A 228,517-nucleotide genomic window follows, 5' to 3' on the forward strand; every position below is an offset into this window, starting at 1 on the left:
CGGCCGAGTACTTCCACCCGGTTGCCGTACTTGCAGCCGTTGGTGACCAGGTTGGAGAGGCAGCGCTTCATCGACAGGCGCCGGATCTCGACTTCCGGGTCGCCTTCGAACCGGGTCCTTACATCGTGGCCCGAGATCTCCGCTTCTTCTTCCAGTTCCTCCAGAAGCAGCGACAGGTCGGTCTTCTGGATGTCCTCGTCGCCATCGCCGCTGGCAAAGGCCAGATAATCCTCGAGCATGTGGCTCATCTCGTCGACATCCTTGCGCATCGCCTCGCTTTCCGGCGAGCCACCGAGGAACGCGAGCTGCAATCTGAGACGCGTCAGAATGGTCCTGAGATCGTGGCTGACACCTGCAAGCATGGTGGTGCGCTGCTCGATCTGCCGTTCGATGCGCCGTCGCATGTCGATGAAGGCAAGGCTTGCCTGGCGAACTTCGCGTGCGCCGCTGGCCCGAAAGTTTTCCACCGGACGCCCTCTGCCGAAGGCCTCCGCCGCATTGGCAAGGCGCACGATCGGGCGGATCTGATTGCGCAGGAACAACAGGGCGATGATCACCAGAACCAGCGATGTGGAGAACATCCAGACCAGGAAGATGTGCGAGTTGGAGGCGTAGGTCTGGCTGCGCCTTGTGAAGACGCGCAGGATGGAATCCTTCAACTGGATGCGAATTTCGACGAAGCGGGACCGGCCGACCGTATCGATCCAGAACGGCTTGCCAATGCGCTGCCCGATCGCCTGGCTCAGTTCCTGGTCGATGACGTCGAAGAAAGGTTTGGGCGTGGGAGGGGGCAAGGGCTCAAGCGGTGTCACCGTCATGGACATGCCGAGCGCCCGCGAGGCGAGTTCCTCGATGTTGGCGTAGTCCGGATCCTGCGGATAGTTCTCCAGAACATAGACCACGGCCGCAATTTCGCGCACCACGGCTTCCGACATTCTGCGCGAAACCAACTGGTAGTGCCGCTCCATGAACACGAAGACGAGCACCGACTGCAGGATCACGATGGGGGCGACAATAATCAGGAAGGTCCGGGTGAACAGGCCCTTCGGCATGACCCGGTACATGAGCCTGGCGACCTGACGATAGACCGCCATCAGCGGTTTCAGGGGAACCGTCAGGGGAACGCGCCGGAAGAAGCTGTCGAGTCTCGCCATTTGTTTCCGGCTCAGTCGCACGCGAGCCTGTATCCGATGCCGCGCACCGTCTGCAGGTAGATCGGGTTCCCCGGATCCGTTTCGATCTTGCGGCGCAGCCGGTTGATCTGGACGTCGACCGTCCGTTCGCCCAGGCCGCTGTCATCACCGACGATCTTGTGGCGAGGAACAGTCGCGCCCGGTTGCTCGGCGAAAATTGACAGGATCTGCTTTTCCCTGTCGGTCAGGCGCACCATGGCCTCGCCATTCTTGAGTTCACCCCGGGAAGAATTGAACGAAAACGGGCCGAAGCGGATCTCTTCGCTGACAATGACCGGCTGCTGGTTGCCTCGGCGCAGGATCGCGGCAATGCGCAGCATCAGTTCCCGCGGTTCGAACGGCTTGGAAAGGTAATCATCGACACCGGCTTCCAGTCCGGCGATCCGGTCCGGGGCCTCGGAGCGCGCGGTGAGCATCAGGATCGGGACGGAAGAGTCCTGGCGCAGGGAAACGGCAAGTTCCAGACCGGTCTCACCCGGCATCATGACATCGAGGATGATCAGGTCGAACTCCAGCCCGGACAGGCACGTGCGGGCTTCGGCCGCATGGGCGGCCGCGGTCACACGATAGCCGTACTCCTTGAGCAACCTGGACAGAAGGTCCCTGATGCGCTTGTCGTCGTCGACCAGGAGAATGTGGTTGGCGTTGTCGTCAGGCACCTGGGCATTCATGTCGGCTTTGTCGTCCTTTTGTGACCTTTGCCAGTCAATCCTTCAGATCGTAGAGACTGCGTATCAGCTGCAGGATCTGAGGCCGCGCTTCGGGATCGATCATTCGGAGCAGAAACCTGCGGATAATTTCGTCGCTGCCATCTGGCAATCCAATTAGGGCGCGTTCAAGGCGCTTTTGCTGCAGGCTGGTAAGGTCCACAGCAAGGGCGTGCCCGCGTTCGGTGGTATAGAGCAGTCTCTGCCGCCTGTCGTGATGGCCTTCGCGCTGCTCGATGATGCCGGCGTCCACCAGTTGCTTGAGCACCCGGCCAAGGCTCTGCTTCGTGATCCGGAGAATGCCGAGCAGGTCAGTGACCATGATCCCCGGATTGCGATCCACAAAATGCAGAACACGGTGGTGTGCGCGGCCGAACTCGTACTTGGCCAGTACGTCATCCGGGTCACCGGTGAAGTCGCGATATGCGAAAAAAAGAAGCTCGATAAGGTCGTAGGACAGCGCGTTGGCGCCATCCGTATCGTCCCCTTCGGGCTGCCTGGGCCGAACCTCGTCCGTTTCCCGTCTGAGGGGCGGTTGGTCCGGTTTGAAATTTACGTCAGTCATATTGACTTAATTCTGGTCGATTGTTACTTCTATCCGGTCGCGAACGAAATGATCGGTCTTTTTGATGCATTTTCACGCATCAGATGATAAACGAATCCTATCATCGTCGCCGCGGCCATCAGGATACCGATAGTTGGCGTGCTGTGCAAAAAATACAGCGGTAAAAAAGGCGCAAGTCTTTGGCGTCATTTGCCTCTGTTAAAGAGAAAACAAAACAACGCTCATAGAGCGAGCGGGAGATGAAAAATGGCTGGAACGCCTTTTGATCAGCTCAGTGGTGATATCTGGTACGACGGCACTTTCGTGCCTTGGTCGGAAGCCAAACTGCATGTTCTCAGCCACGGACTGCACTACGGCAGCAGCGTGTTCGAAGGTGAGCGTGCTTATGGTGGCCGGATCTTCAAGTCCGAAGAGCATACGGAGCGCCTGCTTGCATCGGCGCGCATGCTCGGTTTCGAGATCCCGTACACTGCTGAACAGATCAACGCTGCCAAGGAAGAAACCCTGGCGCGCATGAACCTGACCGATGCCTATATCCGCCCCGTCGCCTGGCGCGGCAGCGAGATGATGGGTATTTCGGCTCAGCACAACACCATTCACCTGGCGATCGCCACCTGGGAATGGCCGAGCTACTTCAAGCCGGAGGAGCGCCTGAAGGGCATTCGCCTGGATATGGCCGAATATCGCCGTCCGGCGCCTGCAACGGCACCGTTCAAGGCGAAGGCTGCCGGTCTCTACATGATCTGCACCATCTCCAAGCATGCCGCGGAAGCCAAGGGCTACACCGATGCGCTGATGCTGGACTGGCGCGGCCAGGTGGCCGAGGCGACCGGCGCCAACGTGTTCTTCGTCAAGGACGGCAAGATCCATACGCCGACGCCCGACTGCTTCCTGAACGGCATTACCCGCCAGACGGTGATCGGTCTGGCACGCGACCGCGGTATCGAGGTTGTCGAGCGCGTGATCATGCCGGAAGAGCTGCCGGAATTCGAACAGTGCTTCGTTACCGGAACGGCCGCTGAAGTGACGCCGGTTTCCGAGATTGCCGGAAATACCTATCAGGTCGGCGATATCATCAAGACCCTGATGCAGGACTATGATGCTGCTGTGCGTCCGCAAACTCCGGCCCTGCAGGCCGCAGCAGGCTGATAGAACTGCCGCACGGCAAGGACCAGAAAGGCGGGCATTGGCCCGCCTTTTATTTTGCGGTTATGTCGGAATGCGCCGTCAAAAGGAGCTTGCCGAGTAACTTGGCGCGTTCCACCGACCGGTCGCCATGAAGCGGCCAGGTCTGCGTCAGACCTTCCAGAAGAAGCGAGAGTTCGATTTCACAGCCCGCAAGTCCTGTTGCGCTGGCGGCGCGGTCGGCCACCTGTGTCTTGTGTTCCTTCAGGAGGTCAAACAGCTTCTCGTCATGGGGAGCAGATGCCACAGCGGCATGGAACAGGCAGCCCCTCGTGGTTTCGGTTTCCATCCAGCTGGCGACCCGGTCGAGGATTTCCCCAAGAGCTTGTTCCGGGTTGGCCGGCAAGTCGCCAAACACCAGTTTCAGGTAGCGCCGGTGCCGATGCTCCAGGGCCGCGTAGACCATGTCTTCCCGCGACGGCACGTATTTGTACAGGGTGCGAAGGCTTACGCCCGCCGCATCTCTCAAATCTCCCACGCTTGGTGAGGCAAAGCCGTTTTCGGCAAATGCCCGCTCAAGTCCCGAAGCAATCCTGGTCATGGTGTCGGTCATGCTTGACTATGTAGAATGATCGTTCTACACGTGGCAAGTAGAACGATCATTCTACCAAAGGAAAGCGTATGGCGATCCCCGAAAAGATGAGCGGTGTCGTGCTGACGGGGCACGGCGGACTTGAGAAGCTGGTCTGGCGGACAGACCTGCCGGTTCCCGTGCCCGGAAAGAACGAGGCTCTGATCCGTGTCGGTGCGTCGTCGGTCAACAATACCGATGTGAACACCCGAACGGGGTGGTACTCCAAGACCGTGCGTGGCGACACCGCCTCCGGCGCGGCTGACGGATATTTGGCCGACACCGGAGCGGATGGCAGTTGGTCCGGCAAGCCTTTGACCTTCCCGCATATTCAGGGCGCTGATTGTTGTGGTGAAATCGTTGCGGTTGGCGACGGCGTCCCGGCGAGCCGGATTGGCGAACGAGTTCTGGTGCGGGCGCTTCAATCCGTCGAAGCAGATGGTCCGGAACCTGCAATCTGGACCTTCGGGTCAGAGAGCAACGGTGGATTTGCACAATACGCGACGGCAAGATCTCACGATGCGCTTGCGATAAACTCCCGACTGAGCGACATCGAACTGGCTTCGTTTCCCTGCGCCTTTTCCACGGCTGAAGGAATGATGCAGCGCGCTGGTGTCAAGGCTGAGCGTGTGCTGATCACAGGGGCGTCCGGCGGGGTCGGCTCTGCGGCGATTCAGCTTGCCAAGCGCCGGGGGGCGCATGTCACGGCGGTTACCAGCCGGGAAAAAGCAGCCGACTTGCGGCTTCTTGGAGCCGACGAAACACTGGATCGGGACGCGGTTCCGCCCCAACAGTCCTTTGACGTTGTGCTGGATCTCGTTGGCGGCCCTTCCTGGGGCAAGCTGATCGATGCGCTTTGCAACAGAGGGCGCTACGTCACATCGGGTGCGATAGCCGGGCCGATTGTCGAACTGGATCTTCGGACGCTCTACCTGCGTGATCTGATGCTTCTTGGAAGCACCTATCAGCCGGACAACGTCTTTCAGGACCTGGTGAGCTACATCGAAGCGGGCGAGATCCGGCCGGTGGTTGCTGAAACCTATCCCTTGCGCGAGCTGCGTGTCGCGCAGGAAAAGTTCCTGGAAAAAGCCTTCATCGGAAAAATCGCGATTGATGTCGGCGCGTGAGGCGCCGACATCAACAACTCATTCTCAGTCCTGGGACTGCTTGTCGTGCATGGCGTGGAACATGCGGCCACGCTCGGCGTAGAGAATGCAGCCGATGGCACAAAGTCCATAGACTGTGTAGGCGAGGCCAAGGGGCTGGGTCGTGCCATCAAAAAGCTGCCCCATGATGTACCCCAGGATCGCGCCGCCAAGCGTCGAAATGGTGCCGATGACGGAGGAAGCGGTTCCGGCGATGGCGCCGAGCGGTTTCATGGCCATGGCATTGAAATTCGCGCCCAGGAAGCCGAAGCTGGTCATGATCAGCGTTGCCAGTATCATGAACGCCCAGAAGTTCTCCAAACCTAGAAACGCCAGAAGCCACACGATAAATCCGAGCGCGGTGTAGACGACCGCAGCCCCATGGGAAAGCCGCCGCATGCCGATGGCTTCCACCAGCTGCGCGTTGGTGAAGGACGCACCGGCCATGGTGATGGCAATGGCAGCGAAGACGATCGGGAACAGCGTCCCAAGGCCGAAAATGTCGACAAAGATCTGCTGCGACATGGCCAGGAACGAGAACAGGCCGCCAAAAATGAATGCGGTGCCGACGGTGTATCCAAGGCTCACGCGGGTGGTCAGAGCCGTCATATAGGCACTGACGATGGTGGAGACTTCCATCGGGCGGCGGTTTTCGACCGCCAGGGTTTCCGGCATCCTGAGGGCGGACCAGATCATCATCGCGACGCCGTAAATGAGCAGAAGCGCGAAGATCCAGTGCCAGCCGGCAATCAGGAGAACTGCCTGGCCGATGGACGGCGCGACCACGGGAACGGCCATGAAGACCATCATCACCAGTGACATGACCTTGCCCATGCGCCTGCCGGTGTAGCAATCGCGCACGACGGAAAGCGCCGTGACACGGGCTGCCGCACAGCCGATGCCCTGAAGGACGCGCGCGAGCAAAAGCGTGTCGAGATCCATCGCGAAGATGGCACCGATACTGGCAAGGCTGTAAAGCGCAAGGCCGCCGACCAGGATGCCGCGCCGCCCCAGTGCGTCTGTTACCGGGCCGAAGAAGAGCTGCGCGCCGCCAAAACCCACCAGATAGGACAGGAGCACAAGCTGGCGGTTGTTCTCCTCAACGATGTTGAGTGCATCGCCAATCGCGGGCAGGGCCGGCAGCATGACGTCGATGGCCATGGCATTCAGCGCCATGATCATGGCGATGATGGCGACAAACTCGGCAAAGGGAATGCCTGGCTCGCGCAGAACTTCTGAAGAAGAGCCTGAAGCACCCTTTTCTGCCGCCGGCGTTGCGGCGGCTGTGCCGGAGGGTTCACTGTCGTGTTTCACGGGGTCGGACCAATTCAAATGGGTGGGCTGCCGGGGCAGCCGCAAAGCTTGAGAATGGGAAAGAAGCGGCAGAGCGGCCTTGAATCAATAGCAGACTATTCGCTTGTGCAGCTCAGGTCCAGCGTGCGGCGTCCGTGTCGTCTTCGGTTTTCGCTTCCACCCAGGCTCCGGTGCCGCCTTCCGCAGGGTGTTCCTTCTTCCAGAAGGGGGCGCGGGTCTTCAGGTAGTCCATCAGGAAGTCGGCAGCCTCGAATGCGGCCCGGCGGTGGGAAGAGGCTGCGATCACCAGAACGATGTTATGCCCTGGTGCGATCTTGCCGAAGCGGTGGATCACGGTGAGGCCCGTCAGCGGCCAGCGCTCTGCCGCTTCTCCCGCAATCCGGGTCAATTCGGCTTCGGCCATGCCGGGATAGTGTTCCAGTTCCAGTGCCGCCAGGGTTCCGGCTTCATCCCGGCACAGACCTGTGAAGGTCACCAGCGCACCGACGTCCTTGCGTCCTTCTGTAAGACGACGGCTTTCGGCCTGCAGGTCGAAGTCTTCTGCCTGGACGCGGACAAGCGGGGTTGTGGCCATCGTTCAGCCGCCTGTCATGGGCGGAAAGAAAGCAACTTCCCGGGCATCGCCAAGCGTAGCGTCGGTTTCCACATGCATCTGGTCAAGTGCGACGCGAATGGCGTCTTCTTCCTCGAACGCGGCGGCGTGATTGTCGTCGAGTGTCTTCAGATGCGAGATCAGATCAGCAACTGTCGCAACCGATGCCGGAACCTCGATGGTTTCCTCTTCGACGCCGACCCGTTCACGGACCCAGGCGAAATAGCGGATGTTCATGAAACCTCCAGGTGGTGTGCGGTCAGGGCCGGAATGAAGGCGCCTATTCCGTTATCAGATGGCCGATGCCGGCCCGGAAATAATCGTAACCCGTATATAGGGTAAGCAGGGCGGCGAGCCAAAGTGCCACGAGGCCTGTTTGCGTCGTATAGGCGAACACGGTGTCGCCAGCCGGGCCAGCAAGCAAAAAGGCGACAGCGATCAACTGGACGGTGGTCTTCCACTTGGCAAGCTTGGTAACGGGAACGCTGACCTGCAGTTCGGCCAGAAATTCGCGCAGTCCCGAGACCAGGATTTCCCGGCACAGGATGATGATTGCCGCGATCATGGTCCAGCCGTAGATGGTTCCGTCACCGGCCAGCATCAGGAGGCTGACGGACACCAGCAGCTTGTCGGCAATCGGGTCGAGCATGCGCCCGAGCGCGGACTGCTGTTGCCAGGCACGCGCCAGGTAGCCATCGAAGAAATCGGTGATCGCTGCCAGAACGAACAGCGCAAGCGCAACCCAGCGGGCTGTGTTGCCTTCGAAATAAAAACAGACCGCAACCGCAGGAACCGCCAATATGCGCCCATAGGTGAGGAGATTGGGCAGGCTCAGGACAATATTTCGTTTCATGTCGGCTTTCGGATTTCGGGCTGAACCCGGCGCTTTCGGCCCGGGATACGGGTTCCCGGCAGCGCCATGACTATTCATTTCCGGTGAAGATCCGGTCCTTGCTCAATCGAATATGCTATCGCCGACCTGGTCAATCATCAATTTGGCCTTGCGGATCATCTCGTTGGCCGCAGCTTCCTCGTCCGGCAGCGTGTCTGCACGAATGAAGGTATGCACCTTGGTTGTCTCGCCAACCTGCTTTTCAATCCGACCGCTGACCTGCCATTGGCCGTTCGACAGCTGGGGCTGAGCGACGATCAGGTAACCGTCATAGTCCACCGTCGTTGCCTTCGAGGCGCCTTTGTTGCCGTCTCCGGAAGAGCCGAAAAGGGATTTGAACATCTTGCCGAGCATCTGAGGCCTCAATCCGTTTCATTTGCCCCCTTTTACGAGGGGCGGGGAAGGGCTTCAAGGGGAGAGGCCGGAGAAGCTTGCGGGAATTTGCATTCTTCAGCGCAAGGTGATGGCGCAGAGGCATCTCGTCCGGCCTGCTCACCTGTTCCGCGACTTGAGGTTCCTGCGTTGTCTGGCTTGAAGACCTAGCGATCGAGCACGACGAAACCCTGACGTTCGAAGGCTTCGCGCGCGTCGGGGGCCTGGAGATAGGCTAGAAACTCTTCTTCCGCAGGTGAGTCCCGATTGGCCAGATCCGCCACCGGATACACAATCGGCGGATGGCTTTCTGCCGGAAAGGTTCCAACGACAGTCACATTGTCCTCTGCCACGGCGTCCGTGGCATAGACAATGCCGTAGGGCGCTTCACCCGTTGCCACCAGCGCAAGCGCGGAACGGACATTGTCCGACTGCGCTACACGTGGTTCCGCCTCGTCCCACAGCCCGAGGCTTTGCAGGGCTGCCTTGCCGTAGATGCCTGCGGGCACGGCATCGACCAAAGCCATGGCAAGACGGTTGTCGCCCAGGATTTCGGGGAGGTTCAGATCGGCCGAAATATCGAGCGGCTTTGCTTCACGGCCATGTGCAATCAGGACGAGGGAATTGTTCAACAGGTCGAACCGGGTGCCGACCTCCAGCAGCCCGTCCTTTTCCAGAACATCCATCCAGTCCGGATTCGCCGAGATGAAGATGTCCGCCGGTGCTCCCTGCTGGATCTGCCGCGCCAGCGCCGAAGAGCCCGCAAGTGATATCACCAGATCGTGTCCGGTGGCTGCTTCGAAACGCTGTTCGATCTCTTCCAGGGCGTCCGCCAGGCTTGCTGCGGCAAAAACGGTGACTTCCCCCGCTGCCGCAGTGGTTGGCTGAGCCGCAAGGCCTGCAAGAAAGGCCGCACCAGCCAGAGAGCGCAAGCAGGCGAAGAGACTGGAATTGGACATGCAGCTGGTTCCTCAAAATTGCGATATGTTTCTTCGGGAATATCGCAGGCGAAGCTGTCAAAAGGCAAGCGTTATATTCCGTCGGGAATATCGCTCAGCAGGGTTTTCAGCTTTTCAATGTGCGGGTCTCCGGCGGCACGCGCCTTCAGTTCAATCGCGCGATACTCCTCGAGAACGGCGAGGCCGGTCTCGGTAATCTGCGCCCCACCGCCTTTTGCACCGCCGCGGCTGCGTTCCACGAGGGGGGAGCGGAACATGGCATTGAGGGTTTCCACTAGTTGCCAGGCCCGCTTGTAGCTCATGCCCATCTCACGGCCCGCGGCCGCTATCGATCCGGTGCGCTGAATGCGTTCCAGCAACTCGGCCTTGCCGGGGCCCATCATTTCGTCCGGGCCGAACACGAGGCGGATGCGGAACCGGGGACTGCTGTCTTCGTCTCTCATGCGCCGATATTGACCTTGCCGGCCACGCCTGGACAAGGCGCAAATTTCGGTTCCGCGGGTTTGTCCAAGTGTGCCGGCGAGGTCGTCGCCGACGGATTGGCTCAGCGTACGGTAGACCCGGGCAATCCCGGACCGGTGCGCAGGTACCGCGCACCGGCTCGTTTGGTCTATTCGGCAGCCTCTTCCATTGGGCTCTGCCGCACTGTGGCAAGCTCGTTTTCATCTTCCCAGCCGGGAGCATCGTCGAAGGCGACAACGGGGCGCTGTTTCTTCCGGTTGAGCAACAGTCTGGTGGCGTCCCGCTTGGCATAATGACCCGCCGGATCGGCAGCTGCCTTGGCGAAGGCGATCATGCCGAGGTCGATGTCCGCAAAGACGAGGCCTTCTTCGTCCTGAGCGATCTGAGTGCCGATTTCCTGTCCGTCCGGGGCGTAAATGCGGGTATAGCCGCCGCCGAGCGGGCATAGTGCTTCCTTTTCCGGATCGCCCTGGCAGAGCTCGTCCTGGATGTCCCTGGTGACCAGCGAGCAGGGTGCAAGCACGAAACAACCGCCTTCAACCGCGTAGATCATCGACGCCGCGTTGTTGACTTCGTGGCCAAGGGCGTAGGCCGTGCCCTTGTAGAGGTGGAGATTGGGCCAGGCGGCACAATGGATCTGCTCGTTCTGGGCATACATGGCGTATTTCGACAGCGGTTGCAGGTGTTCCCAGCAGGCCAACTGGCCAATGCGGCCGAGGGAGGTTTCGACCACCGCAAGATCAGAGCCGTCGCCTTCGCCATAGACCGTGCGTTCCACGTGGGTGGGTTTCAGCTTGCGCCGGCGGTTCACGACCGTGCCGGTCTCGTCGAAATGCCATTGGGCTATATAAAGCGAGCCGCCGTCACGTTCCGAGCAGCCCATGGAAAGCTGGATGTTGTTTTTCAGGCAGGCGTCGGCCAGGCGCTTTTCATGGTCCGAACCGGCTACGATGGAATTTTCGAAATAGCGTCCGGCAAACTGCATCTGCCAGGCGACGGGGCCGAGCCAGATGTAGTTTGGATAACCGGGCAGCCAGGTTTCGCTGAAGGCGACCAGTCTGGCTCCGGCTGATGCAGCTTCCTCGATCAGGCGCACGGCCTTGTCGATGCCGGCATCAAGATCGAGAAAACAGGGGGCAGCCTGGACGGCTGCGACTTTGAATTGCTTGGTCATGTGATGTCCTCCTAGGCCTCCCAGCCTGCCGGAGTGAAGAAGAGATTACTTTTGTCCCTGAGCCAAAAAACTTGCGTTTTTGGGCAGACTGCCGAAAATCGATCAGTCGAACACGGAAACGGATATGAGCGGTCAGGCCTCATACAGCACAGTGGACATCGCCCCGCGCGATCGCTTCGCCTATTGGCGGGAAGCAGTCTGTGACTCTTATGTCCAGCTGGGCTGTGAAGCGGGCGAGGGCCCCGGTTTCGTCGGCAGTCTGGATATCGAGCGCCATTCGGCCCTGTCCGTTTCCAGAGTGTCCGGGACAGCCCACAGGGTGGTGCGGCGTCCCAGCGACATCCGGTCGGCGTCGGAAGCCGATTTCCTCGTCAGCCTGCAGACCGCAAACTACTCGCGTCTGACCCAATTCGGAAAAACATCGGTGCTGCGTCCCGGCGACATGGTGGTCTATGACAGCACCCAGCCCTATTGTCTGGATCTGACGGAACCCTTCTCGCAAACGGTCCTGCAGTTTTCGAAGGCAAGTCTGCTCTCCCGATTGCCATTTGCCGAGACGCTCGGCGGAACCTGGATCGACGGGCAAAGCGACATCGGCCGTCTTGTGCGGGAGAGTATCCTGGCGTTTTCAGCTCACCTGAACAGCGGTTCTCCGGTGTTTGCCTCAACACTTCAGGAAACGCTTCTGGACCTTGTGGCGACCGGGCTGGCGGGCAGCCGCAAGAGCGAGCTGGCGCTTTCGTCGTTCGATCGTCAGATCCTGCTCAGGGCACGCAGCTGCATTGCGCGCCGCATTCACGATCCGGAGTTGGACCGGAACCAGGTGGCGTCGGCCACCGGACTGTCGGTACGGCGTCTCAACGCGATCTTCCAGTGCGAAGGGTCTTCGATTGCAGGCGAAATCCGGCAGAAACGACTGGAGGTCGTTGCAGCGGCACTGCATGACCCGAGATTTGCAGCGATGTCGATCAGTGAAATCGCGATGCGCTGCGGGTACAACAATCTGCAGCATTTCTCGACACTGTTTCGCAAGGCTTTTGGCCGTTCGCCCCGGCAGTACCGGGGCGAGGAAGAGTAATCGCGGTAAAGTGTCCCGCGAAGGTGAAATCAGGAAGAGGCCTTGGCTGACTTAAGCTCGTCGCGGATTTCGATCAGGACGTCGATTTCCGACGGGCCGGTCTTGACCTCAGGCTCGACGTTGTCCGGCTTTTCAGCCATGGACTTGATCCGGTTGACCGACTTCACAAGCATGAAGACGACAAACGCGATGATCATGAAGTTGATGCAGGACGTCAGAAAGGCTCCATAGGCGAAAACGGCGGCCCCGCTCTCACGAGCGGCGGCAAGACCGGTGCCGGCAGGAACCTCCCCGGACAGAACGACATACATCGAGGTGAAGTCGATGCCGCCGATGATGAGCCCGATAATCGGGTTGATCAGGTCATTGACCAGGCTGGTGACGATGGCGGTGAAAGCTGCGCCGATGATGATGCCGACGGCAAGGTCCATGACGTTGCCCTTGGCGATAAAGTCGCGAAATTCCTTGATCATATGCATACCCCAAAAGTCTTCGGATCGCTGACCAGAGTGCGCGCGGTAGCACCTTCAACGAATTGGGCTGCGGCGGGGCTTCTTGTCAGAAAAACCGATAATCCTGCTCTGGGGGGCTTTGTCCATCACAAAGTGAGGGCACTGCGACCGGTCCGAGGTGCGGTTCTGAAAGGTTCCGAACGGAAAGTGGCGATCAGCCCAGCTTCCGCTCGCTCCAGTGACGGCGGCAGAGGGAGACATACTTGTCATTGCCACCAATAACGACCTGGTCGCCTTCCTCGACGATCTTGCCGTCCGCATCCAAGCGGGCAACCATGGTCGCCTTGCGTCCGCACCAGCAGATGGTCTTGATTTCCTTCAGATTATCCGCAAGCGCCAGCAAGGCGGCGCTGCCGGGGAAGAGCTTTCCCTGGAAATCCGTTCTGAGTCCGAAGCACATCACCGGAATGCGCAGCGTGTCGGCCACCCGGGCGAGCTGCCAGACCTGGTCTTCCGTCAGAAACTGGGCTTCATCGACGAAGACCGCGTCGACCTTCTTCGCTTCGTCGGCGCGCAGTATGTGATCAAAGACGTTGTCAGCCGAGTTGAAGACATCGGCATCCGCTCCCAACCCGATACGCGATGCGATCCGGCCCTTGCCGCCCCGGTCGTCGAACGCGGCGATCAGGAGCAGCGTGTTCATTCCGCGCTCCTCGTAGTTATAGGCGGCCTGCAACAGGACGGTCGACTTGCCGGCGTTCATCGAGGAGTAGTTGAAATAGAGTTTGGCCATGCGGAACTTTGGGAATCGGTCTTGAAGTTGCGGGCAGTTTTCAGGAAACCACCCGGAGCCTCAAACACTTTCCGGTTGAAGTCACAGGCAATGTCGCAATTTTCAGGTGCCGGGCGCAGGTCGCCGAAGTCAGTTGGTCGGCGTCTGGGCGATCTCCACGATCAGCGGCAAATGATCGGAACCGATATCGGGGCCAAGGGAAACGTTGACGATCTGGATGTCCCTGGAAACGGCGAACTGGTCGACAGGCGCACCGAGGATCCAGTGCAGGCTGTAGTCGAAGAAGAAGCGCGTCGTCTGCGGCCATCCGTCCGGATAGGCCGTCTTCAGCCCGTTTCGTGTCAGTGTCTGCTGGAACCGGGCAGACCAGGGTGAACTGTTCCAGTCGCCGATCGCCAGAATGTTGCTGCCGTTGTCGGCCTTCAAGGTATCGATGACGTTATCGGCCTCGTCGAAATAGCGGCGCTTGTTCTCCCAGCGGATCTTCGAACGCGGGCTGTCCGGATGAATGACCAGGAGATGCAGCGGCGCCGAGCCGGTGTCGACGGAGAGCGACAGCAGTTCCCTGTCGCCATCGTAATAGACATTGGCTCCGGGAGGGACATCGCCAGAGATGACACGGGTTTCTTCCGACGTCAGCGGAAAGCGGGAATAGACCGCCAGGCCCCCCAGGTCTCCGACCTTCAGGTATTCGGGAAATCCGTTCTCGCCGGCACCGCCGGTCGGCAACCCCAAGCGTTGCCAGCGGCGTTCCTGAAGCCACCACAGCACTTCCTGAAACACCACGACATCAGGCTGCTCCTTTTCCAGAAAGGCTTGCAACACCTTGTCCCCCAGAAACAGGTGTTCAAGATTGATGGAGACGATCTTGAGCGGACGGTCTCCCGGCGCCGCGGGACCAAGGGGCTTGGTGTTGGCAAGCGTGCGAGCTCCGGTGAACCCGGCCAGGCTGAGAAAGGCGATCACGGCCACGAACCAGGTCAACCGGTACAGCAGACGAAGGCTGTGGCGAACGAGGAAACCGGCCGCGCCGCCAAGACACCCTGCCAGGCCTGCGGCCAGAAACTGTCTCAGGAAGAAGCTCATGTTGTCCGCAAGCCAGACGTCCGGCGCCAGAAAGGCAAGCAGGCCGAGCACACTGACTGCAATGGCACCAAGGCTGCCGCACCAGCCGATCAGGGATAATACGCTATGGATCAGGGAACGCGGTTTAGCCTGGGGCTTTCGAAACATGGCAGCCTGGGTCCGATTTCATGAGAAGGCGGCTGTGCTTAGCACGGACTGCGCGGAAGGTGCGACCTGTTTTGCCGCAAAGTCAGTTCGCCTTTGCTTCGAGCGCTGCCAGCAGCGGCTGAATATGCGCTTGATAAGCCTTCCAGCGCCCGACGGACGAGCCATAGACAGGTCGGCGTGCCTGCTCGCGGCTAAAGGTGAAGATCTGGGTGGTCTCATCAGGGGGCTTCAGGCAATCGTCGTCCCAGTCCAGGCCGGTATGGGCGAGCAGGGCCCGACTTTCCGTCTCATTGTCGCTGACAAGGCTTTCATAGGACTGATGCCTCAAGGCAACCGGCAGAACCTCTGACCAGTGGGCCATCAGATCACGGTAGAGATTGAAATAGCGGCCGAGTGAAGCCTGGCTCTCATTGTAGGAATGATGCGGCGGTAGCGGCGTCATGTAGATCGAAAGACAGGTGTCTTCCGCGCTCCGCGTCACATGCACGAAACTGGCGTTGGGAAAAAGAAGGGCGAGAAGCCAGAGGTTTTCGTAATTGTGAGGCATCTTGTCGATTACACGGTGCGCTCTCTTGTCGATATCCTCCAGATGGGAGAGATAGCGGCGGCCGATGCGCTGAGCGTCCTGCCGTGTCATCTGACGGGCAGTCTCAAAGAGTTGCGGGCCGTGTGTCTGGCCGGACGCCAGACCATGAATCCGATCGGGGATGAACTGAAGCTCCCCCGCGGCCCGTGCGACGGGGTGCCGGCCGATGATCCGCTCGACGAGGGTCGTGCCGGAGCGAGGCATGCCGAAAACGAAAACCGGCCTGTCACTTGAAAGCGCCCAGTCCTTCCGCTGTTCGAAAAACTCCCGGTCAAAGATGGCCTTGCAGCTTTCCACGAAGGCTTTCTGGATGTCCGGGTCGTGGGCGGGGTAAAGGCCCGTCCGGTATCCGTCGAAAAAGGAAAATGCCTTGCCGGTGTCGCCTGCGGCGTCGCAAATCTTGCCTGCGGCAAACGCAAGACGGGTGACTTCGGCGGTCGCGGCACCTTGAGGCAGGTTCGAAAGATGCCGTTCAATCCCCTCAAGGACACTCGCCTTGAGAGTTTCGTCCTGAGCTTCGGCAGCCGCGGTCAGGATTGCGGGATCGGAAGGCGCCTCGGTGAAGGCGGTGCGAATATGATTTTCAGCAAGCTCCCGATTGCCGAGCGTCATTTCCAGTTCGAAGAGGCCGAGATGAGCACGTGGCGACTGCGGATCAGCCTTCAGAGCCTGCTCGAAGGCCTGCCGGGCAAGTCCGGAGCGCCGGAGATCGGCGTAGACTTCACCGAGGACGCGTTGCGCGTATTCAGACCCCGGGGCGAGCGACGCTCCCTTGCGCGCATGAGGCAGTGCGTCTTCGCTGCGCCTCTCGATGTTGAGCGCACTTGCGAGTGTGGTGTGAACCACTGCTTCCTTTTTCGCGCCTTTTGCGGCCTCTTCCAGATGCGGGATCGCCTGCGCGGTCCGGCCGAAGGAAAGGCAGGCGATGCCCAGGCCATACCTTGCCCGGGCATTGCGCGGATCATTCTGGAGCACTGCCTCCAGAAGCGCCTGAGCGCGGTCGAATTGTCCTGCTTGAAGAAGAGCGAAAGCTTGTTCGGTCGGATCTGGGTGCATCTTTGTCCGGTGGTCTGCACCGCACAAGCGGCTGGTCTCGCGAACACACCCGTTTCCAAAAAAGGCGCGAAAGACGCGCCGGGTGCCGGTTTGTCGCTACAGCTTGTGATAAACCGGCCTGAAGATGCAACCCTCCGGTGTCAGGTTTCGATCCCTGCAAGTCCTTCGAGTAGCGGGCCAATGTGATCCCGGTACTTTTCGAAACGGTTCACGGCCCCAGTATGAATGGGTTGCCTGACCTGGGCCATGGAGAAGGTGAAGACCTGCGCCTCATTGCTTTCGTGATGGCGGCAGGCATCGTCCCATGCCAACCCGGCGTGACTAATCAGTGCGGGGCGCTCCGTATCCGGATCGCTGACAAGGGTCTCGTAGGACTGATTGCGAATCTCAACCGGCAACACCGTGCTCCAGTGCGCCATCAGGTTTCTGTAATGGCCATAATAATGGGCGAGCGATTGCTGGCTTTCACAGTAACCGTGCTTGCCGGGCAGGGGCGTCATGTAGATGGAGACGCAGGTGTCGGCCGGGTTGCGGCTGACATGGCAGAAATGTGCATTTGGGAACAGGAGGGCGATCAGCCAGAGGTGCTCGAAATTCTGCGGCATCTTGTCGATCACGCGGGCACTTTTCTTGCTGAAACCGTCGAGCAGGGTCAGGTACTTGCGGCCGATGCGCTGGGCGCTCTTGCGGTCGAGGGCCAGGGCGGCGTCGAAGAAGGCGTTGTCACCGGTGTGGCCTTCCGTCAGGCCATCAATCTGTTCGTCAAAGAAACTCAATTCACCTGCGGCAGTCGCCTTGGGATGAGCGGACAGGATGGCCTCGACCAGCGAGGTGCCTGATCGCGGCATGCCGAAGACAAAGACGGGCCTGTCGCTGGTGAGGGCATAATCCTTGCGATCTTCGAAAAACTGTTTCGAGAAGACTTCCCGGCAGGTTTCGACATGGCGTTCCTGCCGGTCGGCATCATAGTGGCCGTAAAGGTCGTTTCGATGCTGCCCGAGATAGTGAAAGGCCTTGGGTGTGTCGCCGGTGTCGTCGCAGATCTTGCCGGCTGTGAAGGCAAGCCTTGCCCGCTCGACCTTTGCCATCGGCCGGTCCACATCGTTCAGCAGGGTCTCGATCTTTTCCAGCGCCTCTTTCTTCAGCGAAAGGTCGGAGAGGTCCCTTGCACTGATGAGAACCGAGGGTTCCTCGGGAGCCAGTTCCAGTGCACGCCGGAAATGGGTTTCGGCCTCGTCCATCTTGCCGAGCGAGACTTTCAGCCGTGAGAGCGCCAGATGTGCGATCGCCGAAGCCTCGTTGATAGCAAGCGCGTTTTGAAAGGCATGTTCGGCCATGACGGGCCGCCGCAGCCTTGCGTAGATCTCGCCCAGGGTGCGGTGGGCGAATTCGGACTTGGCGTCGAGGGCGACTGCCTTGCGCGCATATGGCAGGGCCTCCTCGAAACGGTTGTCGAGGGTGAGGGCATCTGCAAGTGTAGCGAAGATGACGGCTTCCTTCTTCGCGACCTTCGCGGCAGCTTGTAGATGTTCGATTGCCCGGGATGCGTGACCATGGGTCAGATAGATGACACCAAGCCAGTGATTGACCTGCGGATCGCGCGGATTGGCAGCATTGAGATCGGTCAGGATCTCCAGCGCCATGCCGTAATCCTTTGCGTCGATGCACCGAAGCGCGGCTTCCAACGGGTTTGACACTCTCAGAATTCCTTGGCTTTGGCAAAATCATTGGCCGGGAGGAGCCGCCGGCCGGACGTCCTATTCATGAAAATGGTCATAGACCAGTTTGGCAATCGCCTCGGAAATGCCGGGCACGGCGGCCAGGTCGTCGACCCCTGCCTTGGAGACGGCCTTGGCCGTGCCGAAGTGGCGCAACAGGGCCTTCTTCCGCGTCGGACCAACACCCGCGATCTCATCCAGCGGGTTCCTGGTGATGTCCTTCTTGCGGCGGGCCCGGTGGCTACCGATGGCAAAGCGGTGCGCTTCGTCGCGCAGGCGCTGGACGAAATAGAGGACGGGGTCGCGCTCGGGCAGCATGAAGGACTGCCGGCCGGGGATGAAGAATTTCTCCCGTCCGGCATCCCGGTCCGGACCCTTGGCGATGCCGACGAGCGGGACATCGGTGATGCCGAGGCTTTCCAGCGTCTCGCGGGCCGCTGTCAGCTGGCCCTGGCCACCGTCGATGAGCACCAGTTCCGGCCAGGCCGGTACGCCGGTATCGGCAGGCGCCGTTTCCAGTTCGCCCTCATCGGTATCCTGGAGGGCTGGGTCGACCGCTTCCGGTTTGCTGTCTTCGCGGGCGTGTTCCTTCAACAAACGGGAGAAGCGCCGCGTCAGCACTTCGCGCATCATGCCGTAGTCGTCGCCCGGGACGAGATCTTCCGACTTGATGTTGAACTTGCGGTACTGACCCTTGGCGAAGCCTTCCAGGCCGGCAACAATCATGCCGCCCACCGCATTGGTGCCCATGATGTGGGAGTTGTCGTAGACCTCGATCCGGCGCGGCGGTTGGGGCAGGTCGAAAGCTTCCGCAACGCCTTTCAGCAAACGGGCCTGGCTGGAGGTTTCCGCAAGTCTGCGGCCGAGCGCCTCGCGTGCATTGGTCAGTGCGTGGTCGACCAGTTCCTTCTTTTCCCCGCGTTTGGGGCAGGCGACGTCGACCTTTCGGCCTGTGCGTTCGGAGAGCGCCTGCGCGAGAAGGTCCTGTTCGCTCAATTCGTGGGAGAGCAGGATCTGACGTGGAGCGGGTTTATCGTCATAGAACTGCGCCAGGAAGCTTTCCAGAATATCGGCTTCCTCGAAGGACTTGTCGGCCTTGGGGAAGTAGGCCCGGTTGCCCCAGTTCTGTCCGGTGCGGAAAAAGAACACCTGCACGCAGGTCTGGCCGCCTTCCTGGTGGATGGCAAAAACGTCGGCTTCCTCGACCGACTGCGGATTGATGCCCTGATGCGCCTGAATGTGCGACAATGCCGACAGGCGGTCGCGGTAGATGGCGGCGCGCTCGAACTCCAGATCGGCGGACGCGGCTTCCATCTGCTTTGCAAGCTGAGTCTTGATCAACTGGCTGCGGCCGGAAAGGAAGGCCTTGGCCTCCGACACCAGACCGGCATAATCCGCCGGATCGATTTCCCGGGTGCAGGGGCCTGCACAGCGCTTGATCTGATACTGCAGGCAGGGCCGGGAGCGGTTTTCGTAATAGCTGTCCGAACAAGTCCGGATCAGAAAGGCTTTCTGGAGCGCATTGATGGTGCGGTCGACCGCGCCTGCCGAGGCAAAGGGGCCGAAGTACTCACCCTTGCGCTTGCGGGCACCGCGATGCTTGACGATCGCGGGGGATTCATGATCGCCGGTCACCAGGATATAGGGAAAGGACTTGTCGTCGCGCAGCAGCACGTTGAACCGTGGCCGCAGGCGCTTGATCAGGTTGGCTTCCAGAAGCAGGGCTTCCGGCTCTGTCTGGGTGACGACGAATTCCATCGACGCCGTCGCCAGGATCATGCGCATGATCCGGTTGGACTGGCCCTGCAGGCGCGTGTAGCTGGTGACCCGTTTCTTGAGGCTGCGGGCCTTGCCGACGTAGAGAACCTCGCCGTTTTCGTCCAGCATCCGGTAGACGCCCGGCCCGTTGGGCAGGCGCTTGACCTCGTCGGCAATGACCTCGACGCCCTTGCGTGCGGGGGCATTGCCGGTCTCCGGCGCGGATTCGGCGCTTTTTTCAGAATCAGTATCGTCCTGCATGCCAGACATTTAAGCCGCACAAGGCAATAGGGAAAGAGGCGGGTGCGGCCAAGCGGTGCTCTGCTGCCAACTGGCGGCAAAAAAGAGCCTTCAGGAGGTGTGACCCAGCACATAGACGGTGGCGATATAGGCGCAATAGGCCGCCGTCATGACAGCGCCGGATATACGGCCGAGACAGATGCGCATTCCAGCCAGGATTGTCAGCAGGATCGCACAGGCCAGCATCACCCAGATATCCAGCTTGAGGACTTCCTGCGGCACGTCGATCGGCACGATGACGGCGGTGATGCCGATGATGGCGAGCAGATTGAAGACGTTGGAGCCGATGACGTTGCCAATGGCGACGGCACCATGCTGGCGAATGGCGGCCATGACCGTTGTGGCAAGTTCCGGCAAGGAGGTGCCGAGGGCGATGACGGTCAGGCCGATGACGGCTTCGCTGACGCCCCAGGAGGTTGCGATCGACGTTGCTCCGCTGATGGTGAAATGCGCACCGAGCGGCAGGCCGACCAGGCCGAGAAGAATATAGGCAAGCGCGATCCAGACGGAATCGGGAACATCCTCAACCTCGTCCAGGCCATCATCGTCTTCCATCGGGATATCTGCAGCGGCGGCGCCCGCGGATGCCGCGGCGATGGCTTTCTGCTCTTTCCTGTGCTTCTGCGCCATCATGGTGGAGGCTGCAAGGAAGACACCGAGCAGTGCCAGAAGAATGAGGCCGGCGGTCAGGCCGATGGGCGTGAAGAAACAGAGCGCCATGAAAACAATGGTGACTGCGACCATGAACAGCGCGTTGCGCGTTGCGCCGGTTTCACCACACGGGGTTGCCGCAATCAGCGCGGGCATGCCCAGAACCAGAAGCACGTTGGCGATGTTGGAACCGACCACATTGCCGATGGCGATGCCGCCGGCGCCTTCCAGCGCGGCTTTCAGGGAAATGACCAGTTCGGGAGCAGAGGTGCCGAAGGCGACGATGGTCAGACCGATGACCAGATTGGGAATGCCCAGACGCTGCGCAATACCGACCGAACCCCTGACCAAGACATCGCCTGCGATAATCAGAACAACAAGTCCGCCTGCGAGGCTGATGTAGTCAAAGAGCATTTACGAATTTCCGGTTCGGGTCAGTTTCAATCTTCGAAGGCGGCTTCAATGTGGCAGCGCCAAAGTTCAACTTGGCGCCTTATACGCAATAGATCGGTGAGGGGAAAGCCGCGGACAAGGATCTTTCTACCGGCCAAATGGGGTTCCTGAATGCAAATTGCAATTGTCTTTACGGGTCTTTCATCCTGTCAGAATGTTGCCTCCATTTGTCATCAAAACTCCCCATTCTCAATCCTGATCCGCCACAAACGATCTCCATATCTTGTCATTGGGGGAGAGTGAGGACGCGGCTTTATACCCGTCCAACTCGCAACTGGCCGGCAATTTCCGGCCAACGCACTAATGGATAAAGTGGATCTGGAGTACTCAAATGAAACGTCTTGCACTTGCTGGCATGGCCCTGACAGCCGCGACGGTCGCATCGGCGCCTGTCCTGGCTGCGGATTTGCCGCAGTCGCCGGCACCGGCCTATGAGGCGGTTCCGGCTCCGCAACAGAGCATCGATTGGACCGGCCTTTATGTCGGTGGCAATCTCGGATGGGCTTTCGGCCAGTTCGACAACAAGGCCGGCAACAACACCGGGCTTGGAGTGGATGCGAACGGCATCGCCGGCGGTCTTTACACCGGTTACAATTTCCAGGTGACGCCGAACATCGTGGTCGGCGCGGAAGCGGACTTCAGCCTGACCGACCTGGAAAAGTCCAAGTCCAACGGTGGCCTGACCCTCCGGTCCAAGTCTGACTGGAACTCCAACTTCCGTGGCCGTGTCGGTTACGCCTTCGACCGTTACATGGTCTATGGTGCCGGCGGTCTGGCGATTGCCGACCTGGAAGTTTCCGGCAATGGCGACACGGACAGCAAGACCGCCCTGGGCTGGACCCTTGGCGCAGGTGGCGAAGCAGCCATCACCAACAACATCAGCGCCAAGCTGGAATACGTCTACCAGGATTTTGGCGAACAGGATTTCAACCTGAACGGAACCGGCGTGAGCTCGGATTTCAACAATTCGCAGGTTCGCATGGGTATTGGCTACAAGTTCTAAGCCAGCCTCCCGGCCGATACGGAAAACCCGGTGCCGCAAGGTGCCGGGTTTTTTCTTGTCTGCTTTCCGGGTGTCTTCGGCCGGCTGCGGCAAAGAGAAGCGGCTGACGGGCGAACAGGCGGCCGGCGTATACAAGACGATACAAGTCGTTACAAGCTTTTCAGAATTTCGCCCCAGTACCGTGTTACTTAAGGGACCTGACGTTAAGTGCCGGTGCCCGGGTGACTTCCTTACACCCCGCTAGTCCGGCCCTTCAGGTGGAGAGGCGAATGCGGTTTCTGATGCGCGGACTTGTCGGTCTGGCATTGATGGCGATCATGATCGGGTTTGCCGGTTTTGGCGGCTACCGTCTGTATACTGCCATGACGGCAGAAGAGACCGCGCAGCGACGTCCTGCCCGCGAACGCAGCTATTCGGTCAATGTCGCGGAGCTGACATCGCAAACGGTCGCGCCTGTCACGACAGCCTACGGTCAGGTGGAAAGCTGGCGGACGCTGGAGCTCAGGGCCAGCTCGGAAGGCAGGCTCGTCGAGGTTGCCTCCAAGTTTCGCGACGGTGCCGCCGTCGCGAAAGGCGAACTCCTGCTGAGGATCGATCCGGCCAATGCGGAATTCCAGGCGCTGGACGCGGAAGCGGCCCTTGCCGATGCCGAGGCCCAGAAGGCGGAAGCCGCGGAAGCCATTGTCGGTGCCGAGCAGGAACTGGAAGCAGCCCGGCGCCAGCTGGACTTGCGCAAGCAGGCGCTGGAGCGTCAGCAGCAGCTGAGGGACAAGGGTTATTCCACGGCCGTACAGGTCGAGACCGAAGAACTGGCCGTCGCCTCCCTCGAACAATCGCTCAGCAATCGCCTGCAATCGGTCATCACTGCACGCAAGCGCATCGAGCGGATGGATCTGACGGTCAAGCGAGCCCGGCTCGCTCTGGACGATGCCAGGCGTACCCTGGAGGAAGTCACGCTGACGGCCCCCTTCACCGGCTACCTGTCTGAGGTCAACGCCACGCTGGGCCGCCGCGTCAGCTCTTCGGAGACGCTGGCCCTGTTGATCGATCCGGCGGCGCTGGAAGTCCGTTTCTCACTGTCGACCGACGAATTTTCCCGGCTGCTGGATACCAGCGGAAGTCTGGTCAAGGCACCCGTCACTGCAGTCCTGCAGCTGGGAGGCCGGTCCATCGAGGTTCCTGGTACCATCGACAGGGCCGCGGCCGTGGTCTCTGAAGGCGAAGCGGGGCGGACACTGTTTGCGACGCTGGATCTGGAGCCGGGTACGGTGCTGCGGCCGGGCGACTTCGTGAAGGTGAATGTGCTTGAACCGGAGCTGACCCGTGTCGCGAAGGTGCCTTCGGCGGCGCTCACGGAAGACGGCCGCATGCTGATCGTTGGCGAAGGGGATCGGATCGAGGAAATCAAGGCGACGATCCTGCGCCGTATGGGCAATGAAGTCATCGTGGCCAATGTCCCCTTTGGCGCTGATTACGTGCGTGAGCGCTTGCCGCAGCTTGGTACCGGTTTGAAGGTTACTCCCCGGCGCAACACCGGTGGGCAGGATGACCCGCAACCTGACGAGCCAGCGACGGCGCAGGCGCTGGAGGCGGGCGAAGCGCGTCTCTCCGGCGACCTGGTGGCGCTGGAACCTGAACGACGCGCGGCGCTGATCGATCAGTTGAACAGGTCCGACATGCCGGAAAACCGCAAGGCCAGGCTGCTTGCCCTTCTGAACAAGCCGATGGTGCCGAAAGAGCTGATCGAACGGCTGGAGCATGGCGGCGGCAACAGCGGCTGAACACCGCTGTAAACCCTGTCACATCCGACCTGATATTCTGATTGGAGTGTCCCCACATGCGTTCTCCTGGCGGATCGCAATTTGCCTCGCTGCTGGACTACATGGTCCGGCACCGCACAGCGGCGAACCTGCTACTGGCCATGATGCTGATCAGCGGGTTCGCGGCCTCGACGCAGATCCGGACGCAGTTCTTTCCCGATTTTGTCCGCGAGGAAGTGGACGTCGTCGTCAACTGGTCAGGCGCCGGGCCTGAGGATCTCGACCGGGCCGTTGTCGAAATCCTGGGACCGCAACTGCTTGCCATCAACGGTGTCGACGAAGCCACATCCGTTGCGCGCGAGGGCCGGGCCAGCATCGAACTGGAGTTCGAGGACGGCTGGGACATGGGCCAGGCAACCGACGAGGTGAAGGCCGCCGTCGATCAGGCCCGCTCCAGTCTTCCCGAAGGCATCGACGAACCGGTGGTCACCCGCAGCGTCTATTCCGACCGGGTGACAGATGTCGTCATGTATGGGCCGGTCGATATCGACCAGCTTGCCCGCTTTGCCGAAGATCTCCAGACCGTCTTTTTCCGCCAGGGCGTCACGCGGGTCACCATTCGAGGACTGGAAGACCCGATCATCCGGGTGAATGTCGGCGAGAACATGCTGGTGCGGCATGGTCTGACGCTTGCCGAAATCGCTGACGTTGTTTCGGCGGAGATGGAAACGACGCCTGCGGGCGATGTCGCCGGCAGTTCCGCCCGGCTGCGTACCGGCCAGACGCGGCGCAGCGAGCAGGAGCTGGGAGAGATCGTTCTGAAAGCGCCCTCCCAAGGGGAAAAGCTTGAGCTGCGGTCCGTTGCCGACATTGTCACCGAAGGGGTGGAAAGCGGCCGGGCCTATTATCACAAGGGCATGCCGGCGGTGGTTCTGAGGGTCAGCCGCAGTGCCCAGGGAGACACCATCGAGATCCAGCGGGCAGTGGAGCGGATCACGGCGGACTTCCAGCACACACTTCCAGAGGGTGTTGTCGTTCAACTGACCAACACCCGCTCGCAGGCGATCATCGACCGGCTGGATATCCTGGTTGAAAACGGCATTTTCGGGCTGGCCCTGGTGCTGTTGTTCCTGTTCCTGTTTCTTTCAGCCAGAACAGCCTTCTGGGTGGCGGCCGGAATTCCGGTGGCGATGGCCGCCACGATCGGCCTGATGTATGTCTTCGGGATCACGCTGAACATGATCTCCGTGTTCGCGCTGATCATCTGTCTCGGCATCGTCGTGGATGACGCCATCGTGGTCGGCGAGCATGCCGACTTCCTGCACAGGCGCGGCTATTCGCCAGCGGAAGCCGCCAGCCTTGCCGCAAGGCGCATGACGGCACCGGTCTTCTGCGCCTCCATAACCACGTTGATTGCCTTTGTCGGGCTGGTTGCCATCGGTGGGCGTTTCGGCAGTCTTGTCGCCGATATTCCCTTTACGGTGTCGGTGGTGCTGATTGCCAGCCTGGTGGAATCCTTTCTCATCCTGCCGGCCCACATGAACCACGCGCTGAAGGCCAGCAAGAAGAAACACTGGTTCGACCTGCCCAACCGCCTGTTCAACCGGGGCTTCGTCTGGTTCCGGGAAAAGCTGTTTCGCCGGTTCGTCGGCTGGGTTCTCGCCGTGCGGTATCCGGCTATCGGCTTTGCGCTGATGGTGCTGGCGCTGTCGCTCACCTTGGTTTTCGACAAGTCGGTTCGCTGGCGGTTCTTCAACGCACCTGAACAGGCGGTGGTTTCCGCGAGCATTGCCATGATGCCCGGGGCAAAACGCGAAGACACCAAGGCGATGATTGCGGAGATGGAACGCGCGCTTGACGTGGTCAACCGGCGATACAGCGAGCAATATGGCGCCGAACCGGTGGTCTTCGCGCTCTCCACCGTCGGTGCGACGGCAGGACGCGGCCTCATGGGGGCAGATACCAAGGACGCCGACCAGCTTGGCGGGATTTCCATAGAACTGCTCGACCCCGACCTTCGGCCCTATTCGGCCTTTCAGTTCATCGGCGACTGGCGCGAGGAGATCATAAATCCGCCACTTCTGGAAACGATGGCCCTGCGCGGCGAGCGCTCAGGTCCGGGGGGCGATGCGATCGACATCAAGCTCTACGGCAACTCCACGGAAAACCTGAAGGCCGCTGCCGAAAGCCTGAAGCAGTCTCTGGCGCCTATGGAAGGCGTCAGCGCGCTGGAAGATACGCTGGCCTACGACAAGCCGGAGCTGAACCTGACGCTGACACCGCGCGGCGAAGCCCTTGGCTTCACCACGGAGGAAATCGCCCGCATTCTGCGCAACCGGCTGGAGGGCATCGAGGTTGCCGAGTTTCCGATCGGCAGGCGAACGGCGACAGTGAAAGTGCTGTTGCCGGATGACGAAACGGATGCCGCGTTTCTCTATTCAACGCGGGTGCGCACCGAAGCGGGCACCTATGTTTCCCTGAGCGAGATTGTCAGCATCGACAGCACCTATGGCTTTGCCTCGGTCCGCCGCAGCGACGGGCTGCGCACGCTGCGGGTCTTCGGCGATGTATCGGAGGACAATCCGGCAGCCGCTGCCCGAGTGACCGACACGCTGCAGAACGAGCTTCTGCCACAGCTTGCCGCCGACTATGACGTCGAAAGCGAGATGAGCGGGCTGGCGGAGCAGGAACGCTCGTTCCTCTCCGATGCACTGATCGGCTTTGCCATGTGTCTGGCCGGCATCTACCTGGTGCTGTGCTGGATCTTCGAATCCTGGACCCGGCCGCTGATGATCATGATCATCATTCCCTTCGGCTGTGTCGGCATGATCTGGGGCCACTATCTGCACGGCATTCCGCTGTCGATGTTCTCCGTGGTCGGTTTCATCGGCATGGCGGGCATTATCATCAACGACAGCATCGTGCTGGTGACCACTATCGACGAATACGCCAAGGACCACCCCTTCCGGCAGGCGGTGGTCAACGGTGTTTGCGACCGGTTGCGGGCGGTCGTGCTGACGACTGCAACGACGGTGTTCGGCCTGGCGCCGCTGCTGTTCGAGACCAGTCGCCAGGCCCAGTTCCTGCTGCCGACAGTCATCACGCTGGCCTACGGGCTGGGCGTCGGGCTGTTCCTTGTCATCCTTCTGGTGCCGGCTCTGCTGGCGGTGCAGAAGGATTTCGGTCAGGCGATCACCAGTGGCAGGCGCCTGCTCAAGCTTCGGGGCAGGGCACCGCTTTCCGGTGGACAGGCGTGACGGCAGGGGGAGGGTGCAGTGATGGACTGGAGCAAAGCCTGAAACCGGATCGGAATACCTGATCCAATCCCGACGTCTTACCAGAAAAGTATCTGATCAAGGTCAGTTCAATCAATCGTGGAAGGAGACACGCATTGGACCGTCGTTGGCTGGGCGATCGTGCCCTGTCTGTGCCCGTTCTCAGCTTGGGGACGGCGAGTTTCACGTCCGGGCCATGGTCCGGCAATGATGCGGGTGCAGCCCGGCGTCTGGTCGACATCTGTCTCGACGAGGGGCTGAACATGTTCGACACCGCGGACGTCTATGCCGGCGGAAATGCCGAAATGGTGCTCGGGCAGGCAATCAACGGGCGCCGGGACAAGGTGATCATCTCCACGAAGGCGGGTCTGCGGACCGGGGCGGGCGAACATGACGTGGGCAGTTCACGCGGCCACCTGCTGACTGCTGTCGAGGGAATGCTGAGCCGTCTGCGCACCGACTATATTGACCTGTTCCAGCTCCATGCGTTTGACGCAATGACACCGGTCGAAGAGACCATGGAGGTGCTGGATGACCTGGTGAAAGCGGGGAAGGTTCGGCACCTGGGTGTCTCGAACTATGCCGGCTGGCAGTTGATGAAGTCTCAGGCTGCGGCACGATACAACGGTTGGCAGTCGCTGGTGGCGCACCAGGTGTATTATTCGCTCATCGGCCGCGATTACGAATTCGAATTGATGCCACTGGGCTTGGACCAGGGCGTTTCAGCCCTGGTGTGGAGCCCGCTTGGGTGGGGGCGCCTGAAGGGGGGCGGGAAGCACGCTTCAGCAGGCCGGCACAAGGACGCAACCCCGGACTATGCACCGCCTCTTTACGACGAAACCCTTCTTGAGCGCGTACTTGCAGCGTTGGGGGAGGTGGCTCGTGACACGGGCAAAAGCGAAGCCCAGGTCGCACTGAACTGGCTTCTGCAGCGGCCGACCGTGGCAAGCCTCATCATCGGCGTTAGCAGCGAAGCTCAGTTGCGCAACAACATGGAGGCCACCGGCTGGGAGCTGGCTGCCGAACATATGCGTCTGCTTGACGAAGCCAGCACCACTCCCGTTCCCTATCCGTATTGGCACCAACGCGCATTCCCGGAACGCAATCCGCAACCGGTCTGATCATCGTTCGATCCCATGCCCAAACGGCGGGGGAGGGAACGTCCTAACTGGATCAGAAGGGTCAGAGTGCGGCCAATGTCACATGCCGGTTTGCGGGAGCATGCCGAGGCCATGCCATACGGCCTGATCCCGCTGCCAAGGGCATGAAACCTGCCGAAGTGCTCGATGAGCTGGATCGGTCTATACACCCTGCAATCAAGGGGTATCTGATGCCCGACACTCAGAACAGGAAACTGGTCGGCGGCAACATCCACAGCGTCTCGGGAATGACCCGCACAGTCCCCAACCTACGTTGCTTCAACGCCTCCTTGCAAGCAGCTCGGTTCGCGGCTTTGTACTTCGCTTGAGCCCTATGGCTCATGCCTCCCAGGTTATCAATCCGGGTTTACGCAGTGGATCCCTCTTTCGATTTGTGCAAAACCGCATCATGTGCTTAATTTTTACGCGAATATTAACTGGGGACTAACCCCGTCGATTTTGATATATATAGTACAGGTTGTTTACCTGTGTGGTTCCAAATGAGTGATCATCAGTTCAATACCTCGGTCAGGATGGGCTCCGAACGGAATTTCGGGCTGGTTTTCGCCGTGGTCTTTTTGCTGATCGGGCTGTGGCCGGTCACTGGTGGCGCCGCGCCGCGATGGATTTTGCTATCCCTTGCGGTTGTTTTTATTGCCCTTGCCATGTTTGCGCCGCAGAGCCTGCGCCTACCCAACAGGTTGTGGTTCAAACTGGGTCTGCTGCTTGGTGCCGTGATGGCGCCGGTGGCGATGGCGGTTGTCTTTCTTTTAATCTTCATTCCCATCGGTCTTGCGATGCGAGCCAGCGGGAAGGATCCGCTTTCAAGGAAAGTGGATCCGAATGAAAAATCTTATTGGATTCCCAGAACCGACCAGCCGAAGTCCATGAAACTGCAATATTAGGACAAAAATACCGGCACGGTTCCCAGACAAAGCAAGGAATTGCCTCTATGTCGATGATCGCCGAATTGTGGGGTTTTCTGCGTGATAGGCGGAAATTCTGGCTTTTGCCAGTTTTCATTGTACTGGCGATTTTCGGAGCGCTGATCGTGCTCAGCCAGGGCTCGGCGGTCGCCCCCTTCATCTATGCGCTGTTCTAGACCAGTGACCGCGATCCTGGGGATCTCGGCGCTGTATCACGACAGCGCCGCTGCACTGCTGGTCGATGGCCGGATCGTGGCCGCCGCGCAGGAGGAGCGCTTTACCCGGCGCAAGCACGATGCGGGCTTTCCCGCCCATGCTATTGCCTATGTGCTGGATGAAGCTGGGCTGGACCTTGCCAGCGTTGATCACGTCGCCTTCTACGACAAGCCCTTCCTGAAGTTCGAGCGCTTGCTGGAGTCCTATCTGGCCTATGCCCCGCGCGGTTTCAATTCGTTTCGGATGGCGATGCCGGTCTGGCTGCGCGAGAAGCTGTTCCTGAAGGACCTGCTGAAGCGAGAACTGAGCCTTTTCGATCCGCGCTTCCCCGTGGACAAGCTGCTGTTCGCCGAACATCACATCAGCCATGCCGCCAGTGCCTTCTACTCGTCCCCCTTAGAAGAAGCGGTGGTGCTGACCATCGACGGTGTGGGGGAATGGGCAACGACCACGGTTGCGATCGGACGCGGCAAGGATCTGGAAATTCAGCGCGAGCTGCATTTCCCGCATTCGCTGGGCCTGCTCTATTCCGCCTTCACCTATTACACCGGCTTCAAGGTGAATTCCGGCGAATACAAGGTGATGGGGCTGGCCCCCTATGGGCAGCCGCGATTTCGCGACCTGATGCTGGATCGGATCGTCGACGTAAAGCCGGACGGCTCGTTCCGGCTGGATCAGCGTTATTTCAACTATGCGGCGGGTCTGACCATGACCAGCAAGGCCATGGAGGACCTGTTCGGCCACCCTGTGCGCCAGCCCGAGACGGAACCGCTGACACAGTTCCACATGGATATCGCCGCCTCGGTCCAGGCCGTGACCGAGGAGATCCTGCTGCGCATGACCCGCGCGCTGGCGCAGGAATACGGGATTCCCTCGCTGTGCCTTGCCGGCGGGGTGGCGCTGAACTGCGTGGCCAATGGCAAGATCTTGCGCGACGGCGCCTTTCGCGACATCTGGGTGCAGCCGGCGGCGGGCGATGCCGGGGGTGCGCTCGGGGCGGCGCAGGCCGCGTGGCATATGGAATTGGGCCAACCCCGACAGGCGCAGCCTGGCGATGCCATGCGGGGTGCCTATCTGGGCCCTGCCTTCGACGACGACCGGATCGCGGCGGATCTGACAGCGGCGGGGGCCAGCTTTACCCGGCTGGACGAGGGCGAGATCCTGGCCCGCAGCGCACAGGCGCTGGCGGATGGCAAGGCCGTGGGCTGGTTTCAGGGACGGATGGAATTCGGGCCGCGCGCCCTTGGTAACCGGTCTATCCTTGGTGACCCGCGCTCGGGTTCCATGCAGAAGTTGCTGAACCTCAAGGTGAAATACCGCGAGAGCTTCCGTCCCTTCGCGCCCTCTGTCCTGCGCGAGCATGTCAGCGAGTGGTTCGATCTGGACGGGGACAGCCCTTACATGCTGCTGGTCGCCGATGTTGCCAAACGTATCCGGCGCCAGATGACCTCCGAGGAGCAGGCTCTTTTCGGCATCGACAAGCTGAACATCCGCCGCTCTGACATTCCCGCCGTGACCCATGTCGATTATTCGGCCCGCGTGCAGACCGTGCATCGCGACACCAACCCGAAATATCACGCGCTGATCTCCGCCTTTCACGACCTGACCGGCTGCCCGCTGCTGGTCAATACCTCGTTCAACGTGCGCGGAGAGCCGATCGTCTGTGCTCCGACCGACGCTTTCCGCTGCTTCATGGGCACCGGGATCGAGATGCTGGTCGCCGGCAATTGCCTGCTGGAGAAGGAGGCGCAGGACGCCTCGCTGCACGAGAATTACGAAAACATGTACGAACTGGACTGACCGGAGGAGCCCTTGCACATCTTCGGCCGCCATCGCCGGATCGCTACCATCTTGTGCCTGATCCCGGCGGGTTACTTCCTGCTGACCGCGATCTTTGCGCTGGTGCATTTTGACGATTTCGCCTCAGACCTGCCCAGGCTGCTGCGTTATGTCCTGGGGCCGCTGGCGATTGCCGCGCTGCTGGTTGGCTGCGCCTGGCTGCTGTCGCCCGACAACGCGCTGACGATGGGGATTACAGCCTGCTCGATCCTGGCCGGGATGTTCATGTTCGAGGGGTACATGCGCTGGCATAACCTGCCGCAGCGGATGGGGCTGGCCGGGATCGTCGATGGCGGAACCGATCTGGAGCGCTATGGCGGCGCCATGCCTCCGGCCTATACGATCAAGGCCCTGAATGCCAAGTTGGGGACTGAAACTCTTGCCGATGCGGTGCTGGCCGGGACGCCTGGAGCCGAGATGCTGCTGTGCAGCCGTATGGGCGTGCCGGTTACGACACGGATCGACAGTTACGGTTTTCGCAATCCGCAGCCGGAAACCGACGCACCGGTCGATCTGATGATCCTCGGCGATTCCTTTGCCGAGGGGATTTGCCTCGACGATGGCCAGCATTTCGTCGACCAGATGCGTGCGGGCGGGGCTTCGATCCTGAACACTGCCAGCCGGGGTGCAGGCCCCTTGTATGAACTGGCGGTCCTTGGCCGCTATGGCCCGCATTTTCGCCCCCGCATCACCGTTCTGGCCTTTTTCGAGGGGAACGACTGGGAAAACCTGTCCGTTGAAACAGAACAGCCGTGGCTGCACGAGGCCCTGGCGCCGGAGGCTGATTTCGGCCCGATCGAGTTGGACGCGGCGCGGCGCGCGGACGCGGCCCGGATCATTGCCGGCTGGTGGCAGGGCACTGCTGCCACTCTGGAGGAATATCTGAGCCGCCGGGCCTATTTACGCAATTTCCTCGCCCTTCAGGAAACCGCCAGCATCCTGGGTCTGCACTACCCCAAGGCGGCCAGCGACAACCCGGTTTTCGAGCAGATCCTGCATCGCATGAAGCAGATCGCAGATGGCTGGCAGGGGCAGGTGGTGGTGGTCTATATCCCCGCTCTCGACCAGTTCGGTGGGGTGTTTCCGCATGGCTTTCTCAGCGCTCCGCTACGCGAGAACGTGGCGCGCGCAGCCGAGAGCGCAGGGCTGGGTCTGATCGACCTGACCCCGACCTTTCGCGACTATCCCTCGCCGCTGGGCCTTTATGCGCCGGATGCGCATCTGAATGCCGAAGGCGCGGCGCTTGCCGCCGGCACGATCATGGCCGATCCGCTGATGACCCTTCCCTGACCCCGCCTTGCCGAGTGGATGCTTGGTGCCGCAATGCCGTCGTTTTCCGCGTCCTGGTTGCCGAACTTTGCACATGGCCGTGCACGATCCCTCCAGCGTCTGATGCCCCGTTTCTGGCAACGGCGTTGACAGGCAGCCTCGTCCTGTCTCCCGGGCTGATGACGCCGGCACGGGCACAGGATCTGAATTGGGACGGCGCAGGAGCGACAGCCCAGGGCACTGTCGAAGGCGGGTCAGGACAAGGCGGCGAGGGCTTGTGCGTGCAGTGTGGCGTTGGCCGCGGCGAGAACCTGACCTTCGGAGTGCAGGCCCAGCCTTTCACCTTTCCAGTCGGTGATCACGCCTCCCGCACCCTCGATAACCGGAATGAGGGCCATGTAATCGTAGGGATGCAAATTCATTTCGAACACCAGATCAATGTGGCCTGAAGCCAGCAGTCCGTATCCGTAGCAGTCGCCCCCGAAGCGGCGCATGGCGACCTTGCTTGAGAGTGCCTCGAACTGCGCGCGTCCCTCGGTGTCGAACGTGTCGGGTGTGGTCGTGTAAAGGATCGCCTCGGCCAGTCGGTGCCTGCCACTGGTGCGGCAAGGTTCACCATTGAATGTTGACGGTTCACCACGCCGCCCCGTCCAGCGTTCGCCGGTCGGCGGTATCGAGATGATGCCGAGTTCAGGTGTCCCGTTGAAAAGGCAGGCAATGAGCGTGCCGAAGGTCGGCATCCCGGAAACAAAACTCTTCGTCCCGTCAATCGGGTCGAGCACCCAGAGGTATTGGGCATCCAGACGTGCGTCCTCGTGCTCTTCGCCAAGAATGCCATGGGCCGGGAACTCTTTGAGGATGCTTTCACGCATCGCGGCCTCGATGGCGCGGTCAGCCTGCGTGACCGGGGAAAGGTCGGCCTTTTGTTCCACGTCCAATGGCTTGCGGAAGTAGGTCATCGCCATGGCGTCAGCCACGTTGGCGAGCCCGTCGGCAAAACGCGCCAGCATCTCCGTTTCGGGCGGCGTCGTGGAGCTTTGCATGGGTTTTCCTTGTCTGCGGGGAAGCTGGCAACGATGGTCAGCCGGCAAATTAACTCTAGACAAAATCCACAAAAATGCAAGACTACACAAATATCCCCAGAACCGCGAACAGAGGACGCGGCAATAACAAAGGGTCTCGGGAGGATCCGATCCGGGGCAGGCACTGGCACACGAACACGTGGATCAACAAGGAGAGACGACAATGAAGACCTGGACGAAATTCACCTTGGCTTCGCTGTTTGCCGTCGGCATGACGGCAACAGCCTCTGCCGACGAAATCACCGTCTACACTGCGCTTGAGGAAGAAGAGATCGCGGCCTATATCGAGGCCGCCCAGAAGGCGATGCCCGATACCGAGATCAATGTGCTGCGCCTGTCCACGGGCAAGCTGGGCGCGCGTCTTCTGGCAGAAGCGGGCAACCCGCAGGCCGACGTGATCTGGGGCTGGGCCGTCAGCGCCATGATGGATCCCCAGATCCTGGAGATGCTGGAACCCTACGCAGCCAAGGGCGTCGATGTTCTGCCTGCCTCCTTCCGTGGTGAAGATGGCAAATGGTTTGCTCCGATCGGCTACATGGGCGCGTTTTGCGTGAACACGGCACGGCTAGAGGAGAAGGGCCTGCCAATGCCGAAGAGCTGGAAGGATCTCGAGAACCCGGACTTCAAGGGCGAGATCCTGATGCCGGACCCGAATTCTTCCGGGACCGGATACCTGCACGTCAATGCGGTTCTGCAAACCATGGGTGACGAGGCTGGCTGGGCACAGCTCGAAGCCGTCGATCCGAACATGGCACAATATACTTCATCCGGTTCCAAACCCTGCAAGTCCGCACGCGTCGGCGAATACACTGTCGGCATTTCACTGGCTTTCACCGCGATGCAGTCCATCGAGGAAGGTTATCCGCTGGCAATGGTCTTCCCCGAGGAAGGCGTTGGATATGAACTGGAAGCATCCGGCCTGATGGAAAGCTCCGACAACAAGGATGCGGCAAAGGCCTTCCTCGACTGGACGATGTCTGACGAGGCAATCGGTCTCTACCAGCAGTACAAGGCGCTGATCACGGTTCCGGGTGTCGATGCTTCGCAAGCAGCTGAAAAAGCGGGCCTGCCGGCTGATATTTCGACCGTCCTGGCGAAAATCGATTTCGTCACCGCGGCCAAGAACCAAACGGCCGTGAAGGAAACCTGGAAAGATAAGCTGGGCCGCTGATCGTGCCCGCGGCAGCTCCGGCTGCCGCCAGAAGCGCGCGGGGCTTCACTGGAGGCCCGTGCACCTTTGACAGGAGACCGATCCGCCGTGTACTTGACCGTCCGTAACGCCACCAAGACCTTCGGGGCCTTCAAAGCGCTCGACAATGTCTCGATCGAGATCGATCGACGGGAATTCGTTTGCCTGCTGGGTCCCTCCGGCTGTGGCAAGACGACACTCCTGCGGCTGATCGCCGGCCTGACGGAGCTGAACAGCGGCGAAATCCTTCTGGAGGGGACTGCGCTTTCGAACCTTCCCGCACGCAAGCGAGGCTTCGGGATCGTCTTCCAGTCCTACTCGCTCTTTCCCAACATGACCGTGGCCGAAAACATCGGTTACGGGCAGAAGATCCGTGGTACCCCGCGGTCTGAGATTTCACGGCGTGTGGCGGAACTTCTGGAGCTGGTGAAGTTGCCGCAGGTCGCCGGCAAGTTTCCCGGTCAGCTGTCCGGCGGGCAGCAGCAGAGGATCGCGTTGGCACGGGCAATCGCCGTCGACCCGCGTGTCTTGCTGCTGGACGAACCGCTTTCGGCGCTGGATGCGAAAGTCCGGGCCGAACTGCGAGACGAAATCCGCCATGTTCAGCGTTCGCTCGGCATTCCAACCTTGATGGTGACACATGACCAGGAAGAGGCACTGGCGCTGGCGGACAAGATCATCTGCATGAACCATGGTGTGGTGGTGCAGGCCGGCACGCCGGAAGACCTCTACCATCGACCGGCGACGCGCTTTGTGGCGGACTTCATGGGGATCAGCAATCTCGTTTCTGCCGCCCCGATCCGGCGTGAATACCCGGATCTGATGGCAAAGTGGCCGGGGGGATCGGGGACGGAGCATGTTGCCTGCATTCGCCCTGAACAGATCAGTCTGACCCCGGCGGCGAACGGCAACGCCACGGTGCGCAGCATCAGTTTCCTTGGCAATCTCAGACGGCTTGAGGTCGACAGCGCAATCGGCCCGCTGGTTGTCGAGACCCACGGGTATAACTCCTGTCACGAGGGCGAACGCGTGAACCTGAGCATTCCACCGGAAGCCTGCACCTGGGTTGCTGACGACATGGCCCACCAGCCTGCCGAGACCGCCGCATGAGCGGTGTGGAAACGATGACCACGCCAGCGCGCAAACAACTGGATGCGGACCGGCTGCTCACACTTGTTTGCGTTGGGCTGCCGCTGATTGGGCTCGTCCTCTTCTTTCTCTACCCGATGGTGATCGTGTTCCTGCGTTCCCTGACGGTTGACGATGGTTACGGGCTTGCCAACTACACGAGGGTTCTGGGGTCGACGGGGTTCTGGCGTGCGACCGAACATTCCCTGATCATGGGGGCTGCCACCACAGTTCTCAGCGTCTTCCTTGGTTTCATCATCGCGCATGGGCTCTATCGCTGCGCTTTCCGGGGCAAGTGGCTGATCCGCGGCGTGATCGTCCTGCCGCTGCTCGCCCCTTCTCTTGTGCAGGCGCTCGGGCTGATCTTCCTTCTGGGACGCAACGGCGTCATCAGCCGTGCCCTGGGTGTCGAGATCGAAATCTACGGCTTCTGGGGGCTGTTGATCGCCAACACTCTTTATGCCTTGCCGCAGGCGGTGATGATTATCGGCGCGGCGCTGGTCCTGCTGGACGCGCGTGTTTACGAAGCTGCGGAAGTCATGGGCGCTTCGCCGTCACGCCAGTTTCGCGACCTGACCTTGCCCGCGGCGCGCTTCGGGATCCTCAACGCGGCTTTCGTCTGCTTCACAATCACGATCACCGATTTCGGCAACGCGGCGGTGATCGGCGGGGACTACTCGGTTCTGGCGACCGAAATCTACTCTCAAGTGGTTGGCCAGCGGAATTTCAACATGGGAGCTGTCGTCGGCATCATGCTGTTGTTGCCGACGGTGGTTTCCTATGCCATCGAGCGTCAGGCAATGAAGCGGCAACAGGTCGGACAGATGGCTGGCCAGGTGCCGTATCGGCCCTCCTTCGCACCCGTGCGCGACCCGGTCATGGCGTTCCTGTCGCTTCTGGTCTGCACCGGCATCGTCGCGGTTATCGGCATTGTCGTCTACGCAAGCTTTGTCACCCTGTGGCCCTACAACATGGCGCTGTCGTTCAAGCACTACGACATCACATTGGCCGGGGGGTATTCCTCGCTCTGGATGACCATCGTGATATCGCTCATGGCGGCGTCGGGAGGCACGCTTGCGGTCTTCCTCCTGTGCCTTGGGCTGCGCCGCCTTCCGCGCAGCGTGGCCCAACCCATCCAGATGCTGGCCGCCATGCCGGCCGCAGTGCCCGGGATGGTGCTGGGGCTTGCCTATATCCTGACTTTCAATTCAACCGCGACGCCGCTCTACCTTCTCTATGGGACGGCGGCCCTCATCGCGGTCATCAACTTCTACCACTACCACACGCAGGGTTTTCTGACGGTGATGACCGGTTTTCGCCAGTTGCCCCGGGCGCTCGAGGAAGCTGCAGACAGTCTTGGAGCTGGAATGGCACGGACGGCCGTTGATATCGTCGCGCCGTTCATTGCCCCAATGCTCGTTTCAGTGTTCTTTTTCCTGTTCATGCGGTCCATGGTAACCCTGTCGGCAGTCGTCTTCCTCACCACGCCTGACCTGAGCGTGGCGGCTGTCACCATCATGCGGCTGGACGATGCCGGTCTGACTTCGCAGGCGGCAGCCTTTTCCACCTGCGTGATGGCAGTCGTGTGTATTGCGCTTTTGAGCATGAAGGGAACGCTTGTGCTGATGGGACGAGGCAACCGGAGCAAGGTGCGGACCTGATGTGGGCAAAGGAACGTCACCGGCTTATCCTGTCAATGCTGAGTGCGAGCCAGCAGGTGAGCGCCAACGATCTTGCGCAGATGCTGAACGTCTCTCGCGAGACGGTGCGACGCGATTTGCTGGACCTGGAAGAGTCTGGACAGGTCAGCCGCGTCCATGGCGGCGCGGTCTTGCCCGAGCCGCGTTCCGAGGAGCCCTTCCGCCAACGGATGACGACGCAGATCCGGGCAAAGTCGGAGATTGCCCGCAAGGCTGCCGGACTGATCCAGCCCGGACAGACGATCCTTGTGGACGCGGGCACCACTACAGCCCTGTTTGCCCGTGAACTGGCCAAGCTGTCGGATCTGTCGGTGATCACCAACTCGGTTGATATTGCCACCACGCTGCAAGGGGCTGGCAACGATGTGCTGCTGCTCGGTGGACGGATGGCGGCCGACGTCCCTTCGACGGTCGGCGAACTCACCCTGTCTGAAATCCGCCGTTTCCGTGTCGACCTGTGCTTTTCGGCTCCGGTTGGGGTGCATCCGACCAAGGGTGCGTTCTTCTACGACCTGCAGGAAGCCGAAATCTCCAAAGCCATGGCGGCACAGGCGCAGCAGACAGTTATTCTGGCCGACCAGAGCAAGCTTGGAAAAACCAGCAGGGTTCAGGCCTTGGAGGCCGGAGAGATCGGCAGGCTTGTGACAAACAGGGCAGCAACTGAAGAGCAGGTAGCGGCCTTCCGCCAAGCGGCCATAGACGTAATGGCTTGAGAAGCGAAAACCGCTCGATAGACAGGATCAGATTGCACAACGCGGTACAGATTTTCTGCACTCGCGCCTGGTTGGGCAAACTGAAGCGTCTATTCAATGTCGTCTTTGTTCAGCTCTGGTGGAGGGAACGGCCATGGCGACATGGGTAATCGGCACCCGCATCACGTTGCCGCTCCGCCCCATTCATCCCCAGCCTGCGTTACTCCCGACCAGATATCGGCAGCCTTGATATCGAAAGCCCATGGTTTCAGCTTCCCGGCTCCATCCATTTTCAGGCCCTCAAGGAAGGGGGGTGAAAGTTCCAAATGGGTCAGCCAGGCCGGACAACGGGCAATGTTCCATCCCGGTTTGCGGGCCCTCGGCGCTTGCGACATGATACAATTGATACAAACGGCAAGGCCAAACTGAAAAGAAGCTTACGTAGAAATGAGGTCCGGCCTGCCGCCCTTGCCGAGGCGTTGATACAAAGTGAGATCCAATGTTGCTTCAAGACGGAGCGAGTGCTTCTGAAAGTGAAGCCGATAGAAACCGGATCCAGCTGCTCATGGAAGAAGCTGTCGAGGCGCTGAGCGATGGCTTCGTGCTCTACGACAGTGACAGAAGGCTCGTTTTCGCAAACAAACGCTATGCGGAGATGCTGGGTCCGCACAAGGATCTGCTTGTTCCCGGCGCGCGGCTTAACGACATCGTCGGCAGTGCTGTCGGCAGTGGGCACATTTCCTTCGTTCGCAGCCCTGAAGGCGGTTTGCCTGGTGTCCTGGAAACCCTGGCAGCCAGGGGAAAACTGAAGATCGAGATCAAGGTTGCCGACGGCAGCCAGCACAAGATCTATCTCAAGCATCTGAAAGACGGCAGCATTGTCGTGAAGGTTCGCGACATCACGGAACAGCGGACCGCAGAGGCGCGTGCAAGAGAGATCCTTTACGGCGCGGTTGATGCCGTCGACGTTGGTATCGCGCTCGTCGATGATGATGACCGGCTGGTGTTTGCCAACAAGAAGTTTCGGGAGATTGGTGACCCGGACGGGAGGCTTTTCGTTCCTGGCCGTGCGATGCGCGACATCCACGCCGAGGCCATAGCATGCGGCCTGATCCCGCTCCCGGGGGGCATGAACCCCTCCGAAATGCTCGATGAGCTGGATCGGCTTATACGCCTTGCCATCAAGGGGTATCCGATACCCAACAATCAGAACAGGGAACTGGTTGGCAGCGCCTACGAGACAAATCTGAAAGGACGGCTGCTCACGATTGAAGACGTCACGGATCGCGTCAGGGCGGAGCGGCGCTTTACGACCGCGGTTGAACGGTTGCCGGTTGGCATCGCCTTTGAAGGGCCGGACGGGCAGTTCACGCATTGCAATGATGCGTTTGCAGCGCCCTTTCACCTGACCGCGGCCGAAATTCTAAAGCTGTCGGATATTGACCGGATCGACTTGCTGGCACCGCAGATATCGATGGTTGCCGGTCAGGAAGTAGGTGACCGCGCGGCTGAGCTATTCACCGCTGCGGTGAAGCAGCAGCGCGAGACGCTGGAACCCATGGAGGTTCGCTTCTGGGATGGCCGGCACTACCGTGTCGAGCGAGCCATCTCCGAACACAACAGCCGCGTTGTCGTGGTCACCGACATCACCGCCTTGAAAGAAACCGAGGCCAGAAGCCTGGCCACCCTGAATGATGCCATTCAATCTCTTGATGAGGGGTTGGTGCTCTTCGACAAGAGCCTCAATTTCGTGCTCGGAAACCGGCTCTGGTACGAAATGTACTTCAGTGAACTGGCGCCGCCCGTTGCCGGGGAGAACATTCTCACCATCCTGGCCCGGTTGATCGACAACGGCATCGTTCTTGTTCCCGAGGGCGAAGACAAGACGTCCTATATGTGCGAGCTGACGCTTCTGGTGAAATCCTACCAGAAGAAGCAGGCCATCCATCTTGCCGGTGGACGTATTCTGCTGGCGTCAGCCCACAGAACCGAACTGGACGGGTACCTCGTCTCCTTTATCGACGTGACCGAGCAGCGACGTGCCGAGGAAGAGCAGCGCGAGGCGGATCTGCTTCTGCACAAGATCGTCGAGGCCTGCCCGGCAAACTTTCTCGTCTCCCGCATCGAAGATGGAAAAATTATCTACTGCCCGCCCGCTTCACGAGAGCGGTTCGGCGATATCGACACGACCCTCAATTTCTTCTTGAAGCCGGAGGATCGGGAGCGGTATCTGGAAGCGCTCTTGCCGACGGGAACACTTGATGATTACCGGGTTCAGTTCCGCAGGGCCGATGGCTCAATCATGGAAGGCATCACCGCCGCCCGCGTGACCGACTACAAGGGCGAGAATGTCATCGTGTCCTCCACAAGGGACATTTCGGACCTTCTGGCCATGCAGGAGGAATTGCAGAAACAGCGTGACATTGCCCACCAGAACGAAAAACTGTCCGCTCTGGGTGAGCTGCTTGCCGGTGTCGCACACGAACTCAACAATCCCCTTTCCATCGTTACCGGTTACGCCCAGATGCTTCAGGGAAAGCTCAAGGACCCGGTGCTGGAAAAGCGCATCGACCGCATCGCGGAGGCTGCCGACAGAAGCGCGCGGATCGTCAGGGCTTTCCTGTCCATGGCGCGCCAGCGGCCGGCAAACCTGGAACCTTGTACGCTGAACGAAATCGCCTCGGTTGCCCTTGATCTTGCCGGCTATGGGCTGCGCTCCAACGGAGCCAGGATTGAGACGGAGTTTGATGAGGATCTTCCGTCAATCCTCGGCGATACGGACCAGCTGGTCCAGGTCGTTACGAACCTCATTATCAATGCGGAACATGCCCTTTCGCCGCTTGGCGAAGACGCGGTGCTTATATTGCGGACGTTCCACGACGGAAGAGGCGGCGAAGCAGTCCTAGAAGTCCGGGACAATGGTCCGGGGATGACGAAGGAAATCAGGGACCGCATCTTCGAGCCGTTTTTCACGACAAAAGACGTGGGTGAGGGGACAGGTGTCGGCCTGGCATTCTGTCACCGGGTTGTCGACACCCATGAAGGCACTCTCGAAGTCAGTTCATCCGTTGGCAAGGGGACGAGTTTCTTCGTGCGGCTGCCCGCAATGGAAACTGAGGCTTCAACTGACACCTCGCAGGACCAGCCAGGCGGAACGCATCACCGCAAACGGGTGTTGGTCGTTGATGACGATGTCGCCGTCAGCGAGCTCGTTTGTGACCTGCTGGCAGATCTCGGATGCCAGGCAATACAGGAAACCAGCGCACGCAAGGCTCTTGCGCGCCTGTCCCACACATCCGTCGATCTGATTATCAGCGATTACAAGATGCCGGGCATGGACGGTGCCGCATTTTACAACAGCCTGATCGGGTTATCGCCCGGTTACAAGGATCGTATCGCCTTCATGACGGGCGATGCCATGGGGAAGTCCGTTCAGACATTTCTGATGGAAAGCGAGCGCCCCTACATTGAAAAGCCCATTTCCAAGAAGGATCTGGCTTGTTTGTTAAATCAACTGGACAGCAGGAAAAACACATCATGAGCGGGGCTCCGGGTGCGAAGCAAATTTTGGTCTGTGACGACGAACCTCATCTTCGCGAAATGGTTGCCGAGTATCTCGCCGAGCGCGGCTATGACGTTGTTGAAGCGCCGAACGCCAACGACATGAAACGGCTTCTGGAGAGCCTGGAACCGGCGCTGATCATTCTGGACGTGAACATGCCTGGTACGGATGGTCTGACCGCGTTGCGTGACCTTCGAACCACCTCGACCGTGCCGGTGATCATGCTGACCGCAGCAAGTGACGTGATTGACCGCGTGGTGGGGCTGGAAATGGGAGCCGACGATTATGTCGGCAAACCTGTCGACCTGCGCGAACTGGAGGCCCGGATCAAAGCCGCACTGAGGCGCAGAAGTTTTGACGAGACAAGTGCGCAGCAGAAGGATCGGCAAGCAGGCACAGTTCCCTTTGGCACCTGCCGTCTGGATCTGGACGGGGCGAGGCTGATCGGTGGCGACGGTCAGGAAATTGCGATTACGTCCATGGAGTATCAGCTGCTCAGGGTGTTCGTCGAGAACCGTGGACGCGTGCTCAACCGCGACCAGTTGCTGGAACAGGCACACGACAAGGGCTGGGAACCTTTCGATCGTTCGATCGATCTGCGTATTTCAAGGCTGCGCCGCAAGATAGAACTCAATCCCACAAAACCCGAGACCATCAGAACGGTCCGAGGGTTGGGCTACGTCTTTGATTAAGTGCTCCTCCCGGCGACCCGGGAAACCCCTTAAGCTGTGATACATGCCGCAAATTCCAGTTCGTCGAAGCCGGAATTTGCGTCCTGTTGGTCAGCATCCAGGCTTTTTGGCGCATCAATCCAGCCCCAGATCCGCGCTGTCTCCTTGTGAACGGTAACAATTGTACCTTTGGTGTGTGCAGGGCGGGATTTTTGATACCGGGCGGACATGGGAAAACGCTTTCCCCGGCGCGTGATCCGGTTTTCCAAGTTTTTTCAAAAGATGTTTTTCTTCAGTCGTTTACACAGGTCTTGTCTGGGGGTTTGTCACCCAGTTCAATGCCCGTTCAGACCTCGCATTTGAAACAATGTGTCGGATATTTCAGTGGGGGGAACGCCCGGATACAATTGAAACACCCGGTGAAACGGGGCTGAAAAGAAAGGTTCCCATCTTTGGTGTGTCGGCAAGGTCGCCGACGCCAAAACCAAATGGAGAACTACTATGATGAAAACCACTTCTTTCGCACTGGCCGCTGTCATGTCCACGTTCCTGATCCAGGCAACACCTGCTTCCGCTGGCCAGAGCTGCTGGGGACTTGAAGGTCAGGCGCTTCAGGATTGCATCGACAATCTTGTCGACGAACTTGGCAAGATCGGTCACGAAAGCAATTCCGAAACGCAGACCGTGAAGATCAAGAAATCTTCCCGTCAGAAATCTCGTTGAGGCCTAACCTCGACCGGAACTGACAACCAGAAACCCTCGGCGTGAACAAGACGCCATAAGGGTCACCTCTCCTGCGGTGCAATTCGACTGGCATTGATGTGTTTTGGCTTGCTTGCCAGGGTATACCCATCAATCCGTTGAATTGCCCGCAGACAGGTTTTCAAGAAGACGGCATCTGAAACGGCCGGTTGGCCCCTTCAGGCAAGCTCTCTTCTCCAGGCGTTTTGAAATTTCTACGCCTTTTTTGAATGCCTGGTTTTACCACCTAGCCCAAACTGTTGAGCAACCGATTTCAAGGCATGCCGCTGGCTGACTTGTTCGGTTTTCGGTCCGGCGCTCTGCAACAGCCGGCAGTGATCATCAAACCAGGAAATGGCACCTCTTCCTGAGCATTGATGGGGTAAAAGCGCTTCGCGCAGCTTCACAGCAAAAGTCCATGGAAGGGGCCAAGACATGGCTTGGGCCCCTCCTGTTCGGTAACGGCAGGGTTATGCGGGGACAGACGGGTACTTCATGCCCGCAACTTCCTGCATCAGGCGGATCACCTGTGTGCTGTAGCCCGCCTCGTTGTCATACCAGACGTAAAGGACCAGCCGGTCGCCGTCGACGATGGTTGCCTGGCTGTCGACCACACCTGCATGGGTGGAGCCGACGAGGTCGGAGGAAACCAGTTCGGTCGAGGCTGTGTAGTCGATCTGGTCCTGCATCGGCGACTGCACCGATATCCCGCGCAGGTAATTGTTCATTTCCTCGGCCGTCGTCTCGCGCTTGAGGTTCAGGTTGAGAATGGCCATGGAGACGTTGGGGATCGGCACCCGCACCGCGTTGCCAGTCAGCTTGCCCTTCATTTCCGGCAGGCACTTTGCGACCGCGCTGGCCGCACCCGTGCTCGTCAACACCATGTTCAGGGGAGCGGACCGGCCGCGGCGATCCCCGCTGTGGTAGTTGTCGATAAGGTTCTGGTCGTTGGTGAAGGCGTGGATGGTTTCCACGTGGCCGTTCTCGATCCCGAACTCGTCGTTGATCACCTTCAGCACCGGCGTGATGGCGTTGGTGGTGCAGGAGGCGGCGCTCAGGATCCTGTCATCCGCGGAGATGTCGCCATGGTTCACGCCATAGACGATGTTCTTGATGCTGCCCTTGCCCGGCGCGGTCAGGATCACCTTCGCTGCGCCCGGGCACTTCAGGTGCTGGCCAAGACCATCCTCGTCGCGCCAGATGCCGGTGTTGTCGACCACCAGAGCATTGCGGATGCCGTATTTTGTGTAGTCGACCTCGGCAGGAGAGTTGGCGTAGATCACCTGGATGTAGTTGCCGTTGGCGATGATCGCATTCTGCTCTTCGTCAACGGTGATGGATCCGCTGAAAGCGCCGTGGACGGAGTCCCGTCGCAGCAGGCTGGAGCGTTTCTTCAGGTCGCCAGCCTTGCCGCCGCGCACGACAATCGCGCGCAGGCGCATCTTGTTGCCGGCACCGACGCGTTCGATCAGCATGCGGGCAAGAAGGCGTCCAATACGTCCGAAGCCATAGAGAACGACATCCTGGGGTTCCTGCAGGATGGATGTCTTGCCGGTGTTGATGCTGGCCAGCTGCTTCTCGAGGAAGCTCTTAACGTCACCGCCTTCTTCCATGTAGCCGTGGCACAGCTTGCCGAGGTCGACGCGCGAGGCGGCCAGGTCCATCTCCAGCATTGCCTTGACGATTTCGAGGCTCTTGGTGACGTCCAGTTCCTGTCCGGTGATCTGCAGGGCATATCGGTGTGCCTTGAGGATCTCGATGGCGGAGTTGTTCAGAAGACGCCGGCCGAAAATCCGGATGTTGATGCCGTAGTCACGGTAGAGATGCCCAACCAGCGGGATCATCTGCTCGGCAGCGGACTGTTGTTCCTTCCAGTTGTCGAAGTGGTTATCCATGGCCGCCATACACAAAACTCCCTTATGGTCTTTCCAGCGCGCTGAGTGGCAAGTCTTTGTCCTGCGCACGGTCTTTAGCTCTTGTGGAAACGTAATGTCCATAAGCAGTTTGAAGACTAATCGATTGAAATTTGGGGAGGGTGCTTTTGGTCGCATCCAGGCCGCTGGAAGCGTTACATCTGGAACCTTGCAAGTGCAGATAATCAACTCGCAGAGACTTGGTCTGAACGCAGAAGTGCAGAGCAAAATCTGGTAATTCACGCCCGTCGACGGCATTTGCTGTTGAATTCGGACTGCGGATTCAAGCAGACATCGGGCGTCAGGCAAGTCCTGTGTTGATGACGTATCGGCTTCCCGAAGTCATGGGGTCCCGAAGCCTTTTCACACCCCGAGTTCACGCAGGCCTTTCTCTATCGTTTCGCGAGCGCCGTTTTCGGCAAACGGGAAGGACGCGAAGAAGACTTCCGAACTGATTTCCGGATCTGCCTGTCTCGCCCGGGCCAGCCATTGCCGGGCTTCTGCATTCTTGCCGACCAGGTGTGATGTCAGGGCCGCGATCAGGGAGATATGCTTGTGCGCACCAGGCATCTGCGCTGCTTTCACGGCAAGCTCTGCCGCCCTGTGCCTGTCGCCCAGTTGCAATTGCACCAGCGCACGTGCCGACACCATGCCATAGGCAAGCGGGTCGAGCGGGCTGAGGTCCAGCGCCAGAGCAAGATCTGCATCGGCCTGCGCTGCCTGACCTGCCATCACGCTCACCAGCCCGCGTGTATAGACACCCTGGGCGAAACTGGGACTGAGGCTGGTTGCCCGGTCAAACCAGGCGATTGAATCTTCCAGCCGGCCATCGAGCCAGGAACACCGCCCGGCATTGAAGTGAGCAAAAGGATCGAGCCTGTCGGTTTCCACAGCCTGCTGCGCCAGCGCGCGAGCCTTTTCGACCTCGGCTTCGGGATCTTCCGCAAAGCGCATGAAGGCTGATTGAAAATGCGTGAAGGACAGCCCGCCCATGGCGCCGGAGAAATAGGGATCGCGTTCCAGGGATCGTGTGAACAGTTCTGACGCACGGGCGTTGTCCTGCCGGTTGAACCGGTACATGTGATCCAGCCCCAGGTGAAAACAGGCCCATGCATCCAGTTCTCCCGGAGCTCGTCTGCGTGCGATGCGCACTTCGTTCTGCGGGATCTGAACCGCCAGACTGGCAACCACATGGCTTTCGATTTCCGGTCTGAGCTGCTGCAATTCGGACAGGCTGCCACGATAGTGTTCCGCCCAGATCGTGCCGCTGCTGGTCATGTCGATCAGCGAAACGCCGATCGTGACGCTTTCACCCGCAAGTTCGACCGTGCCGGTGAGCCCATAGCGAACGCCGAGTTGGCGACCGGCGGACAACGGGTCCACATCGGGTCCGCGAAAGCGGAAGCTCGATCCACGTGCGATAACAAACAGCCAGTGCAGGCGCGACAGATCCGCAATGATGTCGGCAGGCAGCGCATCGGCCACGATTTTGTGCTGGCCCGGTTCGCCAAAATACTGGAATGGCAGGACGGCGATGGAGGGCCGCCCGTCGCGCGCGGTCTTCAGCGCTTCCTCAATTGCCGGGGCGGCCTGTTCCTCGGTGATCAGGCCCGAACGCGCCGGGGGTGCCTTTGCCTGGACACTGGAAACTTCGGTTTCCGCGACAAACCGGAACCCCTTGCCATGGATCGTCCGGATGACTTTCTGTGTGCTGCCCTTGTCCCCGACAGCCTTGCGCGCAGCCTTGATCCGCGCTGCCACTGCCGTTTCTGAGACAATCCGTCCGTCCCAGACATGCTCGATCAATTCGTCCTTGCTGACCATCCGGTCGCGGTTTTCGACCAGCAGCAAGAGAAGGGAGAGGACTTGCGGCTCGATCGCCACGCGTTCGCCATCACGGCGCAATTCGAAATGTGTACCGTCCAGTTCAAATCCGTCAAAGGTAAACACCAGGGCGTCGGCTTGCGGCACACGTTCCCCTTTCCCCGAAAGTCTTCATGAAAAGGTCAGTTATATTCATGTCCCCGTCAAGCATTGCTGCTGGGTAAGGCGTATCTCTTGTTCATCGGAAACGTCCGATGTTGCTTGGAAACACTGTTACTTGAACTAGGAGATATGAAATGCCGCTGGTTACGATCGATGTCATCAAGAACGTTTTCACCCCCGAACAGAAGCACCAGCTGATCGAAAAGGTGACCGAAGCCATGGTCGCCGTGGAAGGCGAAGCCATGCGCCCGGTCACCTGGGTCCGCATCATGGAAGTCGAGCAGGGTGATTGGGCCATTGGCGGTCAGCGCCTGGGCGCAGCGGACGTGCATGCCATGTCGGGCAAGAAAGTCGCCTGACGCTGCAAAAAAACTGTTGCAAGAAGGGCCGTGCCTTGTGGCGCGGCCTTTTGCGTTTGAGCGGAAGATGCCATCAGGTACTCATGCGCAATCGCGGGCTTGTTGAGACCCTTGCTTCCATGCTGAACGCATCACCTGCCGTCAAACCTCAAGCGAGGGAAAATCGTCCTGCAGCTTGTCGGAATACCTGCCGTCGAACGTATGAAGCCCCGCATGGCGGATTTCGGTCTGGTAGTCCAGCCAGATGGTGCCGCCGCAACCGCGTACCCAGCGCAGGCTGAAGCTCTGGTCCTCATGCAGGAACAACCGACCGCTTGGCGTCGGAAGGTGGCCGAAGAAGTCGTAATACTCCATGTCGGCATGGGCGGGGATCAGCGACATGTCGGGGTAGTTGGTGACGACACCGCGTTCCACCATCGTTTCCGGCACCTTCCGGCTCAAGAGCGTCAGGCCCTGGCCTCCGGCGGGAATGGAGATGAAACCATCCCGATGGTCGGGGTGCCAGTCGGTGTTGTCATAGTCGCGAAGCTGGTGATTGTAGGTCATGCTGCGGGAAACGAGCTGTTCCATCGGACTTCGCTCGGTTTCCGGCAGGGCGGTTTCCGCTTCAATCAGCTGCCGGAGCAGATCCCAGTTGTAATATTTCTGCGGGTAAGAGGCGCTGACGAAATCGCCGCCGAAGGCGACCAGACGCCACACGGCCTCAGGCGTGAACTCCATGTCGGAGTCGAGCATCAGCATGTGGCTGAACTGCTTATGGGCGAGGAATTTGCTCATAAGGTGGTTGCGGTTGATGACGAGGTTTGCAGCACCATAGGTTTCGAACGCAAACGGCAGTCCGTGGTGCTGAAACTCTTGCGTCAACGCGATGAGGGAGCGAACCGTCGGCAGTTCGACCTGGCCGCGGGTCGGCATCGCAATCATGATGATGAGCGGTGTTGCTCCGTCGGCCTCATTCGCCATTTCCTGTTACCTCTCTGAAGGTGATGCCGGGGCATGGATTCCGGGTGTCTCGGGTCAGGCGTCAGGACCTCGGCAGAGTTTCGCCGGTTTCCTATGGTGCTTTCTTTGGAGTTACGAGTTGCGCTGGTCGCAGCTCTTCTGCTTCCTTGAACAGTGAAAAGGTCTGGTTCACATAGCCGACGACGCCATTGATCTGCTGCAGATAGGCTTGCAGCTCCGGAGTGTGTTCCGCTTCCACCAGCTGGATGGCCCGGGACTGCGGATAGACTTCAAAAAGAACATAAAACAGAGGGTCTCCGCGGCGCAGAATGAGGGGAGCAGAGATATCGTGCCATTCGAACGCCCATGTCAGCGTTCTCGGCCAGACGTTGATCGGGAACCTTCCCGGTATCATCAGGCCGGGAAGCAACGATTTCCCGACATGCTGAAACGGTGGCAACTGCGACATGTAGGTGGGCTCGTCCGCAACAAAGATATACGGCAGGCGCATCTGCAGGATGGGGCGGTCGGGCGAGCGCCATTCTTCGCGCGGATGAAGAATGATCAGGTGAGCGAAGACATCGTCTCGAACCGAGGACATTGGCCCGTCGGCGTTCACGACCACGGGTTCACCGAAGTCGGTTTCGGCCATCTGAAGGGAGAGGTCGCAAGGGCATAGTACTTCGAAAAGCCTGCTTTCGAGCCCCAGGACCGCAGGGCAGGCTGTCACGGATTTGGCATGGGTTCGCCGGCACGGGGCTGAGGACTGTTTCAGCCTTTGCGGTGGCTTGTAGACCAGTTGGGATTCGTCGCCCGCCAGCAGCCAGCCGATCGTTGCCGGCCCGCTGCCTTCAGTGTTTCCGTCGCTTGCATCGACGGTAACGTTGAAACTCAGCACGGGAGCACCGCCCTTGTTATCGCCGGAATTGTGCACTGATCCAGGGCGGAGCTGGGAGCCAGCGATTGAGGCTCTTGTCGAGATAAAGGCCGGTGACGGTATTGTAGGAAACGGTCACGGGCTGGCGGGTAAAGGGATCCGTGACTTGCCGCGTCTGAATTTGAGACACGCCGTAGCCCGGTGAGAAGACGGTATTTGCGTTTGGAACCCGTGACCCCGCGCGGCCCCCGTAGACGGTGTTCATTACCGCGCGCCGTGAGCCGTGATGTCCCGGGTGGATGGTGTTCATTCCCGGTCGGCGGTAGCCTGCGCCACCAGCATAGACGGTCTCCATGGCTGCCCGCCGGAAACCGGGGTGGCCGGCATAGATGGTATCCATCGCAGGTCGGCGATGGCCGGGATGTCCAGCGTAGATGGTATCCATCACCGGTCGGCGATAGCCTGGATGACCTGCATAGATGGTGTCCATCACCGGTCGCCGCGCGCCCGGATGCCCTGCATAGATCGTGTTCATCGCCGGCCGTTTGGAGAAGGGAGCGTATCCAGCCGGACCGGCGGTGAGGGTATCGGAATGCATTTGTCCGGGCCGACTGCCCATGGAGCTGTCGGCTGACGGTCTTCTGCCTGCACCCAGTTTTACGAGATCTTGATCGATCCCCGGTTTCTTTCGGTCAACCAAAGCTTATCCCTCAAGAACCAAATACTATAAAAGATTTAAGTGCTAAACTGACATAAAGTTACAAAATGCCTCTGCTTTCCGCAACTCCTTTCAGAGCTTCGCCTGCGTTCCTGACGACATTGCTCCAATCACGCGGATGCTGTTGCCGGAAAAAACGCATGCCCGGATACCAGTCCGAACGGTCTCCCTCAAAGCAGTGATACCAGTGGGGAAAAGTGTCGAGCAGAAGCCAGACCGGTGTGCCGATCGCCCCGGCAATATGTCCCACAGCACTATCGGTCATCACGATGACGTCCAGCGACTGGATCATGGCGGCGGTTTCGGCAAAATCGAAATCGTCACAATCGATGACAAGATCACCCAACCCGCCTTCGATGAGTTGGCGATGGGGCGGCCCTTTCTGCAGGCTGTAGAGTTGAACGAAGGGCAGTTCGGCAAGCGGCAGAAAATCCGAGAGCTGCGCTGCCCGGTCCGCGTTGCCACCGTAGTCCACGTTTCCCGACCAGAGGATGCCGACACGAAGCGGTGCTCTCGCCCTTGCAAGCAAGGCGTCTCGCCTTCCTGCAAACGCCGGATCGCACTTCAGGCGCGGAGGTGGGTAACGGGACGGATCATCGACACCAAGCAGATAAGGCAGTGACAGAAGCGAGATCTGATACTCGCAGCCATACCCAGGGAGCTCTTCAGCATTCTCGACCCAGATGTCGACACCTTGAAGGTTCTGCAGGAGGTGCGACAGGGCCGGGGGACACAGGAAATGGACGCTTGCGCCGGCAGCCTTCAAGCCTGGCAGAAACCTCGCCGCCCAGATGATGTCGCCGTGCCCACCCTCGGGCAGAACCAGGATTTTCCTCTCCGCTGGCGGAGATCCGTCCAAGAAGGGCAGGTGGTGAACGGCGGCCGGAGTGATGCCGGCGCCGAAGCGATGCTCCCAAAGCGGCCAGCCACGCCGATAGTCCCTTTGCCCCAGAGCCAGCCAGGAGGCTTCGATAGCTGAACCGGCATCGTCCGGATCGTCGCGCAAGAGCCTCCGAAAGATGTTGAATGCCTCGCCGTGCTTGCCTGATCTGGAGCGGGCGACGGCCAGGACATAGTCTATCTCAGGATCGTCGGGCTGCAGGTTTTTCAGCTGTTCTGCCACGGCCAAGGCATTTTCCGGGCGTCCGAGGCGCAGATAGTGCGCAGCAAGGCGGTGCAGGGCGACGATGCTTGGCGGCGTGATGGCAGCAGCCCGGGTAAGACAGGCGAGTGCAGCCGTATCCCGCTCCTCCAGAAGATGAACCTCCGCCTGCAACAGCCAGGCGTCCAAATGATCCGGAGCGAGTTTCAGGCAGGCATCGGCATAGGCAATCGCCGTGGCACATTGCTCCCGGCCGAAGCTTCGCAGCGCCATTTCGTACAAGTCATCTGCCGTCAGTGGGCCGGGGTCTCTGGTCATTTGGCCTGCTGTGCTGTCCCGTTCACGTTGCTCTGTAGACTTCGTCTATGCCGATAAACTCGATCACCTCGTATCCCTTTCCGGCCATGAAGGAGGGGATCTCGGGACTGTCGGTAATGTTCTCGATGGTCCACACTTCGACCGGGATGGTCTCGAAGGGAAACTCTTCCAGGACAGCCATCTCGCCGCCTTCAACGTCGAGAGACACATAATCGATACGCTCAATTGCCGCGTCTGCCAGTATCTCCCTGATCGAGCGAACCGGTATCTTTGCAATGCGCTCGTCGTGCTCGGGGTGCTGCCGGATCCTTTCCAGAAGGTCCGGAGCGATGTTTGCGAGCAGACCGCCGCTTTGGGTGTAGCCGGCTCGGATTTCCAGGAATTCCGCGAAAGGTGTCGGCGAACCGACCGCAGCGTTAAGGCACGCGCAGCCGCGGACGGACGTCGCCTTTGCAAAGTTCGCCGGTGACGGCTCAATCAACAGTCCGGTCCAGCCAAGTTCCTTTTCGAAGAAAAGGCTGTTTGAACCAGTGAGCCCGTCATATCCGCCAAGTTCCAGGAAAACGCCGCCTGTACGGTGTTTCAGAACCTCGTCGTTCAGGAACTTGTCCTGGCCGGATTGGCTGAAATACTGCTGGTGCATGCCCAGGGCCTTTTCCACGGCCCAGATCTCGTGCCGCAAGCCGCCCCGGCTCGGCCCGAAAACATGTTTCAGCTGACCGACAAGCGTTTCCCGGAGGTCTCTCAGGGCTTGCGGGGAATACTCGCTGTAGAATTCCGGCATGGTCATGAGGCAGTGAGGTCCTGACTGATTTGAAATTGCTTTGAATTGAATGGTTCAAATCCATGCGAAAGTTACCTTAGGTTAGTTCAGGGTGCTGCCCAAATTCAAAGTCTTTGATGATCCCGCTGTAAGGGTTCGCAAGGAGCACGCACTGGAGATGGCGAAAGGTGACGGCGCGAATGAAAGACCAGACATCCGCATCCAGCCTGACCGAGGCATTCCTGGAGTGGTACATCGCGAACCGGCACAGTCCGGATCTGGCCGAGCTGAATGACTATCTGCTGAATGCCGCCTTGTCGGCGCGGGGCTACAACAATCTGGAGAGCGGCGAGACCTTCTTCGTGAAAGAGATCCTGGCCGCCACTGCACCGAGGCTCTGTTTCGACATCGGTGCGAATGTCGGCCGATACAGTCTTGATCTGTTGAACTACACGTCCGCCGACGTCATTGCCTTTGAGCCGCTGATCTCAACGCATGGAGAGCTGGTGCGAAACACGCAGGCCTATGGCGACAGGATCGTTTGCGAAAACGTCGGGGTTGGTAACTTCGACGGCGAGGGGCTACTGCATTTCGATGCAACCAACCCTGTTCTTGCCTCCTTCTCGCAGGAGGTGAAGAAGGTGAGTTATGTCACAAACGGGCAAACGGTGAAGGCGCGGGTGACGTCGCTCGATACCTATTGCCGGGTAGCCGGAATAACGGCGGTAGATCTTATCAAGATCGACACGGAAGGCTTTGAGACCGAAGTGTTCGAAGGGGCTGCCAGGGTGTTTTCCGAAATCAGGCCGCGGTTCATCCAGATGGAGTTCAACTGGCACCAGATGTTCCGCAGCAGGACGCTGAACGACTTCGCGGAAATGCTTCCAGAATACGACGTCTATCAGTTGCTGCCGAACGGTTGGACGCGGCGGGAGCCGAGAGATCCATTGACGAATTTCTACCAGTTTTCAAACTTCGTGTTCGTCTTGAACGGACAAGGGGAGTTTCTGCAGACTGCTGACAGCGGCGTATGATTTTATCTCGACAATACGAGACCCGAGTTCCGTATTGATCTCCTGCTTCAGTGCCGCGCGTTTGTCATTCGTCTGGTATATGCGTCGTGCCAGATCCACGAAGCGGTCCTTGCAATCCTGCGATCGGTCGTAGTTGCGGATGTCGTCTTCGAAACTCCACAGACTTTCATTGAGGCTTTTCAACCGGGCCTTCCAGGTGTGGACTTGGCCCGTATCAGGCATGTGCCGGTCGTAAATCTCGCTGAGCGAAGCCAATTCGAAGCGGACGTGTTCCAGTTTCTCCGGAGCGGATATGCGGTCGGCCTTGATTTCAAGGATGGTGATCTTGTCGAGGAGTTCAGCCGGTGAAATTGGTATGTAGATCATCTCGACCAAGACACATGCCTTTATGTTCTTCCCGCTGGTTTCAGAACTGTAGCATCAAGTCGCTGGTCCGTTAATTGGCGTGCTTGCAGAGCAGGGGCACAGAACCAGCCGTCGAACAAAAAAAGCCGGCCCTGCATCACCAGGGCCGGCTGATAGCATGTTGCTGCAGGCAGGCGATTACTGCAGCAGGGCCGGGGCGTTGTCCGGAACGGGGGCAGGCGGCACCTTGGTGTCGGTGAAGGCGGGAACGGCTGCTTCAAAGGCGTCCAGCCAGGCCACAAGTTTCGGATGGGTCTGCCGCCATTCGCCGGCAAAACGGATATCCAGGTAGCCGAGGGCGCAGGCGAGCGTCAGGGAGCCGGCATTGACGTCTGCAGCGGTTGCCGGAACAGGTGGCGTGTTGTCTTCAAAGTGCTTCAGGCCACGATCCATCTTGGCTGCCTGATAGGCGTCCCAGGCCGGGTCGCGGTACTTCGGTTCCTTGAAGCGCTTCTCGTAGACCCGAAGGATGGCCGCATCCATGATGCCGTCCGCCAGTGTCTGGTCGCGCAGGACCGGAAACCGGGCTTCGCCCTCCGGAAACAGCTTGCCGCCGCCCGCCAGGAAGTCGAGGTATTCCAGAATGACGGAGCTGTCGTAGAGAACGTCGCCGTTTTCCAGGACCAGCGCCGGGATCTTGCCGAGCGGGTTCTGGCTGCGCAGGCTGTCAGAGGGGTCGGCGGTATTGGCGTCTTCGATCTCGACCTTGCCCTTGAGGCCGAGAATGGACAGGGCGAGCTTCACCTTGCGGCCGAAAGGCGACGGGGGAGACGAGCGAAGTTTCATCATGGGTCCGAACTCCTGAAAGAAGAAGGCGGTTGGGGTGTATAAGACGGTTAGCGTGCGCCGGGGGGAGGCACGGACAGGCTGCCGGCGCGGCAGCCGGATCTGTCGACCTCGCGGCAGGCACGGAATTCCAGATCCCGCGTGAGGCAGATGCGGACTTCCTCAAGTTCGCCCCGGTCGCAGGTGACGGCAAGCCCGTCCTCCTTTAGGCCCGGATTGGCAAGCCGGAAGGCTTTCTCAACGGTATCGGGGGCGGCCTTGCCGCGCTTGTCGAGTGTGCGGAAGGCCCCGGGGATCGTGATCTTGTCGAAAGCCTCGCGGGTGAGATCGAAGTAGTCTTCCGGCGTCAGGCCGGAGCAGGTGCCGTGCTTGCGCCACTCGTGGAAGACGAGATTGTGGCTCGGCATGATGTCTTCCATCGAAACGGCGATTTGCCGGTCGATACGCTTGGGCGCGCCGGGGCAGCTTTCCGGGAAGCCCCGCTCGTATTGGGGCCACAGGCCATGCACGACGAAGCGAAAGGGCTTGGAGACTTCACATTGATGCGGATTGGCATCCGCGCCCTGTTGCTTGCAGTAGGTCGGCGACCAGGACAGGGCGAGAACATAGAAATCGAATTTTCCGGACTGATCAGCTGAGGCTGGCAGGCTCAGAAGTCCCGCCAGAAGGCAGGCGGACAGTCTTCCGATATGGCCGAGCAGCGCCATGGATCAACCTTCTTGGGGAAGCCGTGGCCTTAGTGCGGGCGCGCCGTGCTGCAATGGTCGCCGTAGACCCGCCACTTGTCCAGAGGAGCGAGGCAGGCCTCCACATTCCAGCTGAGCCCGACGAAACCGGCGTGCTCTTCCACCATGTAGTGGACGGACTGAATGGTGCCGTCCGACAGGCTGGCCGTGCCCTTGCAGTAGCGGCGCTCGATCGGGCTGACGTCATTGCCGCTGTTGTTGACTTCACTGATGCCGTCGATGCTCAAGATCGTGCGGCCGCCGTAATAGTCCTTGCGAGCCCGGGCGACGGTGCCTGCGACGGCACTTTGAACGGATGCGGCCGTGCAATCCGGCAAGCGCTTGTCACTGCCAAACGAGAAGTAGACACGGTCGTCATTCGCGGCAGCCGGTGCAGCCAAGCTTGCGCAAAAGGCCAAGGCTGACAGGGTCAAGCAGACGGATCGGGCAATACTCACGGCATAAACTCCGGAAATCAAACTGTGTAGGAGACGATGGGGGAGCCGGGTCGGAAGGTCAAGGTTCGATCCCGGTAAAAGTGTCACTGTAGGGGCTTTATTCGCCGATCAGCTGCGTTACGTTCCAGCTGGTGCCGGGTCCCTGGTGCAGGACGTCGCACAACCAGGGCAGAATCAGACGCATTTCCTCCGCAAGCGTGAAAGGGGCGTTGATCAGTGTCATGCCCGAACCGAGCATTCTGGTGTCCGGGCCGCTCTTGCCAACGTTGAGGTCGAGGCTCAGTACGTCGCGCAGGCCAGCTTCGTCGAAGTCGCCATGCATGCGCCGGATCGCTCTGACATCCTTCATCGGATACCAAAGTGCATAGGTGCCGCCTGGCCATTTTTTGTAGGCCTTCACCACGGCGTCGGTCATGCGGGAGAATTCGTCCGTCACTTCGAAGGCGGGGTCGATCAGCACAAGGCCGCGTTTTTCCTTGGGGGGCAGAAAGCTTCCCATGGCAAGCCAGCCGTCCAGGTGGATGGTCTTGACCTGATGGTCTCCCGCGAACCGCTCCGCGAGCGTCTTGAAATCCGCCGGGTGCAGTTCCGTCAGCGTCAGGCGGTCCTGCTTGCGCATCAACTGCCGTGCGACCATGGGCGAGCCCGGATAAACCTTCAGCGCGTCGCCGTCGTTGAGCGCGCGTACTGCCGTCAGCCAGGGAGCAAGCAATTCGGCTATCTGAGGCGGAATATCGGCCTCAAGCACCTTGCCGATGCCCAGTTGCCATTCACCTGTCTTCTGCATCTCCTGCGAATTGAGATCGTAAAGACCGATGCCCGCGTGGGTGTCGAGGATGCGGAAGGCCTTGTCCTTGCGCTGGAAATAGGCGATCAGGCGGGCCAGGACGACGTGCTTCAGGACGTCGCCGATGTTTCCCGCATGATAGGCATGGCGGTAGTTCATTCGGACTGGTACCCGGAGGCAGGTTCAGCATCGCGCTTGAAGAAGATAACTGCCTTGTCGCCATGGTCTGCCTTGCCGATTTCCGAGAAACCGAGACGGCTGTGGAACCGTATCGAGCCCGGGTTGGCGGGGCGTTCGTTGACTTCGCAGACGAAAACACGACCACTGCCGGCAAAACGTTCAAACAGGGCGCCGTAAAGGGCGTCGCCGATCTTCTTGCCCCGAAGGCTCTCGTCGACGCAAATCCGGTCGGTGTAGGCAAAATTTGAAACGCGTTCGCTCAGCCATTGATAATTGCGGCTGTCATAGCCGGCGCCGTCACCCAGGCACAGCAGGAAACCGGCAGGCGTGTCGTCCACGACTGCAACAAGACAGACAAGGGCGGAATTGACCAGATCAAGCAGTTCTTCGGCTGTCAGTTCGTTGACGGCCGGAACAGCAGCATTGTTCAGCGGCAGCAACGCGCCGAGGTCGCCCGGCAGGAACGGTCGGATGGTCAGGGTATCGGATGAAACGGCAAGCATGGGGCACCACGGTGGATTTCGGACCCGCCTTATAGGGGCTTCGGCAGGAAGTGGAAAGATGTCCGCTGGATCCGTTGATTGCAGTTACTGCTGAGGATCAAGGGAAACCGGCACGGCTCCAAGTCAGGTCGGGGGAGGCGGTGCCGGCATTGTCGGTAAAAAGAATGTGGGCGCAGCAAGGCTGCGCCCACTTGCTTCATGCTCTCAAGCCTCTGTGTGGCAGGGGCTAGGGGAGCTTATTCTTCGGCAGGTCCGCCGTCGTCTTCCTGCGGTGCGTCGCCTTCTTCAAGCGCCTGCAGGTTGACCGCTTTGGGGCCCTTGCCACGACGATCCGGTTCGGTCTCGAAGGACACCCGCTGTCCGCTGTCCAGGCCGGCAAAACCGGACCGCTCGACCGCGGAAATGTGCACGAACACATCCGCATCGCCTTCGTCCGGAGTGATGAAGCCAAAACCCTTGTCGTTCTTGAAGAACTTTACGGTGCCAGACTGACGCGGGCCACGCTCGACCGGGGGCATGTCGCGCCGCGGGCGCTGCTGACGGAAGCCGTCGCCTTCGCCGCCTTCGCGCGGGCCGCCGCCATATCCGCCGCGTCCGCCACCGCCGTAACCGCCTTCACGGCCACCGCCGCCACCGTATCCGCCACGGCCACCGCCGCCGCCGCCATAACCGCCGCCATCGCGACCACCGCCGCCATAACCGCCGCCTTCGCGTCCGCCGCCGCCATAGCCGCCGCCTTCACGTCCGCCGCCGCCGTAGCCACCACGGCCACCGCCGCCGCCGTAACCGCCACCGCCTTCGCGGTCGCCGCCACCGCCGTAGCCACCACGGCCACCACCGCCGCCGTAACCGCCCCGGCCGCCGCCATAGCCGCCTTCTTTATTGTCGTCGCGGCCGTAGCCGCCACCAAAATCATTGTCGCGTCCGCCGCGGTAGCCGCCATCCCGGCCGCCGCCATAGAAGTCTCCACCGAACTCGCTTCCGCCAAAATCACTGCCGAAGTCTTGCGGACCGCCAAACTCGCGCTTGCCGCCGCGCCGACCACGCGACCGCCGGTCCGAATCACCATCGTGCATTACCGAATCACCTTAATTGTTGCGCCCTTTCGGCACATAACGACCAACCTCACCCGCCTTCACAGTCGAGTCACCACACTCAGGCGCACTCCGTGCGTCTGATCAACATTCTGGGATCGGGTTGAAACAATCTTGCCACATCCCTCTCCAGCCGCTGCGTTATCATCATAAGGGCGGGACAGGGAAAATCGCAAGAAAATCCTTGGTGCAGGCGCTAATTGGAAGCGTTTTTCGGAGGCCAGGTACTTGACCAATTGGACAAGTCAGGTTCCGTACCGTCACATGTTTTCCTGGCCGCTTCTTCCAGCAGCACCAGGCCGGTGCCGTTCCACACCCATCGGTTCCACAGGCCGCATTCGCCAACTCCTGAACCCTTGAAGTAACTTACGAGCTGTTGATCGGCCGGAATCCATCTTGCGTTGTAGATGAGATCTGTTGCGACCGGACCCTTTTCCGACATGCGGGCGACATGCACCTGACGGGCTGCACCGTCCTTGCCGGAAAGGACAGCTACATAGGGGCTGTTGTAAGCGGTTGGAGCCCCGCAGGGGATGATGTAGAGCGCGGCGCTGTCGGCAAGCGGCACCCGAACGGCATTCAGGCTGGCGAAGATGGTCGGGTCGATTTCAGAGCACAGGCGGTTGGCAGACCAGACGGCAGCCACTTCCGGCGGGAGCTGGTCGGCGCTCATCAGCGGAATGGCGTGCGGGGCGTCCCTGGCAGGGTCGGTGCCGGGGGAGACGATGGCTGCAACGGTGCCGGTGCGGTCCTGGCGATTGTCGAGCCACAACAGACTGGATTTGAGGCCGAGGAGGGGGACGGGTACCGCGACCGGGTCGGTTCCGGTGGTCGCAGGTACGCTGATGGTGAGTTCCTTGCCCTTGCGCATGGCGTCAAGCAGCGTCGTTGTCGCCGGGCCTGTCGGATACCAGAAGCCTTCTCCACCGAGCGGACGGAAGCCGGCTGGCGGATTGACAGCCGGCTGCATCTCGCGCAGCTGTTCGATCGGCAGCGCCTCGATCGGAGCGCCGTCGACCTCGAACTTCAAGGTGCCGTCCTTGGGCAGCTCGGTGTTGGTGGTTACACGGACAAGAGGCTGGGCCTCCGCCTGCCAGTCGCGGACGATGCGCACATCGACCCAGACCGACTGGCTGCGGGTGAACGAGGAGGCAAAGCACACGCCGGTATTGCCGCAATCGACCGTCCAGCTTTCGAAGCTGGGCGTCGTCCGGCCAGGCTGCGCCATTGTGCTCGAAGCGCCCAAAAGCGCTGCGGCAACAGTCATCAGCAATGTCAACAGTCGTGGCGTCATCAGCTCCGGCTATCCGAATGTGCTTGGCGTCTTCCAACAGGTCCATACATCTTGTACGAAATGCACGCGGCCAGGTGAAGCCGCGATTGACCAGAAACACGACACCGGATGGTGTTGTCCCGTATTTGTTACAATGGGCCGTGCGAGGCCGCTGTTGAAGGAGGCTACCATGGCGCAGGACACGACGAACTCCGGTGGGGATGAAAATCCGGAAGACGGCATGCCGCCAATCCAGGTGATGGTGATTGCTGTTACGCCGTTTCAGCAGAACTGTTCGCTCATCTGGGACCCTTCATCCATGCGCGGAACGGTGGTTGATCCGGGCGGCGATGTCGACAAGATCCTGGCAGCGGTGAACAAGCAGGGCGTGAATGTCGAAAAGATCGTTCTCACGCACGGTCATATCGATCACGTAGGCGGTGCGGCCGACCTGGCCGAAGCGCTGAAGGTGCCGGTGGAGGGGCCACACGAAGCCGATCAGATGCTGATCGACAGGGTGGCCGACCAGGCGGTGCAATTCGGCGTGGAAGGCGTCAAACCCGTGATGCCGGATCGCTGGATGGTCGAAGGCGACCAGGTGGAAATCGCCGGGCGGATGTTCGATGTTCTGCATTGCCCGGGCCATTCACCCGGCCACCTGGTGTTCTTCGACAAGGAACTGCGTTTCGCGATTTCCGGCGATGTTCTGTTTGCCGGCTCCATCGGTCGCACGGATCTGCCGGGCGGCGATCATGCGACCCTGATCAAGTCGATCCGCGAAAAGCTGCTGCCGCTTGGTGACGATGTCGCCTTTCTTCCTGGTCACGGCCAGGCCTCGACGATTGGCCATGAGCGTGAGACCAATCCGTTCCTGACCTGAGGTGCGGTGATGCCTTGATCCGGCGAGGGATTGCCCGCTTCGGGCAGCCCTCGGCGGGTTGGAAGACTAGAAATCTGATGCTGCCTGAGGTCCTGCTGCGCCGGAAGGGCGAAGGCTGGCGACTTTACCTGTCAGAGCAGGGCTCTCAGATCGTCGATGCGATCATTGACCAGCCAGCCGTAGTAGTTTTCCTGCGGCCAGCTTTGGCCGCTGCGGCGGTATTTCGCGGCTCGGCCCCAGGGATCGCCGAGATTGTAGAGCGTCGCGGTCAGGCCAGGGTTTTTCGAAATATCCACCTTGCCAACGGATTTATAGGCGGCAATGGAGTCCTGGATGATCGCGGCCATGTAGTGCAGCGAGATGTTCGGGTCCATGGTGGCCTTGTAGACCGCCTCTGAATCGGCTGCCGTCAGCTTGCGGAAGTTGCTTTGCTTGGCAACCCGGTCGGTCATCTTGAGGACCGTGAGCGGGCTCAGCTGGCCAAGGCCGAAGCTCTGGCCGGAATAAAGCGGCTGGAAGAACGCTTCGTTGAAGTTCTTTTTTGGGTAACGGACGCCGTCAACCGAACGGCCGCGAAACTTGCCGTTCCAGACGTTCTCGTAACAGGACCAGCGGCGGTCCGAGCTTTTCTGAACATGGTCCTTGCGGCAGCGTTCGAACTCCGGGCGTTCGACGAACTTGTCGACGTGCACTCCGTTCAGCTCGAAGTCGAAGCGGATGCCGGCATAGGCGAGAGCCTTGACGTAGTAGGACTGGGCGCTGTCGAGCGTGTCGTAGTTGTAGGTGTGTTCGCCGACGATGGCGCCGATGATGTGGATCGGGTCGATGCCGTAGCGGGCGGCCACGCGCTTGATGGACCCCATCAGGCGGCGATCACGCTTCAATACGGCCAGAACCTTGTCGAACTTGGCATCGTAGGATGATTTGGAGGCGGCGGTACGGCGCGAAGAGGCGAAGGGGATCTTCGGCTGGCTCTTGAACCGGTTGCCTTCCGGCACCACCCGCACGGATTGGGCTTGCACGGTCGTACTTGTCGCGAGAGGCAGCGCCAAAGGAGCCAAGAGCAGGCCAAACACCAGACATCCAGTCACCAGTTTGGAAATTCGGCCGAGATGACGGGTCTTCCTGCACACCATAATTTTTCTGCGCCTGGCTTTATCTTGTGTTTCTCGCCGACCAAATGCGGTCGTGCCGGCGAGCTCCAGTTGGTTCACATAGCTCGCTGGATGCGACTGTAAATAACTCATCTTGCAAAAAGCCCCCAGAAAAAACCACCGCAGCCGCGAAGATGCAACCGGTTCCTGTCTCTAGGGCAGGGACATCAACAAAGAAGTGATACCGGTCACAGCCCGGTGGATTGTCAGGAGCCGGGTGCCGAACGAAAGGCCGCGGCAGGCCCCATGCGCAGGCGGACAGCCTTTGGAACGTCCAGGAAATCGTAGAAGGCCCGGTGCTGACGCAAGCCGCATAACTCGCGCTGGATGGTGACATGCCAGAGCGCTTCACCGGCATCGGCAAGCCGGTTTTGCAGGGTTTCGCTATCTGTTTCGGAACCGTCTTCCGCCGATTTCAGATCGGTGAGAGCCGTCTCCAGTTTTTTGGTAAGCCGCGAAAGCGTGGATGCCTTCTCGTTGAGAATCTCGTTCTCGAGCGCTGCCGAGAGCGGATCCTTGTCGGCAGGTCTGGTCAGTTGGGGTGGGCGTACGGTCATGACGTCGGAAGCTGTTGCGGCAATCTCACGCAGGGTCACACGACGGCTCCTTTCAAGGCAAGCCTTTTCCGCAACAGCCGACGTCGACTGAATCGCGGTGAGGCTGGGCCTCGGGAGGGGTCGGAAGGTCGATCTGTTTCTCGGGAATTAGTCAATTCAACCGTAACTTTTAGGTGCTACCTACCCGATTGTCTACGCATTTATACGGATCATTCCCGACCATGTTCAATGTGCTTGGCTGCATCTTCTATCAGCACAACATCGCGCTTGTGGGGCTCGCAGCTCTCGTTTGTCTGTTTGGATCGGCCGTTACCCTGCGGCTGTTGCGGCGTTGTGTGCGTGCGCAAGGCACACAGCGTCTCGGGTGGCAGTTTCTGGCGGCCGTTGCCGGTGGCGGCGGTGTCTGGACCACCCATTTCGTTGCAATGCTGGCCTACGAGCCGACCGCTCCGGTCTCGTTTGATCCGGCCCTGACACTCATTTCGCTTGTGATCGCGATTGTCGGGCTGTTTGTCAGTTTCGTGGTCAGCGGCCTCGGTAGCGGAAAGATCCTGACCGGCATGGGTGGGGCTCTCGTCGGAATTTCATTTGCGGCCATGCATTACACCGGGATGTTCGCCTACCGGATCACAGGGCTCGTCGAGTGGGACTTCGGCTACATCGTCGCGTCCGTCCTTTTGTCTGTTGCCCTGTCCGCTGCCGCGATCACCTTGATCTGGCGCACCTACCTGGGCTCTCGTCGGTATTGGGTTGCCGTTGCCCTGATGGTGACCGGGATCGTAAGCCTGCATTTCACCGGCATGACCGCGTTGCGGATCATCCCGATGTCGCAGAATTTCACGGAGGTCGATAACGGTGCTGCCCTTGCCCTTGCGTTGGCAATTGCCGTTGTTGCCCTGCTGGTTGTCGGCACCGGGCTGACGAGCTTCCTGATCGACAACAATGTGCGAGCGATATCCAGGCGGCAACTGCACCATGTTGCCGCTCATGACGCACTCACGGGCTTGCCGAACCGCACGAGCTTCCAGAGACAGCTTGCCGGACATCTCGATGGGTATTTGAACCCCGGCAAGAAGCTGGCGGTGATCGGGATCGATCTGAACCGCTTCAAGGAAATCAACGACACCTTTGGCCACGCTGCGGGTGACGAGGTTCTGCGCATCCTGGCCCGGCGCATGGAGCAGATCCTGCGCGACGATGAATTCATCGCCCGCCTCGGCGGCGACGAATTCGCAGCCATCAAGCCTTTCAGCGACAAGGATGAAATCCTGTCTTTTGCGAAACGGATAGAGAGCGTTTTCACCCGACCGATCGAAATAGGGGCAATGGACGGCATCGTTGGCGCGAGCCTCGGGGCGGCGATCTGGCCTGACGATGCCCAGACGCCGGACGAACTGGTCAACAATGCCGACCTTGCCATGTATCACGCCAAGCATGGGTTTCTCGAAACGATCTGTTTTTACGATGCCAACATCGGTGCGACGGTTCGAAACAGGCGGCAACTGGCAGAAGATTTGAGACGGGCGCTGGAGCGCGGCGAGCTCGAGATCCATTATCAGGTGCAGATGTCGCTGAATTCCAGCCAGGGCATCCGGGGATATGAGGCCCTGCTTCGCTGGACCCATCCCGTAATCGGCCCGATTTCACCGTCCGAGTTCATTCCCGTTGCCGAGGAAAACGGGTTGATCGCTTCCCTTGGAGCTTGGGTGCTCAACAAGGCCTGCGAGGACGCCTCGCGATGGGAACCGGCTTACCGGGTTGCCGTGAACGTTTCCGCCGTACAGTTCATGGACACCAACCTGCCACGGCTGGTGCATGAAGCCCTGGTGACGACCGGACTTTCACCACACCGCCTGGAACTGGAGCTGACGGAAACCGCCCTTGTGAAAGACAAGGCCCGTTCGCTGCACATCATGCGCCAGATCAAGGATCTGGGCGTCGGTCTAGCGCTGGATGACTTCGGTACGGGGTATTCTTCGCTTGAAACCTTGCGGACCTTTCCATTCGACAAGATCAAGCTCGACAGGGCGTTTGTTGGCGAAATGGAGCAGGACCGCCAGTCCAAGGCGATCGTGCGCGCCGTCCTGGCTCTCGGAAAGAGCCTGGACATTCCGGTGCTGGCTGAGGGCATTGAGACTGAAGAACAGATGGAGATCCTGCAACAGGAAGGCTGCGACGAAGGTCAGGGCTTTCTGCTGGGGCGTCCATCGCAGGTCGATCGCCTGATCCAGCACGGCGGCCCCGTGCAAAACGAGGTGCGCAAACAGTCTCAACCATCACGCAAGGCGGCAGCTTCGAAGGGTGAGCCTGTCGACGATAAAGACGATGGCTCGGCTTCCCTTCGTTCGCCTCTTGCCGCACGCAGTTGAGGCAGGGCTGCGGTCTTGTCGTCAGGGCTGCAAGCGGCGTGTCGAGATGCCGGGACGGGTTACCCGGCGGGTTTTTCCTGTGTCAGGTCCTTTTCAAACGCGATCAGGCACAAGAGCGCGCACAGTTTGACGAGGCAGGGCACGCCCGCATAAGTGAGGCTGAGCAAAAAGCCGAGTTGTGCGGTGAGGGCAGTTCCCGGCTGATACCCGAACAGGCCCAACAAAGGCAGCGTGAGGCCGGTGGCAAGGGCGAGACCGGACTTGGACAAGAATGCCATAATCGCAAAAAGGCGCGACGCCTCCCCCTGGCGCCGGTCCGTGTCGATATGGTCCGCCAATATGGCGGGTGGCAAGGCAAGGTCGGCGCCTAGCGCCAGGCCGGACAGGGCGCAGACAAACGCATAGGCTGTCAGATCTCCCTCTCCCAGAAGAGCGGCCCAGCAGAACGTGAAGATGGCGCCGGCCAGTGACATTTGCCACGCCCGCACCTTGCCGAAATGTCGGGCAAGCCGGGTCCAGAGCGGCATCGAGATGACGCCTGACAGGAAATAGACCAGCAGAAAAAGCCCTGTGTAGCTCTCGGCCCCCAGCCTGTCGCGGATGAAGAACAGCACCAGGACGGCGGGGATCGCGCTTGCGAAAATATTGAGAAACAGCAGCCCGAAAAACAGACGCCTCCAGCGGCTCCGCAACAGGGTCCACCAGCCCATTACCGGACCAGCTGTTTGCGGGTTTTCAAGGGGTGCCGACCGCATCCATCGTAACAGGAGCCACAAGGAGACCGCCAAAAGTGGCAGATAGCCAAGCGTCACATAGAGAAATGCCGTTTCGATGCCGGTCCGTGTTGCCAGTGCGGCGGGCAGGACCGACGCAATGAGGAGACCGGCAAGCCCGAACCCTTCCCGTGCCGCCGTTACCGGGGTCCTGTCGGAGGCACTGGTTTTCCAGAGACCGCCCAGTGTCTGGTAGTTGATGGTGACGACCGAATATCCCGTGGTGCAGATGAGCACGGAGGCAGTAAACCAGACAAGCGGTGCCTCCTTCCAGGGATGAAACAGCATCCAGAAGCCCACGCCAAGCAGGATTGCGCCAAGCGCCAGAACAGTCCCGCGCCACTGGTGAAACCGGTCGCTGAGGCTGCCAATGAAAGGATCCTGGATGGCGTCGAACAGGCGCAGGGCAAGAAGAATGGCGCCGAGCGTCGCCACGGGTTGCTGCAAGGTGACGGCATAAAAATCCGGGGCGTGCAGGTAGATCGGCAAACCGGCAAATGCCAGGGGAAACGCCATGACCCCATAGGTCGCAAGGCCGGAAAGCGTCACGCTTCCAGTATTACCGGACTTTTTTGGCAGAGCCGCAGCGTCGTCCGACAATCGTGTTGTCACGAACCGGACCCGACCAGTTGCGCACGCAACTGAGGATCACGCGTGTTGTTGCCCAGCCAGATAGCGAAGAATTTTTTCGTGAATGCCGGGTCGGAGATCGTGCCGAGCTTCTGGTTGCCGAGATAGAACTCGGCCTTGCCGCTGCTGGTGCGTACACCCGTAATCGATTGTCCGGGGGAGACATTTGGAAACAGGGCTTCCATCTGGGTTTGCCACTTGGCAAGCTGAGCATCCGAGACGCCGCCCTGCCGGCGGATTTCCTTGACCGAGCTTTCAGCGATCTGCTTGCCCTTGAAGGTGCGCAGATAGGTGAGCTTCAAGGCAAAAGGGGCGGACGGGCTATAAGTGCCTTGCGGGGCATAGAGTTCCGCGTCAAACACCTTGAAGCCGAGGAAGGTCATCCGGCCCTTGCCAACCAGCTCGGCAGACGGAAGCAGCCTGGCCGCTGAACCCAGGTCGGCGAAGGCCGCGCCGGCAGGTGCTGCAACAGCGAATGCCAGGGTGAGCGCGAAGGCGAACCTGCGCCAACGGAACCCTTGTGTCTTCAAATGAGGAAACATCGAACAACCCTCCGCAGATCCTGTCGTGTACCCAGCCTGAAAGGATCTACGGGGGAACCGCGTTGCCGGATTAGTGGAAGCAACCTTGTTTCGGAAAACCGCCACAAAGAAGACGGCCTGGTTTTCATCTCGCCGCTGTATGGGTCAAAACGACGGCTCTATGTGCGATACGGTCTGATCATGTCTCGCCTGCTGTTTTTTCTCGAAACGGTGGCAAGATTTCCAGCTGTCATGTTTTCTTCGATTTCGCGATGCAGTATAGTGATGGAAAGCATGGGCCTGCTGCGGACGCTGCGTCACTCAAGATGACGGCATCGGGAGCGGATCGGGTCTAGCAGCATGCAGCCGGCGAAATTCTCCGGCACAATTTCCATTTCTCAGGTGAGACCGCATCGTGCGGAACCTTAGGCGTCAGCTTGGACGATTGTCATGAGTGAGATCGATTTCAAACCGAAACTGAAGCAAAAGACGAAGGTGCAGCGGCCAAAACTCTACAAGGTGATGCTGCTGAACGACGACTATACGCCGCGGGAATTTGTCGTCCTGATCCTGAAGGCGGAGTTCCGCCTGGATGAGTCCCAGGCTGAGGTCGTGATGATGACAGCGCACCAGAAGGGGATCTGTGTCGTCTCCGTCTATCCGCGTGACGTCGCCGAAACCAAGGCTACGCGCGCTATCGATGCTGCGGTTCAGCTTGGCTATCCGCTGCAGTTCACCGTTGAACCTGAGTGAAGCTGCTGCCGGCTAAATTCCTTCGTCAATTGTCATCGTCCATGCAGGCTTAGCCGCGCGCGCTCGGCCGGCAGAGACGATGTTCTTGTGTCAGGTAACTGACAAAAAATAGCTATTTGTCTTGGGGAGACTGCCGGGGGCAACTTGTTCTCGCCAAATATCGGCCAGGGACGCTGTGCTGCTGAGACTGCGTTTCACCCTTGCACACCCTCATGCCGGAGGTGATTGGCACGAAATCTGCTGAATATGCAATCAAACGCTGCATATATCAGGATTTGTGCCAATATGGAACATTGTGCAAAGACAGTTGCTCCGAAACAGAACATTTCCTTTCGCAAGATCGTTGTAACCGGTGGCCTGGGTTTTATCGGGTCCAAGGTGTTCAGACGTGTTGCAAGGATGGCGAATGTCTCCGAGACGGTGATCCTGGACCGGGTCTCCTACGCGGCTGATTTTCGCCGCCTGGCACCCATCGGTGAAGCGGGAGATCTTCCCGTCATTCGCGGAGACATCCGCTCGCCGATCGATGTGGCGGCTGCGCTGTATGAATGCGACGCCGTGATCCATCTGGCGGCAGAAACCCATGTGCCGCGGTCGTTCGCCGACCCGGAACTCTTCTTTGACGTCAATGTGACCGGCACTGAAACCCTTCTGAAGGGGGCACAGGACGCCGGCGTGAAGCATTTCATTCATGTCAGCACGGACGAAGTCTACGGTCCTGCAATGGAGGAGGTTCGCGAAACCGCTCCGATGCGGCCGACGACACCCTATGCGACCTCCAAGGCCATGGCTGAGGAGGCTGTCATGATGGCTGCGCAAAATGGCCTCAGGTCAACGATCCTGCGACCGACCAATGCTGTTGGCACCGGACAGAACCCGGAAAAGCTGTTTCCGCGTTTCGTCATGCAGGCACTGAAGGGCCAGAAGCTGACGATTGAAGGCACGGGTGCCCAGGAACGCAGTTTTCTGCCCGTCAGCGATCTTGCCGCCGCCATCGGTCTGGTGCTCAACACACAGGACGAACAGGCGCTCGAGATCTTCAACGTTTCCGGGGAAGAGGACTTGTCTGTGCTTGAGGTGGCGCGGCGGGTTTGTGAAATAACCGGCGTCTCCACCGGTCTTCATTTCATTCGGGATCGTGTAACCAACGATGCGGCTTACCGGATCGACGACAGCCGCCTGCGGTCTCTCGGGTACCGACAGAAGAGCTCAGTCGATCAGGAGCTGCGCGCGATCTACCGCGAAATGCGGGCCCGTGTCCGTCGCTTTGCCGACGAAGAAAGGTTCTGATGCTGAGCCTGCCGACAGAAGCTGCGCTTCCGCCGATCCGCTTTCATGCGCCGCATATTCCACCCGCAACTTACGATGCGGTGGCATCGGCGCTCAGCAGCAAACATCTGCGCTCCGGCGGGAGTTATAGCCGGAAGGCGAAGGCGCTGGTGAGCCAGCATGTTGGCCATGACCGTGTGTTCCTGACCAATTCCTGCACGTCCGCACTTGAAATTTCGGCCCTTGCGCTGGATCTGGGGCCGGAAGACGAGGTCATCGTTCCTTCGTACACCTTCTGCGCAACAGCGACGGCCTTTGCCCGCAAGGGAGCGCGGATCGTGCTGGCCGACATTGATCCGGCAACGATGATGGTAACGCCGGAAACACTGGAGGCACGGCTGACAAGCCGGACCAGAGCTGTCGTCGTTGTGCATTATGGCGGCGCGGCAGCTCCAATGGCGGCAATCAAGGATCTGTGCGATCGGCACGGGGTCGTCATTCTGGAAGATGCGGCCCAGGCATTCGGCGCGAAGCAGGATGGCCGGGCTGTTGGGACGTGCGGTCTGTTTGCCGCCTATTCCTTCCATGAAACCAAGATCATCAGCGCCGGGCACGGCGGCGCGCTGGTGTTGAACAGCGACAATTCCCACCTGCGCGAGCGTGTTGAAGAGCTGTTGGCGCGAGGCACGAACTTTCCCGCCTTCGCAAGGGGCGAAGTCAACCACTATGAATGGACCTCGGTTTCTTCGAGCTTCGAAATGCCGGACCTGAATGCTGCCTTGCTTTACAGCCAGCTGGTGCATTCAAGAGAGATCCTCCTGAAAAGCCGCGCGATCTGGGCGTACTACGAAAAGTCTCTGCGGGATCTGCCGATCGAGATCCTGCGGCCAGGCAAGGGTACAAAGGCGAATGGCTATTCCTTCGCCTTCCTCGCAAGCGACCGGGAAACGACATACCGGATATTGCAGGGGGCTGCCCGAATGGGGCTTGGCCTGCAGTCACACTACAAGCCGCTGCATCTTTCCAGCTTTGCCGGGCGGATTCTGGCTGGCAGCTGCGTTGGTGCGGAAAACACGTGGGGCCGGCTGGTGCGTCTACCGGTGCACATGGACCTGAGCACGGGTGATGCAGCCCGGATCTGCGAGTTCCTGAAAGCTGAACTTGGCTGAAGCGATCAGTTACTCCCGATTTTCAGCCGAAACCGCCCGGTGCAGCAGAGTGGCCAGGGTCTTCATTGCAAGCTGCGTATGGGACATGAAACCGGCCCGTTCGAAATAGGCGGTATCGCGCGCGAGCCGTTCGGGCAGGATTTCGCGTGCATAGACATCTTCGGCGTCGTTCGCGCCTTCGATCCGGTTCAAATTGGTCAGGGCCCACAGGGTGCCTGGGCTGATCAGGCCAGGCAGGAACAACAGCGATCTTCGCATCTCATCGTCATAGTAACGGGCGACAATGCCAGGGTCTTCCGGCCTCGGCCCGAAGAACGCCATGTCACCCCGCAGGATGTTGAACAGCTGAGGCAGCTCGTCGAGCTTGGTGTTCCGCAGGAAGCTGCCGATGGGGGTGATACGGTTGTCCCGCACTTCGGTGATCGCGCTTGCGTCGCTCGTGCCGGGGCGCATGGTCCGGAATTTCACCATCGCAAAGGTACCACCGCCCAGGCCGGTTCGTCTGGCAATGAAAAACGGCGCCTTCCGGTCACCAAGCCAGACGAGAACGGCGATGCCGGCCAGAACCGGCGACAGCAGGATCAACAAAACGGCGGCGAATACCTTGCTCATCAAATCGTCATTGTACGGGAATGTCGCTGAAATACGCCCGGTGTGCCCGGACATTCTGCCGGAAACGCGGCAGGAAAACGGTCTTTGAAAAACGAGGCCCCGGACTTGGATAGCCGGGGCCTGATCTGCTCGTGTTATCTGTGGCCGGTTGACAAATGCCGGACAGAGGGCTGCGTCAGTCGCGCAGCTTGACGATCTTGTCGTCGCCGCCGGTCGGGGTGTTGTCGTCCGGACCGTCGTCGTCGGATCCGTCGCCGTCAATGTCGATCGGCTCGAATTCGTTCGAAAGCGGCTCGGTAATGCCAAGCTCGGCAGCCGGATCGTAGCCTTCGGTCAGTCCGAGTTCTTCGGCCGGACCGCGGCCTTCCATTGCCATCTGATAGTTCACGATGACCGACTTCAGCTGGACGATCTGCTCGTTGGCAGTGTCGACCTGGATCTTGTAACGCTGCAGACGCTTGTTCTCTTCGATCAGGTCTTCCAGATTGTCGGCGTATTTCTGGTTCTGGTTGCGCTGGTGGTTCAGGTCCGTCAGGGCCGAGTTGTAGCGCAGGTTCAGCTCACGCAGCTTGGCGGTGGTCGCCATCAGCTCGTTGCGGTCTTTTTCGTGGTTCTTCTGCGCACTGTCGAGCAGATGTTCGATTTCCTGCATGCGCTTGAGAAGATCGCGGCTGCGTTCCTTCAGCGTGGAGTTCTCGCGCGCCATCTCCTGCAGAGACTGGGCGCCGATGCGGCGCTGGGACGAGAGGTTTTCGATTTCCGCGTTCAGCGCATAGACCTCGTTGTCGTGCTTGCGCTGTTCTTCCTCAAGCCGGCTTTTCGCGTAGGCCAGTTCCTGATTGGCAACATCCAGGTGAGACTTGAGGTCGATGTTGTCGTTGCGGAATTCGCCGACTTCTCGCTTGACCGCTTCCAGCTCGCTGGTGACCTGGTTGTTCTTGCGGATTTCGTCTTCCAGCAGCTTGGCGCTTTCGGACAGGTTCTGCTGCAGTTCCTTTTCGCGGTGACGAACCGCTTCCAGATCCGAACCGAGGCTCTCGGCATGTTTTTCCAGCGTCTCGAACTTGGCCTTGAGGTCGTTGAGCTTGCCGGAGAGATCAGACACCTGGGAATTGGCTTCCACGAGCTTGGCGCTCTGCAGCCGGTATTCCTCGTTGACCTTCTTGTTGTTGTCGCGAATGGAGACGATGTCGTTACGGGCGGTTTCCAGCGCCGTGCGGGTCTCGGTTGCACGCTTGCGCAGGGAATGGACTTCGGCCTGGGCATCTTCCAGCTGGGTGGTGAGCGTCCGGACCTTGTGTTCGGCGTCAAGCAGGTCGGTGGAGATCTTGGCGTTTTCGGATTTCAGCCGGACCTCGGTTTCCACGGTCGTCCGGGAGCCTTCAAGGTATTCGGCCATCAAGCGGATCGACGTCTGGCTTTCCGCAGCAAACGCAGCCATCTGTTCGAAGGTCTGGTTCAGACCGCCGATGCGGGACTTGAGCCCGTCCAGATGGTTCATCTTTTCCTGCATTTTCAGGGCGAACGGGGAAAGATGCTCGATATTGCTCTTTTCAGGAGCCTGCGCGGTTTCCTGAATTTCGCTTGCCTCTTTCACGGTCTCGACCCGCTGCTCCTGGTCACCGCCGGGGCGCGAGGATTTCGAGAAAATGCCCATTCCTGTCTCCTGACTTTCCCGCCGGCGCCGCCCGGCGAAAGATACGCAAAACTTTAACTCTTTATTAACCCATAAGCGCTGGCGGTTTCAACGACTCAGGGCAAGCTGACCGCAGAATACAGTGTGAAGTGTTACCCTCAAAAGACAGATATCCCCGGCATTTTAACGGATTTGCACCTATGGTTAACAAGTGTGGCGGGTTGCAACGGGCCGCAGATGCCGCAAAGACTGTTTGCGGGCCGTTCCGAAGTGGGAAGGAGAGAGGGCATGACACCCGCTTATCTGATCTTCATGACCTTCATGACGCTGGCATTTCTCCTGATGATTGCCGGCTATGTGAGCGCTCTTCTGTTCATCAAGCGTCTCAACCTTCTGGAGGAGGCTGCGTTTTCGCCGCTGAAGGGCGTTGGCATGTGGAAACGGATGTTCACGCCTGGCGGGTTTGGTGACGAGGCTGAACCCGGACGCCGCCGCATCGCGCGGCTCTATTTTCTGGCGCTGGCGGCTTTCGCGATTGCCATCGTCCTGTTTTTCGTTCTGCCGGCGGTCCCCCGTTAAATCCGGGCCGGGTTGTCTCAATCTTCGCTGATTGCAGTTGACGTCACTTGCCGTATCCGCCGAAATGCCGGGGATTTCTAAAAGTTTCCGCGGAGACAGATATGCGTATTTTCCAAAAGACATTCCTGTTGGGCCTTGCTCTGCTTTCCCTTTCCTGCCTCGCTGCCAGTGCCTATCAGGTCTTTCACACCTACAGGATTGCAGGCAGCGATATTCTGGCCGTTGCTGAAGGAAACCATGTCGATGAAGACCCGCTTGTCCTGTCCCTGAAGCTCGACATCGGCAGTGGGGAAACAACCGATCTGGCGATCGAGACAGACGGCGACATTGAAGAATGCAAGCTCCAGCTTGAAACCATCATGGGATCGCACTCGGCCTATGCGGAAATCGTCGTCGACATGAATGCCCAGACCATGAACGGCGTCCTGATGGTCCAGTGCGCAGTCTTTCATGGGCTGTTTCCGGACAAGCAATAGGTCCGCCCAAAGCATCAATCAGATCGGCTCTCGGCTTGCGCTTCGCTTGTCCGGAATGATGGTCGTTTTCCGGGGCGAAGGCTCTAGTCCCCCATCTCGTCGATCGTCCAGCTCAGGGGCCAGCCCTCGGGCGGGCCGGTGATGCCGTCGCAGTCGGTCTTTTCGAGATATTCCATCAGGGTGTAGTTGCCGCTTTCAGCTTCTACCTCGTGGCGCTCGAAGGTGCCGCAGTCGTAGTTGGGCGAATGGTAGGTGGTGCCCGTCACCTGGCCGCTACCCGGGTCGTAGAACAGGTTGTTGACCAGGGCATGGTTGGGCTGGTTGAAGCCGGGGGGTGTCTCGAACTCCTTCCACTCGTCCAGCGACGGATCGAAGGGAACATGTATCGCCATGTAGTAAGGCACGTTGAGGTCGGCCATCTGACAGGGAACGACCCAGGTCTCCACGTCGCCTTCCGCGTAGTATTGCGCGCCGAAAGCGGGCACCGTTTCCGCAAGCTGACAACCCAGCGTGCGGTAACCCATCATCTGGATCTCGTCCGGAAGCTCGCTTACCGCATAGACCTGACCAATCCCGCCGCGGTTGACGCCGCTGTTGCTGGTCTCCTGAGACGGCATGATCGGTGGCGGCAGATCGTCGACGGGTGCCTCGGCAACCGTGTCGGCTGGTGCCGGAGACGGGGCGGGAGCAGGCTGTGCCGGTGACGGGGATGAAGCGGCGGCTGCGGCAATGCCGGTGGCTTTGGCAGAAGGCAAACCTCCCCAGGCCACGATGGCGTCCTGCCGGCCGATGCGACCCTGCACTTCATCCATTTTCAGGAGTGCATGGGTGATGCCGGAGAGGGAGACTTCGTAGGTGATAGTGCCCGCGCTACCGCCAAATTCGATCTGGATCGAAGCGTCCTGGCCGAGGCGCAGGTTTTCGATCAGGTCCCGGTCGGCGTCACCACCGAAGGTCATCTCATTGCCGGTGTAGACCTTTGCAGCCTTGCCGAAGAAACCGACATTGTCCTCGTCACCTTCGATTTCGATCCGGGCGCGCATGCCGGTTTCGAGTGGCGTTTTCGGCCTGAGGGTTACAAAAACCTGCGCGTCTGCCTTGGCGCTGCGTTCCACCTTAAGCCTGAACGCTTCGTCATTGGAACCGGTGCCTTCGGTTTCGGCAATGCAGTAGGTCTTCTCGTTGCAACGTAGCGACCAGTCGCCGAATTCGGTTTTCGCGAGTTCGGCTGCCGCCGGCCCGGCAAGGACCAGCGCGAGCGATGAAGATGCAAGTATTTGTTTTGTCATGTCAGTCCCCTCTGACAATGCCGGCTGGTCGCCGGACCCCACCCCACCATGACCCTGTGCGACCGCAAGTCAATCGGGCGAAAGACGGATGTACGGAAAGTCGAGGTGACGCTAGGGCACAACCGCATCCGCGAAAATGACGTTGGAACAAAAGCTCCGGTCACTTGTTTTCCTTCGAGTGTTCCAGGCCGTGATCGGTTCGGGAAAGTTCGTTGGGGGGCGAGAGGATGAAAAGAATGACGTCGAGATTGCTTCGAAATTCAACGGCCATGGCGCTTGTCCTGGCGATCGGCCTGCCGCTGCAGCCGGGTCTGCCACGTGCTCAGGAGACGACTGTCGATTGTGCGGCCAATCCGGATCAGGAAGCCTGCAAGAACCAGGAAGCCGCACCTGCGGAAGAAGCGCCAGCCACTGACGCGCCTGCCGAAGAAGCCCCCGCCGCAGAAACACCTGCTACGCAAGCACCTGCTACGGAAGCTCCTGCCGCGGAAGCTCCGGCTGAAGAAGCGCCTGCCGAGCCGGCACCTGAAGAAGGTGCAGTGGAAGATGTTGCCCCCGAAGCTGCTCAGGAAACCCAGGCGGAAGAGCCGGCGCCTGCCGCTACTGAGCCCGTCGCGACAGAAGATGCGCAGCCTGAGGCGAAACCGACAGCCCCCGTGGAAGAGGCAGCTCCCGCCGAAAAACCCGCCGCGCCGGTTGAAGAAACCGCGCCGGTGGAAAAACCCCTGACCGCGGAAGAAACGACCGCGCCGGAGGCAAAGCCGGAAGCTCCTGTCGAAGAAGCGGCGCCTGCGGAAGAGACCGCGGCCGAGCCGGCATCCGAACAGCCGGTGGAAGAGCAACCGGCTGATGCCGAACAGGCGGATGCCGCGGAGAGCACGGAACCGCAGGCGGAAGAACAGCCGGCGGATGCCGTTTCGACTGAAGCGCCTGCGGCCGAGGAACCCACTGCGCAGGAGAGCACCGAGAAGAGTGCCGAGGAAACCGCACCAGCAGAGCCGGCTGCGGAAGAAACCGCTACCGATGAAGCTGGTGCCGATCAGAAAACAGCGGAACAGCCGCAAACTGCCGAAGAGATCGCACCTGCTGTCGCCCCGGTCGAAGCCACCGCGGCAGATGAAACCGTGACCGAGGAGCCGGGTGAGCCGATCGCGGCCCAGGCGGCCGCACCGGCCGAAGAACCGGCGGCCGTCGTCTCGGACGACGCAACGGACGCGCAGCGGGCCGAAATCAAGGCGAAGGAAGAACGCCGCCGTGATGAAGCCCGCGACCGCAGGCTGGAACTGCTTGGTGCCGCGGCTGTTGGTGTCGGCGTCGGCATGCTGATCCCGGCCCTTGGCGGCAAGGTGGTCGAGGATCAGGGTGACCGGATCATCGTCGAGCGGGACGGCGAATATTTCGTGCGCAAGGACGAAAGCAGCCTGCTGCGCTATGGCGATGACGAGTTCCACGCCGAACGCCTGCGTGGCGGCCGCACGCGCGAAACCGTCACCCGCACCAACGGCGTGAAGATCATCACCATCCGTGACGAGGGCGGCTATGTGCTTTACCGCTCACGCCTTCTGCCGGATGGCCGCGAGTATGTGCTGATCGACAATCGCGAATACAATCACCGCCGCCGTAACTACGACCGCGAACTGCCGCCGCTGGAAGTCGGCATCCCGCGCGATCGTTACATCGTTCCGGCAGGCCGGGCGAACTATGACGAGATCTACCAGACCTTCACTGCGCCGCCGGTGGAACAGGTGGAACAGGCCTATTCCCTGCGCGACATTCGTGAAAACGAACGCCTGCGCGACAAGGTGCGCCGGGTGGATCTCGACACGATCACCTTCGACACCGGCAGTGCCGTGGTGCGCCAGAGCCAGGTTCCGCAACTTGAGGACATCGCCCGCGCATCCCAGGCCCTGATCGATCAGGACCCGACGACAGTGCTGTTGATCGAAGGTCACACGGATGCTGTCGGCTCGGATGTTTCCAACCTCGCGCTTTCCGACCGCCGTGCTGAAACCGTCGCCCGTATTCTGGCGGACATTTATGGCGTGTCGCCGGAGAACATGGTCGTTCAGGGTTATGGCGAGGACTATCTGAAGGTCGATACGCAAGGCGCTGAAGAGCGCAACCGCCGCGTGACGATCCGCAACATCACGCCGCTTTTGAGCGCGCGCAGGTAACAGGATAGCGGCGCGGCGCCAAGTTTATTGGCGCCGCGTTTCCTGCCACGAACCGGGCCCGGGACAGGAAGGTCTCGTCAGATGTGGGAAGGCACCATCCTTGCCATAACTGACATTGACAATTCCTGATGGCCCGGCTCATGTGGCCGCACAGATCGGTCCGCGCCGGAATTCTCCGGGTGGTCCGGGATTGATACGATTCGCCTGGCCGACCCTCCGTAGGCGAGCGGCACATACGACAGAACCATTTTCGAAGGTCTTCATGCGACTGACACCCCCTTCCATTATCGTTTTCCTGATTTCTCTGGCCCTTTTCGTTGTCGCGGTGCTCCCCATGCTGGGCGTCGCCGTCCCGAGCATCGGCGTTTCCACCGTCCATCTCCTGATCGGCTCCTGGGCCGTGCTTGCTGCCGGTGTGCTGTTCAAGGGCATCTGAGCGGCTCAGATCTCGTAAGAAGATGAGCGAGCTACGCTCGCGCTGACGCGCTGGATTCCGGATCAGCGTGCAGCCTTGCTGCACTTGTCCGGAATGACGGTGCGTGTGGCCTGACAATGGTAACTCTGACGATAGATCCGTTGGTAAAGCCAGCCCGCCGACCGCCTCAGCCTTAGGGCGCCAGAGGCCTGAGGTGGGACTGGCGTGCCTCTCATCCCCACCCGTTATTCCGGACAAGCGTAGCGCAGCTGCGCGCAGATCCGGAACCCAGACATATTTCATGCCAAAGGCATGACCTTGTTTCTTGCAAGGCTTGGGGATGCACGGAATAGTCGCACCATGCCCGCCGCCGTCTACATTCTCGCCTCGAACCGCAACGGCACGCTCTATATCGGCGTGACTTCCAACCTCCCGCGCCGCCTCTACGAGCACCAGAACGGCCTGATCGACGGCTTCTCCAAGACCTACGGGGTTACCAGGCTCGTTCATGCAGAACTGTATGAACGGATGGATGAGGCAATCCTTCGGGAAAAACAGCTGAAGAAATGGCGGCGCAGCTGGAAGATCGACCTCATTGAACGCAGCAATCCGGAATGGCTGGACCTATCGTCGTCGGCGCTTTTATAAAGCGCCACGCAGACCTCTCGGTTTTCCTGGATACCCCCAGCCTCAGCACCACCCACCGGTCATCCCGGACAAGTGCGGCAACGCCGAACGCAGATCCGGGATCCAGACATCGTCTGCGCCAGAGGCGCGCTCAATTTCTAGGGAGAGAGGACTAAGGAGCGAGCTCCGCTCGCGCTGATGCGCTGGGTTCCGGATCGTCGCGCAGCTTTGCTGCACTTGCCCGGAATTACAGTGGGGAGGAGAGGCTTGCCAGTTCGGCGAAGCCTCGCGAACAGGAGGCGTTAGCGTCGCAGGGCTGGTCTCGCCGCCGAGCTTATCGTCAAAGACACCTGTCCCTAGCTCCACCCACCCGTCCTCCCGGACAAGTGCGGCAACGCCGAACGCAGATCCGGGATCCAGACATAATCTGCGCCGCAGGCGCACTCATTTCCCATGGAGAAGATGACTAAGGAGCGAGCTACGCTCGCGCTGATGCGCTGGGTTCCGGATCGGCGCGCAGCTTCTCTGCGCTTGTCCGGAATGACTGTGAGGAGGAGAGGCTGCGGTCGCCTCGCAGCTTCAGGCTTCCACCGTCATTGCAGGGCTCGACCCTGCAATCCATGCCGTGTCTGTTCGACAATCGAAGCTTCTGTGTTGGGCTCCGTCAGGGAATGGATCCCATGGTCAAGCCATGGGATGACGACAAAGCAGGGCAATGCGATCAATCCAAGCCTCGTCATCCCGGTCCGTCGAGCCTTTGAATACCCTCCAGCGGGGGGATCTCTTTACCGCCCCGGCCGCCCACTCTTCTTCGGCCGCCCGCGATTACGTTTCTCTTCCGCCGGATCCTCGTAGGACCCTGCGCCGATCTTTGCCCGCACCAGCGGTTTGACCGGGTCTGACGAGCCGAGGGGGACTTCCGTGCGGCCGACGGTCATTTCGTCGAGGGTGTTCTTGCGCACCTTGGCGCTGGGGCCGGGCAAGGCGTTTCGGTCCTTGGCGGCCTGGGCCTTGTCGCGGGCGGTCTGTTTCTTTTTGCCGCTCGCGCCTTCCTTGGTGCCGCCGGCGCCGAACTTGCGGTCGCCCTTGTAGCCGCCGGTCTTGCCGTCGACGTCGGACTGGCGGGCCATGGCGTCGTCGGCGACGGCCAGCTCGGTTGCCTGCAGGCGCTTGATCTCGTCGCGCAGGCGGGCGGCCGTCTCGAAGTCGAGATCGGCTGCGGCATCGCGCATCTGCTTTTCCAGATCCTCGATATGGGCCTTGAGGTTGTGGCCGACGAGGTTGCCTTCCTCCGCGAAGCCGGCGTCGATGGTGACGTGGTCCTGCTCGTAGACGCTTTCCAGAATGTCGCCGATGGAGCGGCGGACGCTTTCCGGGGTGATGCCGTTTTCCTCGTTGTAGGCGAGCTGCTTTTCGCGGCGCCGGTTGGTTTCGGCGATCGCCCGTTCCATGGAACCGGTCATGTTGTCGGCGTAGAGGATCACCTTGCCGTCGACGTTACGTGCCGCGCGGCCGATGGTCTGGATCAGGGATGTTTCGGAACGCAGGAAGCCTTCCTTGTCCGCGTCCAGGATCGCGACCAGCGCGCACTCGGGAATGTCGAGGCCTTCGCGCAGCAGGTTGATGCCGACCAGCACATCGAAGGCGCCGAGGCGCAGGTCGCGCAGGATCTCGATGCGTTCCAGCGTGTCGATGTCGGAGTGCATGTAGCGCACGCGCACGCCGTTCTCGTGCAGATATTCCGTCAGATCCTCGGCCATGCGCTTGGTGAGCGTGGTCACCAGCGTGCGGTAGCCTTTCTGGGCCACTTCGCGCACTTCGCCCAGAAGGTCATCGACCTGGCTGGTCGCCGGGCGGATTTCCACTGGCGGATCGATTAGCCCGGTCGGGCGGATGACCTGCTCGGCAAAGACACCGCCGGACTGGTCCATCTCCCAGGAACCGGGAGTTGCCGACACCGCGATGGACTGCGGCCGCATGGCGTTCCATTCCTCGAAGCGCAGCGGACGGTTGTCCATGCACGACGGCAGGCGGAAGCCGTATTCGGCCAGCGTCGCCTTGCGGCGGAAGTCGCCCCGGTACATGGCACCGATCTGCGGAATGGTGACGTGGCTCTCGTCGGCGAAGACGATGGCGTTGTCCGGCAGATATTCGAACAGGGTGGGGGGCGGCTCGCCCGGCTTGCGGCCGGTGAGATAGCGGGAATAGTTCTCGATGCCGGCGCAGGAGCCGGTGGCTTCCAGCATCTCCAGATCGAACATGGTGCGCTGTTCCAGCCGCTGCGCCTCCAGCAGGCGGCCGTGCTGGTTCAGCTCCTCAAGCCGGTGCTTGAGTTCGTCCTTGATCGACTTGATTGCCTGGTTGAGCGTCGGCTTGGGCGTGACATAGTGCGAGTTGGCGTAGATCTTGACGCTTTTCAGCTCGCCCGACTTCTGTCCCGTGAGCGGATCGAACTCGGTGATCGACTCGATCTCGTCACCGAACATGGAAATGCGCCAGGCGGTGTCCTCGTAGTGGGCCGGGAACAGCTCGATGGTGTCGCCGCGCACCCGGAAGGTGCCGCGCTGGAAGGCGGCATCGTTGCGCTTGTATTGAAGGGCCACAAGATCGGCGATCAGCTGGCGCTGGTCCATGCGCTCGCCAACCTCGATGGCAAAGGTCATGGCGGTGTAGGTTTCGACCGAGCCGATACCGTAGATACAGGACACCGAGGCGACGATGATGACGTCGTCGCGCTCCAGCAGCGAGCGGGTGGCGGAGTGGCGCATCCGGTCGATCTGCTCGTTGATCGAGCTTTCCTTCTCGATATAGGTGTCCGTGCGCGGCACATAGGCTTCCGGCTGGTAATAGTCGTAGTAGGAAACGAAATACTCGACCGCGTTGTCCGGGAAGAACGACTTGAATTCGCCGTAGAGCTGGGCCGCCAGCGTCTTGTTGGGGGCCAGGATCAACGCCGGACGCTGGGTACGGGAAATCACCTGCGCCATGGTGTAGGTCTTGCCCGAGCCGGTGACACCGAGCAGAACCTGCGTCTGGTCGCCGTTTTCCATGCCTTCCACCAGGTCGGCAATGGCGGTCGGCTGGTCGCCCTTGGGCTCATAGGCGGATTTCAGAACGATCGGCACACCGCCTTCGGACTTCTCCGGGCGCTCCGGCCGATGCGGCACCCAGAGCTCGCCGTTCTTGTGCAGCGGGTTACCGCTTTCGATCAGCGCGGATAGCGCCTCGACGGTCGCGGTGGCACCCTGGTTGCCGGTCAGCTCGCCGTACTTGCTTTCCTTGTTCTTCTTCTTGTTGTCTTTCTGGTGCTGCTTGAGCTGCTTTTCGAGGTTTTCGGCCTCTTCCAGAGACATGTCGAGACCGGCCACCGGGTTGAGGCCGCCTGCCGCGCGTTCGCGGGCGCTGTCTGCCTTGCCGATGGAGGTGCCGCGCGACGACTTGGTCGGCTTTTCCTTTTTCGCACTCACGGTGGCACCGGCCTTGCGGCCGGACTTCCGTGACGGTGCACCGTCGTTCCGATCCTCTTTTCCCTCACCAGCGCTCCGGGGGGCTGCCTTCCTGGGCTCCGGCTTGTCTGCTTCCTGCGATATTTCCGCTGCCCAATCACTGATCGATCCGGACAGGGGCGTTCCGGAAAGTGACTTCTGGGGAGCTTCGCCGAAGCCGTCAGCAGAGGTCGTGTCGTCGGAGGAGGATTTGGTCGGGCGCTTGCTCATGGCCGCAATATGGTCCGGTTGCGCGCATGAGGAAAGGGGGTGGTTGCGGGTTTGTTCCGCTTTTTGCCACTTCCTGTCAGTCTCCTGACATAAGGCTGTCAGGAAGTCCGCCGACAGGCAGTGGTCGGTGGATGATGATCAGAAAAAAATCGGCCCGCGAAGGGCAGGTGGTGCGGGCCGATGGAAAAGTTGGACATTGGCCGTTTGATGGGGCCTTGGCCAGTATCGGGCTGGCGTTCGCCCTGTCCGGATAGTGAGAATGACAGGGCGAGATGCCGGGCAGTTCAGTTCACGACCTGGAGTGCGGTCACCAGGCGGTCGCCGGACACTGTTGTCGTGAAGGTGATCAGGACTTCCGATCCGATCATCAGATCTTGCGAACTGAGCGTATCGGTCAGAAGAAACCTGGACCCGTCTTCAAGGGAAAACAGGCCTTCGAAGGGATCGATGGACAGGATCGTACCTGCGATTTCATCTGCGAGCGCGGACCGAAGGCTGTGCGGGGGCAAAGTCAGCAACAACGGTGCCGTCGCAATCGCGATGAGCCATTTTGGCATTCACGTCTCCTTGAGCAAAAGGGGCGTCAGGATCCAGTCTCGGGGGCGTCGCGGATCCTGGAAAATGAAGGCGGCGCACCGCCAGGCGTCGTCAGGCCGAGGCAGTTTCGTGGCGCAGTGGCATGACGCTGGCTTAGGGCTGAACCTCTATGGAGAGGATCGAGTCGACGCCGTTTTCCGAGCCATTGTAGTGAATGGTGACGGTCTTTCCTGCAGCCAGGGTGTCCGGCACCGCGACGGAGCTGGAAATTGTCTGGAACTGTGTCTTGTCGCTCAGAACAAGCGTACGAGTTGCCGGGTTCCAGGTCTCTACGGAAGCGGTCACGCTGTCGGCACTTGCGGGCACCAGGCCGGCAGCAAGGAAGGCAGCACCAAGGACAAAGCCGCGAATGGCCATTGCAGATATCCTTTCAAGGACAGAGATGTTTGAAGGTGCAGTGGTTTCGCGGCCATGACGGCTTTTTTGCCAATGTCATGACGGCTTGGGTTCTCTATCCATCTCATGCCTTGGGAAGTCCAAAAGCACTGCCTGGTGAGTGGCTTACGCGGGACGCGCTTGACCCTGCTGACGTGGATTCAGCGCTTGGATTGCGGCGGAAATTTGTTCGAAATCAGGGGTGCAAAAAATATTGTCTGGCCAGGTTTCCGGCAGGGCTTTGAGCGCCTTTTCGGCAGGATTTTCGCCACGTTTGGGCGCGTTGGAAGCCCAGGCACACGCGCCGGAAAATACACCTTCAAAGGGTGATGTGCCCACGTGAGGCTGTTGTTTCTCTTTGTAAATCTTTTGCGTGCTGCGTAGTTTGCTGAATATTCGGGGTTTCAGTCTCGTGCTATAATCGGCTCCATCAGATCACAAGCAGACAAGCTGCATCTTGCGCGGAGGAGGCGAAAGATGAGACTGAGAACTATTGTTGAAATCACGCTGATGACCGGCATGTTTTACGCGGTTACCCCGGCAGGGGCCGATCCGCTGGACCTGACCCATCAGCCGGATCTGACAGCAGCGAAAGTTGTCCTTGCAAGCCTGGATGGCGGGCTTGAAGTGCCGCCGATGCCCAACATGTCGCCGCGCCTGTCCGGCGCCGTGGAACTGCCGGGATCATCGACGGACAAGGGTCCGTTGATGCAGGTTGCCGGCCGTTGCGGTTCATCGGAGTATTACTGCGACTCGCCCGGTTTCCTTTATTGCTGCGGCAATTCCTCGGATGGGTTCTACTGCGCAGCCGATGTCAACGGCTGCACGAAATAACACCCGGTCGCGTCCGCCCGCCCACGGGCGGGCTAGCGGCAGTCGCAAACGGACATGCGTCCCTGCACGGTGGTACGCCACTGGCCGCTCCAGCTGAGACCGTTGCCAAAGCAGATGCCGGGGCATTTGCCCTGCGCATCGGCGTCGTTCCAGATCGGCCCGGCCTGGATTTCACCTCCCGGGCTGGCCTTCTCACACGCACAGACCGACATCTGCCCCTGTACCGTCGTATGCCACTGCCCATTCCAGCGCGTTCCCAGCCCGCCGCAAACACGCGGACATTTCGCCTGCGCGTCACCATTGTTCCAGATCGGCCCGGCCTCGACGTTGTAGGTCTGTGCGCTGGCGGGAAGTGCAATGAGCAGGAAGAAGAGCGCTGTGAGCAGCTTCGGCAATCGCATCGGGACCTCCGTAGATAATCGATCCGCCAGAGCTTCCATTACCTCTCGCCGTGTGTCGACCGGGAAGTTCTGTGTGAACTGGTTTCTCGCATGGTGTGGCCCTGCTTCGGCAGGGCCAGGATCGGGGATCGCGGTGTCCGTGGGGCGGTATCTGGAAAATTTTGAGGTCAGAGGATTACTGGATCCCCGCCTGGGCGGGGATGACAAGGGTAAGCGAGCCGGTCCAGGAATAAAGCGGGTTCACTCTCCTCGCGGATACCTCTGGCTTTCTTCCACGATGTTCAGGTCCATGTGGTTGCGCATGTAGCGTTCGGAGGCTTTTTGCAGGGGCTGGTAGTCCCAGGGGAAATAGGCGCCGTTGCGCAGGGCTTCGTAGACGATCCAGCGGCGGGCCTGGGACTGGCGCACTTCGGCGTCGAAAGCGGCCATGTCCCATTGTTTCCCTGCGATTTCGGCAAAACGCACGGCGGTTGCGGCATGTGCCGGGTCGGCGGCTTGGTTGGTCAGTTCGTGCGGGTCGTCCGTTACGTTGAAGAGCAGCGGCGGGTCGAGTTCGCAATGGATGTATTTCCAGTCGCCCTCCCGGATGCCGACCAGCGGGGCGTAGGAGGCTTCGGCGGCATATTCCATCAGCACCGGTGCGGTGCGGGGCTCGCCTTTCGCCAGCGGAACCAGGCTGGTGCCGTCGGTCCAGGGCATGATCTCGCTCATGTCGATGCCGGCGAGGTCGCAGACGGTCGGCAGAACGTCGAGCGTGCTGACCGGATCGGAAATGTGCTTCGGCGCAAGATCCACGTCGGCAACCATCAGGGGCACGCGGGCCGAGCCTTCGAAGAAGTTCATCTTGAACCACAGGCCGCGCTCGCCCAGCATGTCGCCATGATCTGAAACGAACAGGACGGTGGTGTCCTCGGTCAGGTCCATCGCGTCGAGCGCATGCAGGATTTCGCCAATCTTGTCGTCCAGATAGGTGATGTTGGCGAAATAGGCCTGTCGCGAGCGGCGGATGTCTTCTTCGGTGATGTTGAAGTTGCGCCAGTCGTTGGCATCGAAGATGCGCTTTGCATGCGGGTCGTGGTCGTCGTAGTCCATCGCCGGAACCTGCGGCAGCAGGTGCTCGCAGTCCTCGTAGAGGTCCCAGTACTTCTGGCGGGCGACATACGGATCGTGCGGGTGGGTGAAGCTGACCGTCAGGCAGAACGGGCGGTCGTATTTGCCGCGGCCGTAGTCGTGGATCTTGCGCACGGCCTGGAAGGCGACATCGTCGTCATATTCCATCTGGTTGGAAATCTCGGCAATGCCAGCGCCCGTGACTGACCCCATGTTGTGGTACCACCAGTCGATACGCTCGCCCGGCTTGCGGTAGTCGGGCGTCCAGCCGAAATCGGCAGGGTAGATGTCGGTGGTCAGTCGTTCCTCAAAGCCGTGCATCTGATCCGGACCGACGAAATGCATCTTGCCGGACAGGCAGGTGGTGTAACCGGCGCGGCGCAGATGATGGGCATAGGTCGGGATGTCGGAGGCGAATTCTGCGGCATTGTCGTAGACGCCCGTACGGCGTGGCAGCTGGCCGGACATGAAGCTTGCGCGTGCCGGCGCACAGAGCGGCGAAGCAGTGTAGGTGTTCTCGTAGCGAATCGAACGGGCGGCAAGTTTCTTCAGGTTTGGTGCGTGCAGAAACTCCGCCGGGCCGTCCGGAAACAAGGTTCCGTTCAACTGGTCGACCATCAGGATCAGGATGTTCTTGCGCTTTCCCATGCTGCTTCTCCGCCGCGAGTGAGGACCTTGCCGCAAGTGTTAGCTTTTTTTTAATTGAGCGATCAATCAAAAACGGCATAGTATGAAAAACAGGCGTCTTGGTGGCTGGCAATTCTGTCCGGATCAAGGACGTTCAGGGCAGATTTCTTTCGCGCGGACACGTTCACGCGGCGTCATTTCCATAATGAGGACATCAAAAAGAGGGGACATGAAAATGGGAAATCTTAACAAGCACATCCTGCAGTCCGGGGTCTCCCGGCGCAGCATCCTGCAAGGTGCGGCAGCGATCGGCGGAGCGGCTGTTGCCGGTCAGTTCGCCATCGGTCCGGCAGCCGCGCAACCCAAGAAGGGCGGCACGTTCAGGGTTGGTATCGCCGCCGGTAACACCAGTGAAAACTATGACCCCGGCACCTGGGACAATGTCTTCGTACAGGTGTTCGCCACATCCCGTCATGGCTACCTCATCGAGATCACCGCAGATGGTACCCTGGTGGGCGAAGTGGCGGAAAGCTGGGAGCCGTCTCCCGATGCCACGGTCTGGACTTTCAAGATCCGCCCGGGGATCGAGTATCACAGCGGCGGCACGGTCAAGCCGGAAGACGTGGTGGCCTCGATCAACTATCACCGCGGCGAAAACAGCACCTCGGCGGCGAAGCCTTTCGTCGACCCCATCAAGGACATCAGCGTCGACGGCGACAGTGTCGTGTTCACGCTGGAAGCGGGCAATGCCGACTTCCCGTTCGTGGTCAGCGACTATCACTTGCCGATCATGAAATCCTCCGACGGCAAGATCGATCCGACCAGCAGCGACGGTTGCGGTCCCTACAAGGTCACCAACTACCAGCCGGGTGTCATTGCCGAGCTGACCAGAAACGAGAACTACTGGAAGACCGACCGGGCGCATTTCGACGATGTCAAGCTGCTGACCATCGTTGACCCGGCAGCGCGTCAGTCAGCACTCCTGACCGGCAATGTCGATGTCATCGATCAGGTGGACCTGAAGACCGTCGGCCTGTTCAAACGGTCGCCGAACGTCACGATCCTGTCGACCACGGGCACGCAGCACTACACGTTTGCGATGGATACGCGCACGGCGCCCTTTAGCGACAACAATGTACGTATGGCGCTGAAATATGCTGTCGATCGCCAGGAACTGGTCGACAAGATCCTGTTCGGTTACGGGGCGGTTGGGAACGATCATCCGATCAGCCCGTCAAACCGCTTCTTCGCGGACGACCTGGAGCAGACCACCTACGATCCCGACAAGTCGAAATACTACCTGAAGCAGGCCGGTCTCGATTCCCTCGACGTCAGCCTTTCAGCAGCTGATGCGGCCTTCGGCGGTGCTGTCGATGCGGCCGTGCTTTATTCAAACAGCGCGAGCAAGGCCGGCATCAACATCAAGCCGACGCGCGAGCCGAATGACGGTTACTGGTCCGATGTGTGGATGAAAAAGCCGTTCTGCGCGGTCTACTGGGGCGGGCGTCCGACGGAAGACTGGATGTTCTCCGTGGCCTATGCGTCAGGCGCTCCCTGGAACGATACCTACTGGGAGAACGAGCGTTTCAACCAGTTGCTGAAGACGGCACGTTCCGAGCTTGATGAAACCAAGCGTGCCGATATGTACCGCGAAATGCAGAACCTGGTGCGCACCGACGGTGGTGTGATTATTCCGATGTTCGCCAGCTATGTCATGGCGCACAACGAAAAGGTCCAGCATCCGGAAAAGGTTGCCGCCAACTGGACCCTGGACGGTTTCCGCGCCGTCGAACGCTGGTGGTTCGCTTAACAGAACCAAGACGGCACCTGCAGCCGTTAAGGCGAAGGCGGTGGAAACCGCCTCGCCGGATCGACCTTCAAAGCGCTCCTGTTTGGGGCCTTTCCAACGGCCGGCCGGGCAAGTCCCGCCGGCCGCTTTTTTTCAATTGGACTTTTCCGAAATCAATTGTTGGCGAAAGGCCTCGACGTTGACGATCAGGCCCGGCAGCAACCATTGAAACAGCCGCACCACATCGCCAACCGGCTGCGCGTTGGTGTCGCGGGCAATCGCCGCTTGCAGGATTTTCGGTGTCAGTCCGCCAGGGTTGGGCAGCGTCCGGGCAAGGTTGACCGCGCAGTCGTGAACGCGTTCGCAGGCCTTGTCATAGTCGGTGGTTTCGATCTGAGGACGCAGTGCATTCCAGGCGAGGCGAAAGTAGCTCGGCCAGCGGGCAAGGGCACGATAGTCGGTGTTCACGAACGGCAGGCCGAGCGTGCGCATGATGTCGTCGTAGACATCTCGCGTCTGGCTGTCGACGTGATGCATTTCCATGAGCACCGGTGCCCCCAGTCGCCGCGGCCCGTGTTCGCTGTCGTAGGGTGAAATGGTGCTGTTTTCACCAAGGTCATGGTTCTCGATCAGAAGCCGGGCAGCTGTCGCGATCAGGAGATAGGGCATGTTGCCGTGGGAGAAGACCTCGATCTCGTCTCTTATCCGCTCGAGTTCCTGATCCGCATACCCGCGTTTGCGCAAATCCCTTGTAATTTCCGGAACCGAAAAGGCGGCAACTTCCTGCTCTGCACATGATCTCAGATCCGCGCAGGCTGCAACGAATTCCCTGCTTCCGGCAAGGTCTCGCAGTCCACCCCACAAGGCGGCGTAGAAGTTCGGATATTGTGCAAACGCCATCGTCACCACGCCCATCCATGGCACTTGCAGCACGGCCTTGGTGTCTTCGTAGACAGTGCGCAGCGCTTCGTCGGCACGGATCTCCGGAACCGTGGTCACCTGTGGCAAGGGGGAGGGCTTGCGGCGTTGTAGGGTCTTGCTAGCCTGTTCGGCAACCATCGCCGCCAGTGCCTGAAGTCCCGTTTCATAAATGCCGGCAACCACGGAACGTGCCTCCTCTTCTGAAGCGCCTTCAGCATCGAACCTTCCCGACCATTCCACTTCGCAGCCGTTGCCGGTCGCAAGGACCCGGAAAGTCGAAGTGTAGTCGCGCACGGGAAGGGGGCCAGAGAGGATGCGGTAGCTGTAGGTTCCGGGAACCGTTCCGTCGTCGGTCCGAGCTTCCTGGAGTATCGCGCCGTCCGGCAGTGTCAGGTGGCGCACCGTTCCGGAAGGTGTTTCGCTCGTCTTGCAGTCCGCAACGGCCGGATGCCATGCACCGATCTGGTCAAAACCACCTGCAAGCTGTCGGACCAGGTCCGGATGGACCGGCAGGGCTTTTTTTCGGTGAACGTCGATCATCGTCTTCCTCCCGTTCAAGTTTGGGCAATCGTGAAGTGGCGGCTGTTCATTGGTCGGGTTTGGTCGCGTCATCGGGCTGACGCGACCGGGCCATTTGTTCAGGCGCCCATCTGCTGTGCGTCGTATTGGGTAACCTGCGGGAAATCATGCTCCGGATCCGCCACGTGCCGCACATACTGGATCAGGGTGTAGATCCCGATGATCCCGATGGTTTCCAGAAGGGCCTTGTCGGAAAAACCGGCCTGCCGGACAGCATGAAGCGTCGGGGCGGTCACCTGGCCGCGGTTGCGGACGACTTCATTTGCGTAGTCGAGCAGGGCCTGCGTCCGCGCATCCTCCGCGCGGCCTTCCATTGCGGCCAGCATCTCGGTTTCGCTGCCGCCCTGCATCTGGCCCACTTTCATGTGAACGTTGACACAATAATCGCAGCGATTGAGTGCGGAAACGAGCATGGCGACCTGTTCGATCTCCTTGCCCGTCAGTTCTATGCCGTCGTTGACGCCGGCATTGAGCGCAAGGAAGCCCTTCAGCACATTGGGGGCATTGCCCGTGACCTTGAAGAGGTTGATGACGCCGCCGAATTGCCGCTTGGCCTCATCAAACGCCTCCTTCGTGGCTCCTGTTGCCTGGTTGGGTTCGATTTGAAGCATGTTTGGCATTTGTCGTTTCCTTTCGTGTGTCAACTGACCGACCAGTCAAGTGATGTTTAAACGTGCTCGGACGTCCGGTGTTTGCCGCAACTGGCGGCGGTTAGGGTTTAAGGCTGTTCAGATGAGAGAGGGCGCCGGGGGCAAGAAGGGTGATGTGCGATGGGTCGTTCTGCGCCTTGGCCAGCAGAAGCCCACCCTGAATGAGGCCGATGACGACATCTGCTCCCTTGTCGCAATCGATCCTGGCGAGTGAACCGGTCTCTATGAGCTGGTGCAGGATATCGCGCACCGGGGCTTTCCACGTCGTCAGTGCGTGCTTGATGGCCTCGCGTACAGGGATATCCACGGCCCCGAGTTCCAGGCTCATGTTTCCGACAAGGCATCCCTGGGCAAAGCCGTGCCGGGTTTTCCAGTCCCGGTTTGCCCTAGCGGGAACGTCGAAGAGCTGGCGGAGCTTTTCTTCCGGTGCTGCGTCACTGTCGGCAATGTCGCGGAAAGCTTGTCCGAAAGACGTGGCATATCGCTCGATCGCTGCAGCCAGAAGATCCGACTTCGAAGGGAAGTAATGGTACAGCGTTCCCTTGTTCACCCCGGCGCTCTTGCAGAGTTCCGTGGTGCCGACGGCACCGAAGTTGCGTCCCAGAAAGAGCTCGGTGGCGGTGTCGATGAGAATGTCGCGTGTCGTGGTCATGCGGGATTGATATTTCCAACTGACCGATCAGTCAATTGATTGACGCTCACCCCAAGTTCACGACTTCGCGAGGTGGGTCTTGCCGTCTTCAGGTCTGGATGCCTCGAAAACGGCCGAACCGGAACGAGATTGACCCCTGTCAGCAATGCAGCTCCGTGTCGCCAGATTTGATTTAGTTGAAAAAGACGCTTGACCTGGAGTGCACTCCAACCGGTACCTGAGAGAAATCGTTCCGTTCGGAGACTGACATGCGGATTGGCGACCTAGCCGAAAAATCGGGACTTTCGACCGACACCCTGCGCTACTACGAAAAGATCGGCCTTCTGCCGCGTCCCCTGCGGGACGGTGGTGGGCGGCGGGTCTACGATGCAACGATCCTCAGGTGGATCGACTTCCTGGACCGGCTGAAATCGACCGGTATGGGCATCAAGGACCGGCTGCGTTATGCGGACCTGCGTACAAAGGGCGAAGCTTCGTTGACGGAGCGCCGGAAGCTGCTGGAAGCGCACAGGGGAAAGGTTGTCGGCGATATTGCCCGGCTCACCGAGATGCTGGACGTCCTGGACGATAAGATTGATCTCTACAGAAGGATGGAAGCAGGTGAGACCGTTGATCCGGCCTTCGAAAGCTGCGCCCGGACCGAACACGGCGCGCCGCCAAGCAAGGAAGCTCCGAAACATGAGCACCGCCCTGGAGCGCGGCCGCGCGCTGACGCAGAAACTTAACCCCGACCTGGAAGCCATTCTCAGCGATCGTTACGACGATCTTCTACCCGGATTTTCCGAGAGCCTGATCGAATGGGCTTACGGCCGGCACTATGCCCGGGAGGGCCTCGACCTGAAAACACGCCAGTTGTGCACCATCGCGGCCCTGACCGTGCTTGGTGGGCAGACGGCTCCGCAACTCAAGATCAACATTGAACACACGCTTGCCGCCGGTGCGGACCGGAAGGAAGTCGTCGAGGCGATCTGGCAGATGGCTGTCTACGGCGGCCTGCCGGCAGCGATCAACGGCCTCAACGCGGCCCGGGAGGTGTTTGAGGCGCAGGATGCAGCGTAAGGGGATGTAGGCACACAGCGTTGCCGCCAAGATAAAACCCGCCGTGGTCATCCCGGATCTTCGCTGCGCTGCGTCCGGGATGACTAAAGACAGTCAGGTGCAAGGCGATTGGATACCGGTGGCGCCGGTATCCAATTTCTGCAGAACCCCCAACTCAGGCTGCGGCGACATCCTGCAGGAACCGGTCGATCCGTGTGGTGACTTCGGCAAGTTGCCGGGTGGCTGCACCAGTGATTTCTTCCACTTCACGGGCCGACAAACTGGTTTCGCTGGAGCCTCGGGAGAGATCGCCGATATTTTCCGATACGCTTGCGGTCTGGCCTGCAGCCTGGGAGACGCCGGTGGAGATTTCCGCGGTGGCCCCGGCCTGCTGTTCGACGGAGCTTGCCATGGCGGCTGCGGTCTCGTTGACGGACTCCATCATTTCCATGATCGCGCTGATCGCGTCCACGGCGCCGTTGGTGGCCTGCTGGATTTCAGACACCTGGCTGGAAATTTCCTCTGTTGCCTTGGCCGTCTGACCGGCCAGTGACTTGACTTCCGAGGCAACCACGGCAAACCCCCGCCCGGCTTCGCCGGCGCGTGCGGCTTCGATGGTTGCATTGAGCGCGAGCAAGTTGGTCTGCTCGGCAATTTCCTGGATGAGCTGGACAACGGCACCAATGCGTTCGGCAGCCGCCGACAGGCCCTTGATCTGGTCGTTGGAAGTGCGGGTTGCCCCTGCAACTTCCTCAACGCGCACGAGGGTGTCGTTGACTTGCCGGCCGACCTCCTGAACGGAAGCGCTGAGTTCCTCTGTGGCGGCTGCGATGGTCTGGACGTTCTGGCTGGCCTGGCTGGAGGCGGTGCTGACGTCTTCGGACTTGCCCGTCGTCGTGCGGGCAATTTCGGAAAGCTGCTCGGCCGTGTTGTCGAGCTGATGCATGTTGCCGGTCACCGTGGCGAGTGCCTGCTCGATATCCTGACGGAACGAGGCCACAAGCGCATCGACGGTGGCCTGGCGCTGGCGGACACCTTCCTGGCTTGCAAGGGTTTCTTCTTCCAGCCGCATCCGTTCGATTTCCCGGTCACGGAAGGTTGCGACGGCCTGAGCCATGTGGCCGATTTCATCCTTGCGGTTTGCAGCCGGAAGATCGAGAGCCGTATCGCCGTCCCTCAGTTTGAGCATCGCACCGGTCAGGCCCCGGATCGGGCGGATGATGGCAGTGGAGAGCAATACGACGAAGGCGATGCCCAGAAGCAGTGCCAGGGCAAGCGTAATGGTGATCTGCGTTTGAGCGCCGACGGCGCTTGCCAGAGCGGTCGCACCGGAATTGGCGCTGATGATTTCTGCCTGTTCCGTCAGGGAGGAGGCGGCGGCAGCAAAGGATTGTTCGCTTGCGCGCAGTGCCGCTGTCGAAGTGACGACTTCGGCAAAGGTGGCTTCCAGTTTCGGCAAGGCATCGCCGCCGGCAGTAACAAGCGCCTTGAGTGGACCATTGAGAAGATCATTCAGAGCCTTGTCGGACGTGTTCTTGCCGGCTGAGGTTCGCACCGTGTCCAGATTGCCCAGTTCCGTGCGGGCATCGCCCAGATAGAGCTGGAATGTATCGGCGGCGTTTTGCGAGGATGTGTTCAGATAGTCTGAATAGGCGCTGCGGATGCCGAGCACGCTACGCGCCACACTCTGGGTGTAGTTCGACAGAAGCGCGATATCGGCGCTCGCCTTGTCGAAGTCCCGCAGTTCCTTCGTCAGGTCGTCAATCGGTGCTTCGGCGGCCTTGATGATCGTGTCGGCAAGGGTGATCAGTTCAAGGATGGCCGGTTCCAGTTTGTTTTTCCAGGCGTCCTCTTTCGGCGACTTCAGGTGCGCTTTCAGAAGCTTCTCAAAGGACTTGGAGCTTTTGGTAAGGTCCTTGACGCTGTCCTTGATCGTGTCTGTCTTCACCGTGCGGCGAACCGCCTTCGCGTCCTTGTCGAGGGCATCCACCCGGTCCGCCAGTTTCTTTGCCAGGGTCTTGTCTGGTGTTGCCGCAAAGGTTTCCGCTTCCTGCGCCAGCACCACTGTGGTGATGCGCATGTTGCTGAGCCTGGGGCTGACGTTGGACAGGTTGGTCATCTTGCCTTCGTTGGTGATGGCAAGGGCGGATCTGTAAGCGGCAAGGGCCTTGTATTCCTCGAAGGCCTTGTTGGTTGTTGCAACCAGTTCGGAGGTGAGGGTGTCAAGGTTCGCAGCCGCTGTGTCACGGCTTTGCCGTGTGTCGCGCAGCGTCGCAAAGCCGGTCTCCAGATCGCCGACGATGCTCGCGAACTGCGTTGCCGCCTGGGGTTGGCTTTCAGACAGGGCGAGACTTTCCTGAGAAATCAAGTCAATGTCAGCAGCAACCGCTTCCGCCGTCTGGCTGCTGCCATCGCGACTGAATGTCTGGGCGTGGGACAACAACCGGGGGACACTTCCCAGAAGTTCGTTGGCGGTCTTCGCCACCGTGACCGAGTTCTTGACCTCAGAGCTTGCGAACAAGCCCCCCGCACCGACCCCGATGGCGCACAACAGCATGGCGCCGAAGCCGATCTGCAGCTGGGTCTTGATCGGCCAGTCGAAAAAGGGGCGCTGCCGTGCCGGTTGTCCAGCCCGCTCATGCCTTGTTGCTGAGGGCTCGGTTGCAGTCTTCCTGAAAGGAAGGTTCACGAACTTCATTCTTGAGCTCCGGACGTTGTCTTGCCGAAAGCATTTTGAATTGAAAGTTTTAAGAAGACCCAAAAGAGACTTGCATTAATTATGGGCGGTCTTTTGTGTGCTTGTTATGCAGGTAAGACTTTGGAAAGTAGTTTTCTGAAGTTATGCAACTTTTCGAGGTGGTTGTTCTGCAGCAGAGATAAATTGTCTATTGCGTCAATCGCTTGGGGTTGTTTTGTGGCGTTTTCTGAAGACGTGCGTTCAAAGCTGACTGCAAGCGATCGGTAACGGACTGGTCGATATGTGAGTTGCAGGCCAAAGCAAGTTCGACGGTCTGCAGGGTCAGCAGTTTCTCGATCTCCACCCCTTCCTGTGCCGCGACATAGGGAGCCGAAATCAGGCCACCCAGCCAGAGCTTGGTGTGACCTGACCGCAGCATGTTCGCATTGAGCCCATCTTCGTCCACCAGCACAAGATGGGGATGGCCGGCGTCCTGAAGTTCATTGGTGCTGGTCCAGCCACCGACGGCTCCTGTCGAATAGCCGAAACTGTCTTCGACTGTCGAAAGTTCTATGGAACTGCCCTTCAAGGCAAAAAGGCCGTATCCGTCGATTTCCAAAGGTCCGACCCAGGTGAAATTCGGTTCGCGTTCGTGTGTGCGCCACAGGGCCATGAAACAATGGTTGGCGTTGCTCTCCACCGCATTCAGCCCGCGTTTGAACGGCCGCATGTGCATCTCGACCGTTATGCCGGCGTCATCGGCGAGATCTTGTACAAGTTGGGTGACAGTTCCCGAGATTTTCCCGTCTTCACCAGGGAAATAGAGCGGTTTGTAGTCCTCGGTATAGATGACGATTTCAGGTTCGCTGGTTTCCACTGCAGAACTGGTGCTTGCTCCGCCAAGCGATAGTAGTGCCAAAAATAACAGCGATAACCTTATGTGCATGAAGACTCCGGTTCATGCGTCCTGTCTCGAATTTGCTTGCCGAAAGCTGCGCTTCGGATGCCACAGTATACATATTCGCGACTTCAAGAAGTCAATTCGCTTGAGCGCGTCCGGCCTAGTCTTTCCTGTCCTGGCGGTCGCTGTGGCCGAGGTCCTTCTCCGGCCAAAGCAGGTCACGAAGCCGCTGTTTCAGCACCTTGGCCTCCGGAAAGCCTCCATCTGTCTTGCGGTCCCAGACAAGTTGACCGTCGCAGACGATTGTGAAAATGCCTCCGGTGCCCGGAACAAGGGTGACAGCGCCGGCTTCTTCCGAGAAGGTGGACAGGATTTCCTGCGCCATCCATGCGGAGCGCAACAGCCAATTGCATTGGCGGCAATAGGTGATGATGATATGGGGCGATGGGACGTTCGTCATGGCGTCCGGCCAGCTCCTCTGTTTCGCTCGATTGTTCCTGCTTGTGCCACAGCTTTCCTCTGACGCGCCAGACACCATTTTGCCGGACATCCTGGAGGCCTTTGAACGGCATCAGGCGCTGCATCGTGTTTGTGGCGCTCCCCTGGCAGCCCGGCCCCAGCCTGGGCTGACAAACCGTGTGTTCAGGCTGGAGGCTGAGAAGGGCACGTTCTTCCTGCGGCTTCCCCGTCTGGAAGCGGCGGGCAACATCGACAGGAAGGCAGAGGCAAGAAACCTGATGCTCGCCGCTGCGACTGGAATTGCCGTGCCACCGGTATTTTGTGATGCGGAGGCCGGCATTCTGGTGACCCGCGCCGTTAAGGTCAGCGGCAGCCCTGCCGATCTTTCGGAGCAGTCGTCGTACAGCCTGGCCCGTGCACTCGGCGAGGCATTGGGGCAACTGCACGGGTCCGGTGTGACCTTCGAAGGGCTGCTCGATCCGGACAGCGTGCTTCAGGCGCAATGGCAAGGTCTTCGGGACGCAGTTCGGTGCCGGGAGGAAATGACCGGGCTGGAAATAGTGTTGCAGCCGATCGGTGCCGGCACCGCTGGTGGTGCTGGCCGGATGCTTGTTCCGAGCCATGGCGATCCATCCCCCGGCAACTGCCTCATGTCATGCGACCAGCTCTGGCTGATTGACTGGGAATTCTCTGGCATGTCGGATCCCGCCTGGGATCTTGCCTACGCCGTTCTGGAGCACGAGATGAGTGCGGATGAGGAAAAGGTGTTCCTGCAAGCCTATGCAGCAACGGGCGCTGCGGTGCCCGAGGCCGATCGTCTCGGCGTTATGAAGGCCAAATGCGACGCCGTGTCGGCCCTCTGGGCGCTGGAGCAGGTGGCGGCGGGGCGAGACGAGGACGTGTTTCTTCCCTTTGCACGGCAGCGGCGGGGCCGGGCGCTCCGGCAACTGGCCCGTCTTTCCTGAGTGCCCGGAAACATCACCGAAGGCTTGAAAGCCGGGATCAGTTGAGCGGATCCGGCCACTTTGGATCAGCCAGGCACTGGCTGTATCTGTTCGACATCCGGTTGCGCAGAGACTGGTTTTCGGGCTCGGCCAGAAGCTGGTCCCAGATGCCATCCGATTTCAGATATTCAAGCGTACAGCCGCAAGCGGCTTCGCAGATTTCTGTCGTGGCGGTCGTACCCTGGCAGGAAACCGTGCAATTGCGCACGAAGGCATTGGCGGAGCGGTCCATCTCCGGGCCGATCTGCGTTGCCGTCCACACAAGGCCGAACAGCAAGGGCTGATGCAGCAGATAGACTGGCAGGGAATGGCGGCCCAGGAACCGCGTCAGCCGGCCGGGACGGTTGGCGAACGTCAATCTGGACAGCGTCTGCCACAGATTGATCTTTCGGAAAATCTTCGAGATGGCGACGCCCGCCAACGTCACTCCGGCCCAGGGCGCCAGTGGCACATAATCGACACTGGCAAAATCCGGTGTGCCGAGCCCTGTCCACAGCCAGTGCTGGCCGTCGAGGGCGGATGAAGCTGCCCAGAAGGGCAAAGAGAAAACGAACGCCGCAGCAAGCCCGGCAAAGACGAACGGAAGGCGCGTGAAGGGAAGGGCGATCACGCTGGACAAGGCAATGGAATGGAGAATGCCGAAACGGACAAAAGTATCGCCGAAAGTGAAATAGGTGACCAGCGACACGGCGGCTGCGGCTGCGACGATCACGGCAAGGCGCCGCCAGAAGGCATGCCAACGGATGCCCAGGTGGTGGGCGAAATCCAGGCTGACGCCGGCCAGAAGCAGGAAGCTGCCGGCGATCGAGGCGGCGAACATGCGCCAGCCTGTGCCCTGGGCAACAGGCCAGTCGACATAGGCAAACCAGGAAAGGTCCCAGGAGAAATGGTAGATCGCCATGGCGACAACAGCGAGGCCGCGGGCAAGATCAAGCACGGCCAGACGCGTTGAACGCATTAAGGAACTCTCTGAACGATGACCGGTACCGGTTTCGAGCGGTAGTGCCGGTATGGATTAGCTGCTGAACGCCACGACCAGTGTCGTGATCAGGGCCGACGCAGCGAGCATTGCGCCGACATATGGCCATGGAGACGGACGATGGACGGTAAACACGTCTTGGTTCGCCGGGTCTTGCAGCATGCCCTCAACTCCCTTGTCCCACCACGAAGTGGGGCAAGAGTGGGCCAAATGTCCGGCAGCGAAAAGATAGTAAATCAATTGCTAACCGGTTTTCCCAAGGAAAACGACCTGATGTGGAAGACCCGGCAAAAATGACCTAGTCGGCTTGACCCGCCGAACGTCTTGAAGCCCTGCCAAAAACAGCGCTGTGTCGGCTGTCAGAGGTCAAGCGCGTCGAGACCGGCTTCCAGGTGATCGGCCAGGAGCGGCATGCCGAGAAGATAGGTTGCTGTCGAACCGGCGGCGCGATCGCGTGCCTCGTCGACCGCTTGCTGGAAGTCCTCAGCCTCGAAGTCACCGCGGCCGATCCAGGAGATGGCCACCAGTTCGGCAGCTTCATCCACGTTGAGATCCTCGATCAGCTCCCGCAGTTCCTCGTCGGAGAGGTCGTCGTTTTCCTCCTCCGCAAGGCCATCGTGACCGTGACTTTGCTCCAGGGCATCGGCGTCGAATTCGACGTCGCCTTCATGGCCGTCCTCGAACGTATCCTGAAGAGACGATGCAACTGCCCGCGCCTTCTGGGCGAGCAGGCGGATCGTGTCTGCTGAAAGTGTGAGGTCGATGTCCATTGCTGCCTCCGACAAACCCTTCGTTTCTTTATCGATCCACTTTTCGCCGTTGGCAATGGTCATGATGTGAAATCCCTCACTGGCGCCGGTTGCATCGGCGTAATACTACCACTTGAGGGCAAATGCCCCGTAGCGGATTTTGTTCCACATGGCTTGCCGGAAGTTTCCGAACGCTCTCGCAAAGGCCTGGACTGCGGTTATCCCCGGTATTCAAGGTCGCGCCATGTGACACTGGTTAATTTCCGATCGATGCCAGCCTTGAACCGCGTGCGGTCTTGCAGATGACATGTGATCTTGCTTTACTTGGCGAACGAACAAATTCCTGTCCTTGACCGTGATCAACAGCGGACGCAACCGGCGGACCACCTGAGGGGCGGTGAGGCAGCGGGCGCGTGCACATATGCACTGCGGGGCTGTCTTGGATGAAGGTTCAAAGAGAACCATCGTTGGGCAGGAAACGTTATCCGGGGGCGGACCGGGCACTGAGGCCCGGCACTCATGTGCCAAGCATGAGGCCGGGTCTCGGCTTTTGAAAGGTCGGGCTCCAGGCGCTGATCTTGACTTCCTGAAACGGACGGAGCCGCCGCGGCGGCTCCTTGTATGTCAAGCTGTCAGAACATGGCGCTTGCCGGCCGACCGGCGTTTGCCGGTGCCTGGCCGGTTGCTGAGTGCGCGACGGGCTCGGTCTTCGGGACACCGTTCGTGTTGGCCGGGTTTGCCATCGCCGCTGCTGCGACCAAAGCGGTTGCCAGCAGCATGCCCAGAAAGATTGCCTGCAACAGCGGCCGGGCTTCATGCAGGTCGCTTTTGGAGGGGACGGACTTTCTGGTTTTCTGGTTATCTACGCGTGCCATGGTGAAGATCAGTCAGGTTCGAGCGGTTGTACTTCGGTTTCTGTCAGTCTGCCTGCGCTTGAACGCCGGTCAGGTCCTGAAACAGTCGGCGGGCCAGCAGACGGGTAACGGCAACCATGGTCAGGAACGCGACCATCGGCAGCACCAGTGACGGCTCCAGTGCGGACATCAACATCAACAGGCCTGCTGCCACTATGAACAGCAAAACCGGTGGGAAGCTTACGTTCTGCGACTTGATGGTCGCCTGTACGGTCGTTGCGTGGGCCATTGGCTCCTCCATCCGCTGGGATGAGTTCAATCTCGTTTGAAATTGCGCCGGCACGCGGACGCGATTTAGACATGCGCCGTGTGTTTTCGTGACTATTTTGCGGCAAATTCGATCTATTTGCTGCCGCCTTGGCGAGGCGGCACAATAGGTAGTGTCCGTGCTCCGAATGGCGCTGCATTCAGGGGGGCGACGGTACTGTTTTCCATTCCGGCAGTCTTGATGTGCGAAGGTGGAAGGCTGTGGTTCCGGGGTCTGGATCTGGCCAATTAAGCTTTCGTAAAATTGACAATAAAACTTCTCATAAAAACGTATTGCATTGTTTAATTACTGTAAAAACTGACATAACCCAGATATTTTACGATGCGATTTTAGTGTTTGTTTGCATTTCGGAAGCATGCTTGCTCGCCGGGACATCCGATACAAACAGACCAGGCATGGAATGACGATAAACGCTGCGCAGAGCGCCACGGTGGGCAAGCCGACAGACCCAGTAACGTCGACAGAACCATCGGTCCAGAAGGCCGGGGAGCCGCCGGCCTTGTCGCTGGCGGGTATCCAGTTTTTCATTGCCGATATCAGCAAGAAAACCATTCTCTGGCACGAGGTCGGTTCCCAGAGTTTCAATAGCGAAGTGCGGGATCTGCAGGAGGCGCCCTCCAACGAGGCGCTGCGCCACCTGTCGCCAGAGGATCGGAAGACCATTCTCCGGCTGGTCCAGGGTGCGATCCGGGAAGGCCAGGCCGGGCCGTTCGACGTCGGCGGCGGGCCGGACCACCGTATCCCGGGCATTCCGATCGTTGCCTATCGATACGAGTTGCCAGACGGCAAGATCCTTGCGATCTGCTTCCCCTCCATCGGTGAGAATGACAATAATCCGGGCCGGGTCGTACTGGGACTGGCACCGATCCTCCAGCATTTCGTCGCGTCCTCCACCCGTGTTGTGCTGCTGGTCGACAATTTCGGCTACGTGCGCTTTGCCAGCGACGGTTTCCTCAAGAGCTTCCAGATCGAGGATGCTCGCCTGATCCTGGGGCGCAACATTGCCCATATTCAGAACCGGGTCGGGCGAACGATCGTCTCCCTGACGCTTGCGGCATTGACGCGCCGGGCCAGTGCGACCGGGCGTGGCAAGTTCCTGCTGGCGTCCAACGACAGCGTCGAACTGAAATATGACGCCATGTATTTCCGTGTCGGCGGCACGGTGGGCGGGGTGCTGTTTTCGGCCGGCTATGCCGGCGGTGATGTCGACTTTGCCAGGGTCTTCGAAGCGTGCAGCGCGCCGATCCTGGTGGTCAACATCAAGTCAAAGATCATCATCGCGGCGAACAACGCAGCGATGAAGACCTACCATCTGACATCGGACGTCCTCGACAGCCGTCCGATCACCGAGATGCTGCTTCACCCGAGCAATTATGCGTCCCTGTTGACCTCTGCCAAAGACGCCTCGGAAGTTCCCCTGTCGGTGCCGGTGACGGTGCTCAATGGCCAGACCAAGAAAAAGCGCTTCAAGTGCACAATCATCGATGAGGACAAGGACGATCCGAAGCTGATCCTTGAAACGAGAAGCTGACCCTCGACAGGTACTGAGAGCGACTGAAACAGTACTTTACTTTTACGCCGCTGATGCCGCGTCACTGCCGTGGTGTTCCACGGCCCAAAGGTAGACCTGTCCAAGGATTTCGGTCAAGCTCCGGCCTTTCGGTGTGAGGGCATAGCGGACGCGGCGGTGGGCGTCGTCCAGTTCGGTACGAGCGACCAGTCCAATCTCTTCCAGATGGCGCAGTTCCTGGGTCAGCACCTTGCGGCTGATCGGTTTCAGTGTCCGCTGTAGTTCCAGAAAATGATGATCCTTAGCGGTCAGGCAATGCAGAACCCTTGGGGTGTGTTTGCCGCCAATGCTTTTCAGCGTGTCGGCAACAGGACAGTCCTGCGTGCCAGGCAGGCGCCAGAGGGATGCGATCGGTTCGCTCATGTCCGTCTCCACCGGTTCGCCGGGGCCAATGGCCCGTCCGGGTTACCAAAAGGTGCCTAATTGAACGTATTTCCGCGTCCGCCTAGGTGAAGAGCCAACCTATCACCAGGAAGATAACGGCGGCAAACATGTCCGAGATCCAGATCCACACTATCCCGATCCTGCCATTCGGCATGGTCAACGCGTTTCTGCTGACCTTTGCCGGTGGTGCCGTGCTTGTGGACACCGGGCTGCCGGGCAGCGAGACCAAGATCGAGAAGGGGCTGGCGAAGGTCGGGCTTTGCCTTGCCGATCTGAAGCTGATCGTGGTGACCCACGGCCATATCGACCATGCAGGCAGCGCCAAGCGTCTTCAGAAACTGTCGGGCGCGCCAATCGTGCTGCATGAAGGTGATTTACCCTATTGCCGGGGCCAGGCTCCCATCCTGAAGCCTTCGGGGTTCTTCGGTCGGCTGTTCAAGCTTTCAGGCGCGATCGAACGGCCGTTTGCGAAGGTGGAGCCGGACATTCTTCTGTCAGGGGACCAGACACTGGATCTGACAGCCTATGGCGTTCAAGGTGTCATCTTGCCGACGCCAGGCCACACGCCCGGATCGCTGTCGGTACTGCTTGACGATGGTGCCGTCCTCGCGGGGGATCTGGCGGCGTCCGGCATTCTTCTGGGGGGAATCGCGCTGAAGGGTCGGCCCAAGCCGCCCCCCTTCGAAGAAGACCCGCTTCAGGTCGCCCGTTCGTTGAAATTTCTGCTGTCCAAGGGGGCAAAACGCTTCTATCTCGGCCATGGCGGACCGCTCGATGCCGGGGTGATTGAAAGATACGCCGGCAAACTGGCGCAAGCGGCCTGAAAACTCCCGTTCTTCTCCGGATTTGGTCTTGTTTTCCGCAGCGCACGGATCTAGGGTCCGCGCGCTGTTAATCCCGTTTCCCCTGGAGGACATTATGGGCTTTCTTGCTGACGCATTGGCGCGTGTTAAACCTTCTGCGACCATCGCCGTCACCAACAAGGCACGCGAGCTTAAAGCCGCAGGCCGCGATGTAATCGGTCTCGGAGCTGGCGAGCCGGATTTCGATACCCCGGAAAACATCAAGACAGCCGCCATCAAGGCCATCACCGACGGCAAGACCAAGTACACCGCTGTCGATGGTATTCCGGAGCTGAAGGCGGCCATCGTCGAAAAGTTCAAGCGGGAAAACGGGCTTACTTACGAAACCAGCCAGATCACCGTGGGTACCGGCGGCAAGCAGGTGCTTTACAACGCGCTGATTGCAACGCTGAACCCGGGCGATGAAGTCATCATTCCGACCCCTTACTGGGTAAGCTATCCGGACATGGTGCTGCTCGCAGGCGGTGAACCGGTGATCGTGGAAGCGGACAAGTCGACCTTCAAGATTACCCCGGAAGCACTCGATGCGGCGATCACATCGCGCACCAAGTGGCTGATCTTCAACTCTCCGTCCAACCCGTCCGGTGCGGCCTACACCGAAGCTGAACTGAAGGCGCTCTGCGATGTGCTGATGAAGCACCCCCATGTCTGGGTCATGACCGACGACATGTATGAGCACCTCGTCTATGACGACTTCAAGTTCACCACGCCCGCTCAGGTGGAGCCTGCTCTTTACGAGCGCACGCTGACCGTCAACGGCGTGTCGAAGGCCTATGCAATGACCGGCTGGCGTATCGGTTATGCCGGCGGCCCGGCAGACCTGATCAAGGCCATGGCCAAGGTTCAGTCGCAGTCGACCTCCAACCCTTGCTCCATCGCCCAGTGGGCGGCGGTCGAGGCATTGAACGGCACCCAGGACTTCATCCCGAAGAACAACGAAGTCTTCAAGGGACGCCGGGACCTGGTTGTCTCCATGCTGAACCAGGCCAACGGCATTTCGTGCCCGGTGCCGGAAGGCGCGTTCTACGTGTTCCCGTCCTGCGCCGGTACGATCGGCAAGACGGCCCCTTCCGGCAAGGTGATCGAGAGCGACGAGGACTTCGTCTCCGAACTTCTGGAAGCTGAAGGTGTCGCGGTCGTTCACGGTTCGGCTTTCGGGCTTGGTCCGAACTTCCGCATTTCCTATGCGACCTCGACCGAAGCTCTGGAAGAAGCCTGCACGCGCATCCAGCGTTTCTGCGGGAACCTGAAATAAGCTTATCGGACATCGAAAGATTTGCGAAAGGGCGGCCGACGGCCGCCCTTTCCTGTTGTGGGCTGCATTTTCCGGTTGAGGAATGCGCGGTTTACAGCACAGTTCGAACGCTCTAGCCTTTCCCCGTCAGGTGGAGGTCGAGCGATGGCAAATTCACATCAAAAACAACTGCTTCTTGATCTGTTCGAAAGCCTGCCGTCGATTGTCTTCATTGTGCTTTGGCGACAGACGGGTGATCTGGAGCTTGCAGGCTGGAGTGGTTGCGGTCTTGCGGTTTTCGTTCTTGCCGGCTTTGTGCTGGTCAAGGTGCCCATGCACCCCGTATTGCTGGGTATCAATCTGCATATCCTGCTGGTGACACCGCTTCTGGTCGGCCTGTATCGGTTTGGCGACGGCACTCTGGCAGCATTCCTGACAGGCTATTCGTACAGTGCTGTTTTGTTGACCGTGACGCTTACCGGCGGGGTCTTGACCCTGTTCTCAAGCGGTGGATTTGCCGGTGTCCCCGACTTGCCCAGATCAACACAGTACCGACTATCGTTTCTGATGCTTGCCGTATCACTGGCTGGAACGGTCTGGGCGTTCCAGGCGCCGGAAAACAGCATTCTTCCGGTGATCGTCACCTTGACCCTTCTGATTGCCGGTCGCCGGTTTCTGCTTGCCCGTGTGTCGGACAGGTCGCCGAATGCTGGTGTGCTTGCCCCTGCTCTCGCGGGCAGTGCCGACACTACCGACGGTTACACCTGACCCTTTTGCCATTGCCGCGATTTTGACGTCTTGGCGCGTCATATCACTGGCGTGATCCGCGCCTTTGCTAAAAGCGGATATTCGCAGCCGAACGGGAGTTCTCTACATGCGTATTTTGAAACCGGTTCTTGCCGCCACGGCCATTGTGTTTGCCATGCCGGCCCTTGCCTCCGAAGACAGCCCAAAGGTTGAAATCGGCAAACTGAGCTGCCTGGTGGAAGGCGAGCACAGTTTCATTGTTGGCTCTTCAGCAACACTCGGATGCAGCTTTTCACCGGTCGACGGCGGAGCGGTGGAAAACTACAAGGGGACCGTCCGCGACTATGGGCTGGATATCGGTAAGACCAAACAGGCCACGCTGGTCTGGGGCGTTCTGGCACCTTCCGCAAACCGGAAGCCGGGCCTTTTGGCAGGCACCTACGGCGGGCTGACCGCCGGGGCAAGTGTTGGTGCGGGCATCAAGGCGAACGCGCTGTTGGGTGGTTTCGACCGATCCATCGCGCTCAACCCTTTCAGCCTGGAAAGCCAGACAGGCACGAACCTGACACTGGGTGTCAGCAAGATGACGCTGGAACTGATCAACTAAGCCTCAGCGGCTGTCACTGTCCTGTTTCTCCGCTTTAGTCGCGGCAGCTTTCGTTCGCGCCGGCACAAGGAGTTTCTTCCTTGTCCGGCCGGGTGTTCTGCCGGTTGATCTGCTCGGTGCGGTTCAAACGCTCCGCACCGTCAATCTGCTGCCGGGTGGAGAAACCGGACTGTTGGCGGTTGAGGTTCTGATTCAGCTGCTGACCGGCAGAAGGCAGCCGCGGCGAGGTCATCATGGGAGGACTGCGCAGCTGGGTCGATTGCGCATGCGCGGGTATTGCCGACGTGGCAGCAAACAGGGCTGAACAGAGTATCAGGGTTTTGGTCACGCGTGCTCCTTTTGCCCGAGGCCGGTTCAAGTTGGTTACATAGGCCTCCGCGCGTCAATTTCACTATCTGCCAATTCCGGCAGGGCAATGGCACATGGTTGGGAAGGTCTGAAGGCGGGACTTTTTTCAGTCTTCAGCTCAAATTTTCTCCACCGCTTGCCGGTCTGGAGATCTCAGTCGGGAGAGCCTTTATAAGCCTCTGGGATCGGCGGTGTTTTGGATTTTTGTGCACTTTTGGCGAGCTGTCATCGGCCTGGAGACTGAGCCGAGACAAGGGCAAATTGCTGCGCTGCCGCGTAAGATTCCCTTGCGTTGCCGCCGATATCGGCGCGACGATGGCTGACCGCCCCTGGTCGATCGGCCGCAGTTTGGGGCTTGGTGCTGTTGAGTACCGGGCAAAAGGCCTTCGATCCCATCCGGGCGAGACGCGGCAGGCCGCGTCCCCCAGCCGGCCCTGCCGCGTTGTTACGAGATATCCTCGAACTAACGGGAGGCTCAGCATGGCAATCACTTCAAACGGAAAAGGATCTGCTGCGGGCAGCGCTCCGCGCTGTATCGCCCTAGTGGGTCCGTTCGGCAGCGGCAAGACCAGTCTTCTGGAAGCCTTGCTGGCGCGAACGGACAAGGTGGCCCGGCAAGGATCCGTCGCAAACGGAAATACGGTGGGCGACGCTTCGCCGGAAGCGCGTGCCCACGGCATGAGTGTGGAACTGAACATTGCGGACGCGGAATTCCTGGGAGATCGCTTCGTGTTCGTCGACTGCCCTGGGTCGGTGGAGTTCCTGAGCGAAATGGACGGGGCGCTTTCCGGGGTGGATCTGGCCGTCGTGGTGGCGGAGGACGACGAGCGCAAGGTTCCAGCCCTGCAGCTGATCCTGAAAGCCCTTGAAGCCCGCGCCATTCCGCGGGTTTTGTTTTTAAACAAGATCGACAAGAGCACGCGGCGGGTGCGCGATGTCCTGAGCGTGCTGCAACCGGCATCTGCAGTGCCGCTGGTGCTGCGACAGATCCCGATCTGGGAAGACGGCCTGGCGACGGGGTTCATCGATCTCGCGCTGGAGCGGGCGCATGTCTATCACGAGAAGGAGGAAAGCACGCAGATCGACATGTCCGATGCGGACCTCGCACGTGAGCACGAAGCCCGTTTCACCATGCTGGAACACCTGGCCGATCACGATGACGACCTGATGGAGGCGTTGCTCGAGGATATCGCCCCCAATCGCGATCAGGTGTTCGCCGATCTGGTGAACGAAATGCAGGACGGTCTCATCTGTCCGGTTTTCTTCGGTTCCGCAGAACACGGCAACGGTGTCAGCCGGCTGCTGAAGGCCTTGCGCCACGAGGTTCCAGGTGTCGATTTGCTGTCGCGCCGGGTGCTTGGCACGACGTCGCGCGCGATGCTGCAGGTCGTCAAAACGCTGCACACCCAGCACGGCGGCAAGCAGTCGATTGCCCGCGTTCTGGAAGGCGTGGTCTCCGACGGCGATACCCTGTTCCTCAATGGCGACACCGAAATCAAGGTGTCCGGACTGTTTTCTGTCTTCGGCCAGCAGGCGAACAAGATCGCAACGGCCGGCAAGGGCGATCTGGTTGGGCTCGGGAGGCTCGATGATGTCCAGACGGGCGACCTCCTGAGTTTCGAAAACGGGAAGATCGAAAGCCTTCAGGTGCTTGAACGGCGCAATCCTGTTCTGGCGACGGCGATTTCCGCCAAACAGCGCAAGGACGAGGTCCGTCTTTCCGCGGCACTGGCGAAACTGGTTGAAGAGGACCGCTCGCTGATCGTCTCGCAAAACCAGACAACGGCCGAAACGTTGCTTGCAGGGCAGGGCGAAATGCATTTGCGTGTTGCCCAGGAACGGCTTGCCGGAAAATACGGTCTGGATATCGCCGCCAATACACCGCACGTGCCTTATGCCGAGACGATCCGGTCAGGCACCAAGGTTCGTGGCCGTCACAAGAAACAGTCTGGCGGGCATGGTCAGTTCGGTGATGTGGTGATCGAGATATCTCCGCTGCCGCGCGGCGAGGGCGTCCAGTTTTCAGACACGATTACCGGAGGAGTCGTGCCGAAACAATATATCCCGTCCGTGCGTGACGGCGTGTTGGATGCGCTGGGGCAAGGCCCGCTCGGTTTCCCGGTGGTGGATGTGTCCGTCTGTCTGACGGACGGCTCCTATCACTCTGTGGACAGTTCCGACCAGGCCTTCAAGATGGCCGGCATACTGGCAATCCGGGAAGGTCTGCCTGAGTGCAAGCCGGTGCTGCTGGAGCCGATCCACAAGGTGGTGATAGCCTGCCCGAGCGATGCGACCGCGCGGGTGAATGCGATCGTCTCGGCCCGACGCGGACAATTGCTTGGCTTCGATGCCCGTCCCGAGTGGAATGGCTGGGATGAGGTGCAGGCGTTGATGCCGGAGGCGGAAATCGGCGACCTGATCATCGAACTGCGTTCGGCGACCGCCGGGGTTGCAAGCTACACCGCCGAGTTCGACCATATGGCGGAACTTTCCGGCAAGGCGGCGGATATTGCCCTGCAGAGGTCCGGCAGACAGGCCGCGTGAACGGTAAAGCACTGAAAGCGATGACAGAGGGGCCGATTGGCCCCTCTGTTGTGTTCGCCCTACTAAAGCGCTGTACTGTTGATCACCTTGTTGTTGCGCTCAGTCACCAGGGCGTTATTTGCCATTGAAAGCCGATTCCGGTTTCCTTCGGAACAAACGGGAGACTGACAATGAATATACTGAAGAAACGCAGCTGGGAGCTTCCGGAACGGGAAGCAACACCGGAGGCCGTTTTCATGAACCGCCGGCAGATCCTTGCCAGCCTTGCCGGGGCTGGTGCGCTGTTGGGTACGGGCCTTGGAATTCGCCCGGCCTTTGCGGAAGAAGACCCGAGCGCGGGCCTTTATCCGGTCAAGCGCAATGAGACCTTTACGCTCGACAGGGACGTGACCCCGGAAGAGTTCACGGCGAAATACAACAATTTCTACGAGTTCGGCACGCACAAGCAGATCTGGCCGGCGGCACAGGAACTCAAGATCCGCCCCTGGACCGTCGTGCTGGATGGCATGATCGACAATCCGCAAGAGATCGGCATCGATGACCTTCTGGCCAAGATGCCTCTGGAAGAGCGGCTCTACCGGCATCGATGCGTCGAAGCGTGGTCCATGGCCGTGCCCTGGTCGGGATTCGCGCTTGCCGAGCTGGTGAAGCTGGCCGGGCCGCAGTCCGGCGCAAAATACCTGCGTTTTGAAACCTTCCTCGATCCGTCGGTTGCCAGCGGGCAGAAGCAGAGCTGGTATCCCTGGCCCTATGTCGAGGGCCTGACGCTGGAAGAAGCGACCAATGAACTCGCCTTCATCGCTACCGGCGTTTACGGCAAGCCGCTTGCCAAGCAATATGGTGCACCGATCCGGCTGGTTGTCCCGTGGAAGTACGGCTTCAAGTCGATCAAGTCGATCGTGAAGATCTCCTTCACCGACGAGCGTCCGGTCAGCTTCTGGGAGGAGATCCAGTCTTCTGAATACGGCTTCTGGGCGAACGTGAACCCGTCCGTGCCGCATCGCCGCTGGCCGCAGTCTTCCGAGCGGCTGCTTGGAACGGACGAGCGCCGCAACACGCTTCTCTACAACGGCTATGAGGAGCAGGTGGCCGGCCTCTACAAGGACCTGGGCAACGAACGCCTGTTCATGTGAGGTGAAGTGACATTACGTCATGCTGCATCGCGGCATGGTCTGGGCAAAAAAAGAGCCGGGTCTTAAAAGACCCGGCAGTTTATTTTGATTCACTGAAAACAGTGGAATCACCTTCCAGAGGGGAACAGCTGGTCGGAACATCACTGGGAGGAGGACGTGATGTCCGTGTGACCAACAGTGATGCTTATATGCAGTGCACAAGCTGCGTAAACAAGAGGCAGGGGCGCAGATCTGCTATGCATTTTACGCAGGGCTTGACTGAATGGTCAAAAATCAGACCAAAACCCCTTTAATTACAACAGATTGAATTAGTCGGTTTTTGCCGGCAGCTTCAAAAAAATTTTTAATTTCGAGTGAAAAAATCGATTGGTTCACCGAAATAAATGCAAATGCTCTCCCCGTGTGCAGTAATTTTGATGCCTAAATGTTGAGCTGATTTGGCGAATGAAACCTGAGTCTGTCCAGTCCTGTGCTTTCCCAGGGGAATGGAGACGATCGGGCCGCTCGGTTGCCGCGGCGCAGGCCGAGTTCCGAGACCTCTTTAGGGGGAGAGTATCTGCAAAAGCCTCTGTGCGGCCGCTCGTGCAGGCAAGCAGGGTTGCGTCCCGGTCAAGCCGGGGCTGGTTGAGCCAATCGCAATCGGGCAGATAGACGACAGGAGGGCAGGGTTAGAAAACCCAGCCTTCTGCATTTGCCAGCAGGAACTCGCGGAACGCGGTAACACGCGCGGTGTTCTTCAGTTCCGAAGGGTAGACAAAATAGGTGTCGAAGGAGGGCACCTTGTCGTCCTGGTCGGTCATGACAGGCGCCAGGTTCGACGACTTGTCGATGATGTAGTCCGGCAGAATAGCAATGCCCACGCCGGATTGAACAGCACGCTTGATGGCCACGATGTTGTTGGCCTTCAGGACGGACCTGCGCGGGCTTGTCGCGACGCGCCCGGCTGTTTCCAGCCAGTTCATCGAGCGGAGGTAGGCCGGAGCCTGTTCGCCAAAGGTGATCAGCCGGTGCTTGTCGAGGTCGTCGATCGACACAGGTGTTCCGAACCGTTGAAGGTATTCCGGTGCCGCATAGACATGGAAATGCACTGTAAACAGCTTGCGCTGGATCAGGTCCGGCTGGGTCGGCTGGCGCAAGCGGATAGCCACATCCGCTTCGCGCATGCCGAGGTCCAGTTCGTCGTCGTCGAAGATCAGGTGCAGGTCGACATCTGGATAGAGATCGATGAAGCTTCTGATCCGTGAGGTGAGCCAGGTGGAACCAAGGCCCACCGTGGTTGTCACGCGCAGGGCTCCGGATGGCTTTTCCTTGCTGTCCGTCAGGCTCGACTGAACCGCTTCCAGCTTCATCAGCACGTCGTTGGCAGTCCGGTAGAGCAGTTCGCCCTGTTCGGTCAGCAAGAGGCCGCGGGCGTGCCGGTGAAACAGCGGAACGCCCAGATCGTGCTCTAGCGCACTGACCTGCCGGCTGACAGCCGACTGGCTCATATGCAGGGTGTCACCTGCATGCGTGAAACTGCCAGCCTGTGCGGCCGCATGAAAAATGCGCAATTTGTCCCAATCCATGCGTGCCCCTCCGCAGGACAGTCAGGCAGCCTATTCGGCGGCCTGCTTTGTCGACGTCACTTCATGTTCGGCCAGAAACTTCTCGGCTTCAAGGGCTGCCATGCAGCCCATGCCGGCAGCGGTTACTGCCTGCCGATAAATGTCGTCGGTGACATCACCGGCCGCAAAGACGCCCGGGATGGATGTCCTGGTCGAATCCGGGGCAGTTTCCAGGTAGCCGTTGGACTTCAGCGTGAGCTGATCCTTGAAGAGTTCGACCGACGGTGCGTGGCCGATGGCGATGAAGACACCGTCCGTGGAAATTTCCTGGAATTCGCCGGTCGCGGTGTTTTTCAACCGTACGCCGGTAACTGCTTTCGGCATGCCGCCGCCGAGGATCTCATCGACCTGGTGGTCCCAGATGACGTCGATCTTCGGGTGCTGGAACAGGCGGTCCTGCAGGATCTTTTCCGCCCGCAGGCTGTCACGGCGATGAACCAGCGTCACCTTGGAGGCGAGATTGGCGAGATACAGCGCTTCTTCCACGGCGGTGTTGCCGCCGCCGACAACCACAACTTCCTTGTTGCGGTAGAAGAAGCCGTCACAGGTCGCACAGGCGGAAACGCCGGCGCCCATGTAATCCTGTTCCGAGGACAGGCCAAGCCAGCGTGCCTGCGCGCCGGTGGCGATCACCAGGGCGTCCGCCGTGAACACCGTGCCGCTGTCGGCTTCCAGGCGGAACGGGCGCTGGGACAGGTCAGCCTTCACGATGGTGTCGTAAAGGATCTTGGTGCCGACGTTTTCGGCCTGCTTCTGCATCTGTTCCATCAGCCACGGCCCCATGATGGGATCCGCGAAACCGGGGTAGTTCTCGACATCAGTGGTAATGGTCAGCTGGCCGCCCGGCTGAATACCGGCCACCAGCGTCGGCTCGATCATGGCGCGGGCAGCATATATGGCAGCCGTGTAGCCGGCCGGGCCGGAGCCGATGATCAGAAGTTTGCTGTGTTCCGTGCTCATGGGCGCACCTTTATCCTGTTTTCATGTCCCGGCGTTTGCGTTGCCAGGTTGGCCCATCGGGGCGTTGTTCCGGGTTTGCCGTGCGGCCGAAAAATCGCTCAAGATGCGTTGAGCGATCACCGGCGTGGCATCTATCGGCTCGTAGGTAGTGGTTTTCAGCGGACCTGGAAAGGGGTGAATGACACCCATGCGTCGCAAAGTCCCCAAAAACCGGGTGATCTTGTCGTGACCGCCGCTCGGCTCGAATACATGGACCGGCTTGCCGGTGGCTGTGGCCTCACCGATCATGTTCGTGGAATCGGCAGTGGCGATGATCGCATCTGCCTTGGCGAGATAGAGGCCGTAAGGGTTGGGTTCCTCGCCTGTCCAGTAGAGGTGATTTCCCGATTTGGCCAATCCTGCAAGACCATAGGCCAATCCGGCCGGCGTGCGGCGGGAGGCTGTGATCATGAAATGCACATGTGCCGCATGTGCAAGCTCTCGCAGGCCACTCAAAAGGCGGTTCTGGTCGTCTTCGGAAAACCTGTGGTGCCGGCTGTCACCGCCGACAAGAACCGCAACACGGGGCCGTGGAAGACCATCTATCTCGGCAACCTGCCGGCTGCGGAGTTCGGCCAGTGTTGCGGCGGAGAACTTGTGTGGGGACGTCGGTGTTACAAGGACGTTCCGTCCGCGCAGCTTGTCATGCTCGGGTACCCAGATGAGATCCGCTGCGTCTGATCCTATGCGCGGGTCTTTCAGGAACACGGTAAAGGTCTTGCCTCCCGAGAGGCGCTTGACCCGGCGCAGATACGGGACCGCCCGGCGGCCGGACGCGATGGCGATATCAGGGTAGGGCGGGGCAATCGGGCTGCCGGGGCGGGTCTCCCGCTCGCGCAGATCGATCGGACCGAAGGGCATCAACCAGGTAAAGGGTGCACGCGGCGCTATGTGGCGTTCTTCAACAGGTGCGCCGAGGGCTTCGGCAACACCGCGGCACTGGGCAAAGTCGCCCGCCTTTCCATCAGTGAGGATCCAGAGGGAAGAAGGGGCTTTCTCCGGCGAAAAAGGCATGTTTTGGAGAAGTTCCCCTATCGTAATCTTTCGAAATCGTGCGCAATTTTGTTATAGTCTTGCACAAACGCGCAAAAAATCATAACTCGGCACACAAATAGAGGTTAGCTTGGGATTCCGGTATCGGGCAAGGCGACAGTCTTGCGAAAGACCCGAATGCCCACAGCATGGCGCGTCATGCGAAGCGCGAAGGAGACAGGTTTGAAAGCGCGGCTCGATGCCATTGATTGGCAGATCCTGAAGGAATTGCAGGATGACGGACGGATGACCAATGTGGAATTGGCCCGTCGGGTCGGCATATCCGCTCCTCCCTGCCTGCGCCGGGTGCGCGCGCTGGAGGAAGCCGGGCTCATTCTGGGCTACCGGACCCTGCTTGATGAAAAGCAGCTCGGTTACGACGTGACAGCCTTTGCAATGGTTGGGCTGCACAGCCAGACCGAGGCGGATCTGATTGCCTTCGAACAGACGGTTCAGAACTGGCCGCTGGTGCGCGAAAGCTACATGCTTTCGGGTGAGGTCGACTTCCTACTGAAATGCGTTTCGCCGGATCTGCAGACCTTCCAGAATTTCATCATTCGCGAATTGACCGCGGCGCCCAACGTCGACAGCGTTCGTACGGCGTTGACAATCCGCCGCACAAAGGATGAGCCTGTCGTTCCAATCGATTGAAGTCCGAACCGGCTGCAAGAAGGAACAAGACGCCATGGCTGTGAAACGTGTCGTTGCCAACATCGCATCGCCGGATACCGGCAAGGCGCAAAGCTTCTACGGCGACGTGCTGGGCATGGACCTGGCGATGGATCACGGCTGGATCGTCACCTTTGCAGGCGAACGGGGGGCAATGGCCCAGGTCAGCATTGCAGCGGAAGGCGGCGCGGGAACCCCCGTGCCCGATTTTTCGGTCGAAGTCGATAACCTTGAAGAAGTGCTGGAAAAAGTGCAGGCAAAAGGCCTCGGCATCGAATACGGCCCGGCAGATGAGCCCTGGGGCGTCAGGCGCTTTTATGTGCGCGACCCTTTTGGCCGCCTGGTGAATATCTTGCAGCACGCGTGAGGCGCTGCCTGCCGATCCGGCAGGCAAGGGCGCCAACAAACTCACGAAGCCAGTTTTTTCACTTTTTTCTGGAGACGCCGGATCAGGGAGATGTCCCTGAGAGCGGCGGTGACCAGTGTAAAGGCGACGGTCACCAGCAGGATGGTCGTCAGTGCCGCAACGGGCAGCATCTGGTCATAGTGGTAGCTGTCGAGCGCCTGGTCGACAGGTTCAATGCCGGAATAGAACCTGCTGCGTATCGTGTCGCTGTAGGTCGTTATGCCAAAGTTGCCATACTTCAGATATTGCAGACCGAAGACGACGAAGAAGACGGCAACAGCCAGAGCGATCAGGTAGCCGGCCATCCGCACGGCGAACACGAAGGAGCTTTCGTGGCGTTGCGCGACGAGGCGCTTGAACATCAGGCGTTCGCGTGCCGTGAGCCTGGAAAACAGAAACCAGCGGTATATCCATAACGGCACCGACGCGATCAACAACCATACAGCAATCGCGTTAAAGACCATTGCAAATCCTCCGACACTTTCCGATTGTCAGCTTAACGGCTGTGTCGTGGACGTCAAAGGGAAAGCTCTGCTTTTGCTGCGACTTAAGGACAGTCGCAGAACGCGCGTACGTTGCCGGGGAGGTGTGCCAGGCAGGTCCGGGTTCAAAGGGAACCCGGACATTGAAACGGCCAGGGGCAGTTTTCAGGCCTGCTAAGACCGGGGACGGTCCCTGCAAAGAGAGGCCAGACCGGGAAGGCTCAACACTGAAAGGCTGGGGTCAGACGAAGCGTACGTCCACGATCTCGTAAGACCGGGCACCGCCAGGGGCAGCAACTTCGACGCTGTCGCCGATGGACTTGCCAATCAGGGCGCGGGCGATCGGAGAAGAAATAGAGACCTTGTTCTGCTTCACGTCGGATTCGACGTCGCCAACGATCATGTATTTCTTTTCTTCTTCGGTGTCCTCGTCAATGAGGGTGACGGTCGCGCCGAATTTGACGATGTCGCCGGACAGCTTGGTCACATCAATGATTTCAGCGCGGGACAGCTTGTCTTCCAGTTCCGAAATACGGCCTTCGTTCAGGCTCTGGGCTTCTTTAGCCGCATGGTATTCCGCATTTTCCGACAGGTCGCCATGCGCGCGGGCTTCAGCAATCGCCTCGACGATGCGCGGGCGCTCTACCGCGGTACGTTCCTTCAGCTCGTCCTGGAGCATCTTGTACCCGGCGGAGGTCATCGGAACTTTTTCCATTGGTCTCAGACCTTCAGCTTATTGGGTCCCCCTAATCTCGAGGACCGCGCTTTGACAAAAACAAACCAAGCCGGGAAAGGCGCGCTTTCCCGGCCGGTCACGAGTATAATAGCCTTAGCCGAAGTAGGATTGTAAAGGTCTTACTTCAAGGCTCCCAGCTTTATGGGCGGCAATGCCTTTCGCGGCAGCCACTGATCCTGCAAGGGTCGTGTAATACGGTACCTTGTTCAGAAGAGCCGCCCGGCGCATCGACCGGCTGTCGGAGATGGCCTGTGCGCCTTCGGTCGTATTGAAGACGAGCTGGACCTCACCGTTCTTGATAGCATCAACGATATGAGGGCGGCCTTCAAGAACCTTGTTGATCTTCTTCACCGCAATCCCCTTGTCCTCGAGGAACTTCTGGGTGCCGCCGGTGGCGATGATCGTGAAACCGCCGGCTTCCAGGCTGCGGACGGCGTCAAGCACGCCGGCCTTGTCTTCGTCGCGCATGGAAACGAACACGGTGCCCTTGTCCGGAACCCCTGTGCCGCAGCCGATCTGGGACTTGGCAAAGGCCTTGCCGAAGGCTGTGTCGAGGCCCATGACTTCGCCCGTCGAGCGCATTTCCGGTCCGAGGATCGTGTCGACGCCGGGGAAGCGGGCGAACGGGAAGACAGCTTCCTTGACCGCGATATGGTCGAGTTTCTTCTCGCTGAGACCGAAGGAAGCCAGGCTTTCTCCCGCCATGATGCGGCTGGCGATCTTGGCGACCGGCGCACCGATCGTCTTGGCGACGAAGGGCACGGTGCGCGATGCGCGCGGGTTGACTTCCAGAACGAAGATCTCGCCGTTCTTGATGGCGTATTGCACGTTCATCAGTCCGCCGACTTCCAGTGCCAGAGCCAATGCCGTGGTCTGGCGCTTGAGTTCTTCAAGCATCTCTTCGCCGAGCGAGAACGGCGGCAGGGAGCAGGCGCTGTCGCCGGAATGGATGCCGGCTTCCTCGATGTGCTCCATGATGCCGCAGACGAACACGTCCTTGCCGTCGCAAAGGGCATCGACATCCACCTCGATCGCGCCGTCGAGATAGCGGTCGAACAGCAGCGGGTTGGTGCCCAGCACGGTGTTGATCTGGCCGGTCTTGTCGTTCGGGTACTTTGCCCGCACTTCCGCAGGGACCAGCTCCGGCAGGGTGCCGAGCAGATAGGAGTTGAGGGCTTCCTCGTCGCGAATGATCTGCATGGCACGGCCACCCAGGACATAGGACGGGCGGACCACCAGAGGCAGGCCGAGCTGACCGGCGATGAGGCGACCCTGTTCGACGGAATAGGCGATGCCGTTTTCCGGCTGCTTCATGTCGAGCTTGATCAGAAGCTTCTGGAACCGGTCACGGTCTTCGGCAAGATCGATCATGTCCGGTGAAGTGCCGAGGATCGGCACGTCCGCCTTGACCAGGGCCTGCGCCAGCTTGAGTGGGGTCTGGCCGCCGAACTGGACGATGACGCCGTGCAGCGTGCCGTTCTCCTGCTCCTTGCGCATGATCTCCAGCACGTCTTCAGCGGTCAGCGGCTCGAAGTAGAGGCGGTCGGACGTGTCGTAATCGGTGGAGACGGTTTCCGGGTTGCAGTTGACCATGATGGTCTCGTAGCCCGCGTCTTCCAGCGCGAAGGCGGCATGACAGCAGCAATAGTCGAACTCGATACCCTGGCCGATCCGGTTCGGGCCGCCACCCAGAATGACCACCTTCTTCCGGTCGGACGGGCTCGCCTCGCACGCGGGCTGCCCCATGAAGGGAGCCTCGTAGGTGGAATACATATAGGCAGTCGGGGAGGCGAACTCGGCAGCGCAGGTGTCAATGCGCTTGTAGACCGGGTGCACGTCCAGCTGCTTGCGGAGCTTGGCAACGTCCGACGCATCGAGATCGGCAAGGCTTGCCAGGCGCGCGTCGGAAAAGCCCATGGCCTTCAGTTTGCGCAAGTTCGCGGCATCTTTCGGCAGGCCGAGCTTGCGGACCTTCGCTTCCATTTCCAGGATGGCTTCGATCTGTTCCAGGAACCAGGGATTGATGCCGCTGGCCTCGTAGATTTCCTCGACCGTCATGCCAAGGCGCATGGCCTGGGCGACGTTGAGAAGCCGGGTCGGTGTCGGTGTCGAGACGGCAGCGCGCAGGGCGTTGCGGTCGTCGCCCTGATCAAGGCCCGGGATTTCGGTTTCATCAAAGCCGTTCAGGCCCGTTTCCAGACCACGCAATGCCTTCTGCAGGCTTTCGTTGAAGGTCCGGCCAATTGCCATCACTTCGCCGACCGACTTCATGGCAGTGGTCAGGGTTGCTTCGGAGCCCGGAAATTTTTCGAAGGCGAAACGCGGGATCTTGGTGACCACGTAATCGATGGTCGGTTCGAACGATGCCGGGGTCGCGCCGCCGGTGATGTCGTTCTCCAGCTCGTCCAGCGTGTAGCCGACAGCAAGCTTGGCCGCGATCTTGGCGATCGGGAAGCCGGTTGCCTTGGAGGCCAGGGCGGAAGACCGCGACACGCGCGGGTTCATTTCGATGACGACCAGGCGGCCATTGTCCGGATTGACCGCGAACTGCACGTTCGATCCGCCGGTTTCCACGCCGATCTCGCGCAGCACCGCAATCGAGGCGTCGCGCATGATCTGGTATTCCTTGTCGGTCAGCGTCAGCGCCGGCGCGACAGTGATGGAATCACCGGTATGCACGCCCATCGGATCGACGTTCTCGATGGAGCAGATGATGATGCAGTTGTCCGCCGTGTCGCGGACCACTTCCATTTCATATTCCTTCCAGCCGAGCAGGCTCTCGTCGATCAGGACCTGACCGACCGGAGATGCGTCGATGCCGGAGCGGACGATGGTTTCGAATTCTTCCCGGTTATAGGCAACGCCGCCGCCGGTGCCACCCAGGGTGAAGGCGGGGCGGATGATCGCCGGCAGGCCGATCTCGTCGATGGCGCGCATGGCTTCAAGATAGCCGGCATTGCGGTCGTAACCGACGATCCGGCCGTTCTCGTCGTGAATTGCCGGGGAGGAGGCAATTGCCGCGCGCGGGTTTTCCAGGCCGATGACGTCCATCGCAGCCCGGAACTTTTCGCGGTCTTCAGCCTTTTCGATGACATCGGCGCGGGCGCCGATCATTTCCACGCCGTATTTTTCCAGAACACCCATCTGTTCCAGATCGAGTGCGCAGTTCAGCGCGGTCTGGCCCCCCATCGTCGGCAGAAGCGCATCCGGGCGTTCCTTCTCGATGATCTTGGCCACCAGCTCGGGAGTGATCGGCTCGATGTAGGTCGCGTCAGCCAGGTCCGGGTCGGTCATGATCGTCGCCGGGTTCGAGTTGACCAGGATGATGCGATACCCTTCCTCGCGCAGCGCCTTGCAGGCCTGGGTGCCCGAATAATCGAATTCACATGCCTGGCCGATGACAATCGGACCGGCACCAATAATCAGGATGGAAGAGATATCTGTGCGTTTTGGCATCTCGGCTCGCAGCTCGCAGCGGCCTTTCCGGACAGCGGGCTCGCTATTCGGTCTGGCTCGGACATGAGGGTATGACTATGTTGGCTGAGCGCGTCTTATAGGGAAAAGCTGCGCAGGAGGGAACCCCGCCAGGGCGTGAAAGTCGACCTTTTGCGAGCTAAAATCACGACTTTATTCCGGCTTGGCAATTTCGGCGGGTAACGGGATCGTTGTCTGGCCGTCAAAGTCGCCGATCCCTTCCGACAATGCATAGCAGGCAAGGCGGATGGATTTGGGAATTTCAACGGGTCGCCCGTCGCGATTTCCCTTTTCGTAATACTGGATCATGCGCTTCTTCAGGCCCAGACGGTCTGCCGCATCCTTCTGCTTGAGCCCGAGTGCTCGCCGCCAATGGCGGAACTGCTGCGGGGTCATGCCGGGCATGGTGTCTTTGGATTTTGAATCGGCCATTTCGTCTTATTCCAGAATACCTTGGTTGCGGGCATCCCCTTGCGGGTTCGCTCGTCCGGTACTTCTGACAAAAATAACCTTGCTCATCGCTTGTCAATCGAGAAGTGCACAATGTGCTCTTTTGCGTCGATGGAGGTGGTTGAATTTGATGGTAAAATTGACCGTGTGGACAAAAAATTGATATACTTGTTCGGTGCCGTAACGGCGTGTCAAATAAGTGATAAGCTTAGATTTTTCCTTATCTTTTCATGAGGAGTAAGGCTGAATTGATATTCGCGCATAGCGGGTATTGTTGTGTATGTAGCGTTCATTTTCGTCTCGCGGATCACGATTCGTGAACTTTTTTACCTACATAATATCTAAGGGAAATTCACTAATTGTAATAATCCTCAGGGTTAGGAGTAAGCGAACTAAGTAATTTTCCCTTGGTCGTTGCCGTGAGGTAAAGAAAATTTATTGTGGATTTATATATTCAAGAAAAGTCTAGTTCTTATATTCAGATTATCGATAATTAATATTTGTTCGTGTTTTGGCTAAAGTGCCCCTGAATAAACATTCGTAGTTGCGTGTCCTTTCTCGTAGGTTTTTAGTTTTAGTTTTCGCATAACTGAAACTTCCGTAAAAACTGGGCAATATTCCTAAATTTGGCGTAGATTTTAACTGTCGATCCGGTGTATTAGACTACTGCTTAGTCTCCTATGAGTTTGGCGTTGGGAGCTTCTGAAGCGAAGAGCATTGCGCTTCAAGCTGCGGGGGCTGTAATTGCGGTGCTAGTGGGACCTGATGAACCGGAGGTGGGACCGGCGAGTCGGGAGCGCAGCAAGACCCAGCCAGACTTGGAACAAAAAAGACAAGATCGGGCTTAAAAGTATGAACAATGTAGCAACCAAGATGGTCGTGGTGCCGGATATTGCCGGGCCAGGACAAGAAGTGATGCTTGACGATCGCGCTCTCGCGATCTCTGAAATGTCCGAGCGGTTCGACGTAACCCTCAGGACGCTTCGTTTCTACGAAGAAAAGGGTCTTCTCAATCCGGTTCGCAAGGGCGCACGCCGTTTCTACGGTCCACGTGACGTTTCGCGGATGCGGGTAATCCTGCAGGCCAAGAAGATCGGCCTCACGCTTGCCGAAATCCGCCGGGTGATCAAGCTGGTGGAAGGCAACGGCAAACGGGAAGACCAGTTCAAGGAACTTCAGGAAATCTGCCTTGCGCAACAGGAAATCCTGGTGGAGCAGAAGCAGATGCTTGACGAGCAGATCGCAGAAGTCGGTCAGATCCTGACGGCATTTGACGAACTGATCGGATAAAGCTTCCGGCATCAGTTATCAAAAAACCCCGGTGTGCACTGCACGCCGGGGTTTTTTATTTGAGACAATGCTGCATTCCGGTGGCGGAGTGGCGTTGGCCGGCTGGTTCGTCGGCCAAACGCTTGTCTGCATTTCCCGGGGCCCGAGTAGGTCAGGCTGCCGATTTCGCGCTTTCCATCAGGTCGGTAAACCGCTTGAACAGGTAGTGGCTGTCACGCGGGCCGGGGGATGCTTCCGGGTGATACTGGACGGAAAACACGGGTTTGTCCTTCATCGCCAAACCACAGTTGGATCCGTCGAACAGGGACACATGGGTCTGCTGAACGTTGTCCGGCAGACTGTCCGCATCCACCGCGAAACCATGGTTCATCGACGTGATTTCAACCTTGCCGGTGGTGTGGTCGAATACCGGATGATTGGCGCCATGGTGTCCCTGGTGCATCTTGAGGGTCTTGCCGCCAAGCGCCAGTGCGAGCATCTGGTGGCCAAGGCAGATCCCGAACGTGGGAACGCCAGCATCGACAATCTTCCTGATCATCGGCACTGCGTAGTCGCCCGTTGCGGCCGGATCACCGGGGCCGTTTGACAGGAACACGCCATCGGGCGCTTGCGCCAGAACGTCATCCGCCGTCGCGGTCGCGGGAAGAACCGTGACCTCGCAGCCGGCGTCAGCCAGAAGGCGCAGGATGTTGCGCTTGATGCCGTAGTCGATGGCAACGACCTTGAACTTGCCGGCCTTTGCCTCTCCGTAGCCCTCGTCCCATTTCCAGGTCGTCTGGTGCCACTGGTGTGACTGGGTGGTGGAAGCGTCCTTGGCAAGGTCCATACCCACCAGGCCGGGCCAGTTTCTGGCAGCCGTTTTCAGGGCATCGACATCGAATTTGCCGTCCGGCGAATGCGCGATCACGCCGTTGGGCACGCCTTTTTCACGGATCAGTGCGGTCAGCGCGCGGGTGTCGATGCCGCTGATGCCGATCAGGTTGCGGCTCTTCAGCCACGCATCGAGATGTTTTGCCGCCCGGTAGTTGGCCGGATCGGTGATGGCGGCTGCCAGCACAACGCCGCGGATGCCGCTGTCTGCGGCCATGTTGACCGTCTCGATGTCTTCATCGTTGGTGCCGACATTGCCAATATGCGGAAATGTGAAGGTGATGATCTGACCGGAATAGGATGGGTCGGTCAGGATCTCCTGGTAACCGGTCATTGCCGTATTAAAGCAAATCTCACCAACGGCTTGGCCGGTTGCGCCGAGGCCCTGTCCCTCGATTACACTGCCGTCGGAGAGCACAAGCAAGGCGGTCGCCGGGGTCTCGGACCATGCGTCTGCAGTCGTCATGTCTTGTTTCCAGATCTTGTTGGTGACATCATGCGCTGCAGGAAGGGCGTCTGCGGCGGGCTGGAAAGCCCGCAAAAGGCCGCCTGCATTAAGCGCGGGACTCTATGGGAAGCGGCTTGGATCGTCAATATTGATCCTATGAAAAAAGATCTTTAAAATTCAATGGCTTGGCTGAGAAAATGGAATGGCGCCCCTGAGCGCCGGGCCTCAGCGCGGCAGGGGTGGGGTGAACCATGCGCGATGTGATGCGCGAAAGAATCAACGCTGCCCTGAAAGCGGCACAGGACGAAGGCGACAAGCGCAGGTGCGCCACGTTGCGTCTGGTGCAGACCGCTGTGAAGGACCGTGAGGCTGCTGCCCGTGAAAACGGCAAGGACGGCGTCAACGAAACCGAAGTGATTGAGATCCTTCAAAAAATGATCCGTCAGCGGGAAACTTCCGCGGAAGAGTTCGAAAGCAGCGGACAGCTCGACCTGGCCGAGCAGGAGCGCGAAGAGCAGGAAATCATCCGTGAATTTCTGCCCGTTCAGCTCAGTGACGAGGAAATGCAGAAGATCTGCGAAGAGACGGTCAAGGATATCGACGCGCATGGTCTGCGTGACATCGGCCGCTGCATGAACGAACTGAAGAGCCGTTATCCCGGGAAAATGGACTTCGTGCAGGCGTCCTGCCTGGTGAAGGACATGTTGCGCGCTGACGGTGGTGAACAGGGCAGCACCGGGACTGGTAAACAGGACTGAGCCGCTGTTGCAGCCGGTGAGGCTGATGCAAAAATCTTCCAGAAGCCGGGCATGAGGCCCGGCACCACTGGAAACAACCTTCAAGACATTCTATTTTGGCGGACTGACCGGCGGCGCCCGAATGTGCCGATGGCAGGATGCCGTTTTCTGTAATCCGGACCCGTACACTGTTCCATGCGTTTCGAACCGCGCCTACTCGATGAAATTCGTGCCCGTCTGACCTTGTCGGATGTTGTCGGGCGGCGTGTGACCTGGGACAGGCGCAAGACGCAGCCGGGCAAGGGCGACTATTGGGCGTGCTGCCCGTTTCATCAGGAAAAGAGTCCAAGTTTTCACGTCGACGATCGCCGTAACCGCTACAAATGTTTTGGCTGCGGTGCGTCCGGTGATCATTTTACGTTCCTGTGTGAAACCGAAGGGCTGAGCTTTCCGGAGGCTGTCGAACGCCTTGCCGAACAGTCAGGCGTCGGTCTGCCTGCGCCCGATCCCCAGGCGGCGCGGCGCGAGAAGAAGCGGGCCGGGCTTGCCGATATCTGCGAAATGGCGGCGCAGTTCTTTCAGGCCGAGTTCGTGGGCCCTCGTGGCGACACCGCCCGCGCCTACACGCAAAAACGCGGCCTGACGCCCGACACCCTGCGCGAGTTCCGGTTCGGGTTTGCGCCTGAAAGCCGCGATGCGCTGAAGGGATATCTTGCAGCGCGAGAGATCCCGGAAGCTGCAATGATCGAGGCAGGGCTCATCATCAAGCCGGAAGACGGGCGCCCGTCCTACGACCGGTTCCGCGGACGTTTGATGATCCCGATCCAGGACGACCGTGGCCGGGTGGTCGCCTTTGGCGGGCGGACCCTGTCGCCGGACGGACAGCCGAAATATCTGAACTCGCCGGAAACACCCCTGTTTCACAAGGGTGTCATGCTGTTCAACGCCCATCGCGCACGCGAACCCGCCTTCAAAAGCGGCGAGGCAGTGGTGGTGGAAGGCTATCTTGATGCCATCGCCCTCTGGCAGGCGGGCATCCACCATGTGGTCGCGTCCTTGGGCACGGCCTTTACCGAAGACCAGGTGGTGCGGCTCTGGAAATTCGCCCCCGAACCGGTGATCTGCTTTGACGGCGATGCGGCAGGTGTTTCGGCGGCGCATCGCGCCATCGACCGGATCTTTCCGGTGCTCAAGAGCGGCTATTCGTTCCAGTTCTGCTTCCTGCCTGACGGCATGGACCCTGATGACCTCATCAAGCAGCGCGGGGTGGCAGGCTTTCATGACGAAGTCGAGCGGGCACAGTCCCTGTTCGATGTGGTCTGGGAGCGGGAGATTTCCGTTTCACGGCTCGATACGCCTGAACGCAAGGCGGCACTGGAAAAGCGGTTCGATGATCTGATTGCCACCATTCGCGACGAGCGGGTGCGTCGACGGTATCAGCTCGATCTCAAGTTCAAGCTGTCGAATCTGTTCTTCGAGCAGGCACGCCAGTCCCGGCAGGGGGGCAAGGGTGGCAAGGGCGGTGGTTCAGCCGATGCGGCGTCTCCGCTCGGCACAGCACGCGAACGGGTTGCTGCCAGCCACGATTTCGGCACCGAACGGCTGGTGCTCGGTTTGAGCATGCGCTTCCCGCATCTGCTCGACAGGAACTTCGAGCGGTTTTCCAGGTTGCCGTTTGCCAATGATCTCCACAGGCAATTGCGGGACATTTTGTGCCGGATCGTCGACGATCTGGAAGCGACGCCCATTTCCGACCTGACCAGCGCATTCGAGGAACCGCTTCGGAACATCATGGGCGAAATGATGCTCGAAACCATCGGCATGCAGCAGCAACGTGGTGCGGAGTTTTCCGCGCTGACACATCGCTTCCCGCTTCTGAAATCCAACCCGCCGGAGGATTTCATCGAAGCGGCCTATCTGCACTTTCTCGATGTCCTGGAACTCAATGCGCTGGAAGACGAGCTCTCCTCCGAGCTTGCTACCGCGGACGAGCAGCTCGATGAGCATTCCTGGATGCGCATCCAGGCCTTGACGCAGGACCTCAGCCGGAGGCGAGAGGAATGTGCGCGCGATGAAGCCGACCTTGCCGAGCGTGCCAAAAAGATCCGCACGGCACCTCCTGTGGTCGTGGCAGCTCATTGACGGAATGGCTTGCCGGTAGCTTAAACGAGGATGTGTGGACCTTCAGTTGCGGAAAAGGGAACTTTTGGAGCTGCGACCCGTTTTCTGGCGACGAACCGGCATTGGGCCTGAAAATGCCCTCTTTGGTGTGCGCAGGAGCACAAAAATGGCATTTTCCAATTGACCGGTGACGAATCACACTTGCGAATCGCGTGAGCCGAGCTAAATAGAACCTTTGCAGCCCTCAAGCGCCGGAGCTTTCAAGCCTGCTCGCGGCAAAAGTCTTAATATAGCTGCAACCCGAACGAACACCTTTTACGCATCCGTTTCCGGATGCCGACAGAAAAGGCCGTGTGCTGCGTCGATGCTGAAATATGCCAATGTCGAAAAGTGTACGGTTAATTGGGACTTAAGGGACACGGCTTACAAACCTAACCGCAGTGATTCTTTCAGACGCCGCCGCACCACATGCTGGCGCGCTGGGGGTGAATTGGGTTGAAGCCAAACAAAGGGCGCGGCGTGGCCGGACCGGCCGCGAACTGGAGCACGATATGGTAGCCAAAGCGACACAAGCAGACGACACACAGGAGCAGAGCACGGACGGCCCTGACGGCCCTCTGCTGGACCTGTCGGATGCCGCTGTCAAAAAGATGATCAAAGCCGCCAAGAAACGCGGCTATGTCACCTATGATGAACTGAACGAGGTTCTGCCCTCGGAGCAGGTGTCTTCGGAAAAGATCGAAGACACCATGTCCATGCTTTCCGATATGGGCATCAATGTGATCGATTCCGACGAAGCCGAAGAAGGCCCGGAAGAAGTCGATGGCGGCGATCTGGTCGCTGCAAGCACGACGGCGCTTGCCAAGAGCACCACGAAAGAGCCCGCCGACCGCACCGACGATCCCGTGCGCATGTATCTGCGCGAGATGGGGTCGGTCGAGCTGCTGTCGCGTGAAGGCGAAATCGCGATTGCCAAGCGCATCGAGGCTGGCCGCGAGGCGATGATTGCGGGTCTTTGCGAAAGCCCGCTGACGTTCCAGGCCATCATCATCTGGCGTGACGAGTTGAACGAAGCCCAGGTCCTTCTGCGCGACATTATCGATCTGGAAGCAACCTATGCCGGCCCTGATGCCAAGGCCGGCCCGGCCGTTGCCAATGACGATGTGGCGCCGGGCGAAGGCAATTCGGAAAACTCCGGCGGTGCGTCTGAAGACACCGAAAACGAAAGCGAAGACGGTGACGGCGAGGATGACGACGACGAGTTCGAATCCAACGTTTCCCTGTCCGCGATGGAAGCCGAGCTGAAGCCGGGCGTCCTGGAAACCTTCGACAACATCGCCGACAACTACAAGAAGCTTCGCCGCCTGCAGGATCAGCTGGTGGAAAACAAGCTGGCCAACAAGACCCTGTCGCCAAGCCAGGAGCGCCGCTACAAGAAGCTGAAAGAAGACATCATCGTTGATGTGAAGAGCCTGTCGCTCAACCAGAACCGTATCGACGCCCTGGTTGCCCAGCTCTATGACATCAACAAGCGCCTGATGGGCTATGAAGGCCGTCTGCTGCGTCTGGCCGACAGCTACAATGTCGACCGCACGGACTTCCTGAAGCAGTATCAGGGTGCCGAGCTCGACCCGAACTGGCTGCGCAAGGTTGCCAATCTTTCCACGCGCGGCTGGAAAAACTTCATTGCGAAGGAAAAGGAAACCGTTCGCGAGCTGCGTCAGGACATCCAGACACTGGCCACCGAAACCGGGCTCGAAATCACCGAATTCCGCCGCATCGTTGCAATGGTGCAGAAGGGCGAGCGCGAGGCACGTATCGCGAAGAAGGAAATGGTCGAGGCGAACCTGCGTCTCGTGATCTCCATCGCGAAGAAATACACCAACCGCGGCCTGCAGTTCCTGGATCTGATCCAGGAAGGCAACATCGGCCTGATGAAGGCGGTGGACAAGTTCGAATACCGGCGCGGCTACAAGTTCTCCACCTATGCGACATGGTGGATCCGGCAGGCGATCACCCGTTCGATCGCCGACCAGGCCCGTACCATCCGTATTCCGGTGCACATGATCGAAACGATCAACAAGATCGTACGTACGTCGCGCCAGATGCTGCATGAAATCGGACGCGAGCCGACCCCGGAAGAGCTGGCTGAAAAGCTGCAGATGCCGCTGGAGAAGGTTCGCAAGGTTCTGAAGATCGCCAAGGAACCGATTTCGCTCGAAACACCGATTGGTGACGAGGAAGATTCGCACCTGGGCGATTTCATCGAGGACAAGAACGCTGTTCTGCCCATTGATGCGGCCATCCAGTCGAACCTGCGCGAAACGACGACCCGCGTGCTCGCCTCGCTCACTCCGCGTGAGGAACGCGTGCTGCGCATGCGTTTCGGTATCGGCATGAACACCGACCACACTCTGGAAGAAGTCGGGCAGCAGTTCTCGGTTACCCGTGAACGTATCCGCCAGATCGAAGCGAAGGCGCTGCGCAAGCTGAAGCACCCGAGCCGGTCTCGCAAGCTGCGTTCGTTCCTGGACAGCTAAGCTGCCGGGAAGAGCTTGAAACATCAAAGAACCCGGCGGAGACGCCGGGTTTTTTTGAAACTTCGAACCTGAATTCAACCGGCAACTTTGCTTTAAGGGCGCTCTATTGGCCATCACCGCCGACATGGACCGGAACATGGTCGGGATCGAGCCTGCGGACCGGCGGCTTTTCCTGGGGGGGCTGGTGGTCTCCGCCGTGCTGCACGCGCTTGTAGCCTTGATGCTGCTGGAAGGCGTATCCGGCTATACGACGCAGCCCCTACAGGACGTGGTTGAAGTCGAGCTACTGCCCCCGCCGCCGCAGGAGGAAGAGACGCCACCTGTGGAACTTGAGCAACCTGAACCGGAGCAGCCGGAGCAGGAAGAGGTGGAAACACCCGAACAACCCGAGCCGCCGGAACAGGAGCAGGCCGAGGAAGCCCCGCCGCCACCTCCACCACCGCCAGCGTCCGCTCGCGAAGACCTTGCCGAGACGCCCGAACAACCGCCAGAGCCGTCCGTTCTGCAGGAAGTGACCGAGTTCGGCGAAGAAGACACGGGGCTGCAAGGGGAAGAGGAAACGCCGCCGGCATCCGCGGAAAGCGCGTCCTCGGAGAGTGAGCAGCAGGCGGAAACCGACGCGCAGACGGATGAGGCCCAGGCGGGCGAAACGGACGCCGGCGAAGGCGAAGGTGAGGGCGAAGGTCAGGAGACCGAGGCTGCCGAAACCGAAGCGCCGCAGGAGGATGCTTCGGAAGAAGCGCAGGATACCGCCGCTGAAGACGCTGCTGATGATAGCGAAGCTCCAGAGGAGGCCTCAGACGTCGCGGAAACACCCGAACAGCCGGAGGCCCTGCCAGAGGAGACCGTTGGAACCCGCGCGGAAACGGACACGGCTGAAACCGGAGAGCAGCCCGCCGAAGACTTCGGAATTGTCGGACCGATCGCAACGAACAAGACACCCGCTCCCAAACCACCGAAACCGGTGGCTTCGCCTCAACGCGACCAGGCAGGAGGAGGGCGGGCATCAGGCGGCTCGGAAGGACCTCCAGCCGGAATGATTGCGGCTCGGGAACTTTATTCCCGCGATATTCTGGATGATCCGCAGGCACGCACGGCCATGCGCGGCATGACCGAGGGCCAGCGGCTGAACCTCTTGTGCATGACCGAGTTGAGAGAGCAGATTGCTTCCGTCAGTTCCTTGCCGCCGGAACTGCTGCCGTCTTTCCGGCCTCGTGGCGGCAACGTTCTGCAGCCGCGTATTGCCGCTTTCCGCAGTCTTGGCCGCTGGTTCGACGTGGCTTTCCGCTGCGAGACGGACAGCGGCGTGACGCGTGTGGAGCGGTTCTCCTTCAAGATAGGCAAGGAGATCCCGCAAAGTCAGTGGCTGGAACGGGGACTGACGGGGTTCTGACCCCGCCAGTTTGACTGACCTCAGGACTGACTCTTGAATTGCAGCGACGCGTTGGCGATTTCGTGCGCACGCATGTTCACCGCCCAATTGTAGAACGACGTCTTGCGAGAGGGGCCGAGTATGGAGCTGATGATCACGTGCGACGGGGTCTTCATCGCCAGCGCGGTGAATTCCAGCGGATCATCGCTTTCACTCGTGCGGGCACCGACGGTCACTTCGGTGGCTTCGATAAACGGCGGGTCGAGCGCCACCGCTTTCGACGTCGCACCCGCGTCGAAAATGATGTCGGAACCTTCGAACTCCCGTCGGGTCTTGCCCAGTTCCTGAACAAGGTCTACCGGCTGCTGTGCGCTGATCGCCTTCAGTCTGGCGAACCCGAGGATCTCGCCGTTGGAGCCCGTGCGGGCAAAGTCGATGGCCATGCGATCGGCCAGACCGGATTGCGGCTGGTTGACATGCCAGGACGCCGGGAAGAAGAAGCCGATGTCCTGGAACAGGGAAAAGTTGCTCCAGTCCTCGATCACGTTCGGCTGCCTGACCTGTTCGGTGCGGAAGGACCTGACGGCCATGTTGACGATGTCCGAAAGGGCAGCAAACTCGCTGGAAGGAACAAAGGCCTGGATCAGGATCAGCGTATTGCCATTGACCGTGACGGTGACGAGGCCGCGCAGTTCGTGGCCTTCGGCCCTGACGAAGCAGCTTGCGCGTGCGCGGCGAGCATCGATCGGCTGCAGGGTGTCGACATGCCAGGACGACAGGGAGCAGTAGTATTCGAGCCAGTGTGCGGCCGAGATTTCGTTGTTGAGGAGAATGCCGATCACCTGAACGGAGATATTCGTCGCCTCGGGAGGTTCGAAAACCGCAATGATGGTGGGGCTGTCCACCGTGAGGGGCTGCTCGTTGACCTGCTTTACCTCCCAGCTTCCGGGAAGCAGAAGCTGGAACGCAAACGGGGCCGGGCTGATTGCGGTCAGTTCGGCGGCGACATAGTCCTCAGTGGTCATTCCGATTATCACCCTTGGGTGTTCTTGCAGGCGGTCTCGAGTGCAAAACCACCTGTCTAATAAACTCCGACAAAGACCTTGAAGCCCGCCATCGGACCGGCCCCTGCCTTGGCTTCCGCAGTCACGCCATAGGCGCCACCGATTTTTCCTGCCTGCGCGCTGGCCCCGGCTGCAGCCCCGACACCGGCTTCTCCGCGACCTCCGATTCGAAGGCCGTGGTCATAGGCACTGTCGAGCGTTCGTTTCGCCGGATCTCCGCTCACCCAGCTCAAAAACGGGCCAAGAGTGTTGTCGTACAGGGTTTTGGGACTGATGTTAATGGTGCCTTCGGCGCTGGCCTGTACCAGAACGAGTTCACCTCCGATTTTGCCTTCCACTCCCGCAAAATCTTCGGATTTTCTGAAGCCGACACCCCCTTCGGCTGAAGCGGACAAGGCTTCGCCTTCCACCTTGCCACCGACAAGCCCGTTAAGCGTCTTGCCTTCGGCCTTGCCGGTAATGGCGGCAACCTTTGCATTTGCATAAGCTCCAGCGGCAAAGTCCCCGTTTATATCGCCCGATATGCCGAGCTTTGCCTCCGCGCTCGCCTCGGTCTTGAAATGACCGCCTTCCGATTCCCAGAAGGTCTTTTCCTTGCTGAACAGCTCATACTCGTATTCGGCACTGATCTCGGCGTCGTCCTTAAGCTGATCCTTCAGCGAACGCTGTTCTTTGTCCGGATTCTCAACGCCTTTCGAGTTGTATTTTTTCTTGTATCTTTCCTTGTACGGCTTCTCGCCGCCTTTCTCCGCGCTGGCGGAGAACTTGTGCGGACTTTTTGCCGGAGGCGCTGCGCCGCCTGCTCCTCCGGCTCCACCACCACCGCCTTGCGTTCCGATCAGAACCGTTGGCAGGCCGGTTATGATTGTTCCGGCCTTTGCGGTCAGATCGGTCATTCGCGCAGCAGGGCTGCCTTCGACCAGAACCGTCCACGCACCCGTAATGATGGGGTCACCACCAGCTGGAGGCGGTGGGCCGACGCAAACGCACATGTCGCCAACACGTGCCTGCGGCAGCTTGCCGGTCAGCACGGTATAGGCGCCTTTCCATACGATTGGCGCGGGAACCCCCATGCACATGGGGCAGGTATGCAGGTCGGTGAGACGAGCGGCAGGAAAACCCATAAATGAACCGGTCTTAATAAAAACTGCCGGATCATCGGAAAGTTGTTTCACACTGTCAATACTGCTTATCGCGACCAGGAGACAGATCGGGCATGAAGAAGACCTAAGTTGCTGCAGAACAGGCAAAGGTCACCCGAGTTGAGGCGGCAGTTTTCTTCGAATGAAAGTTTACGTTACGACAATCACCAGAATTTCATAACCGTCAGTCTATCCTTCTCCTGCTTTCCCGATTGGCAAACGGAGGGATTATATGAGCGACGTCCGGCAGACCTTCTCCACCGCATCAGTTGCAAGCCTCGATAGTCCGCAGGCCTATATCGAGGAGACACCGATCTGGCGTGATGGTACGGATGTCGACAGTTCCATCCTGACCGGCATGCAGTGGCGAATCTGGTGGCTGGCCTGTGCCGGCAAGTTCTTTGAAGGCATGGTTGTCTTCATGACCGGCATCGCCCTGCCGCTGATCGGGCGGGAATTCAAATTGACTGCGGTGGAGCACGGGCTTGTCAGTTCGGCGATCCTGTTCGGCATCCTGATTGGGGCGACAGCACTGGGCGGGCTTGCGGACCGGTTTGGACGAAAGGCGATGTTCATCGTCGAGATGGCGCTCTTCATCGCCTTTCTGCTGGTGCTTTCGATAGCGCCGAACCTTTCGATTACCCTGATAGCGCTCTTCGGTGTCGGCCTGGCGCTCGGCTGTGACTATCCGACGGCGCATATGGTGATCTCGGAGAACATTCCGGCGCGGGCACGTGGACGGATGGTTCTGGGAGCCTTCAGTTTTCAAGCGGTCGGGGCATTGTCGGGTACAGGGCTTGCCTTTCTGACGCTCACCTGGTTTCCGGACCCCGAAGCCTGGCGCTGGATGTATCTGACGGCCGTTCCGCCTGCTCTTCTGATCCTGGCCGGCCGCTTCTTTGTTCCGGAAAGCTCCAACTGGTTGATCGTGAGGGGACGGGTGGCAGACGCGGAAACCGCACTGCTGAGATTGCTGAACCGGCGCCCAAGATATCCAAGCGAAATTTCGCTGAAGGCCGAAACAGCCGCTTCGCCGCATGCGCACAAGGTCAAGTGGAGCCGGTTCCTGACAGACCGGAAACTGCGCAAGGCGACGATCTTTGCGTCGGTTCCCTGGTTCCTGCAGGATCTCGGGACATATGGCATCGGTATTTTCACACCGGTCATCCTGGCCAGTTCAATTGGCAACAAGCGCGAGCACGCACAGTCGCTCTCTGATCTGGTCTACAATGATCTGCTTGCGGCGAAAGGCGCCGCCCTGATCGACGTCCTGCTGATTGTCGGCATTGTCTTTGCGGTGATGTTCACTGACCGGATTGGCCGTGTCCGCCTTCAGGTGATCGGTTTCATCGGCTGCGCCGTTGGTCTGGCGATTGCGGCTTCAGGCAACCATGCAGGGCCTGGATGGGACGTCCCCCTGATCTTTGCAGGCTTCATGCTGTTCAACTTCATGACCAACATGGGTCCGAATGCGCAGACCTACCTGATTGCCGGCGAGGTGTTTCCTGTCGCCTATCGCGGCACGGGTGCGGGCCTTGCGGCGTCCTTCGCCAAGATCGGTGCGGTTCTGACTGCCTTCCTGTTTCCGATTCTGCTCAAGGACCTGGGAACGGACGTGCTGCTGGCTGGCCTCGTGGTTACCTCGCTGCTGGGGGCGGTGGTGACGTGGGTCTACCGGATCGAGACGCGCGGTGCCGGCCTTGGGTGAGGGGGGCGGCTATTCGTTTGCGATGGCGTTTTCCCGCGCAGTCAATCTGTAACGTAGCACCAGCATCGCCAGGGCTGGAACCAGTGTCAGGCCCGCATTGATGTAGAAGACGGAGGCGCCGGACCGCGCGACGGCCTCCCGGGTGAGCAGTTCTTCCGATCCCGGTGCAACAAGACCGGTGACAATTGCGATCAGTCCGGTAAGGCCGCCGCCGATGGCAATACCGGCAGAGGAAATGGTCGGCAGGATGCTGGAGACCAGGTTCTGGTCTTCTCCCTCGGCGGTGTACATCAGCGAACGCATCAGGATCTGGTTGCACAGCCCGTGGCCGGCACCGGCAACCACGGCAGCGAGCGCAAACAAAGGCAGCGACGCGGTCGTGATGGCAAGAGCAGTGAGGGTCAAGCCGCCGGCGATCAGGAACGGACCGGTCGTCAGATAGGTCAGCTCGCGCTGCCGCGACGGTGCACGGGAAGAGATGACGGCGAAGATCGACCAGGAGAAGGCGAGCCCGGCGGCAACATAACTTGCCTGCGTCACGCTGAGGCCCCAGTAGATCTGACCCACCGTCGTCACGAAAACCGCCCGCACCGCAGCGGCAGCGGAAATGAGGAACACGATCCAGGTGCCGAGGCCGATCAGGGTCTGCGCCCGGAAGGCATCGCGCGGGAAAAGGCGATGCGGGCTTGCGGCGTCAAAGGCCAGCAGCAGCGCTGCGGTTGCCAGACCGGCTGCAATCGTCAGGGCAAGCGGCAGGGGCGCATGCAGCTCGCCTATCACGGTCAGGAGAAAGATGCTTGCTGCCAGCAGGGCAAGGCGAACCAGCAAACGGACCGGCAATCTTCTGGCCGTGGGGTCGCTTGCCGTGGCCGGACGGACTGCGCGCGCAGGCAAGGCCGTGTTCATCAGGACGAACAGCAGCAGCACGAAGGGTATGTTGATCAGGAAGGCGGCGCGCCACGACCAGAGTTCGGACAGCAAGCCGGCCGAAACCGGCCCGATACCCGCTGCAACGGCCCAGACCCCTGCCAGCAAGGCAAAGACACGCGGGGCGATGTTGCTGGGGAAGAGATCCGGGATCAGCGAATAACACAGCGCGATGATCATGCCTTCGCCGAAACCCTGCAGGGCGCGTCCGGCAATCAGCCCTTCCAGAGATGTCGAGAGACCCGCGAGCACCGATCCGCCCGCAAGCAGGAGCGACGCCAGCAGGAAGGGACTGCGGGCACCGAAACGGACCTTTGCTGCGCCAGTGAGGCAGCCCGCCAGGATTGCCATCATTTCAAAAGAGGAAAATACCCAGAATGCTCGGTCCTGCCCGCCAAGATCGCGGATGATGTCCGGCAGGACAGCGGTGGTAACAAAGCCGTTGATGGCGTGGGATCCGACTCCCAGCACCAGCGCCAGTGTGCCGGCCGCGCGTTCCGGTGAAAAGAGTGACGGGCTGACGGGCGGGAGCGCTGGCGAGCTGATGGACATGACAACCTCGATAAAGAAAGTATTTTCTTTATATATTGAGCTTCGGAAATAAAGAAAGAAATTATTTTTTTATTTTTGCGCCGGTATGGGTGAGGGTTTAGCCATCGAAGGCCCTTGGTTCATGCCGGCCCGGACGATGTAACCAGGGATGCCGAATTCGCGAAGAGACCTATTATGGATGGGTTTCTGTCAGTGCCAGGAAATGTGCGGGAACGGCATCCGTCAGCCAGACGCCGTTCTCCGTTCTGTAAAACGTGTGCCCCTCCGCCTGCATTGCGCTGGCCGCGACCTGAAGAATTGCAGGTTTGCCGTGACGGCTTCCGACCTTGTGCGCGGTGTCGCGATCCGGTGACAGATGCACATGGTGCCGCGCCATGGGTTTCAGGCCTTCGGCCAGAATGGGCGGCAGAAAGCGTGTTGCCGTTCCGTGGAACAGGAACTCCGGAGGCTGTAAAGCTGTGAGGCCCAGTTCAATGTCAATCGAATGACCCTGACGTGCGCGAACGTGTTTGCGGTCTTCGGAGAACTCGAAGCGTTTCTTGTCGTTGGTCGCGACTATTCTTTCCAGCTGATCCCTTTTGCAATCAAGGCCGAGGGCTCTTAAAGCAACAAGGACATCAGCTACGTCAGCCCAACCGCTGTCTGACAGCATCAAACCGGCGTCCTCCGGTTTGTGTCTTAGCCAGAAAGACAGGCGTTTCGAGATCTTTGTGTCTGTTTTCATTGTCTTTTTCTTTAAATGTATACTGTTTTCAAATTCTGCGACCCCTGCGAAAGCGGGCGAGCGCACCCTCAATCGAGGTGGCCAGGTGACAGGACCTGGACAGCCAGGGCCTGCAAGGGCCGTGCTGAAACAGAAACGGCGCAGGTTGCCCCGCGCCGTTCTGGCTCATGCCGCGTTGTCGTCCCGAAGCCGGACGAGGTCGTTCATGAGGCCTCCGGTTCCGTTGTGGACCGTGAGCCGGTCGACCTTGCCGGCAATGGCTTCGAGCGCTTCGAGCTCCTTGAGCCGAAGCATGACCGGGTTTTCAGCCATGACCTTGGCCGTGTTGAGAAGCGAACGGGTTGCGTTCGTTTCTTCACGGCGCCGGATCACGTTGGCTTCGGCTTCCTTTTCGGCTGCCACCACCTTGTTGAGGATCTCGCGCATTTCGCCCGGAAGGATCACGTCCTTGAGGACGATGTCGGAGACCTCGACACCGATTTCAGCCATGTCGGCCTTGATCTTGGCGGCTGCTTCCGCGTTGACCTCCCCCTTCTTTTCAAGGATCTGGTCGAGCTTGAGCGCGCCGAGCTGCTTGCGGAACACAAGCTGCAAAGCCCGGTAGAGCGTGTCGGTGAAGTCCTTCACCTCGGTTGCGGCCTTCACCGGGTCAACCACACGGTAATCCGCGGAGAGGTTGATCCGGATGGTAACGCGGTCGAGGGTCAAGACTTCCTGACCGGTGACGTCGAGAGCCTGACGCTTGAGGTCGATGACCTTCTGCGTCACGGTTCGGCCTGCCTTCCAGAAGGCATGCACCCCGGCTTCAAGCACCTTGGTGAGCACGCCATCCATGAAGAGGAGGGCGACGCTACCGTCGGTCACCGGCACGATCACGAACTGCTGCGTCTGACGGGCATCCCCGAGCCGGCGCATGAGCTTCTGCGTGAGGGCCGGGTCGGCAGCCGTGTCGATGACCTCGAAGGTCCACGGGCCGGCATCCGTCCACAGGACAAGCCGCTCGTCCGGGCCAAGCACGGTGTGGATACGGTTGTCCCGTTCCACAATCGCCACTTCACCCGGTCCGGTCCGGATAACGGTCAAGTGCTCTTCGGCAACTTGGGGAAGCTTATCGAAGAGCGCCTTCTCGTATGCCGACCGGAACTGGGGCATTGCCATCGACTGGCGCTCGATCACCAGGGTGCCACGGCCATTTTCGAGGCTGTGTTCACCGGGGCCGAGAATACCCTGGAGCTCTCCCTTGCAGATGTGGAGAGCCCGTTCCGTTTCAGAAATCACTACGCGGGTCCGCCCGCGGATCTTGTCGAGAAAAGTCGTCATTTCGATAATCCTTCCAATGCGCTAAGGCACGTGGTTGTCCTTTCCGGTGTTGAAGATGGTTGGAGGTTGAGGAAACCGGTCGCTCGTCATGAGGCGCCCGGGGTGAAACGATGAGACCCGAAGAGAGCACGAGGTCTCCCGGCGGGCCCTTGGCCAGAGGGCGTAGCAGCGGCAATGCGGGTTCCAACCCGTTCGAAAACAGGCGGTTCCGGCAAAGCGGCGGCAGAGCCTTTGCCAAAGGCCGGGCGAAGCGACCTGGCGTCGGCGGTCAGGGCACTTTCACCCGAAGGCAAAAGGGCCAGTCCGCGTTCGCAAGACCTCTCCGGGTCCCCAATGGAACAGCTTGCATAGCTGCTGGCGTGACAGGCCAGTTCGGCGTTGGAGGCCGTGTTTTTGGAGCGAGAGTTGAACTCGCGACAGTCGGATTAAAGGTCCGATGCTCTACCACTGAGCTATCCATGGAGCACATCACAGGAGTCGAGCCTGTTGCTTCCGGGGTACACTCCCGGCGTTCAACCGTTAAACTTCATGCGCGATTGTCCGATCCACCAGAACAGCATCCGTACATGAGTGGGCAGGGCCTGATCATGCGGGTGGCGAAAAATGGCCGAACCATTGATGTCTGTGCCAGTATGGTGACCGGTGACGAGTTGATACTTCGAGAACGGGTGCCAATGCAACCGGCAATTTCAAGAGAAGCGATGTTTGTTGCTAAAGTGATACAGTATGTTGTATTTTTGTCACTTTTGCCCAGAGTGTCGGCTGTCGCCCTGGGCGGGGACTTTGGTTGGTTTGAAGCGGTTTCGGTGAAGAACCGTAAACCGCAATCTTCTCGACCTCTTGCGCCGGGAAGGCGGCGAAGGCAAACTCCCGGCCAGATTGTGTTTCCGCCCCTGCGAGGACCTATGGCCAACAAACAGTCCCGGTTTCTGATCGACACCTATTTTGCCGCCTTCAATGCAGGCGATACCAAGAAAATGGAAAGCCTGGTTGCCGACGACCTGATCCATGACGTCAACCAGGGTGAGCGCCGTGTCGGCAAGGACAAGTTCTGGTCCTTCAACGTTCACATGACGCGCTGCTACAAGGAACGCCTCAGCGACATCGTGCTGTTCGTCAGTGAAGACGGGACACGGGCTGCTGCCGAGTTCATCGTCCATGGCAGCTATATCGGCACCGACAGCGGATTGCCGCCCGCGAACGGCCAGACCTACAAGCTGCCGGCGGGCAGCTTTTTCGAGATCCGCAATGGCCAAATCGCCCGCATCACCACCTATTACAACCTTCAGGACTGGATCGACCAGGTGACGGAAGGTGCGGGTGAGAAAGTGCCGGAAGAGGCCTGAGCCAAAACCCTGCTTCTGCGCGAGCAGAGCCGGACAGGCAAAATTCATTTGATCAATCAGCTCTCCGTGGTCATCCGCGGGGAGCTTTTTTGTTTCTGAGAAGGGCGATCCCCTCGTTGATTGTTGCGCACACGCAACCGTGAAGTTCGTTTTATTGACGATAATAATTAGACCGGTCTATTTCTAATTCAACGAACACCGCTGACAAGGCGCTGCGTCAGCCGGATTAGCGGTGTCAGAAGTCCCTGACGAAAGGAAACCCCTTGGCCAGAATACGCAACGAAGCTGCCTACGAGAGCGCGAAAACCCGTCTTCTGGATGTGGGTATGACGCTTATCCGGGAAAACAGCTTCGACGGGATCGGGATCAATGACGTGTTACGGGAAAGTGGTGTGCCGAAGGGGTCCTTCTACCACTACTTCGACACCAAGGAAGACTTCGGTCTCGAAGTGGCGCGTCACTACCACCGGGATCAGCTCGCTTTTGCAAAGGCCTGCCTTTCGGACCGCAAACGCTCGCCGGTGGAACGGCTGGAAGCATTTTTCTCCGGTGCCCGGGAAGGGATGAAGGACCGTGGCTACGCCCAGGGATGCCTGATGTGCAACCTGTCGACGGAGCTGGCCGACCAGAAACCGGTCTTTCAGGCGGAATTGGACCGTCATTGGCAGGCACTGACCGGTGAACTCGAGATCTGCCTGCGGGAGACGGATCTCTCCCGGATCGGACTGTCTCATCTCTCCCCGGCACAGGCTGCCGACTGGTTGATGAATTCGTGGAGCGGCGCGCTGACGAGAATGAAGGCAAGCCGCAGCGACGAACCCCTGGCGCTGTTCATGCGCACAATCTTCAAGAAAGAAGGGAAATGAAAATGACCACCCAAAAGACAATCCTGATTACCGGTGCAAGCCGGGGTATCGGGTTTCTGACCGCCCAGAAGCTCGTGCAGGAAGGCCATATCGTTTATGCGGGCATGCGGGACCTGGATGGCAGAAACGCGGAAGCGGCCAAGGCGCTCAAGCTTTTTGCCGAAGGTCTTCCGGGCAAGCTTGTTCCGGTCGACCTGGATGTTGCTGACGAGAAAGGTGTCGAACGGACCGTCGCGGCGATCGAGGCAGAGCAGCCGATCGACGTTCTGGTCAATAACGCAGGCGTCATGCCAGTTGGTCTGACGGAAGGCTTCACCATGGAGCAGGCAAAGGATCTGTTCGACGTCAATGTCTATGGAGTCATGCATCTGACGCGGGCGGTGCTTCCCGCGATGCGGGCGCGGAAGTCCGGTCTCGTGATCAGTCTCAGTTCGGTTGCAGGCCGGTTCGGTATGCCATTCTTCGGCCTTTACTGCGCCAGCAAGTGGGCGATGGAAGCTTACTGCGAGTCGCTGCATTACGAACTGGAGCCGTTCGGGGTCGAGTCCGTGCTGGTGGAGCCGAGTGGCCATGGCACTGATCTGGTGACCTCCGCCCCGGCTCCGGGGGATGCGGTGCGGGTTGGGCAATATGGCGATTATTCCAAGGGGCGCGACAGGTTGCTTGGCATGTTCCAGGGCATGTTCGATCAGGGTGAAGCCATCACCGATGCGGGCAACGTCGCAACCAAGATCCTTGAGCTGATCGCAATGGATGGATCGCGGCCGATCCGCACCCAGGTCGGGCAGGATATGGGTGTCACCGCCATCAACGAGGCAACCGCACCGATACAGGCGCAGCTGGTGAGCGGATTGAAGCCGGTCTATCTGGGAGCCGCATCGTGAGCGGCAATGCCCTGATCGTCGGTGCCGGGCCGGGCCTCAGCGCGTCTCTGGCTCGGACGTTCGCCAAGGAAGGCTACAGGGTGTCACTGGCTGCCAGATCTCCTGGAAAGCTGGAAGGGCTTTGCGCTGAAACCGGAGCAAAAGCCCATGCCTGCAATGCTGCCGACGCGGCCAGTGTGGCGCGCCTGTTCCAGGACCTGGACGAGGCGGGGGCAACGCCGGACCTTGTCGTCTACAACGCCAGTGGCCGCGTCCGCGGACCGGTTGCCGAACTCGATCTTGAGGATGTGCATGCCGCACTGGATGTGACCGCCTTCGGTGCGCTGGCCGTCGCACATGAAGCGGCAAAGCGGATGGTGCCAAAGGGGAAGGGCGTGATGCTGTTCACCGGTGCTTCCGCCGGCATCAAGGGCTTCCCGCAATCAGCGCCCTTTGCCATGGGCAAGTTCGCCTTGCGTGGCTTGTGCCAGTCACTTGCCCGGGAATTGTCGCCGCAAAACATCCACGTGGTTCATTTCGTCATCGACGGGGTGATCTACAATCCGGATCGTGGAGCGCCTTATGACGACCCGAACAAGACCCTTCATCCAGATGCAATCGCACGGACGTATCTGGAGATCTCGCGTCAGGACAAAAGCGCCTGGACATCCGAGTTGGAACTGCGGCCGAGTGTCGAGAAATTCTGATCCGGTAAACCGAAAGCCCCGGCGCGGCGGATGCCGTGCCGGGGCTTCGCTGTTTTCTTACTCTGCCGCATCCGCACGAGCGCCGAAGTGCCGTGCAAGTTCGTCGGCAAGATCGGTTCTCTCCCAGCCGAAACCGCCGTCTTCTTCCGGTGCGCGGCCGAAGTGGCCGTAAGCAGCAGTGCGCGCGTAGATCGGCTTCGAAAGTCCGAGACGCTCGCGAATTCCTCTCGGTGTCAGACGCACCATTTCGCGCAAGGTCTTGCCGAGAGCCACTTCATCCACCTTGCCGGTTCCCTGCGTGTCGACGTAAACGGCGACCGGCTCCGGCATGCCGATGGCATAGGCGAGCTGGATCAGGCATTTGTCGGCAAGGCCGGCAGCGACCACGTTCTTGGCGAGATAGCGCGAGGCATAGGCAGCCGATCGGTCGACCTTGGTCGGGTCCTTGCCGGAGAAGGCGCCGCCACCATGGGGAGCTGCACCGCCGTAGGTGTCGACGATGATCTTGCGACCCGTGAGGCCGGCATCGCCATCCGGTCCGCCAATCACGAAGCGGCCAGTCGGGTTGATGTAGATCCGGTTATCGGGAACAGTCCAGCCGACGGGCAAGGCATGCAGGATGAACGGCAACACCGCTTCGCGCACTTCTTCCTGGCTGACATTTTCGCCGTGCTGAGTGGAAACGACCACGGCATCGATGCCGGTCGGACGGCCGTTTTCATAGCGGAGCGTCACCTGGCTCTTGGAGTCCGGGCCAAGGCGCGGTTCGCGCCCGGATTTCCGGGCTTCGGCCATGGTGCGCAGGATCTTGTGCGACAACAGGATCGGCGCAGGCATCAGCTCCTCGGTCTCGTTGCAGGCATAGCCGAACATGATGCCCTGGTCGCCGGCCCCTTCCTCGCCCTTGTCGCCTTCATCGACACCCATGGCGATGTCGGCCGACTGACGGTGCAGGCGGTTGACCACTTCCAGCGTCTGCCAGTGGAAACCTTCCTGTTCATAGCCGATGTCGCGGACGGCTTCACGCACCAGGCTCTCGACCGTATCGAGGACCTGGTCGGGGCCACGAACTTCCCCCGCGATGGTGACGTGGTTGGTGGTGGTCAGCGTTTCACAGGCAACGCGGGCGTCAGGGTCCTGTTCCAGGAAAGCGTCCAGAATGGTGTCGGATATCCGGTCGCAGACCTTGTCCGGGTGTCCCTCGGAAACGGATTCACTGGTGAATAGCCAGGATCTTTGCGTCATTGCGCGCTCCTTGTCGTTTTGGAAAGGATAGTCCTGCCCGGGGTGGTGTATGGCACCCGGGCAGGGAGATCGGGAAGGAAGGGGATCAGACAGGCTTGCGGAACAGCTGGATGCCCCAGGCCAGCTGGCCGGCGTCCGCGGCATCGACCCAGTTCATGAGCCCAAGCGCCATCTTGTCGAGATAGTCGGCGGAAGCGCCTTCGTTGCGCAGCTTGTCGTAGTTGGCGAGAAGCTCCTCGCGTACCCGGAAATAGTGATTGCGCAGCTGCTGCGTCATGTCCCGCTGTTCGACGGTTTCAAAGCCCAGTGCTTCTGCCGTCTCGCGGTAGAAGCGCATCGACCCGAGGCTGTTGAGCTGCAGGCGGTCATAAACCGGCTGGAGGGCTTTCGGGTCGGCATCATCGGCCTGCATCGGATCGGTGAAGATGAAATAGCCGCCCGGCTTCAGCACCCGGTGAACTTCCTGCAGCACCTTGTGGCGCTGATCGGAGTGCAGGATCGCATCCTGGCTCCAGACAATGTCGAAGCTTTCCGGCTGCTCCGGAATATCCTCGAAGACGCCGTGCTCGACGCGGATCCTGTCCTTGAAACCCTGCTGGATGTTGCGGTGCCGGTTGGTGTCGTTCTGGACATCGGAAATGTTCAGGCAGACCGCGCTGCAGCCACTGGCCTTGACCAGCTTGCGCATCGCGCCGCCATAACCGGAGCCGATGTCGAGAACCTTGGCATCCGCACCCAGGTTGGGCAGCATGCCGGCCATCTCGTCGATGGTGAGGTCCGACGCTTCGCGAATGTTGCTGGTGTCGTCGTAAAGGCCGATGTGAAGGTCCTGTCCGCCCCAAACTAGGCTGTAGAACGTGTCGGCGTCGTCACTGTCGTAGTAGCTTTCGGCAACTTCGCGGATATCCGTTTTGCCGTCTTCAGGGCGCGCGCCACCCCAGCGAACCAGGTGCAGGCTGGATTTTTCGGCAATGTGAATGAAGAAATCCGGATCGTTTTCCGCAAAGGTCTCCTGGAAGTCACCATAGGTGCGGACCCGCTCGAAGCCTGCCTCCGACAGGAGACGGCGCATGTAGTTCTTGCGGATGGGGCACATGTTGAGCGTGTACTCGGCCCCATCGGGAAAGCTGTATTTGAAGCGGGCGAGCCCTTCGTCCATATGCACCGGTTCGGCCTTCACCTTCTTTCCGGCATAATAGTATTTGTGCTTGTTGGAATAGCCCTGGTCTAGCATCGCATCGTAGTTGCGCTGATCGATGATCAGGATGCCGTCGTGTTTGAGCGCGGCATAGAATTCGGCAAGCGCCCGGCGGCGGTCCAGTTCGTCGTGCAAGTGGGTGAAGGAATTGCCGAGGCAGATGATGGCGTCGTATTTGCCCTGAATGTCCCGGTTCAGCCAACGCCAGTCAGCCTGTACCGTCTTCAGGATCATGCCGCGTTTCTGGCCGTTCTGGAACGCCTTTGCCAGCATGGCAGCAGAGCCGTCGGCCGAAGTCACGTTAAAGCCTGCGCGGGTCAGCCGCACGGAGTGGAAGCCGGTTCCGGTTGCGACATCGAGCACGGTTTCCTTGCCGCGGGCGCGCAGCACGTCCATGAAGAACTGTCCCTCGCTGTCGGCGCGCGCGTCCCAGTCGATCAACTCGTCCCACTTTTCCACGAACGACATGATGTATTCGCCGCGGTAGAGATCCGTTTCCCGGTCTGCGATCGGATCCCGGCCATAAGCCTGCTCGTCCAGTTGCAATTCGGCATTGGCGGACAGCTGTTGAGCCTGCATGGATAGCGTCTCCTTTTTAAGGCGCGCGATGCCGCACGGAACAGGCCGCAGCGTGCACGCGCTCATGCACCGCCCGGAGGTCGGGCAGCGAGCGTCGGAATGGTTCTGTTGCAAGCCCGGCGGGAGGTGCATAGGTGCACTGGGCGGAATTTAGCCGACCCTTTGCGCGAAGGGTCGAGTGCCGGACTTTTCAGGAAGGCGCACAAGGCAGCGAATGGGTGCTGCAGGTGCGGAAGATGGGCTGTTGGAAGCCCTGTACATCCGCTGGTGAAGCGGTGTGCGCCTTTCACTCATTGGGTGCCGGGACCTTAACAAACACCGGTTTCATTACAACAGCCGGTCTCGAAAAAATCGGGAATGAACCGAAAGGTGCTGATTAAGTATTTGTAATTAAACAAATCTTTTTTTGTAAAACTTTTCTGACACATTCGTGGGCAGCACACTCCAGGCGTGCTGCCCACTGTTTTTCGGCTGCGTTCATGCGCCCTGGTAGTCCGGCATGCGTTGCTCGATCCATCCGGTGAGGCCCTCGTGAACGTCCCGTGTGGCTGCCATGCGTGCAAACTGCTCCTGTTCGATCCGCAGGCCTTCGGAAATGGTCGTGTTGAGCCCGCGCGTGACGGCAGTCAGGATCCTGGAAGCAGCCAGCGGCGAGTGACGCAGGATGCGCTCTGCGAGGGCAAAGGCCGCCTCCAGTTCGCTGCCGTCGGTGACGACCTGGTTGACCAGTCCGAGCTCATGAGCTCTGTGCGCGGAAAAGCTGTCACCGGTGAGAAGCAGTTCCAGGGCCCGTTTGCGGCCTGCAAGGCGCGGCAGACGCTGCGTGCCGCCGAAGGTCGGCGGGATGCCGATATTGATTTCCGGTTTGGCAAAGAGTGCGCTTTCGCAGGCGACGGCAAGATGAACCGCTTCGGTGATCTCGCAACCGCCGCCGTAGGCCAGACCATTGACTGCGGCGATGACCGGCTTGGGAAAGTTTTCCAGGCGCGCAGTCATGCGCTGGCCCCGCTGGCAAAATTCGCGTACCGCGACGTCAATGCCCTCCGCGATGGTGCGCGAAAACTCGTGAATGTCTCCACCTGCCGAAAAGGCGCGCCTGCCTGCGCCGGTGATGACGACAGCACGAGTGCCGTCGTCCGCTTCCAGTTCGTTCAGATGAGCCAGGATGAGGTCGTTCGTAGCGTAGTTGAGCGCGTTCAGCTTCTCGGGCCTGTTGAGGGTAAGCAGAGCAATGGGGCCGTGGCGGTCCAGAAGAACAGGGGCAGTCATGGGCTTTGTCCTTGGTTGAAAGTCGATAGAAGGACGCTAGCGACGGCGCGCATTGAAGTATATTCACTGGTGAGTATACTTGATCGATGATCAAATCTGCCGAAACAGCCAGAGAGCGGATCCTGACCGCTGCCAACAAGCTCTTCTATGCGGAGGGAATCCGTGCCGTCAGTCTCGACACGATCGCGGAGAAGGCAGGCATCACCAAGAAGACGGTTTATTACCATTTCAAGAGCAAGGATGACCTGATCGAAGCTTATCTGGCGTCACGAGATCAGCCCAACCTCAATCAGTTCCGGAAGTGGTTTGGGGAAGCCGAAGGTGATCTGCCGGACAAGGTGGAGGCAATCTTCCGCCAGATAGCGCTTTCTGCAAGGCACCCGAAATGGAAAGGCTGCGGTTTCCTGCGAACGGCGGCGGAACTTGCCAATATGCCCGGGCATCCGGCGATGAAGGTTGGTGCCGATCACAAGAAGAAATTCGAGGCGTGGATGGCGGAAGAGTTCGAGGCTGCAGGTGTCAGCGGAGCGCCGCACCTGGCCCGCCATATCGTGCTGCTTCTGGATGGCGCGTTTTCAACCATCCTGGTTCACCGCGATCCTGCTTATGCGGAAGCTGCAGGAGAGGCGGCGCGGGCACTGGTAGCATCGGCGGTGCTCAATCAGGCAGGCTGACGATCAGTTCCGTCCCATGAAAGCCTGGCTCCGCCAGTCTTGCTGGGGCACTGGGCTTTCACTCGATCTCTTGCCTTACTGAGCCTCGGCCTAGAAGAACGCAGGATTGCGGGCGACGATCTGATCGACCTGCTGCAACGTGCCTGACAGATGTTCGCGGACAGCGGTTTCCGTGGCCGTTTCGTCACTTGCCTCGATACCAGCCAGGATGAGCCCGTGATATCGCAGGATGCTGGCGGGTTTACCGGGGTCAGGTAGGTTAAGATTGCGCAACCGGTCGATATGGCCGGAGCGCGACGCTACGAGCTGACACAGGCTGGCAAGTCCGACCGCCTTGAACAGCGACAGGTGAAAGCGTTTGTCGAAGGTGGCAAAGAGGCCAAGATCGCCCTCGGCATGTGCCGTTTCCTGAAGCTTGAGGATCTGACGGGCAGGGGCGATGGAGGATTTGTCTTCCTGTCTGGCCAGGGTGCGTGTCACCTCCAGTTCCAGCGACAGGCGCAGAAACTGGGTTTCGCGGGCATGGTCGACGTCGATCTTGGAGACTTCGGTCTTGGATTGCGGGTAGATGGTCAGCAACCCTTCTTCTTCCAGCTTCATCATCGCATCGCGCACAGGGGTCTGGCTGACACCGTAGTGGGTAGCCAGATCCGTCCGCGACAGGCTGAGCCCGGGCTTGAGGTCCAGCGAGATGATCCGCGCGCGCAGCGATTCCTGGATCTGCTGGCTGACGGAGATCCGCCGGATCCTTTCACCGCTGCCGGCGTCTGCCGCCTTGTTCGGGTCGTCCAGCAACCGAGCCAGTTCAACCGTCATCGCTGATCCTCTCATTCAAACGCACGATTCTTCTCGGGAGAAGATAGAACAGACTTGCAAGAAATGCACTAATATATTAATGCATCAGATAGCGGGAGGAGGAGCTCCCCGCGCAATCGAGTGGAGGACACCATGAAATTCACCGCCGCTGCCCTGGCAGCTTCGGTCTCCGTCATCGCAACAATGGCGCAGGCAGAGACCTTCAGCATTCAGACCTCTTTCAATGCAGGGGACTTTTCGACCCAGTATCTGACGGAAACCTGGCTTCCGAAAATCAAGGAAATGACTGATGGCCGCGTCGAGATCCAGCTGACGCCGAACGGATCCGTGGTGCCGGCAAGAGAAACGCCTGATGCTGTCGCAGCCGGCGTTTTGGATGGCGACTTCACCTCCGTGAACTACTTTGCAGGCCGCGAGCCGGCCTACGCCATCATGGGCGACCTCATCTCCGGCTATGACACGCCGCAGCAGATGATCGGTTTCTGCAAGGATGGCGGCGGCGAAGCCGTGATGCAGAAGGCAGCCGATGCCGTGACCGGGGGAGAAGTGCAGGTCGTTGCCTGCGGGCCCTATTCTCGCGAAGCATTGCCGGCCCGCGTGCCGATCCGCACGTTCGAAGATCTGGAAGGCAAGAAGATCCGCTCTCCGGAAGGGCTTGCCGCCGCGGTCTTCCAGGCTGCCGGCGCGTCGCCGGTATCCATTCCTTTCTCCGAAGTCTATGGTGCTCTGGAAAAGGGCATTGTCGATGCAGCAGACGCCTCGGCCTACGTCAACAACGACGCGACCGGTCTGCATGACGTTGCCCCTTACCCGCTTTATCCCGGCATTCACTCCATGCCGTCAATGCAGTTCACCATCAACAAGGCGAAGTGGGATGCCTTGAGCCCGGAAGACCAGAAAGCCCTGCGCGACTGGTGGTACGAAGCCATGTTCGCAATGGCGGCTGAAGTCGACAAGAAGGACCAGGAACTGGCCGCACGGGATGGGGCTGGCGAGAAGATCGAAGTGATCAACTGGGCCCAGGAAGATCGCGACCAACTGCGCGAGATCGCCCGGAAGGAATGGGAGAACTACGCCCAGAAGTCAGACCTTGCCAAGGAAGCGCTTGACGCGAACCTCTCCTACATGACCGAAATCGGTCTCTTCAAAAACTAGGACCCGGCCAGTGACGCGTGCCCTTGCTTTCCACCTTGCAAGGTGAGGGCACGCAGCTTTCTTGCCAAAGCTCCTGTGCGCGCACAGTCTCGATGACCTGGCCTTGTGCTCGGCCGGATTTGCCTGTCCGCTTCAGGTCTGCATTCAGGGAGAGATGATGAAACGCCTATTCGCGCGTTATGCCGATGTCATGGACAGTGTCAGTGTGTTCATCGGTCATGGTTGTTCCGTGCTGTTTTTCGCCTGTATCGCGGTTTCCGCGCTTGAGGTGGTGATGCGGTACGGGTTCGACAGCCCGACTGTCTGGTCGACGGAACTTGCCATGACGCTCTGTGCTTCGGCCTGGGTGCTTGCCGTTGGTTATGTCACCCAGCGGCATCGCCATATTTCCATCACCATGATCGAAACGCTGGTCAGTCCACGGGTCTGGCGCGTAATGCGCCTGTTGCAGATGGTGATCGCGGCTGGCGCGGTAATTGTCCTGACCATGGCCCTGTGGGATCCGATGCTGAAAGTTCTGAAGCGCACCGAGCACTCGGGAACCGCGCTGAACTCGATCCAGCCGACCTATCTCAAGATCCTGCTTGTTGCTGGCTGCGTTCTCTACATCCTCCAGCTTGCCGCCAACATCATTCGCTGGTGCCAGCGCACCGAAGGGGAGATCGCCGGTGGGCATTGAACTCATTACCCTTCTGATCGTCGTCGCGCTGCTGGCGCTGATGGCGCTGGGCGTTCCGCTCGGCATCACCACACTGACGGTGTCCCTGGCAACGGCGATCCTCTATTTCGGCGAACGTGCCGGTTTCTTCATCGTTGCTGCCAATGTCGGCGAGGTTCTGCACAAGTACGAGCTGATCGCCGTTCCCTTCTTTGTCTTCATGGCCAACGTCCTCGAGCGATCGGGGATCGCACAGTCACTGTTCGACAGCATGGCGATCCTGGGCGGGCGCTTCCGTGGTTCGGTCGCGGTGCAGACCTGTGTCGTCGCGGTGGTGCTGGCGGCAATGTCCGGCATCATGGGCGGCGAGATCGTCATGCTCGGCCTGATCGCGCTGCCGCAGATGCTGCGGCTCGGGTATGACCGCAAGCTGTCCATCGGCATCATCTGCGCTGCCGGCGCCTTGGCAACGCTGATCCCGCCCTCGGTCGTTCTGATCGTCTACGGTCTTGCGGCCCAGGTTTCGATCACCAAGCTCTTCGCCGCCTCCGCCGTGCCGGGGCTGATCCTCGCCAGCCTGTTCATCATCTACATTCTGATCCGTGTGCGCTTCAATCCGGCGCTGGCACCGATCTACGACATTCCCGAAACCGGTTTGCCGCTGTTCCAGCGCGTCAAGTTCCTGAAAGGGGTTGTTCTGCCAGGGCTTCTGATCGGTGCCGTGCTCGGGGTCATTTATTCCGGCATCGCCACCGTCACGGAGGCCGCGGCTGTCGGAGCCGTAGGTGCTCTCGTGGTTGCTGCCGTCCGCAATGAGCTTTCGTGGAAGATGGCACGTGATGCCATGCGCCAGACGGTGCTGACGGTTGGGTCCATCATCTGGCTGGTGCTGGGGGCCGTCTCGCTGATCGGCATCTACAACCGGATCGGCGGCGGCGAATTCCTGCGCGGCCTTCTGACATCCCTTGATATCGCACCGATCCTGGTCATCGTCGTCATGATGCTGATCGTCATGGTGCTCGGCACGTTCCTGGAATGGATCGCGATCATCTTCATCACCGTACCGATTTTTGCACCGGTGGTGGTGGATCTCGGCTTTGATCCGGTCTGGTTCGGGGTGCTCTTTGCCATGAATATCCAGATCTACTACCTGTCGCCACCTTTCGGGCCAGCCTGTTTCTTCCTGAAATCCGTGGCGCCAAAAGATATCCAGTTGCAGGAAATCTTCGCCGCCGTGCTGCCGTTCATCGCCCTGCAAGCTGTCGGCCTGTTCCTGGTGCTGTTCTTCCCCGATCTGGCCCTGTGGCTGCCGAATCTGCTGGACTGAGGAGGTTGAGATGAAAATCACCGACAAGGATCTCACCCGCCAGGATGAGGATATCGCACCGGGAGAATTCGCGGACGAAGAACGCCGCGATGACCGGTTCGGCAACTGGCCGGAGGTTGCCGGCCTCGTCTTCACCCTCATCGTCATCTGGCTGACCTTTGCCTTCACCGGATAAAATCATGACGCACAAAGCCCCAAAAGACTTACGATCCGCGCGCTGGTTCGCTCCTGACGATCTGCGCAGCTTCGGTCATCGCTCGCGGATGATGCAGCTCGGCTACTCGGAAGAGGACTTCCGTGACAAGCCGGTCATTGGCGTGCTCAACACTTGGTCGGAGCTGAACACCTGTCATTCCCACTTCAAGGAGCGGGTGCAGGACGTGAAGCGCGGCGTCTTCCAGGCGGGAGGCTTTCCCGTCGAGATGCCGTCGCTCTCGGTCGACGAAAGCTTCACCAAGCCAACCTCTATGCTCTACCGCAACATGCTGGCCATGGAGACGGAGGAGATGATCCGTTCTCACCCGCTGGACGGCGTGGTGCTGATGGGAGGTTGTGACAAGACCACACCCGGTCTTGTCATGGGGGCGATCTCGGCAGGTGTTCCGATGGTCTATCTGCCGGCAGGCCCGATGTTGCGTGGCAACTACGCCGGCAAGATCCTGGGGTCGGGGTCCGATGCCTGGAAATACTGGGACGAGCGCCGGGCTGGCAACATTTCCGACGATGAATGGCTCGGGATCCAGGGTGGTATCGCCCGCTCGGCCGGCACCTGCATGACCATGGGGACGGCTTCGACCATGACGGCCATTGCCGACGCAATGGGGCTGACCCTTCCGGGCGCATCTTCCATTCCGGCGGTTGATGCGGGCCATCAACGCATGGGAGCTGATTGCGGCCGGCGCATCGTTGAGATGGTCTGGGAAGACCTGACACCGGACCGGATTATCACGGATGCCGCCTGCCGGAACGCCGCTGTTGTTGCGATGGCCACCGGCTGTTCCACCAATGCGGTCGTCCACCTTATCGCAATGGCGCGCCGGGCCGGTGTGGAGCTGTCGCTCGACGATCTGGACGCCCTTGGCCGGGTGACACCGCTGATCGCCAATGTTCGTCCTTCCGGCAAGGACTACCTGATGGAGGATTTCTTCTATGCGGGCGGCCTGCGCGCGCTGATGAAACAGATCGAGGACCGGCTGGATCTTTCCGCCCTGACCATTACCGGCAAGACGCTAGGTGAAAATCTGGAAGGCGCGGTCGTCTATAACGACGATGTCATCCGACCTCTCTCCAACCCGGTGTACGAGGAAGGCTCGCTCGCCGTTCTGCGCGGGAACCTCTGTCCTGACGGGGCCGTGATCAAACCGGCGGCCTGCGATCCGAAGTTCCATTTCCAAGAAGGACCGGCCCTGGTCTTCGACAGCTACCCGGAAATGAAGGCGGCCATCGATGACGAGACACTGGAGGTCACGCCGGATCACGTCCTGGTGCTCCGCAATGCCGGGCCTCAGGGCGGGCCGGGTTTTCCCGAGTGGGGCATGCTGCCGATCCCCAAGGCGCTGATCAAGCAGGGCCATCGCGACATGCTGCGGATCTCCGATGCGCGCATGTCCGGCACCTCCTATGGTGCCTGCGTGCTGCATGTCGCGCCGGAAAGCTACGTCGGCGGACCGCTGGCTCTTCTGAAGACCGGTGACATCGTCCGGCTGGATCTCGCCAACCGCCGCCTCGACATGCTGGTGGGGGAGGTGGAACTGGAGGCCCGCAGGGCCGCCTGGCAGGCCCCCGTGCCACGGTTTGAGCGCGGCTACGGTTATCTCTTCCAGCGACACGTCACCCAGGCCGACAAGGGCTGCGACTTCGACTTCCTGCAATCCGACTTCGGCCGCACCGCCGGCGAACCCGATATCTACTGAGGACATCATGAGCGACTACACACTTTCCGACGACACCCGCGCGAAACTGAAAAAGGTCTCGACGGCTTCCGTCGCGACGGCGCTCTACAAGCGCGGCCTGCGCAACCAGTTCATTCAGGGTGTGGTGCCGGTAGCTCCGAAAGACGAAAACATGGTCGGTCAGGCTTTCACGCTGCGCTATATTCCGGCTCGGGAAGACCGCAATCCGATCACGGTTTTTCGCAATCCGGACCATCCGCAGCGGGTTGCGATGGAAACCTGCCCGCCGGGCCACGTTCTGGTGATGGATGCGCGCAAGGATGCGCGCGCGGCAACGGCCGGTTCCATCCTGATCACCCGGCTGGCGCTACGCGGCGCTGCCGGTGTTGTCTCCGACGGTGGTTTCCGGGACGCGGAAGGTATCGGCGCACTCGACATGCCTGCCTATTACGCCAAGCCGTCAGCTCCGACCAACCTGACCCTGCATGAGGCGCTGGACATCAACGTCCCGATATCCTGCGGCGATGCTCCGGTCTTCCCCGGTGACGTTCTGGTCGGCGACAAGGATGGCGTCATGGTGATCCCTGCACATCTGGCCGACGAGCTTGCGGACGAATGCACCGGCATGGAGAGCTTTGAGGATTTCGTGCTGGAAGAAGTAAAGGCCGGAACGCCGATCATCGGTCTCTATCCGCCGACGAAGGAAGAGAACGTGCAGAAATACGAAGCCTGGCGACAGAAAACCGGGCGGTAGGGGGGGCGTATGCTCTAACCAACCCAAAACCTCATCCTGAGGAGCCGCAATGCGGCGTCTCGAAGGATGGGCGGCACATTCCGAGCGAGCAGCCCATCCTTCGAGACAGCGCTGAAGCGCTTCCTCAGGATGAGGTTGCGTGTGTGGGGCTGCGGAGTTCGATTGAACATAACCCCAATCAGCCTCGCGTTCTTTGCGGGCCAGCCTACCTTGCCGGCATGCCCTTCGCGCGGAAATGGCGTTTCTGGGCGGCGAGGCGGAACTGGGCGTTGGCGGCGCCATAGCCCTTGTAGCCGCCGCGGCGTTCAACGATCTCGAAGAAGAATCCTTCGCCGTAGGTCGGGCTGTACAGCTGGAAATATTCGCCGTTCTCGTCCCGGTCATAGAGAATGCCCGAGTTTTTCAGGTCGTTGAGGAAGTCTTCTTCCAGCCCGAAACGGGCATCCAGATCGTCGTAGTAGTTGGGAGATATCACCAGCGGGGTGAAACCGTTGGCTTGCAGTGCCTTCACTGTCTTGAAGATGTCGGCGGTTTCGAAGGCAATATGCTGCACACCCGATCCGAAACCTTCCGAGATGAAATGCCCGGCTAGGGTCCTTCGGTTCTCCGCCCCGTTGAGCGTGATCCGCAGGCTGCCGTCATCATTTTCGATGGCCTGGCTGCGGACGAGGCCTGCCGGGTCGATGACATCCACCATGGCAGTCTTCTCCGTGTCGAAGATAGACCGGTAAAACAGAAGCCAGGTGAGCATCTCGTCATAGTTCATCGTCTCGGCGAGGTGGTCGATGCGGAAAAGGCCGGCATCACCTGTTGCCCCACCGTGACCAACCGGTTCGAACTCGATTTCCCACACCCGTGACAGATCCTTGCTGTCGTCGACGAAATGAATGACGCTGCCGCCGAGAGCGCGGATCGCTGGGATCTTCAATTCGCCCGGACCGACTGGCTGTTCGAAGGTTTTGGCCCCCAGGGTCTCGGCACGGGCAACAGTTGCCGAAGCGTCTGCAACCTTAAGGCCGATGTCACAGACATTGGTGCCATGCGAGATGTAGGACGCATGGGCGAAGCCGCGCGGATCGGTGTTGATGACGATGTTGATGCCACCTTGCCGCCAGAGTTCGACCTCCTTGGAGACGTGCTTGCCGGCCTTGTGGAAGCCGAGCGTCGTCAGCATGGCCGACAAGTCGTTTGCTTCCTTGCGGTCGGCGGCAAATTCAACGAACTCGATACCTGCAACCGGTACCCTGTCGGGCATTTCGGGAACGGGGATCCGGATGCCAGGTTCGGTTCGTCGGACCTGGTCCATCAGGTAGAGCAGGGAGCGGTAGCCATCGACCGCAATCGATTTCGGCGAACCGCCACGGAACTGGTCGTTGAAGATCTCCAGCGACAGCACGCCGTCATAACCTGTTGCCGCAACGGCCCGCATGAAGCCGGTCACGTCCAGATCACCTTCGCCTGGCATGTTGCGGAAATGGCGGCTCCAGTAGAGCAGGTCCATGTTGAAGTTCGGCGCGTCGGCCAGCTGGACGAAGAAGATCTTGTCGCCGGGAATGGCCCGGATCGAATCTGGGTCGATCTTGCGCGACAGGGTGTGGAAGGAATCCAGGATCAGGCCCACGTTGGGGTGGCCGGCTCTGCGCACGATTTCCCAGGCATCGCGGTGATCGTTGACGAAACGGCCCCAGGCGAGGGCCTCATAGCCGATGCGGATACCGCTCCTGGCGGCAAGGTCACCCAGCTCTGCAAGATCATCGGCGGCACGATCTATGCCACCAAGCGCGATGGGAGATACGTTGGAGCAGATCAGCACAAGATCCGCGCCCATTTCCTGCATGAGGTCGAACTTGCGTTCTGCGCGGGCGAAGGTCCGGCTGCGCTGTGGCTCGGGCATGCCTTCAAAGTCGCGGAAGGGCTGAAACAGCGAGATCTCCAGGCCATGGTCGCGGACCATCTGGCCGACGTCCTTCGGACTGCGGTCAAACGCCAGGAAGTCGTTTTCGAAGATCTCGACGCCATCGAAGCCTGCAGCCGCGATTGCGCTGAGCTTTTCGGCTAGGTCACCTGCGATGGAGACTGTGGCGATGGCGGTTTTCATGGGGACCTTCCGTGGGTTCAGTAGCCCATTATGCGGGGCAGCCAGATGACCGTTTCCGGTACAAATGTGAGGAGGAGCAGCACCAGCACTTCAACGAAGAAGAATGGCAGGATGGCCATGGTCAGCCGGGCCATGCCGACTTGGGCGATGCCTTCGGCGACGAACAGACATAGGCCGAGTGGCGGGGTGATCAGGCCGATCATCAGGTTGAAGATGACAAGGATGCCGAAGTGGACCGGGTCCACGCCCATGCCGACCGCAATCGGATGCAAGATGGGCACCAGCACCAGCATGGCGGCGATGCCTTCCAGAAACAGTCCGACGAACAGGAACAGGAGAATGGTGGCAATCAGGAACGTGGTTTTGCTGTCCACATTCAACAGCACCCAGTCGGTCAGCATGTTCGGAACGCGGTTGTAGGTCAGCAGCCAGTTGGCGGCAGAGACCGCGGCAATGATGATCAGGATGACCGCGCTGTCGCGCATGGCTTCGGAGAAAAGTCGTGGCAGGGAAGACAGCTTGATGTTTCGATAGACGAAGATGCCGAGGAAAAGCGCATAGGCGACAGCGAAACTTGCCGCCTCTGTCGGTGTGACGACGCCGAGCAGGATGGAGCCGACCACGAACACCGGCATCAGCAATGGCAGTATCCCGCCGAGAATGGCCTTGCTGGCCGGTTCCGCGGTCAGCCCTACCGCCTGATCGCCATGATCGACCTTCACGGTCAGCATTACGAAGACGGAGAGGAAAATCGCCAGCAGAATGCCGGGAATGATGCCGGCAAGGAACAGAGCCGGCACCGAAACGCCGGAGACGATCAGCGCGTAGATGATCACCGGGATGGATGGCGGGATGATGGGCCCGATCACGGAGGAGGCCGCCGTCAATGCAGCAGCGAAGGGGCGGGAGTAGCCGTGTTTTTCCATCTCCGGAATGAAGACCCGGCCGATGGCGGATGTGTCGGCAACCGCAGACCCGGAAAGACCGGCGAAGATCACCGATGCCCAGATGTTGACGAGCGCCAGTCCGGCGCGCAGCCGGCCGACCAGCACATTGGCGAAGGCGATGATGCGGCTTGTGATGCCGCTTTCGTTCATGACCTCGCCTGCCAGCACGAACAACGGAATGGCAAGCAGGGGGAAGGAGTTCATGCCCTTGAACATTTCCGTTGCGACCACGCGCAGGGAATAGGGTGCTTCGCCATAGCCCATGAACACCAGCAAGGCTGCAATGATGGCAAGAGCGATTGGAACGCCGGTGGCGAGCCCGATGAGAAGGATTGCGTAGATCATGCCTGCACCGCCTTGATGGCCGAGATGCGTTCAAAGAACTTGAGAGCGGCGGCCACGGCCAGCAATGCGCCGCCGATGGCGATCGCATACTGCCAGGTGCCGACCTTGGCGACCCAGACCAGCGAGTCGATGCCTGTGGTTTCCGCAAGCCAGTTGCCGGCTGATTTCAGGCCCGAGGCGTCAAGGTTGCCTCGGCGAACGGCGAAGGCATGTCCGGAGAAGGCGAGGGCCACTCCGGTTGCGAAACTGACCAGGTCGACGGCCGCGAAGAGTTTTTCACAAACGGAGACGGAGAGAAAATCGGTCAGCACCGTGAAGCGGATATGCCTGTCCTGCAGATAGGCAAGCGCGAGACCGAACATGACACCGTAGATGGTCAGATAGATCGGCAGTTCCTCGCCCCAGGATACCGACTGACCGACCGTGTAGCGGCGGAGCGAATTGACGAAGATGATGGCGAAGACGAGGGCCATCGACAGGCCGGCTCCAAGCGCAAAGAGGCGCCGGGCAAATTCATTGACCGTTTTCATGTTCCAGGTCCTGCTTGTTCAGCTTTTGGCTATTCAACTGACTTTGATTGAACAGCCAAAAGCTGATCTTTTCCAACATTCCAGAACCCCGGGCGGCAAACCGCCCGGGGCCTTGACCGGATTACTGGCTCGCAGCAGCAACGGATTCCTGCAGGCGGTCGATCCAGACCGCATCTTCACCGAGTTCGCCGCGCAGATATTCAACAACCGCCGGCTGTGCCTTTTCGGCAAAGGCTGCGATTTCGTCAGCGGTCGGAGAATAGACCTGCATGCCTTCTGCCTGAACCTTGTTGACGCCTTCAGCCGTGCTCCACTGCTGGATGGAACGGCCCATGTTGCCGGCAATGCGCGCCGCACGGGCAACCACGGCCTGCTGGGCCGGAGTGAGCGACTGGTAGAACTCGTCGGAGATCAGGATGAAGTCGGCGGCGTAGACGTGGCCGTCGAGGGTCATGTATTTCTGCAGCTTGTGCAGGCCGTTGTTGTAGATCACGCCGACCGGGTTTTCCTGGCCGTCAACGACACCGGTGGAAAGCGCGTTGGGCAGTTCGGTCCAGGCGATCGGGGTCGGCTCGCCGCCGAGGCCTTTCACCATTTCCACGTAAAGCGGGATCGGCTGCACACGGAACTTCAGGCCTTCCATGTCCGCAGGCGTCCGGATTTCGCGAGTGCCGTTGGTGAAGTTCCGGAAGCCGGTTTCGCCATAAGCCAGCGTGCGCAGGCCGGTCTGTGCAAGGCAGTGTTCGGCAAGTGCATCACCGAAGTCACCATCCAGCACGTCCCAGGCAATGGTTGCCGAAGAGAAGGTGTAGGGAATGTCCAGAACGGACGCGGCCGGGCAAGCCTTGGACATGGCGCCGGACACCAGGACGACCTGGGTCAGGTTGTCCTGGGCCTGGGCGACCAGCTCGTCTTCGTTGCCCAGCGCACCGGCCGGGAACAGTTCCACCGTCAGATCGGTTTCGCCTTCAACGATGTTCTTGAAGATATGAGCGGCAGCACCTTTCTTGGAGGCGGTCCATTCGTCCGGGTCGACATGGGCCAGACGGATAGTCTGAGCCTGGGCCGCGGCGGCGAGGCCGACTGTGAGAAGGGCAGTAGCTGCCAGGGATGAGAATTTGAAACGCATGACTTCCTCCCGTTTGCGTAACATTTTCAAAATGACCATTTCCGCTTTCGTGATGATGCGAAACCGGAAGGGGTTAAGCGTCCGCGGTCTCCCGCGGCATTTCGTCGAAGGCGTCGAACGTCGCCTTCATTCGGACCGGATCGGCACGCCGACCGGTAAAGAGTTCAAAGGCCCGTACAGCCTGGAACACCGCCATGCCTGACCCGGGCAGCACCCGGCAGCCGAGCCTTCTCGCGCCAGCCAGGAGTTCAGTTTCGAGCGGGAAATAGACGATGTCCGCAACCCACATGTCGGGCTTGAGCAGCGCGAGCGGGAACGGTGTTCCTGGTGTCTTGGCCATGCCGACCGGGCTTGCGTTGACGATGCCGGACAGGTTGGCGCAGCTTGCAGCATCAACGGTCGTGACCGGTTCCACGGTCAGTCCCTGACGATTTGAGCGGACCTGCCGGGCAAGTTGCTCCACGCGCACGGTGTCGACGTCGAAGATCTTCAGGTGCTGGACACCGCAATCCGCCAGCGCGTGGGCAACTGCAACGCCGGCTCCACCAGCGCCGATGAGAAGCACCGTCTTCAGGGACACGCCGATCATGTTCTGGCGAAAACTCTCGGCAAATCCCCACAGGTCGGTGTTGTGGCCAATGCGCTTTCCATCCCGGAACACGATGGTGTTGACCGAGCCGACAGCCGCCGCGTTGGGCGATAGCTGGTCCAGCAGCGGGATCACTTCCATCTTGAACGGGTAGGTCACGTTGAGACCGTTGAAACCAGTCACTTCGGCCGCGTGCACAATAGCTTTCAGGTTCTGTTCGTTCTCGGGAAGCGTATCGACATCGATAATGCGATAGACGCCGCGCAGACTCTGTGCTGCTGCTTCGGCCATGTGCATTTCCGGCGTCCTGGAACGGGCAATACCCCTTCCGATCAGGCCGGCCAGTACGATGTTGCTTGCTGCTTCCACCCAGGTTCCTCCCAGAAACCTCATTTGGCAGCCCCGTTTTCGGGGTCTGTATGGCTGGAGACCGCATCTCCTGAGTTTCAAAATGTACTAACCAGTTAATTCAGTCAAGCGAAATGTACTGTCCGGTTAATTTGGACTGGTAACCCGGCTCGGGCTGGTTTAGAAAAAGGCATGTCGATCAATGAGTCTGAGCTGCCGGAAAAAAATTCTTCGCGGGGTCGCTGGAAGCAGGACCCGGAGGGAGTGCGTGCGAATATCCTGGCCGTCGCCCTGGAGGAATTCTCCGCGAACGGTCTTTCCGGTGCGCGCATGGATGAAATCGCGGCCAAGACGCGCTCATCCAAGCGCATGATCTATTATTATTTCGGCGACAAGGAGAGCCTCTACCTCAAGGCTCTGGAAGCGGCCTACAAGAAGGTGCGCAAAGGCGAAGAACAGCTGGAGCTGAACCATTTGCCGCCAAGGGATGCACTGTCGAGGCTTGTAGCCTTCACTTTCGATCACCATCGCGAAAGCCCTGCGTTCATCCGTCTGGTCATGATCGAAAACATTCATCATGGCCGCTATCTCGAGCAGTCGGACGAGATCAAAAGCCTGAACGAAGCGGCGATTTCCCAAATTGCCGGCATTTATGCAAAAGGGGTGGCCGAAGGCGTCTTCCGCGATGGCCTGACGCCTTTGAGGATCCATTGGCTGATCTCGGCCATGAGCTTTTTCAACGTCTCCAATGCGACGACCTTCTCCATGCTGTTCGGTTCGGAATTGCAGTCGGCATCCGGTCAGGTTTCCCTCAAGGGCGATGTCTGCGAAACGGTAATGCGTTTCGTCGCTGCCTAATGTTCGAGCGCCAGCAAGGCTCTTCTTCTGTACCCACCTTCTCGTTTCCTCCCCTGATCCGGAGGCTGCTCAGCCTGTGGCGGCAATTGACAGCGCTAAAGAAACTATATAACTAGAAATATAGTTATATTAAACGAGGCGCAGATGGATCTGGAAATTGCAGCGCAAGGGTTCGCGGCACTGGGCTCGGAAGCCCGGTTGCAGGTGGTGTTGACCCTGGTGAAAGCCGGGCAGGGTGGTTTGACGGTCGGCGATATTCAGACCCGCACGGGCATGCCTGCGTCAACGCTTGCGCATCATCTGAAGTTTCTCGCCTCGGCAGGCCTGGTGTCCCAGGAAAAGGACGGCCGCTCGGTCATCAACCGGGCAGCCTATGGCCATCTGGAAAACCTTGCCGGTTATATCCTGAAAGAGTGCTGCGTGGACGAAAAGGGTTGTGAGTGCCCATCCCCGCAAAAGGAGCCCGCCGATGTCTGATGCGATGAACAACCTTCAGCCGAGTGGCGGCGGCGCAAGCTGTTGCGCTCCGAAGACCGCCTGCTGCAGCACGCCGGCTTCGAAATGGTCCCTGAAGTCTCTCGCCGTTTCGAAATACCTTCTGTCGACCTGGACGATTGTCGTCGGCGGTCCGTTGCTGGTGCTGTTGCTGGACCAGCCGCACTTCGTCGCTTTCGTAACCTTCGCGCTCTCCGCCTTCGCAGGAACATTGCCGTATATTGCTTTTGCCGTTGCTTTGATCGCCTGGCTAAAGGCGGCCGGCGCAGAGGCGTTTGTCGGACGTGCGTTCGAGGGACGCGAGACACAGGCAATCTTTCTCGCAGCCCTGTTTGGTGGTCTTGCACCGTTCTGTTCCTGTGAAGTCATCCCCTTCATTGCCGGTCTTCTGGCGGTTGGTGCGCCGTTGTCAGCCATCATGGCGTTCTGGCTGTCCTCTCCCTTGATTGACCCGCCGACACTGCTGATCACTGCTGCTGCACTGGGATGGCCCTTTGCCGTCGGCAAGGCGGTCTTTGCGGTGGCGCTGGGTCTTTTCGGCGGTTTTTCCGTCGCACTTGCGCTGCGTAGCGGCTTTCTGGCCAATCCGGTGAAAATCGGGGCGGCGACCGGTGGCTGCGGCTGTGGCGCTTCTGCGAAGACAGGGCGGCCGGTCTGGCAAATCTGGAAAGAGACTGAGCGCACCGACAAGTTCCGGGTCGAACTGAAAGCCAATGCACTGTTTCTGATCAAGTGGCTGGCACTGGCGTATGTGCTGGAAGCAGCTCTCGTCACCTATGTCCCCGCAGACCTGATTGCGCAGGCTGTTGGCGGCGACGGGCTGGGGGCAATTCTTCTGTCCGCTTTGATCGGCATGCCTGCCTATCTCAACAGCTACGTGGCGCCGCCACTTCTGGCTGGTCTGATGGACCAGGGCATGAGCGCCGGTGCCGCGATGGCGTTCATGATTGCGGGCGCTGTCAGCTCGATCCCGGCAATGGCTGCCGTCTGGTCACTGGTCAGGCCGCAGGTCTTTGCTGCTTACATCGGTCTGGGATTTGCGGGTGCGGTGCTGTCCGGTCTTGTTTTCCAGCTGATCTTTTGAGGGAGTGACAATGCGTACGAACGTTTCTGTCACGGTCAGAGCCGATGAGGCTCGCCACAAGCTGCTGGTGCCGGTCGGCTTGCCGACGCCGCACCAGATGCCGGTCGGTTTCGAGATCAGGGGCGGACAGCTGGGCCTGGCCGGAGAAATCACTACCGGCCAGATGGTGGCCGTGGTGTCGGTGGAACCCGGGGCAGACGTTGTGGTGAATTACGAATACCGCGACGAAGGGTCGGGCTATCCTGATGCAGTGTTTGCGCCACTGCGCAACCGTTTTACCCGGGCAGCTCAAGATCTCGTCTATGATGCGATCAACATTGCCGACAGTCAGCCCGACGGTCACGCCGCCATTCAGGCGCTCGTCAACGCGGCGGCCGAAAAGTTCCGCTATGCCCATCCTCAGGTTCGTTTCAACGAGGGGTGTGAAGAAGTGCCCTATCTGTCGTGCGGGCTGACCGAAGGGTCCTGCGTCGACATCAACACCTACCTGATCGCCAGCCTGCGTGCCGCCGGCTTCGAAGCCGGTTACGTGACCGGATACTTTTTCCCGCAAGAAAAGAACGGCAGCTGCGACGACATGCACTGCTGGGTGGTGACACGGCATCAGGGTGTGGTGCTGGAGTGGGACATTGCCCATCACCTGAAGATGGGCACACGGGAGATCTGCTGCGGGCTCAACCCGAAGCCGGGTGACCGGGTTGCGTTGGCCCATTCGATGGGGCTGACATTTCCCGAACTGGGGATCTTCTGCGAAAAACTGATTGCAGAGCCCGTCTGGCTTTCGCCGGACGGGCTGGAAAAGGCGGAGATCACGATCCGGCGGGATATCGTCTGACGTCGACAGGGGAGGAGGTCTCTCACCCCTTCTTGCGGCTGAAGACCATCTTCTGGTTGGCGAGGCGTTCCGGCGGGCCGATCCAGGCCCAGGCCAGAAGTGCCGGCTCCAGCTTGGACACGGTGATCCGGTGCATATGCTCCGGCGGGTTGAAGATCATCGAACCGGGGGCATAGACCCCCTGGTGATTTTCCGAAACCGCTCCTGAAACGCAGATATAGCTTTCCGATATGCCGCTGTGAGCGTGGGCCGGATATGTACAGCCCGGTGCGAACAGGACCAGGCCCAGAATGACGTCCGTCGTCAGAACCGGTCCGTTCGGTCCGCAGATTTCCGCGTAGGCATACGTCTTGTCGAGGCCGCGCGGCACTTTCTCGTAGCCATACTGCCAGATGAGATGGTCCCGGACACTTTCGATGGCGCGCACCAGCGGAGCGGTTCGCTCCTGCTTGCCCTCGTCAAGGGCACGCCGGAGATGTGCCGTCACGGGTTTGTGGGCCGGGGCATCGAAGCGCATTTCCGGATCGGATTTCAGCACCCGTCCAATTGCCTCGCGCACCGCGCGCTGATGTGCCCGGATCTTGTCGCTGCCACCGGACGAGAGGAACCGGTAGGCCTCGTAGAATTCCCGCAAAAGATAGCCCCAATCCGGGAACTCGGCGAGGCGGCGGCTGGCCAGAGGCTGTTCTTCCGACATGTTATTTTCCAGCACGGCTTGTCCTCCCGCACCCTGATCACGATCGGCCTGAGCCTATCGGAACGGAGCGTAGCGGCTTCTCCCTTTACGGCAACCGAAAATACATAACCGTCATGCGCGGTTTGCGTCAGAACGTCTCTTGCGCTCGCCGGACAGGCAGATAATCTGGCCCTCCATTCCGCAGGACAGAATTCATGACAGTTGTGATTGTTGGAGCCGGTATTTCCGGACTTTCCACCGCTTGGGCCCTGACAAAACGAGGTGTGCCCGTCACGCTTCTGGAACAGGGGCCAATCCCCAACCCGCTTTCGGCCTCCGGTGACCAGCACCGTATCATCCGCCGGGCCTATGGCGGCCAGGGCGGCTATCAGCGCCGCATCGGCGATGCCTACGCGGCATGGGACGAGATGTGGGACGACCTGGGTGAGAAGCACCTCGCCGAAACGGGATTCATGCTGTTGTCGCAGGAACCGGGCGATGGCGGCGAGGTCTATCGGGACGGTCTGGTCGAGGGCGGTTATCCGTTCGAGGACCTGACACCGGAAGAAACGGCGAAACGGTTTCCCTTCGTTGATCCGTCGACGATCCGTTATGGCGCAGTCAGCGACGAGGGCGGCGTTCTGCTGTGCCAGAAAATTGCAGCCGGGGTGCGCGACTGGCTGATCGCCAAGGGAGCTGATGTGCGCGAAAACGCACAGGTGACTGCCGTCGACACATCCGCGGGCACGGTGAGCCTTGCCGATGGCAGCACGGTCTCCGGAGAGCATGTGATCGTGACGGCCGGTGCCTGGACGCTGGGGCTCTTCCCGAAGCTGGACATCAGCCTGACGACTTACCGGACCGCGGTTGTCTATCTGACGCCGCCTGAGGATCTGCGCGAGGCCTGGGAACGATCGCCGGCGATTCTCGATCCGGGCGGGCCGATCGACGGTTACATCCTGCCTCCGGTCGCCGGAACCGGCCTCAAGTTCGGGGCGGGTATTCACAAGTACAAGGCTCCGCCGAACCAGGATCGGACGCCGGTTGCAGGCGAAGGCGAGACCCTGCGCGACTATTTCTCTCCGCCGTTCGGCCGGATCAAGGAATACCGCGTCGATGACGTCGTCACCTGTGCCTACACCTTCACCTCAGACGAGCATTTCTTTGCAATGAGCGAAGGCAAGACCACTGTCGTCTCGGCCTGTTCCGGACATGGCTACAAGTTTGGTGCCGTCGTGGGGCAGAAACTGGCGGAAGGCTTTACCGGCAACGACATGGACGCTGCGCGCGTGTGGCTGGAAGCACGCGATTAAGTCATCCGGCTTGAATAAGAAGGCTCCGGCTTGCGAGATTGCCGGAGCCTTTTCTGTTTCGGCTAGTGCCGGGAAGATACCATCCGCATCATGATGCCATCCTTCAGGGCAATATGATGGTAGAGCGCTCCCAGCACATGCAGTGCGATCAGCACGATGAAGAACGGCTTGCTCAATTCGTGGATTTCTTCCGCAGTGTGGATGCCGCCGTACCAGGCAAGAAGTCCGGTGATCGGTGCCAGCAACATGAGCAGATAGAGCAGGCCGTGGACACCCCTGGCGGCCAGTTCCTGGACTCTTGAAGTGGGGAGCGGGGCAGGGACGCCGAATTTTGCCCGCACCAGAAGACGAATGACAGTCAAGGCCAGAACGGCAATGCCAACCCAGATGTGGGCGTTGGCCAGAAAGGCGGTTGCCGCATCCGGCACGCCGCCGTCGCGCAGCACGTGTTTGAGATCGCCCATGCTTTCGCCGAAGATCAGCTGAAACAGGATCAGGGCGGCGATCGCCCAGTGCAGAATGATATGGATCGGACTGTAGGACGCTGGCTGTGTCGTGGACATGGCGCGCTTTGGCTCCTCGCAAATAAAAGAAATGCCAAATATTAGTGCCATGCCAGTGCAGGCAGAGGTATCGGGGATTTGTACTATTTGGTAACAGGTCCAGGCGGTTTTGCGACAATTGGAACAAACAGACCTGTGCCCAGCGGTCAGGCGGTTTTTGAAGGACGGGAGGCATCATGCCAGCTGAGATCAGAACGCTGACGGGCGAGGAGTTGACAGCTGCGCTGAACGATCTTGCGCGCCTGAGGATATCCGTCTTCCGCAGCTGGCCATATCTCTATGAGGGGTCTCTGGAGTACGAGGCCGGATACCTGCAACGCTATGCCCGGACGGAGGGGGCGGTGATTGTCGGTGCATATGACGGCAGCCGGCTGGTTGGCGCGGCGACAGGTGAGCCTCTCGGTGCCGAACTGGAGGCTTTCAAGACCCCTTTCCTCAAGCAGGGACTGGATCCGGAAAACGTCTTCTACATGGCCGAATCCGTTCTGGATCCTGCCTACCGTGGCCAGGGCATCGGCCATCGCTTTTTTGACGAGCGCGAAGCGCACGCCAGGCGGCTCGGTTTCGGTGAAGCAGCCTTCTGTGCGGTGATCCGCCCGGACACGCACCCGCTGAAGCCGGCGGACTACGCCCCGCTCGATCCGTTCTGGCGCAAGCGCGGTTACGAAAAGCTGGAGGGTGTCGTCGTGACGTTTCCCTGGCGCGATGTCGGCGAGAACGAAGAAACCGACAAGCCGATGCAGGTTTGGCACCGGAACCTGTGACGGAACCCGGCGACCCGCTGACCGGTGAACGAAGTTTTGGACAAAAGAAAACCGGGGCCTGGAAACCAGGCCCCGGTTTTTTTGTTTCCGGCGCGTGGTTACTTCAGCGTCCAGCGGATGGTGACATTCGCGCTGATGGTTTCCTCGCCCGCCTCGATCGGCACATCGGCGGACTTGGCCATCATCATGCCCTCGGCGCGCATCATGTAGGGACGGGGCATTTCGGTGCCGGTTTCCGTGATGTCGGCAATGGTGCCGAGATCGACACCGGCAGCGGCTGCAAAGATGCCTGCCTTGTGCCGAGCGTCCTCGACGGCCTTCTTGCGGGCTTCATCCAGTATCTCGTCGGCATTGCTGACTTCAAAGCGGATGGAATCGACCGAGTTTGCACCGCTTTCGACGACAAGCGTCAACAGCCCGCCAAGCTTGGCCAGATCGCGGATCTTGACCTCAACACCGTTGCGAACCTCATAACCGGCAATATCCGGCTGGCTGCTGGAGTTCTTGGAGTGATCGTAGCGCGGGTAGATGCCGAACCCCTTGGTCTGGATGTCCTTGGCTTCGATGCCGTTTGCTTTCACCGCTTCAATGACCTTGGCGATTGCGGCGCTGTTTTCAGCCAGAACATCGGCAGTGGATTTGCCGGTGGTGACGACGCTTGCGGAAATGACGGCCATGTCGGGGGCAACGGAAACTGCACCGCGGCCCTGCATGGTGATCGTGCCGGCCGGCGCCGGGGAATCCTGCGCGACAGCCGGTGCGGCACTCACGAGCGCGGCACTGAGGCCAGCGGCCAGAACAGCCTTGCGCAGCAGGGAGACGGAGGGGAAAAGAGGGGCATTCATATGAACTTATCCTTGATGGAAACAGTTTGTTCGATGGCCGGACACTCGCTTGTGATTGCGGCGGCGTAATGACGGTTGTGTTCATCTGCCGTTCATCGGGAAAACCCGGCAGATGTCCTCGAAGGTTGTTTGAAAATCTTCCCCGGAGGCCTAGCCCGTGGTGCCGGTCTTGCCCGACAGGCCGCCGACCTCGCCGGTCTGCGACAACAGAATCGCAATCGGCCTGGAACCTTCGAAACGGGCGCAGACGATCACGATCATCACCGTCAGCGGGACGCACAGAACCATGCCGACAACACCCCAGATCGCCCCCCAGAAGGCCAGCGACAACATGATGACGAGGCCTGACAGATTGAGGTTGGATCCCATCAGGCGCGGTTCGACCAGATTGCCGATGGTGAACTGGATGAGGCCGAGGCCCGTCGCAATCGCGATGAAGGGACCGAGCGTGTCGTAATAGACCACCGCCAAGAGGCTGGGAAAGATCACGCCGATCAGCGAACCGATGGTTGGAATGTAGTTGAGCAGAAAGGCGATGAAGCCGAACAAGGCCGCGTAAGGCAGGCCGATGGCGATCAGAACAAGGCTGGTCAAAACGCCCGTGGCAACGGAGACGGCGGTCTTGATCGAGAAATAATGCATGATCAAGCGGTTGATCTCGGCCCGCATGGCAAACGCGGCTTCAGCCCGCTCGGGCGAAGGAAACAGGCGTTCGAACTTGCGGTCGAATGTCGACTGCTCGAGCACCAGGAACAGGACGTAGATGAACACAAGACTGGCCGACCCGGCCAGCGTCGTCACCAGGCTCGCCCCCGCGGTCACCATGCGCGGCACGATGGAATCGGGCAGAAGGTCCTTCAACTCGATCGGATCATTAAGGTGCAGTTGGGTGGATGCCTGGGTGAAGAGTTCTTCCAGCCGCCGCTGATAGGTTGGTGCGTCCAGTGCAAGCTGGGTGAGATTGACGGTCACGATGTCGAGCACCACGGTGCTGGCAAAGAAGATCGTCAGCAGTGCCAGTGAAAACGACACCAAACGGGGCAGGCGCCAGCGGCCAAGCGGAATATGCGCAAAGACATGTGCCAGCGAGTTGATCATGTACCAGACGATCAGCGCGATCACGAACGGCAGGATGAGGGACCGCCCGACCACCAGCAGCCAACCGATCATGCACACAAGCAGGACACTCAGCGTGGCGGTGAGAAGCGGTGATCGCATGGTGGCTCCGGCGGGCGAGTTTGGCAGGTCTGTTCCCCGGGCGACTCGTCAAAGGCCCGGCTGCCTCATTTAGACCCGATGGCGCAGGCGAACGGAACCGCTTTTTCCATCAAGGCGATCCAGACCTCTTGAGAAACGCTTCCACCGCGCCAGTTTCCCAACCTTTTTCACCCTGCCGTTGCAAAGCACTTGCCCCGGAGATTGGCCATGGTATAGGGAACCAGACGCAGGGCCTTGCAAAGGCTTCGCCCTGCCGTGGGCCTGTAGCTCAATTGGTTAGAGCCGTCCGCTCATAACGGATTGGTTGGGGGTTCGAGTCCCTCCGGGCCCACCACTCCACTTTTGGGGTGTTGATTTTCCTGCATTTTTTCCTCTTTTTGTCCCACTGGCTTTGACGGAGGAAGAAAGTGGGACATTTTTGCGTTCCGTTGATATTTCCAGGCGATCGAACGCGGACTTCGCCAGCCGTTTCTGTTCCGCCGTTTTGGTGTAGATCCGGGCAGTTTTGGAATCGCTCCATCCGAAGACGGCCATAAGCTGGTATTCGCTGGCACCGGCTTCCGCCAGCACCGTTGCTGCGGACTTTCTGAGGCCATGTGACGAACAGTGTTTCAGGCCAGCCGCATCGCACCAGTCCCGCATTTTGTTGCCAAATCCGTTTGAACTGAAAGGCTTTCCGTACTCTGTCGTCAGAAAGGTATCTTGGCCTTCTGGGACGCCGCGGAGCGCGTCCATGAGGGCTCTTGTGATTGGCAAGACAAGCAATTCATTCTTGCTTCCTTTCTGCGGCACCAGCTTGATTGTGTCGCCATCAAGGTTGTCCGGACCGAGCTGAACCAAATCTGACCTGCGAACTCCCAGGTTATAGAGTAGCTCGAACGCCAAACGGGCTGTGGTGCCGATAGGGTAATGTTCCCGGAACGTCGCTATTTCGCTTGCGGACCAGGTATGAAATCCGTCTGAGCGGTTGATCTTCGAAATGCCTTCAGCTGGATTTCGTGGCAACGGAAACCGCGCCATGAGATCAACGTCTTTCATCGCCCAATTAAAGAGGGCTTTCAGATATTTTACGAGTTTGTCCGCTGCCGCGGGTGTTTCACGGCGTTTCATTTGACTGGCTTCTACATCGGACTTTCTTAGCTTCTGGAACGGCAGGTGGCCGACTGCCGCGCAATAGCGCCCCAAGACGCTGTACTTGTCTCGTTGAGTGGTCTGATCCTGCTGTTGAAACGTCTTGGATCGCTGATACTGGGCAAATAGCCAGCCAATTGAACCTGGCTCCCAGTCACCAGCCTTCTTGGCTGCTGGTTGGTTGACGTTGCCTGCCATAACCCGATGATACTCGGCGACGAATACCTCTGTGATATTGCCCTTCGCGTCGAGGAATGCGGACTGCATACGGTATTTGGGCAAGCCTGGCCGACGCAGATAAAACCGGACGTTGCCGTGCCGATCGACATCTGCCGAACAATATTTAAAGGGTATCTTTTTTCGACTAGCCGACGGCATAGTCGAACGGATTTTCGGCGTCTTCATCTTCTGCAGTTGCCGTCGCTTCGGTCAGGTCATGAAGGCTCGATCGGAGGTCATCGACAAACCACCTTCTTAGTCCACCAATCTTATACCCTCTTGGCATCCAGCCGCGACCGACCCACGTGTCGAAAGTTGTTGGTGAAATGTCCAGCATGTCGGCGGCGGTAGATCTGCTGACAGCCAGCTTTATAGACCTTGTGTGTTTCTGCGAATGGGTCATTGCAGCCACCAATGCCCTCAAGCTCTAGAAGTAGTGTGGGCCGCCGTTTCGCCGATTGGCGGTATCGTATTATTCTTGATGAATTCCTCGATTGCGCCATCTGGAATGAAAATTCCACCACCAATCCTTACGTGTCGCAGTTCGCGATTTTCAACGAGCTTGCGAATACGGCTTATTGGCCAACCTGTCCGGTCTGCCAGTTCTTTAATTGATTCCAATCCCAGAGCCATTGTATCGAATTTTCTCCACTGGTATGAAAAACTTAGCTTTAGCAACGTAGGAAGCTATCATTTCCTACTTAGTACAAAAATCTGTACCGAGGTCAACCCTGAAGTGTCTGAAATTGGCAAACGATTAGCGGTTGTTCGAGAAAGTGCCGGATATTCGCAAATCCCGTTTGCGGAAAAACTCGGTGTTTCCCAGAGCTCCTACAAGAACTACGAACGCGGGGCTTCGCCGGTTCCTGTCGGCTTGGTCTCCAGGATTTGCGAGGAATACGATGTGTCGCCAGCATGGCTCTTGCTGGGTGAGGGACAGATAAAAAGTGAGATGAATGGCGAGCTTGTCGAAGCCGCTGTTCTTGCTGTGGAAAAATTTGCGCAAATGAATGATTTGGAGCCGCCACTTGAGAGGAAAGCCAAATTAATTCGATTTGTATATGAAGAGGTAATTTCGGGAAGAGACTTCGGCGATAAAGAGCTGAGGCGAATATTTAATACGGTCTTGTGAGATCTCTATGAAAAATGAAAAGGCAGAAGTGATTTCTGAAGCACTTCTAACAAAACTCAATCAGAAGTTCTCTGAGAATTCCGAAAACGATAGCAGCGACGGTTTGTTTGGTGGGCTCGCTTTCTACAGAAAGAAGCGAAGGATCCTGAGCGAAGAGGAAATTCTTCAATTCTGGAAACGGAATGTGGTCAGAAGCAAAGTCATATCCTTATGCGCGCTTGTCCTGCCTCTTTTTGCAGCTTTTCTTTTGTTCCACGGGGTTTTGGAGCCGACTGTGGTTTGTTGGATTGGTCTCGGTGGTTTGACGATTTATGCGTTCTGTCAGCTGGTTCTGATTGATGGTCTCGAAAGGCTGCTCGGAACCTGGAGAGCCGCCTCGTTCAGGAAATCGCGAAAATCTGGAGAAAGGGCATGGAAGTTTGTCGATGCCTCAGAACTGACCTTTAGGACCAACACTCCGTTGGACACAGCGGACGGATCGTCAAACTAACTTTGCAACTTGTTGATCCAGTGCTTTTGCGAACTGCAATCCAGATCTTGAAGTGTCCAGCCGTTTGACATGCGGTTTTCTGGAAAATCCCATTCACTCGATGCGCGAAAAGGAGACGGAGATGACGGAAGCAACGGATCGTGCAACTTCTCTGCAAGAGAAGAGCGATGCCAGGCTGTATATCCGCACAAAACCATTCATAAAGGTGGCTATTATGAAGGCGGCAGAACTTTCGGGAATGGGTCTCAGCACCTTCGTGACCACTGCGGCATTCTTGCGCGCGCAAGATGTCATTGCAGCTCATGAAAGGACAGTACTGGCTCCGGACGATCACTCAACATTTTTCGAGGCGCTAGACCGCTCAGCTGCACCAACTGATAGTCTGTTGGGGGCTGCCAAGTTGCACAGAGAGATTGTCGTCGAGGGTGACTGACGGCTTGGGTCGCTCAAACTCGGGCTACACGTTCGTTTCTACGCAAAATGCCCGTGTCAGAGAAATTGTTGCGTCAATCATCTGCCAATCGCCCGAATAGCCGCATGTCGAAGCGCTGGCGCCCTATGATCATTTTCCGCCTTTGAGTTCCCTCGTATCGAAATCCTGCATTGGTTAGAACGCGGCCTGAGGCTAGGTTTCCAGCCAACGTCCAAGCTTCCAGCCGGTAGAGGTTCATTACCTGGTGGCAATGTTTGGTGACTGCGATCAGCGTTTCTGTAGCGTATCCATTCCCCCAAAAAGGCTTGCCGAACTCGTAGCCGATGACTGCTATTGACGCCCGTTTGTCGATTGAGTTCAAGCGAATGCAGCCAAGGAGTTCGCGGGTCTCGACGTCACGTACCATCCAGGCGAAACCCTTGCTTTGCTGAGATAAGCGAACCATCCAGTCCACAAATCCTCTTGCACGTTTTTCGGTTGGCGCGCGAGGTAAGTCGGAGTGTGCCGATGTCTCTGGAGCAGATATGATCGGATAATACTCTTCCCAGTCCTCGGAGCGAACTTGGGTTAACTGCAACCGACGGGTTGTCAAATCTAGAGCCATTCGAAGCTCCAGACACACACACATGCGAAAAATACGCAGGCAAAATGACAGAGTCTTTTCATTGAGAAATTTTTTGAGACAGTTGAAACTATAGGGAAAATGGCAGCTTGTATTTGATGTCAAGTTCGCGACAGGATTTCTGGAGAACTTGTCTGCTTCCGCAATGCAGTCGTAGCGAACTTTATTTTTCACACTAAAGACAGGCAGACGGGATGTAGGAAAGTCGCTCTAAAGTGAAATCACCCACATTTGCTAAGGTTCGTCACTCGCTATGTTGAAGCGCATGCGATCACCGACCACCATCAAGTTATTGAAGTTCTACGGTCACCTTATTGATGGTGCCGCTGAACGGGAAAGGGGCTTCTTTTTCGTAGGCACGAGAAACCGTTGATCCAAGATCCATGCCTATGTCCAAGGTTTCCGTTGCCGAGTATCGCGCGGGAATGACCATCGTTACCTCTCCAGTCGCGACCTCATTTCCATCAACAAGTAGGGTTGCGGTCCCACCCGTGACTTCCTTCCCCGGGTTAAACGGTGCCTGTTCGTAGACCATCTTCACGCTGTGAGTGCCAGGTTCGAGTGGCGTTTCTCCGGCGACACGGTATCGTTCTTTGCCGAAAAAGTTGAACTCATAGACCGGAACGCCACTGTCGAGGTAGAGCGTATAGCCCGCAGAGGAGCCGCCGTTGGCAATTAGCACGCCACTAGCGCCTTCTTGAGACACTTCGATGTCTGCAGTGATCGTATGAGAACGCTGGTAGGCTGGAGCAGCGCTACCCTCAGGCACGCGGACTGTGCCGGAGGTGTATGTGAACACTTTTCGGCCCTTCGTGACCGAAGGCCGCTCAGGGTTTGTCGCACGCTCGGCAAAGCGGTCGTCCAGAGGGTAGACATCGAATTTTTGCGCCTCCTCGTCGAAGAGTGCCTGAAGTTCGGCCAGCTTTTCAGGGTTCTCGGCGGCTAGATCATGCGCTTGCGAAAAGTCTTCCTCGATGTTGTAGAGTTCCCAGACGCTGTCTTCGAACCCCACCGAGCCTGTGAGTACCCATGGAGCGCCATGGAACGAGGCGGCGACCCAGCCGTCATGATAGAGCGCTCTATGGCCGCCGGTTTCGAAATACTGGGTCTGTCGGGTGCCAGGTGCCGCAGCATCGGCGAAGCTGTAATCCATACTGACACCCGCCATGGGTGTCTGCTCTGTTCCGTTCACGACCTTGGGCTCCGGAACGCCGACGGCCTCCAAGATGGTCGGGGCGATGTCCACGACATGATGAAACTGCGTCCGGATTCCTCCACTGTCTGAAATTCGACTGGGCCAGCTAACGATCATGCCGTTCCGGGTTCCACCGAAATGGGAGGGCACGCGCTTCATCCACTGAAACGGGGAAGACCCTGCCCACGCCCAGCCAACGGGGTAATGGTTTTCGTGCAGCGGGCCGCCGATTTCGTCGATCTCCGGCAACTGCGCATCTACCGTGTCCGGTATGCCATTCTGGGTCATCATATTGTTGAGAGTACCAGTGACACTGCCTTCTGCGCTCGGCCCGTTGTCGCCTGCCACGAGGATGATCAGCGTGTTGTCGCCCTCAGGTGTTGATCGAACTTTCTCGATCAACCTGCCTATCTCATGGTCCGTTTGGGCAAGAAAACCGGCGAACACTTCCTGGTGCCTGCTGAAAAGAGTTTGGGCATCCGCGTCAAGCGAGTCCCATGCAGCGATTTCATCCGGTCTCGGTGTCAGCTCCGTGTTCGCGGGGACGAGTCCCATGTCTTTTTGTTTAGACAGGGTCTGTTCGCGTACCGCGTCCCATCCCTGATCGAACTTACCAGAAAACTTTTCGATCCAGTCTTTGCTGACATGCAGGGGGGCGTGGACGGCTCCTGGCGCGAAATAAAGAAAGAAGGGCTTGTCTGGTGCAATCGAATTTTGGCGGTCCAGCCATGCGATCGCATCGTCGACCAAATCGACGTTGAGATTGTAACCGTCTTCCGGGCGCGTTACGGGCTCAACGGGCGTGGTGTTGCGAAAAAGTTGAGGCTCCCACTGGCTAGTTTCTCCACCCTGGAAACCGTACCAGTATTCAAAACCCAGACCAGTGGGCCAGCGATCAAACGGCCCTATTGGTGAAGTCTCCCAATCTGGTGTGTTGTGCCATTTACCGAAGGCTGCAGTGGAGTAGCCTTGATCCTTGAGGATCTCCGCAATCGTACCGGATGAGCGTGGCCATATGCTGTTGTATCCCGGATATCCGGTGGACAGCTCCGTGATCGTACCGAAGCCACTCTGGTGATGATTGCGTCCAGTCAGCAGCGCCGCGCGTGTGGGGGAGCAGATGGCAGTAGTATGAAACCGTGTGTAGCGGAGTCCCTCATCTGCCAAAGCATCCATTGCAGGGGTTGGGATCGGGCCACCGAACGTGCCTGGTTGTCCGAAACCGAGATCATCGATGAGAACCACTAGAACGTTGGGAGCACCTTCAGGAGGTGTGACGGGTTGCGGATAATCCTGCGTCGAACCTTCGAACGTCTCCGTAATCGTCCCTTCGAATGGCGCAGGTGGCAACGGAAGAACAGATCCATCACGGGGTATGTCTTGGGCAAATGCCACGCTCGATGCGCTCACACTCAGCGCAACAATACCACCTTGCATGGTTTGGCGAACGAATTGGTTCAACATTTCTGGCCTCCTGACGGAACCGTCACATTCAACGCACTTAGGTTGCCATACTATTTTAGATTGAGCACCTTCAAAAGTTCACGCGACTTCGTAGCTGCGCCCAGGTGGAACGATTTCAACCAACCAACCTGGAAATTTCGTTGAGCTCTTGAATAGTTGGAGAGTCTGCAATTCCGACTGTAAGTGTGAAGAGCTGCAAATCAGATCAGGGCCCCCATTCCGGACATTATGGTCTGTTGCTCTTAGTATTCAGAGCGGACATTTTTCATGACTCTCCCCAAGGTATGCGTTGTTAACAATGCGCGGTAGCAACCGATTGCCATGCTTAGAGATTGTGGCAATGTCAAACCAAGTCTGAAGACCGCGCCAGTGTGCAGTTGAGAAAATTTAACGTGCCAGGTCGTGCATCACCTTTATCAGGTCCGATTTGCCTTCAAATCCGATACCTGGGAGTTCGGGCATCACGATATGGCCATCTGAAACCGCAACGCCATCCGGAAAGCCTCCATAGGGCTGGAACAGATCCGGGTAACTTTCATTGCCTCCAAGCCCCAGCCCCGCCGCGATGTTGAGCGACATCTGGTGTCCGCCGTGGGGAATACAGCGCGACGGTGACCAGCCAAGCTCATCAAGCACATCAAGGGTGCGCAGATACTCCACAAGGCCGTAGGAAAGGGCGCAATCGAACTGAAGCCAGTCCCGATCCGGCCGCATCCCGCCATAGCGGATCAGATTGCGGGCATCCTGATGCGAGAACAGGTTTTCGCCCGTTGCCATGGGGCCAGGATAGAATTCCGGCATCGCGGCCTGTAGCTGATAGTCGAGAGGGTCGCCGATTTCCTCGTACCAGAACAACGGATATTGCCTCAGCATCTTTGCGTAGGCGATGGCGGTTTCAAGGTCAAATCGCCCGTTTGCGTCCACGGCGAGCTGGGCCTCGCCGTCAATTTCAGCAAGCACCGCTTCGATCCGGCGCTGGTCTTCCGCCAGCGTGGCCCCGCCGATCTTCATTTTGACCACGTTGTAGCCGCGGTCGAGATAACCGCGCATCTCCTTGCGCAAGGCACTGTCATCCTTGCCGGGGTAGTAATATCCGCCGGCGGCATAGACGAATACGCGCGGATTGGCCTCTACGCCCTTTCGCTCGGCGAGCAGGCGGAACAGCGGCTTGCTTTCGATCTTGGCGATCGCGTCCCAAACAGCCATGTCGATCGTGCCGACCGCGACCGAGCGCTCTCCGTGTCCACCAGGCTTTTCGTTCTGCATCATTGCAGCCCAGATCCGGTGGGCGTCCAGGTTCGTTCCTTCGTCGTTCAAAAGCGACGCTGGTTCGGCTTCAAGCACGCGGCCGCGAAAACGCTCACGGATGAGACCACCTTGTCCGTAACGGCCGTTGGAGTTGAAGCCGTAGCCCACGACCCGGTGTCCGTCCCGGACGACATCGGTCACAACGGCCACAAGACTTGCTGTCATTTTGCTGAAATCGATATAGGCGTTCCGAATTGGTGAGGAGATCGGTTTCGTGACCTCACAGATGTCGACGATCCGCATTGGTGTTTTCCTGTTTTGCTGCATGCGTTGGTGTCGACTGGAAAATTAGACGAAGACCGCTTCAACCGGCCAATGCCGTTTCCGGGTATAATTATGCAAAAATTGCATAAATCACATAACGCCGGTACTCACCGTTTTCTGCCAGAATACTTCGCTGTGCGCAGACAGGCGCGAACGAGGGCGGTAGATAACGACCTCAACCAGGATGTCACTGTCTTTCCTTGCGCACCGCACCAGACTTCCACGGGAGAGTTCAGGCTCTGCCAGCGAAAGCGGAAGGAAGGCGACGCCCTGACCTTCTTTTGCCATTTCAAGATTGGCCGAGGCTAGAACGGAGCTCATGGCAACATGAAAGGGCGGGCGTCCGTAAACTGTCCAGTAGGATTCCAGGATGGTGTGCAGCCCTGAGGCGGCCGCATAGGATATGAACGGGATGTCCGGCAGACCGGCTTCGAGGTTCCAGATTGGGTGTCCGCCGGAATCCGGAGCACAAAGCGGGACAAGACTGTCTCTTCCGATCGTATGATAGGTGAATTGCCTTTCCGGCAGAACCGAGGGGCCGACAGGGCCTCTGTGACAGATGAAGAAATTGACATCGCCGCTTTCCATCAGTCGGGTGCATTGGCGATGCGTGTCCGAAACCATGTTGAGCGTGCCGACTTCGCCAGGTCCCGCCACCTGCATCAGCCAACGGGGTACGAATGTGTAGGACAGGGCATGGGTGGCAGCGAGATTGAGGAAACGTTGCGCCTGTCCCGCCGCTTCGAGAGCTTCCAGCCGGGCGTCGGAAAGCAGTCTGACGATGACTTCCGCCCGGGACTGGAACGCCTTGCCTGCCGGCGTCAGGGCAACCTGCCGCGTGGTGCGAACAACAAGGGGGGTCTGGATGGCGCTCTCCAGTGTGCGGATCCGGCGGCTGAATGCAGGTTGGGTGAGGTTCCGATTTTCGGCCGCGCGTGAAAAGTTCATTTCACGTGCCAGTTCGAGAAAGTCCTCAAGCAGCGCCAGATCCATAGACTGACCTTCCTTGCGATCCATGCGATTTCTGCATTAGTAGCAGGTTGCCGCATTCAACGCGATGCCTATTGCCCGCGACTGAGCTGTTGACTGGAGATCTGGAACGGTTCGGCTGCATTCGCTTTCTGTATCCTCTCGGCAAGAGCGTCAACGAAGAGACGGACCTTTGCGGTAAGGTTGTGACGCTCCGGATAGATGGCCGAGATATTCGCTGTCTGGAAATAGTCCGGCAGAACGACCCGTAGGCGACCTTCCCGCACATGACTGGCTATATCCCACTCTGACCGGAGCATGATGCCATGGCCTGCCAGCATCCATTCGCGCGCAATCTCGCCGTCGTTCGAACTCAGTCTGCCGTTCACGCGCGCCGAAACGGCTTCTCCCCCAAGGTCGTCGAACCTCCAGATATCGTAGATGTCATGCTCCTGCCTGAGCACGATGCATTCATGATCCTTCAAGTCCTTCAATAATTTAGGTTCCCCATGCGTCTCCAGGTAAGAGGTGGAAGCACACATGAAACGCCGGTTCCTTTGCAGAAGACGCTGGATCAGGTTGCTTGTCGGCGGATTGCCGAACCGGATGTTCAGATCGAAGCCCTGCTCGATGATATTCATCGGCGCATCGGTCACCACCAGCTGCACGTCGACGTCGGGATACCGGTCCGAGAATTCCGCGACGGTCGGCGCTATGTAGGCCCGGCTGAACCCGAAGGTGGCGTTGATGCGCAGCAGACCACTGGGACGCTCCCGTCCCACACGGAGGCTGTTTTCCAGTTCCTCTATCTCGCCCAGCAGGCGAACCGCCTTCCTGAAATACGCTTCACCTTCGCCTGTAAGACTGACCCTGCGTGTCGTGCGGTTCATGAGGCGAACACCCAGCCTCTCCTCAAGTCGGGCAAGCCTCCGGCTAACAGCTGATGCCGTCACCCCGATTTCCCGCGCTGTCTCAACGAAGCTTTCATGCCTTGCGAGAAGCACGAAAAATCCCAGATCGCCCTCATTCATTGATTACCTCTACGCAATAATGAAGTGCAAAATCTGAATTTAATTATTCTAGAGCAGCAGTCTAGGCTCTTTTTGCCGGTCTGTGAGGAGTGACCGGACCCTGGGCGTAACTAACCTTTCCGCAGGGTAGTAAGCAGATCGTGTCCGCAGGCCATGGCCTATGCGGCGTGCTGCTTCAATTTTCGGTGTGCCGCGCGCGGCATTCCAAGAGGAGGAAACCATGAAGAAAACAGTCGCAACCATTCTTGTCGCGTTGCTGGGGGCCGCGGGCTCCGCTGCCGCTCAGTCGCCGGCGGATTTCCCGAACAAGCCGATGACCTACATTATTCCGTTCAATGCAGGCGGGGAATCCGACATTTCTGCCCGGTTCCAGCAGTCCGAATGGGAGAACGTAACCGGTCAGCAGGTCGTCATCCAGTATCAGCCCGGCGCGGGCGGTGCGCAGGCCTGGTCCCAGCTGAATTCGCTACCGGGCGACGGCTACACAATCATGGGCATCAACATGCCGCATACCGTGCTTCAGCCGCTTGCCGGTTCGGTGGGATATGCCACTGAGGACCTGACGCCAGTGCACTATTTCCACTATACGCCGGACGCAATCTTCGTGCGCGCGGAAAGCCAATTCAACACGCTTGGCGAACTGATCGAATACGCCAAGGCCAATCCGGGCCTCGTCACCTTCGCAGGATCGGGTTCTAATTCGTCGAACAATCTCGCTGCGATCCGCTTCAACAGTCAGGCTGACGTGGTGACGACATATGTTCCTTTCTCCGGAACAGGCCCTTCAATCACCGCGGTCCTTGGCGGCTCGACGATGGCAGGTTTCAACTATGCGACTTCCGGCATCAGCCAGGGGGATGCGCTCAGGATGCTTGCGGTCGCGGCGGAAGAACGTCTGCCCGCCTTCCCCGACGTGCCAACTTTCAAGGAACTTGGCTATGACATCGTCGGCGGTGCCTACCGCGGCGTTGCGGTTCCGGCCTCGACCCCCGAGGATCTGCGCCAGAGCATTTCCGACATCGTGTCGAAGATCAATTCGCAGCCGGATTTCGTCAAGAAGATGGAAGACGGCGGCTTCGTTCTGACCGACATTGGCTATGACAAGATGGATGACTTCGTCGCCAAACGGGTCGAGGAATATACCGAGGGCGCGAAAGCGCTGGGTATCATTCAGTAACGGCATGCGAAGATGGACATTCTCGGCTACCTTCTGGACGCCCTGACCCCGTTCAACCTGATGCTCGCGCTTGTCGGCGTGGTCCTCGGAACGGTGATTGGCGCACTGCCCGGACTCTCGGCGACCATGGCGGTGGCCGTGCTTGTCCCCTTCACATTCACCATGGATCCCGCCGCGGGCCTGATTGCCCTCGGCGCGATCTACACGGGCGCGATTTACGGCGGCGCCTTTGCCGCAATCCTTGTGAATACGCCCGGAACACCTTCGGCGATCGCGACGACGTTCGATGGCTTCCCCATGGCCAAGCGTGGCGATGGCGGGCTTGCAATTTCGCTGGCAACCATCGCATCGGTTTCCGGTGGCATCATCGGAGCGCTTGCACTCCTGATGCTGGCACCGCCGCTCGCCAAAGTCGCGCTTGCCTTCGGCCCCACGGAATATTTCTGGCTGGCGGTCTTCGGACTGACCCTCATTGCGGCCCTGTCTGTCGGCAATACGATAAAGGGACTGATTGGCGCCTGTATCGGCCTGTTCCTGTCGATGGTCGGCGTTGCCGTTGTCGGCGGAGACGTTCGCTACACCATGGGGATGCAGCGTTTCTTGTCGGGGATCGATCTGACTTCTGCAATCATCGGCCTTTATTGCGTGCCGGTGATCCTCGATCTCGTCGCGACCGCGGACCCGCACCTGAAACCCTCTGCCACCGGCGGCCTCAGGCTGATGGAAGGCACGCGCAAGGCGATCGCGAGTAAGTTCAATATCCTGCGATCCTCCATCATCGGTACCGTCATCGGCATTCTGCCGGGTGCAGGCGGTTCCATTGCAGGTCTTGTATCCTATTCCGAAGCTCGCCGTTCGTCGGGCGAGCCTGAAAGCTTCGGCAAGGGTAACCTCGAAGGTGTCATCGCGACGGAAGCCGCCAACAACGCGACTGTCGGAGGTGGCTTTATCCCGACACTGGTCCTCGGGATTCCGGGAACACCGCCGGATGCGATCATCCTGGGTGCTCTCCTGGTCCAGGGGATCAAGATAGGCCCGACACTGTTCACCACCGACGCACCAGTGGTCTACACCTTCATCTGGGGACTGCTGATAGCCACGGTGCTGATGCTGCCGGTGGGACTTCTGATCGGACGCTACGCCTACAATTCCATCATCAAGGTGCCCAAGTCCGTCCTTGCTCCGACCGTCGCTCTCCTGACGATCATCGGCTCCTTTGCGATCCATTCCAACGTGGAGGACTCTCAGCTCATGGTCGCGCTCGGGATCCTCGCCTGGATCCTGAACCGCTATGGCTTTCAGCCTTCGCCGATCGTGCTCGGTCTGGTACTCGGCTCAATCGCTGAACAGGGCTTCGTGCAGACCTGGCTCATCGGCAATGCATCCGGCCGTATTCCCGAAATGTTCTTCGGGCGTCCGATCAGCATCGGTATCATCTGCGTCGCGCTTTTGACGCTCCTTTTCCCGATCTGGTCGGAATGGAAGGCGAAACGCCGTCGCCAGCTCGAGGTAGCCGGTGCGGTGGTGGAGGACGCCGGCGCTGGGATCGAGCCCGAAGGAAAGACCCGGAACCTGCCATCAATGGTCATCGCCGCCTTCCTCATCGCGCTCGGCGTGTGGACCTACACCGTGGCCGGCAGCATGTCGCCATTGGGCTCGGTGTTTCCGAAAACCATATCCGTCGCCCTGATGGTCTTTTCCGCAATGCTGATCGTCCAGCACATCCGCCGTCCGGCAGGCCCAGCAAGTACAAACCCGGCCTTTGATAGCGGCACCCGCCGCAGGACGGCACTCGGCGCGGTAATGATGGCGTGGGTCATTGCTATGCCTGAGATCGGCTTCCTTGCCACCAGCCTCGTTGCTTTCGGACTGATCATGGCGATCGCGGATTACGACCGTCCGGCGGTTCGTGTCTGGCTGATCTGGTCTGCCGCCGGCATAGCGATCTGTACGGGCTTCTGGTGGCTTATGGCGAATGTGTTGCTGTTGCGCATGCCCGCCGGACTGCTTTTCTGAACTGGAGTAAATCATGAGCAAGAGAACGCACAAGATCGCCGCCATCGGCGGCGACGGGATAGGTGTGGAAGTCGTCGATGCTTGCCTGGAGGTGCTGGATGCGCTGGCCGGCCGAGACGGCAACTTCGAATTCGAGGTCGAGAGCTTTGACTGGTCGACAGATCGCTACAAACGCACGGGCGAATTCATGCCCAAGGACGGCGCCAATCGGTTGCGGGCCTTCGATGCGATCCTCTTCGGTGCGGTCGGCGCACCCGATGTGTCCGATCACCTGACCCTCTGGGGACTGCGCCTGTCGATCTGCCAGCCGCTCGATCAGTACGCAAATGTCCGCCCGACCCGGGTCCTGCCCGGCATTCGGTCGCCGCTTCGTCATGTGAACGGCGGAGAGCTCGACTGGGTTATTGTTCGTGAGAACTCGGAAGGGGAGTATGCAGGACAGGGTGGTCGGTCCCACCCGGGCCTGCCGCTGGAAGTGGCAACAGATGTCTCGATTTTCACCCGCGCCGGTATTGAGCGTATCATGCGCTTTGCCTTCCGGCTGGCGCAAAGCCGCCCACGCAAGCTGCTGACCGTAGTGACGAAATCCAATGCGCAACGGCATGGCATGGTGCTCTGGGACGAGATCGCCGCCGAAATCGCACTAGAATTTCCCGACGTAACCTGGGACAAGATGCTGGTGGACGCCATGACCGTACGCATGGTGATGAATCCGTCCTCGCTGGATACGATCGTCGCGACCAACTTGCACGCCGATATTCTTTCCGATCTTGCCGCCGCTCTTTCCGGTTCGATCGGAGTCGCGCCCACAGCGAATCTGAACCCCGAACGGGACACGCCATCGATGTTCGAGCCGATCCACGGCAGTGCCTTCGACATCACCGGCAAGGGCGTCGCCAACCCGGTGGCGACTTTCTGGACGGCCGCGATGATGCTGGAGCACCTCAACGAAAAGCCGGCAGCCGAACGGCTGATGCAAGCGGTTGAAAACGTCACCGCCGATCCATCGCTGCACACGCCCGATCTTGGCGGTGAGGCCACCACGCGCATGGTCACCGACGCAGTCATCGCTGCAATCCGCGGCCGCAACGACTGGGAAGCGCCATGAACAATCATTTGAAAATCGCAGTTATTCCTGGGGATGGCATCGGAAAGGAGGTCGTTCCGGAGGGGCTCCGCGTTCTCGAAGCCGCCGCCAAACGGCACGGCATAGGCATTGATTTCGACGAATTCGACTTCGCGTCCTGTGATTATTACGCGAAGCATGGGCAGATGATGCCCGACGACTGGAAATCCAGGATCGAAACCCACGACGCCTTGTTTTTCGGTGCGGTGGGGTGGCCCGAAACCGTTCCAGACCACGTATCGCTTTGGGGATCACTGATCCAGTTCCGCCGCCAGTTCGACCAATATATCAGCCTGCGTCCCGCCCGCCTCATGCCCGGAGTGCCTTGCCCGTTGGCAGGGCGTGCGCCTGGCGACATCGACATGTGGATCGTGCGCGAGAATACCGAAGGCGAATATTCCTCGATCGGTGGCAAGATGTTTGCCGATACCCCGCGCGAGGTGGTCCTGCAGGAGACTGTCATGAGCCGGATCGGTGTGGACCGGGTCCTGAAATACGCTTTTGAACTGGCCGCGAAGCGTCCGCGCAAGAGGCTGACCTCGGCCACCAAGTCAAACGGCATCTCGATCACCATGCCGTATTGGGACGAGCGGGTTGTGGAGATGGCCAAGGCCTTTCCGGATGTCGGTGTCGACAAGTATCACATCGATATCCTAACGGCGCATTTCGTGCTGAACCCTGACAGGTTCGACGTGGTGGTTGCCTCCAACCTGTTCGGCGACATCCTCTCCGATCTTGGCCCGGCATGTACCGGAACCATCGGCATCGCTCCGTCCGGGAACATCAATCCGGAGCGGACATTCCCCTCGCTGTTCGAGCCTGTCCACGGCTCGGCTCCCGATATCGCGGGCAAGGGAATTGCAAACCCGATCGGGCAGATCTGGGCCGGTGCCATGATGCTGGACCACCTGGGCCATAGCGAAGCCGCGTCTGACATTGTTGCTGCAATCGAACGGGTTTTGGCCGAACAGGTGCTCAGAACCCGCGATCTGGGCGGGACGGCAGACACGATAACCTGCGGCAAGGCGGTCGCCGATGCACTTTCCTGACAGGGGGGTGGCTACACGTTCCCAAGGCCGCCGGCACCGCGCCATCCTGAAGGAACTATTCGATGTTGCTGTCGCCGCTGCGGACCCGATGCGCGTCGTACCTTCCGTGTTGCCGCCGCGCCCGGAAGGGCGCGTCGTCGTCATTGGTGCCGGCAAGGCTTCCGCCAGGATGGGCGAGGCTGTCGAGGCGGTCTGGGGGGCTTGTGAAGGTCTGATCCTGACCCGCGACGGATACGCCCGGGAGCTGGAGGGGATTGAAGTCGTTTGCGCCTCGCACCCGGTCCCGGACCGTCGCGGGCAAGCCGGAACGCGGCGTCTGCTTCAGCTTCTCGATACTTGCGAAGAGGATGATTTCGTCCTGGCTCTGATCTCGGGCGGAGGCTCCGCCCTTCTGACGTGTCCGGCTGGCGATATTACCCTCGAAGAAGAGCAGGAGCTGACCCGTTCGTTGCTCGCTTCGGGTGCGCCGATCTCGCAGATGAATACCCTGCGCAAGCACCTTTCCCGTGCCAAGGGAGGTCGTCTTGCTGCTGCAGCCTGGCCTGCCCGCATGCTGTCGCTGATCATCTCCGATGTACCGGGAGACGATCCAGCAATGGTCGCCTCCGGCCCGACGGTTGCCGATGAAACGTCCCCGGAAGACGCAAGGAAGATTGCCGCGCACTGGTCGATCGGGCTCACCGCGTCGATGCAGGCCGTTCTTGCCGGTCCTGCGGGCACGTGGCCTTGGGCTGTGCCCGAATTGTCGCGCGTGGAAAATGTCATGATCGCCGCACCTGCCATGTCGCTCGACGCCGCAAGGCAACATGCGGCCCGGCTGGGCATTCGGGTCAGAGTGCTCGGAGATGCGATCGAAGGCGAGGCGCGCGATGTCGCAGACGATCACGCGAAGACGGCACTCGAAGAACTTGCCGTCCTTGCGCCGGGCGAGACGTCCTTGCTGCTTTCGGGAGGCGAATGCACGGTCTCTAGGCGCGGCCGGGGAACCGGAGGACCGAACGCCGAATTCTGCCTCGCACTCGCCTGCGCGCTGGAAGGCGCGAAGGGCATCTCGGCCATTGCCTGCGATACGGACGGTGTCGACGGTGCAGCGGAGGTCGCCGGTGCGATGATCGACGAAACGACGCCAGCCCGTGCCCGGACACTGGGAGTGTCAATGCAGGCAGCACTCGACCAGAATGACAGCCATTCCTTCTTTGCAGCGCTAGGCGACCAGGTTATTTCAGGCCCAACCCTGACGAACGTCAACGACTTCCGGGCTATTCTTGTTTCGCGATGACCTGCCGTCGCCAAATGTCGCCTTTGCCTTCCCTCTCTGGTCGTTCGCATGCAGCAAAATGCCATCTGGTTGCGGACGCCTTCAACTTGATGCTCGGTTACTTCTAGCAAGGAGTAGTAGTCTTTTCCCGTTATGCTCCGAGTTAAGTTACTGTTTTCCCTGCCGATGTTCGGGTCGGTTAGCCGAACATGCTGTTTGGCAAAAGCAATGCAATCTGCGGAAAGCAAATGATCAGCAACAGACAGAGGATCATCGCCAGCAGGAAGGGAGCAACGCCCTTAAAGATCGTTGCCATGGGCACATCCCGGGCAACACTGCGGATGACGAAGACGTTGAGGCCTACTGGCGGCGTGATCATGCCCATCTCTATGACGATCACTGCGACAACGCCGAACCAGATCGGATCGAAGCCCTGCTGCAGTACGATGGGAAAGAAGATCGGCAGCGTGATCACTAGCATGGCAAGGCCATCAAGGAACATGCCGAGTACCACGTAGCACATCAAGATCAGCAACAGCGTTCCATAGGGACCAAAGCCGAGCACGGTCAGGAGATCGGAGAAGGCGACCGGCAATTTGGTGACGGCGAGCAGTGGATTGAGCACATTGGCACCGATGACGATCATGTAGAGCATCGCCGAGGTCTGAACGGTTTCCAGGACTGCGCCTGTGAATGTCTTGAGCGTGAGCGCCCCTGTGGCAAGGGCGATCAGGATGACGAGCCCGGCGCCGATGGCTGAGGCTTCTACGGGGGTGAAAACCCCGGCATAGATTCCACCAATGGAGAGCACCATGACAGCGATCAGCGGCAGCGCGGCACTGAGAATGCGCAAGCGGTCGGAAAAGGCCATCGGATCGCCCGGGCGGCCTGCCTCCGGCTTTCTCAGCACAGTCAGCCAGACGGCCGCCATGAATAGAGCGGTCATCAGGAGGCCCGGCAGGATGCCGGCCATGAAGAGGCGGCCGATCGATTCCTCCGTCAGGATGGCATAGAGCACGAAGCCTGTAGAGGGCGGGATGAGGAAACCGAGCGTGCCACCGGCAGCAATCGAACCGGTGGAGAGACCGTCTGCATAGCCAAGGCGGCGCATTTCCGGCAGGGCGACTTTACCGATCGTGACGGCGGTCGCCACCGACGAGCCGCTGACTGCGGAAAAGGCTGCGCAGCCGAGCACGGAGGCCGAAGCGAGGCCGCCACGGAACCTGCCAACCCAGGCATAGGCGGCATCATATAGACCGCGACTGAACCCCGCTGCGGAAGCCACATTGCCGAGCAGGACGAACATTGGCACCACTATCAATGAATAGTTGGTGACCGAGGAGTAGGTCTCCGTGACCAAAACGGCACCGGCAGTGCGAAAGCCTCCCTGAAGGGCCATCCCGAAATAGCCGACAACCAGCATGGCAAACGCAACCGGCGTGCGGAAGATCATCAGGCCCAAAAGGGCGACGAAGGCCAGGACACCAAGCGTCAGATCCGTCATTTCATTTCCTCACCCGTCATAAGAATGACGGCGATCTGGAGAACCAGCACGAAAACACAGAGGCCCATGCCTGCGACCATCATCCCGTAGAAGGGCCAGATCGGCAGGGAGAGCATGTTGGTGACATCCACGAACTCGCGCGCATCAAGCAGTTTCAGCCAGGAGCGGTAGACCAGTACGGAGAGTACGAAGGTGCTGACACACCTTGAGAAGAGGTCGCCGGAGAAACGGCCTGCACGTCCGATGGCACTGTCGAAGACATCGGCACGCACATGCCCATTGCGATCTGTGCACCAGGGGAGCGCCAGCATGACGATGGCGACCGCAACCAGTTGCACGATCTCGTTGATGCCGAGGATCGGGCTCTGCGCCACGTAGCGCAGCAAAACCGCGACAAAGACAAGACCGACCAGGAAGAGCAGGCACAGACCGGCGAGCGCAGCGAGGGCCAGAGTGGCCCGGTCGACAAGTGCCGGCCAGGCCTTTTTGGAAATGGGAGACATTGCCGTTACTGCGCCTGCAGTGCGGAGACGACATCACCGGCGGCAATACCGCTGGCGGTGGCTTCTTCGATAGCCTTGGCACGAGCCTCATCGGCGAGCGCGTTGAAGGCGGTAGCCTCGTCGTCGGACAGGCGAATGACCTGCTTGCCATCCATCTCGGCAAAGGCGTCGATGCCCTTGTGAGCTGCGGCCAGCTGTACCGCGTTCGCGGTCACGGAAATCTCCTTGCCGATCTCCTCGACAGCCGCCTTCTGTTCATCGGTCAGGGAGGCGAAGCTGTCGCGGTTCATGACGATGAAGAAGGGGGAAATGGTCGTATCGAAGCCGACAGTGAGATACTTGGAGACTTCCCCGAGCTTGAAGGCCTTGGTGCCGGTCCCGTCGATGAGTGCTCCATCGATAACCCCGGTCTGCAGCGCGTTATAGATTTCGGGAACCGGCATCGATACCGGCGTTGCACCCCAGGCCTCGACCAGCAGGCCCGCGTTGCGTGAAGGCACACGGATCTTTAGACCCTTGACATCGTCGGGGGTGCGCACCGGTTTTTCCCGGGTGTAGAGCACGTTTTCGGCATTGGACCAGAGGCTGACGAGAACGGCGCGTTTGAACTCGGGCTTGAAGAGATTGATGTTCTTCCAGATGACTTCCGTGCCGGTCTCTTCGTCGATGACGCCTGGCAATTCAGTCAGCAACGTCACCGGGAACTGGGAGGCGGTATAGCCAGGAAGGCCGACCGCAAAATCCGCTACACCGTCGACGGCGCGGGAGAATTGCTCAACCGGACCCGGACCGAGTTCACCACCAGCATAGATGTGAACGGTGATCTCGTTGTTGGTGGCGGCAGCCAGCTTCTCGGCAAAGGGCTCGAAGGCGCCTGCCTGGTAGGGGTTGGCCGGTGGCATGAAATTGGCGAATTTCAGCTCGCGCGCCTGGGCGGCGTTTGCAAAAAGGCCGAGTGCCAGCGCAGTCCCGGTAAGTGCCTTGGATATTTTCATGAACGGATCCTCCCGTTGAGCGTTGCCGGAACCGCAAGGGGTTCCTGATCGCTCTTTCCTTCTCACTGGAGAGGTCTGTGCACCATTTGAAAGCAGTCCCGCCGCCATCAGTTTTTGCTATAGTCGAAAGATTATGCTGCTAGCTTCGATAGAATTTCACTTTTGTTTTCAGTGGTCGTAGCGATGAAGCAGCGCCAGGAGCGCTTTCTGGCTGGCCGTCGGCTCCCAGCCCGTGCGAGTGGTGATGCCGATGGGACGGGAGGTGTCCGGCAGCTGGAACGGCAAGGCGACGATGCGGCCCGCCGCGATTTCCCGGCCTGCCTGGAGGCTGGAGACACAGGCAAGATGATCGCTCAAAGCGAGCAACTCCCTGGCAAAGATCATCGAGCCGCTTTCCACGACACTTTCCGGCAACTGGCCGCCATTTTCCTTGAACAGGCGATCGAAGTGGCCGCGGGTCGGCGTGCCCCGGGCTGCAACGACCCAGGGCCAGGACCTGAGATCGTCAACGTTAAGGCCCCTTCTGCCGGCAAGCGGATGATCCTTGCGAGCCATCACCGTCAGACTGTCATTGAAGAGCGCGCTTTGTTCGATGTCCTCGATTGGCAGCGGATTGCGCAGTGCGCCGACAAGAAAGTCGACAGCACCGCGCCGCAATTCCCGGATCAACTCATCATAGGGCCCATCCAGGACTTGCAGCTCGATCCGCGGCCAGTCCTTTCGGAAGGCAGCCACCACCGATGGCAGGATATAAGCACGTGACAAGGGCATGGCGCCGATGACTATACGCCCGCTTTCCCGGCCCTTCAGTTCCGACATTTCCATCGCAGCCTGGGCGAGCTCAGCGAACATCAGATCGGCCGCGCGGGCGAGGCTCTGTCCTGAACGGCTCGGCACGATGCCGTTCGAAGTGCGCTCCAGAAGCGGTTTCAGAGCCTCCTTCTCAAGTTGACTGACAGCCCGGTGCACAGTCGGTTGGGCAATGCCGAGCCGCCGCGCGGCAAGGGTGAAGTTGGCGCAATCGCAAACGGCGACGAACGCACGGAGCTGGGCTGCGGTGGCAGTTACCTGCAAACGGGGAGCGGTCGCCAGAAAACTGGTGTCGATGAGGCCAAGCGCCCGTTCAACCCGGCGTCCGAACACCTTGCCGACCTGGGAGACGAAGACGCCATGAGCCGACCGCTGGAAGAGTGCCGTTTCCAGCAAGTCCTCCAGCTTGTTGATGGCCTGAGTTACCGCCGGTTGCGACAGGCGGCATTCCTCCGCCGCCTTCGTGATGGATGAGTTGCGCGATGCGGACAGAAAAACGCGCAGATGACGGAGATTGAATTCCAACGTTTTCTCCTGTCGGCGTTTCGCGGGCATCTTTGTTACGCACTGTGTAAGCGCAACGATCCTGCGTCACAGACTGCCAGCAGAGAAGCTTTGACGGAAGGCCTTATAGCCAAAACTTATGAGGCGTTGCGTCCCTTTGAATTGGCCTTCTGCGCGCAGAGACGGGAATATCCGGCCAAGTAACAATTACAGGGAAACCGGATATGCCAGCTTCCAAGACTGCACTTGTCATCAGCGCCCATGCAGCCGACTTCGTCTGGCGCTGTGGCGGCGCCATCGCGTTGCATGGCGAGCGCGGCTACGACGTCACCGTGCTCTGCCTGTCATTCGGCGAGCGCGGGGAAAGCGCAAAGCTCTGGAAGCAGGAAGGAATGACACTCGACCGCGTCAAGGACGTGCGCCGCAAGGAGGCGGAAACCGCAGCCGAAAAACTCGGCGTGCATGATCTCGTCTGCCTTGATCTAGGTGACTACCCGCTCGAACTGACACGGGAAGACAAGGCCTGCGTTGTCGATGTCATCCGCAAGGTTCAACCGAGCTTCATGCTGAGCCACTCGCAATATGACCCCTACAACACCGATCACATGTACGCGACCCAGGTCGCACTTGAATGCCGGATGATCGCGCAGGCCTGGGGCCACAACCCGGGTGAAAAGGTGCTCGGTGCGCCGCAGCTTTACCTCTTTGAACCGCACCAGACGGAGCAGATGGGATGGAAGCCGGACACGTTCCTGGACATCACGTCCGTCTGGGAAAAGAAGCGCGCGGCCATCGAAAGCATGGCTGGTCAGGAACATCTCTGGGACTATTACACCCGCGTCGCGATCAACCGAGCCAATCATTTCAAACGCAATTCCGGCGGCCAGTCAGGTGGCCGGGACTGCAAATATGCGGAAGGCTTTCAGTCGATCTTTCCGCGCACCGTAGACGAACTCTGAGGTCTCAAATGCCGGATCATTGCCATGATGTCGCCCATCTGGGCCATGTCGAGATGTACACCGACCGCTACGAGGAAAGCCTCGCTTTCTTCACCGATGTCTACGGCCTGACGCTTTCCGGTGAGGACGAGACATCCGCTTACTTGAGGGCCTGGGACGACTACGAATTTCATTCGCTGAAGCTGACGCGTCACACGACCACGGGCATCGGTCATGTGGCTTATCGTGCAGCCTCACCGGAGGCGCTCAACCGGCGTGTCCGTGCTATCGAGGGCTCCGGTTACAAGGTGCACGGCTGGGTGTCCGGTGATCTTGGCCACGGCCGCGCTTTTCGCTTCGAGGATCCGTTTGGCCACGTGTTCGAAATTTACTACGAAACCAAATGGTTCAAGCCACAACAGGATACAGAGAAGGCGGCACTCAAGAACACTGCCTCCGCCTTTACCGGCGCAGCGCCGCGACGGCTTGATCACCTCAACCTGCTGTCCGAAGACGTCAGCGAGTTTCGCCAGTTCATGGAAACCTGCCTTGGCAGCTGGGTGACGGAATATATTCAGCTCGACAATGGCCGGATCGGTGGCTGCTGGTTCACTGTCAACAACAAGACCTACGATCTTGCTTGCACGGAAGAACATGGCGGCGGCGCCGGGCGGCTGCATCACGTTACATATGCGACCGACCAGCGCGAAGACATCCTGCGCGCCGCCGATATCTTCCTTCAGAACGGCGTTCATATCGAAACCGGGCCGCACAAACATGCGATCCAGGGCACCTTCTTCCTCTATGTCTGGGAACCGGCTGGCAATCGTGTCGAGCTTGCCAATGCTGGCGCTCGGCTGATCCTCGCACCTGACTGGGAACCGGTCTGCTGGACAGAGGCGGACCGTAAAAAAGGACAGGCTTGGGGTCTGAAGACCATCGAAACCTTCCACACCCACGGCACACCGCCGACCAGGAAATAGGATTTCGTCATGGGTATCGTCCGAACCAATATCCAACGTGCCGATGGCGCTGTGATCAAGGCTCTCGGTGCGGCAGGCGTTGCGACCGTGCACGAGGCCCAGGGACGCATCGGCTGTCTTGCCAGTTACATGCGCCCCATTTACCGGGGTGCCCGCATCGCAGGCTCCGCCGTTACCATTTCCGCGCCTCCGGGCGACAACTGGATGCTGCACGTCGCCATCGAACAGCTCTGCGAGGGTGACATCCTGGTGCTGGCTCCAACCAGTCCTTGCGATAACGGCTATTTCGGTGATCTCCTGGCAACCTCGGCCATGGCACGGGGCTGCCGAGGACTGGTGATCGATGCCGGCGTACGCGATGTAGCCGATCTGGCGGAGATGGGCTTTCCCGTCTGGTCTAAGTCGATCTCGGCGCAAGGAACGGTCAAGGAAACTCTAGGTTCAGTGAACGTGCCCATCGTTTGTGCCGGACAGGCGATCGATGCCGGCGATGTCATCGTCGCCGATGAGGACGGCGTCTGTGTTGTGCGCCGCGAGGCCTCGGAAACCGTTCTCGCCGCGGCCGAAAAGCGTCTTGCAGCCGAAGAAGCCAAGCGGAAACGGCTTGCGGCGGGAGAACTTGGGCTCGATATCTATGACATGCGTCCACGGCTTGCGGAGAAGGGCCTGAAATATGTCTGAAGCCTTTGAAATCGACGGCATTCCCTGTCTCTGGATGCGTGGGGGCACTTCGAAGGGCGCCTTTTTTCTGGCTTCCGACCTGCCCTCCGACCCTCAGGAACGCGATGCACTGCTCCTTCGGATCATGGGCTCACCCGACCCGGTTCAGATCGACGGCATAGGCGGTGCCGATCCACTGACCTCGAAGGCGGCCATTGTCAGTGAGCCGACGCGCGATGATGCGGATATCGACTATCTGTTTCTACAGGTTTTCGTAGACCGGGCGGTCGTCACCGATGCGCAAGCGTGCGGTAACATCCTGGCAGCCGTTGCCCCCTTCGCGATCGAACGCGGCTTGGTAAAGGCGGAAGACGGTGAAACGCCGGTCCGTATCCATATGGTCAATTCTGGCGAGGCGGCGGTTGCCCGAGTGACAACGCCTGGCGGCCGCGTCAGCTATGCGGGGTCAACGTCGATTGCCGGTGTCCCCGGCCATCATGCGCCGGTACCACTGTTCTTCCAGAACATTGCCGGAGCAATGTGCGGCGCTCTGCTGCCGACAGGAAACGAGACCGACACTATCGATGGGGTCGAAGTCACGCTGATCGACAACGGCATGCCCTGCGTAATCCTCCGCGCCTCCGATTTCGGCCTGACGGGAACTGAAAGCCGTGAGGAGATCGATGGTAACGAGGTGCTGAAGGCCCGCATTGAGGCGATCCGCCTAAAGGCCGGACCTTTGATGAACCTCGACGATGTCACCGACAAATCCGTGCCGAAAATGACTTTGGTTTCACAACCGATGGGGGGAGGGACGATCTCGACCCGTAGCCTCATTCCGCATCGATGCCACGCCTCCATCGGAGTTTTTGGTGCCGTCACGGCTGCCACTGCCTGCACGCTTGCGACCGGCCCGGCCGCAGACTGTGCCAGGCTGCCGAACGACGGCGTTTTCAAGGTTGAGCATCCGAGCGGAGCCGCGGAAGTGCTGATCGAACAGAATGCCTCCGGTGGCGTCACCGGAGCCGGCGTCATGAGAACCGCGAGAAAGCTCTTTGACGGTCGCGTGTTTCCTGCCTTCAAGGCTAAATCACTGGTGTGAAGGGAAAATAACTCTCAGCATCGGTTAAATCTGAAGATGCCGAAAGACTGGCTCCGCTGCACCGAGCCTGATCGCAGACATTCGCGCAATCCAAATCCTGATGGGGCACACCAAGATTGAAAACACGGTCAGGTATCTGGCGTGGACATCGATGATGACCTGTAATCAGCGGAACATGCTCAGATTTGAAAACGTTCGGCCCAACACACCGCGGGGCGGCGCATTACATGATAATTTCCTATGTGCAGAATGCCACCAACCGTCGGCTTCGCCTCCCTATTCGGTCAATCACAAGCTTTCGGTATGATCTTCAAAACTGCCGTTCGTTGCGGGACGCACAAAGGTCCATAGAGGCCGGATTGCTGATGTTCGCTACAGGTGCAACATGGATGCAGTTTACGCAAAAAAGACATCCAATCCGTCTCGCACCCCAATAGAGCAAAAGGTTGGCCGCTTGCCGCGTGTATCGTAGACTGCGGACCATGGGATATGTGACGTCGCTCTTCGCGCGCAAAGTGGTCGCTGCGGCAGGCGACGGGATCGACGCGGCCGAGATGCTGTCTTCGGTCGAGATCGACGTCGATTGCGCTTGGAACCCCAAGCAGATGATTCCGGCGGAGCGCTACTATGAACTGCTCGAAAGGATCGCCGACCAGATCGACGTGACCGACCTGCCGGTGCGCACGGGGGCCTCGATGCGGCTTGACGAGTACGGAGCGCTTGGTCTTGCCTTCAAGGCGGCAACGACGCTTGGAGCTTCCTATGCACGGGTGGAACGCTATGCACGCCTGTGGACCGGCGTCGCCGAATATGAGTTACGGTCGGCGACTGAGGGCTCACTCTTCATCCTGCATCGGGCGGGCGAACGGCGCCTCGGGATGCGGCTGTCGAACGAGGCGACCCTTGCGAGCGCCGTGTCCATAGCAAGGCAGGTCTGCCCGGTGCCGCTGGCGCCCATGGAAGTGCTGGTCCAGCATCCCGCCCCACGCTCGATCGCCGCCCACGAGGCGTGGTTCGGCTGCCCGGTGCGCTTCGGCGCCGATCTAGACGCGATCCTCTACTCCGAGGAGACACTGGCACGGCCCAATATCCTCGGCGACGAGGGGATCTCGAAGTACCTCTCGACGCATCTTGACGCAGAATTGTCTGAGATCTCCCGGGAGCCCACGCTGGTCACGCAGGCGAAAGCATCCATAGCGCAGGCCCTGAGCGAGGGCGCGCCGAAGATGGCGGACATCGCCCAAGGCCTCGGACTCAGCGCACGGTCTTTCCACAGGCGCCTCTCAGAGCACGGAATGAACTTTCAGACGCTGACCGAGCAAACCCGACGCAGCCTCGCCGAAGGTCTCTTGCAAGACGAGAGCCGCTCATTGGCCGAAATCGCATTTCTGACAGGTTTCTCCGAGCAGAGCGCCTTTACCCGCGCATTCAAGCGCTGGGTTGGCACAACGCCCGCGTCCTACCGCAAGGAAGTGTCACACTGAAAACGGCCGTATTGGCGACAGCGGTCAAAAGGCTGGCATCACGGGTCAATACCGAACAGCTTCCACGAACCTATCCTTTGGCAATCGAAACCGAAGCCTAGGAGATACCCGATGCAAGACCGACCAATTCTCGTCATCGGTGCGACCGGCAAGACCGGCCATCGCGTCGTTAGCCGCCTCGAGGCGCAGGGTCTACCCGTGCGCCGCGGCTCGCGCAATTCCACAACACCCTTCGACTGGGAAGCGCCGGAGACCTGGGCACCTGCCCTGCGCGGTGCACGCGCGGCATATGTAACCTACTTCCCCGATCTTGCCTTCCCCGGAGCCGTGGAAAAGCTCGAGTCCCTGTGCGAGACGGCCCGTGACGTGGACGTCGAACACGTCGTACTGCTCTCCGGTCGCGGCGAACACCACGCCCGGCTGGGCGAAGAAGTGGTTCGCAATTCCGGCCTCGACTTCACCATCGTCCGGGCCGCCTGGTTCGCGCAGAATTTCTCTGAAGGTTACCTGCGCGATCCGGTCCTGGCTGGCGTTCTTCCGATGCCTGGCGGCGATGTGGCCGAGCCCATCATCGACATCGACGACATTGCCGACGTCGTCGTCGCGGCACTGACCGAAGACGGCCACAGGGGCGAACTCTACGAAGTGACAGGCCCGCGGCTCATGACCTTCGCGAACATGGCGGATGAACTTTCGCGGGCGACCGGACACGAGATCCGACATATCCCGATCAGCTTCGAGGAATTCCACGGCAACATCGCCGAGGCAGGCGGAACATTCGTAGCCGATGTCTTCACTGCAATTGCACGCGAAACCCTGGACGGGCGCAACGCCCACACCACTGACGGCGTGATGCGCGCGCTCGGTCGGCCCCCTCGCGACTTTGCGGACTTCGCCCGAGCCGCCGCCCGGAGCGGAGCCTGGCAAAGCGCAGCCTGACGCGCGCCCAAGCGAGCAACATGAGAGGAGAACCAGCGTGGTCGAGAAGATCGCGGCTGGTCTCTCCTGCCTCAATCGCCGCGCAGCGGCTCACATGCTCAACTTCACAGGTTGGCGATCAGCCACGAAGGCCAGCCGCATGCGCCAATGCCGTACGAGCGACGTCGTCCTTGGCACACGAGCCGACACCTCTTGGAAATGGTTTGGCTATTCGCCGTCGACTTTGCTCACAACTCCCGGCAGTTCCTGTCGGAGGAACGCGGCGAGAGCGTCAACCTGTGGCGGGTTGCCCCGCCGTTCATGCATCAGCAGGCTGATTTCGGGCGCTCCGGCGGTCCAGTCCGGCAAGACACGGCTCAGCCGTCCCGTTGCGATGTCTTCAGTGCAAACATATGCCGGCAGGGCTACCACGCCGAGTCCTTCCGCGGCTGCCTGTTTGAGGGTGACCATGTCATCGCTGCGCAGGCGCACGGGATAGGGTACCGAGGCTGTGCTTCCGTCGGGTCCGGCCAGGGACCAGGAACTCCCCCCTGGCCGCCAGCCAAGTGCGAGGCCGGGCAAGCCGTCGAGGGCTGTCGGGGATGCCGGGGCACCAACTTGCCGCGCCAGATCGGGTGAGGCGAACAAGTGCCAGGGGACCTTGGCGATGCGTCTTTGGATCAAACCGGAGTCGGGCAGCAGTTTGGCATGACCCCGGATGGCCAGGTCGAGGCCATCGCCGATCATGTCCGCATAATCGTTGGATGCCTGGAGCCGCAGCACCACCCTTGGGTTGTCTGAAAGGAACCGCGGCAAAATACGGCCAAGCGCAAACTGCGCGACCCCGACCGAACAGGACAGAGTGACACTGCCCTCCAGCGCGTCCTTGTCCTGACGCACTGCGGCTTCGGCGGCCACCATGCACTCCAGCGCCATCTTTGCGTGCCGATAATACGCCGCGCCTTCCTCTGTGAGTGACATGTGACGTGAGTCCCGGTTGAGGAGCCGGGTGCCGAGTGCCTCTTCCAATGTTTTTACATGCCGACTGATACGGGACTTGGGAATGCCGAGCGTCCGCGCCGCTGCCGAAAAGCCCTGTTTCTCGACGACATGCACCAGGTAGTAGGCTTGATTGAGATCCATCTTTCGGCTTTCTGGCTGTTGCTTTCTGTTCCAAATTTGGAACAAAGGGTTCCGAAATCAATGGATTTTCCACTTTTCCTCCCAAGCATAGATTCATTTTTAGCACAGGAGGCGAATATGACCGCGCAAAACAGAATTCAGACAAACGATCCCCAGGCCATTATCTCCGCGATACAGCAGGGAGAGAAGATGACCCGGGGCGAGGGCTTTAAAGCGCTCAGCTTTAACCATCGCCAGCTTGACGGGCTGATGGATCCGTTAATCATGGTCGATCACTTCACCATGACGACGCCGACCTTCGGGCCCCATGCCCACGCGGGACTTTCGGCGGTGAGTGTGCTTTTTGAAGACAGCACAGGCAGCTTCCGTAACCAGGATTCACTTGGCAATGATATCGTGCTGGCTCCGGGCGATCTTTACTGGCTCAACGCCGCGCGCGGTGCGGTGCATGACGAGGCCCCTACGCCCGGGTCGCGCACACATGCGCTTCAGATTTTCGTAAACCTGCCAGCGGCGCAGAAACTGGACGCACCGGCGTCTCTTTATGTTGCCGCGAGTACCATGCCGGTGATCGAAGGCCCGGGACATCGGGTTCGGGTAATGACCGGCGCAAGCAATGGCATCGTCGGTGCGACCTCACCTGGAATGCCCTTCACCATCCTTGATATTGGCCTGTCGCAGGACGGTAGCTTCACCCATCGCATCGTACCCGGAGACGCCATCTGGCTTCACGTCATCGAAGGCGACGTTGAGGTTGAGCTTGATGGCACCCGCTACCGTCTCGGCGGCGACGAGGCGCTGGCGGCCCACAATGCCGACGACATCCGCCTGCTGAGCCGAGAAGGTGGCCGGGCTGTGCTCCTCAGCGGGCGCCCCTTGCGCGAGCCCTTCGTGCAGAAAGGTCCGTTCGCGATGAGTGACACGGGACAGCTTGAGGCCGTCATCGCCGCTCACGCGGCCGGCGCTCTTGGTTCCATCGGCTGAGCGCCTGTTTTGCTCCGTGTGAACTGCAAACCACCTCATCAAACACCCCCACGAAACTTTTGAAAAAGACCGGAGATCCCCCATGAAAATCCTAGCGTTCGGCGCAAGCAACAGTAAGACGTCCATCAACAAGTCTCTCGCGCGGTTTACCGCGACACTGGTCCCGCATGCCGAGATCGAGGTGCTGGACTTGAACGATTATGACCTGCCGATCTTCAGCGAAGATCTGGAGAATGAGATAGGACCCCCTCGAGCGGCCAAGGCGTTCTTTGACAAGATCAGATCCGCCGACGGGGTGATCGTTTCCTTTGCAGAACACAACGGTTCCTATACCGCCGCTTATAAAAACCTCTTTGACTGGGCGAGTCGGATCGACCAGAAAGTGTTTCAGGGTAAACCGACGGTCTACCTTTCGACCTCTCCCGGTCCCGGAGGCGCTGGCAGTGTGCTGGCCTCGGCCAAAGGTTCGGCCCGATTCTTCGGGGCAGACCTGAAGGCGGCCGTTTCCGTCGCCAACTATTACGACGTCTTCGATGCGGAAACCGGAACCATCACCAACCCGATCACCCCGGTAGAGCTGACTGCTGCGGCCGAAACCTTGGCCCTATCGGAGCTCGTTTGATATGGCACATCATAGTCGCCTTCATAGGCTTACTGGATCCTTGGTAATGTCGGCATTCATGTCCATGGCCCTGTCGGGAGTCTTCAGCCTGCTGGAGTTCGGGGTCTCATGGATGTGGTTGCAAGCCTGGGGGCAGAGCATCCTGATTGCACTGCCGATCGCATTTTTGCTGGACATGGTTTTCGGAGAGAAACTTCGGTTTTTTTCGGCGAGATTAGCCGACAAAGCGGCGAATGCTTGGCCATGACACCTGAAGATCGGGAGGTAGGCAGCCTTTGCGAACTCCCGACACCAAGATTTCAAAGGCTGGAAGCTATAGCTGTTTCTTGCATTTCCGTGGCCGAGCAAAATCACACACCGTTTTTCGGCGACTGGCAGAAGTGTCCGCGGTTCCGAATTCGACACTGTGCAAAGTCGTGGGAGGGGTGAATGACCGGTTCGGCGAAGCTGCGCTGCGGCAAGAGCCAACACAACGAATGGCGGCTTTGAGCCGGAAGCAACTGCATGCGAGCGGAACAAGATTGTCCGCTTTCCCAATAGCTGAGTCTAAACCCGCCAGTCTCCTGACGGCCCGGAGCTGCCGTTGGTCATGCGCTCAATAAATGGCGGCTTCGAGCCCTATTCTGGTGATTATCTGAGCGCTGTGATTTCCTAAAAGCGGTCGTCGATTCAAACGTTCGCCTTTGCAGACAGTAGCGGAGCTACACGCTCTACAAGGCTCATGCGAGCGGTGAGAATAAGCAACTCGATGGTGGGAAGTCTGCAGGCATCTAGCCTCCTGAAAGACGCCTTTTACATTGTTTTGCAGCATATATCCGAGGACGCTATGCTCTCGTCATGAGCGACAGTTTGCAAGCATCAACGAAGGAAACCGCGCCAGTAACAACGACTGGCCCAAGGCAGCGCGACAATTTCACCGAGCCGACCAAGCGCCTGTTGGCCCAACGTGTTGGTTGGCTCTGCTCAAACCCAGATTGCACCAAACCTACTGTTGGCCCGCAAAAAGGTGGTCCAGGCACGATGAACATAGGAGTTGCGGCTCACATAACAGCTGCTTCGGAGGGGTTTGCCCGCTACGACGCCCGCCTAACCCAAGAAGAACGGAAAGCACCCGCTAATGGAATTTGGCTTTGTAGCGACCATGCCCACCAGATTGACCACGACGAAAATGCATTCCCGGTCGAATTGCTTCACAAATGGAAGAAGGACGCGGAGGACAGGGCATTTGAACAACTGCTCACGGGTGGCCGCGCCCGTGTGGAGCCTATGGGAGACGGGCTCGAGGAAGCGCTTGGATATCTCCGCCAGCAGTTTGGTCTTCCACAGAGTGAAGATTTGCCAAAGCTGTCGGAAAGAGTGTGCTCTGCAGCTCAGCGCCACATTGAGACGTTTGCTCAACAGGGTCCCTCACACACCTTATCGCTCCATCTGACGGCGGCCTCATCGCAAGGGAAGTCATTCACTCACGTTGAAATGGCCGCGGCACTCAGGTCGTGTGGTGTTCTGGAACTCGTAGCCGAACCAGGTCAAGGAAAGTCGACCACATTGGTGCAACTCGGTGTCCGATTGTTGGAAATCGGGCCCATACCCCTGCTGGTCCCACTTGCAGAAGTCGGCCAGAGCGTGGACAACCTGTTTTCATGGATGGTGGGCCGACAGGCATTTGCAGGCATCCGGTCTGAGCATCTCAAGTTTCTCGCGGCACACGGCGAAATAGCTTTCCTCTTGGATGGTTGGAATGAGGTTACACCGACCGCGCGGCTGACCTTAATTAAGACCATGCGGGCTCTTAGGCGTGAGTTTCCGCTTTTGGTCATCTGCATCACAACGCGCCCGCAAGCCGCCGCGGTGCCGTTTGTTGCGCGAACTCTTCACGTCGAGTCGCTATCCGACAGGCAGCAGGAAGACCTTGCATTCCGACATGGAAGTGTTGGGCAAGAATTGCTGGACCGTGTACGCAGAACGTCTGGTGTCCGGGATCTTGCCCGGGTCCCGTTCTACCTCCAGGCCCTCCTGCTGGTTGGGGACGACCGCGCCCTTCCCACGACCAAGGAGGGCACGATTTCGCTGCTGGTGAAACAACATGAAGACATTCCCGAACGTGCCGAGCAACTTCGACAGAGCACGCTCGGACAACACCGGCGATATTTGAGTGACTTGGCCGTCTCCATGATGCTGGCACGGACCACTGCTTTGGATGACACAGCGGCACGACAGTCTCTAAGGGCAACCAACACAAAATTGTTGACTGAGGGGTTGGTCCAGAACGCCCCGGAACCAGCAAGCGTCTTGGAGACCCTTGTCACTACCCACGTGCTGGTACACGGCGAAGGCGACACCTACTCCTTTCAGCACCAGCAATTTCAGGAGTGGTATGCCGCCGGGCATGTCGAGACAAGAATGCGTGACCTTCCCAAGGACGCAGGCCTTGAGAGTAGTTTTGCCCAAGAGCTTCTCAACGACCGGCTGTGGGAAGAAGCAATTCTCTTTGCCTGTGAGCGCCTTGCTGTGGATGCACCCAGTGTCGCGGTCGTCGCCCAAGCGGTGAAAATCGCACTGTCTGTGGGACCGATGCTTGCAGCCGAAATTGTGTACCGGACAGGAGATGCCGTTTGGAGCATGATATCGCCCGAGGTGCAGGCTTTTGCAAGGGCTTGGCACCAAGCCGATCAGGTGGATTTGGCGGTCTGTTTCATGATGAAGACCGGCCGTGCTGACTTTTCCGACTTAGTTTGGCCGCTCGTTTCCAGTTCAAGCGACCAAATCCAAAGCAAAGCACTCCACATTGGCGATCGTATTCGCCCAACCGTTTTCGGCTCCCACCTTAAAGGCGACTACGATGGACTGCAGGTGCAGGTTCGCGAAAGACTCGTATCTGGGCTCATTTTCGGCGGGGGCATTGAAGCTCTCGAAACGGCTGTCGACCTCGCAATGCGAGACTCCAGCGTCGATGTCAAATTCGAAGCAGTGGAAGCATTGCTTTTCCGGGGCGCCCCCAGACAGGCGACAGCGGTGCTCGAATGCGCGGAGGATGAAGTCTGGCGCCGCGTTGCAGAGCGAGACTATTTCGACGGACTGACGGCTCCGCACGTTGTAACACGGTTGCGGGTTCTGCAGGAGGATGACGCCAAGGAAAACCCGAGCCTCGCGCGCATTGCCCGGAAAGCCCAAATCTTAGGGGAGGTCGACGAACTTGGCGCTATCCTGCGCAACGAAAAACTGGACCTCCGGGCTGGCCGTAACGCCAGCGCTTTCCATCAAGCCGCTGGCGCGTTTCCCGAAGTTGTTGCCCAGGCGATGACGGATCGGATTTTCGCCGGCTGTTCACTGCCGTTCCAAGTGCAAGGATACCTGTTGGCCCAGCCGGTCAGCGAGGCGCCGGAGCTCTCGAACATCATAATGGATAGCCAGGAAATCAATGAGCGGATAGGCGGTGCACTGTTTCTTGCGGGACCCAGCATAATTGCGAGGTTGGTAAGTGAATTACTTGAACTCAAACCCAAGATCTATGCGAACGGAATACCGTCGTCGGCGCAGTATGCTCCCTTGGGACTGCTTCGGGACAAAATATCAGGTACCCGTCCCGACGCGTTCGTCGAGGCAATCGTGTCATTCTCGGCAACCACAGACCAACGAGATATTGAGGCGCTGGCTGACCTCATTACGGCTCACGGCAAACACGGTACGAACGAACGAATGGACGGTGTTCCGACCGACGGTCGGCGCAAGTTGATTGAAGCGCTGAACGGTTGGGCGGGCTGCCTCGTGGGTTCGGGCCAACCGTCACGTCACCACATGGCCAAGGTCGTAGATGCCATGCGGCGCGTACCGGATCCATCACAAATGACGTGGGTATCGACTTTCCTGCAAGAAGAACTCAAGCAGCGAAAGGCACTCAAAGCGTTGGCCAAGGCAGGCCGTAACCAAGACGCTCTGAGCGAGTGGCGTATTAGTCACGCATTTTCGTACCGGCAGGCGCTCTACGAGATTGGCTCCCAAGAGGCGTATAACATCGCAAAATCGCTCCTGCGGCATTCTGAGTTTGGTCATGACGCTGCAATTGCGCTTCGGCTCATCGCCATGCCCAGCCTCCTCGAGAAGCGCGGAAATGTTTGGCCGGATCTGGATCGCGCTCAGGCCGCACGCGAAAGAATGTCAAGTCAATCAGACCTGTCGCTTGATGCGGCGGAGAATATGCTTGACGTGGTTGAAGAATTGGCAGCATCCGGGCCACCCTACGAGCGGGCTGTGGCATTAGCCGCAATTGCCGTCGTAATGCCGCATGCAACCCGGCCCGATTTGATGGCGAAGGTTGGCGGCTTTGAAGTAAAGTCTCACGTCAAGCTTGACCTATTCAACGGCATGATTGTAGGCGGGTTGTTGCCTTCAGCCGACTTGGTGCTCCGAGAATTCCGCAAGGTTTTGGTTGAAAAGGAGAACAGGTGGTGGAACGACCAGACGTCCTACGCGATGTTCAGTTGGGTAAAAGTGTTCCCGAACACCGATCGCCCAGAATCTGTTTTTGACGCTTTGGCGCTCGTACCTGAAAAGAACCTAACGAGGTGGCAGATCAGGGATATCCTTCCTCAGTTCAGGCTCTTGGATGTCGCGACTAGAGCGGGCATGTTGCGAGAGTTTGCCCTCAGGTTTCCGGACATGCTATCGGAGTACGAGTGGTTCGATCAGGTGAAAAAGCTAGGTTTCCGTCCAGCAATAGACCTGCTTCTTCAGGGTAGCGAGGGAGACCTCGGAAAGGGCTTCGATCTAAGTGCGGGCCACTACCTACTGCCTGAACAGCTTGCACACGCCATGGCGGACAACGATGTATCCTATCTCTTCGAAAAGCTGGCCACAGCTCGTTCCGACGAAGCAAAGACGCTAATTTTCTCGGTGCTTCTGAAAGCGTCATCCGCCGAAGGTCTGATGGCCGCAGCACAGTCCCCGGTTGGTCGGCAGACTATACGTCGACATGGCCATAGCGGTGTAGAGGACATGATTTATACCAAAGAACCGCTTAGCCCTGACGGGACATCCTATGAGCTTAAGCCGCGCAACGCTTCCGAACTAAGGCGGCAGCTGTTCGCGTTGATCGATTCTCCAGACAAGGACAAGGCTGCCTTTGCGGTGGACTACTTGGCTCTCATTGACATGATCCGTCAGGAGTATGGGGCAATTGAAGACGAGCCTAGACACCCTGATATTCAGAGTGGTCGACCGTGGCCTCATACCGATCGTGCGCAGTGAAGCACTTGGGCATTGGCCCGGAGCGGGCCATGGGTATTCCCCAACCGGCCATTTAGCGACAGTGAATCGCCAAATAGCTAAAGGTCGGCTTCCGACCCCATTCCGGTCATTCTTTCCGACCGCAGCGAAAGCCCGGACTCCGGCCAACCTGTGAATTTGCTGCGACTGTGATGAACGGCGGCTTAATAGATGCGGTCTCGGTTCGCTGAACAACCGAAATGGGGACGCATTTCAGTCGTTCATCCTAGGTCGAGTCAGGCCAGGAATGTGATTCGGCGAACTTCAATTAAAATGTATTCCGCCATCGACAATAACCGTTTGTCCCGTGATGGTCGCGCTCATGCAGTAGAGCAGAATCTTTTAAACGGAAGGTGATTAGAGACCGCCAACCCTGAAGAGTATCGAAGCCTCTGCTACCCGCTCTTTCACCAAAAGACCGCCCGCAGCTGTTTGGGCGTTTAATTGAGCGCTGTCGAGAAAACGCCGTTGGTTGGTAACGAAGAGCGTTTGTCCATCAGGGCCGCCGAGGATCGGCATGGTCGGACGGGTGACAGGGGTTCCAATCCGCTCAAATTCGCCATTTTCGAGCGACAGCTTGCGAATGTCTCCCCTGCCGATCACGGCGATCCAAAGATTGCCCTCTTGGTCAAAACAAGCGCCGTCTGGATGTTCATCGCTCGTGAATTCGTGAACAATCTTGCTTGTCAGAACGGTTCCGGTGACCGGATCCGTCTCCAGGAACTCGAGGCGGCGGGTAGGTGTGTCAACGAAGGTCAGGCCGGTACCATCCGGATGTGGAGCGATCGCGTTGGGAACGAGGATATTTTCACGGATCGTATGGATGCTACCGTCGGTGTCGCGCCGGTAGAGACGGCCGATAGCGCGACCTTCGCCGGTCATGTCCATGGATCCAAACCAGAGCCTGCCATACTTGTCTGGTTTGCCGTCGTTCAGCCGGACCGTGACACGGTCAGCTTCCGTCTCGCTGATCTGGTCCAGAGTTCCGTTTTCGGGATCGTGGAGGAACAGTCCGGTTTCCAGGCCGAGCACAAGCCGGCCGCTTTCTGCGAGTGCAATAAGACCGGGTTGCCAGGGAAGCGGCGTTGCGCCGGTCGCACCGTCCGGTTCTGTGCGTAGCAATCGTTGAGCCTGGATATCGAGCCACCAGAGACATTGGCGCACGGGATCCCAGAGCGGCGCTTCTCCGGTTATGGCCATGGGTTGTGACAAGATCTGGAATGTCATGGGCTACAGTCCGAAACGACCAGCAGGGCCGCCAACGACATCCGTTTCGATCCGGATCAGGTTTCCCGCCTGCGGTGCAATGCTTGAATAACCTGCGGGCATACGCAGATAGGTCGAGGTTACAAAAAGGGTTTTGAGGTCCCGTCCTCCAAAGGTCAGTGCGGTTGGCATGGGAACGGGCAGGTCGATCCTTCGGTCAAGCGATCCGTCGGGCTTGTAGCGGTTGACTGACCAGCCGCCATACATCGTCACCCAGATATATCCTTCGATATCGACAGCTATGCCGTTGGGCAGCCCGATCTCGGTCGAACCCTGAACCAGGACTTGCCGCTTGCCGAGAGTTCCATTCGCCGACAACGGATATTTGCACAATGCACCGCTTCGGCCGTCAGAAAGGTAAAGCCACTTGCCATCAGGCGAGAGGGCCGGGTTTTTCGGCAGTCCGGCGTTTTCGAGTATGACATCGACCGTAAGGTCCGCGCCGATCCTATAGAGGCTGCCGTTGCCGGTGGCATTGTCCAACGGCATCGTGCCGACCCAAAGATTGCCTGTCTGATCGAGGCCCGCCGAATTGAATCGGTTGTCGGGTTTGTCTTCTTCCGGATCGAACAGCAATGTTGTCTGTCCCGTCGTGGGGGCGAACAACTGGATGCCCTGTCTGCCGGCGAGCAGAAGGCGGCCGCTTTCCGTGAGGCACAGGCCACCGGTCAGGTCTTCCAGCATGACCCTGCTGGGTTGCGATGCGCCGTCGTCCAGCCAGCGCAGCGCGGGGGCAAGGATGTCCAGCCACCACAGACGTTGTTGAACCGGACACCAAACCGGATTCTCGCCCATGAAATCGCGCCCGGTGTTGAGAACTTGCAGACCAGCGGAGATTGTTGCGGGTTTCGGCGGCAAGTTTCCGGCGCTTCCCGTCGCAAGGACGTTGCCGGAGGCGCGCTGAGCGGCTTCCTTCACGAGCCGGCCGGTTTCATGCAACTCTTCTGCCCGTTCGGCGCTAGTCTCGAAATGACAGCAGATAGCGGCGACAGGATAGCCGCTGGAGTCCACCATAGCCGATGCGACGGATTGAGTATCGTCCTTGGCCAGCGCATAACCCAGGGCTTTTGACTGACCGAGCGCAGGATTGGCCTTGCCGCTACCTTCCTGATGAGGAAGGCGGGCGGCAATGGCAAGTCCAGGGGCGGATGTCGCTGCGGGGATGCGCGGCCAGACCCGGACGACACGGGCGTTTCCTGCGTCGGGATCCTCGAAATAGAGCACGAAGACGAAGTCGCCATCCTGCACGTAAAGGCAGCAGGGCCGGTTCAGCATTCGGGAAAGTCGTGCAATTTCCGGCTTGGCCGCCCGGATGACGGAAGACTGATCGATCGTGCGCCGGGCAAGATCGAACACCTTCGAACCAAGCGAATAGCGTTTGCCGTGTTCTTCAAACCGGACCAGCTCACGGCTTTGCAAGGCGGCGAGAAGCCGATGCAGCGACCCTTTGGGAATGTCGAGCGCCTTCTGCAGTTCCGCGAAACGCATTGGCGCTGGCGCCGCTCCGATTGTCATCAGGACATCCAGTCCGCGCACAAGTGCCTGGGCGCCGGGAACTTCCGGAGAGGCCTTTTCAGAGGTCGTATCTGTCTGTGTCATGGAGTGAAACTATTTCCATTCAGCTTGGCGTTCAAGTTTTAAAATTGATACCTATTGACAAACAAACTATAAAATGTTCCGTATGATGGAACAAAATACAAAATGGGATGGAAAAAGTGAGTTTTTTTGAAACTCATCGTCGCTTTGAGATTTCGGAAATAGGTGCCTATCAGGTGCAGGTTTCTGCCAAGACCACGTGGGTGCTGATAAGACTGACGTTCTTATCCGGTGCTGAGGGATGGGGAGAGGCGAGCTATTTCGGCGCGGAACAGGAACTGGGCAATCTCGCGCTGCGCCTGCAATCGAGTCTGAGGGATGCACAAGCGCGCGATCTTGCGGACCTGGCAAGCCGCGTGCGGCAGACGGATATGGGCGGGGCGCGGGGCGTGTTTGTCTCCGCGCTTGAGCAGGCATGGATGGACGGTCTCGGCCAAATGAGCGCCGCGCCGCTACACTGTTTGCTTGGTGGGGCCGAGCGCCGCGACATCCCGTTCTACGCCAATATCAACCGCGGTATTAACGACCGGTCTCCTGAAGGCTTCGCGGATCAGGCCGAGCACATCCTCGCTCTGACTGGAGCGCATGCGCTCAAGATTGCGCCCTTCGATGGACTGCGCTGGGACCGCACTTCTTTGGCGCAGCAAACCAAGCTCATCGATCTCGGGCTGCAGCGCGTCGCAGCGGTCAAGGCCAGGCTGCAGGAGGGGCAGAGACTGCTTGTCGATTGCCATGCCCGCTTCAATCCTTTTCTTGCCGAGCCGCTGTTTCGTGAACTGGGGGCCCTAGGGGTTTTCTGGGTCGAAGAGCCTTGCGCGATGGCTCTCCTCAGCGCTCCGGAACAGAGGTCTTTGCGAAGCGCTGCCAATGCGTCCGGGCTGATGCTGGCCGGGGCGGAAACCGTTACCCGGCTGGAGGAAATGGCCGAGGTGCTCTCCTGTGAAGGCCATGACGTGGTTCTGCCCGATCTCAGGATGACCGGGATCGCGAACGGGATTGCGATGTTGCGTCTGGCGTCCGCCAGGCAGGTTGCGACCAGCCTTCACAACCCGGTCGGCCCCGTTCTCGATGCGATTTCGACACAAGTTGGTGCGGCCCTGCCGTCTTTCCTGATCCTGGAGCGGCAGGTGGGTGAAAGCCCGAAATTCGACGAAATCCGAAATACGCCTGTCGAATGTGTCGACGGAGCTGTGCGCGTGAGTGATGCGCCCGGCTTGGGCTTCGTTCCCGAGCGGGCTGCGTTGGAGGATCTGGAGGCAATTGGCGGCAGCGACGCCTTGAGTTTTTCGGGAATGAGCGGAGCAGGTCCTGATGCCTAGGAGTAACGAAAAAATGCAGACCCAATCTGTGCAGTGGGACTTTACCGGGCATCGTGTTCTCGTAACCGGTGGCAGCCGCGGCATCGCCGCCGAATTGTCCTATAAGCTTGCCATGCGCGGGGCCGAGGTAGCCGTCAATTTCAGTGCTGCCGCTGACAGCCGCTTCGGCCGGGCGGAAGCGGCCAGCTCGCTTATTGAGCGGATCGAGGCCGACGGTGGGCGGGCCATCAGCGTCGAACAGGACCTGTTGCTGCCGGAAGGTGGCAGTTCCCTTGCCGAAAAGGCCCAGGCAATCGCCGGCCCTATCGATACGTTGGTCCTCTCTGCGTCGATCCAGTACCACGTTCCCTTCTTGCTTCAGACAGCAAAGGACGTGGCAGACCAGATCCGGATCAACCTGCAGGCCAACATCGAGCTGCTTCAGACCCTGATGCCTCCAATGGCACTTTCTGGGTACGGACGCATCCTCGCCATCGGCTCGATCCAGGAAGTCTCGCCCTCTCCGGAAATGCCGGTCTACGCGATGACCAAGGCGGCGATGAAAAACCTCGTCGAGAACCTCGCCGTGCAATCGGCGAGCCGCGGCATTCTGATCAACAACATTGCGCCCGGCCTCATCCAGACGGATCGCAACGCCTTCCGGCGAAGCGATCCGGCGGATTGGGACCGCATGCAAAGCAAGGCCAATCCGGTCGGAAGAGCCGGCCAGCCGGACGATCTGACCGCGCTCGCGCTGCATCTGCTCAGCCCGGAAAACACGTTCACCACCGGCGCCACGATCTATTCGACGGGCGGCGGGCACATCCCGGTCGGCACGGGCGGATATGCCGAACTCGTTCTTCCGCAATCCACAGAAGAGACAGCAAAAAGGTTGGAAGTTTCACCGCAGGTTTAATCTAATCTCATGGGAGGAGAAACATGAGTATCTTGAGGAAATCAGGCCTGGCCGCATTGGCCATTGCCTTGAGCGCCAGTATTGCGCTCCCCGCCTGGGCGCTGGACAAGGTCGCCCGCGAAAAGACGCTGATCCTGATGCCGGATGACGGCGGTGCGCCGCAGTTCCGCAACCCCGGACAGCTCAATCCCTATCTGCCCTCGAATCTGACCTTCCGCTGGTCCGGCGGACCGATCATGGAACCTCTGTTCTATTATAATTCTCTGAAGGACGAACTGATCCCGTGGCTGGCGGAAAGCTATTCCTATTCCGACGATTTTACCGAAGTGACGGTGAAGCTGAGGGATGGGGTGAAATGGTCTGACGGCGAAACCTTCGATGCCAGCGACATCCTGTTCACCTACAACATGCTTCTGGAAAACGGCAACGGTGCCGGCGGACTGATGCATGCCTCAGACGTCGCTGACCGTGTCGAGTCCATCACGTCGCCAGATCCGCTGACGGTCGTGATCAAACTGAAGCGGCCGGATAGCCGTTATGCCTTCCGCCACCTCATCAACCACTTCGGCAAAGGACTGTTCTGGTTGCCCGAGCATGTCTGGTCGGGCAAGGATCCGCTTAGCTTCAACAACTACGCCGAGGACGGCAGTCTGCCGGTTGTCACCGGGGCCTGGAAGGTCGTGCGGTCCAGCCCGCAGCAGATTATCCTCGACCGACGGGATGATTGGTGGGGTGCCGAAACAGGTTTCCGCGACCTTCCCGACGTCGAGCGTGTGATCAACATTCCGAAGACCGGCCACGACCGGGCAGCCCAGATGGTGGTGTCCGGAGATGTTGACATGACCGGTGATCTGGTTTCCGCGCCGCTGACGAAAAGTGTCGTCGAAAGTGCTGACAACGTGACGACTTTCTCCGGAGACGAACCTCCCTACGGCAATCTCGACTGGTGGCCGAACTCGCTCTACATGAACCACAAGACCGGCACCTGGGACGATGTCCGCCTGCGCCGCGCCATGAATTATTACGTCAATGCGCAGCAGTTGGTGGATATAGCCTATCTGGGCGCCAACCCGGTCAGCCGGACGCCGTTCCCAGCCTTTGGTTCGATGGCTCCGTATATCGAGGACAGCCTGGAACTTGCCGACAATTACGAGATCGGCGTCTTCGATCCGGCCAAGGGCGATGCCCTGATGGAGGAAATGGGTTACGCCAAGAATGGCGACGGCATGTGGGAGAAGGACGGTAAGACCGTTTCCGGGGCCTTTCACGGTCTCGCCTTGTTCGAAGCCGTCGGCCCGATCCTGGCCCAGCAGCTCCGCGATGCCGGCATCGACGTCGAATTCCAGACCAATACGGAAAGCCGCGGCCTGATGGTCGAAGGCAAGACGGAACTCTCCATCTTCGGGCATCGCGGCGGTGTTGCGGATCCCTATGACACGCTGGATCTCTATCACTGCAAGAATGCGGTCGATGTCGGAAAACCGCTCCTGATCCTCGACCGTTGGTGCAACGAGCAGTATTCGGCCATCGTCGACCAGATCGGCCTGATCTCTCCGGACGATCCGCAGATGCGTCCGCTGGTGAGGAAAGCGATGGAAATCTGGTACGAAAACGCCGTCGAAGTGCCGCTCAACCAGTGGGTTCACAGGATCCCCTACAACACGACCTACTGGGACAACTACCCGACCACGGAAAACCCGTACATGCAGCCGGCCTTCTGGTTTGCTTCCGGGCAGTTCGGTTACGTGCTGCACAATCTTGAAGCCAAACAATAGGCCTTTCACTCCGCCGGCCTGTCCTCCGGCCGGCGGAGCTCTCGACCCGAAACGGTGGCATCGATGTATCTGATCTATCTGACGAAGCGGCTGGTGATGCTGTTTCTTGTCGTGGTGACCGCGGCAACGCTGAACTTCTTCATTCCGCGCCTCAGCGACAAGAACCCGGTCCTTGAAAAAATCACCGAGATGTCCGAAAGCTCGGCGCCCGGCAGTGTCAACATGCAAGAGTTACTGGTGATCTTCAACGAGCGCTTCGGGCTCGACCGGCCGCTGCTGGAGCAATATTTCGACTATCTCGGCGACATGCTGACGCTGGACCTCAACTACTCCATCACCAGCTACCCGACCCGGGTTGCCGACATGATCCTGGGGGCTCTCCCGTGGACACTGGGTCTCATGGTCACGGCAACGCTGGTTGCGTTCCTTTTGGGTACGGTGCTCGGTGCCCTGACTGTTTGGCGCAAGGACATGCGACTGCTGCAGCTTCTCGTGCCTGTCGTCATGGTGTTCTCAGCTGTGCCCTTCTACCTGATCGGCCTGATCCTGATCTATTTCCTTGCCTACAAGGGCGGTTATTTCCCGATTGGCGGTGGCTATTCGCTGACATCCTTCCCAGCCTGGGACCTAGAGTTCGCCACGGACGTTTTCTACCACTCGCTGCTGCCAGGCGCGTCAATCGTGATTGCTTCCATCGGCATCTGGGCGCTCGGCATGCGCGGTATGATGGTGACGGTGCAGGGCGAGGACTACATGAACTTCGCCGAAGCCAAGGGCTTGAAGAACCGGCGCATGTTCCTGCGCTATGCCGTGCGCAATGCCGTCCTGCCGCAGGTGACGCAGCTCGCACTGTTCATGGGTCAGCTCGTCACAGGTGCCATTCTGGTGGAGATCGTCTTCGGTTACCCCGGCATGGGCAGCCTGCTGCTGCAGGCGGTCGACTATCTCGACTACTACACGATCTACGGCATCGTGTTCGTTCTCATTCTCGCGGTCGCCGTGTCGATGCTGATCCTTGATCTCGTCTACCCGCTGCTCGACCCGCGCACCCGCTCTCATCGCGCCTGAAGGATCCGGCAATGACCATGGCTACTCTGGTTTCCACCGAACGCGAGCCGGGCAGGTTCGACAATATCAAGGGCTACCTGGCGCGAAATCCCTCGCTGACGATCGGCATTCTGCTTGTCGCTTTTCTGGTGCTGTTTTCCTTCTTTGGCAGCTTCTTCGTCGACGAGCGTATGGCCCGTCCCCTGTCGGCACCGCCGTCGCAACCTCCCGGAGCAGGGTTGCCCTTCGGCACCGATACGCAGGGGCGTAACCTTTTTGCAGTTCTCGTTTACGGAACCTGGCTGACGGTGCGTCTCGGCCTTATCGCCGGAGCAATCGGTATGTTCATCGGGGGAAGCCTCGGTTTCATCTCGGCCTATTTCGGGGGCTGGACGGACCGGATCATCAATTTCGCGACGGACGTCCTTTTGACCGTACCGGCGCTTCTGATCCTGGTCATTATCGCATCGGCGTTCAAGGAAGGCATGACACCAACCATGATGGCGCTGATCATTGCCGCACTGGCCTGGCGCCGCCCGACGCGGCAAATCCGGGCCCAGGTCCTGGTCATGCGTAATGCCGGCTATGTCGATACGGCGCGCATCTCGGGAGCTGGACCCTTCGAGATCATCTTCTTCGAACTGGTGCCGAACCTGATGCCTTATCTGGTGGCGTCCTTCGTAACAGCGGTTTCCGCGGCGGTTCTCGCCTCCATCGGTCTGGAAGCCATGGGGCTTGGTCCACAGAATGCGCCGACCCTCGGCATGAGCATCTACTACATGATGAACTTCTCTGCGTTCCTGCTGAAACTCTGGTGGTGGATCATTCCGCCGATTGCCGCACTCATCATCCTGTTTGTGGGCCTTTATCTCATCAATACCGGCCTGGACGAACTGGCCAATCCCCGTCTGCGCAGAAGGGCCTGACAATGCTTGATATCCAGCACCTTTGTGTCGATTTTCCTGTTCATTCCGGTGTCATCCACGCCGTCGCCGATGTCGATATTGCCATCGAGCCCGGACGGCGTGTCGGATTTGTCGGCGAAAGCGGCTCGGGCAAGACCACGACCGCGCTGGCGATCATGCGCATGGTCAAGCAGCCGGGCAAAGTGTCGAAAGGCCGGATCCTGCTCGGCGAAACCGACATTCTGGCGCTGTCTCCGGAAGAAATGCGTCAGACCCGTCTGCGGCGGATCAGCTATATCCCGCAAGGCGCCATGAACTCGCTCAATCCGGTGATGCGGATCGAACAGCAGATCTGGGACGGTATCGTCGATCACGAAGGCAAGATCCCTTCCGCCGAACTCAAGCAACGCTCCGACGCGGCGCTGGCAGGTGTCGGTCTGCCGCCACGGGTCGCACGCATGTATCCGCACGAGCTTTCCGGTGGCATGAAACAGCGCGCCTGTATCGCGATCGCGACTGCACTTCAGCCGGAATTGATCATTGCCGACGAGCCGACTTCGGCCCTCGACGTGATCACCCAGCGCCAGGTGATGGAGACGCTCGAAAAGGCCCAGGAAGCTATCGGCTCCGCTCTTATCCTGATCGGCCACGACATGGGCCTGATGGCCCAGTGCGTGGACGAGTTGATGGTAATGAAGGATGGCCGGATCGTCGAAAAGGGCTCCATACGGGATATTTTTTCGAGGCCTGAACACCCCTATACGCGTCAGCTGATTTCGTCAGTGCCGTCGATCAAAGGCGAGAGTTTCCTTCCGAAGTTGTCGGCGACTCCGGCCGCTGGACGAAAAGCCGGTTCGGCCGCGCTGCTTGAGTTCCGGGGTGTCTCGAAGGTCTATGGCGGCGGGCTCTTCGGCAAGAAAGGCAACACGGCGCTGCACCCACTCAGTTTCATCCTGGACGGTGCTCAGCCCAAGATTATCTCCATCGTCGGTCAGTCGGGGTCGGGAAAATCGACCATGGGCGGTCTGATGCTGGGCTTCAACCGGCCCACGACGGGTGAGGTCCTGTTTGAAGGCTGGGACATGGCAAGGCTCGGCCGGGCAGAAACAAAATCCTTGAGAAAGGATATCCAGGCCGTATTCCAGGATCCCTATGGCGCTTTCAACCCCTACTACAGGGTTGAGCGGGCTCTCTCGCTGCCGCTGAAAAGGTTCGGAATTTCCGGAGATGCGGCCGATATCCGGGCCCGATGCGCTGAGGCCTGCAAGGGGGTGGGACTCGATCCCTCGAAGATTATCGGACGTTTCCCGCACGAACTCTCCGGCGGACAGCGTCAGCGCCTGATGGTTGCCCGGGCGCTCATGCTGTCGCCGAAGCTTCTCGTTGCTGATGAGCCGGTCAGCATGGTCGATGCCAGTCTGAGAGCTTCGATCCTGAAGAACCTCTACGACTTGAAAGACAAGCACGGGATATCGATCGTCTATATCACCCACGACCTGGCGACAGCCTACCACGTCAGCGATTATGTGATTGTTCTGCATGAAGGGCACGTGGCCGAGGCCGGACCTCCGAAAGAAGTGATCGGCAATCCGCAGCATCCCTATACACAACTCCTCATCAATTCCATTCCCTGGCCGGACGTCGACCGGCACTGGGGAACATCCGCCTCGGCAAAAGAAGAAATCGAGGCTTTGATGAAGGAGGCGAAAGGCCATCCTCCAGTGGATCGTGGCGCGGTGCCTGGATTTGAACTGGCAATGGCGTCATAACGATGCGGGAAACCGGACGGCCGAACATTCTCTTCTTCATGCCGGACCAGCTGAGGGCAGATTTCCTTGGCTGTTACGGTGCCCGTTTTGCCAGAACACCGAACATCGATGCGCTTGCCGCGCGCGGCATGCTGTTTGACCGCTGTCTGTCGCCTAACCCGATATGCGTGCCTGCGCGCGCCAGCCTGCTGACCGGCACGACCTCGCTGGAAAACGGCGTGCTGGTGAACGGTGCATGGCTTCGCCCGGACCGCCGGGAGTGCGGCCTGGACAGCTGGCCGGAACTGCTGTCGCAGGGGGGCTACGACACCTGTTCCATTGGCAAGATGCACTTTTATCCCTGGGATGCCTCGGAAGGATTCCATGAACGGGTTGTCGCGGAGGACAAGCGCCAGATTGGAATTCGCGATGACTATGCGGATTTCCTTGAAAGTCGCGGTAAGTGCAAACGTCACGGGCGCGAATTCGAAGGGTACCGCGAGAACGCCGGTGCCTGTTACTCGCCTTTGGCCAAGGAAGAACAGGTGGATCTTTGGTGCGCCGATCAGGCGGTTTCCTTCTTGGAAAGGCGCGATGGAACCCGGCCCTTTGCCCTTATGGTCGGGTTTCCCTCGCCGCATTGTCCCTACGATCCGCCGCCTGAAATCGCCGCACTGTTCGACCCTGAGGAGATGCCCCCACCGCTTGCCGAAACGGCGGAAAGCGAGGCCCTGCGCCCGTGGCTGATCTCCAACATGAAGAACCCTTGGGCGGATCTCGATTATTCGGTCTTCACCAACGAGCAAAAGGCAAAGGTCAGGGCGCATTATTCGGCGTTGATCCATATCGTCGATCTGGCCGTCGGCCGCGTGCTCACCGCCCTGGATCGCCTGGGACTGAGCGATGACACGATCATCGTCTTTGCATCGGATCATGGTGATTTCGTCGGCGACTACTCATTGGTCTGCAAGAATTTCTTCATGGACCCGTCCATCCGTGTGCCGATGATCGTGGCCGGTCCCGGCGTATCTCGACAGATACGTGCCGACACCGTGACCCTGAGCGATCTTTACCCGACGTTCCTGCAACTCGCCGGCCTGGAGGCACGTAAGGACCTTGGCTTTGCGAGCCTTTTTCAGGATGCGCCGGACGAACCACGCGTCATCTGCGGGGCGACCCATCGCGGTTTCATGATTGAAAAGGACCGCAAGAAGCTTGCCCGCTATGTCGGAGGCACAATCACGCTTCACGACATGGAAGCGGACCCGGGCGAGCAGGTCAATCTGGCCGACGATCCCAAGTGGCAGCAGGTCCGGCAGGATCTGGACAGGGCTCTGACGGACTGGCAGGTGGCGGAGACCATCAAGGGGCACCGGGAGAAGACCATTGTCTATGCGGCGGAAACGAAGCCGCAACCGGGGAGCGACCCGGGCATTCTCGGCCGGAACTGGCAGCGACCCTACCCCTGGTCGGCGGAAACGGCAAGAAGATGAACCAAGAAAAGATTGGTGGCGTGTTGCCCGTGCTTTACGCCTTCTTCAATGAGCAGGGTGGCTTGCGGCTGGACGGGTTCAGGCACCAATGCGAGCATTGCCTGGAAGCAGGCGCCGACGGCGTGGTTCTTTTCGGGTTCATCACGCAGTTTTACAGGCTGAGCCTTGCCGAAAAGATCGCCGCCTTGCGGGAAACCGTGAAGAGCCTGGAGGGCAAAGCCTCGTTGGGTGTCACGGTGATGGACGCGACGCTGCAGGGGCAACAGGACTTGATCAGGGCCGCGCGGGAGGAGGGCGCCGACTGGGTCATCCTCCAGCCGCCACTCGGGCCGCCAGCGGACCCGGCCGACTGGGTTGAAATGCTTAAGCCGCTCATTGATGAGGCGGGTCTTCCAATTGCGATCCAGAACGCTCTGATCGCGGGAACGTATCTGTCCAACGCGGATCTGGTCGACTTGCAGCGGAACTGCCCGAATCTGATCGGAGTGAAGGCGGAAACCGCCAGTGAGGACGTCGCCGCCTTTACCGCCGACCATCGCGACAGGTTCCGCATCCTGACGGGAAACTGGGGCGTTGAATACCCTTTCTTTCTCCGCGCAGGTGTCCATGGCCTCATCCCGGCTCCGAATTTCGTTTCCGAGCAAGTCGCCATTCACCGGGCTGCCGCGGCCGGTGACTGGGAAACGGTAGACGCGATCCACGCGCAAATCCTGCCCTTGATGCAGTTCATCCGGGAACGCCCTGCACCAGAGGGACAGATCCTGCTTGGCAAGCAGGCGTATGGCTGGCGCACGGGCTATGGGCCCGGTCACAATCGAAAGCCGGGCCCTCGAACATGTGACCCGCGCATCCTGGAACACGCGCAGCGTCTTCAGGATCGACTGCTGTCGGGATGAACAATCGACCTCCGCCCACCCATTTGTGCTAAAGATGAGTTTCGTAACACCATGCCCGCATATTCCGGAATCTGGCCCGTTGCTCCGACCCCGTTCCATGAAAACGGGATCGTGGACAATGAAGGCATGCGCCGCGTCCTCGATTGCATGATCGACCAGGGTGTCGACGGGATCTGTATTCTCGCCAATTTCTCTGAGCAGTTCCTGCTCTCCGACGAGGAGCGAAGCGATCTGACCCGACTGTCTCTGAACCACGTTGCGGGTCGTGTACCCGTCATCGTCACGATCAGTCATTTCGCGACACAGATTGCCGTTTCGAGGGCAAAGGCGGCCAAGAGCTTGGGGGCGGCGATGGTCATGATGATGCCGCCCTATCACGGTGCACTTCTCAAAGGAAACGCACAGCAGACCTTCGAACAATTTGCGAAAGTTGGCGAAGTCGGCATCCCGATCATGGTTCAGGATGCCCCGCTTTCTGGTGTGGATCTTCCCGTGCCGCTACTCGTGCGTATGGCCCGAGAGATCGAGATGGTGAAGCTCTTTAAGATCGAGTGTCCACAGGCTGCCGCGAAACTCCGCGCGCTCATAGCCGAGGGGGGCAATTTCATCGAAGGGCCCTTCGATGGTGAAGAAGGCATCACGCTTCTGGCCGATCTGGAAGCAGGGGCCACGGGAAGCATGACGTCTGCCATGATCCCGGACAAGATCAAGCCAGTCCTGGAATTGTATGCATCCGGAGACCTGGCCGGCGCAGCGTCCGTCTATACCGAGGTGTTACCGGCAATCAACCACGAGAACCGGCAGTGTGGTTTCCGCTCGGCAAAAGCTGCCATGCTGGAAGGCAAGGTGATCCGATCTGACTATTGCCGTCACCCGATTCCACCTCTGCATCCAGATACTCGGGACCTGCTACTCCGACTTATTCGTCCGCTCGATCCGGTGGTGCTGAGTTGGGGCAGATAAGGTACTTAGACCAAACTGGCTTGGGAGCGTTATTTGGAAGGAACGACTGCTTACAGAAAACAATCTTATGAGCCTGAACGACCGAAATGGGGACGCAAAGCCGCCATTGAATCAATAGGTGTTGAACGGCAGCTCTGGGCCGGAAACCACTCCGCATCCAGGGCCGAAAAATGTCAGCTAAGTCCGATCAGAGTACGTAAACTGTCCACAGATGGCTCTGTAGCTGATTGGTTGTTACAAGTTAACCGGTCGGCCAGAAAGGTGCTTCTATTTCGGTAGTTTGCTCTTATTTAGATTGCTTTCAGAAAGCAGTCGATTGTTGCGAAGCAGGTCGCCAGTCCATGTTCCAGAGTTTGTTCAGGAAAAAGAAACACAACGGCAAGCTGGCTGCACTAAATCAGAAGTTCGCGAGATGATGGAATGCTGAATCTGAATCACCAACCTGGCTTTAACGGCTTTGCCATCTGAGCCCGATGGATTGCAGAGGCAATCGTAGGACCATCAAGTGGTTTAAGGAGGTAGTCTATGGCACCTGCACCGAGACATTTTTCCTGTAGTCCGTCCTCATCAAATCCCGTCATGATGATGATGGGGATGTGTAGATCTCGCTCGCAAAAGCAAATTACCAGGTCGAGGCCCGTCATCTCCGGCATGTGGTAGTCAGCGAAAACACAGACCGGGTTGGAACTCGTCCCTTCACGAATGAACTGTTCCGCAGAAGCAAAGTCTTCGCATTCGAACGCAAGCGACCGGATTAGTCGACTTAGCGCCTTTCGAACAGTCGCATCATCATCGACGAGCGATACAAGTGGAAGGTTTGCAGTCATCGACGGAAACTATATGAGAAAGCCTGGTGAATGTAGTTGCCCTTAGGTCCCTATTGAACATTTTCGCTTCGAGCGTCCGGCGGTAAGCCCATTTTATTCCGGTAATCAGTGACCTCACGAACAAGATCTGCGATCGTCCGGACCTTCAGCTTCTCCATCATCCGGCCCCGGTGAACTTTTGTGGTTTTTTCGGATATGTTCAGCTCAGCGGCAATTTGCTTGTTGAGTTGCCCGGAAACGACGAGTTCAAGGACCTGGTTTTCCCTCGGAGTGAGGCTCTCGAGACGCTCTTGCATTTCCCTCTCGTGCTGTCCGTTCCAGCGCAAGATCTTGTCCCGTTTTAGAGCTTCGTTGACCGCGGCGAACAGCTTTTCGGCACAAACCGGTTTTGTCAGAAAATCGACAGCACCTTCCTTCATTGCATCTGCGCAAACCACGATGCTGCCGTGACCGGTCAGATAGATGACCTGCCGGCTCGAACTCTCTTTCCTGAGTGCATGGTAGAGCTCAACTCCGTCCATACCGGGCATCTCGAGATCCAGAATGGCGCACCCAGGCTCTTCCGGGTCGTGCTTATCGAGAAAGGCCTGTGCGCTAACGTAACCTTCGGTTACATGCCCGGCTGAACGCAGCAGACGTCCGAGTGCGACAAGCAGCTCCGGATCGTCGTCAACGAGGTATATTTTCCCAGTCTCAGAAACTTCATCCATCAGCAGCCTCCTCCGGCGAGGGCAAGCTCAAATATACGCACGTACCGCTCGCTTTACTCGTGTCGAAATTGAGTGTGCCTCCGTGCGCCTGCGCTATCGAGCGACAGATCGGCAATCCGAGCCCCATGCCGTGCTTGCCGCCGCTCACGAAGGGGCTGAAGGCTTTCTCTTTCATTTCGTCGGACATTCCCCTGCCTGCATCTGATACGCTCAACCTTCGGGCCTCAAAAGGTCCAAGCCCCGTTTCAATCTCGATCACACGCTGAGCTTTGGGGAGATCAGTCATGGCCTCAGCGGCATTGAGCACCAGGTTCAAGACAATCTGCTGAAGTTGCGCCGAGTTTCCCAAAATGATCATGGAGTGGCTGGACGGCCTAAAACTCACCGTTGTCTGGCGCGCAACCAGCTCACTGTTCGCCAGCTTGAGGGTATCCTCGACGACCTTGTTGAGATCGATCGGCTGCAAAACGACCTCTTGTTTGACCAGGAGTTTGCGCAAATTGGAGATGGTGTCGGCAGCTCTCCGGTCGGCGGATGCAATATCACCCAGTATGTCCCTGACCTCCTCAAGGTCGGGTGGATCCGTGTTCAATAAGCGTACGCCGGCCTCGGCGTTTGCAAGAATGGAAGTCAGCGGCTGATTGAGTTCATGTGCAAATGCGCCTGAAAGCTGACCGAGCTGGTTTGCCCTTGCAAGGTGGGTGAGTTGTAGCCGTTCAAGGGCAAGCTCGTGCGCCATCACCCTTCGCCGCCGCGCCGAAATTATCAGGGCGAAAATCGTCACCGATTGAAGAGCGATGATCATCAGACCGACAAGTATTTGCAGCCGGTATTTTTCCCATACTGTGGGGTCGTAAAGCTCGATCCGGACATCAGTTGGAAGACTTGCTCTGTCAATGTTCCAGCGCTTCAACTGGTGCCAATCCAACAGTGGTACGCTTTTTGATGAAAAGAACCGTTCCTCAGGAGGCTTGCCATCGAGGATCCGCCCGACAAGGCGCGCCATGTCCGCACCTATGTCTTCAAACAGGTTTACCTTCCCGCCAACTATACCGGTGCCTAAAAAGGTGCTGTAGACACTGTAAACTGGAGCCGTTGAAACCAACGCTATCTCTGTAACCGCATCTCGCGGAACGAATTTCTGACCATCGGCATCCTCCAAAACCGTGAGAACAATCAGAATGGTTTTCTCGCCAAGGCCTGAAGCAGCCGTCTTGAACTGAGCCAGGGTCAGTTCCGAGAGATACTCCACTTCAAGCCCTTCGAAATTTGGACCCAGCATCTTGTGAGCGCGTTCCTGCCATTCATGGTCGTAAGGCGCGGATCCTGTAATAACGACAAGCCGGTTCGCATCTGGATGCAGTGTTTTTGCCAGGCGAGCGGTCTCTCTAACGTCGAATTTTCTGACGATCGCGTAAACATCATCCGGAAGGTCTTTGTCTTTTACTCTGGCCTCGTTCACACCGCCCACAACGACTGGCACATTACGCCCCAGTCGTTCGCGCAACTCGAGTGACATGTCGAGCGATTTCGAGCCGACTGCAACAATCGCATCAATCGAAGTATCGCTATATTTCTCAGTAAGAAATGCCGACAATTTTTCTCTGAAACCCGCCGACGTAAAGCGGGTGAGATCCAGAAACTCGCTGTAAAACTCGGTAGCGACCGGCTGTGCGACCTTCAACTCGGAAAAAAGGCCGGAAAAAATTTCTCGAGTTGCTGGGATTGTGCTTTCGGTCTCGTAGAGGACAAGCACTTTGTGAGCGCGCTCCTGTGCATTGATGCCGGTGTTGATCAAAACCACGCAAGTGAACAGAAACGAAACGAGCTGCACCCTCCCTGCAATTCTCGATTGTTTTTTCATAGTTGCCCTTTGGTCCAACTTACGCAACGACACTTCAAAGGTGTTTACTTTCGTAGATGTCCGCTCGCATCAAGCATTCGCATTTGATTTCAGACAGATAACAAGTCGATTTTATAACAGCTCTTGATTTCAAACGAATTGATGAAGCTCAAACAGTTGAACAAGTAGCGGGCTAAGTGATCAGAAATGACGATTGGAGTACTTGGCTATGAATACACGATCCATGCCCACTCAACGACCATCGAGACCAAGAGCGGTCGCGGGTGTCCTCGCCCTGGCTGCCGCGTTCAGTCTATCGGTTTCCGCCGCTGCCCTTGCGCAGGACGCGCAGAAGCCGAACATCGTCTTCATCATGGGCGATGACATCGGCACGTGGAACATCGGCGCTTACCACCGCGGCCTCATGGCCGGCAGGACTCCGAATATCGACAAGCTTGCCGAAGAAGGGGCCATCTTCACCGACTATTATGCCGAAGCAAGCTGCACCGCCGGTCGAGCTTCGTTCATCACCGGTGAGCTGCCCATCCGGACAGGACTGACGACCGTCGGCCAGGCCGGGGCCAGCATTGGCATGCCGGCCAAGGCGCCGACCATTGCAACGGCGCTCAAAGAGCTTGGCTATGCAACCGGCCAGTTCGGCAAGAACCACCTGGGTGACAAAAACGAGTTCCTGCCGACCCTACACGGTTTCGATGAATTCTGGGGGTACCTCTATCACCTCGATGCCATGGAAGACCCGTGGCATCCCAACTATCCGGAAGACCTGAAGGACAAGGTTGGACCTCGCAACTTGCTGCATACTTTCGCAACCGACAAGGAAGATGACACCGTCGATCCCCGCTGGGGAAAGGTGGGCAAGCAGCGTATCATTGACGAAGGGCCACTGCCGCCGGAACCGACCGAAGGCGTCAAATACAATATGGAAACAGTCGACGAAGTCATTCGCGACAAGGCCTTTACCTTCATGAACAAAGCCAAAGAGGACGACAAGCCGTTCTTCGTCTGGCTCAATCCGACACGCATGCATGTGATCACGCACCTGGCGCCGAAATATGAGCAGATGCGCAATTCGGAAAATGGCTGGACCATTCAGGAAGCCGGCATGGCGCAGTTCGATGACATCATCGGCGATGTCATGAACAAGCTCGAAGAAATGGACATTGCCGACAATACAATTGTTGTCGTTTCCACCGACAATGGCGCTGAAGGGTTCTCTTGGCCCGACGGCGGCAATACACCCTTCAAAGGCTGGAAGGGCATGGGAACCGAAGGTGGTTTCCGAGTTCCCGCGATTGTCCGCTGGCCCGGCAAGGTCGAACCGGATCAGGTGATCAATGGCGTCATGTCCGGTTTGGATTGGTTCCCAACTTTTGTCCATGCCGCAGGTTATGACGGCGACATCGTCGCCGATCTTCAAAAGGGCAAGACGCTCAATGGGACGGAATACAAGGTTCATCTGGACGGATACGACCAGATCGAACTTTTAACCACAGGCGAGAAGTCCGCCCGCAATGAGTTCTGGTATTTCACCGAGTCAACACTGGCGGCTGCGCGGGTAGGAGACTTCAAGTACACCTTCATTGATCAGCCCGACGGCTGGTTCGGCCCCAAAGTTCCTCTCGACTGGCCAGGCATCGTAAACCTGCGCCTCGATCCGTTCGAGAAGATGGGGCTTGGCGACTCAATCTTTGCAGCAAACTGGTGGGCCTACGAGTTCTGGCGGTTCGTCTTCGTCCAGCAGGAAGTCGCCAAGCTGGCGCAGACAGCCGTCGATTTCCCGCCGATGCAGCCGGGTGCGAGTTTCAACCTCTCCGCAGTCAAGGCAAAGATCGAAAGGGCGATGTCCAACAGAGCCGGAAACTGAGCCCAATGAAAGCAGGCCGGGCCCGACTGGTCCGGCATGCCTCCAGGTGTCTATGTGGCGACCTGCGGCGGCAGCGGCCTCAACGATTGACGCAAGTCAGGAGAAATCTGTGATGCAAAGAAAACACTGCTTCATTTGGTCTTTCGCCATATCGGCGGCGTTTCTGTTCGAGCCATTGCCTTTACTGTCCTTTGGCCTGTCGACCGCACGTGCGGAGGTTGGCCGGCCATTGACGCCGGTCAGTGTCGCCGGTGTCTCCAGGCGCACAGCGCGCCGTACTTCCAGGCGTGTCGCTTACAGAAACTCGATCTCCGGGTGCGCGCCCTATCGCAGCTACTACAATTGCGGCGGTGTCTACTACGCTCCGACCGTTCAGAACGGCGTGGCTGTTTACGTCGTTGTCAACCCATAGACGCGATCGGAGAGGAAGATGACCAAACCAGCAAGTCTTGCCGTTCTGTTCGCCTTGGTACTCGCATCGGCAGCCTTCCTGCTACCTCCACCGGGACGTGCGCAGGGTGTACTCGAGGCGTGCGAGAAGTCGATCGAAGACCTGTGCTCCGGGGTAACGCCTGGAAACGGCCGGATGATCTCGTGCCTGTATGCGCACGAAGACCACCTCGACGAAGCCTGTGCCAATACAATCTCCGATATCGGAGACATCCTAGATCATATGTTCGCAACCATTCGCGACGCTATGGCGGTCTGCGCGGACGATATCGAGAAACAGTGTCCCAACACGGAGTTCGGCGGCGGTCGGATCATGTCCTGCCTGCAAGAGAATGCGGCCGATATATCCCCTGAATGCCGTGCGTCAGTCGAAAGTTTTGCCGCTGAATTAGCCGAAGAGTGAGTGATGCAGAAGGGAGACGACTTCAGTCGCCGGTTTGGAAGAAAGTTTGCATGAGGCTTTCAATGTTGTTCGAACAGTTACTTCTCTCTGGTGTATCCGCGCACCCTGAAACTGGTCGCGTAAGAAGAAACCTTGCGGCGGTACTCGCGCTTGCGCTTCTCGGTTCTCTCGCAGCCCCGGCAGCGATTGGATGCAGCTTTCACAACGTCCTTCCGGAGCCGAAGCTCGATGGCATGTATCCGGGCTCTCTCTCGGTAGCGGTCGCATTGCGAAACGCGGCGAACAAAGGTGTCGTTGATGCCGCGGTACTTGATGCGCCTCGAAACGTCGCAACTCTCTTCATGTACACAATGCCCCGCCTCCGTGAGTTCCGCAAAGTCCTCGCAGGCTCTGCCGTTGCGGCGGAGTTGCCGGCAAGTTTCTCGCTTGGCTATGTGGAGAGCGGCCTTTGGACACGTTACTCGCAATCGGCCGGCAACATCGAAGACAAGATCCACACGGACGGCCCCAGTGCCAGGGAGGCGGTCATGCTCACCGGTGAACCTGTGCTTCTCGCAATCCTCGCGGGGGACTTGCCGGTCGAACGTGCTCTTGCCGATGGCTTGATCCTTATTGAAGGAAACGAGACCGAAAAGGCGGCACTTCGCGCAGCATTGGAGGATACGACACCGGTCATGAGGATCAGCAACCGTTAGATCAATTTTTCGTTTCGCTTCACCATGCATGGAGACTAGGCATGAGACTGAAACCAATAACCTTCGCCACAATACTAGCTGCTGGCCTCTGTCATACGGCGTTGGCGCAAGACACCGCCAAGCCCGCCACCGAAGCGACAAAAGCGGCCAATTCGGCGCTGCTCAAGGAATTGCCCTTCAGTAACAAGCAGGCCTTTGAGGACTCCAAGAAAGGCTTTATCGCTTCGCTTGAAAACAACGGCGTGGTCAAAAATGCAAAGGGAGACGTTATCTGGGATCTGACGACGTTTGACTTCCTGGCGGGCGACAACCCGGCACCGGACACCGTCAACCCCAGCCTCTGGCGCCAAGCGCAGATTATGCAGCACTTTACCGGTCTGTTCGAGGTGACAAAGGGCATCTATCAGGTTCGCGGTCTTGACATCTCCAACATCACCTTCATCGAGGGGCCGGACGGTGTGATCGTAATGGATCCGCTGGTATCCGCCGAAACCGCTAAAGCAGGGTTGGATCTCTATCGGAAAAACCGCGGCGACAAACCCGTCGTGGCGGTGATTTTCAGCCACTCCCACATTGATCACTACGGCGGCGTCAAAGGTGTCGTGAACCAGGAAGATATCGATTCCGGCAAAGTCAAGATCTATGCGCCGGAGGGCTTCACGGAAGCTGCCCTCAATGAAAACGTGATTGGTGGCAACCGCCAGACACGACTCAGCGGCTACCAGTACAGCCAGTTGGTGACGCCAGGCCCAACTGGCAGCGTGACCAGTGGTCTAGGCCTGATCAATTCCAGAGGAACCATCACGTTCGCCGTTCCGACCAATGTGATCACCGAGCAAGTGCAGAAGGAGAAGATTGCCGGTCTGGACATAGAGTTCATGCTCGCTCCGGATACCGAAGCACCTTCAGAAATGTTCTTCTATATCCCTGAATACAAGGCGCTTTCTACCGCGGAGGACGCAGTCCACACGCAGCACAATGTCTATAGTTTGCGCGGGGCCAAGGTCCGTAGCGCGTACAACTGGGCCAAGTACCTGAAAGAAGCCAATGAACGCTGGGGCGGCGAAGCCGAAGTTCTCTATGCGCCGCATCACTGGCCCGTCTGGGACAAAGAGCGCGTCAGTGAGCACCTGACCAGGCAATCCGCCGCCTATAAATATATCAACGACCAGTCGATCCGCCTGGCTAACTCGGGTTACGACATGATCGAGGCTGCCGAGATGATCAAGTTGCCCAAGGACCTTCAATCCGAATGGGGATTGCGAGGTTATTACGGCACCACAAATCACAACGTGAAGGCAGCCATCGACAAGCAATTTGGCTGGTACAACGGCAATCCTGCCACGCTGCACCCGCTGCCCCGGGTCGAAGCCGCCAAGAAATACGTCGATTACATGGGCGGCGCCGATGCAATCGTTGAGAAGGCCAAGGTCGATTTCGACAACGGCGACTACCGTTGGGTCATGCAAGTGATGATGCAGGTGGTCTACGCAGATCCCACCAACATGGAGGCGCGTAATCTCATGGCGGACGCCAGCGAACAGCTCGGCTATCAGGCCGAAGCAGGCACCTGGCGCGGATGGTACATGAGCGCTGCCAAGGATCTGCGCGAAGGTGTTAAACCCGTTTCGGTCGCCGTTTTCGCGAGCCCTGACACCGTCTCTGCCATGCCGCTCGAACTGTTTTTCGACTTCCTTTCAATCCGCCTGGATGGCCCCAAAGCGGAAAGCAAGACGATCAAGTTGAACGTGGATCTCCCTGACACCAAGCAGAAATACTTGCTGGTAGTTCAGTATGGCGTTCTCCAGTACCACAAAGGCCAGCAGGCGACCGATGCCGATGCTAGCCTTACCCTTGACCGGGCGACGTTGAACGAGGTTATTGCCGGAAAGCTGAAGGTCGAGCAGGGCGTGACAGGCGGCAAGATCAAGCTCGACGGGGATCCCAAGAAATTCGAGGAGTTCGTCGGACTGCTCGACACCTTCGATCCCTGGTACCAGGTCGTGATGCCGGTAGGAACGAAATAACTCAAGAGCAAGGCCGGTGCCTTCGGGCGCCGGCTTACCCAGATCCTTTTTGAAAGCGGAGAATAGCACATTCGGACGTGAGCCATTCGGGTGGCTTGTAGTTCGATGCAAAGTTTCAAAAAATCCGCCTGCAATTTTTAAAGGATCGAACCGTATTTACAGTCCAATCTCATCGAATGACGGCTGTTGTAATGCCAAACCTTAGACCCCCACAGTCCGCTTCCGGCCCTTTGCTGACCTTGGCTGTCGTCTCAATCAATGGCGGCTTCGCGCCCCCAAATTCGCCATTCAACTAATCCGAATTGTTTCCTAAAAGCGGACATACATGGCTGTTTGACAACGGGTTTTGTGTACATGTGGGCTTTCGCACGGCAAGAAGTTGCTGAAAGAATAGAAAACCCAATCTCAGCAAAGGTCACAAGTGGTGGAGTTGTGAAGCGCTCCACCACGTGTTTCACGAATTCTAACGACGAGTTTATCGATCTTATCCGCGGACGAACTTCAGAAGGTCGGCGTTGACCACATCGGCGTTCACTGTGAGCATCCCGTGCGAGAAGCCCGGATAGATGATCAGAGTGCTGTTCTGCAGAAGCTTGTCCTGCATGATTGCTGCTGTCTTATAGGGAACAACCTGATCGTCGTCGCCGTGCATCACCAGGGTGGGGACGGTGATTGCCTTCAGATCTTCGGTCTGATCGGTTTCGGAGAAGGCCTTGATGCCTTCGTAGTGTGCCTTGGCGCTGCCCATCATGCCCTGCCGCCACCAGTTCTTGATGACGCCTTCTGATGGTTCGGCGCCGTCGCGGTTGTATCCGTAGAACGGGCCCGCGGGGACATCGAGAAAGAATTGGGCTCGATTGGCCGCGAGTGCTGAACGGAAATCGTCGAAGACCTCGATCGGTATGCCGTCTGGGTTATCCGATGTCTTGACCATCAGAGGCGGAACCGCGCTGACCAGCACTGCCTTGGCCACCCGGCCCTGGGGCTGCCCATGTTGCGCAACGTAGCGCGCGACTTGACCGCCCCCCGTCGAATGGCCGATATGGATGGCATTCCTGAGATCGAGATGCTCTACCACTGCTGATGCGTCGGCGGCGTAGTGGTCCATGTCGTGACCCTCGCTGACCTGGGAAGAGCGCCCATGTCCGCGCCTGTCGTGAGCTACGACGCGATAGCCGTTTTGGAGAAAGAACAGCATCTGGTTGTCCCAGTCGTCTGCGCTTAGCGGCCAGCCATGATGGAAATGGATCGGCTGTGCGTCCCGTGGACCCCAATCCTTGTAGAAGATTTCTACCCCGTCTTTCGTGGTTACAAACGACATGCTCAGTCTCCCTCCTGGTGTTGAACTTCGTTGCAAAGTCCCGCGAACTGAAAGCACTCCCGGTGAAGGTAGCGCCAATCCCTATGGCTTCAATGGTGTCGGCAGGTGCAGAACCAGCTGAGCGTCCTTGACGACGTCGAGACGCAGAATTCTGGAAGCCCCCAACCCGTCAAGCAACTGGCTGAGCGTTCCCCCCTTGCGAGTGAGCTGAACCTCACCGGGAAGGAGGCGTTGGCCGAAGGAGAGTGTGTTGGTCTGTACCCTTGTCTGATGCCATTCGCCGTCCACAAGATGGATCAGGTTGTTCATGCCCAGGCGTGATTGTGACGGCACGTTGCGCAGTCTTGGCAAGGCAGAAGACAATGTGAGATCCGGATCACCGCCGGCGTTAGAAATCCGGGCTTCAACCTTCGAAGAGATGTTCAGTTCAATCTTCGCAAGCCACTTCGGCAATTGATAGCCGTAGACGCCTCGCACACGCGCAATCTCGGTATCCACGGGCAGCGCAAGAACATGCGCATGAAAATTCCGGCGCCGGATTGCCTGCAACAATTCAAGTGCATGCGGTCCTTTCGCACCCGGTCGGCGTACCACCACCGCAACAGACACCTCATTGTAAGGGTCGTTGTCGCAAACCGGGTAAGAGAAGAACGTGAGCGCCAGCAAGCCAGACGAGGGTGTAATTTTCAGCGGCTCAAGCGGCTCGGGAATTGCGGCACGCAATCTGTCTGCGGGCGCGAAAAGCAGCAGTTGCACACTTTGGCTTCGATAGTAGAAATTCGGCGCCCATGTGGGCCCGATCCTTGACTGGACCTGTTGTTTTGGAATGCGTCGGAAAAAATCCACATTTCCCGCCGCAGGATCTTTTGCAACCTCATCAAGGTCCGGATTCATTCTGAACCGATCATAGTATCCACCTCTTGGCACTTCGACCTTTTGGCCGCCGAACTCGATTTCCGACTTCTGTGATTGCATTCAAATTTGGCCTTCTTGGCAGGTGTGCATGGCAGGCACGTTTTCTGACTTTTGGTCGGCAGCAAGGCTTGAAAGCGTAAGCTTAAACCCAACTTCAAGGTCAAGTGTAGTTTTCGAGCGCCTTGGAGGGTCGTTCAGGGCTCACCTTGGTCAGGCATGCGACGCGCGGAGCCTCATCCAGTTCCGGTACTGCCGGGCACGTCGCTTTGCGTCGAACTGAGAGACGAGCAACGCCCAAAGCGGAGAAATCCTAGGCACTGTCGGTCTCCTATTGGCAAGCCTGGATAGCTGATATTTGACGGCAGCCATGTGTGCGATTGCGGCAACAGGCTTGTTTTTCCAGTTGATTGGCTTCAGACGCGGAGCGCTTGGTTTTCCGAGCCGCCAGTCACGCGGCAACTGAGGTGTAATGGCCAGAGCCGTGGCAATGCCCACCATATCGACACCGCTGTTCAACACCTCTTCGGCAACTTCCCGGCGGCGGATACCCCCAGTCACCATGAGGGGCATCGGGGCAACAGTAGCGATTTCCCTTGCAAACTCGAGGAAGTACGCTTCCCGGGCAAGCGTTCGTTCGTCCCTGGAAGACCCCATCATGGCCGGGGCTTCGTAGCTGCCGCCGGACAGCTCAACCAGATCAACTTTAAGTGCGCCCAGCATTTTGACGACCGTCTGCGCATCTGCCGGGGAGAAACCACCACGCTGGAAATCGGCGGAATTGAGTTTGACGGCCACAGCAAATTCAGGCGCGACCACAGCACGCATGGAACGCACAATGTCAATCAGCAGTCTTGAGCGGTTTTCGAGACTGCCTCCCCATTGGTCTTGCCGCCGATTGGTGATCGGCGAAAGGAACTGGCTGAGCAGGTAACCGTGCGCTGCATGGATTTCCACGCCCGTAAAACCGGCGCGCTCCGCCAGCAGAGCAGCGTTGACGAAACGTTGCTCCACGTCAGCAATGTCGGCAGCAGTCATTTCACGAGGAACCGAAAATCTTTTTGACTGAGTTCCCAGGTCGATCGCGACGGCAGAAGGCGCCAGTGTTTCCTGACCAAGTCCCGCCGGCATCTGGCGGCCGGGATGATTGATCTGCATCCATACCTGAGCCCCGCGTGAACGTGCTGCCTTGGACCATGCTTCGAACCGATCCAGATACCGATCGTCTTCTAGAACGACCCCGCCCGGTCCGGTCATGGCACGTGCATCGATCATCACGTTGCCTGTAATGATCAAACCGGCTTCACCTTCAGCCCACGTCTTGTAGAGGCGAAGTAGATCTTCGGACGGGGCATGGTTCTGGTCCGCCATGTTTTCTTCCATGGCTGCCTTGGCGATGCGGTTCGGTATGACGGCTCCGGAGGGGAGCGACAATTGAGTGAAGAGGTTCATTTGTTGGTCTCCAACGATAAAATTTGCGCAACCCTAACCTTTGAGTTAAGTTTAAGGTCAAGGGTTTTTTTTGGCGTAGATTTTCCGTTGAGACCCCGGGCTCATAATCGCTGATCCAAATGGCTCAATTCCTACTTGGGAGAGCACATCTCCCGGCTTTCTAGGCCGCGTAACTGATGCAAACGCGCGCTCAACATATTCGTGTGAGGCTAGAAAAATGAAAATTGGTGAACTGGCAGAAAGAACCGGCCTCACGTCATCACGGATCAGGTTTTATGAACGGGTCGGTTTGCTCAAATCTGTCGAGCGACTTCCCAACGGCTACCGCGTCTATCCACCTGAGACGGTCACTTTACTTAATCTGATTGTGTCAGCTCAGAACGCAGGTTTTAGTTTGGAAGAGCTGACTACGCTTCTCCCTCAGGATCTTGCGGACTGGCAGCATGACAAACTTTTGGAAACTCTGCGCCGCAAGATCGAGGAGATCGAAGTTCTTCAAAGTCGGTTGAACGAAAGCAAGGCACAACTTGTCGAAGTGATTGCGCAAATTGAAGTTCGGCCGGACGGCATTGATTGTGCCTCGAATGCCAAACGAGTGTTGTCATCCATCCAGGTGAAAACACCTGTCAGTATGGAGAAATTAATGGACTAGAAGAGTGGAACTGGCAAATAGCTTGCCGCAACAATGCTTCCGGCAAAGAGCAAAACCAGTGAGTTCCGGTGGACGCAGAGATACGTTGCGCCAGAATATGTGAAAAGTTGAAATATGGTGGGATGTAGCCCCCAACAAACCTAGCAGGCCAGAAGAGAATCTTCCTCTTCTGGCCTGATTGTTGGGATTACACGATGCCGCGAAGTTTTTGAAACTCGTGCAACATCTCTCCGACGCGGCCACAGTACTTCGGATCCTTTTCCGAATACTCGTCGACCACCTCAAGGGAATATTTGTGTAGATTCATCAGGGCCTCCTCATCGAGCTGAGACAGCTCCCCATTCATCTCCTCAATAAATTCCTTTGTGTACAGCATATCCCTGTAAAGGAAGTGTGCGCTTGCATCGGCGGATGTTGCCCGAACGATCTCGTTGAAGGTCGCCTGAAGATCGGTACCAATAGAGTTCCAGCGCTCGAGGCTGACGAGAACTTCGCCATTGAGATGACCAAGCAGGTCCGGTCTCACGATGTACTTGTTTACCTCTTGCAGGTTCATTCCCCATCCGGTCGAGGTCGACCCCCAATGTGCTCCATCGACGACACCGGTTTGCAGGCCCTGATACAGCTCAGCACCTGGTATTGAGACCGGCGTTGCGCCCATTTTGGAGAAGACAAGAGCTGCCGGGCCAGTAGAACGGACCTTCCATCCGGCAAAGTCCGCTGTCGTTCTCAAGGGGCGGTTGGAGTACAGGGTCAATCCGGCATAGGAAACTGGTCCAGCCTGATAGACGCCTTGCTCGGCATAAGCTTCGCGGATGATGTCGAGCGCACCCATTTCGTACATGAATGCGGCCATTTCCTCGTGCTTGTCCCAGGTGCCGATGAACCCGTTCAGATGTCCCGCGACCGGGATCCTTCCAATCCAGTAGGCCGGATAGATGAAGGCACTTTCCAGCAAACCGCGGCGCACGCCATCAAGGACTTCCCCGGTACGAACAAGGCCATCATTCGGGACGGGCTTGATGGTCAGCTCACCGTTCGTTGCCTCGGTAATCCGGTTGCAGAATTTGACGAAAACCTCCTCGTAATACCAGTTTCCCGTCGGCCAGTGCGTCTGCATTTGCCATGTAACATTGCTTTGCGCGATTGCTGGCGGGGCCGCCAGGGCCGTCGCGGCGACGGCGCCTGCGGACGCCGTCAAAAAACCACGGCGCGTCGAATTCACTTGATGGTCTGCCATTTTTTTCTCCTCCTCTTTGACACGGCTGGAAACGTCCGATCAGCCAGCGCCGGTCACACTGGTGATCAGTT

At 59.1% G+C, this 228,517-nt stretch carries 208 protein-coding genes, 3 tRNA genes and 2 pseudogenes (2 of these 213 running past the window's edge); 102 read left to right on the plus strand and 111 right to left on the minus strand.

Annotated elements, in window-relative coordinates; translation table 11 throughout:
- From FIU93_RS12940 to FIU93_RS12950, 3 genes are all read right to left on the minus strand, one after another.
- On the minus strand, window positions 1–1,094 hold the 5' portion of the coding sequence (locus tag FIU93_RS12940) for an ATP-binding protein (protein WP_208984330.1). It extends 241 nt beyond the left edge of the window; only the first 1,094 of its 1,335 coding nucleotides appear in the window; its start codon is at window positions 1,092–1,094; its stop codon lies off the left edge, out of view.
- Window positions 1,095–1,165: 71 nt separating this feature from the next.
- Window positions 1,166–1,864 (minus strand): response regulator transcription factor, encoded by a 699-nt coding sequence (locus tag FIU93_RS12945; RefSeq protein ID WP_152505782.1) that lies wholly within the window; start codon window positions 1,862–1,864, stop codon window positions 1,166–1,168.
- Window positions 1,865–1,898: 34 nt separating this feature from the next.
- Window positions 1,899–2,465, minus strand: a complete 567-nt coding sequence (locus FIU93_RS12950) for a MarR family winged helix-turn-helix transcriptional regulator (protein WP_173017312.1) — start codon at window positions 2,463–2,465, stop codon at window positions 1,899–1,901.
- A gap of 246 nt (window positions 2,466–2,711) precedes the next feature.
- Here FIU93_RS12950 and FIU93_RS12955 point away from each other — a divergent pair, with 246 nt between their 5' ends.
- Entirely contained in the window at window positions 2,712–3,614 is a 903-nt protein-coding gene (locus FIU93_RS12955) for a branched-chain amino acid aminotransferase (protein WP_022998071.1), read from the plus strand.
- A gap of 49 nt (window positions 3,615–3,663) precedes the next feature.
- Here FIU93_RS12955 and FIU93_RS12960 read toward each other — a convergent pair whose 3' ends face one another.
- Window positions 3,664–4,191, minus strand: a complete 528-nt coding sequence (locus FIU93_RS12960) for a TetR/AcrR family transcriptional regulator (RefSeq protein WP_286202427.1) — start codon at window positions 4,189–4,191, stop codon at window positions 3,664–3,666.
- A gap of 80 nt (window positions 4,192–4,271) precedes the next feature.
- Between FIU93_RS12960 and FIU93_RS12965 the strand changes: the two genes are divergently transcribed.
- Complete coding sequence (locus tag FIU93_RS12965) at window positions 4,272–5,348, plus strand: alcohol dehydrogenase family protein (RefSeq protein ID WP_152505784.1); 1,077 nt, start codon at window positions 4,272–4,274, stop codon at window positions 5,346–5,348.
- Between the two features lie 24 nt (window positions 5,349–5,372).
- On the opposite strand, the gene FIU93_RS12970 is transcribed toward FIU93_RS12965, so the two are convergent.
- The 8 genes from FIU93_RS12970 to FIU93_RS13005 all read right to left on the minus strand — a co-directional run bounded on the left by FIU93_RS12970 (window position 5,373) and on the right by FIU93_RS13005 (window position 11,131).
- The gene (locus FIU93_RS12970; protein WP_173017438.1) at window positions 5,373–6,596 is read right to left on the minus strand and encodes a multidrug effflux MFS transporter; all 1,224 of its coding nucleotides are present in this window, start codon (window positions 6,594–6,596) and stop codon (window positions 5,373–5,375) included.
- 196 nt (window positions 6,597–6,792) lie between these two features.
- Window positions 6,793–7,254, minus strand: coding sequence for a molybdenum cofactor biosynthesis protein MoaE (locus FIU93_RS12975; RefSeq protein WP_152505786.1), 462 nt, complete (start codon window positions 7,252–7,254; stop codon window positions 6,793–6,795).
- Window positions 7,255–7,257: 3 nt separating this feature from the next.
- Entirely contained in the window at window positions 7,258–7,509 is a 252-nt protein-coding gene (moaD, locus tag FIU93_RS12980; RefSeq protein ID WP_152505787.1) for a molybdopterin converting factor subunit 1, read from the minus strand.
- A 43-nt stretch (window positions 7,510–7,552) separates the two neighbouring features.
- Window positions 7,553–8,125 (minus strand): CDP-diacylglycerol--glycerol-3-phosphate 3-phosphatidyltransferase, encoded by a 573-nt coding sequence (pgsA, locus tag FIU93_RS12985; RefSeq protein WP_022998065.1) that lies wholly within the window; start codon window positions 8,123–8,125, stop codon window positions 7,553–7,555.
- Between the two features lie 102 nt (window positions 8,126–8,227).
- Window positions 8,228–8,518, minus strand: a complete 291-nt coding sequence (locus FIU93_RS12990) for an HlyU family transcriptional regulator (RefSeq protein ID WP_022998064.1) — start codon at window positions 8,516–8,518, stop codon at window positions 8,228–8,230.
- 185 nt (window positions 8,519–8,703) lie between these two features.
- Window positions 8,704–9,495 carry a molybdate ABC transporter substrate-binding protein gene (gene modA / locus FIU93_RS12995; RefSeq protein ID WP_152505788.1) on the minus strand — a complete coding sequence of 264 codons (792 nt, stop codon included), beginning with the start codon at window positions 9,493–9,495 and terminating at the stop codon, window positions 8,704–8,706.
- A 71-nt stretch (window positions 9,496–9,566) separates the two neighbouring features.
- Window positions 9,567–9,938 (minus strand): winged helix-turn-helix domain-containing protein, encoded by a 372-nt coding sequence (locus FIU93_RS13000; protein WP_022998062.1) that lies wholly within the window; start codon window positions 9,936–9,938, stop codon window positions 9,567–9,569.
- Window positions 9,939–10,105: 167 nt separating this feature from the next.
- Entirely contained in the window at window positions 10,106–11,131 is a 1,026-nt protein-coding gene (locus tag FIU93_RS13005) for a carbon-nitrogen hydrolase family protein (protein WP_152505789.1), read from the minus strand.
- Window positions 11,132–11,255: 124 nt separating this feature from the next.
- On the opposite strand from FIU93_RS13005, the gene FIU93_RS13010 reads away from it, so the two are divergent.
- Window positions 11,256–12,209, plus strand: coding sequence for a helix-turn-helix domain-containing protein (locus FIU93_RS13010; protein ID WP_152505790.1), 954 nt, complete (start codon window positions 11,256–11,258; stop codon window positions 12,207–12,209).
- Window positions 12,210–12,238: 29 nt separating this feature from the next.
- Here FIU93_RS13010 and mscL read toward each other — a convergent pair whose 3' ends face one another.
- The 7 genes from mscL to FIU93_RS13045 all read right to left on the minus strand — a co-directional run bounded on the left by mscL (window position 12,239) and on the right by FIU93_RS13045 (window position 21,170).
- The gene (gene mscL / locus FIU93_RS13015) at window positions 12,239–12,682 is read right to left on the minus strand and encodes a large conductance mechanosensitive channel protein MscL (protein WP_152505791.1); all 444 of its coding nucleotides are present in this window, start codon (window positions 12,680–12,682) and stop codon (window positions 12,239–12,241) included.
- Window positions 12,683–12,875: 193 nt separating this feature from the next.
- Window positions 12,876–13,454 carry a thymidine kinase gene (locus FIU93_RS13020; RefSeq protein WP_022998058.1) on the minus strand — a complete coding sequence of 193 codons (579 nt, stop codon included), beginning with the start codon at window positions 13,452–13,454 and terminating at the stop codon, window positions 12,876–12,878.
- Window positions 13,455–13,583: 129 nt separating this feature from the next.
- Entirely contained in the window at window positions 13,584–14,687 is a 1,104-nt protein-coding gene (locus tag FIU93_RS13025; RefSeq protein WP_152505792.1) for an endonuclease/exonuclease/phosphatase family protein, read from the minus strand.
- An 82-nt stretch (window positions 14,688–14,769) separates the two neighbouring features.
- A complete protein-coding gene (locus FIU93_RS13030; protein WP_152505793.1) occupies window positions 14,770–16,329 on the minus strand; it encodes a tetratricopeptide repeat-containing sulfotransferase family protein in 1,560 nt (519 codons plus the stop codon).
- 140 nt (window positions 16,330–16,469) lie between these two features.
- A complete protein-coding gene (locus tag FIU93_RS13035; protein ID WP_152505794.1) occupies window positions 16,470–18,026 on the minus strand; it encodes a tetratricopeptide repeat-containing sulfotransferase family protein in 1,557 nt (518 codons plus the stop codon).
- A 60-nt stretch (window positions 18,027–18,086) separates the two neighbouring features.
- A complete protein-coding gene (uvrC, locus tag FIU93_RS13040) occupies window positions 18,087–20,066 on the minus strand; it encodes an excinuclease ABC subunit UvrC (protein WP_152507582.1) in 1,980 nt (659 codons plus the stop codon).
- Between the two features lie 90 nt (window positions 20,067–20,156).
- Window positions 20,157–21,170 carry a calcium/sodium antiporter gene (locus FIU93_RS13045; protein WP_022998053.1) on the minus strand — a complete coding sequence of 338 codons (1,014 nt, stop codon included), beginning with the start codon at window positions 21,168–21,170 and terminating at the stop codon, window positions 20,157–20,159.
- Window positions 21,171–21,540: 370 nt separating this feature from the next.
- On the opposite strand from FIU93_RS13045, the gene FIU93_RS13050 reads away from it, so the two are divergent.
- The 8 genes from FIU93_RS13050 to FIU93_RS13080 all read left to right on the plus strand — a co-directional run bounded on the left by FIU93_RS13050 (window position 21,541) and on the right by FIU93_RS13080 (window position 32,657).
- On the plus strand, window positions 21,541–22,212 hold the full coding sequence (locus FIU93_RS13050; protein ID WP_055655843.1) for an outer membrane protein: 672 nt from the start codon (window positions 21,541–21,543) through the stop codon (window positions 22,210–22,212).
- A 269-nt stretch (window positions 22,213–22,481) separates the two neighbouring features.
- Window positions 22,482–23,993, plus strand: coding sequence for an HlyD family efflux transporter periplasmic adaptor subunit (locus FIU93_RS13055; RefSeq protein ID WP_152505795.1), 1,512 nt, complete (start codon window positions 22,482–22,484; stop codon window positions 23,991–23,993).
- A 56-nt stretch (window positions 23,994–24,049) separates the two neighbouring features.
- Window positions 24,050–27,229, plus strand: a complete 3,180-nt coding sequence (locus tag FIU93_RS13060; RefSeq protein WP_152505796.1) for an efflux RND transporter permease subunit — start codon at window positions 24,050–24,052, stop codon at window positions 27,227–27,229.
- A 134-nt stretch (window positions 27,230–27,363) separates the two neighbouring features.
- Window positions 27,364–28,368 carry an aldo/keto reductase gene (locus FIU93_RS13065; RefSeq protein WP_152505797.1) on the plus strand — a complete coding sequence of 335 codons (1,005 nt, stop codon included), beginning with the start codon at window positions 27,364–27,366 and terminating at the stop codon, window positions 28,366–28,368.
- Window positions 28,369–28,886: 518 nt separating this feature from the next.
- Window positions 28,887–29,291: an SxtJ family membrane protein gene (locus tag FIU93_RS13070; RefSeq protein ID WP_145903527.1), complete on the plus strand. Its 405-nt coding sequence runs from the start codon at window positions 28,887–28,889 to the stop codon at window positions 29,289–29,291.
- A gap of 47 nt (window positions 29,292–29,338) precedes the next feature.
- On the plus strand, window positions 29,339–29,488 hold the full coding sequence (locus FIU93_RS31390) for a DUF5989 family protein (protein ID WP_022998046.1): 150 nt from the start codon (window positions 29,339–29,341) through the stop codon (window positions 29,486–29,488).
- A gap of 4 nt (window positions 29,489–29,492) precedes the next feature.
- Complete coding sequence (locus FIU93_RS13075; protein ID WP_286202428.1) at window positions 29,493–31,328, plus strand: carbamoyltransferase; 1,836 nt, start codon at window positions 29,493–29,495, stop codon at window positions 31,326–31,328.
- 12 nt (window positions 31,329–31,340) lie between these two features.
- Window positions 31,341–32,657, plus strand: coding sequence for an SGNH/GDSL hydrolase family protein (locus FIU93_RS13080; RefSeq protein ID WP_152505799.1), 1,317 nt, complete (start codon window positions 31,341–31,343; stop codon window positions 32,655–32,657).
- Between the two features lie 233 nt (window positions 32,658–32,890).
- Here FIU93_RS13080 and hisN read toward each other — a convergent pair whose 3' ends face one another.
- Complete coding sequence (gene hisN, locus FIU93_RS13085; RefSeq protein ID WP_152505800.1) at window positions 32,891–33,679, minus strand: histidinol-phosphatase; 789 nt, start codon at window positions 33,677–33,679, stop codon at window positions 32,891–32,893.
- Between the two features lie 202 nt (window positions 33,680–33,881).
- Here hisN and FIU93_RS13090 point away from each other — a divergent pair, with 202 nt between their 5' ends.
- The 6 genes from FIU93_RS13090 (at window position 33,882) to FIU93_RS13115 (ending at window position 42,681) form a co-directional block, all read left to right on the plus strand.
- Complete coding sequence (locus FIU93_RS13090) at window positions 33,882–34,889, plus strand: ABC transporter substrate-binding protein (protein WP_152505801.1); 1,008 nt, start codon at window positions 33,882–33,884, stop codon at window positions 34,887–34,889.
- An 87-nt stretch (window positions 34,890–34,976) separates the two neighbouring features.
- Window positions 34,977–36,017, plus strand: a complete 1,041-nt coding sequence (locus tag FIU93_RS13095) for an ABC transporter ATP-binding protein (RefSeq protein ID WP_152505802.1) — start codon at window positions 34,977–34,979, stop codon at window positions 36,015–36,017.
- Window positions 36,014–37,696 (plus strand): ABC transporter permease subunit, encoded by a 1,683-nt coding sequence (locus FIU93_RS13100; RefSeq protein ID WP_152505803.1) that lies wholly within the window; start codon window positions 36,014–36,016, stop codon window positions 37,694–37,696. The genes FIU93_RS13095 and FIU93_RS13100 overlap by 4 nt, the downstream gene beginning before the upstream one ends.
- The gene (locus tag FIU93_RS13105) at window positions 37,696–38,448 is read left to right on the plus strand and encodes a DeoR/GlpR family DNA-binding transcription regulator (protein ID WP_152505804.1); all 753 of its coding nucleotides are present in this window, start codon (window positions 37,696–37,698) and stop codon (window positions 38,446–38,448) included. Before FIU93_RS13100 ends, FIU93_RS13105 begins: the two co-directional genes overlap by 1 nt.
- Before the next feature lie 478 nt (window positions 38,449–38,926).
- Window positions 38,927–41,968 carry a PAS-domain containing protein gene (locus FIU93_RS13110; protein WP_152505805.1) on the plus strand — a complete coding sequence of 1,014 codons (3,042 nt, stop codon included), beginning with the start codon at window positions 38,927–38,929 and terminating at the stop codon, window positions 41,966–41,968.
- A complete protein-coding gene (locus tag FIU93_RS13115) occupies window positions 41,965–42,681 on the plus strand; it encodes a response regulator (RefSeq protein WP_062487705.1) in 717 nt (238 codons plus the stop codon). Before FIU93_RS13110 ends, FIU93_RS13115 begins: the two co-directional genes overlap by 4 nt.
- A gap of 29 nt (window positions 42,682–42,710) precedes the next feature.
- On the opposite strand, the gene FIU93_RS13120 is transcribed toward FIU93_RS13115, so the two are convergent.
- Entirely contained in the window at window positions 42,711–42,890 is a 180-nt protein-coding gene (locus FIU93_RS13120) for a hypothetical protein (RefSeq protein ID WP_152505806.1), read from the minus strand.
- Between the two features lie 271 nt (window positions 42,891–43,161).
- On the opposite strand from FIU93_RS13120, the gene FIU93_RS13125 reads away from it, so the two are divergent.
- Window positions 43,162–43,383, plus strand: coding sequence for a hypothetical protein (locus tag FIU93_RS13125; protein ID WP_022998035.1), 222 nt, complete (start codon window positions 43,162–43,164; stop codon window positions 43,381–43,383).
- 488 nt (window positions 43,384–43,871) lie between these two features.
- Here the strand turns inward: FIU93_RS13125 and FIU93_RS13130 are convergent, their stop codons facing one another.
- Window positions 43,872–45,305 (minus strand): glyceraldehyde-3-phosphate dehydrogenase, encoded by a 1,434-nt coding sequence (locus FIU93_RS13130; protein WP_055655809.1) that lies wholly within the window; start codon window positions 45,303–45,305, stop codon window positions 43,872–43,874.
- 372 nt (window positions 45,306–45,677) lie between these two features.
- Complete coding sequence (locus FIU93_RS13135) at window positions 45,678–47,285, minus strand: winged helix-turn-helix domain-containing protein (protein WP_152505807.1); 1,608 nt, start codon at window positions 47,283–47,285, stop codon at window positions 45,678–45,680.
- A gap of 149 nt (window positions 47,286–47,434) precedes the next feature.
- Between FIU93_RS13135 and FIU93_RS13140 the strand changes: the two genes are divergently transcribed.
- The gene (locus tag FIU93_RS13140; RefSeq protein WP_022998030.1) at window positions 47,435–47,659 is read left to right on the plus strand and encodes a tautomerase family protein; all 225 of its coding nucleotides are present in this window, start codon (window positions 47,435–47,437) and stop codon (window positions 47,657–47,659) included.
- A gap of 141 nt (window positions 47,660–47,800) precedes the next feature.
- Here FIU93_RS13140 and FIU93_RS13145 read toward each other — a convergent pair whose 3' ends face one another.
- The 5 genes from FIU93_RS13145 to FIU93_RS13165 all read right to left on the minus strand — a co-directional run bounded on the left by FIU93_RS13145 (window position 47,801) and on the right by FIU93_RS13165 (window position 52,406).
- Entirely contained in the window at window positions 47,801–48,622 is an 822-nt protein-coding gene (locus FIU93_RS13145) for a hypothetical protein (RefSeq protein ID WP_152505808.1), read from the minus strand.
- A gap of 91 nt (window positions 48,623–48,713) precedes the next feature.
- Window positions 48,714–49,499: a hypothetical protein gene (locus FIU93_RS13150; protein WP_152505809.1), complete on the minus strand. Its 786-nt coding sequence runs from the start codon at window positions 49,497–49,499 to the stop codon at window positions 48,714–48,716.
- A gap of 16 nt (window positions 49,500–49,515) precedes the next feature.
- Window positions 49,516–50,076, minus strand: a complete 561-nt coding sequence (locus FIU93_RS13155) for a hypothetical protein (protein ID WP_152505810.1) — start codon at window positions 50,074–50,076, stop codon at window positions 49,516–49,518.
- A gap of 160 nt (window positions 50,077–50,236) precedes the next feature.
- Window positions 50,237–51,616, minus strand: a complete 1,380-nt coding sequence (locus FIU93_RS13160; RefSeq protein WP_152505811.1) for a tetratricopeptide repeat protein — start codon at window positions 51,614–51,616, stop codon at window positions 50,237–50,239.
- A 22-nt stretch (window positions 51,617–51,638) separates the two neighbouring features.
- Window positions 51,639–52,406: an FkbM family methyltransferase gene (locus FIU93_RS13165; protein WP_152505812.1), complete on the minus strand. Its 768-nt coding sequence runs from the start codon at window positions 52,404–52,406 to the stop codon at window positions 51,639–51,641.
- Between the two features lie 173 nt (window positions 52,407–52,579).
- Here FIU93_RS13165 and FIU93_RS13170 point away from each other — a divergent pair, with 173 nt between their 5' ends.
- Window positions 52,580–53,413, plus strand: a complete 834-nt coding sequence (locus tag FIU93_RS13170) for an FkbM family methyltransferase (protein ID WP_152505813.1) — start codon at window positions 52,580–52,582, stop codon at window positions 53,411–53,413.
- On the opposite strand, the gene FIU93_RS13175 is transcribed toward FIU93_RS13170, so the two are convergent.
- The 8 genes from FIU93_RS13175 to FIU93_RS13210 form a co-directional block, all read right to left on the minus strand.
- Entirely contained in the window at window positions 53,348–53,779 is a 432-nt protein-coding gene (locus tag FIU93_RS13175; protein WP_209009389.1) for a DUF6165 family protein, read from the minus strand. The genes FIU93_RS13170 and FIU93_RS13175 overlap by 66 nt on opposite strands.
- Window positions 53,780–53,956: 177 nt before the next feature.
- Window positions 53,957–54,607: a glutathione S-transferase family protein gene (locus tag FIU93_RS13180; protein WP_022998022.1), complete on the minus strand. Its 651-nt coding sequence runs from the start codon at window positions 54,605–54,607 to the stop codon at window positions 53,957–53,959.
- Window positions 54,608–54,654: 47 nt separating this feature from the next.
- Window positions 54,655–55,311 carry a ribonuclease T gene (locus tag FIU93_RS13185; protein WP_152505815.1) on the minus strand — a complete coding sequence of 219 codons (657 nt, stop codon included), beginning with the start codon at window positions 55,309–55,311 and terminating at the stop codon, window positions 54,655–54,657.
- Window positions 55,312–55,340: 29 nt separating this feature from the next.
- Window positions 55,341–55,787, minus strand: a complete 447-nt coding sequence (locus tag FIU93_RS13190; RefSeq protein ID WP_208984223.1) for a hypothetical protein — start codon at window positions 55,785–55,787, stop codon at window positions 55,341–55,343.
- Window positions 55,788–55,884: 97 nt separating this feature from the next.
- Entirely contained in the window at window positions 55,885–56,733 is an 849-nt protein-coding gene (gene rlmJ, locus FIU93_RS13195) for a 23S rRNA (adenine(2030)-N(6))-methyltransferase RlmJ (RefSeq protein WP_152505816.1), read from the minus strand.
- The gene (locus FIU93_RS13200; RefSeq protein WP_152505817.1) at window positions 56,730–57,257 is read right to left on the minus strand and encodes a GNAT family N-acetyltransferase; all 528 of its coding nucleotides are present in this window, start codon (window positions 57,255–57,257) and stop codon (window positions 56,730–56,732) included. Before FIU93_RS13200 ends, rlmJ begins: the two co-directional genes overlap by 4 nt.
- 236 nt (window positions 57,258–57,493) lie before the next feature.
- Window positions 57,494–58,333 (minus strand): cold-shock protein, encoded by an 840-nt coding sequence (locus tag FIU93_RS31690; protein ID WP_022998017.1) that lies wholly within the window; start codon window positions 58,331–58,333, stop codon window positions 57,494–57,496.
- Between the two features lie 214 nt (window positions 58,334–58,547).
- Complete coding sequence (locus FIU93_RS13210) at window positions 58,548–59,645, minus strand: DUF1176 domain-containing protein (protein WP_022998016.1); 1,098 nt, start codon at window positions 59,643–59,645, stop codon at window positions 58,548–58,550.
- Between the two features lie 169 nt (window positions 59,646–59,814).
- On the opposite strand from FIU93_RS13210, the gene FIU93_RS13215 reads away from it, so the two are divergent.
- Window positions 59,815–60,504 (plus strand): MBL fold metallo-hydrolase, encoded by a 690-nt coding sequence (locus FIU93_RS13215; protein ID WP_031268222.1) that lies wholly within the window; start codon window positions 59,815–59,817, stop codon window positions 60,502–60,504.
- Between the two features lie 131 nt (window positions 60,505–60,635).
- On the opposite strand, the gene FIU93_RS13220 is transcribed toward FIU93_RS13215, so the two are convergent.
- Together FIU93_RS13220 and FIU93_RS13225 are read right to left on the minus strand one after the other, a co-directional pair.
- Window positions 60,636–61,640, minus strand: coding sequence for a DUF1402 family protein (locus FIU93_RS13220; protein WP_152505818.1), 1,005 nt, complete (start codon window positions 61,638–61,640; stop codon window positions 60,636–60,638).
- 224 nt (window positions 61,641–61,864) lie between these two features.
- A complete protein-coding gene (locus FIU93_RS13225; protein ID WP_209010356.1) occupies window positions 61,865–62,254 on the minus strand; it encodes a DUF6665 family protein in 390 nt (129 codons plus the stop codon).
- A gap of 182 nt (window positions 62,255–62,436) precedes the next feature.
- Between FIU93_RS13225 and FIU93_RS13230 the strand changes: the two genes are divergently transcribed.
- On the plus strand, window positions 62,437–64,584 hold the full coding sequence (locus FIU93_RS13230) for a bifunctional diguanylate cyclase/phosphodiesterase (protein WP_152505819.1): 2,148 nt from the start codon (window positions 62,437–62,439) through the stop codon (window positions 64,582–64,584).
- Window positions 64,585–64,643: 59 nt separating this feature from the next.
- Here the strand turns inward: FIU93_RS13230 and FIU93_RS13235 are convergent, their stop codons facing one another.
- Together FIU93_RS13235 and FIU93_RS13240 are read right to left on the minus strand one after the other, a co-directional pair.
- On the minus strand, window positions 64,644–65,969 hold the full coding sequence (locus FIU93_RS13235; protein ID WP_209010357.1) for an MFS transporter: 1,326 nt from the start codon (window positions 65,967–65,969) through the stop codon (window positions 64,644–64,646).
- The gene (locus tag FIU93_RS13240; RefSeq protein ID WP_152505820.1) at window positions 65,966–66,529 is read right to left on the minus strand and encodes a chalcone isomerase family protein; all 564 of its coding nucleotides are present in this window, start codon (window positions 66,527–66,529) and stop codon (window positions 65,966–65,968) included. The genes FIU93_RS13235 and FIU93_RS13240 overlap by 4 nt, the downstream gene beginning before the upstream one ends.
- Window positions 66,530–66,958: 429 nt before the next feature.
- On the opposite strand from FIU93_RS13240, the gene clpS reads away from it, so the two are divergent.
- The 3 genes from clpS to FIU93_RS13255 all read left to right on the plus strand — a co-directional run bounded on the left by clpS (window position 66,959) and on the right by FIU93_RS13255 (window position 69,699).
- Complete coding sequence (gene clpS / locus FIU93_RS13245) at window positions 66,959–67,261, plus strand: ATP-dependent Clp protease adapter ClpS (protein ID WP_022998009.1); 303 nt, start codon at window positions 66,959–66,961, stop codon at window positions 67,259–67,261.
- Window positions 67,262–67,546: 285 nt separating this feature from the next.
- Window positions 67,547–68,551, plus strand: coding sequence for an NAD-dependent epimerase/dehydratase family protein (locus FIU93_RS13250; RefSeq protein WP_173017313.1), 1,005 nt, complete (start codon window positions 67,547–67,549; stop codon window positions 68,549–68,551).
- Window positions 68,551–69,699 carry an aminotransferase class V-fold PLP-dependent enzyme gene (locus tag FIU93_RS13255; protein ID WP_152505822.1) on the plus strand — a complete coding sequence of 383 codons (1,149 nt, stop codon included), beginning with the start codon at window positions 68,551–68,553 and terminating at the stop codon, window positions 69,697–69,699. Before FIU93_RS13250 ends, FIU93_RS13255 begins: the two co-directional genes overlap by 1 nt.
- A gap of 9 nt (window positions 69,700–69,708) precedes the next feature.
- On the opposite strand, the gene FIU93_RS13260 is transcribed toward FIU93_RS13255, so the two are convergent.
- The gene (locus tag FIU93_RS13260) at window positions 69,709–70,311 is read right to left on the minus strand and encodes a sugar transferase (RefSeq protein ID WP_173017314.1); all 603 of its coding nucleotides are present in this window, start codon (window positions 70,309–70,311) and stop codon (window positions 69,709–69,711) included.
- 175 nt (window positions 70,312–70,486) lie between these two features.
- Entirely contained in the window at window positions 70,487–71,968 is a 1,482-nt protein-coding gene (locus FIU93_RS13265) for a hypothetical protein (RefSeq protein WP_152505824.1), read from the minus strand.
- Between the two features lie 267 nt (window positions 71,969–72,235).
- Here FIU93_RS13265 and FIU93_RS13270 point away from each other — a divergent pair, with 267 nt between their 5' ends.
- Both FIU93_RS13270 and FIU93_RS13275 read left to right on the plus strand, forming a co-directional pair.
- On the plus strand, window positions 72,236–72,526 hold the full coding sequence (locus FIU93_RS13270; protein ID WP_022998004.1) for a hypothetical protein: 291 nt from the start codon (window positions 72,236–72,238) through the stop codon (window positions 72,524–72,526).
- A gap of 101 nt (window positions 72,527–72,627) precedes the next feature.
- Window positions 72,628–73,002, plus strand: a complete 375-nt coding sequence (locus tag FIU93_RS13275; protein WP_152505825.1) for a hypothetical protein — start codon at window positions 72,628–72,630, stop codon at window positions 73,000–73,002.
- A gap of 83 nt (window positions 73,003–73,085) precedes the next feature.
- On the opposite strand, the gene FIU93_RS13280 is transcribed toward FIU93_RS13275, so the two are convergent.
- Window positions 73,086–74,291 carry a DUF1176 domain-containing protein gene (locus tag FIU93_RS13280; protein WP_152505826.1) on the minus strand — a complete coding sequence of 402 codons (1,206 nt, stop codon included), beginning with the start codon at window positions 74,289–74,291 and terminating at the stop codon, window positions 73,086–73,088.
- A gap of 236 nt (window positions 74,292–74,527) precedes the next feature.
- Here FIU93_RS13280 and FIU93_RS13285 point away from each other — a divergent pair, with 236 nt between their 5' ends.
- The 3 genes from FIU93_RS13285 (at window position 74,528) to FIU93_RS13290 (ending at window position 77,528) form a co-directional block, all read left to right on the plus strand.
- Window positions 74,528–76,465 (plus strand): OmpA family protein, encoded by a 1,938-nt coding sequence (locus FIU93_RS13285; RefSeq protein WP_152505827.1) that lies wholly within the window; start codon window positions 74,528–74,530, stop codon window positions 76,463–76,465.
- A 262-nt stretch (window positions 76,466–76,727) separates the two neighbouring features.
- The gene (locus tag FIU93_RS31400; protein ID WP_022997999.1) at window positions 76,728–76,901 is read left to right on the plus strand and encodes a hypothetical protein; all 174 of its coding nucleotides are present in this window, start codon (window positions 76,728–76,730) and stop codon (window positions 76,899–76,901) included.
- 291 nt (window positions 76,902–77,192) lie between these two features.
- On the plus strand, window positions 77,193–77,528 hold the full coding sequence (locus FIU93_RS13290; protein ID WP_286202429.1) for a GIY-YIG nuclease family protein: 336 nt from the start codon (window positions 77,193–77,195) through the stop codon (window positions 77,526–77,528).
- 764 nt (window positions 77,529–78,292) lie between these two features.
- Here FIU93_RS13290 and uvrB read toward each other — a convergent pair.
- The 3 genes from uvrB to FIU93_RS13305 all read right to left on the minus strand — a co-directional run bounded on the left by uvrB (window position 78,293) and on the right by FIU93_RS13305 (window position 82,177).
- The gene (gene uvrB, locus FIU93_RS13295) at window positions 78,293–81,223 is read right to left on the minus strand and encodes an excinuclease ABC subunit UvrB (RefSeq protein WP_152505828.1); all 2,931 of its coding nucleotides are present in this window, start codon (window positions 81,221–81,223) and stop codon (window positions 78,293–78,295) included.
- A 284-nt stretch (window positions 81,224–81,507) separates the two neighbouring features.
- Window positions 81,508–81,780, minus strand: a complete 273-nt coding sequence (locus FIU93_RS13300) for a DUF1344 domain-containing protein (protein WP_055655759.1) — start codon at window positions 81,778–81,780, stop codon at window positions 81,508–81,510.
- Window positions 81,781–81,913: 133 nt separating this feature from the next.
- On the minus strand, window positions 81,914–82,177 hold the full coding sequence (locus FIU93_RS13305; RefSeq protein ID WP_055655758.1) for a hypothetical protein: 264 nt from the start codon (window positions 82,175–82,177) through the stop codon (window positions 81,914–81,916).
- Window positions 82,178–82,672: 495 nt separating this feature from the next.
- Here FIU93_RS13305 and FIU93_RS13310 point away from each other — a divergent pair, with 495 nt between their 5' ends.
- Window positions 82,673–83,029 (plus strand): hypothetical protein, encoded by a 357-nt coding sequence (locus FIU93_RS13310; RefSeq protein ID WP_055655753.1) that lies wholly within the window; start codon window positions 82,673–82,675, stop codon window positions 83,027–83,029.
- Window positions 83,030–83,061: 32 nt separating this feature from the next.
- Here FIU93_RS13310 and FIU93_RS13315 read toward each other — a convergent pair whose 3' ends face one another.
- Window positions 83,062–83,430, minus strand: coding sequence for a mannan-binding lectin (locus tag FIU93_RS13315; protein WP_209010358.1), 369 nt, complete (start codon window positions 83,428–83,430; stop codon window positions 83,062–83,064).
- Window positions 83,431–83,670: 240 nt separating this feature from the next.
- Entirely contained in the window at window positions 83,671–85,188 is a 1,518-nt protein-coding gene (betC, locus tag FIU93_RS13320) for a choline-sulfatase (protein ID WP_152505830.1), read from the minus strand.
- A 214-nt stretch (window positions 85,189–85,402) separates the two neighbouring features.
- On the opposite strand from betC, the gene FIU93_RS13325 reads away from it, so the two are divergent.
- The gene (locus FIU93_RS13325) at window positions 85,403–86,977 is read left to right on the plus strand and encodes an ABC transporter substrate-binding protein (RefSeq protein WP_035909848.1); all 1,575 of its coding nucleotides are present in this window, start codon (window positions 85,403–85,405) and stop codon (window positions 86,975–86,977) included.
- Between the two features lie 132 nt (window positions 86,978–87,109).
- On the opposite strand, the gene FIU93_RS13330 is transcribed toward FIU93_RS13325, so the two are convergent.
- From FIU93_RS13330 to FIU93_RS13340, 3 genes are all read right to left on the minus strand, one after another.
- Window positions 87,110–88,417 (minus strand): SRPBCC family protein, encoded by a 1,308-nt coding sequence (locus FIU93_RS13330; protein ID WP_173017315.1) that lies wholly within the window; start codon window positions 88,415–88,417, stop codon window positions 87,110–87,112.
- Window positions 88,418–88,515: 98 nt separating this feature from the next.
- A complete protein-coding gene (locus FIU93_RS13335; RefSeq protein ID WP_152505832.1) occupies window positions 88,516–89,076 on the minus strand; it encodes a carboxymuconolactone decarboxylase family protein in 561 nt (186 codons plus the stop codon).
- Window positions 89,077–89,167: 91 nt separating this feature from the next.
- On the minus strand, window positions 89,168–89,758 hold the full coding sequence (locus FIU93_RS13340) for a TetR/AcrR family transcriptional regulator (RefSeq protein ID WP_152505833.1): 591 nt from the start codon (window positions 89,756–89,758) through the stop codon (window positions 89,168–89,170).
- 248 nt (window positions 89,759–90,006) lie between these two features.
- Here FIU93_RS13340 and FIU93_RS13345 point away from each other — a divergent pair, with 248 nt between their 5' ends.
- Both FIU93_RS13345 and FIU93_RS13350 read left to right on the plus strand, forming a co-directional pair.
- Window positions 90,007–90,483, plus strand: a complete 477-nt coding sequence (locus FIU93_RS13345; protein ID WP_062487762.1) for a MerR family transcriptional regulator — start codon at window positions 90,007–90,009, stop codon at window positions 90,481–90,483.
- A complete protein-coding gene (locus FIU93_RS13350) occupies window positions 90,437–90,817 on the plus strand; it encodes a carboxymuconolactone decarboxylase family protein (protein WP_062487764.1) in 381 nt (126 codons plus the stop codon). Before FIU93_RS13345 ends, FIU93_RS13350 begins: the two co-directional genes overlap by 47 nt.
- 154 nt (window positions 90,818–90,971) lie before the next feature.
- Here the strand turns inward: FIU93_RS13350 and FIU93_RS13355 are convergent, their stop codons facing one another.
- The 3 genes from FIU93_RS13355 to FIU93_RS13365 form a co-directional block, all read right to left on the minus strand.
- The gene (locus FIU93_RS13355) at window positions 90,972–93,494 is read right to left on the minus strand and encodes a HAMP domain-containing methyl-accepting chemotaxis protein (RefSeq protein WP_152505834.1); all 2,523 of its coding nucleotides are present in this window, start codon (window positions 93,492–93,494) and stop codon (window positions 90,972–90,974) included.
- A gap of 187 nt (window positions 93,495–93,681) precedes the next feature.
- Window positions 93,682–94,392 carry a transporter substrate-binding domain-containing protein gene (locus FIU93_RS13360; RefSeq protein WP_173017316.1) on the minus strand — a complete coding sequence of 237 codons (711 nt, stop codon included), beginning with the start codon at window positions 94,390–94,392 and terminating at the stop codon, window positions 93,682–93,684.
- 142 nt (window positions 94,393–94,534) lie between these two features.
- Window positions 94,535–94,834: a SelT/SelW/SelH family protein gene (locus FIU93_RS13365; protein WP_031268203.1), complete on the minus strand. Its 300-nt coding sequence runs from the start codon at window positions 94,832–94,834 to the stop codon at window positions 94,535–94,537.
- Here FIU93_RS13365 and FIU93_RS13370 point away from each other — a divergent pair.
- On the plus strand, window positions 94,833–95,798 hold the full coding sequence (locus tag FIU93_RS13370; RefSeq protein ID WP_173017317.1) for a choline/ethanolamine kinase family protein: 966 nt from the start codon (window positions 94,833–94,835) through the stop codon (window positions 95,796–95,798). The genes FIU93_RS13365 and FIU93_RS13370 overlap by 2 nt on opposite strands.
- Before the next feature lie 37 nt (window positions 95,799–95,835).
- On the opposite strand, the gene FIU93_RS13375 is transcribed toward FIU93_RS13370, so the two are convergent.
- From FIU93_RS13375 to FIU93_RS13390, 4 genes are all read right to left on the minus strand, one after another.
- Window positions 95,836–96,795, minus strand: coding sequence for a heparan-alpha-glucosaminide N-acetyltransferase (locus FIU93_RS13375; protein WP_152505837.1), 960 nt, complete (start codon window positions 96,793–96,795; stop codon window positions 95,836–95,838).
- Window positions 96,796–97,175: 380 nt separating this feature from the next.
- Window positions 97,176–97,649 carry a DUF3775 domain-containing protein gene (locus FIU93_RS13380; protein ID WP_205838361.1) on the minus strand — a complete coding sequence of 158 codons (474 nt, stop codon included), beginning with the start codon at window positions 97,647–97,649 and terminating at the stop codon, window positions 97,176–97,178.
- 548 nt (window positions 97,650–98,197) lie between these two features.
- Entirely contained in the window at window positions 98,198–98,440 is a 243-nt protein-coding gene (locus tag FIU93_RS13385) for a hypothetical protein (protein ID WP_022997977.1), read from the minus strand.
- A gap of 43 nt (window positions 98,441–98,483) precedes the next feature.
- Window positions 98,484–98,708, minus strand: a complete 225-nt coding sequence (locus FIU93_RS13390) for a hypothetical protein (protein ID WP_152505838.1) — start codon at window positions 98,706–98,708, stop codon at window positions 98,484–98,486.
- A gap of 439 nt (window positions 98,709–99,147) precedes the next feature.
- Between FIU93_RS13390 and FIU93_RS13395 the strand changes: the two genes are divergently transcribed.
- Window positions 99,148–100,278, plus strand: a complete 1,131-nt coding sequence (locus tag FIU93_RS13395) for a hypothetical protein (protein ID WP_209010359.1) — start codon at window positions 99,148–99,150, stop codon at window positions 100,276–100,278.
- A 42-nt stretch (window positions 100,279–100,320) separates the two neighbouring features.
- On the opposite strand, the gene FIU93_RS13400 is transcribed toward FIU93_RS13395, so the two are convergent.
- Window positions 100,321–100,680, minus strand: a complete 360-nt coding sequence (locus FIU93_RS13400; protein ID WP_075283724.1) for a helix-turn-helix domain-containing protein — start codon at window positions 100,678–100,680, stop codon at window positions 100,321–100,323.
- A gap of 128 nt (window positions 100,681–100,808) precedes the next feature.
- Between FIU93_RS13400 and FIU93_RS13405 the strand changes: the two genes are divergently transcribed.
- The 4 genes from FIU93_RS13405 (at window position 100,809) to FIU93_RS13420 (ending at window position 104,152) form a co-directional block, all read left to right on the plus strand.
- Window positions 100,809–101,525: an MBL fold metallo-hydrolase gene (locus FIU93_RS13405; RefSeq protein ID WP_152505840.1), complete on the plus strand. Its 717-nt coding sequence runs from the start codon at window positions 100,809–100,811 to the stop codon at window positions 101,523–101,525.
- Window positions 101,526–101,619: 94 nt separating this feature from the next.
- A complete protein-coding gene (locus FIU93_RS13410; protein ID WP_022997972.1) occupies window positions 101,620–102,819 on the plus strand; it encodes a pyridoxal phosphate-dependent aminotransferase in 1,200 nt (399 codons plus the stop codon).
- Window positions 102,820–102,963: 144 nt separating this feature from the next.
- Window positions 102,964–103,566: a hypothetical protein gene (locus FIU93_RS13415; RefSeq protein WP_152505841.1), complete on the plus strand. Its 603-nt coding sequence runs from the start codon at window positions 102,964–102,966 to the stop codon at window positions 103,564–103,566.
- 106 nt (window positions 103,567–103,672) lie between these two features.
- A complete protein-coding gene (locus FIU93_RS13420) occupies window positions 103,673–104,152 on the plus strand; it encodes a DUF992 domain-containing protein (protein ID WP_152505842.1) in 480 nt (159 codons plus the stop codon).
- 34 nt (window positions 104,153–104,186) lie between these two features.
- Here FIU93_RS13420 and FIU93_RS13425 read toward each other — a convergent pair whose 3' ends face one another.
- The gene (locus tag FIU93_RS13425; protein WP_077292192.1) at window positions 104,187–104,480 is read right to left on the minus strand and encodes a hypothetical protein; all 294 of its coding nucleotides are present in this window, start codon (window positions 104,478–104,480) and stop codon (window positions 104,187–104,189) included.
- 500 nt (window positions 104,481–104,980) lie between these two features.
- Between FIU93_RS13425 and FIU93_RS13430 the strand changes: the two genes are divergently transcribed.
- Together FIU93_RS13430 and msrP are read left to right on the plus strand one after the other, a co-directional pair.
- Window positions 104,981–107,044, plus strand: a complete 2,064-nt coding sequence (locus tag FIU93_RS13430) for an elongation factor G (RefSeq protein ID WP_152505843.1) — start codon at window positions 104,981–104,983, stop codon at window positions 107,042–107,044.
- Window positions 107,045–107,214: 170 nt separating this feature from the next.
- The gene (msrP, locus tag FIU93_RS13435) at window positions 107,215–108,177 is read left to right on the plus strand and encodes a protein-methionine-sulfoxide reductase catalytic subunit MsrP (protein WP_152505844.1); all 963 of its coding nucleotides are present in this window, start codon (window positions 107,215–107,217) and stop codon (window positions 108,175–108,177) included.
- Between the two features lie 668 nt (window positions 108,178–108,845).
- Here the strand turns inward: msrP and FIU93_RS13440 are convergent.
- Genes FIU93_RS13440 through FIU93_RS13450 form a run of 3 tightly spaced genes read right to left on the minus strand, consistent with a single transcriptional unit; the run spans window position 108,846 to window position 111,794 of the window.
- A complete protein-coding gene (locus tag FIU93_RS13440) occupies window positions 108,846–109,742 on the minus strand; it encodes a LysR family transcriptional regulator (RefSeq protein ID WP_022997966.1) in 897 nt (298 codons plus the stop codon).
- 30 nt (window positions 109,743–109,772) lie between these two features.
- Window positions 109,773–110,741, minus strand: a complete 969-nt coding sequence (gene trxB / locus FIU93_RS13445) for a thioredoxin-disulfide reductase (RefSeq protein WP_022997965.1) — start codon at window positions 110,739–110,741, stop codon at window positions 109,773–109,775.
- A gap of 21 nt (window positions 110,742–110,762) precedes the next feature.
- Window positions 110,763–111,794 carry a mitochondrial fission ELM1 family protein gene (locus tag FIU93_RS13450; protein WP_152505845.1) on the minus strand — a complete coding sequence of 344 codons (1,032 nt, stop codon included), beginning with the start codon at window positions 111,792–111,794 and terminating at the stop codon, window positions 110,763–110,765.
- Between the two features lie 201 nt (window positions 111,795–111,995).
- Between FIU93_RS13450 and FIU93_RS13455 the strand changes: the two genes are divergently transcribed.
- Both FIU93_RS13455 and FIU93_RS13460 read left to right on the plus strand, forming a co-directional pair.
- Complete coding sequence (locus FIU93_RS13455; protein ID WP_031268195.1) at window positions 111,996–112,463, plus strand: Lrp/AsnC family transcriptional regulator; 468 nt, start codon at window positions 111,996–111,998, stop codon at window positions 112,461–112,463.
- Window positions 112,464–112,497: 34 nt separating this feature from the next.
- Window positions 112,498–112,848 carry a VOC family protein gene (locus FIU93_RS13460; protein ID WP_022997962.1) on the plus strand — a complete coding sequence of 117 codons (351 nt, stop codon included), beginning with the start codon at window positions 112,498–112,500 and terminating at the stop codon, window positions 112,846–112,848.
- 41 nt (window positions 112,849–112,889) lie between these two features.
- Here the strand turns inward: FIU93_RS13460 and FIU93_RS13465 are convergent, their stop codons facing one another.
- The 4 genes from FIU93_RS13465 to FIU93_RS13480 form a co-directional block, all read right to left on the minus strand.
- Window positions 112,890–113,351, minus strand: coding sequence for a hypothetical protein (locus tag FIU93_RS13465; RefSeq protein WP_022997961.1), 462 nt, complete (start codon window positions 113,349–113,351; stop codon window positions 112,890–112,892).
- A gap of 259 nt (window positions 113,352–113,610) precedes the next feature.
- Window positions 113,611–114,084 (minus strand): transcription elongation factor GreA, encoded by a 474-nt coding sequence (greA, locus tag FIU93_RS13470; RefSeq protein ID WP_022997960.1) that lies wholly within the window; start codon window positions 114,082–114,084, stop codon window positions 113,611–113,613.
- Window positions 114,085–114,198: 114 nt separating this feature from the next.
- Window positions 114,199–117,561, minus strand: a complete 3,363-nt coding sequence (gene carB / locus FIU93_RS13475) for a carbamoyl-phosphate synthase large subunit (RefSeq protein ID WP_152505846.1) — start codon at window positions 117,559–117,561, stop codon at window positions 114,199–114,201.
- A 171-nt stretch (window positions 117,562–117,732) separates the two neighbouring features.
- Window positions 117,733–118,011, minus strand: a complete 279-nt coding sequence (locus tag FIU93_RS13480; protein ID WP_022997958.1) for a helix-turn-helix transcriptional regulator — start codon at window positions 118,009–118,011, stop codon at window positions 117,733–117,735.
- Between the two features lie 870 nt (window positions 118,012–118,881).
- On the opposite strand from FIU93_RS13480, the gene FIU93_RS13485 reads away from it, so the two are divergent.
- Complete coding sequence (locus FIU93_RS13485; protein ID WP_022997956.1) at window positions 118,882–119,319, plus strand: MerR family transcriptional regulator; 438 nt, start codon at window positions 118,882–118,884, stop codon at window positions 119,317–119,319.
- A 151-nt stretch (window positions 119,320–119,470) separates the two neighbouring features.
- Here the strand turns inward: FIU93_RS13485 and carA are convergent, their stop codons facing one another.
- The gene (carA, locus tag FIU93_RS13490; protein WP_031268189.1) at window positions 119,471–120,655 is read right to left on the minus strand and encodes a glutamine-hydrolyzing carbamoyl-phosphate synthase small subunit; all 1,185 of its coding nucleotides are present in this window, start codon (window positions 120,653–120,655) and stop codon (window positions 119,471–119,473) included.
- Window positions 120,656–120,900: 245 nt separating this feature from the next.
- On the opposite strand from carA, the gene FIU93_RS13495 reads away from it, so the two are divergent.
- The 4 genes from FIU93_RS13495 (at window position 120,901) to FIU93_RS13515 (ending at window position 127,428) form a co-directional block, all read left to right on the plus strand.
- Window positions 120,901–121,395: a GatB/YqeY domain-containing protein gene (locus tag FIU93_RS13495; RefSeq protein ID WP_051990208.1), complete on the plus strand. Its 495-nt coding sequence runs from the start codon at window positions 120,901–120,903 to the stop codon at window positions 121,393–121,395.
- Between the two features lie 174 nt (window positions 121,396–121,569).
- On the plus strand, window positions 121,570–123,516 hold the full coding sequence (gene dnaG / locus FIU93_RS13500; protein ID WP_152505847.1) for a DNA primase: 1,947 nt from the start codon (window positions 121,570–121,572) through the stop codon (window positions 123,514–123,516).
- A 530-nt stretch (window positions 123,517–124,046) separates the two neighbouring features.
- Window positions 124,047–126,035 (plus strand): RNA polymerase sigma factor RpoD, encoded by a 1,989-nt coding sequence (gene rpoD, locus FIU93_RS13505; RefSeq protein ID WP_031268185.1) that lies wholly within the window; start codon window positions 124,047–124,049, stop codon window positions 126,033–126,035.
- Between the two features lie 106 nt (window positions 126,036–126,141).
- Window positions 126,142–127,428 carry a DUF930 domain-containing protein gene (locus FIU93_RS13515; RefSeq protein ID WP_173017318.1) on the plus strand — a complete coding sequence of 429 codons (1,287 nt, stop codon included), beginning with the start codon at window positions 126,142–126,144 and terminating at the stop codon, window positions 127,426–127,428.
- A 20-nt stretch (window positions 127,429–127,448) separates the two neighbouring features.
- Here FIU93_RS13515 and FIU93_RS13520 read toward each other — a convergent pair whose 3' ends face one another.
- Window positions 127,449–128,432 (minus strand): hypothetical protein, encoded by a 984-nt coding sequence (locus FIU93_RS13520; protein WP_152505849.1) that lies wholly within the window; start codon window positions 128,430–128,432, stop codon window positions 127,449–127,451.
- Window positions 128,433–128,488: 56 nt separating this feature from the next.
- Window positions 128,489–129,595 carry a PAAR domain-containing protein gene (locus FIU93_RS13525; RefSeq protein WP_152505850.1) on the minus strand — a complete coding sequence of 369 codons (1,107 nt, stop codon included), beginning with the start codon at window positions 129,593–129,595 and terminating at the stop codon, window positions 128,489–128,491.
- 250 nt (window positions 129,596–129,845) lie between these two features.
- On the opposite strand from FIU93_RS13525, the gene FIU93_RS13530 reads away from it, so the two are divergent.
- Window positions 129,846–131,321, plus strand: coding sequence for an MFS transporter (locus FIU93_RS13530; RefSeq protein WP_152505851.1), 1,476 nt, complete (start codon window positions 129,846–129,848; stop codon window positions 131,319–131,321).
- Between the two features lie 9 nt (window positions 131,322–131,330).
- Here the strand turns inward: FIU93_RS13530 and FIU93_RS13535 are convergent, their stop codons facing one another.
- From FIU93_RS13535 to FIU93_RS13555, 5 genes are all read right to left on the minus strand, one after another.
- Complete coding sequence (locus tag FIU93_RS13535; RefSeq protein WP_152505852.1) at window positions 131,331–132,800, minus strand: MFS transporter; 1,470 nt, start codon at window positions 132,798–132,800, stop codon at window positions 131,331–131,333.
- Between the two features lie 172 nt (window positions 132,801–132,972).
- A complete protein-coding gene (locus tag FIU93_RS13540) occupies window positions 132,973–133,524 on the minus strand; it encodes an RNA 2'-phosphotransferase (RefSeq protein ID WP_152505853.1) in 552 nt (183 codons plus the stop codon).
- Window positions 133,525–133,689: 165 nt separating this feature from the next.
- Window positions 133,690–134,844, minus strand: coding sequence for a slipin family protein (locus FIU93_RS13545; protein WP_152505854.1), 1,155 nt, complete (start codon window positions 134,842–134,844; stop codon window positions 133,690–133,692).
- A gap of 394 nt (window positions 134,845–135,238) precedes the next feature.
- Window positions 135,239–135,302 (minus strand) — tRNA-Lys (locus FIU93_RS13550).
- A 1-nt stretch (window position 135,303) separates the two neighbouring features.
- Window positions 135,304–135,378: transfer RNA gene (locus FIU93_RS13555), tRNA-Thr, on the minus strand.
- Window positions 135,379–135,749: 371 nt separating this feature from the next.
- Here FIU93_RS13555 and FIU93_RS13560 point away from each other — a divergent pair.
- From FIU93_RS13560 to FIU93_RS13575, 4 genes are all read left to right on the plus strand, one after another.
- Complete coding sequence (locus FIU93_RS13560) at window positions 135,750–136,190, plus strand: ketosteroid isomerase-related protein (RefSeq protein WP_022997944.1); 441 nt, start codon at window positions 135,750–135,752, stop codon at window positions 136,188–136,190.
- Window positions 136,191–136,453: 263 nt separating this feature from the next.
- A complete protein-coding gene (locus FIU93_RS13565; protein WP_023014618.1) occupies window positions 136,454–137,056 on the plus strand; it encodes a TetR/AcrR family transcriptional regulator in 603 nt (200 codons plus the stop codon).
- A gap of 2 nt (window positions 137,057–137,058) precedes the next feature.
- Window positions 137,059–137,940: an SDR family oxidoreductase gene (locus tag FIU93_RS13570; protein ID WP_055656727.1), complete on the plus strand. Its 882-nt coding sequence runs from the start codon at window positions 137,059–137,061 to the stop codon at window positions 137,938–137,940.
- Window positions 137,937–138,626, plus strand: a complete 690-nt coding sequence (locus FIU93_RS13575; protein ID WP_152505855.1) for an SDR family NAD(P)-dependent oxidoreductase — start codon at window positions 137,937–137,939, stop codon at window positions 138,624–138,626. Before FIU93_RS13570 ends, FIU93_RS13575 begins: the two co-directional genes overlap by 4 nt.
- A 57-nt stretch (window positions 138,627–138,683) precedes the next feature.
- Here FIU93_RS13575 and metK read toward each other — a convergent pair whose 3' ends face one another.
- From metK to FIU93_RS13590, 3 genes are all read right to left on the minus strand, one after another.
- Complete coding sequence (metK, locus tag FIU93_RS13580) at window positions 138,684–139,871, minus strand: methionine adenosyltransferase (RefSeq protein ID WP_062487810.1); 1,188 nt, start codon at window positions 139,869–139,871, stop codon at window positions 138,684–138,686.
- An 85-nt stretch (window positions 139,872–139,956) separates the two neighbouring features.
- Window positions 139,957–141,648 (minus strand): methyltransferase domain-containing protein, encoded by a 1,692-nt coding sequence (locus FIU93_RS13585; protein ID WP_022997939.1) that lies wholly within the window; start codon window positions 141,646–141,648, stop codon window positions 139,957–139,959.
- A 477-nt stretch (window positions 141,649–142,125) separates the two neighbouring features.
- Complete coding sequence (locus tag FIU93_RS13590; RefSeq protein WP_152505856.1) at window positions 142,126–142,917, minus strand: crotonase/enoyl-CoA hydratase family protein; 792 nt, start codon at window positions 142,915–142,917, stop codon at window positions 142,126–142,128.
- A gap of 86 nt (window positions 142,918–143,003) precedes the next feature.
- Here FIU93_RS13590 and FIU93_RS13595 point away from each other — a divergent pair, with 86 nt between their 5' ends.
- Window positions 143,004–143,591 (plus strand): TetR/AcrR family transcriptional regulator, encoded by a 588-nt coding sequence (locus tag FIU93_RS13595; RefSeq protein ID WP_152505857.1) that lies wholly within the window; start codon window positions 143,004–143,006, stop codon window positions 143,589–143,591.
- 90 nt (window positions 143,592–143,681) lie between these two features.
- Here FIU93_RS13595 and FIU93_RS13600 read toward each other — a convergent pair whose 3' ends face one another.
- Window positions 143,682–144,407 (minus strand): GntR family transcriptional regulator, encoded by a 726-nt coding sequence (locus FIU93_RS13600; RefSeq protein WP_022997936.1) that lies wholly within the window; start codon window positions 144,405–144,407, stop codon window positions 143,682–143,684.
- Between the two features lie 132 nt (window positions 144,408–144,539).
- Between FIU93_RS13600 and dctP (FIU93_RS13605) the strand changes: the two genes are divergently transcribed.
- From dctP (FIU93_RS13605) to FIU93_RS13625, 6 genes are all read left to right on the plus strand, one after another.
- Window positions 144,540–145,562 (plus strand): TRAP transporter substrate-binding protein DctP, encoded by a 1,023-nt coding sequence (dctP, locus tag FIU93_RS13605; RefSeq protein ID WP_022997935.1) that lies wholly within the window; start codon window positions 144,540–144,542, stop codon window positions 145,560–145,562.
- Between the two features lie 157 nt (window positions 145,563–145,719).
- Entirely contained in the window at window positions 145,720–146,241 is a 522-nt protein-coding gene (locus FIU93_RS13610) for a TRAP transporter small permease (protein WP_031268181.1), read from the plus strand.
- Window positions 146,231–147,547: a TRAP transporter large permease subunit gene (locus FIU93_RS13615; protein WP_022997933.1), complete on the plus strand. Its 1,317-nt coding sequence runs from the start codon at window positions 146,231–146,233 to the stop codon at window positions 147,545–147,547. The genes FIU93_RS13610 and FIU93_RS13615 overlap by 11 nt, the downstream gene beginning before the upstream one ends.
- A gap of 10 nt (window positions 147,548–147,557) precedes the next feature.
- Entirely contained in the window at window positions 147,558–147,722 is a 165-nt protein-coding gene (locus FIU93_RS31410; protein WP_168684698.1) for a hypothetical protein, read from the plus strand.
- Between the two features lie 4 nt (window positions 147,723–147,726).
- Complete coding sequence (araD, locus tag FIU93_RS13620) at window positions 147,727–149,460, plus strand: L-arabinonate dehydratase (RefSeq protein ID WP_152505858.1); 1,734 nt, start codon at window positions 147,727–147,729, stop codon at window positions 149,458–149,460.
- A 7-nt stretch (window positions 149,461–149,467) separates the two neighbouring features.
- Window positions 149,468–150,193, plus strand: coding sequence for a ribonuclease activity regulator RraA (locus FIU93_RS13625; protein WP_152505859.1), 726 nt, complete (start codon window positions 149,468–149,470; stop codon window positions 150,191–150,193).
- 205 nt (window positions 150,194–150,398) lie between these two features.
- Here the strand turns inward: FIU93_RS13625 and FIU93_RS13630 are convergent, their stop codons facing one another.
- From FIU93_RS13630 to FIU93_RS13650, 5 genes are all read right to left on the minus strand, one after another.
- Complete coding sequence (locus tag FIU93_RS13630) at window positions 150,399–152,291, minus strand: bifunctional sugar phosphate isomerase/epimerase/4-hydroxyphenylpyruvate dioxygenase family protein (protein ID WP_152505860.1); 1,893 nt, start codon at window positions 152,289–152,291, stop codon at window positions 150,399–150,401.
- A 17-nt stretch (window positions 152,292–152,308) separates the two neighbouring features.
- Window positions 152,309–153,583: a TRAP transporter large permease gene (locus FIU93_RS13635; protein ID WP_152505861.1), complete on the minus strand. Its 1,275-nt coding sequence runs from the start codon at window positions 153,581–153,583 to the stop codon at window positions 152,309–152,311.
- Window positions 153,580–154,113: a TRAP transporter small permease subunit gene (locus FIU93_RS13640; protein ID WP_152505862.1), complete on the minus strand. Its 534-nt coding sequence runs from the start codon at window positions 154,111–154,113 to the stop codon at window positions 153,580–153,582. The genes FIU93_RS13635 and FIU93_RS13640 overlap by 4 nt, the downstream gene beginning before the upstream one ends.
- A gap of 121 nt (window positions 154,114–154,234) precedes the next feature.
- Window positions 154,235–155,242 carry a TRAP transporter substrate-binding protein DctP gene (gene dctP / locus FIU93_RS13645; RefSeq protein ID WP_031268177.1) on the minus strand — a complete coding sequence of 336 codons (1,008 nt, stop codon included), beginning with the start codon at window positions 155,240–155,242 and terminating at the stop codon, window positions 154,235–154,237.
- Window positions 155,243–155,315: 73 nt separating this feature from the next.
- The gene (locus FIU93_RS13650; protein WP_022997923.1) at window positions 155,316–156,224 is read right to left on the minus strand and encodes a shikimate dehydrogenase; all 909 of its coding nucleotides are present in this window, start codon (window positions 156,222–156,224) and stop codon (window positions 155,316–155,318) included.
- Between the two features lie 147 nt (window positions 156,225–156,371).
- Here FIU93_RS13650 and FIU93_RS13655 point away from each other — a divergent pair, with 147 nt between their 5' ends.
- The 4 genes from FIU93_RS13655 to FIU93_RS13670 all read left to right on the plus strand — a co-directional run bounded on the left by FIU93_RS13655 (window position 156,372) and on the right by FIU93_RS13670 (window position 159,451).
- Window positions 156,372–157,037, plus strand: a complete 666-nt coding sequence (locus tag FIU93_RS13655) for a TetR/AcrR family transcriptional regulator (protein ID WP_152505863.1) — start codon at window positions 156,372–156,374, stop codon at window positions 157,035–157,037.
- Between the two features lie 144 nt (window positions 157,038–157,181).
- Entirely contained in the window at window positions 157,182–157,514 is a 333-nt protein-coding gene (locus FIU93_RS13660; RefSeq protein ID WP_022997921.1) for a metalloregulator ArsR/SmtB family transcription factor, read from the plus strand.
- Window positions 157,507–158,616 carry a permease gene (locus FIU93_RS13665; protein ID WP_173017319.1) on the plus strand — a complete coding sequence of 370 codons (1,110 nt, stop codon included), beginning with the start codon at window positions 157,507–157,509 and terminating at the stop codon, window positions 158,614–158,616. Before FIU93_RS13660 ends, FIU93_RS13665 begins: the two co-directional genes overlap by 8 nt.
- 10 nt (window positions 158,617–158,626) lie before the next feature.
- Window positions 158,627–159,451 carry a transglutaminase-like domain-containing protein gene (locus FIU93_RS13670; protein WP_152505864.1) on the plus strand — a complete coding sequence of 275 codons (825 nt, stop codon included), beginning with the start codon at window positions 158,627–158,629 and terminating at the stop codon, window positions 159,449–159,451.
- 22 nt (window positions 159,452–159,473) lie between these two features.
- Here the strand turns inward: FIU93_RS13670 and FIU93_RS13675 are convergent, their stop codons facing one another.
- Window positions 159,474–160,148, minus strand: coding sequence for a dimethylsulfonioproprionate lyase family protein (locus FIU93_RS13675; protein WP_031268172.1), 675 nt, complete (start codon window positions 160,146–160,148; stop codon window positions 159,474–159,476).
- Window positions 160,149–160,342: 194 nt separating this feature from the next.
- Here FIU93_RS13675 and FIU93_RS13680 point away from each other — a divergent pair, with 194 nt between their 5' ends.
- Window positions 160,343–161,440 carry an FAD-dependent oxidoreductase gene (locus FIU93_RS13680; protein ID WP_152505865.1) on the plus strand — a complete coding sequence of 366 codons (1,098 nt, stop codon included), beginning with the start codon at window positions 160,343–160,345 and terminating at the stop codon, window positions 161,438–161,440.
- A gap of 62 nt (window positions 161,441–161,502) precedes the next feature.
- Here FIU93_RS13680 and FIU93_RS13685 read toward each other — a convergent pair whose 3' ends face one another.
- Complete coding sequence (locus tag FIU93_RS13685) at window positions 161,503–162,003, minus strand: cytochrome b/b6 domain-containing protein (protein WP_062487830.1); 501 nt, start codon at window positions 162,001–162,003, stop codon at window positions 161,503–161,505.
- A gap of 176 nt (window positions 162,004–162,179) precedes the next feature.
- Here FIU93_RS13685 and FIU93_RS13690 point away from each other — a divergent pair, with 176 nt between their 5' ends.
- The gene (locus tag FIU93_RS13690) at window positions 162,180–162,767 is read left to right on the plus strand and encodes a GNAT family N-acetyltransferase (protein WP_022997915.1); all 588 of its coding nucleotides are present in this window, start codon (window positions 162,180–162,182) and stop codon (window positions 162,765–162,767) included.
- A 98-nt stretch (window positions 162,768–162,865) separates the two neighbouring features.
- On the opposite strand, the gene FIU93_RS13695 is transcribed toward FIU93_RS13690, so the two are convergent.
- On the minus strand, window positions 162,866–163,612 hold the full coding sequence (locus tag FIU93_RS13695) for an SIMPL domain-containing protein (RefSeq protein ID WP_075284287.1): 747 nt from the start codon (window positions 163,610–163,612) through the stop codon (window positions 162,866–162,868).
- 150 nt (window positions 163,613–163,762) lie between these two features.
- The gene (locus FIU93_RS13700) at window positions 163,763–164,830 is read right to left on the minus strand and encodes an AI-2E family transporter (RefSeq protein ID WP_152505866.1); all 1,068 of its coding nucleotides are present in this window, start codon (window positions 164,828–164,830) and stop codon (window positions 163,763–163,765) included.
- A 257-nt stretch (window positions 164,831–165,087) separates the two neighbouring features.
- Here FIU93_RS13700 and FIU93_RS13705 point away from each other — a divergent pair.
- Window positions 165,088–165,164, plus strand: a tRNA-Ile gene (locus tag FIU93_RS13705).
- 197 nt (window positions 165,165–165,361) lie between these two features.
- On the opposite strand, the pseudogene FIU93_RS31875 reads toward FIU93_RS13705, so the two are convergent.
- From FIU93_RS31875 to FIU93_RS31575, 3 genes and pseudogenes are all read right to left on the minus strand, one after another.
- Window positions 165,362–166,366, minus strand: a pseudogene (locus tag FIU93_RS31875) (tyrosine-type recombinase/integrase); the annotation flags it as partial.
- Window positions 166,326–166,583 carry a DNA-binding protein gene (locus FIU93_RS13715; RefSeq protein ID WP_152505867.1) on the minus strand — a complete coding sequence of 86 codons (258 nt, stop codon included), beginning with the start codon at window positions 166,581–166,583 and terminating at the stop codon, window positions 166,326–166,328. The gene FIU93_RS13715 and the pseudogene FIU93_RS31875, both read right to left, overlap by 41 nt.
- Before the next feature lie 17 nt (window positions 166,584–166,600).
- On the minus strand, window positions 166,601–166,813 hold the full coding sequence (locus FIU93_RS31575) for an excisionase family DNA-binding protein (protein ID WP_209010360.1): 213 nt from the start codon (window positions 166,811–166,813) through the stop codon (window positions 166,601–166,603).
- 103 nt (window positions 166,814–166,916) lie between these two features.
- On the opposite strand from FIU93_RS31575, the gene FIU93_RS31415 reads away from it, so the two are divergent.
- The 3 genes from FIU93_RS31415 (at window position 166,917) to FIU93_RS13735 (ending at window position 168,235) form a co-directional block, all read left to right on the plus strand.
- Window positions 166,917–167,312: a helix-turn-helix transcriptional regulator gene (locus FIU93_RS31415; protein WP_173017320.1), complete on the plus strand. Its 396-nt coding sequence runs from the start codon at window positions 166,917–166,919 to the stop codon at window positions 167,310–167,312.
- Between the two features lie 7 nt (window positions 167,313–167,319).
- A complete protein-coding gene (locus FIU93_RS13730; protein WP_152505869.1) occupies window positions 167,320–167,802 on the plus strand; it encodes a hypothetical protein in 483 nt (160 codons plus the stop codon).
- Window positions 167,803–167,923: 121 nt separating this feature from the next.
- A complete protein-coding gene (locus FIU93_RS13735; protein WP_152505870.1) occupies window positions 167,924–168,235 on the plus strand; it encodes a DUF1778 domain-containing protein in 312 nt (103 codons plus the stop codon).
- 73 nt (window positions 168,236–168,308) lie between these two features.
- Here the strand turns inward: FIU93_RS13735 and FIU93_RS13740 are convergent, their stop codons facing one another.
- From FIU93_RS13740 to FIU93_RS13760, 5 genes are all read right to left on the minus strand, one after another.
- The gene (locus FIU93_RS13740) at window positions 168,309–168,839 is read right to left on the minus strand and encodes a GNAT family protein (protein ID WP_173017321.1); all 531 of its coding nucleotides are present in this window, start codon (window positions 168,837–168,839) and stop codon (window positions 168,309–168,311) included.
- 307 nt (window positions 168,840–169,146) lie between these two features.
- A complete protein-coding gene (locus FIU93_RS13745; RefSeq protein ID WP_152505872.1) occupies window positions 169,147–171,516 on the minus strand; it encodes an arylsulfatase in 2,370 nt (789 codons plus the stop codon).
- A gap of 387 nt (window positions 171,517–171,903) precedes the next feature.
- Complete coding sequence (locus tag FIU93_RS13750; RefSeq protein WP_152505873.1) at window positions 171,904–173,067, minus strand: mandelate racemase/muconate lactonizing enzyme family protein; 1,164 nt, start codon at window positions 173,065–173,067, stop codon at window positions 171,904–171,906.
- A gap of 111 nt (window positions 173,068–173,178) precedes the next feature.
- Window positions 173,179–174,105, minus strand: a complete 927-nt coding sequence (locus FIU93_RS13755) for a LysR family transcriptional regulator (protein ID WP_152505874.1) — start codon at window positions 174,103–174,105, stop codon at window positions 173,179–173,181.
- A 44-nt stretch (window positions 174,106–174,149) separates the two neighbouring features.
- On the minus strand, window positions 174,150–175,088 hold the full coding sequence (locus FIU93_RS13760) for a LysR substrate-binding domain-containing protein (protein WP_152505875.1): 939 nt from the start codon (window positions 175,086–175,088) through the stop codon (window positions 174,150–174,152).
- Window positions 175,089–175,308: 220 nt separating this feature from the next.
- On the opposite strand from FIU93_RS13760, the gene FIU93_RS13765 reads away from it, so the two are divergent.
- Genes FIU93_RS13765 through FIU93_RS13785 form a run of 5 tightly spaced genes read left to right on the plus strand, consistent with a single transcriptional unit; the run spans window position 175,309 to window position 181,735 of the window.
- Window positions 175,309–176,265 carry a tripartite tricarboxylate transporter substrate binding protein gene (locus FIU93_RS13765; RefSeq protein WP_062491461.1) on the plus strand — a complete coding sequence of 319 codons (957 nt, stop codon included), beginning with the start codon at window positions 175,309–175,311 and terminating at the stop codon, window positions 176,263–176,265.
- Between the two features lie 12 nt (window positions 176,266–176,277).
- A complete protein-coding gene (locus tag FIU93_RS13770; RefSeq protein ID WP_152505876.1) occupies window positions 176,278–178,281 on the plus strand; it encodes a tripartite tricarboxylate transporter permease in 2,004 nt (667 codons plus the stop codon).
- A 13-nt stretch (window positions 178,282–178,294) separates the two neighbouring features.
- Window positions 178,295–179,389, plus strand: a complete 1,095-nt coding sequence (locus FIU93_RS13775) for a tartrate dehydrogenase (RefSeq protein WP_152505877.1) — start codon at window positions 178,295–178,297, stop codon at window positions 179,387–179,389.
- Window positions 179,386–180,456: a tartrate dehydrogenase gene (locus FIU93_RS13780; RefSeq protein ID WP_152505878.1), complete on the plus strand. Its 1,071-nt coding sequence runs from the start codon at window positions 179,386–179,388 to the stop codon at window positions 180,454–180,456. The genes FIU93_RS13775 and FIU93_RS13780 overlap by 4 nt, the downstream gene beginning before the upstream one ends.
- Before the next feature lie 7 nt (window positions 180,457–180,463).
- On the plus strand, window positions 180,464–181,735 hold the full coding sequence (locus tag FIU93_RS13785) for a glycerate kinase (protein WP_286202430.1): 1,272 nt from the start codon (window positions 180,464–180,466) through the stop codon (window positions 181,733–181,735).
- A gap of 178 nt (window positions 181,736–181,913) precedes the next feature.
- Here the strand turns inward: FIU93_RS13785 and FIU93_RS13790 are convergent, their stop codons facing one another.
- The 4 genes from FIU93_RS13790 to FIU93_RS13805 form a co-directional block, all read right to left on the minus strand.
- A complete protein-coding gene (locus FIU93_RS13790) occupies window positions 181,914–183,218 on the minus strand; it encodes a TRAP transporter large permease (protein ID WP_152505880.1) in 1,305 nt (434 codons plus the stop codon).
- Window positions 183,215–183,721 (minus strand): TRAP transporter small permease, encoded by a 507-nt coding sequence (locus FIU93_RS13795; RefSeq protein WP_152505881.1) that lies wholly within the window; start codon window positions 183,719–183,721, stop codon window positions 183,215–183,217. The genes FIU93_RS13790 and FIU93_RS13795 overlap by 4 nt, the downstream gene beginning before the upstream one ends.
- A gap of 5 nt (window positions 183,722–183,726) precedes the next feature.
- Window positions 183,727–184,716, minus strand: a complete 990-nt coding sequence (locus FIU93_RS13800) for a TRAP transporter substrate-binding protein (protein WP_152505882.1) — start codon at window positions 184,714–184,716, stop codon at window positions 183,727–183,729.
- 168 nt (window positions 184,717–184,884) lie between these two features.
- Complete coding sequence (locus tag FIU93_RS13805; protein WP_286202431.1) at window positions 184,885–186,051, minus strand: LysR family transcriptional regulator; 1,167 nt, start codon at window positions 186,049–186,051, stop codon at window positions 184,885–184,887.
- Between the two features lie 203 nt (window positions 186,052–186,254).
- Between FIU93_RS13805 and FIU93_RS13810 the strand changes: the two genes are divergently transcribed.
- The 7 genes and pseudogenes from FIU93_RS13810 (at window position 186,255) to FIU93_RS13835 (ending at window position 192,136) form a co-directional block, all read left to right on the plus strand.
- Complete coding sequence (locus FIU93_RS13810) at window positions 186,255–186,989, plus strand: PIG-L deacetylase family protein (RefSeq protein WP_152505884.1); 735 nt, start codon at window positions 186,255–186,257, stop codon at window positions 186,987–186,989.
- Window positions 186,990–186,997: 8 nt separating this feature from the next.
- Window positions 186,998–187,951 carry a VOC family protein gene (locus FIU93_RS13815; protein ID WP_152505885.1) on the plus strand — a complete coding sequence of 318 codons (954 nt, stop codon included), beginning with the start codon at window positions 186,998–187,000 and terminating at the stop codon, window positions 187,949–187,951.
- Between the two features lie 9 nt (window positions 187,952–187,960).
- A complete protein-coding gene (locus FIU93_RS13820; RefSeq protein WP_152505886.1) occupies window positions 187,961–188,632 on the plus strand; it encodes a 4-carboxy-4-hydroxy-2-oxoadipate aldolase/oxaloacetate decarboxylase in 672 nt (223 codons plus the stop codon).
- Window positions 188,625–189,713, plus strand: coding sequence for a 4-oxalomesaconate tautomerase (locus FIU93_RS13825; RefSeq protein WP_152505887.1), 1,089 nt, complete (start codon window positions 188,625–188,627; stop codon window positions 189,711–189,713). The genes FIU93_RS13820 and FIU93_RS13825 overlap by 8 nt, the downstream gene beginning before the upstream one ends.
- Window positions 189,714–189,789: 76 nt before the next feature.
- Window positions 189,790–189,878: pseudogene (locus FIU93_RS31695) on the plus strand (integrase); the annotation flags it as partial.
- Between the two features lie 317 nt (window positions 189,879–190,195).
- Window positions 190,196–191,197 (plus strand): AraC family transcriptional regulator, encoded by a 1,002-nt coding sequence (locus tag FIU93_RS13830; protein WP_152505888.1) that lies wholly within the window; start codon window positions 190,196–190,198, stop codon window positions 191,195–191,197.
- A 111-nt stretch (window positions 191,198–191,308) separates the two neighbouring features.
- Window positions 191,309–192,136 carry an NAD(P)H-binding protein gene (locus FIU93_RS13835; protein ID WP_152505889.1) on the plus strand — a complete coding sequence of 276 codons (828 nt, stop codon included), beginning with the start codon at window positions 191,309–191,311 and terminating at the stop codon, window positions 192,134–192,136.
- A 207-nt stretch (window positions 192,137–192,343) separates the two neighbouring features.
- Here the strand turns inward: FIU93_RS13835 and FIU93_RS13840 are convergent, their stop codons facing one another.
- Window positions 192,344–193,258 carry a LysR substrate-binding domain-containing protein gene (locus FIU93_RS13840; RefSeq protein ID WP_152505890.1) on the minus strand — a complete coding sequence of 305 codons (915 nt, stop codon included), beginning with the start codon at window positions 193,256–193,258 and terminating at the stop codon, window positions 192,344–192,346.
- On the opposite strand from FIU93_RS13840, the gene FIU93_RS13845 reads away from it, so the two are divergent.
- From FIU93_RS13845 to FIU93_RS13860, 4 genes are all read left to right on the plus strand, one after another.
- On the plus strand, window positions 193,244–194,242 hold the full coding sequence (locus tag FIU93_RS13845) for a pirin family protein (protein WP_209010361.1): 999 nt from the start codon (window positions 193,244–193,246) through the stop codon (window positions 194,240–194,242). The genes FIU93_RS13840 and FIU93_RS13845 overlap by 15 nt on opposite strands.
- 82 nt (window positions 194,243–194,324) lie before the next feature.
- The gene (locus FIU93_RS13850) at window positions 194,325–194,864 is read left to right on the plus strand and encodes an NADPH-dependent FMN reductase (RefSeq protein ID WP_152505891.1); all 540 of its coding nucleotides are present in this window, start codon (window positions 194,325–194,327) and stop codon (window positions 194,862–194,864) included.
- 46 nt (window positions 194,865–194,910) lie between these two features.
- Complete coding sequence (locus FIU93_RS13855; protein WP_173017322.1) at window positions 194,911–195,111, plus strand: DUF2798 domain-containing protein; 201 nt, start codon at window positions 194,911–194,913, stop codon at window positions 195,109–195,111.
- Between the two features lie 590 nt (window positions 195,112–195,701).
- Window positions 195,702–200,108: an HNH endonuclease gene (locus tag FIU93_RS13860; RefSeq protein ID WP_209010362.1), complete on the plus strand. Its 4,407-nt coding sequence runs from the start codon at window positions 195,702–195,704 to the stop codon at window positions 200,106–200,108.
- Window positions 200,109–200,483: 375 nt separating this feature from the next.
- On the opposite strand, the gene FIU93_RS13865 is transcribed toward FIU93_RS13860, so the two are convergent.
- Window positions 200,484–201,353 (minus strand): SMP-30/gluconolactonase/LRE family protein, encoded by an 870-nt coding sequence (locus tag FIU93_RS13865; protein WP_152505893.1) that lies wholly within the window; start codon window positions 201,351–201,353, stop codon window positions 200,484–200,486.
- A gap of 3 nt (window positions 201,354–201,356) precedes the next feature.
- On the minus strand, window positions 201,357–202,991 hold the full coding sequence (locus FIU93_RS13870; protein WP_152505894.1) for an SMP-30/gluconolactonase/LRE family protein: 1,635 nt from the start codon (window positions 202,989–202,991) through the stop codon (window positions 201,357–201,359).
- A gap of 116 nt (window positions 202,992–203,107) precedes the next feature.
- On the opposite strand from FIU93_RS13870, the gene FIU93_RS13875 reads away from it, so the two are divergent.
- The 9 genes from FIU93_RS13875 (at window position 203,108) to FIU93_RS13915 (ending at window position 214,029) form a co-directional block, all read left to right on the plus strand.
- On the plus strand, window positions 203,108–204,307 hold the full coding sequence (locus FIU93_RS13875) for an enolase C-terminal domain-like protein (RefSeq protein ID WP_173017323.1): 1,200 nt from the start codon (window positions 203,108–203,110) through the stop codon (window positions 204,305–204,307).
- Between the two features lie 13 nt (window positions 204,308–204,320).
- The gene (locus FIU93_RS13880; RefSeq protein WP_173017324.1) at window positions 204,321–205,202 is read left to right on the plus strand and encodes an SDR family oxidoreductase; all 882 of its coding nucleotides are present in this window, start codon (window positions 204,321–204,323) and stop codon (window positions 205,200–205,202) included.
- A gap of 23 nt (window positions 205,203–205,225) precedes the next feature.
- A complete protein-coding gene (locus FIU93_RS13885) occupies window positions 205,226–206,977 on the plus strand; it encodes an ABC transporter substrate-binding protein (protein WP_152505897.1) in 1,752 nt (583 codons plus the stop codon).
- A gap of 63 nt (window positions 206,978–207,040) precedes the next feature.
- Entirely contained in the window at window positions 207,041–208,045 is a 1,005-nt protein-coding gene (locus tag FIU93_RS13890) for an ABC transporter permease (RefSeq protein ID WP_152505898.1), read from the plus strand.
- An 11-nt stretch (window positions 208,046–208,056) separates the two neighbouring features.
- Entirely contained in the window at window positions 208,057–208,950 is an 894-nt protein-coding gene (locus FIU93_RS13895; protein ID WP_152505899.1) for an ABC transporter permease, read from the plus strand.
- 2 nt (window positions 208,951–208,952) lie between these two features.
- On the plus strand, window positions 208,953–210,698 hold the full coding sequence (locus FIU93_RS13900; RefSeq protein WP_152505900.1) for an ABC transporter ATP-binding protein: 1,746 nt from the start codon (window positions 208,953–208,955) through the stop codon (window positions 210,696–210,698).
- Between the two features lie 2 nt (window positions 210,699–210,700).
- On the plus strand, window positions 210,701–212,170 hold the full coding sequence (locus FIU93_RS13905) for a sulfatase-like hydrolase/transferase (protein ID WP_152505901.1): 1,470 nt from the start codon (window positions 210,701–210,703) through the stop codon (window positions 212,168–212,170).
- Window positions 212,167–213,066 (plus strand): dihydrodipicolinate synthase family protein, encoded by a 900-nt coding sequence (locus FIU93_RS13910; RefSeq protein ID WP_152505902.1) that lies wholly within the window; start codon window positions 212,167–212,169, stop codon window positions 213,064–213,066. The genes FIU93_RS13905 and FIU93_RS13910 overlap by 4 nt, the downstream gene beginning before the upstream one ends.
- Window positions 213,067–213,117: 51 nt before the next feature.
- Window positions 213,118–214,029, plus strand: coding sequence for a dihydrodipicolinate synthase family protein (locus tag FIU93_RS13915; protein ID WP_152505903.1), 912 nt, complete (start codon window positions 213,118–213,120; stop codon window positions 214,027–214,029).
- A 434-nt stretch (window positions 214,030–214,463) separates the two neighbouring features.
- Here FIU93_RS13915 and FIU93_RS31880 read toward each other — a convergent pair whose 3' ends face one another.
- From FIU93_RS31880 to FIU93_RS13930, 3 genes are read right to left on the minus strand one after another with little or no spacing between them, the layout of a single operon-like run.
- The gene (locus tag FIU93_RS31880) at window positions 214,464–214,856 is read right to left on the minus strand and encodes a response regulator (protein ID WP_152505904.1); all 393 of its coding nucleotides are present in this window, start codon (window positions 214,854–214,856) and stop codon (window positions 214,464–214,466) included.
- A gap of 50 nt (window positions 214,857–214,906) precedes the next feature.
- A complete protein-coding gene (locus FIU93_RS13925) occupies window positions 214,907–215,566 on the minus strand; it encodes a response regulator (RefSeq protein ID WP_152505905.1) in 660 nt (219 codons plus the stop codon).
- Complete coding sequence (locus FIU93_RS13930) at window positions 215,559–217,430, minus strand: ATP-binding protein (RefSeq protein WP_152505906.1); 1,872 nt, start codon at window positions 217,428–217,430, stop codon at window positions 215,559–215,561. The genes FIU93_RS13925 and FIU93_RS13930 overlap by 8 nt, the downstream gene beginning before the upstream one ends.
- Window positions 217,431–217,638: 208 nt before the next feature.
- Here FIU93_RS13930 and FIU93_RS13935 point away from each other — a divergent pair, with 208 nt between their 5' ends.
- The 5 genes from FIU93_RS13935 to FIU93_RS13955 all read left to right on the plus strand — a co-directional run bounded on the left by FIU93_RS13935 (window position 217,639) and on the right by FIU93_RS13955 (window position 222,869).
- Window positions 217,639–219,294: an arylsulfatase gene (locus tag FIU93_RS13935; RefSeq protein WP_152505907.1), complete on the plus strand. Its 1,656-nt coding sequence runs from the start codon at window positions 217,639–217,641 to the stop codon at window positions 219,292–219,294.
- 112 nt (window positions 219,295–219,406) lie between these two features.
- Entirely contained in the window at window positions 219,407–219,706 is a 300-nt protein-coding gene (locus tag FIU93_RS13940; RefSeq protein WP_152505908.1) for a hypothetical protein, read from the plus strand.
- Window positions 219,707–219,724: 18 nt separating this feature from the next.
- Entirely contained in the window at window positions 219,725–220,147 is a 423-nt protein-coding gene (locus tag FIU93_RS13945) for a cysteine rich repeat-containing protein (RefSeq protein WP_152505909.1), read from the plus strand.
- Window positions 220,148–220,380: 233 nt separating this feature from the next.
- Window positions 220,381–220,842, plus strand: a complete 462-nt coding sequence (locus FIU93_RS13950; protein WP_152505910.1) for a hypothetical protein — start codon at window positions 220,381–220,383, stop codon at window positions 220,840–220,842.
- A gap of 41 nt (window positions 220,843–220,883) precedes the next feature.
- Complete coding sequence (locus tag FIU93_RS13955; protein ID WP_152505911.1) at window positions 220,884–222,869, plus strand: alkyl sulfatase dimerization domain-containing protein; 1,986 nt, start codon at window positions 220,884–220,886, stop codon at window positions 222,867–222,869.
- A 484-nt stretch (window positions 222,870–223,353) separates the two neighbouring features.
- Here FIU93_RS13955 and FIU93_RS13960 read toward each other — a convergent pair whose 3' ends face one another.
- From FIU93_RS13960 to FIU93_RS13970, 3 genes are all read right to left on the minus strand, one after another.
- Window positions 223,354–224,190: an alpha/beta hydrolase gene (locus tag FIU93_RS13960; protein WP_152505912.1), complete on the minus strand. Its 837-nt coding sequence runs from the start codon at window positions 224,188–224,190 to the stop codon at window positions 223,354–223,356.
- 81 nt (window positions 224,191–224,271) lie between these two features.
- Entirely contained in the window at window positions 224,272–224,946 is a 675-nt protein-coding gene (locus FIU93_RS13965) for an acetoacetate decarboxylase family protein (RefSeq protein WP_209010363.1), read from the minus strand.
- Between the two features lie 369 nt (window positions 224,947–225,315).
- The gene (locus FIU93_RS13970; RefSeq protein ID WP_152505914.1) at window positions 225,316–226,554 is read right to left on the minus strand and encodes an NADH:flavin oxidoreductase/NADH oxidase family protein; all 1,239 of its coding nucleotides are present in this window, start codon (window positions 226,552–226,554) and stop codon (window positions 225,316–225,318) included.
- Between the two features lie 217 nt (window positions 226,555–226,771).
- Between FIU93_RS13970 and FIU93_RS13975 the strand changes: the two genes are divergently transcribed.
- Entirely contained in the window at window positions 226,772–227,206 is a 435-nt protein-coding gene (locus FIU93_RS13975) for a MerR family transcriptional regulator (protein ID WP_152505915.1), read from the plus strand.
- Between the two features lie 187 nt (window positions 227,207–227,393).
- Here the strand turns inward: FIU93_RS13975 and FIU93_RS13980 are convergent, their stop codons facing one another.
- Both FIU93_RS13980 and FIU93_RS13985 read right to left on the minus strand, forming a co-directional pair.
- Window positions 227,394–228,446, minus strand: coding sequence for a TRAP transporter substrate-binding protein (locus FIU93_RS13980; RefSeq protein WP_152505916.1), 1,053 nt, complete (start codon window positions 228,444–228,446; stop codon window positions 227,394–227,396).
- Between the two features lie 39 nt (window positions 228,447–228,485).
- Window positions 228,486–228,517, minus strand: partial view of a TRAP transporter large permease subunit gene (locus FIU93_RS13985; RefSeq protein WP_152505917.1) — the final stretch only. 1,267 nt of this gene lie beyond the right edge of the window; only the last 32 of its 1,299 coding nucleotides appear in the window; the start codon falls outside the window, past its right edge — the gene reads right to left on this strand; the stop codon is at window positions 228,486–228,488.

The organism is Labrenzia sp. THAF35, assembly GCF_009363595.1.
GTDB classification, from domain to species: domain Bacteria; phylum Pseudomonadota; class Alphaproteobacteria; order Rhizobiales; family Stappiaceae; genus Roseibium; species Roseibium algicola.

Bases quoted from the DNA above. Each gene is read 5' to 3' on its own strand.
- FIU93_RS12945 (WP_152505782.1), bottom strand. From the start codon at position 1,864: ATGAATGCCCAGGTGCCTGACGACAACGCCAACCACATTCTCCTGGTC.
- FIU93_RS31390 (WP_022998046.1), top strand. From the start codon at position 29,339: ATGTCGATGATCGCCGAATTGTGGGGTTTTCTGCGTGATAGGCGGAAA.
- FIU93_RS13045 (WP_022998053.1), bottom strand. From the start codon at position 21,170: ATGCTCTTTGACTACATCAGCCTCGCAGGCGGACTTGTTGTTCTGATT.
- FIU93_RS13400 (WP_075283724.1), bottom strand. From the start codon at position 100,680: ATGAGCGAACCGATCGCATCCCTCTGGCGCCTGCCTGGCACGCAGGAC.
- moaD (WP_152505787.1), bottom strand. From the start codon at position 7,509: ATGAACATCCGCTATTTCGCCTGGGTCCGTGAACGGGTCGGCGTCGAA.
- FIU93_RS13900 (WP_152505900.1), top strand. From the start codon at position 208,953: ATGCTTGATATCCAGCACCTTTGTGTCGATTTTCCTGTTCATTCCGGT.
- FIU93_RS13055 (WP_152505795.1), top strand. From the start codon at position 22,482: ATGCGGTTTCTGATGCGCGGACTTGTCGGTCTGGCATTGATGGCGATC.
- FIU93_RS13840 (WP_152505890.1), bottom strand. From the start codon at position 193,258: ATGGATCTCAATCAAGCCTACTACCTGGTGCATGTCGTCGAGAAACAG.
- FIU93_RS13955 (WP_152505911.1), top strand. From the start codon at position 220,884: ATGAGACTGAAACCAATAACCTTCGCCACAATACTAGCTGCTGGCCTC.
- greA (WP_022997960.1), bottom strand. From the start codon at position 114,084: ATGGAAAAAGTTCCGATGACCTCCGCCGGGTACAAGATGCTCCAGGAC.
- FIU93_RS13200 (WP_152505817.1), bottom strand. From the start codon at position 57,257: ATGCTTGCCGTTTCATCCGATACCCTGACCATCCGACCGTTCCTGCCG.
- FIU93_RS13050 (WP_055655843.1), top strand. From the start codon at position 21,541: ATGAAACGTCTTGCACTTGCTGGCATGGCCCTGACAGCCGCGACGGTC.
- FIU93_RS12955 (WP_022998071.1), top strand. From the start codon at position 2,712: ATGGCTGGAACGCCTTTTGATCAGCTCAGTGGTGATATCTGGTACGAC.
- FIU93_RS12990 (WP_022998064.1), bottom strand. From the start codon at position 8,518: ATGCTCGGCAAGATGTTCAAATCCCTTTTCGGCTCTTCCGGAGACGGC.
- FIU93_RS13115 (WP_062487705.1), top strand. From the start codon at position 41,965: ATGAGCGGGGCTCCGGGTGCGAAGCAAATTTTGGTCTGTGACGACGAA.
- FIU93_RS31880 (WP_152505904.1), bottom strand. From the start codon at position 214,856: ATGACTGCAAACCTTCCACTTGTATCGCTCGTCGATGATGATGCGACT.
- rlmJ (WP_152505816.1), bottom strand. From the start codon at position 56,733: ATGAACTACCGCCATGCCTATCATGCGGGAAACATCGGCGACGTCCTG.
- FIU93_RS13410 (WP_022997972.1), top strand. From the start codon at position 101,620: ATGGGCTTTCTTGCTGACGCATTGGCGCGTGTTAAACCTTCTGCGACC.
- FIU93_RS13220 (WP_152505818.1), bottom strand. From the start codon at position 61,640: ATGGTGTGCAGGAAGACCCGTCATCTCGGCCGAATTTCCAAACTGGTG.
- FIU93_RS13480 (WP_022997958.1), bottom strand. From the start codon at position 118,011: ATGGCCGATTCAAAATCCAAAGACACCATGCCCGGCATGACCCCGCAG.
- FIU93_RS31690 (WP_022998017.1), bottom strand. From the start codon at position 58,333: ATGCACGATGGTGATTCGGACCGGCGGTCGCGTGGTCGGCGCGGCGGC.
- FIU93_RS13210 (WP_022998016.1), bottom strand. From the start codon at position 59,645: ATGACGCCACGACTGTTGACATTGCTGATGACTGTTGCCGCAGCGCTT.
- FIU93_RS13395 (WP_209010359.1), top strand. From the start codon at position 99,148: ATGACGATAAACGCTGCGCAGAGCGCCACGGTGGGCAAGCCGACAGAC.
- FIU93_RS13835 (WP_152505889.1), top strand. From the start codon at position 191,309: ATGCAAGACCGACCAATTCTCGTCATCGGTGCGACCGGCAAGACCGGC.
- FIU93_RS13025 (WP_152505792.1), bottom strand. From the start codon at position 14,687: ATGTTTCGAAAGCCCCAGGCTAAACCGCGTTCCCTGATCCATAGCGTA.
- FIU93_RS13545 (WP_152505854.1), bottom strand. From the start codon at position 134,844: ATGACGACTTTTCTCGACAAGATCCGCGGGCGGACCCGCGTAGTGATT.
- FIU93_RS13930 (WP_152505906.1), bottom strand. From the start codon at position 217,430: ATGAAAAAACAATCGAGAATTGCAGGGAGGGTGCAGCTCGTTTCGTTT.
- FIU93_RS12975 (WP_152505786.1), bottom strand. From the start codon at position 7,254: ATGGCCACAACCCCGCTTGTCCGCGTCCAGGCAGAAGACTTCGACCTG.
- FIU93_RS13880 (WP_173017324.1), top strand. From the start codon at position 204,321: ATGCAGACCCAATCTGTGCAGTGGGACTTTACCGGGCATCGTGTTCTC.
- FIU93_RS13060 (WP_152505796.1), top strand. From the start codon at position 24,050: ATGCGTTCTCCTGGCGGATCGCAATTTGCCTCGCTGCTGGACTACATG.
- uvrC (WP_152507582.1), bottom strand. From the start codon at position 20,066: ATGCAGGACGATACTGATTCTGAAAAAAGCGCCGAATCCGCGCCGGAG.
- metK (WP_062487810.1), bottom strand. From the start codon at position 139,871: ATGACGCAAAGATCCTGGCTATTCACCAGTGAATCCGTTTCCGAGGGA.
- FIU93_RS13275 (WP_152505825.1), top strand. From the start codon at position 72,628: ATGCGTATTTTCCAAAAGACATTCCTGTTGGGCCTTGCTCTGCTTTCC.
- FIU93_RS13660 (WP_022997921.1), top strand. From the start codon at position 157,182: ATGGATCTGGAAATTGCAGCGCAAGGGTTCGCGGCACTGGGCTCGGAA.
- FIU93_RS12960 (WP_286202427.1), bottom strand. From the start codon at position 4,191: ATGACCAGGATTGCTTCGGGACTTGAGCGGGCATTTGCCGAAAACGGC.
- FIU93_RS13715 (WP_152505867.1), bottom strand. From the start codon at position 166,583: ATGACCCATTCGCAGAAACACACAAGGTCTATAAAGCTGGCTGTCAGC.
- FIU93_RS13895 (WP_152505899.1), top strand. From the start codon at position 208,057: ATGACCATGGCTACTCTGGTTTCCACCGAACGCGAGCCGGGCAGGTTC.
- FIU93_RS13915 (WP_152505903.1), top strand. From the start codon at position 213,118: ATGCCCGCATATTCCGGAATCTGGCCCGTTGCTCCGACCCCGTTCCAT.
- FIU93_RS13450 (WP_152505845.1), bottom strand. From the start codon at position 111,794: ATGCCTTTTTCGCCGGAGAAAGCCCCTTCTTCCCTCTGGATCCTCACT.
- FIU93_RS13140 (WP_022998030.1), top strand. From the start codon at position 47,435: ATGCCGCTGGTTACGATCGATGTCATCAAGAACGTTTTCACCCCCGAA.
- FIU93_RS13170 (WP_152505813.1), top strand. From the start codon at position 52,580: ATGAAAGACCAGACATCCGCATCCAGCCTGACCGAGGCATTCCTGGAG.
- FIU93_RS13945 (WP_152505909.1), top strand. From the start codon at position 219,725: ATGACCAAACCAGCAAGTCTTGCCGTTCTGTTCGCCTTGGTACTCGCA.
- FIU93_RS13690 (WP_022997915.1), top strand. From the start codon at position 162,180: ATGCCAGCTGAGATCAGAACGCTGACGGGCGAGGAGTTGACAGCTGCG.
- rpoD (WP_031268185.1), top strand. From the start codon at position 124,047: ATGGTAGCCAAAGCGACACAAGCAGACGACACACAGGAGCAGAGCACG.
- FIU93_RS13130 (WP_055655809.1), bottom strand. From the start codon at position 45,305: ATGGCGGCCATGGATAACCACTTCGACAACTGGAAGGAACAACAGTCC.
- FIU93_RS13585 (WP_022997939.1), bottom strand. From the start codon at position 141,648: ATGCAGGCTCAACAGCTGTCCGCCAATGCCGAATTGCAACTGGACGAG.
- FIU93_RS13745 (WP_152505872.1), bottom strand. From the start codon at position 171,516: ATGTTGAACCAATTCGTTCGCCAAACCATGCAAGGTGGTATTGTTGCG.
- FIU93_RS13165 (WP_152505812.1), bottom strand. From the start codon at position 52,406: ATGACCATGCCGGAATTCTACAGCGAGTATTCCCCGCAAGCCCTGAGA.
- FIU93_RS13390 (WP_152505838.1), bottom strand. From the start codon at position 98,708: ATGGCCCACGCAACGACCGTACAGGCGACCATCAAGTCGCAGAACGTA.
- FIU93_RS13775 (WP_152505877.1), top strand. From the start codon at position 178,295: ATGAGCAAGAGAACGCACAAGATCGCCGCCATCGGCGGCGACGGGATA.
- FIU93_RS13865 (WP_152505893.1), bottom strand. From the start codon at position 201,353: ATGACATTCCAGATCTTGTCACAACCCATGGCCATAACCGGAGAAGCG.
- FIU93_RS13950 (WP_152505910.1), top strand. From the start codon at position 220,381: ATGTATCCGGGCTCTCTCTCGGTAGCGGTCGCATTGCGAAACGCGGCG.
- FIU93_RS13355 (WP_152505834.1), bottom strand. From the start codon at position 93,494: ATGAAGTTCGTGAACCTTCCTTTCAGGAAGACTGCAACCGAGCCCTCA.
- FIU93_RS13240 (WP_152505820.1), bottom strand. From the start codon at position 66,529: ATGTTTCCTCATTTGAAGACACAAGGGTTCCGTTGGCGCAGGTTCGCC.
- FIU93_RS13695 (WP_075284287.1), bottom strand. From the start codon at position 163,612: ATGAATGCCCCTCTTTTCCCCTCCGTCTCCCTGCTGCGCAAGGCTGTT.
- FIU93_RS13180 (WP_022998022.1), bottom strand. From the start codon at position 54,607: ATGATGAAACTTCGCTCGTCTCCCCCGTCGCCTTTCGGCCGCAAGGTG.
- trxB (WP_022997965.1), bottom strand. From the start codon at position 110,741: ATGAGCACGGAACACAGCAAACTTCTGATCATCGGCTCCGGCCCGGCC.
- FIU93_RS13830 (WP_152505888.1), top strand. From the start codon at position 190,196: ATGGGATATGTGACGTCGCTCTTCGCGCGCAAAGTGGTCGCTGCGGCA.
- betC (WP_152505830.1), bottom strand. From the start codon at position 85,188: ATGGGAAAGCGCAAGAACATCCTGATCCTGATGGTCGACCAGTTGAAC.
- FIU93_RS13030 (WP_152505793.1), bottom strand. From the start codon at position 16,329: ATGCACCCAGATCCGACCGAACAAGCTTTCGCTCTTCTTCAAGCAGGA.
- FIU93_RS13940 (WP_152505908.1), top strand. From the start codon at position 219,407: ATGCAAAGAAAACACTGCTTCATTTGGTCTTTCGCCATATCGGCGGCG.
- FIU93_RS13570 (WP_055656727.1), top strand. From the start codon at position 137,059: ATGACCACCCAAAAGACAATCCTGATTACCGGTGCAAGCCGGGGTATC.
- FIU93_RS13100 (WP_152505803.1), top strand. From the start codon at position 36,014: ATGAGCGGTGTGGAAACGATGACCACGCCAGCGCGCAAACAACTGGAT.
- FIU93_RS31400 (WP_022997999.1), top strand. From the start codon at position 76,728: ATGCGACTGACACCCCCTTCCATTATCGTTTTCCTGATTTCTCTGGCC.
- FIU93_RS13105 (WP_152505804.1), top strand. From the start codon at position 37,696: ATGTGGGCAAAGGAACGTCACCGGCTTATCCTGTCAATGCTGAGTGCG.
- FIU93_RS13740 (WP_173017321.1), bottom strand. From the start codon at position 168,839: ATGGCTCTAGATTTGACAACCCGTCGGTTGCAGTTAACCCAAGTTCGC.
- FIU93_RS13525 (WP_152505850.1), bottom strand. From the start codon at position 129,595: ATGGGTTTTCCTGCCGCTCGTCTCACCGACCTGCATACCTGCCCCATG.
- FIU93_RS13290 (WP_286202429.1), top strand. From the start codon at position 77,193: ATGACCTTGTTTCTTGCAAGGCTTGGGGATGCACGGAATAGTCGCACC.
- FIU93_RS13640 (WP_152505862.1), bottom strand. From the start codon at position 154,113: ATGAAAACGGTCAATGAATTTGCCCGGCGCCTCTTTGCGCTTGGAGCC.
- FIU93_RS13270 (WP_022998004.1), top strand. From the start codon at position 72,236: ATGACACCCGCTTATCTGATCTTCATGACCTTCATGACGCTGGCATTT.
- FIU93_RS13790 (WP_152505880.1), bottom strand. From the start codon at position 183,218: ATGACGGATCTGACGCTTGGTGTCCTGGCCTTCGTCGCCCTTTTGGGC.
- FIU93_RS13885 (WP_152505897.1), top strand. From the start codon at position 205,226: ATGAGTATCTTGAGGAAATCAGGCCTGGCCGCATTGGCCATTGCCTTG.
- FIU93_RS13160 (WP_152505811.1), bottom strand. From the start codon at position 51,616: ATGACCAGAGACCCCGGCCCACTGACGGCAGATGACTTGTACGAAATG.
- FIU93_RS13350 (WP_062487764.1), top strand. From the start codon at position 90,437: ATGAGCACCGCCCTGGAGCGCGGCCGCGCGCTGACGCAGAAACTTAAC.
- FIU93_RS13145 (WP_152505808.1), bottom strand. From the start codon at position 48,622: ATGGCGAATGAGGCCGACGGAGCAACACCGCTCATCATCATGATTGCG.
- FIU93_RS13265 (WP_152505824.1), bottom strand. From the start codon at position 71,968: ATGGGCATTTTCTCGAAATCCTCGCGCCCCGGCGGTGACCAGGAGCAG.
- FIU93_RS13280 (WP_152505826.1), bottom strand. From the start codon at position 74,291: ATGACAAAACAAATACTTGCATCTTCATCGCTCGCGCTGGTCCTTGCC.
- FIU93_RS13960 (WP_152505912.1), bottom strand. From the start codon at position 224,190: ATGTCGTTTGTAACCACGAAAGACGGGGTAGAAATCTTCTACAAGGAT.
- carB (WP_152505846.1), bottom strand. From the start codon at position 117,561: ATGCCAAAACGCACAGATATCTCTTCCATCCTGATTATTGGTGCCGGT.
- FIU93_RS13335 (WP_152505832.1), bottom strand. From the start codon at position 89,076: ATGCCAAACATGCTTCAAATCGAACCCAACCAGGCAACAGGAGCCACG.
- FIU93_RS13520 (WP_152505849.1), bottom strand. From the start codon at position 128,432: ATGACCACTGAGGACTATGTCGCCGCCGAACTGACCGCAATCAGCCCG.
- FIU93_RS13870 (WP_152505894.1), bottom strand. From the start codon at position 202,991: ATGACACAGACAGATACGACCTCTGAAAAGGCCTCTCCGGAAGTTCCC.
- FIU93_RS13420 (WP_152505842.1), top strand. From the start codon at position 103,673: ATGCGTATTTTGAAACCGGTTCTTGCCGCCACGGCCATTGTGTTTGCC.
- FIU93_RS13675 (WP_031268172.1), bottom strand. From the start codon at position 160,148: ATGTCGGAAGAACAGCCTCTGGCCAGCCGCCGCCTCGCCGAGTTCCCG.
- FIU93_RS13795 (WP_152505881.1), bottom strand. From the start codon at position 183,721: ATGTCTCCCATTTCCAAAAAGGCCTGGCCGGCACTTGTCGACCGGGCC.
- clpS (WP_022998009.1), top strand. From the start codon at position 66,959: ATGAGTGAGATCGATTTCAAACCGAAACTGAAGCAAAAGACGAAGGTG.
- FIU93_RS13670 (WP_152505864.1), top strand. From the start codon at position 158,627: ATGCGTACGAACGTTTCTGTCACGGTCAGAGCCGATGAGGCTCGCCAC.
- FIU93_RS13465 (WP_022997961.1), bottom strand. From the start codon at position 113,351: ATGGTCTTTAACGCGATTGCTGTATGGTTGTTGATCGCGTCGGTGCCG.
- FIU93_RS13285 (WP_152505827.1), top strand. From the start codon at position 74,528: ATGACGTCGAGATTGCTTCGAAATTCAACGGCCATGGCGCTTGTCCTG.
- FIU93_RS13380 (WP_205838361.1), bottom strand. From the start codon at position 97,649: ATGACCATTGCCAACGGCGAAAAGTGGATCGATAAAGAAACGAAGGGT.
- FIU93_RS13385 (WP_022997977.1), bottom strand. From the start codon at position 98,440: ATGGCACGCGTAGATAACCAGAAAACCAGAAAGTCCGTCCCCTCCAAA.
- FIU93_RS13755 (WP_152505874.1), bottom strand. From the start codon at position 174,105: ATGGATCGCAAGGAAGGTCAGTCTATGGATCTGGCGCTGCTTGAGGAC.
- FIU93_RS12965 (WP_152505784.1), top strand. From the start codon at position 4,272: ATGGCGATCCCCGAAAAGATGAGCGGTGTCGTGCTGACGGGGCACGGC.
- FIU93_RS13440 (WP_022997966.1), bottom strand. From the start codon at position 109,742: ATGGATTGGGACAAATTGCGCATTTTTCATGCGGCCGCACAGGCTGGC.
- FIU93_RS13260 (WP_173017314.1), bottom strand. From the start codon at position 70,311: ATGAGCAAGGTATTCGCCGCCGTTTTGTTGATCCTGCTGTCGCCGGTT.
- msrP (WP_152505844.1), top strand. From the start codon at position 107,215: ATGAATATACTGAAGAAACGCAGCTGGGAGCTTCCGGAACGGGAAGCA.
- FIU93_RS13750 (WP_152505873.1), bottom strand. From the start codon at position 173,067: ATGCGGATCGTCGACATCTGTGAGGTCACGAAACCGATCTCCTCACCA.
- FIU93_RS13120 (WP_152505806.1), bottom strand. From the start codon at position 42,890: ATGTCCGCCCGGTATCAAAAATCCCGCCCTGCACACACCAAAGGTACA.
- FIU93_RS13765 (WP_062491461.1), top strand. From the start codon at position 175,309: ATGAAGAAAACAGTCGCAACCATTCTTGTCGCGTTGCTGGGGGCCGCG.
- FIU93_RS13825 (WP_152505887.1), top strand. From the start codon at position 188,625: ATGTCTGAAGCCTTTGAAATCGACGGCATTCCCTGTCTCTGGATGCGT.
- FIU93_RS13340 (WP_152505833.1), bottom strand. From the start codon at position 89,758: ATGACCACGACACGCGACATTCTCATCGACACCGCCACCGAGCTCTTT.
- mscL (WP_152505791.1), bottom strand. From the start codon at position 12,682: ATGATCAAGGAATTTCGCGACTTTATCGCCAAGGGCAACGTCATGGAC.
- FIU93_RS13325 (WP_035909848.1), top strand. From the start codon at position 85,403: ATGGGAAATCTTAACAAGCACATCCTGCAGTCCGGGGTCTCCCGGCGC.
- FIU93_RS13415 (WP_152505841.1), top strand. From the start codon at position 102,964: ATGGCAAATTCACATCAAAAACAACTGCTTCTTGATCTGTTCGAAAGC.
- FIU93_RS13910 (WP_152505902.1), top strand. From the start codon at position 212,167: ATGAACCAAGAAAAGATTGGTGGCGTGTTGCCCGTGCTTTACGCCTTC.
- dctP (WP_022997935.1), top strand. From the start codon at position 144,540: ATGAAATTCACCGCCGCTGCCCTGGCAGCTTCGGTCTCCGTCATCGCA.
- FIU93_RS13925 (WP_152505905.1), bottom strand. From the start codon at position 215,566: ATGGATGAAGTTTCTGAGACTGGGAAAATATACCTCGTTGACGACGAT.
- FIU93_RS13315 (WP_209010358.1), bottom strand. From the start codon at position 83,430: ATGCGATTGCCGAAGCTGCTCACAGCGCTCTTCTTCCTGCTCATTGCA.
- FIU93_RS13860 (WP_209010362.1), top strand. From the start codon at position 195,702: ATGAGCGACAGTTTGCAAGCATCAACGAAGGAAACCGCGCCAGTAACA.
- FIU93_RS13735 (WP_152505870.1), top strand. From the start codon at position 167,924: ATGACGGAAGCAACGGATCGTGCAACTTCTCTGCAAGAGAAGAGCGAT.
- FIU93_RS13005 (WP_152505789.1), bottom strand. From the start codon at position 11,131: ATGACCAAGCAATTCAAAGTCGCAGCCGTCCAGGCTGCCCCCTGTTTT.
- FIU93_RS13230 (WP_152505819.1), top strand. From the start codon at position 62,437: ATGTTCAATGTGCTTGGCTGCATCTTCTATCAGCACAACATCGCGCTT.
- FIU93_RS13530 (WP_152505851.1), top strand. From the start codon at position 129,846: ATGAGCGACGTCCGGCAGACCTTCTCCACCGCATCAGTTGCAAGCCTC.
- FIU93_RS13635 (WP_152505861.1), bottom strand. From the start codon at position 153,583: ATGATCTACGCAATCCTTCTCATCGGGCTCGCCACCGGCGTTCCAATC.
- FIU93_RS13595 (WP_152505857.1), top strand. From the start codon at position 143,004: ATGATCAAATCTGCCGAAACAGCCAGAGAGCGGATCCTGACCGCTGCC.
- uvrB (WP_152505828.1), bottom strand. From the start codon at position 81,223: ATGAGCAAGCGCCCGACCAAATCCTCCTCCGACGACACGACCTCTGCT.
- FIU93_RS13185 (WP_152505815.1), bottom strand. From the start codon at position 55,311: ATGGCGCTGCTCGGCCATATCGGAAGACTGTCCGCCTGCCTTCTGGCG.
- FIU93_RS13610 (WP_031268181.1), top strand. From the start codon at position 145,720: ATGAAACGCCTATTCGCGCGTTATGCCGATGTCATGGACAGTGTCAGT.
- FIU93_RS13625 (WP_152505859.1), top strand. From the start codon at position 149,468: ATGAGCGACTACACACTTTCCGACGACACCCGCGCGAAACTGAAAAAG.
- FIU93_RS13155 (WP_152505810.1), bottom strand. From the start codon at position 50,076: ATGCATTCCGATACCCTCACCGCCGGTCCGGCTGGATACGCTCCCTTC.
- hisN (WP_152505800.1), bottom strand. From the start codon at position 33,679: ATGCAAAGCTCCACGACGCCGCCCGAAACGGAGATGCTGGCGCGTTTT.
- FIU93_RS13815 (WP_152505885.1), top strand. From the start codon at position 186,998: ATGCCGGATCATTGCCATGATGTCGCCCATCTGGGCCATGTCGAGATG.
- FIU93_RS13430 (WP_152505843.1), top strand. From the start codon at position 104,981: ATGGCAATCACTTCAAACGGAAAAGGATCTGCTGCGGGCAGCGCTCCG.
- FIU93_RS13110 (WP_152505805.1), top strand. From the start codon at position 38,927: ATGTTGCTTCAAGACGGAGCGAGTGCTTCTGAAAGTGAAGCCGATAGA.
- dnaG (WP_152505847.1), top strand. From the start codon at position 121,570: ATGCGTTTCGAACCGCGCCTACTCGATGAAATTCGTGCCCGTCTGACC.
- FIU93_RS13770 (WP_152505876.1), top strand. From the start codon at position 176,278: ATGGACATTCTCGGCTACCTTCTGGACGCCCTGACCCCGTTCAACCTG.
- FIU93_RS13375 (WP_152505837.1), bottom strand. From the start codon at position 96,795: ATGCGTTCAACGCGTCTGGCCGTGCTTGATCTTGCCCGCGGCCTCGCT.
- FIU93_RS13330 (WP_173017315.1), bottom strand. From the start codon at position 88,417: ATGATCGACGTTCACCGAAAAAAAGCCCTGCCGGTCCATCCGGACCTG.
- FIU93_RS13850 (WP_152505891.1), top strand. From the start codon at position 194,325: ATGAAAATCCTAGCGTTCGGCGCAAGCAACAGTAAGACGTCCATCAAC.
- FIU93_RS13405 (WP_152505840.1), top strand. From the start codon at position 100,809: ATGTCCGAGATCCAGATCCACACTATCCCGATCCTGCCATTCGGCATG.
- FIU93_RS13535 (WP_152505852.1), bottom strand. From the start codon at position 132,800: ATGTCCATCAGCTCGCCAGCGCTCCCGCCCGTCAGCCCGTCACTCTTT.
- FIU93_RS13685 (WP_062487830.1), bottom strand. From the start codon at position 162,003: ATGTCCACGACACAGCCAGCGTCCTACAGTCCGATCCATATCATTCTG.
- FIU93_RS13905 (WP_152505901.1), top strand. From the start codon at position 210,701: ATGCGGGAAACCGGACGGCCGAACATTCTCTTCTTCATGCCGGACCAG.
- FIU93_RS13630 (WP_152505860.1), bottom strand. From the start codon at position 152,291: ATGAAAACCGCCATCGCCACAGTCTCCATCGCAGGTGACCTAGCCGAA.
- FIU93_RS13680 (WP_152505865.1), top strand. From the start codon at position 160,343: ATGACAGTTGTGATTGTTGGAGCCGGTATTTCCGGACTTTCCACCGCT.
- FIU93_RS13980 (WP_152505916.1), bottom strand. From the start codon at position 228,446: ATGGCAGACCATCAAGTGAATTCGACGCGCCGTGGTTTTTTGACGGCG.
- FIU93_RS31410 (WP_168684698.1), top strand. From the start codon at position 147,558: ATGAAAATCACCGACAAGGATCTCACCCGCCAGGATGAGGATATCGCA.
- dctP (WP_031268177.1), bottom strand. From the start codon at position 155,242: ATGCGTTTCAAATTCTCATCCCTGGCAGCTACTGCCCTTCTCACAGTC.
- modA (WP_152505788.1), bottom strand. From the start codon at position 9,495: ATGTCCAATTCCAGTCTCTTCGCCTGCTTGCGCTCTCTGGCTGGTGCG.
- FIU93_RS13345 (WP_062487762.1), top strand. From the start codon at position 90,007: ATGCGGATTGGCGACCTAGCCGAAAAATCGGGACTTTCGACCGACACC.
- FIU93_RS13020 (WP_022998058.1), bottom strand. From the start codon at position 13,454: ATGGCCAAACTCTATTTCAACTACTCCTCGATGAACGCCGGCAAGTCG.
- FIU93_RS13215 (WP_031268222.1), top strand. From the start codon at position 59,815: ATGGCGCAGGACACGACGAACTCCGGTGGGGATGAAAATCCGGAAGAC.
- FIU93_RS13855 (WP_173017322.1), top strand. From the start codon at position 194,911: ATGTCGGCATTCATGTCCATGGCCCTGTCGGGAGTCTTCAGCCTGCTG.
- FIU93_RS13935 (WP_152505907.1), top strand. From the start codon at position 217,639: ATGAATACACGATCCATGCCCACTCAACGACCATCGAGACCAAGAGCG.
- FIU93_RS13255 (WP_152505822.1), top strand. From the start codon at position 68,551: ATGCTGAGCCTGCCGACAGAAGCTGCGCTTCCGCCGATCCGCTTTCAT.
- FIU93_RS13540 (WP_152505853.1), bottom strand. From the start codon at position 133,524: ATGAAAACAGACACAAAGATCTCGAAACGCCTGTCTTTCTGGCTAAGA.
- FIU93_RS13460 (WP_022997962.1), top strand. From the start codon at position 112,498: ATGGCTGTGAAACGTGTCGTTGCCAACATCGCATCGCCGGATACCGGC.
- FIU93_RS13090 (WP_152505801.1), top strand. From the start codon at position 33,882: ATGAAGACCTGGACGAAATTCACCTTGGCTTCGCTGTTTGCCGTCGGC.
- FIU93_RS13365 (WP_031268203.1), bottom strand. From the start codon at position 94,834: ATGACGAACGTCCCATCGCCCCATATCATCATCACCTATTGCCGCCAA.
- FIU93_RS13890 (WP_152505898.1), top strand. From the start codon at position 207,041: ATGTATCTGATCTATCTGACGAAGCGGCTGGTGATGCTGTTTCTTGTC.
- FIU93_RS13975 (WP_152505915.1), top strand. From the start codon at position 226,772: ATGAAAATTGGTGAACTGGCAGAAAGAACCGGCCTCACGTCATCACGG.
- FIU93_RS12950 (WP_173017312.1), bottom strand. From the start codon at position 2,465: ATGACTGACGTAAATTTCAAACCGGACCAACCGCCCCTCAGACGGGAA.
- FIU93_RS13305 (WP_055655758.1), bottom strand. From the start codon at position 82,177: ATGGCCATTCGCGGCTTTGTCCTTGGTGCTGCCTTCCTTGCTGCCGGC.
- FIU93_RS13650 (WP_022997923.1), bottom strand. From the start codon at position 156,224: ATGAGGTTTCTGGGAGGAACCTGGGTGGAAGCAGCAAGCAACATCGTA.
- FIU93_RS13485 (WP_022997956.1), top strand. From the start codon at position 118,882: ATGAACAATGTAGCAACCAAGATGGTCGTGGTGCCGGATATTGCCGGG.
- carA (WP_031268189.1), bottom strand. From the start codon at position 120,655: ATGACGACTGCAGACGCATGGTCCGAGACCCCGGCGACCGCCTTGCTT.
- FIU93_RS13970 (WP_152505914.1), bottom strand. From the start codon at position 226,554: ATGAACCTCTTCACTCAATTGTCGCTCCCCTCCGGAGCCGTCATACCG.
- FIU93_RS13820 (WP_152505886.1), top strand. From the start codon at position 187,961: ATGGGTATCGTCCGAACCAATATCCAACGTGCCGATGGCGCTGTGATC.
- FIU93_RS13370 (WP_173017317.1), top strand. From the start codon at position 94,833: ATGGCGTCCGGCCAGCTCCTCTGTTTCGCTCGATTGTTCCTGCTTGTG.
- FIU93_RS13700 (WP_152505866.1), bottom strand. From the start codon at position 164,830: ATGCGATCACCGCTTCTCACCGCCACGCTGAGTGTCCTGCTTGTGTGC.
- FIU93_RS13070 (WP_145903527.1), top strand. From the start codon at position 28,887: ATGAGTGATCATCAGTTCAATACCTCGGTCAGGATGGGCTCCGAACGG.
- FIU93_RS13600 (WP_022997936.1), bottom strand. From the start codon at position 144,407: ATGACGGTTGAACTGGCTCGGTTGCTGGACGACCCGAACAAGGCGGCA.
- FIU93_RS13000 (WP_022998062.1), bottom strand. From the start codon at position 9,938: ATGAGAGACGAAGACAGCAGTCCCCGGTTCCGCATCCGCCTCGTGTTC.
- FIU93_RS13010 (WP_152505790.1), top strand. From the start codon at position 11,256: ATGAGCGGTCAGGCCTCATACAGCACAGTGGACATCGCCCCGCGCGAT.
- FIU93_RS13800 (WP_152505882.1), bottom strand. From the start codon at position 184,716: ATGAAAATATCCAAGGCACTTACCGGGACTGCGCTGGCACTCGGCCTT.
- FIU93_RS13300 (WP_055655759.1), bottom strand. From the start codon at position 81,780: ATGCCAAAATGGCTCATCGCGATTGCGACGGCACCGTTGTTGCTGACT.
- pgsA (WP_022998065.1), bottom strand. From the start codon at position 8,125: ATGAAACGAAATATTGTCCTGAGCCTGCCCAATCTCCTCACCTATGGG.
- FIU93_RS13310 (WP_055655753.1), top strand. From the start codon at position 82,673: ATGAGACTGAGAACTATTGTTGAAATCACGCTGATGACCGGCATGTTT.
- FIU93_RS13730 (WP_152505869.1), top strand. From the start codon at position 167,320: ATGAAAAATGAAAAGGCAGAAGTGATTTCTGAAGCACTTCTAACAAAA.
- FIU93_RS13655 (WP_152505863.1), top strand. From the start codon at position 156,372: ATGTCGATCAATGAGTCTGAGCTGCCGGAAAAAAATTCTTCGCGGGGT.
- FIU93_RS13560 (WP_022997944.1), top strand. From the start codon at position 135,750: ATGGCCAACAAACAGTCCCGGTTTCTGATCGACACCTATTTTGCCGCC.
- FIU93_RS13780 (WP_152505878.1), top strand. From the start codon at position 179,386: ATGAACAATCATTTGAAAATCGCAGTTATTCCTGGGGATGGCATCGGA.
- FIU93_RS31575 (WP_209010360.1), bottom strand. From the start codon at position 166,813: ATGGCTCTGGGATTGGAATCAATTAAAGAACTGGCAGACCGGACAGGT.
- FIU93_RS13175 (WP_209009389.1), bottom strand. From the start codon at position 53,779: ATGATCTACATACCAATTTCACCGGCTGAACTCCTCGACAAGATCACC.
- FIU93_RS13810 (WP_152505884.1), top strand. From the start codon at position 186,255: ATGCCAGCTTCCAAGACTGCACTTGTCATCAGCGCCCATGCAGCCGAC.
- FIU93_RS13760 (WP_152505875.1), bottom strand. From the start codon at position 175,088: ATGAATGAGGGCGATCTGGGATTTTTCGTGCTTCTCGCAAGGCATGAA.
- FIU93_RS13590 (WP_152505856.1), bottom strand. From the start codon at position 142,917: ATGACTGCCCCTGTTCTTCTGGACCGCCACGGCCCCATTGCTCTGCTT.
- FIU93_RS13495 (WP_051990208.1), top strand. From the start codon at position 120,901: ATGCGCGAAAGAATCAACGCTGCCCTGAAAGCGGCACAGGACGAAGGC.
- FIU93_RS13125 (WP_022998035.1), top strand. From the start codon at position 43,162: ATGATGAAAACCACTTCTTTCGCACTGGCCGCTGTCATGTCCACGTTC.
- FIU93_RS13665 (WP_173017319.1), top strand. From the start codon at position 157,507: ATGTCTGATGCGATGAACAACCTTCAGCCGAGTGGCGGCGGCGCAAGC.
- FIU93_RS13250 (WP_173017313.1), top strand. From the start codon at position 67,547: ATGGAACATTGTGCAAAGACAGTTGCTCCGAAACAGAACATTTCCTTT.
- araD (WP_152505858.1), top strand. From the start codon at position 147,727: ATGACGCACAAAGCCCCAAAAGACTTACGATCCGCGCGCTGGTTCGCT.